A 224,285-nucleotide genomic window follows, 5' to 3' on the forward strand; every position below is an offset into this window, starting at 1 on the left:
GACCTTTTCGCGGATTTTAGGAGGTGGCGTCGGGAGTAGATTGTGGCCGTGACGTCCTCAGATCTGTATCCCGTGTCCCGACTCGCCGCCGTCCAGGAGGCCACCGCCAAGGCCGGCATCGACGCCCTCCTGCTCACCCCGGGCCCCGACCTGCGGTACGTGAGCGGCTACGACGCCAAGCCGCTGGAGCGGCTCACCTGCCTGGTGGTGCCCGCCTCGGGCGAGGCGTACATGCTGGTGCCGCGCCTGGAGCTGCCCGCGGCGGAGGCGTCGCCCGCCTCGCGGCTCGGCCTGGAGTTCGTGGCCTGGGACGAGACCGACGACCCGTACCGGATCGCCGCCGACCGGCTCGGCCGGGTGGCGACGGTCGGGCTCGCCGACCGGATGTGGGCCATGTCGTCGCTGCGCTTCCGCGACGTGCTGCCGGACACCCGGCAGGTGCTGGCCGGCGGCGTGCTGCGCGAGCTGCGGATGCGCAAGTCGGCGGTGGAGGTGGCCGCCCTGCGCGAGGCCGGCGAGGCCATCGACGCCGTGCACCGCCAGGTGCCGGAGTTCCTGCGCGCCGGCCGCACCGAGCGCGAGGTGGGCCGCGACATCGCCGAGGCCATCCTGGCCGCCGGCCACGCCACGGTCGACTTCGTCATCGTCGCCTCCGGCCCCAACGGCGCCAGCCCGCACCACGACGTGTCCGACCGGGTCATCCAGGCCGGCGAGCCGGTCGTGGTCGACATCGGCGGCCAGCTGCACAACGGCTACTGCTCCGACTCGACCCGCAACTACTGCGTGGGCGAGCCGCCGGCCGAGTACGCCGCCTACTTCGAGGTGCTGCGCCGGGCGCAGGAAGCCGCCTGCGCCGCCGTACGGCCCGGCGTGACCTGCGAGTCGATCGACGCCGCCGCCCGCGAGGTCATCACCGAGGCCGGCTACGGCGAGTACTTCATCCACCGCACCGGCCACGGCATCGGCATCGAGACCCACGAGGAGCCCTACATCGTCGCCGGCAACGCCGAGGCGATGGAGCCCGGCTTCGCCTTCTCCGTCGAGCCCGGCATCTACCTGCCCGGCCGCCACGGCGCCCGCATCGAGGACATCGTGGTCTGCGGCGAGAACGAGGGCGAGCGGCTCAACCTCACCCCTCGTGAACTGGTGATCGTTTAGGCAGAATGCAGGGCACGTACACTCTCACAAGGAGTATTCACCCATGACAGTTGAGCGTGCCCTGCCCACCCCCGAGGCGCACGACCTGATCCAGCTGACCCGTGAGCTGGTCGCCAAGGAGGTCGCGCCCCGGGCCGCGGCCGACGAGGCGGCCGGGCGGTTCCCGCGCGAGGTGTTCACCACGCTGGGCGCCGCCGGGCTGCTCGGCCTGCCCTACCCCGAGGAGTACGGCGGCGCGGCCCAGCCGCAGGAGGTCTACCTCCAGGTGGTGGAGGAGCTGGCGGCCGGATGGCTGGCCGTGGGCCTCGGCACCTCCGTGCACACCCTGTCGTGCTTCCCCGTCGCCGCCTACGGCAGCGACGAGCAGCGGGCCGAGCTGCTGCCCGCGATGCTCGGCGGCGGGCTGCTGGGCGCGTACTGCCTGTCGGAGCCCCAGTCGGGCTCCGACGCCGCCGCCCTGACCACCCGCGCCGTGCCCGGCCCCGACGGCTACACCGTCGACGGCGTCAAGGCGTGGATCACCCACGGCGGGGTCGCCGACTTCTACCTGCTCATGGCCCGCACCGGCGAGCCGGGCGCGCGCGGCGTCTCCTGCCTGCACGTCCCGGCCGGCGTCGAGGGCCTGTCGTTCGGCGCGCCGGAGCACAAGATGGGCCTGCGCTCCTCGCCGACCGCCCAGGTCCGCTTCGACGGGGTACGCCTGCCGCACGACGCGCTGATCGGCGCCGAGGGCGAGGGCTTCCGCATCGCCATGGCCGCGCTCGACGGCGGCCGGCTCGGCATCGCCGCCTGCGCGGTCGGCGTGGCCCAGGCCGCGCTCGACGCCGCCGCCGCCTACGCCAGGGAGCGCCGCCAGTTCGGCAGCCGCATCGTGGACTTCCAGGGCGTGTCGTTCATGCTGGCCGACATGGCCACGCAGGTCGCCGCCGCGCGGGCGCTCTACCTCGACGCCGCGCGGCTGCGCGACGCCGGCCGGCCGTACGGGACGCGGGCCGCGATGGCCAAGCTGTTCGCGACCGACATGTGCATGAAGGTCACCACGGACGCGGTCCAGGTCCTGGGCGGCTACGGCTACGTCGAGGACTTCCCCGTCGAGCGGTACATGCGCGAGGCCAAGGTGCTGCAGATCGTGGAGGGCACCAACCAGATCCAGCGGCTGGTCATCGGCCGCGCCCTCGCCCAGGAGCGGCCGGGCCTGTGAGGCTCGTCCGGAAGGGGTCCCCGGCCCGCCGGCCGGGACGACTGCTGCCGGCCGCGCTCCTGGCGGCGGTGCTCGCGGCGTGCGGGACGCAGGGGACGCTCAGCCAGGAGGTCGTCGACCGGGCCCGCGCGTCCGGGGCCGCGCCGGATCTCATCTACGCCGTCGAGCTGGACGGCTACCGGATCCTGGAGCAGTCGGCCGGCGGCGTCGGCGAGGAGGGCTTCGGCGTCCGCTACGCCCCCGAGGACGGCGCCGGCGACCCCGTGGAGCTGCGGGTCGACCGGGGCTCGTTCAACGACGACCTGTGCGCGTCCACGCCCGTGAGCGGCGGCGACGGGGGCGGGGCCGTGCGGTGCGAGCGCGACGGGGACGGCTGGTACCGGACCGACGGGGTCCGCCAGGACTACACCGTCGTCCGCGGCGACCACTTCGTCCGGCTGGCCGCCGCGGTGGGCCAGGTCGGCAGGGACGCGCTGCGCGAGGCCGTGCTCGGGGCCCGTCCCGCCGTAGGGGACGGAGCGGGGGAGGGCACGCCCGCGCCGCCGCCGACGGCCGTGCCGCGCGGCGACCTCCCCACGACGGGCGACGGCGCCCCGTACAACCCGGTGGGGCCCGGCGGCTGACGGGCCTGTCCCGGTTCAGCCTGTCCTGGTTCCCCGCCGGAAACGCCCGCTCGTCGGCGGCCGGGGTCACCCGCCCGCCGGAACCGCCCGCTCGTCGGCGGCCGGGGTCACCGGCCCGCGGCCTCCAGGGCGCGGGCGAAGGCGGCGTGGACGTCGGCCGTGAACAGCACGAACCGCGCCTCCTCCACCCCCGTGCGGGTGGCCCCCACGGTGGTCACCGCGATGCGGGCCGCGTCGGCCACGGGCCAGCCGTAGATGCCCGCCGACACCGCGGGCAGCGCCAGGGTGACCGCCTCCAGCTCGTCGGCCACCCGCAGCACCTCCCGGTAGCAGGAGGCCAGCAGGTGCGAGCGGTCCTCCCGGCCCGAGTAGACGGGGCCGGCGGTGTGGATGACCCACCGGGCGGGCAGCTCGCCGGCCGTCGTGGCGACCGCCTGGCCGACCGGCAGCCCGCCGGCGTACCGGCCGGCGCGCAGCCGGCGGCACTCGGCCAGGATCGCCGGGCCGCCGCGCCGGTGGATGGCCCCGTCCACGCCGCCGCCGCCGAGCAGGGACGGGTTGGCCGCGTTGACGACCGCGTCGACGCGCTGCTCGGTGATGTCCCCCCGCACGAGCGTGATCCTCATGACACCGAGTCTTCCGCACCGGCCGCCGGATATTCGGTTGTGCCCGGGGCGGGCCGTCTGTTTCACTCCCCGCGACGACCGGCGAGCGAACGAGGAGGCCGAGATGCGGCGTAGGTCCATGTCCATCCAGCAAGGAGGTTTCGTCTACGTGAAGGACATGACGCTTCGTGCGAACGCTCAACCTGGGAATCTTGGCGCATGTAGACGCCGGTAAGACCAGCCTGACCGAGCGGCTGCTGCACGCCGCCGGTGTCATCGACGAGGTCGGCAGCGTCGATGACGGCAACACGCAGACCGACACGCTCGCGCTGGAACGCCGGCGCGGCATCACCATCAAGTCCGCCGTCGTGTCGTTCACCGTCGGCGGGGCCGACGGGGTCACGGTCAATCTCATCGACACGCCCGGCCATCCCGACTTCATCGCGGAGGTGGAGCGGGCCCTCGGCGTCCTCGACGGCGCCGTGCTCGTCGTCTCCGCCGTCGAAGGAGTGCAGGCGCAGACCCGCGTGCTCATGCGGACGCTGCGCAGGCTGCGCATCCCCGCGATCATCTTCGTCAACAAGATCGACCGTTCCGGCGCGGACCCCGGCCGGGTCCTGCGGGCGGTCGCGGAGCGGCTCACCCCGGACGCCGTCCCGCTGGGCGCCGTGCGCGCGCCCGGGACGCGGGCGGCCGCCTTCGTCCCGTACGGGCCCCGCGACGCCGCATTCCTGTCCGGCCTGGCCGAGACGCTGGCCGAGCGGGACGACGCGCTGCTGGCCGCCTACGTCGCCGGCGGTCCCGCCCTGTCCCACGGCCGGCTGCGCCGCGCGCTCGCGGACCAGACGGCGCGGGCGCGGGCGTACCCGGTGCTGTTCGGTTCGGCGATCACCGGCGCCGGGACGGACGCGCTCCTGGCCGGGATCGAGGAGCTGCTGCCGGCGGCCGAGGGCGACGCGGGCGCGCCGGCGTCGGGCACCGTCTTCAAGGTCGAGCGGGGGCCGGCCGGGGAGCGGGTCGCCTACGTGCGGGCGCGGTCCGGGACGTTCAGGGTGCGCGAGCGGGTCCGCTTCGGCCCTCCTGAGCAGCCGGAGGGGCGCGAGGGCAGGATCACCGCGATCCGCGTCTTCGACCGGGGCGGGGCCGGGCCGCGGGCGGCGCTCACGGCCGGGCGGATCGGGACGGTGCTGGGCCTGCCCGAGGCGCGGATCGGCGACGAGATCCGGGAGGCGGGCCGTCCGGGGCCGGCCTCGGGAGCGCGGGGAGGCGGGTGGTTCGCGCCGCCGAGCCTGGAGACGGTCGTGGTGCCCCGCCGCCCCGCCGAGCGCGGCGCCCTGCGCGCGGCCCTCGCCGAGCTGGCCGAGCAGGACCCGCTCATCGCCCTGCGCCAGGACGACGAGCGGCAGGAGATCTCCGTCTCGCTCTACGGTGAGGTGCAGAAGGAGGTCCTCCAGGCGACGCTGGCCGCCGACCACGGACTGGAGGTCACCTTCCGCGAGACCACCACCATCTGCGTCGAACGCCCCGCCGCCGCCGGCGAGGCCGTCGAGCTGCTCGGCCAGGACGGCAACCCGTTCGTCGCCACGGTCGGGCTGCGCGTCGAACCGGCGCCGCCCGGCTCGGGCGTCGCCTTCCGCGTGGACGCCCCGCTGGGCTCGCTCCCGCTGTACGTCTACAAGTCGGCCGGCGAGCTGGCCGAGGCGATCGGCGGCACCGTGCGCGAGACCCTGCGCCAGGGCCTGCGCGGCTGGGAGGTCGTGGACTGCGCGGTCACCCTGACCCGCTCCGGCTACGTCTCGCCGGCCTCCACGGCCCGCGACTTCCGGCTCCTGACGCCGCTGGTGCTGATGAGCGCGCTGCGGCGGGCCGGGACGGTCGTGTGCGAGCCGGTCCACCGCTTCCACCTGGAGGTGCCGGCCGACACCGTCGCGCAGGCGGTGGCCGTCCTGGGGCGGCTGCGCGCCGTCCACGGGGGCACGGCGTGGCGGGGCGCGTGGTGCGAGCTGGAGGGCGACATCCCGGCCGCCGAGATCCACCGGCTGGAACGGCAGGTGCCCGCGCTGACCCGGGGCGAAGGCGTCCTGGAGACGTCCTTCGACCGCTACCGGCCGGTCCGCGGGCCCGCGCCGGTCAGGCGGCGCCACGGGCGCGACCCGCTCGACCGCGAGCAGTACCTCCTGCACGTCGCGCGGAGGGTGTAGCCGATGACCTCCGAGACCCGGCAGGACCGGGAGGACCGGCATGCCACGGAAAGCGGCGTGACCGGCCGCAAGGCCCGTGCGGAGGAGCGGAAGGTCCGCGCGGAGGAGCGGAAGGTCCGTGAGGGTGAGCGGAAGGTCCGCGCGGACGAGCGGAAGGCCCGTGCGGACGAAGCGGGGTCCCGTGCGGACCATGCGGAGCCCCGTGCGGACCATGCGGAGCCCCGCGCGGACAGAGAGGTCCGGCGGCTCGTGCTGCGGCTCATGCGGCCCGGCCGCCGCGCGGGCCTGGCGCTCGGCGCGGCCGTCGCCGCCATGACCGTGCTCCCGCTCGCGGGCCCCCAGCTCACCCGCCGCTTCGTCGACGACGCCATCGCCGGCGCGGGCACCGGCCGGCTCACCCTCATCGCGCTCGCCGCCCTCGCCGCGGCCGTCGCCGGGCAGGCCGCCCGCCTGGCCGCCGCCCGGCTGGCCGGCCGCCTCGCCTGGGACGGCACCGACCGCCTCCGCGAGCGCCTGGCCGCGCACGCCCTCGGCCTCGACATGGACTTCCACGGCAGGCACACGCCCGGCGAGCTGATCGAGCGGGTGGACGGCGACGTGGCGGCCGTGTCGGGGTTCGTCGTGGCCTTCCTCATGGACGTCGTGGCCGGCGCGCTGCTGCTGGCGGGCGTGCTCGGCGTCGTCCTCGCCGCCGACCCGCGGCTCGGGTGCGCCCTGCTCGCGTACTGCGTGCTGATCGGCCTGGCCACGACCCGCGCCCAGCGGCTGGCCGTGCCCTCCGCCGCCGCGGCGCGGGCGGCCGGCGCGCGGCTGTACGGCGAGATGGAGGAGCGGATCGCCGGAGCCGAGGACCTCCGCGCCAACGGCGCCGGCGAGCACGTCGTCACCCGCTTCCTCGGCACCGCCGCCGCCTGGTACCGGGCCGAGCACCGCGCCGACCGCATCGGCAGCGCCCTGCTCGCGGGCACGTCGGTCGCGTTCGCCGCCGGCACGGCGCTCATGCTGGCCCTGGCCGCGTGGGCCCGGTCCACCGGGACGCTGACCGTCGGCACCGCCGTCCTGGTGTTCCAGTGCACGGTGATGGTGCGCGCGCCGTTCGAACGGCTCATCGACCGGTTACGCGACTACCAGGGCGCTCTCGCCGGGTTCCACCGCATCGGCGGCCTGCTGGCCGAGCGGCGCACCCTGCCCGCGCCCGCGCGGCCCCGCCGGCTGCCGGAGGAAGGGCCGCTCGCCCTGGAGCTGGACGGGGTCGCCTTCGCCTACGACGCCCCCGAGCAGGGCGGCGGCGGGCGGGTGCTGTCGGACGTCACGCTGAGGCTGGCGCCGGGCGAGACGCTCGGGCTGGTGGGCCGCACCGGCAGCGGCAAGACCACGATCACGCGGCTCGCGCTGCGCCTGTACGACCCGGTGGCGGGCGCGGTGCGGGTGGGCGGCGTGGACCTGCGGGACGCGGACGAGGGCTCCCTGCGCCGGCGGGTGTACGCGGTCACGCAGGACGTGCGGCTGTTCGACGCGAGCGTCCGCGACAACCTCACCCTGTTCCGGCCCTCGCCCGGCGACGACGTGCTGCGGCGGGCGCTGGCCGACGCCGGGCTCGGCGACTGGCTGGCCGGGCTGCCGGACGGCCTCGACACCGAGCTGCGCGGCGTCTCGGCCGGGGAGGCGCAGTTGCTGGCCCTCGCCCGGGCGTTCCTGGCCGACCCGGGGCTGGTGGTGCTGGACGAGGCGTCCAGCCGGCTCGACCCCGCCACCGAACGGCGCGTCGAGCGCGGCATGGACCGGCTGCTCGCCGGCCGCACGGGCGTGATCGTCGCGCACCGGCTGTCGTCGCTGGCGCGGGTGGACAAGATCGCGGTCCTGTCGCGCGGGCGGGTGGTCGAGTACGGCCCGCGCGCCGAGCTCGCCGCCGACCCGGGCAGCCGCTTCTCCGCGCTGCTGGACCTGGCGGGGGTGCCCCGATGAGCCGATCGGGCGGAGCCGGGGACGTGCGAACGGTGGTGGCCGGGCTGGTGCGCTTCGACCTGCGCCGGTTCCTGGTGGGCGCGCTGCTGTGGATGCCGGTCAGCGTGCTGCCGGTCCTCACCGGACTCGCGCTCCAGAAGATCTTCGACGGGATCAGCGGCCAGGCGCCGGCCGCCCCCGACCAGGTGCTGTGGGTGTGCGCCGCGCTCGTCGGCGTGGAGCTGGCCCGCGGGCTGACCATGGTGGTCGCCTGGACGTACGGCGACTACTGGTGGGACGCGGCGGCGACCCTGCTGCGCGCCAACGTGCTGCGCTCCGTCCTGACCGCCCCCGGCCCGGCGGCGGCCAGGCTGCCGCACGCCCCGGGCGACACGCTCGCGCGGCTGCGCGACGACGTGAGCGACCTGGTGGAGCTGGTGGACGAGGCGGTGCCGCTGGCCGGGGCGATCCTGTTCGGCGGGGCCGCCCTGGGCGTCATGGCGGCGATCGACCCCGCCGTCACGGCGGCGCTGGCGGTGCCGATGATCGTGATCGGCGTGGCGAGCCGGCTGCTGCGCCGGCGGATCCGGTCGCTGCACCAGCGGGCCAGGGAGCTCGGCGCGGACGTCACCGCGTACGTCGGGGAGCTGTTCGGCGGCGTCCTCGCGATCAAGGTCGCGGGCGCCGAGGAGGCCGCCCTGGAGCGGCTGCGCGCGCGCAACCGCGCGCGGCGCGAGGCAGCCGTCCGCGACCGGCTGGCCACCGACCTGCTGGACGGCGTCACGAACGCGGCCGTCGAGATCGGCGCCGGCCTGGTGCTCGTGCTGGCCGCGCCGGCCATGCGGCGCGGCGATTTCACGGTGGGCGACCTGGCGCTGTTCACCAGCTACGCCGGGTGGCTGGCGGCGCTGCCGCGCGTCGTCGGCGGGATCCTCGCCCGGCTGCCGCACGCCGCCGTCGCCACCGGCCGGCTCGTCCGGCTCATGGCGCCGCACGAGGACGTCCGCGACCTGGCGCGGGACAGCGGCGTGTGGTTCCACCGCGAGCCGCCCGCCGTCGCGCCCCGGCCCCGCCACGACGACCCGCTGGAGGTGCTGGAGGCGCGCGGCCTGACCGTCCGCCTCGGGCCGCGCGGGGCCGGGCTGCGCGAGGTGGACCTGCGGGTGCGGCGCGGGTCGTTCACGGTGGTCACCGGCGCCGTGGGCGCCGGCAAGACGACGCTGGTACGGGCGCTGCTCGGCCTGGTCCCGCTGGACGGCGGGACGATCACCTGGAACGGCCGGCCCGTCGCCGACCCCGGGACGTTCCTGGTGCCCGGCCGGGTGGCCCACGCCGGTCAGGTGCCCCGGCTGTTCTCGGCGTCGCTGCGGGAGAACCTGCTGCTCGGCGCGCCCGATGACGGCCTGGGGCGGGCGCTGGCCCTGGCCGCGCTGGAGGACGACGTCGCCGCGATGCCCGAGAGGCTGGACACCGTCGTGGGGCCGCGCGGCGTGCGGCTGTCCGGCGGCCAGGCGCAGCGCGCGACCGCCGCCCGCGCGCTCGTGCGGGCCCCCGACCTGCTGGTCGTGGACGACCTGTCGGCCGCGCTCGACGTCGAGACCGAGCAGCTGCTGTGGGACCGGCTGGCGACAGCCGCCCGCGACGGCGGCGGGCCCGCGACGCTGCTCGTGGTCTCGCACCGGCGGGCCGCCCTCGAACGGGCCGACGAGATCGTCGTCCTCGACCGCGGCCGGGTCGCCGGGCGAGGGACGCTCGCCGGGCTGCTGGCGGGCTGCCCGGAGATGCGCCGGCTGTGGGCGGAGGAGGGCGTCGCCGAGGCGGGGGAGCGCGCCCCGGAGTAGCCGCGAGGCGCCCGGACCCTTCCCCGCGGGACATGAGTACGCCGCGTCCTGCCGGGAAGGGGCGGGCGACATGTCAGGCATGACAGGAGAAGGGGTGGGTGAGGGAACCCCGGGCGTGCGTGGCACAGTTGTCCACCACAAGAAGGCGTCCCAGGGCGGGACGCGCGTCGCGCAGGGGGAGAACGTGGTCAGTACGGCCGGCTCAGGGGTACGGGAGTGGCTGCTGAAAGGACTGCAGCGCTCCGATCGCCGCACCACCGGACCACACCACGAGGAGGCGCCCGAGCACCAGCACGCCTGGTGGCAGGTCATGTGCCTCACCGGCGTCGACTACTTCTCCACGCTCGGCTACCAGCCCGGCATCGCGGCCCTCGCCGCCGGCGCGCTCAGCCCCATCGCCACGCTGCTGCTGGTGGCCCTCACCCTCCTCGGCGCGCTGCCGACGTACCGGGCGGTCGCCGAGCAGAGCCCCCACGGGCTCGGCTCCCTGTCGATGCTCGAACGGCTGCTGCCCGGCTGGCGCGGCAAGCTGCTCGTGCTGTTCCTGCTGGGCTTCGTCGCCACGGCGTTCATCGTGACGATCACGCTGTCGGCGGCCGACGCCACCGCGCACATCCTGCACAACCCGTTCGTGCCGAAGGCGCTGGCCGGCTGGCAGGTCCCGGTGACGCTGCTGCTGATCGCCGCGCTCGGCGGCGTGTTCCTCGCCGGGTTCAGCGAGGCGATCTCCATCGCGGTCGTGCTCGTGGCCGTCTACCTGCTGCTGAACGTCGTCGTGGTCGCCACCGCCGTCCGGCACGTGCTGGCCGCGCCCGCCAAGGTCGTCGACTGGCAGAACCTGCTGGCCGCCGACTACGCCAGCCCCGTCGCCATGGTGGCGGTGTCGCTGTACGTGATGCCCAAGCTCGCCCTCGGCCTGTCCGGCTTCGAGACCGGCGTCGCCGTGATGCCGCTGGTCAAGGGGCAGCTGGAGCAGCGGGTCAAGGGCGCGCGCAAGCTGCTGACCACCGCCGCGCTCATCATGAGCGTGTTCCTCATCACCTCCAGCTTCGCCACGACCGTGCTGATCCCGCCCAAGGAGTTCGCCGAGGGCGGCTCGGCCAACGGGCGCGCCCTGGCGTACCTGGCCCACGAGTACCTCGGCGACTGGTTCGGCACCGCCTACGACCTCAGCACCATCGCCATCCTGTGGTTCGCCGGCGCCTCCGCCCTCGCCGGGCTGCTCAACATCGTGCCGCGCTACCTGCCCCGGTACGGCATGGCGCCCGACTGGTCGCGCGCGGCCCGGCCCATGGTGCTGGTCTTCACCGTGATCTCGTTCCTCATCACGCTGTTCTTCGGCGCCGACGTCGAGTCCCAGGGCGGCGCCTACGCCACCGGCGTGCTCGCCCTCATCCTGTCGGCGGCCGTCGCCGTCACCCTGTCGGCCTGGGTCAGCCGCCGGTTCAAGGCCGCCGTGCCGTTCGGCGTCATCACCCTGATCTTCGCGTACGCGCTGGTGGCGAACATCATCGAACGGCCCGACGGCCTGGTCATCGCCCTGCTGTTCGTGCTCGCCATCGTGATCACCTCGCTCGTCTCGCGGGCCACCCGCTCCACCGAGCTGCGCGTCACGGAGATCACCCTGGACGACCTCGCCCGGCAGTTCGTCAACGAGTCGGGCGACCTGCGCCTCATCGCCAACGAGCCGCACGCCCGCGACTGCAAGGAGTACATCGACAAGGCCCGCGAGGCGTGGGAGCTGCACCGGCTGCGGCCCTCCGAGGGCATCCTGTTCCTGGAGGTCACGGTGCCCGACGCCTCCGAGTTCGCCAGCGAGGTCCGGGTGAAGGGGGAGGAGCGGCACGGGTATCGGATCCTGCGCCTGGAGAGCCCGACCGTCGCCAACGCCATCGCCGCCCTGCTGCTCTACCTGCGCGACCAGACGGGCAAGATGCCGCACGTGTACTTCCACTGGGCCGCCGAGGGCAACCCGATCGGGGCGCTGCTGCGCTACCTGGTGTTCGGCGGCGGCGACATCCCGCCGCTGACCCGCGAGGTGCTGCGGCAGGCCGAGCCCGACGCCGGGCGGCGTCCCGTCGTCCACGTGGGCTGAGGCCGATCCGTCTCCGGCCGCGGCCTAACGGGCGGCCGGAAAGCCGTGACACCCTTCCTGACCAACCCCTGAAGAGCGTCAGTAACCCACACTCCGCGCTCTGGTATGACATATTGATCTCTGAGGCGCTTTGCGACTTGAGTGGAATTTGAGGCGTTGCTAGGGTGACCGATGCCAGGCATGTAGATCGACCTCTTCTTGCGCCTTGACAGGCCTCCGCCGACCAAGGCTCCCCAGGGCGGATTTGTGCGCGCGCGGCATGGCGAGGGCCTTGCCCGCGAAGGGATGTACAGGCGGTGCTCGATGGATTTCGGTCGTTCTGATCGGTGGCGGTTGCCCACCGCGATCAAGATCTTGATCGCGGGTGGTTTCGGCGCGGGCAAGACCACGATGGTGACCGCCGTGTCCGAGACCCGGCCGCTGCGCACCGAGGAGATCCTCACCCAGATCGGCCAGCACATCGACGACCTGGCCGGCATCGAGGGCAAGCCGACCACCACCGTCGCCTTCGACTTCGGCCGCATCACCATCAGCGGCGACTACATGCTGTACCTGTTCGGCACGCCCGGCCAGGAGCGGTTCTGGTTCGTCTGGGACGACCTCAACCTGGGGGCGCTCGGCGCCGTGGTGCTCGCCGACACGCGCCGCCTGGCCGACTGCTTCCCCGCCATCGACTACTTCGAGCAGCGCGACACGCCGTTCGTCGTGGCGCTCAACTGCTTCGACGGCGCCCGCGAGTTCACGGTCGGCGAGGTCCGCCAGGCCCTCAACCTGGAGCCCGAGATCCCCATCGTGATGACCGACGCCCGCCGCCGCGACTCCGGCCGCGAGGTGCTCATCACGCTCGTCGAGCACGCCATGCGCCGGGGCGCCACCCCGGTCGGGACCATGTCGTGACCTCGACGGGCTATTTTTGACCGATGGAGGAGATCGACCGCCGGATCGTCACGCTGCTGGCCAAGGACGGCCGGATGAGCTTCACCGACCTGGCCAGGGAGACCGGGCTCTCGGTCTCCGCCGTCCACCAGCGGGTGCGCCGCCTGGAGAAGCGCGGCGTCGTGCGCGGGTACACCGCCGTCATCGACCACGACGCGATCGGGCTGCCGCTGACGGCGTTCGTGTCGATCAAGCCGATCGACCCCGCCGCGCCCGACGACGCCCCCGACCGGCTGGCCCACCTGAGCGCGATCGAGGCGTGCCACAGCGTGGCGGGCGACGAGAGCTACATCCTCAAGGTGCGGGTGGCCTCGCCCGTGGCGCTGGAGGACCTGCTCCAGCAGATCCGCGCCGCGGCCAACGTCTCCACCCGCACCACCGTCGTCCTCAGCACCCCGTACGAGCACCGGGCCCCTGAGATCGCCGCGGAGGCCGCCGACCACCCGACGGCCTGAGACGCGATCAGCGGCCGGGCGGCACCCGGTCCACCCCGAACGGCAGGAACGGCTGCGCCGAGCGCGCCTGAGGAGCCTGGCCGCACAGGGCGACCAGCATGTGCTCGGCCATCGCGTAGTCGATCGGGCTCGGCTCCACCGTGCCGTCGTCGCCGAGCCGCTGGTACTTCGCCCGGTTCAGGCCCAGCGAGAGCTGACGGCGGCCGTCCTCGCTGACCAGCGACTGGGTGAGCATGCCGAAGACACCGCCGTCGTGCCCCCAGAAGCGCCCGCACGGCAGGTCCAGCCGGTACAGGCCGAGCCCGTAGTCCACGCGCCCGCCGCCCGCCAGCACCGGCACCGTCGTGCGCATCTCGGCCAGCCGCTCCGGCCCGATCAGCTCGCCGCGCAGCAGCGCCCGGTAGAACCGGTTGAGGTCGTCCATGGTGGACACCAGCGCCCCCGCGGTGCTCGCCCACGACATGTCGTACACGCTGTAGTCGCGCGGCGGGTCGATGAGACCGTACAGCGACTCGTACGCCTTCGACGACGGCGCCGGCAGGCGCGGCGTGGCCGGGAAGAACGTGTCGCGCAGCCCGGCCCGGCGGATGACGTCGCGGGTGATGACCCGCTCGGCGTCCTCGCCCGTCACCTTCTCCAGCAGCAGGCCGGCGATGACGTAGTTGGTGTTGGAGTACCTCCCCGGCACCGCCCCCGGCTCGCCGGTCGCCTCGGCGGCCAGGCCCAGGCGCACGAGCTCCTCCGGCGCGAACCGGCGGAAACGGTTGGCGTCGAGGCTCGCGGGCGAGCCCTCCAGCAGCGACGGGAACGCGCCCGCGATGTAGTCGCCGAGGTGGCTGGTGTGGTTGAGCAGCATCCTGACCGTGATCCGGCCGCCGCGCTCGCCCGGGATCAGCCCCGGCAGGTAGCGGCTCACCGGCGCGTCCAGCTCGACGGCGCCCCGCTCGACCTGCCGCAGGAGCGCCACCGAGGTGAACGTCTTGGTGATGCTGCCCACCCGGTGGCGCATGTCGGGCCGCGCCGGCCGGCGGGTGACCACGTCGGCGACGCCCGACGCGCCCCGCCACACCTGGCCGCCGTCGCGCGCCTGCGAGTAGAGGCCGTACATGCCGGCCTCGTGGACGGCGTCGAGCGTGCGACGCAGCGCCGCCCGGTCCAGGCCCGCGGCCTGCGCGGGCGACGCCGGGGCCGCCGTCGCGGCCGGCTCGGGCGAGGCCGAGGCCGTGGCGGTGGCCGGCGCGGGCGGCGCCGGGTCCGGCCCCGCGGCCCGCGCGGGTGAGGTGAACGCGGTCGTGATGACCAGCGCGCCCGCCACGGCGCCCGCGGCCGCGCGCAGGCCCGGCCGCGCGGCGCGGCGCGCCCCTGCGGCGCCGCGCCCCGGCTGGGAGATCGAGGGAGATGTCATGCCACCAGCATGATCGTCCCGGCCCGGCCGGGGCAGTCCACGCTGTCACCGGTTCCGCATGACAGCGGTCATGCCGGGCCGGTGACACCTGCCAGGCGCCCGGCGGCCCCCTGAGGGTCGTAGCGGGCCCGCAGGCGGGCCTTGGCGGCCTCGGTCGCCCCCAGCCGCTCCAGCCCGTTCAGGGCGGCCCCCACGATCGGCAGGACCCCGCACACGACCACCTCGGCGTGCGGCGCCCGCGCCGCGAACCCCGCGTCCAGCAGCGCCGTCAGCAGCGGGTCGCGCGCCCGCAGGACCCCGCCGCCCAGCACCACCTCCGCCCGCCTCTCCAGCAGCCCCAGCCGGCGCAGGCACACCTCCGCCATGACCACCACCTCCGCGGCCTGCCGCCGCACCAGCTCCACCGCCACCGCGTCGCCCGCCGCGGCGGCGGCGAACACCCCCGGGGCCAGCTCGTGCAGCCGCGCCCCGTCCACCCGGCCGAAGTGGACGCCCAGGACCAGCTCCTCCACCGTGGCCGTCCCGGCCCACCGCTTGACCACGTCCGCCAGCGCCGTGGCCGGGCCGCGGCCGTCCTCCGCGCGCACGGCGTGCCACAGCGCCTCCTCGCCCAGGCCCCCGCCGCCGCCCCAGTCGCCGCTGACCCTGCCGAGCGCCGGGAAGCGGGCCACCTCGCCGGTGGGGGAGACGCCGACCGCGTTGATGCCGGCGCCGCACACCACCGCCACGCCCCACGGCGCCGACGCGCCGGCCCGCAGCAGCGCGAACGTGTCGTTGCGGACCACGACGTCCGGGCCGAGCCCCCGGGCGGCCAGCTCCCGGGCCAGCGCCTCCTCCTCGACCGGCAGGTCGGCGTTGGCCAGGTAGGCCGCCACGTGGTCGAACCGGCCGCCGTCCCCGCCGGGCGGCAGAGCGGCCAGCGCCTCACCCACCGCCCGTTCGATCTCGTCGACCGCGGCCGCCACCCCGGCGCTGTGCGGCAGGAACGGCCCCGAGCGCGCCGTCGCCAGCACCTCGCCGTCCTCCGCGACCACCGCCACGTCCGTCTTGCTGTTGCCGCCGTCGACGGCCAGCAGGAGCCTGCGGCGGGTCACCGGCCCACCGTCCACGGCAGGTGCGCGCGGTTGGCCTCCAGCAGCAGCCCGGTCAGCTCCTCGGCGACCGCGTCCTGACCGACCAGCGGGTGGGCCAGCAGGGCGTCGCGCACCCGGTCGGCGCCGCCGCGCAACGCCGCCTCCAGGGCCAGCGTCTCGTACGCCGAGACGTGCGCGATCAGCCCCGCGTACAGCGGCTCGACGGGCCGCACCGGCAGCGGCACGGCTCCGGCGGCGGTGACCGACGCCGGCACCTCGACCACCGCCTCCTCGGGCAGGAACGGCAGCGTCCGGCCGTTGCGCACGTTGACCACCTGGGGCGGGCCGTCCTCCCGGCCGCCGAGCAGCGCGGCCAGCAGGTCCACGGCCGCCTCCGAGTAGAAGGCGCCGCCCCGCCGCTCCAGCTCCACCGGCTTGGTCACCACCGACGGATCGGCGTACAGCTCCAGCAGCCGCGCCTCCACGGCGGACACCTCGGCGGCGCGCGGCGGCGCGCTGCGCTGCTGCGCCACCACCTCGTCGTGCGCGTAGTAGTAGCGCAGGTAGTACGACGGCACCGCGCCGAGCCGCCGGATCAGCTCCGGGCGCAGGCCGGCCCCTTCGGCCAGCTCGTCCGCGTACCGGTCGATGAGCGAGGGCAGCACGTCGGCCCCGTCGAGGTGGACGGCGCGCAGCCAGGTGAGGTGGTTGAGCCCGACGTGGTCGAGCGTGACGCGCGACGGCGCGACCCCGAGGGCCGCCGCGGCGCGCCGCTGCACGCCGATCGCCACGTTGCACAGGCCGATCGCGCGGTGTCCCGCGTCGAGCAGCGCCCGGGTGACGATGCCGACCGGGTTGGTGAAGTCGACGATCCACGCCTGCGGCGCGTGCCGGCGCACCCGCTCCGCGAGCTCCAGCACCACCGGGACCGTGCGCAGCGCCTTGGCCAGGCCCCCCGCGCCGGTCGTCTCCTGCCCGACGCAGCCGCACCGCAGCGGCAGCGTCTCGTCCACCTCACGGGCGGCCTGCCCGCCGATCCGCAGCTGGAACAGCACGGCGCTCGCCCCGGCGACGCCCTCCTCCACCGACGAGCCGGCCGTCACCCGCGCCGGGTGCCCGGCGTGCGCCAGCATGCGCCGCGCCATCCCGGCCACCAGGCCCAGGCGCCGCTCATCGGGGTCGATGAGCGCGATCTCGGTGAGCGGCAGCACGTCGCGCAGCCGCGCGAACCCGTCGACCAGCTCCGGCGTGTACGTCGAGCCGCCCCCGACCACGGCGAGTTTCAACCCTTGACTCCCGTCAGCGTCACGCCCTCGATGAAGACCCTCTGGGCGAAGAAGAACACGATGATGATGGGGGCCGTCACCAGCAGGGTGGCGGCCATGGTGAGGTTCCACTGCACGCTGTGGAACGCCTTGAAGGTGGCCAGGCCCAGCGACAGGGTCCAGCCCTCCTGCTGCACGCCCGCGTACAGCAGCGGCCCGTAGTAGTCGTTCCAGCAGTAGAAGAACTGGAACAGCGCGACGGCGGCGACGGCCGGGCGGGCCATCGGCAGGATCACCCTGAGCAGCGTGCGCAGGTCGGAGCAGCCGTCCACCCGGGCCGCGTCGGTGTACTCGCGCGGGATCGTCACGAGGAACTGACGCAGCAGGAAGATGGAGAAGGCGTCGCCGAGCAGCATCGGCAGGATCAGCGGCCACAGCGTGTCCGTCAGCCCGAGCCGGGCCCACACCAGGTAGAGCGGCACCGCGACGACCTGCGGAGGCAACATCATGGCCGCCACCACGAACAGGAACGCCGCCTGCCGCCCCCGGAAGCGGAAGCGGGCCAGGGCGTAGGCCACCGGCACGGACGACAGGAGCGTGAACAGCGTGCCCAGGCCGGCGTACACCAGCGTGTTGGCCGTCCAGCGCAGCAGCTGCGACTTGGCGAACACGATCGCGAAGTTGTCCCAGTTCCACGACCGGGGCCACAGGTCGCTGGTCAGCGCCTGCTCGTCGGTCATGAGCGCGGTCAGCGTCAGGAACACCACCGGCGCCAGGAACATCAGCGCGAGCACGATCGCCAGCGCGTGCTGGGCGATCCAGAGCAGCGTCCGCCTGCGCCGGGCGTTCACGCCGCCCCCTCGGAACGGCGGAACCGCCACAGCAGGAGCAGCGTGAACACCATCGACGCGGCGAACAGCACCAAGGCCAGCACGCAGGCGTATCCCATCTGGTAGTCGCGGAAACCGGCCTGGAACAGCCACTGCGGCAACGTCAGCAGCGACTCGTCGGGATAGCCGGGCGTGAACGTGCTGCCCGGCGAGTCGGTCGCGCCCGACGCCACCCGCGAGGCGATCATCGCCTGCGCGAAGTACTGCACGGCGTAGATGACGCCCGTCACCGCCGAGAACATCAGGACCGGCGCGATCGACGGCAGCGTCACGCTGCGGAACTGCCGCCACGCGCCGGCCCCGTCGATCGCGGCCGCCTCGTACAGGTGCCGGGGCACGTCCAGCAGCGCCGCCATGAAGATGACCGCGATCTGGCCGCAGCTCCACACCGACAGCAGCGTGAGGCTCGGCTTGGACCAGGCCGGGTCCCCGAACCAGTCCGGGCCGGTGACGCCGAACAGGGCCAGGAACTGGTTCCACGGCCCCGTCGAGGGGTTCATGAGGAACACGAACGTGATCGTCCCGGCGGCCACCGGCACCAGCGACGGCAGGTAGAAGATCGTGCGGAACAGGCCGACGCCCGCCTTGAGCCGGACCACGAGCTGCGCCAGCCCCAGCGAGAACAGCGTCTGGACCGGCACCATCACGGCCACCAGCCACAGCGTGTTCCGCGCCGAGGTCACCACCCGGGGGTCGCGCAGCAGGTAGCGGTAGTTGTCCAGGCCGGCCCACTCCAGCGTGAACAGGTCGTAGTGGTGGAAGGAGAAGTACACCGTGGCCAGCAGCGGGTAGACGAAGAAGATCGACACGCCGGCCAGCCACGGCGACAGCCACACGAGGGCGCGCAGGCCCTCGCCGCGCCGCCACCGCGGCGGCGCGGCCGATGCGACGGAGGCCACGCTCAGCTCCCCGACAGCTTGAGCTTGTCGTCGATCTGCCTGTCCACGGATCTCAGGCCGGCGTCCAGGTCGGGCACCGCGCCCTTCTCCCACTTGGTGACGAACGTCGCCAGCGCCTCCTGGTTGAAGACGCTGTTGACGGCGGACGGCAGCGTCGAGGTCCTCGGGTGGGCGAAGATGTCGAGGAACGTCTGGAAGTTGGCGTCCTTGGCCAGCTTCGGCGACTCCATGGCGGCCCTGGTCGTGGGCACGTTGCGCAGCGCGTTGGACAGCGTCACCAGCGAGTCGGTGTCGGTCGTGAGGTACTTGACCAGCTCCCACGCCTGCCGCGGGTTCCTGGCGCCCTTGGGCACGCCGATCACGGTGCCGGCGGTGAAGCCGCTGCCGTACAGCTCCGGCCTGGTGTCGGAGACCGGCATCGGGGCCGTGCCGTAGTCCATCTCCCTGGCCTTCGGATCGCCCGCGATCATCGCGTTGCGCCACTCGCCGTCCACGACCATGGCGACCTTGCCGGCGAAGAACGGGTGCTCGGCCCCCCACTCGTCGCCCAGGCCCTTGCGGAACTTCTCCAGCTTGTCGTAGCCGTACCAGTCGACGAGGTCCTTCTGCCAGCGCAGCAGCTCCTTCCACGCCGGGTCGGAGCCGATGGCCGAGGTGCCGTCGTCGTGGTACCACTTCGCGCCCACCATGGGGGCCAGGTGGCTGGGGGAGTTCTCGTAGTACTGGAAGCTCGGGATGAAGCCGGCCACCTTGATGTCGCCGTTCGCGTCGCGCACCGTCAGCTTCTTGGTGAGCGCGGTCAGCTCCGACAGCGTCCTGGGCGGCGCGTTCCCCTTCATCAGGGCCTTGTTGTAGTAGAGGCCGTACGCGTCGGCCAGCAGCGGCAGCGTGCACCGCTTGCCGGCGTACTCGGTGTAGGTCCGCGCCACCTGCGGCAGCACGCCGAGGTCGACGCCGTCCTGCGCGATGACGGGCGTGAGGTCCTGGAACGATCCCGACCGGCACCACTGGGCGACGTTGTCGGTGGTGAACGAGGCCGCCACGTCCGGGGCCCTGCCACCGCGGATCGCCTGCGTGATCTGGTCGTCCTGGACGCCCTTGACGGCCTTGACGGTGATCTGGGGGAACTTCTTGTTGAACCCGGCGATGGCGTCCTCGAACGCCTTCACCTCGGCGGGCGTGGAGAATCCGTGCCACAGTTCGACGGTGGCCGCCGGCAGGGACGCCGCGGCCGAGCCGGCGGGCGCGGGGCGGGCGCCGAGCGACGGCGCCGCCTCCTTGCCCGCGGTGCAGGCGGTCAGCGCCAGGGCCGTGAGCCCGGCGACCGCGAGGGGGACGAAGCGCACGGGGGGTGCCTCCTGATCATGGGGGGACGGGGGGAGTTCACGACGGGAACGCGGGGTCCTCCGCGGCGGGCCGGACGGGGTCGGGCGTGAAGCCGAAGACCTCCGCGCGGGCCAGGTCGAGGGCGAGGTCGAGGGCCCCGGCGAGCACCGGGTTGCCCTCGACGGACGACAGCCGCAGCCGCGGCCGGGGGATGGTCAGGGCGTGCAGCTCGTGCTCGACCAGCTCGCGCAGCGTCTCGCCGCCGGCCAGCACCATGCCGCCGGCCAGCACGATGAGGCCGGGGTCGAGGACGGAGGTGATCGCGGCCAGGCCCACCGCGAGACGGGCGGCGATGTCGCGCAGCCCGGCCCGGGCGTCCTCGGCCCGCCGCGCCTCGCCGGCGCCCCGCCCGGCGGACTGCCCGGCGGACTGGGCGGCGTCGGCGGACTCGGCCGCGCGCACCGCGTTGGCGACGGCCTGCCGGAAGTCGGCGCCGCGCACGCCGTACGAGCGCAGCAGCCGCAGGACGGCGGGGCCGCCGGTGAGCGCCTGGTAGCCGTGGTTGGCGTACCGCCCGGCCTCCCGGGCCGTCGGCGCGCCCGGCGTGGGCATGTAGCCGACCTCGCCGGCGCCGCCCGTGGCGCCGCGGTGCATCCGCCCGCCCAGCACCACGGCCGCGCCGATGCCCTCGTCGGCCCACAGCAGCACGAAGTCCGGATGGCCGCGGGCGGCGCCGTGGGCCTGCTCGGCCAGCGCGGCGAGGTTGACGTCGTTCTCCACCGCGACGGGCACGCCGAGCCCCGCCGACAGCGCCGGCACGAGGCCGGGGATCTGCCAGCCGGGCATGTCCTTGGCCGTGGCGTACCCCAGGGCGCCCGTGGACGGGTCCAGGGCGGCCTGCACGCCGATCACCACCTGGCGCAGCGGCCCGGGCGGCCTCGCGCCCTCCAGGGCCGCGTTGAGCCGCTCGACCAGCTCGCCGCCGGGGCGGCGCGGCGTGGGCAGCGTGTGCTCGCCGACGACGGCGCCGGTGATGTCGGCGACGCGGGCCTCGATGCGGTCCGGGGTGACGTCCAGCGCGCCCACGTACGCGGCGGCGGGGTTGATCCGGTAGACCTCCGCCGTACGGCCCGGCAGGCCCTCGCGGACGCCGTCCAGCACGACCAGGCCGGCCTCCTGGAGGCGGGCGAGGAGCTGGGAGGCCGTCGGCTTCGACAGGCCGGTCAGGGCGCCGATCTCGGGGCGGGTGAGCGGCCCGCGGTCGAGCAGGACCCGCAGGGCGGCGCGGTCGTTGATGGCGCGCAGCAGGCTCGGAGTCCCGGGGACCGGACCGTTCACGTGTGCTCCTTCGCTCCTCGGAGTTAGGAAACTTTCCTAACTCATCGCGAACGTAAGGAGCCGGCGGGGCCCTGGTCAAGAGCCGAAACCAAGCCGTGACCGTACCTGGCCAAGGGGATGACGCGGAAAGATGGGAGTGCCTCAACAGGCGTGCTAGTGTCGTCGTTTGTCGTAACAACAAGCAGAATGGCCCGGAGTGTCCCATTAACAACAATAATGGTCTGGCGGCAACCCGTCAAACGGAGCTCGCCAGGGAGCAGGAGTACGTCGCCCGCCTCTACGCGCGGCTCGACACGCTGCGCGACCGCACCCAGCGTCAGCTCAAGGAGGTGCTGGCCACGGGCGCCGTGGGAACGATGCAGAACCGCTCCGAACGCGACACCTTCGCCGGCATGTACGCCTCCCGGCTGGCCCGGCTGTGGGCGGTCGAGCGGGGCCTGGTCTTCGGCCGCCTCGACCACGTCGAGGAGGGCCGCCTCTACATCGGCAAGCTCGGCCTCACGGACGACGAGCAGGACCGGCTGCTCATCGACTGGCGCGCCCCCGTCGCGCAGCCCTTCTACCGCGCCACCCCGGCCGCGCCCATGGGCCTGACCCGCCGCCGGCACCTGCAGACCAAGGGCCGCGTGGTCATCGGCGTCGACGACGACCTGCTCGACCTCGACGCGCTCAGCGACGACGACCGCGCGACGCTCAACGGCGAGGCCGCGCTGCTCGCCGCGCTCGACGAGCAGCGCACCGGGCGCATGCGCGACATCGTCGCCACCATCCAGGCCGAGCAGGACCGGGTGATCCGCTCCGACCTCAACGGCGTCCTCGTCGTCCAGGGCGGCCCCGGCACCGGCAAGACCGTCGTCGCCCTGCACCGCGCCGCCTACCTCCTCTACACCCACCGCGAGCGGCTGGAGCGGCGCGGCGTCCTCGTCCTCGGCCCCAACCCGACGTTCCTGCGCTACATCGAGCAGGTCCTTCCCTCCCTCGGCGAGAACGACGTGCTGCTGTCCACGGTCGGTGAGCTCTACCCCGGCCTGACCGCCACCGCCCGCGAGCGGCCGGAGGTGGCCGCGGTCAAGGGCGACGCGCGGATGGCGGAGGTGATCGCCCGTGCCGTGCGCGACCGGCAGCGCGTGCCGCGCAAGCCGATCGAGCTCGACCTCGGCCGGCACGCCCTGACCATCGACCGGGCCATGCTCGACGCGGCCCGGGGCAAGGCCACCCGCTCGCGCCGCCCGCACAACCAGGCCCGCGCGGTCTTCGTCCGGTCGCTGCTCAACGCCCTCGCCCGGCAGGCCGCCCGCAAGCTCGGCAAGGGCCTCATCGACGAGGACGAGCTGGCCGACCTGCGCGAGGAGCTGCGCACCGAGCCCGCGGTCAAGTCCGCGCTCAACCGGCTGTGGCCGTACCTCACGCCGCAGCGGCTGCTGCTCGGCCTGTACGGCTCGCCCGAACAGCTCGGCCACGCCGCCGCCGCGCTCACCCCCGAGGAACGCGCGCTGCTGCGCCGCGACGGCGGCGCCCCGTGGACCGAGTCGGACGTGCCGCTGCTGGACGAGGCCGCCGAGCTGCTCGGCGAGATCGACGAGCAGGTGCTGCGCGCCACCGCGCTGCAGGCCGAGGAGCACGAGCGCGAGGCCGAACTGGCCTACGCGCGCGAGGTGCTGGAGCTGACCGGCCTGTCCGACGTCATGGAGGCCGAACGGCTGGCCGAGCGCCAGCGCGGCGAGGGCCCCTACCTCACCACCGCCGAGCGCGCCGCCGCCGACCGCTCCTGGGCCTACGGCCACGTCATCGTGGACGAGGCGCAGGAGCTGTCGCCGATGGCGTGGCGGGCCGTCATGCGGCGGGTTCCCACCCGGTCGATGACCATCGTCGGCGACGTCGCCCAGACCGGGTCCGCGGCCGGCGCCCGGTCCTGGGGGGAGGTGCTCGACCCGTACGTGGCCGGGCGGTGGCGCCAGGAGCGGCTGACCGTCAACTACCGCACGCCGGTCGAGCTCATGGAGGTCGCCGCCCGGGTACTGGCCGCCATCGACCCGGCGCTGGAGCCGCCCGCCTCGGTGCGCGAGACCGGCGCGCGGCCGTGGGCGGCGCCGCTCGCGGAGCTGCCCGAGCTGGTCAAGGCGGAGGCGGCCGAGGGCGGCAAGGTCGCCGTCGTGGCGCCCGACGCGCTGCTGGCCGGCATCGGCGCGGCGGTCTCGCGGGCCGTGGACGGCGCGGTCGTGGTCGCGCCCGGCTCCGGCCGGAGCGGGGGAGCGGCGGCCCTCGACGCGCCGGTGGCCGTCATGGGCGTCGCCGAGGCCAAGGGGCTGGAGTTCGACTCGGTGATCGTGGCCGAGCCCGGCCGCGTCGTCGCCCAGTCGCCGCGCGGGCTCAACGACCTGTACGTCGCGCTGACCCGGGCCACGCGCCGGCTGGGCGTCGTCCACGAGGAGCCGCTGCCGGAGCCGCTGGCGGACCTCCCGGCGCGGGGGCGGGCGGGCCTCTCGCCGCAGGGACATCTCCCGACAAATGGTCTTTAGGGCGCTTGGGGGTGGCAGGCCAAGCATGTCCTACCTGCGAAAACTTGATGTTCCCGCTGATCGGGACACGGTTGACATCTGAGGTGGAGTCGGTAGTTTGCTGCGCAGTCCAGCACGGGACTTGGCCGGTTGGCCGTCTCTGACATCGTCGGATCCTGCGTCCGTGACGGAGCGTGACTCCGTCCACACAGCCAGGTGCAGGGCCGTCGGTCCGTCGAGTCGGGGCACCCCAGCCGGGCGGGGGGTTGGACCCGGGACGGGCCCGGTAGCCCAGTAGACAACGGAATTCCGCGCTCGCCGCCGACGAGACGGGTCCGGTCCGAAGGGTTTCCGGGCCCTCTTCCCGCTCTCGTGCGCAGGATCGCCATCAGCGCCGGGTGGTCCCACGGCTCCGTCTGACCGGGGATCACCCAGCCGCTCCCAGCCTCGCCACCCGCGATCCGCCCCCCGCCCGCCCGTCGCCCCGCGACCATGCCCCATCGCTCCCCGACGCCGGGGTGTCGCCCCTGCCTGGGCCCCCTATTCTCGGAGGGGGACGCGCCTCGCGACCGGACGGTCGCCCAGGAGCGGTACCGTTTCGGCAAGAACGCGTTTCGCCCCGGGCACCGGCGGGGCTCCGCGGGGACCGCCCGCGGCGGAAGGGGAGCAGGCGGAGTGGTGAAGGAAAGGACGGGCCTACCGCCCATCGGCGGCGATTCCACACGCCCCCGTCCCACCACCCCGTCCCACTCCGGCACGGGCGGCCTCACCGACGTAGCGCCCCCTGACCCCAGCGACACCGCCGCCGCCTCCCGGCCCCACAACGCCGCGGGCCCATCCTCGGAGACCCCGTCCCGCGGCTCCACCTCCGAGATTCCGTCCCGCGACTCCGCCTCTGACGCCCCGTCCGGCGAGACCGCTTCCGACGCCGAGTCCCGCGACTCCACCCTCGGCTCCTCGCCCCGTGGCCGCGCGGGCACCGCCTCCGAGACGGCGTCTCGCGACTCCGCCGCCGGATCCTCACCTCGCGACCGCGCGGAGGCCGCCTCTGGTGTCGGCGTCTCGCACAGCCGCGCGGGCGCCGCGTCTCCCGTGAGCGCTACGCAGGCCGGGCCGCCCGCGAGTGCCGCGGCTCCCGAAAGCGCCGGGCCGCCCAAGAGCACCGCGCCGCCCGGCAGCCCCGCCGAGGAGGCCGCCGGCCCCGGAAGCCCGGCGCGTGAGCCCGCGCTCGTCCTGCTCGCCCGGGTGGTCGCCGCGGCCGCGGGCGGCGTGCTGATGTACCTCGCCTTCCCGCCGCTCGGCTGGTGGGTCACCGCGCCGCTCGGCATCACGCTCGTCGCCGCCTCCCTGTACGGCACCCGCCCCCGCCGCGCCGCCTGGCTGGGTTACCTGGCCGCCGCCGTCTTCCTCGTGCCCACGCTCTCCTGGGTGCGCACCATCGGCGACGACGTGTGGGCGATGCTCGTGGCGGTGGAGAGCCTGTTCTACGCCGGGATGGCGGCTCTGGCGTCACGGGTGTTCCGGCTGCGGCTGTGGCCGCTGTGGTTCGCCGGGCTGTGGGTGGCGATGGAGTGGGCGCGCGGGCTGGTGCCGATCGGCGGCTTCCCGTGGGCGCGGCTGGCCTTCAGCCAGGGCGAGTCGGCCTACACCCGCTTCGCCGCTCTCGGCGGCGCCCCGCTCGTGTCGTTCGCCGTCGTGCTGTCCGGCGCCCTACTGGCTCACGCCCTGGTGAATCACGTCCTTCCGGCGTACGCGCCCCGTCCCGCGCGACGCGGTGGGGCGCGGAAGCTGGCGCCGGTCGCGCTCGCCGTGGCGGTGCCCGCGCTCACGCTCGCCGTGCCCCATCCCGGCGACGAGGGCCGCACCGTCAACGTCGGCATCGTGCAGGGCAACGTGCCCGGCCGCGGCATGTACGCCCTCGGCGACGAGCCGGCCGTCGTACTGAAGAACCACTCCGCCGAGACCGAGCGCCTGGCCGCGGCCGTGCGGGCGGGCAAGCTGCCCCGGCCCGACCTCGTCGTCCTGCCGGAGAACTCCACCGACATCGACCCCTACCGCGACGCGTTCGCCCGCGCGACCATCGACGCCTCGGTCAAGGCCGTGGGCGTGCCCACCCTGGTCGGCGCGGTCGTGGCCATCGGCGACACCGAGCGCGCCACCCGCAGCCTCGTCTGGGACCCGGTCACCGGGCCCGGCGCCCACTACGACAAGCAGAACCTGGTGCCCTTCGGCGAGTACACCCCGTTCAAGGACATCGTGCTGGCGCTGTGGGAGCGGGCGAGCCTGGTCGGCCGGCAGTCGGTGCCCGGCACCAGGCCGGGCGACCTGAAGATGGGGCCCGTGACGGTCGGCGCGGTCAACTGTTACGAGGTGGCCTACGACGGCACGGTCCGCGGCACCGTGCGCACCGGCGCGAGCCCGATCGTGGTGCAGACCAACAACGCCTCCTACGCGCTGTCCAACCTGCCGCCCCAGCAGCTCGCGATGTCGCAGATCCGGGCCGTGGAGCACAACCGCGCGGTCGTGACGGCCGCGACCACGGGGATCTCCGCGTACGTCACGCCGGACGGTAAGGTCTCCTGGCGTACCCGCGAGCTCGTCGCGGACATGAACGTGGTGACGGTGCCCGTGCGCACCCGCGAGACGATCGCCACCCGGGTCGGCGCGCTGCCCGAGTGGGCGCTGGCGCTGATGGGCGTGGCGGCCGTGGGCGTCGCCGTGTGGCGGGGCAGGCGGCAAGGCGACCGGACGGGGAAGGGCTGATCATGGAGACTCTTGGCCGAGTGCTCGTCATCGTGCCGACCTACAACGAGCGCGGCAACGTCCCGATGATCGTCGAGCGGGTGCGGGCGGCCCTGCCGGAGGCCCATCTGCTCGTGGTGGACGACAACAGCCCCGACGGCACCGGCGAGGTCGCCGACGCGCTCGCGGCCGAGGACGACCACGTCCACGTCCTGCACCGGCCCGGCAAGGAGGGGCTCGGCGCCGCCTACATCGAGGCGTTCCGCTGGGGCCTCGGCGAGGGCTACAACGTGCTGGTCGAGATGGACGCCGACGGCTCGCACCAGCCGGAGGAACTGCCCAAGCTGCTGGAGGCGCTGGCCGGCGGCGCCGACCTGGCCATCGGCTCGCGGTGGGTGCCCGGCGGCGAGGTGGTCAACTGGCCCGCCTCCCGCGAGCTGCTCTCGCGCGGCGCGAACATCTACACCCGGATCATGCTGGGTCTCGGGGTCCGCGACGCGACCGCGGGCTTTCGCGCCTACCGGGCCGAGACGCTCGAGAAGATCGGCCTGGCCGACGTCGAGTCGCAGGGCTACTGCTTCCAGGTCGACCTCACCCTGCGCACCGCGCGGCACGGGCTGCGGGTGGCCGAGGTGCCGATCACGTTCGTGGAGCGTACCGTCGGCACCAGCAAGATGAGCCGGCGCATCATGACCGAGGCGTTCTGGCGGATCGCCGTGTGGGGTTTCACGGGTCTGCCGGCCCGCTTCGCCAGGAGGCGCACCTGATCGCGGAACGCGGCGGCCCCGCCGGTCGTTGTTCCTTTCGTACGCGCGTGCGCTGAAATCGAGGAAACGATGCGGCTCCTGCTGTTCCTGGCCTTCCTGGTCGTCCCCGTCCTGGAGATCTGGCTGCTCATCCAGGTCGGCTCGGTCATCGGCGGCTGGCCGACCGTGGCCCTGCTGATCGCCGACAGCCTGCTCGGCGCCTGGCTCGTGCGCCGCGAGGGCCGGCGCGCCTGGCGGGCGCTGCGGGAGGCGCTCGAGTCCGGACGCATGCCCGACCGGGAGCTGGCCGACGGCGGGCTCATCCTCGTGGGCGGCGCGCTGCTGCTGACCCCGGGCTTCTTCACCGACATCGCCGGGTTCCTGTGCGTGCTGCCGTTCACCCGGCCGTTGATGCGCCGCCTCGGGACGTGGTTCTTCGACCGCAGGGTCAAGCGCATGGCCGCCGCCTCACCGTACGCGCAGCTGTTCCCCCAGTCGTTCCCGGGCGCTCCCGACGCCGGGACGGGCGGCCCCGGAGGCGGCGGCAAGGTGGTCCACGGCGAGGTCCTGCGCGAGGACCGCGAGGCCTAGCCGGCCTTCTCCAGGGCGAAGGGCACGGTCCTTCACACGGAGGCGCTTCGCGCCATGGGGCATCCAGGCAGCGCCGTGGGGGGGCGAGCCCCCACACCCCCGTCCGGGGGTCTTCCGACCCCCAGGCCCCCGGTCGTGGGCCAGATCGGTTCTCGGTTGTTCAAGCACCGGCAAACGCATAAGCCGGGCCAGGGCCCCGATTCAGGATCCCGACGTGGCTGTCGCCCCTGGTACGGCCGATGGCGGTGCGCCGGCGCCCTCGATCTTCTGCCTGATGTCCGACGGCACGGGTCCGGCAGGATCGATCATCAGCACGACCTGCCCAGGTGCGTAAGGCTCGACGCTTGTCACCCGCCAAGCCGGGTCGATCTTCGGCCGGGAGGTGAGGTCCCCGTAGCCGCGCCCGTCCGGAAGGGACCACTGGACGTTGTAACGCGCGATCGTCACGTGCCTCTGGGCGATCATCGTCTCCGCCTCGGCGACGGTGCGCCCCTCGACTGAGACGCCTTCCAGGGCTTCGCCCTTCGCCGTCGAGGTGTTGGTGGAGGCGTAGGGCTCGCCGGAGCGGGCGGCCCGCCCGAGAACCACCGTGGCCTTGCCGGTGAACCCCGCCTCGATGCGCAGACCGATCGGGCACTGGGCGCCGCTCGCCGTCCGGCAGGACGGGTCGTCGACGGTGTCGATCTTCTGTCCTCCTTCCATCATCACGATGCTCCCCACCACGCTGGGCGAGACGGGGACCAGCTTCAGATCGATGTCGAAGCCGCACGCGCGGAAGTCGTTCCTGAGGCGCTCATGGCCGGCCAGCGGATCCATGATGCGGGCGACCACATAGTCATGGTCCTTGGAGCAGGTCACGGCGGCCTGAGCCGTGGACGCGTTCTGTCCGGTCACCACGGTTGCCGCCACCGCGGCGACGGCCGCTGCGGCGGCGGCGATGGCCGGGCGGCCCGCGAGCCGTGACCGCCTGCGGGACGGACGGGCCGAGCCCGGTTCTTGAGGTGGTGACGTCACAGGTCTGGTCATCTCGGCCATGAGGTGGGCCTTTCGTAGCGCATGGCGACCGCTGGGAAGGTCACGCTCCTCGGGAATGAGCGGATCTGTCATGACTCCTCCACAGGGGGTCGGAGCGCGGTGTGGCGCTCACCTGGTCTGTGTGCCGTACCGGCCGGCAGTTCCCGCGCCTCGCCCCGAAAGGAGGCCGTCAGCTCCCTGAGCCGGACGCGAGCCCGCGACAGGCGCGAGCGCACCGTTCCCACCGAAAGGCCGAGCGCGATCGCGGCGTCGTCATAGCTGAGCCCCGCCCACACGCACAGGGACAGGATTTCCTGGTCGGCGAGAGGAAGCCGGTTCACCGCGACGAGCACACGGCGCATCTGGTGCTCGTCGTCGATCCGTCCGGCGATGTCATCGGCCGGATCGGGCTCCGCGGACAGGGCGGGCATCCGGTCCAGAGCGTCCCGATGACTGCGTTTGGCGCGGTAACGGTTGCGCAGGACGTTGTTGGCCACGCCGAGGAGCCACGGCAGCGCCGAGTCACGCTCGGGGCTCAGCTCCCCGTGCCGCCGCCACGCCTCCAGGAACACCACCGAGGTGATGTCCTCGGCCTCCGACCAGTCAGCCGTGCGGCGGAAGCAATGGTTGTAGACGGCGCGCGCGTGCCGGTCGAAGATGACGCCGAAGGCCTCGGTGTCCCCGTCCACCGCACGTCTCCACAGCTCGGCGTCGGTGGGAAGGTTGTCCATCACACCTGGACTGTGTCGGCGGACAGGCACGGGTTCCCCGAAATCCACAGATATCTTCCGCGGGAGGGCCGCCGGTGCGGGCGGGCATCGGGCCGGCGGTGCGCGCCCCGCGGCGTCGCGCGGTTGATCCTAAGATCCCTCGCGATTGATCCTAAGATCCCTCGCGATCGGCCTGATCGTCCGGTCCGGCCGGGACGGCACCGACGGCACCGACGGCACCGGCGCCACCGCGTCGACCTCGGACTCGGGCGGGTGGTTCTTCATCATGCCGGGATCGGTCGCCTTCGTGTGCCCAGCGTTCGGTGAAGAGCCGGTCCGTGGGCGGGTCGCCGGGCAGCGGACGCGGGTGGCAGGTGCGCAGGCCGTCCACGGCGATGGTGAGAACGCGCTTGTAGGCGTCGGCGGCGGCTTCGAGGAGGTCCGCGCGGCCCTGCTTGCGCAGCTGCTCCAGGGCGGGCGATCGGCCCAGCTGCTCGATCAGCAGGGAGATGTCGACGGCGGTGACGTCCGGCCTGAGCACGCCGGCCTGGTGGGCGCGCGCGACGAGCGCGGCGAGCAGTTCGTCGGAGCGGGCGGACTTGGCCCGCATCTCCTCGGTGACCTTGATGGTGCCGGCGATCGGGGCGAGCGAACCTTGGCCGAACTCGGCGCAGGTGACGATGAAGGAGGCCAGCCCTTCCCAGGGATCGTCCTCGGCGAGACCGCGTTCGGCGGCTTGGTTCCAGTTGTCGAGGGATAGTTCGGCCAGCCGTTGGAAGAGCTCCTCCTTCGTGCGGTAGCGGCGGTAGAGGCTGCCGATGCCGACCCCGGCGGCCGCTGCGATGGCCGCGACCGAAGCGTGTGCCCCGTCGTCCGCCAGTACCTGGCGTGCCGCCAGGAGGAGGGCCCGGTCGTTGCGCTCGGCTTCCGCCTGCCGAGGGCCGCGGCGCTTGGATGCGGTCATGTCGCCAGCATACCGAACTTGCGGAGCGAATCGCTCCGATTGTAAGGTCCCTCCAAGCGGAGCGTTTCGCTCCTATTGAGGAGTCCCATTGAGGAGTCCTGTTGAGGAGTCCTGTTGAAGGCTCCCGTTGAAGAGTCCGGTTGAGGAGGATGTCATGCGGGCTGTGGTCATGGATCGGTTCGGCGGGCCGGAGGTGCTGAGCGTCCGGGAGGTCGAGGACCCGGTGCCGGGGCCGGGGCAGGTGCTCGTGGCGGTCGACTATGCCGGGATCACGTACGTCGAGACCCAGGTGCGGGCCGGCCGCGGTCCCGCGGCCCACCAGCGGCCACCACTGCCGCGCATCCCCGGCAACGCGGTGGGCGGCCGCGTCTCGGCTGTCGGCCCGGGGGCCGACGCCGCGCTGGTCGGGCGGACCGTGGTGACCACGACCGGCGGCACCGGCGGCTACGCGGAGCTGGCCGTGGCCCGCGCGGAGGACCTCGTCCCCGTCCCGGCCGAGGTGACGCTGCGGGACGCGGTGGCGCTGCTGGCCGACGGGCGGACAGCGGTGCTCCTGCACCGGCGGGCCGAGGTGCGTCCGGGCGAGTGGGTGCTGGTGGAGGCGGCCGCCGGAGGCGTCGGCAGCCTGCTGGTCCAGCTCGCCGCCGCCTCCGGGGCGAAGGTCGTCGGCGCCGCCCGCGGTCCGGGCAAGGAGGCGTTGGTCGCCTCGCTGGGCGCTCTCGCCTACGTCGACTACTCCAAGCCGGGGTGGGAACGCGAGGTCGCCGAGATGAGCGGGGGCGTCGACCTCGTCTTCGACGGGGTCGGCGGCGTCGTGGGCGCGCAGGGCATGCGCGCCGTGCGTCCCGGCGGCCGGGCCAGTGTGTACGGCATGGCCTCCGGCTCCTGGACCGAGCCGGCCCCGCATGTGACGCTCGTCCCCGACGGCGGCGTACCCGCCCCGGCGGAGATCCGGGAGCTGGCCGAGGAGGCGCTCGCGCACGCCGCAGCCGGTCGGCTGCGCCCGGTCATCGGCCAGACCTACCGCTTGTCCGAGGCCGCCGAGGCGCACCGGGCGATCGAAGCCCGCGCCACGATCGGCAAGACCCTGCTGATCCCGTGAGCGCGCCGAACACGAGCGCCGCGCCCTCCGCCACGACCACCGGCCGCGCCCTCCTGCCGCTGGCCGCGACGGTCCTGGCGGGCGCGATGGCGGCGCTGCTGGACACCACCATCGTCGCGGTGGCGCTGGACGAGCTGGCCAGGGACCTGTCCGCGACGGTGACGGTGATCCAGTGGGTCACCACCTCCTACGTGCTGGCGATGACCGCCGTCATCCCGCTGGTGGGCTGGTCGGTCGGCCGCTTCGGCGCCCGCGCCGTGTGGCTGACAGCTCTGGGGCTGTTCCTGCTCGGGTCGATCCTGTGCGGCGCCGCGTGGTCGGCCGGCTCGCTCATCGCCTTCCGGACGCTGCAAGGGCTGGGCGGTGGCATGATCCTGCCGGTGACGCAGCTCGTCCTGGCCCGCGCCGCGGGACCCGAGCGGCTGGGCCGGGTGATGGGCAAGGTCGGCTTCGTCGGGCAGCTCGCCCCGATCTCCGGGCCCGTGCTCGGCGGCGTGCTGATAGACGGCTGGGGCTGGCGCTGGGTCTTCCTCGTCAACGCGCCGCTGATCCTGGTCTCGCTGGCCATGACGTGGCGGTGGTTCCCCCGGGACGAGGTGCGCGACGAACGTCGTCTCGACCTTGCCGGGCTGCTCCTGCTGCCGGCCGGGGTGGTCGTCCTGCTGTACGCGCTGACCGGGCTGGAGACGCGGGCCGGGATCGGGACCACGACGCTGACGGCGGCGGCGGGGGTGGGGCTCCTGGCCGCGTTCATCGCGCGTTCGCTCCGCCGGGCCGAGGCGAGCCTGCTCGACCTGCGGCTCTTCGCCGATCGCGGCTTCCGGTCGGGGACGGTCATGATGTTCGTCCTCGGCGTCACGAGCTGGGGGCCGATGTTCCTGCTGCCGCTGTACTACCAGCGCCTGCACCACCTGTCCGCGCTCGACGCCGGGCTCGCGCTCGCTCCCCAGACCCTCGGTGTCGCGCTGGCGTCCCTGCTGGCCGGACAGTACGCCGACCGCCTGCCGCCGCGTCCGCCGGCCCTGGCCGGGATGGCCGCGGCCACCCTGGGCACCCTTCCGTTCGTCTTCGCGACCCCTGACACCGACACCCTCCTGCTGAGCGTGGCGCTGCTCGTGCGCGGAGTGGGATTCGGCGTGACCGGCCTGTCCGTCAGCGTCGCCGTCTACCGCACCCTGCGCCCGGCCGCCATCCCGCACGCCACCAGCGCCAGCACCATCGTGCAACGGATCGGCGCCGCCACCGGCACCGCGCTGATGGCCGTCGTCCTCCAGGCCGGCGGCTTCGCCCCGGCCCTCGCCTGGATGTTCATTCTCACCGCGACCGGCCTGGTCATGGCCGCGAGCCTGCCCGGCCGCAGCTGAGCGGCCCTGTTCGACCACCGAGGACGTACTCATGATCAACGTAGGCATCATCATCGGCAGCACCCGCCCGGGACGCAACGGCGAGGCCGTGGCCCGCTGGATCCACGACCTGGCGACCGGACGGGACGACGCCTCGTTCGAGATCGTCGACCTCGAGGACTTCCACCTGCCGCTCCTGGACGAGGCGCTGCCGCCGGCGATGGGCCACTACGCCAACGCGCACACGCGGGCCTGGGCCGACACGATCGCGTCCTTCGACGCGTATGTGTTCGTCACCCCCGAGTACAACCACTCCACGTCAGGGGCGCTGAAGAACGCCATCGACTTCCTGTACGCCGAATGGAACAACAAAGCCGCCGCCTTCGTCGGCTACGGCAGTGCGGGAGGCGTCCGAGCCGTGGAACACCTGCGCCTGATCATGGGTGAGCTGCAGGTCGCCGACGTACGCACCCAGATCGCGCTGTCCCTCGCCACGGACTTCGAGAACTTCCAGGTCCTCGCCCCGGCCGCCCACCACGCCGAGGCGGTCAGCGTCATGCTGGACGAGCTCCTCGCCTGGGGCGGCGCCCTGAAGGCCCTGCGTGAGACGTGGCAGGCGGAAGGCACGCCGGGGGCCGCGGAGAGCCGGCCTGACGCGGACATGGCGCCGCCTGCCGCCGCGGGGCGCTAGCTGGTGGCGCGCCAGGTGAGGGAGAGGCCGGTCGCGGCGCGTTCGGTGCGGATCTCCATCATGGTGCCCAGGATGGTGGCATGGTCCGACACGACGGGGACGCCGTCGGGCGTGTAGGTGATCCGGGTGCTGACGAGCACGGCACTGCCCTCGGGCTCGTGAAGGCGGCGCGCGGCGGCGGCGTCGAGCAGGCCCGGCCGGACCACCTCGGACGCCCGGGCGACCGCCACTCCCGCGTCGGCGAGCGCCGTGTAGAGGGAGACGGCGGTGAAGTCGCGGTCGCGGATCCGGCCGGCCACCGGCTGACGGACCCAGGACACCTGGTGAACGGCGGGACGCCCGGCGAACTCGCGGACCCGCTCCAGCCGCAGGGCGCTGTCGCCGGGACGCAGCCGCAGCTCCGCGGCGATGCGGGCGGGGGCCCGGCGCATCGCCCGCCCGGCCACCACGGTGCGCACGTCGTGGCCCTGTTCCCGGAGATCGTCGGCCAGGCTGCGGAGGGAGCCCAGCTGGTACGCCAGGTGGGGCGGGGCCACGAACGTGCCCTTGCCGGGCCGCTGCACGATCAGCCTCTCGTCACTGAGCTCCCGCAACGCCTGGCGCAGCGTCATGAGGGTCACCCCGTAGGAGGCGCTCAGCTCCCGTTGCGGGGGCAGGGCCTCGCCGGGGGCGTAGTGTCCCGACCGGATCTTCGCGGCGAGGTCGGCGGCGATGGCGCGGTATCTCGCCGCGTGCCCGGCGTCGGGGGTCATCGTGGTGCGTCACTCCTGGTCGAGGGCCCGGCGCAGGGTCGCGAGGAAGGCCCGCAGGTCGTCCGGTCCCGCCCCGTCGAGCACCCGCCGCATGACCGCGGCGCCGACCACCACGCCGTCGGCGTGCCGGCCGGCCTCCCGCGCCTGCCCAGGCGTGGAAATGCCAAATCCTAGCAAGACCGGCCGGTCGGTGACGCTCCTGATCCGCGTGGTGAGCTCCGCCGCCGAGGCGGCGAGGGCGGCCCGCTCGCCGGTGGTGCCCATCAGCGACACCGCGTAGACGAATCCGCGGCTGCGGCGCGAGATCTCCTCCAGTCTCGGCCGCGGCGTCGCCGGCGACGCCAGCAGGGCCAGGTCGACCCCGGCGGCGGCGGCCACGCCCGTCAGCTCGCCCGCCTCGTGCACCGGCAGGTCGGGCACGATCAGACCGTCGACGCCGGCCCGCCGCAGCGCGGCGCAGAACGCCTCGGGCCCGTCGTGCAGCACCAGGTTGTAGTAGGTGCTGGCGACCAGCGGCACGCCCACGTCTCCGGCCTCGGCCAGGTCGGCGAGGATCCGGCGGGTGCTCGCCCCCCGGGCCAGCGCCGCCTCGCTCGCCTGCTGGATGGTGACGCCGTCGAGCGTGGGGTCGGAGAACGGCAGGCCGACCTCGATCGCGTCCGCGCCGGCTTCGGCGAACGCCGTCAGGTACCGCGTCCAGCCGGGTGTGACGCCCCCGGTGACGTACGGCATGAGCAGAGCGCGGCCGGTGTCCCGGCGGGCACGCAGGTGGCGTTCGACCGCGCCCGCGGCCAGGATGTTCGTCACAGCAGCTCCTTCAGGGTGGAGATGTCCTTGTCGCCCCGGCCGGACAGCGTCATCAGGACCGTCGATCCGGCCGCCAGTTCGCCGTCGCCCGCCGCGCGGATCACCCAGGCGAGGGCGTGCGCCGATTCGAGCGCCGGGACGATGCCCTCGCTGCGCGCCAGGCGCACCGCCGCGCCGACCGCCTCCTCGTCGGTCACCGTGACGTACCGGGCCCGGCCCAGCTCGCGCAGGTGGGCGTGCTCCGGCCCGACCCCCGGGTAGTCGAGCCCGGCGGCGATGGAGTGCGCCTCGATGATCTGCCCGTCGTCGTCCTGCAGGAACAGCGAGCGGCAGCCGTGCAGGACGCCGAGCCTGCCGCGGGCCGCCCCGGCGCCGCCCTCCGCCTCGACCCCGACGAAGCGCGCCGAGGTGTCGGCGAAGCCGGCGAACGTGCCCGCCGCGTTGGAGCCTCCGCCGACGCACGCCACCACGTGGTCCGGGACGCCGGTCCGCAGCTCGGCGGCGCACTGCCCGCGGGCCTCGTCGCCGATGACCCGCTGGAACTCCCTGACCATCCACGGATACGGGTCCGGCCCGACGACCGAGCCGACGCAGTAGTGGGAGTCGCCGGTCGCGCCCACCCAGTGCCGCATGGCCTCGCTGGTCGCGTCCTTGAGGGTACGGCTGCCGGTGGTCACCGGGACCACCTCGGCGCCCAGCATGCGCATGCGGAAGACGTTCAGCGCCTGCCGCTCCATGTCGCGCTCGCCCATGAACACCGTGGCCTCCAGCCCGAGCAGCGCGGCGGCGGTCGCGGTGGCCACCCCGTGCTGGCCTGCTCCGGTCTCGGCGATCAGCCTGCGCCGTCCCATCCGGGCGGCCAGCAGGGCCTGCCCCAGCACATTGTTGATCTTGTGGGATCCGGTGTGGGTGAGATCCTCCCGCTTGAGGTACAGCTGCACGCCGAGCTCCTGCGACAGCCGGCGGGCCGGTGTGAGCGGGGTCGGCCGCCCGGCGTGCAAGGCGAGCAGCTCCGCCAGGGCGGCGGCGAAGCCCGGGTCCGCCCGCGCCTGCCGGAACGCCTCATCGACCTCGCGGCATGCCTCGACCAGGGACTCCGGGGCGTACCGGCCGCCGTACTCGCCGAACCGGCCCAGCGGCCGCGGTTCGCCCATCGTCCCGGTCGCCGGTACGGGCTCACGCCATGGCGGCGCCATTCGCATCTCGCTCACCTCGTTCTATAACTCTCCATAGAGTTCTATAACAGTGAGTGTGGCATGGACAACGGGGGACGCGCCACCCCGCGGGCTGTCCCGCTGACCGACGTGGCGCTGCTTTCCTGGGCCTACGGTCGGCGGGATCGTGTCCAAGAAGAGGCCGGGATACCCTGCCTACGGTGCCTACGGTGCCTCGCGAACCACGTGACCGGAGGAGTCGATGCTGGGATGACGGCAGGACGGCCGATGCCCACACAGGAGGACGTGCTCGGGTACTTCGACACGCTGTCGAACTGGGGGAGGTGGGGCGACGACGACGAGCTCGGCACTCTGAACCACATCACCGACGACGTCCGGCTGGCGGCGGCGCGGGCCGTGCGCCACGGCCGGAGCGTGTCGTGCGCGTGGGAGGTCGCCGTACCGCGGGACATGGAGCGGTCGACCACGACGTGCCCGTGCGCCGCCGACATGCCGGGCGCCGAGAACATGCCGGCGCCCGGATTCCGCGACGACCGGCGCTGGGGCTTCTCCTCCGAACGGCTCGCCGTCACGTTCCACGGCAACACCCTCACCCACCTCGACTCGCCGTGCCACATCTTCTGGGACGGCATGATGTACAACGGGCGGTCGCACTCGCTGGTCGACGCCGCGACGGGATCGGCGTGGGCGTCCGTCACGGCGGCGGCGAACGGGATCGTCACGCGGGGTGTCCTGCTCGACATCGCGAGCGTGCGGGGTGTGCCGTGGCTGGAACCGGGGCAGGGCGTGTATCCCGACGATCTCGAGGAGGCCGAGCGTCGCCAGGGTGTGCGGGTGCGATCCGGCGACGCGGTACTCCTGCGGACCGGCTATGGCCGGGTCCGGCACGAGACCGGCGCGGTCAGCGGCTTCACGCAGGCCGGGTGGCACGCGTCCTGCCTGCCGTGGCTGCACGAACGGGAGGTCGCGCTGATCGGCGCCGACACCCCCCAGGACGTTCAGCCGTCGGGGTACGACGGCGTGTTGATGCCGGTTCACGCCGTGAGCCTCGTCGCCATGGGTCTGTGGATGCTCGACAACTGCGACCTGGAGGCGTGCGCGATGACGGCCGCCGAACTCGGCCAGTGGGACTTCCACCTCGCAGTCGCGCCGGTCCGCTTCGCCGGTACGTCCGGCAGCCCGGTCAACCCGATCGCCACGTTCTGACCGCGGTTCACGAGGAGGTGCGGCGCCATGAAGGACCGGCCCGCACCTGGAACGCGGTCGCGGGGCGTGCGTCGGGCCGAGGTCCGGCCCTCAAGGGGCAGGGAATGACCGGGCGTATCCTCCCGAGCCGGTTTCGGAGTACGATCCTCCGACCAATCGCATAGATCGTTCCAAGACCGGCGAGGTTGTGTGTTCGGAATCATCCGCCCCTGTGTCACGCATGCCTGCGCGAGCGTGCGCGACGCGTGGCGCGCCCACCTGTGCGGCCTGTGCCTCACGCTGCGGGACGGGCAGGGCCAGGCCGCCCGGCTGGCCACCAACTACGACACGCTGATCGTCTCGGTGCTCACCGAGGCGCAGCTCCCGTCCGCCTCCCCGCACCGCACCGCCGGTCCGTGCGCGCTGCGCGGGCTGCGCCGGGCCGACGTCGTGGACCACCGGGCGCGAGGGGCGCGGCTCGCCGCCTCGGTGTCGCTCGTCCTGGCCGCCGGGCGGCTCCGCGACCACGCCGCGGACGGCGACGCGGCCCCGGCGGCGGCCGCCGCGGGCCGCCTGCTGGCGACCCGCTGGGAGGCGGCCGGGGCGCGGCTCGGGGCGGAGGTGGGGTTCGACACCGCGACGCTGGCGGCGACGGCCGACCGGCAGGTCGACCTGGAGCGCCGCGCCGCCACGACCTTGCTCGGCCTGGACTCGCATGAGGCGGTCCCGGGCGCCGGGGGAGCGGGCGCGGGGGCGGGGAGGGTGGCGTTGCTGGAGCTGACGCGGCCCACCGAGGAGGCGGTCGCGGCGGCGTTCGCGCACACCGCCGTCCTCGCCGGCCGGCCCGGGAACGCCGCGGCGCTGGCCGAGATCGGCACGCTGTTCGGCCGCCTCGCCCATCTGCTCGACGCCGCCGAGGACCAGGAGGAGGACGCGGCGCGGGGCGCGTTCAACCCGCTCATCGCCACGGGCACCGGCCGCGAGGAGGCGCGGCGGCTCTGCGACGACGCCGCGCACGGCATCGCGCTCGCCGTACGGGACCTGGAGCTGGAGCAGCGGCACCTCGTGGAGGTGCTCCTCGGCACCGAGGTGCGGCGGGCGGTGGCCCGCGCCTTCGGCGGGCGCGAGACGGCGTCCGGCGGGCACGAGACGGCGTCCCGGCGGCGTCCCGCCTGGCCCCTGCGGACGGTGGCCGCCGCGGGCACCGTCTTCACGTGCGGGCTGTGGCGGCCGGAGTGGAGCGAGCTGAAGAGCGCCGCCTGGGACGAGCGCTGCTACCTGCGCGACGGATGCGACGGATGCGAGGGCTGCTGCGACTGCTGCCAGTGCTCATGCGACTGCTGTGACTGCTGCGACGGTTGCGACTGCTCCTGCGGCAACTGAACGCCGCGACGGCTCCTTTGCCATGACGAAGGCGCCGACGTGAAGGCACAGGGGGTCGCCGGCGTGCGGGCGCCGCTCCGCGGGCATGGCGAACGCCGGTCCCCGTTCATCGGGAACCGGCGTCCAACAAGGCGCCCCCGGGCGGCTGCCCGGGGGCCTCACACCGTGAAGAGGAGTTCAGGCGCTCTTACGACGCTGGGCGCGCAGGACGGCCAGCCTCTCGTTGAGCACCTCCTCCAGGTCCTCGATCGACCGCCGCTCCAGCAGCATGTCCCAGTGCGTCCGCGGCGGCTTGGTCTTCTTCGACTCGGGCTGCTCGCCGTCCACCCGCGTCGCGGTGGCGCCGCACATGCGGCACTCCCACGTCGCGGGGATCTCGGCCTCGGCGGCGAGCGGTACCTCGAAGAGATGCCCCTTCGGACAGGTGTAAGACACCTCCTGGCGTGGGGCCAGATCCGTGTTACGGTCGTTCTCGTAGCTGGTTGCCCCGAGCCGGGTGCCACGAAGTGCTCGCTCGCCCATGTCTGAATGCCTCCTACAGGGCCCCCATTGCGCGGGGGGTCTGTCTCCCACGGTGTCTAACGCTTGATACCGTGATGGGATTCCCACCCGTGGCGTGATCCAATCGCCCAGGGGCTCAGGAGTTCCCTCCAGAGGCGCGGCAACCCCTCTGAGACCGGCGTTCGCGCAGGTGCGGGCGCGGGCTCCAGGCCGGGCCGCAGCGCGCCGGCGGCGAGATTCACGACGTCGCGGGCGCCCGCCGGCCCGACCGCCACGTCTCGGCCGCCAGCCACAGGCCACCCGCGGCGATGAGTGCGCCGTGCGCGACCCGCAGCGGGTACGGGCCGAAGAACTGCGGGATGAACAGCGCGAACCCGAGCGCGAGCGGCGCCGCGCTCCACGCGGCCATGAGGCCGGAGCGCCGCACCGCGACGGCGGCCATCACGGTCCCGACGCCGAGCAGCGCCAGCCCGGCGGCGAACATGGTCATCGCCACGGGATGGAACCGGAACTCGCCGGCGAGCTCCATGAGCGCGGGCGCGCCGTCGCGCAACGACCTGCGCGCGATCACGTGCAGCCCGAAGTCCTCGGCGCCGTAGTAGGGGAGCGTCAGGCCCGCGCCCACCCAGGTGATCGCCACGGCCCGCAGGGACAGCCGGCCGCCCAGCAGCTCGCGCAGCCCCAGCAGGCCGAGGCCCAGCAGGACGAACCCCAGCATGGCGGCCAGGTGCCCGGCCACCCAGGCGGGCGCGGCCATGGCGGCGGCGTCGTCCCCCGCGGGCCGTACGGCCGGGTAGACGAGGAACAGCAGGCCGGCCGACGCCAGTGCCGCCGAGGTGAGACGAGGACTCATGACCACTCCCAGGTGAAACCATCGCTCTGTGATGAGAGCAATGCTCTCGCATTGGGGCGGCGCTCGTCAAGAGCGGTGCTCTCTTTTCGGTGCTTCGGTCTCCTCCCGGGGGTTCGTCAGGGGCGGTTCAGCAGCGGGACCAGCGTGCGGTCCCCGAGGCGGGTCATGGCCGCCAGTGGCCGCGTGGCCGCCGCGACCAGCAGCGCCAGCCCGGGCTTGCCGCCGGCCCGCGCCAGCCGGGGCCCCAGGGCCGCCATGAGGGCCGTCAGGCCTGGCAGCGGCCGGATCCACAGGGTGATGTCCTCGATCAGCCCGTCCTCGTCCAGCCGGAGCAGCGCCGACTCCTCGATGGGCTGCGAGCCCAGCCGGGCGGTGGCCGCGACCATGCGGGTCCGCTCGTCGCCCACGTCGGTGTGGTAGCGCAGCTCCGCGAGCGCGCCCAGGGCCGCGGCGAAGACCGCTCGCACCCGCTCGTGCCCCTCGAAGGGGGCCGAGCCGGTGAGCGGGGAGTGGAAGGAGACCCGGGGCGACAGCGTCGCCATCACCGCGTCGACGTCCTTGGCCTCGCCCGCCTCGCGGTAGGCCCTCGCTGGTGAGTCCTGAATGTGAACTGACATGAGTTCACTTTATCAACCCACTAAGCTGGTGTCGTGAACAGGTTCGGTGAGATGCACTGCTCCATCGCCCAGGCCGTCGGCGTGCTCGGCGAGCCGTGGACGCCGCTGATCCTGCGCGACCTCTTCCTCGGCCTGAGCAGGTTCGACGAGCTGGCCGAGGACCTCGGCATCTCGCGCAACCTGCTGACCAGGCGGCTGGAGCACCTGGTGGCGGCGGGCGTCGTGGAGCGCCGCCCGTACCAGGAACGGCCGGTCCGCTACGCGTACGCGCTGACCCAGGCCGGCCGGGACGTGGTGCCCGCGCTGTTCACGCTGATGGCCTGGGGCGACCGCTGGGCCACGCCGCCCGGCGGCCCGCCCGCGCTGCTCGTCCACTCCTGCGGCGAGCGGTTCACCCCCGTCGTGACCTGCCCCCACTGCGGCGGCGCGGCGGACGCCGACACGGTCACCGCCGTCGCCGGGCCCGGCGCGGCCCAGGGGCCCGGCACGATGGTCCTCGCCGCGCCGGGCCCGGCCCGCGCGGACGGCGGCGGGGAGTCAGATCCGGTGCGGCACCTCGTTGCCCGCGTCCCGGATGGCCCTGGGCAGGTTGACCAGGGCCAGTAGCACGAAGCCCACCACGAAGAAGACGATCATGGAGACCATGGCCATCCGGTAGCTGTTGGTGAGCTGCAGCGCGATCGTCACCGTCAGCGCGCCGATGAACGCCGAGCCCTTGTCGCTGATCTGGAGCAGGCTGAAGTACTCCGCCTCCCGCCCCTTGGGGATCACCTGCGAGAACAGCGAGCGCGACAGCGCCTGGGTGCCGCCGAGCACGATCGCGATGGCCAGCGCCATGAGGTAGAACTGCGTCGCCTGCCCCTCCTGGACGAACAGCGCGGCGACGACGATGGCCGTCCAGACCACCAGGCTGGCCAGCACGGTCCGCTTGGTGCCGTACCGGCGGGCCAGCAGGCCCAGCAGCAGCGCGCCGAAGAACGCCACGAACTGCACCATGAGGATCGCGCTGATCTGCACCGTCTTGCTCAGCTTCAGCGCCTCCGAGGCGAAGGCCGCGCTGTTGCCGATGACGGTCTGGATGCCGTCGTTGTAGACGAGGTAGGCCACCAGGAACAGCAGGGTCAGCGGGTAGCGCCGCAGTTCGGCCAGCGTGCGGCCGAGCTGACGGAAGCTGCCCGCCACCGAGCGCAGCGCCGTGCCCTCGTGGGCGGGCACCGGCCGGTTGCGCAGCCGCAGCAGCGGCACGATCGTGAACGTCGCCCACCACAGCCCGGCCGACATCATGCTGATCCGCACCGACATGCCCTCGCTGAGGCCCAGGCTCTCGTGCTGGAGGTAGAGCACCAGGTTGAGGGCCAGCAGCAGGCCGCCGCCGAGGTAGCCGATCGCCCAGCCGCGCGAGGACACCGCGTCGCGCTCGTCCGGGGTGGAGATCTGCGGCAGGAACGAGTCGTAGACGACCACCGACGAGCCGTAGGCCAGGTTGGCGACGACGAACAGCGCGCCGCCGAGCAGGTAGCGGTCTCCCTCGACGAAGTACAGGCCCATGGTGGCCAGCGCGCCGACGTAGGCGAAGGCGCCGAGCAGCTCGCGCTTGCGGCCGGTGTGGTCAGCCAGCGCCCCCACGATCGGCAGGAAGACGATCTGCAGGAACACCGCGACGGTCAGCGTCAGCCCGAAGAACGCCGCGGGCCGCACGTCGGCGCCGAGCACGTCCACGTACCCGAGCCCGGGATGCGCGGCGGCCAGCTTGTCGAAGTCGCGCGCGCACGTCTCGGCCGCGACCGCCGGGAAGTCCTTCGCGCAGGCCGCGGTGCGCGCCACCGGGATCAGGTACGGGCCGAGGAACACCGAGATGATCGTGGTGTAGAACGCGGAGTTGGCCCAGTCGTAGACGTACCAGCCGCGCTGCTCCCGCCGGCGGGCGGCCGGGGAGTCGGCGGTGGGGTCGTCGGGAACCGCGGGGGGTGCGGGTACGGGCATGGTGTCGAGTCGCTCCTAGGACGCTGTCCGGGCTGCTGTCCGCGCTGCTGTACGAGCTGCTGTGCGAGCCACCGCTCAGGCCGCCATGCGGCCGGGATGCCACTGGCCGCGGCGGTCGAGCACCTCGCGCAGGCCGGTGATGTCGTCCGTCATGATGCCGTCGACCCCGAGGTCGAGCAGCCCGTCCATGCGGGCGCGGTCGTTGACGGTCCACACGTGCACCTGCATGCCGATCGCGTGCGCCGTGCGGACCAGCCGGCCCGTGGTGACGCGCAGCCCGCGAAAGCCCATCGGCACCTGCGCGCACGGCACGCCCGCCCGTGACAGGCGGGCGAGCATGCGGCCGTAGCCCGAGGTCGAGGCGGCGGCGCGCAGCGCGGCCACGCCGCGCGGGCCGAGCGCCGAGCAGACCTCGCGGCCGAGCGCGGCCCGGGCCATCAGCAGCCGCTCGTCGGAGAACGACGTCAGGCAGATCCGCTCGTAGGAGTTGGTGCGCCTGATCGCGTCGGCCAGCGGCGCGATGGCGCCGGCCTCCTTCACGTCGATGTTGAAACGCGCCTCCGGCCAGGTGCCGAGCAGGTCCTCCAGCAGCGGGATCTCGTGCTCCCCGCCGATCCTGGCCCGGGCGGCCTCGCGGTAGGGCAGCTCCGACAGGCGTCCCCGCCGGTCGGTGACCCGGTCGAGCGTCGGGTCGTGGAAGGCCAGCAGCACGCCGTCGGCCGTGGCCCGCGCGTCGGTCTCCAGGTAGGTGTAGCCCAGCCGGACCGCCCGCTCGAAGGCCGCGGCGGAGTTCTCCGCGCCCTCGGCCGCGCCCCCGCGATGGGCGAAGGCGAGCGGGCCCGGATGGTCGAGAAAGGCGAAACGACGGCTGAGCACGTCCTGAAGTATGCCTTCCGTGGATGCCGATGTGGATGCGGACGACGGTTACGAATCAGCGAGCATCCCCCAAAATCAGGGAGACTCAGGCACCTCAGCCAGATTCTGCCACTCCTGGCGGCGCGCCTCGGCCAGCGCGATGGCGGCGGCCACGGCGACGTTGACCGACCCGACGCGGCCGACCTGCGGGATGTAGCAGGCGCCGTCCACGGCGTCCAGCAGGGCGGGCGAGCAGCCGTGGTCCTCGCTGCCGACCACCAGGCACACGTCGCGGTCGAGGTCGGCCCGGTGCAGCGGCGCGGCCCCGGCGGTCAGCTCGATCGCGAGCACCGTGTAGCCGTCGTCGCGGGCCGCCTTGACGGCGTCGCCGGCCGGCATCGCCTCGTGCCAGGTGACCAGCCGCTCGGTGCCGAGCGCGGTCTTGCCGGCCTTGGGGTTGGTCGGCGGGGTGGCGTTGCCGGCCAGCCAGATCTGGTCGGCGCCGAACGCGGCGGCGGTCCGGAAGATCGACCCCACGTTGAACGGGCCGGTGACCGACTCGAGGATCAGGGAGAGCCGGTTGCCCGTCTGACGCCGCCAGGCGCGGTTGAGCCGTTTGACGTCGGTGGGGCGCAGCTGCCTTCTCATGCTTCCACTTTCAGGATTCGGTAGGCGGCCCGGGAGGCCTCGCGGGAGGCCTGCCAGCCCTGCTCGCCCAGCCAGCGCTGCAGGGAGTCGGAGCCGAGGTGTTTCTGGACGACCAGGTAGGCGACGCCGCCCGGCGCGAGGCGCGACAGCCACCTGGTGAGCATCGCGTGCAGGGCCGGCTTGCCGATGCGGATCGCCGGGTTGGACCAGATGGCCTGGAAGGTCACCTCGTCCGGCATCTCGTCGGCGTGCACGGCCCGCACCCCGCCGAGGCCCGCGGCCCGCGCGTTGCGCTCGGTGAGCTCCACGCTGCGGCGGTTGACGTCGACGGCCCACACCGTCGCCTCCGGGGCGCGCGAGGCCATGGTCAGCGCGATCGGGCCGTAGCCGCATCCGAGGTCCAGCAGGTCGCCCTCCCGCGGCGGGGGCGGGACGGTCTCCAGCAGGACGCGCGTGCCGAGGTCGACCCGCTCGGGCGAGAACACGCCCCGGTCGGTCTCCAGCCGCAGGTGCAGGTCGGGCAGCACCAGATCGACGGTTCCCGGCCTGCTGGCGGCTCCCGGCTGTTCGGAGAAGTAGTGGGCCACGTGCCTGAACGTTACGGGATCCGCGCACCGAACAGGACGGCGGCGCCCGCCACCAGCACCCCCGCGACGATCGCCGCCACGATGAACCACTGCGTGATCTCCTGGTTCACCAGCTTGAACCCGAGCGAGGTGCCGATCTGCTCGTAGACGTCGCGCAGCTCGCTGCCCGACTCGGCGGTGTAGGCCCGGCCGCTGGTGCCGTCGGACAGCGACTGCAGGGTCTGCTTGTTCACGGGCACGTTGACCGGCCGGCCGTCGATGGAGACCGTGCCCTCCTGCGTGCCGTACGCGATCGTGGAGACGGGGACGCGGGCCTGCTTGGCCGCGTCGATCGCCTCGCTGACCGAGCGGCCGGAGGTGTTGTCGCCGTCGGACAGCAGCACGATCGCGGCCGGCGGCGGGTCGGTGACCGCCTCCTGGTCGAACGAGCGGACCGAGTCGAGCGCGTTGAAGACCGCCTCGCCGATGGCCGTGCCCGGCCGGGTCGACAGGTTGCCGATGGCGGTCATCACGGCCTGGTGGTCGGTGGTGGGGGAGATGACGACGTTCGCGGAGCGGGCGAAGGAGACCACGCCCACGTTGAACCGGTCGGGCAGCTCCTTGACGAACGCCTGGGCCGCGGTCTTGGCCGCGCTGATCCGGTTGGGCCGCACGTCGCCGGCGTCCATCGACAGCGACACGTCCAGCGCGATCATGATGGTGGCGCGGTCGCGCGGCACGCGCACCTGGTCGGCGGGCTTGGCCGCGCCGAGCACCAGCAGCGCCATCATCAGCAGGAACAGCCCGGGCGCGACGTGCCGGCGCCAGCCCGGCCCGGCGGGCGCGACGAGGTCGAGCAGCGCCAGGTTGGTGAAGCGCACGGTGTAGCGGCGCCGGGCGAACTGCGCGGCGACGTAGCCGGCGGCGAGCAGCACGAGCAGCGCGAACAGCCACAGCCACGCGGGAGACAGGAAGGTCATGAGGATCTCCGGTGCGCGAGGTGGCTCATGCGGCGCTGGCGCAGCACGAACTGCGCCACGTCGAACACCCAGTCGCGGTCGGTGCGCAGCACGAGGTGGGCGACGCCGGCGCGGCGCAGCGCCGCCCGGGTGCCCTCCCGTTGCGCCGCCGCCGCCTCGGCATAGGCTTGCCGGATCTTGGGTGAGAGATGCACCTCGCGTACGTTCCCGGTCTCGGGGTCGGCGAACGCGACCCGGCCCACGTCGGGCAGCTCCAGCTCGCGCGGGTCGATCACCTCGACCGCCAGCACCTGGTGGCGGGCCGCCAGGCGGCGGATGGGCCGCTCCCAGGGCCGCTCGGCCGCCGGGTCCAGCTCCGGGCGGGCGTCCAGGAAGTCGGACACCACCACCCGCATGCCGCGCCGCCTGCGGGTGGCCGCCAGCACCTCGATCCCCTCGGCCAGGTCCGGCGCGTCGGGCACGGGCCGGCCGCGCGGGGCGTCCATCAGCGAGTGCAGCAGCCCGTACAGGGCGGGCCGGCCGGTGCGGGCGGGCATGCGGTGGACGTACTCGTCGTGCAGCACGAGCGCGCCGAACCGGTCGCCCATGCGGCTGGACAGGAACCCGAGCGCGCCGATCGCCGACACCACCAGGTCGCGTTTGTCGGTGTCGGCCGTGCCGAAGTCCATGCTCGGCGACAGGTCGGCCAGCGCCCACGTCTCCAGCTCGCGGTCGGCGATCAGGTCGCGCACGTGCGGCACCGTCGTGCGCGCGGTCACCGCCCAGTCCATGCGCCGCACGTCGTCCTCGCCGGGCACGTAGACCCGGCTGTCGCCGGCCTCGCTGCCCGTGCCGGGCAGCAGCCCCAGATGGGCGCCGTGCAGCAGGCCGTCGAGCCTGCGGGTCACCACCAGCTCCAGCCGCCGCAGCGCCTGCTCCGCCGTGCCACCGGAGCTCACCGGTTCTGGTTCCAGACGACGAGAGGCGGGGGCACGGCGTGCAGGATCTGCCTGACCACCTGCTCGGGGTCCACCCCGTCGGCCAGCGCGTCGAACGTCAGCATCAGCCGGTGCGCCATCACGTCCACGGCCACGTCGCGCACGTCGTCGGGCAGCAGGTAGTCGCGGCCCCGCAGCAGCGCCAGCGCCCGCCCGGCGGACACCAGTCCGAGGGTGGCGCGCGGGCTCACCCCGATCTCGATGGTCTCGCCCAGGTCGGCCAGGCCGTACTCGGCCGGCGAGCGGGTGGCCATGACGAGCCGTACCACGTAGTCGGCGACGAGCTGGTGCACCGAGACCGCCTCGGCCGCGCCCTGCAGGGCGAGCAGCCGCTCCGGCTCCAGCACCCGCGCCGGCGTGGGCGGGGCGACGCTCATGCGGTGCAGGATCTCCAGCTCCTCGTGCGCGCTCGGGTGCGGCACCCGCACCCGGAACAGGAACCGGTCGCGCTGCACCTCCGGCAGCGGGTAGACGCCCTCGGACTCGATCGGGTTCTGCGTGGCCAGCACGATGAACGGCCGGGGCAGCGGATGGGTGACGCCGGCCAGCGTCACCTGCCGCTCGGCCATCACCTCCAGCAGCGCCGACTGCACCTTCGCCGGCGCCCGGTTGATCTCGTCGGCCAGCAGGAAGTTGACGAACACCGGACCCAGCTCGACGTCGAACTTCTCGTTGGACGGGTGGAACACGCGGGTGCCGACGATGTCGCTCGGCACCAGGTCGGGCGTGAACTGGATGCGGGCGAACGTGCCGCCCACCACGGTGGCCAGGGTGGAGGCGGCCAGGGTCTTGGCGACGCCGGGAACCCCTTCCAGCAGGCAGTGCCCGCGCGCGAGCAGGGCCACGACCAGCCTCTCGACCATGTGCTCCTGCCCGACGATGACTCGCCGGACCTCGTCGAGGGCCTGACGCAGCACGCCCGCGTCCGTCCCGCCTGGCAACTCTTCGGCGACGCTCATGACGCCCATTCCACCAAACGTCCCGCGAACGTGCATCACGCCACGTCTGTGCTTTCATGGCAAACGTGGCAAGTCCGCTGCAGTATGGCGATCCCCCGAGGCTGGGGCCGTTCGTGGTGCAGGCGCGCCTGCACCAGGCCCCGGCCGGTTTCGTGTACCTCGGGCAGGGCGCCGACGGCCGCGCGGTGTCGGTGGCCGTGCTCACCCACGGGGCCGCCCTGGACGCGGCGGCGCGCGAGCGCTTCGTGACCACGATGCGTGAGGCGTCGGCGCGGGGCGGCGGCATGCGCGGCTGGCTCGTCAGGGTGTCCCGGCCGCGGGCCGCCGTGCTGGAGGGCGCGCCCGAGGTGCTGGCCATGGAGACCGGCCGGGCGCCGTGGGTGGCCGTGCCGTACGTGCCGGGCCGGCCGGGGGCCGAGTGGTTCCTCGGGCCGGTGATGGTCGGGGGCACCTTCATCGGGCCCGCGCACGGCCCGGACTTCGTGCCGTACTGGCTGACCGACCGCGAGCCCGCGCTGCCCGGGCCGCCGCCGCGGCCGGCCCCGCTCACCGAGACCCGCAGGCGGGTGCTCATGGCCGCCCTGGCGCTGGCCGTGCTGGTGGCGCTGCTGACGACGATCGCCCTGCTGCTGCTGTTCGGCAGGTCGGACGGCGAGCCGCTGCCCCGGCCGCTGCCGCCCACCAACTTCGAGCCGACGCCGCCGCCGAGCCCGATGTCGCCCGAGCCGCAGCGGCCCTCGCCCTCGCCGACGCCGTCGCCGAGCGAGAGCGGCCAGGGCTCGCCGGGCCGCTCGCCGGGCGAGGACCAGGGCCAGGACCAGCAGCTCTGAGAACCGGCTTGAGCCTGACGTGACGTCACCCTTTAGCGTCCGGCGGCATGGAGTTCATCGTTCACGACACCCTGACGCCCATGGCCGAGCTGCTGGAGCAGCCGCTGGAGCGCCGCCCCGGCCTGCTGCGCGAGGTGCTGGCGCCGATGCGGACCGCCATCCCCATGCCGGGCGACAGCGTCGACCTGCACCACCGCGGCAACGGCTTCCGGGTCGACGCCGACGACCCCCGCTACCTGCCGGCCGTCCGCCGCATGATCGAGGAGGACGTGCTCGGGCAGGTCGAGCGCGAGCTGAACCGCGCCTCCGAGCGGCTGAAGGACGTCCGGCAGCCGGACCGGCTCCAGGTCATGCTGGTGCTCGGCAACCCCGACGACGACTACCTCATGAACGTGACCGGCGGCTACTACGGCATGGCGGGCGCGACCGGCTGGCTGTACCTGCTGGCCTGGCCCTCGGACGACGTCATCGGGCGGATCGCCCACTGCGCGGTCCACGAGTTCCACCACGCCGTCCGCCACACCAGCGTGGAGTGGGACCCGGCCACCGTGACCGTCGGCGAGCACGTCCTGTCCGAGGGGCTGGCCGAGGCATTCGTACGGGAGCTGTCGGGGCCGGAGGCGATGGGGCCGTGGTCGTCGCGGGTCACGGGGGCCGAGTACGAGCGGGCCCACGAGCGGATCATGGCGGACATCGACCTGCCCGGGATGTGGAACACCCCCGCGTACGTGCTGGGCGACACCGCGGCGCGCCTGTTCGGCGGGCAGCCGCGCGGCATCCCCGACATGGCGGGGTACGCGGTGGGGCTGCGGCTGGTGGAGGCGCACCTGGCGGCGACCGGCATGACGGCGGCCGAGAGCACCGTGCTGCCCGCCGCCCGTATCCTGGCGAGCTCGGCTTCCTGACCCGGTCCGTCAGCGGGGGTCGGCCGGGGACACGAAGCCGGACTCGTACGCGGCGATGACGGCCTGGGTGCGGTCGCGGGCGCCGAGCTTGGCCAGCACGTTGCCGACGTGGGTCTTGACCGTCTCCTGGCCGACGACGAGCTCGGCCGCGATCTCGCCGTTGGACAGGCCGCGGGCCATGAGCCGCAGCACGTCGCCCTCCCGGCCGGTCAGCCGGCCGATGCCCGGCACGTCCGAGCCGGGCCGGCGGGCGGCCAGCGCCCGGATCGCGGCGGGGAACAGCAGCGTGTCGCCGGCCGCGACGAGCTTGACCGCGCGCAGCAGCTCGTCCGGCCGGGTCCGCTTGAGCAGGAACCCGTCGGCCCCGGCCCGCAGCGCGTCGTAGACGTAGTCGTCGTTCTCGAACGTCGTGACGACGAGCACCTTCGGCGGGTCGTCCAGCGCCACCAGCCGCCGGGTGGCCTGGATGCCGTCCACGGCGGGCATCCGCACGTCCATGAGCACCACGTCGGGGCGCTCGCGGCGCACCACGGGCAGCACCTCGGCGCCGTCGGCCGCCTCGCCGACCACCTCCACGCCCGGCTCGGAGGACAGGATGACGCGCAGGCCGGCGCGCACCAGGTCCTCGTCGTCGGCGATCACGACCCTCACCGTCATGGCGCCGACCGTAGCGGGAGCCGCGCGCGCACCCGCCACCACCCCTCCGCTTCGGCCGGGCCGGCGTCCAGGTCGCCGTTCAGCAGCCGTACGCGCTCGCGCATGCCCGCCAGCCCCCGGCCGCCGCGCGCCCCGTTCCCGTCGCCGTTCTCGTTCCCGCTTCCGGGGGCGGCGGTGCGGTTGGTCACCTCCAGCCGCAGTGCGCCGTCCCGCACGGCCACCGCCAGCCGTACCGGGGAGCGGCCGTGCTTGATGGCGTTGGTGAGCGCCTCCTGTACGATCCGGTACGCCTCCCGGGAGACCGGCGCCGGAACGGCGGACACGTCGCCCACCTCGTGCTCGACCGGCGCCCCCGACGAGGCGACGAGCGTGTCGAGGTCGTCGAGCGTCGCCCAGTCACCCCGCGCGCCGGGCCCGCCCGGCGGATCACCGGCGCGCAGCACCCCGAGCGCGTGGTCGAGATCCTCCAGAGCCGCGCGCGCCGACCGCTCGATCGCGTCCAGCGCCGCCCGCGCCGTCTCCCGGTCGCGGTCGAGCACGCGCCCGGCGGCGGCGGCCTGGAGGGTCACCACGCTCAGCGCGTGGCCCACCGAGTCGTGCAGCTCGCGGGCCAGCCGGTTGCGCTCGGCCAGCACCCGTGCCCGCTCCTCGGCCGCCGCCAGCCGCTCGCCGGGGGTCGGGCCGAGCAGCACGGGCGCCAGCCGGGTCAGCAGCGCCCCCGCCCCCGCCGCCATGAGGACCAGCGCCGCCAGCGCGGCCAGGCCGGCCGCCGTCCACGCCAGCGTCGGCCAGCCCGGCCGCACCGCGACGCCCAGCACCGGCAACGGATCGGCGACGAACGGCAGCGCCAGCGTGTACAGCGTGAACGGCACGATCGCCAGCGTGAAGCCGCTGACCACGCCCCCGACGGCCAGGTGCAGCGTGAACCACGCGGCCGTGCGCCGCCGCTCCTGCCACGAGCGGCGCGCGTCGCGGGGCGGCGTCTCCACCCGCGCGCCCAGCAGCCCCTGCGCGGCGCTCACCTCCAGCCCCCGCACCGGCAGGAACAGGCCGGTGACCGCGACCACCGGGAGGACGGCCGCGTACAGCCCGACCTGCAGCGGCAGCAGGAACTCGCCCTGGCCGCCGCTGGTCAGCCCGGCGACCAGGGCCCCGGCCATCATGTACGGCATCAGCAGCGCCCCGCCGAGGATGAGGCAGGCCCAGCGGCGGGGGAGGTTCTTTCTCACACCCGCGAGTATATGTCGATGATTATTCGCTCTCGGAGGAATGCGCCCTGAGAGAAATGCGCCGCCAGCGAAAACCCCGATGAATGGCGCGGGCCCGGGTCTAGCGTTTGCCAATAGTCCGAGAGAAAGGCGACCCATGACGGAGACCGCGCGCACGCAGTGGCCTGACCAGCTCAGCCAGCGGCTGCTGAAAGAACGCATCCTCGTTCTCGGCCAGGAGGTCGACGACGACATTTGCAATCGGCTGTGCGGCGAGATGCTTTTGCTGGCGGCCGAGGACCCGACTCGCGACATAACCCTTTACATCAATTCGCCGGGCGGTTCCGTGACCGCCGGGATGGCCTTGTACGACATGATGCAGTTCGTGCCGTGCGACGTGGCGACGGTGGCCATGGGCTTCGCCGCCTCCATGGGCCAGCTCCTGCTGTGCGCCGGCGCCAAGGGCAAGCGCTACGCCCTGCCCAACGCCCGCGTCGTCATGCACCAGCCGCTCGGCGGCATCGGCGGCACGGCGGCCGACATCCAGATCCAGGCCGAGAACCTGCTGCACACCAAGCGCCGGCTGGCCGAGATGATCGCCCACCACACGGGCCAGCCGCTGGAGCGCATCCAGGCCGACTCCGACCGCGACCGCTGGTTCACCGCCCAGGAGGCCCTGGAGTACGGCTTCGTCGACCACATCGCCGGAGGGATGAACTGACATGAGCGGACGCTACGTGCTGCCGTCCTTCACCGAGCGCACCTCCTACGGCGTGCAGGAGACCAACCCCTACGCCAAGCTGTTCGAGGACCGCATCATCTTCCTCGGCACCCCGATCGACGACACCAGCGCCAACGACGTCATGGCGCAGCTGCTGACCCTGGAGTCGCTCGACCCCGACCGCGACATCAACCTCTACATCAACTCGCCGGGCGGGTCGTTCACCGCGATGGCGGCCATCTACGACACGATGCAGTTCGTCCGGCCGGAGATCCAGACGGTCTGCATCGGCGAGGCCGCCTCGGCGGCGGTGCTGCTGGCGGCGGGCACGCCCGGCAAGCGGGCCGCGCTGCCCCACGCCCGGGTGCTGCTCCACCAGCCCGCGACCGAGGGCGCGCGCGGCCAGTCGAGCGACCTGGAGATCCACGCGCGCGAGATCCTGCGCATGCGCGACCAGCAGGAGGAGGTCCTGGCCCGGCACACGGGCCGTCCGGTGCTCGACATCCGGCGTGACCTGGAGCGCGACCGCATCTTCACGGCCGAGCAGGCGCGCACGTACGGGCTGGTGGACGACGTCCTCGCCACCCGCAAGCGCACGGCCTCGCTCGCCCGCTGAGCCCCGCGCCGCCCACGGATACGGCCCGGGTGGAGAACTGGGGGGCGCTCTCCACCCGGGCCGGGCTCTCCGGACCGGCACCTCCCGGGCTAGGGGAGGGCGGTGCGGGGGAAGGCGAAGATGGCGCGGCCGCAGCTCTGCGGGGCGGGCATCTCGGTGGCGCACTGGTTCCTGGTCCACTCGGTGAGCGACCAGACCATGCCGGTGGCGTAGTTGTACGACAGCGACTCGGGATGCATCGACCAGCACTCGTACGGTGAGCTGTAGGGGTTGGCGCAGGTGTGCGAGCGCCCGCCGGAGGTGGTCAGCGCCCACAGCTCGCCCCGCTCGTCCGGCCAGCTGTGCGAGACGTACCACGTGCCGTTCCAGGACATGGCGCCCTGCATGTTGCCCACCTGGGTGCGGTACGCCTGGGCCGCCGGGGTGTAGCCCCGCGAGTCGCCGGCGAGCAGGAAGTCCGCGCCGCCCAGGTCGTAGCGGTAGAGGCGGCCGTGCAGGGCGGGGTCGTTGAAGTACTCCACGGCGGTCAGCGTGTCCGGCGCGGTGCTGCGGTCCAGCGAGATCGACGCGAAGCACGGCACGCCCGAGTCGCTGCTCATCGTGCAGGTGCCGCTGGCGTAGCTGTAGAAGCCGACCTCCGGCATGACGTACTGGTAGCCGTAGGCCGCGTAGCCCGCGGCGGTCTTGCCGATGGCCGAGCTCGCGTCGTTGACCTGGAGGATCTCGTTCATGCTGAAGACCCGGATGCCGGTCGAGTTGGCGCCGGTGGCGCTGACGTACAGCTTGTCGCCGTACCACGCCATGCCGCCGATGTGCGCCTTGGCGGGGCCGAAGGTGTTGTTGGCGTAGCTCGTGGCGTTCGCGTTGCTGGTGCCGTCGGTGGGGGCGACCAGGTAGACCCACCGGTACTTCGGCGCCGACGGGTTCGTGTAGTCGATGAAGGCGACCCGGGCGTCGTTGTTGCGGGTGCTGCTGCCGCACTCGGCGGCGTTGCAGTGGTTCCAGCCGCCCAGGATGACCTTGTACGGTCCCCAGGCGCCGTCGTCGTCGGCGTCGCCGGAGGTGGTGACGCTCTGCGGGATCCAGGTCTCGGTGTCGGCGTCGCCGGTGTCCCAGCACCAGCTCACCGTGGCGGCGGGCTTGACGGGCAGGCCCGCCGCCTCGGTGGCGTCGCAGGCGCGCATGGGGTGGTTGACGCTGGCCATGACGTCGGCGAAGGCCACCTGGGTCAGGCCCGGCTGGGCCTTGAGCGAGCTCAGGCCGGTCGTCGGGTGCCAGATGACGCCGGCGCCCGGCACGGCGACGAGCGGGGTGCCGTACGCCGAGTCGTCCACCGGGTCGGCGTACGCGGCGGTGGCGGCGGCCAGGGGGGCGACGATGAGCAGGACGAGGGCGGCGATGCGGGCGATCAACGTGGACATGGGGGGTGTCCTCTCCGTTGGGGGGTGGGCGGAGCGAAGGCGGGGTGCGGGTCACCTCCTTGCCGGTCGTCGGGAGCGGTCAGGTCGTCGGGGCCGGGTCAGAGGGGCGCGGTGAAGGCGTAGTCGCCGGAGGCAAGCTCGACGGCCAGCACCCCGCGCCACTCACCGGCCACCCGCACTCCCTCGGCCGCCTCGACCGGCAGGCCGCCCTCGCGCACGGCCGCCGCGTCGCGGGTGGGGACGTGCAGGACGGCCGTCGCGCCCGGCGGCACGGACACCTCGACGGTGACGTGGCCGTCCTCCAGGCGCCAGCCGCACGCGACGCGGCCGTACGGCGTCTCCTGGTGAGCCCGTGCCCAGCTCAGCCGGCCGCCGACGGTCGGCCGCAGCAGCAGCCGCCGGTAGGCGACCGAGCCGGAGTCCTGGTCGATGCCGGCGACCCGCCCGTACAGCCAGTCGCCCACGGAGCCGAGCGCGTAGTGGTTGAAGGAGTTCATGTTCGCCGACTGGAAGCCGCCCTCCTCGGTCCAGCCGTCCCAGCGCTCCCAGATGGTGGTGGCGCCGTGCCGGATGGAGTAGCACCACGACGGGAAGTCCTCCTGGTGCAGCAGCGCGTACGCCAGGTCGGCGTGGCCGTGCTCGGTCAGCACCGGGCACAGCAGCGACACGCCGAGGAAGCCGGTCGTCAGGTGCCGGCCCCGGGCCTCCACGTCGGCGGCCAGGTGAGCGGCGGCGGCCGGCACGAGGTGGCCGGGCAGCAGGTCGAAGGCCAGCGCGAGCAGATAGGCGGTCTGGGTGCCGCCGGCCACCCGCCCGTCCGGCCCGACGAACGCCTCGACGAACGCCTCCCGGATCGAGCGGTGCAGCTCGGCGAGGGCGGCGGCGTCGTCCTTGCGGCCGAGCACGGCGGCGGCCTGCGCGGTGAGCTGGGCCGAGCGCGCGAAGTAGGCCGTGGCCAGCACGTCCCTGGGCGTCTCCACGCCGATCTGCAGCCAGTCGCCGTAGTGCTTGCCCACGCGCTCGCGCCAGATCAGGTCCGGGTTGTGCCTGCGGACGTGCTCCACCCAGGCCGCCATCGCGTCGTAGGAGCGTTCGAGCACCCGTACGTCCCCGTACAGCCGGTAGAGCTGCCACGGGATGATGACGCCCGCGTCGCCCCAGGCGGGGGCGCCCTCGGTGGTGACGCAGATCTTCGGGGCGACGTCCGGGAACGCGCCGCCGGCGTCCTGGGCGCCGACCACGTCGCGCATCCAGCGGGCGAAGAACGCGGCGACGTCGGCGTTGCGCGCGGCCGTCGGCAGGAACACCTGGGCGTCGGCCAGCCAGCCGAGCCGCTCGTCGCGCTGCGGGCAGTCGGTGGGCACGGCGACGAAGTTGCCCCGCTGGCCCCACACGATGTTCGCCTGGAGCTGCGTCACCATCGGGTCCGAGCAGTGGAACTCGCCCGTCGCGGGCGTGTCGCTCATGAGCACGACGCCGGTCACGTCCTCGGCGCGCAGCGGACCGGGCACGCCGCTGACCTCCACGTAGCGGAACCCGTGGAGGGTGAAGCGCGGCTCGAACACCTCCACCGGCTCCCCGGCCGCCACGTAGTGGTCGGTGGCCTCGGCGGTGCGCAGATTGTCCAGGTACAGCTCGCCGTCGTCGAGCATCTCGGCGTGCCGCAGCCTGACCGCGGCGCCGCGGGGCAGGCCGCGCAGGGTCAGGCGGACCCGGCCCACCATGTTCTGGCCGAGGTCGGCGATGTGGCGGCCGTCGCCGCGCGGCGTGACCGATACGGCGGGCAGCTCCGCCACCACGCGCACCGGCCGATCGGCGCTCGCGGTCAGCGCCGACAGGTCGCGGTCGAGGACGGCGGCCGGGGCCCAGCCGCGGTCGTCGAACCCGGGCGCGTCCCAGCCCGTCGCGGCCAGGCGCGCGTCGTGGCGCTCGCCCATGAGCAGGTCGCTGTAGACGAGCGGGCCCTGCCCGGCGCGCCAGGCGCCGTCGGTGGCGACGACGCGGCGCGAGCCGTCGGCGTGGTCCACGACGAGCTGGGCGAGGAACTGCGGCGCCGTGCCGTAGTGCAGGGCCTGGCGGCGGGCGTCGAAGCCGACGTAGCCGCTCCACCAGCCGTCGGCGAGGGTCGCGCCGATCACGTTGTCGCCCTCGCGCAGCAGCTCCGTCACGTCGTGCGCCTGGTACGGGACGCGCTCGTGGTAGTCGGTCCAGCCGGGGGCGAGCTCGTGGTCGCCGACCCGCCGGCCGTTGACGGACAGCTCGTACAGGCCGCGCGCGCTCACGTACACCCGGGCCCGCACGACCTCGCCCTCGACCCGGAAGGCGCGGCGCAGCAGCGGGCAGGGCGCCAGCGGGCGGGTGCGCTCGGTGCGGTCGTCGTCGCGTGGCGGGTCGGCGACGGCGACGAGCGTCGGGTCGGGACCGATCCAGGCGGCGCTCCAGTCGTCGGCGTGCAGCAGCCCGGTCTCGAACCAGGACGTCGCCTCGCCCGACGGCGCGCCGGCTGCGTCCCACAGCGAGACCCGCCAGTGGTAGCGGGTGCCGGACTGCAGCGGAGGGCCGTCGTAGTGGACGTACGGGGTCTCCGGCGGCTCGACCAGGTCGGTGTCCCACAGCAGCCGCGCGGGATCGTCGAGGTCCTCGGGCCGCGCCGCCACCCGCAGCCGGTACGCCGCGGGGGCCTCGCCCCGCGCGCCGGAGGCCGTCCGCCACGACAGGCGCGGGCGGGGCTCGCCGAGCCCGAGGGGTTCCTCCAGGAGTTCGCAGGTCAGGCCGTACGGGGTCAGGCTGGGCACGATCGTCCTTCCTCTGCCTGTCGATGCGGGAGCGCGCGGGCGTTTCCCCGCGGCCGGAGCGCGGGGCGGGACGGGGAGGCTGCGGAAGGAGGTCCGTCGTACCGAGGCCGCGGGTGTGACCGGCTCGTGTCCGGTGTGTCGATGAGCGGACAGGAAGCATCATCCGAGGTGGTGCGGCTTCGCAGATAGCACGAAAGGCGTCTGACTTGGAGGAAATTGACCTGATCTGCGCGGCTAGGGTGGCCGATGTGACGGGATCGCCGCTGAAGATGACCCGCGGGCTGCTCCACTTCGACGACGGCTCGCCCGCCTACGCGCGCCGCTACGCCCACGAGGGCGAGGAGCCCGTCCACACGCACAGCTTCGTCGAGATCGCCGTCGTCGTGGGCGGCACCGCCGTGCACCACTCCCTGTCCGGGCGGCACGAGCTGGCCGCCGGCGACGTCGTGCTGCTGCGGCCGGGGGTGTGGCACGGGTACGAGCGGTGCGCCGGGCTCGACCTGTACAACTGCTGCGTCGGCACCGACCTGCTGCGCGACGAGCTGTCGTGGACCCGCGAGGACGCCCTGCTCGGCTACCTGCTCTGGACCGGCCCGCACTCCCTGCAGCGCCGGGGCGTGCTCACCGCCCACCTGGACGGGCACGACCTCGCCCTGTCCGTCGGCTACCTGGAGCAGCTCGACCGGCTCCGGGACGGCAGCATCCGGCGCCACCGGGCCGACGTGATCGGCTGGCTGTCGCTCTTCCTCGGCCTGCTGTCCCGCACGGTCGGCTCGGTCCGGGACGACGACGCCGCCGAGGCGGCGCTGACCCACCCGACGGTCATGCGGGTCGTCCGGATGGTCGAGGCCGACCTGGCCCGGGAGTGGACGCTGGGGGAGCTGGCCGGGACGGTCGGGCTCAGCCCCGCGTACCTGGTGCGGCTGTTCAAGTCGGCCACCGGGCTGCCGCCGATGGCCTATCTCGCGCGGCTGCGGGTGGAGACCGCGGCCGACCTGCTGCTGCGCACCGACGAGCCGGTGACCTCGATCGCCCAGGCGGTGGGGTGGGCCGACCAGAGCTACTTCGCGCGGCGCTTCAAGGGCTACTACGGGCTGAGCGCCACGACCTACCGCACCCGCTTCCGCACGCGGGTGGCCCGGCCCCCGGGCTAGGCGATTAGGCCGGGCCGCCGGCCGTCGAGGAGGGCGGCGCCGAGGTCGGTGACGGTGTGGACGACCGCCTGGCCGAGGCGGTGGCTGGTCACCAGGCCGGCCTCGCGCAGGGTGGTGGCCTGGCGGCTGGCGGTCGAACCGGGGATGTCGAGCTGGCGCGCCAGCTCACCGGTGGTGCAGTCGCCGTGGGCGATGGTCTCCAGCACCTGGGCCCGGGTCGGCCCCAGCAGGCCGGTGAGCGCCGGGCGCCGGCCGGGCGCGTCGCCGTGCGCCCAGGCGGGGTCGTGCTCGATCGGGTAGACCAGCACCGGCGGCAGCTCGGGGTCGCGCAGCGTGATCGGGGTCCGCCGGCAGAAGAACGAGGGCTGCAGCACGAGCCCCCGGCCGTGGAGGTGGATGTCGTGGTCGGCCGGATAGGACAGCTCCAGCGTCGGGAAGCTCCACCGCGCCGACGGGTGGAGCGTGGAGAGCACCGCCTCCCAGCCGCCCTCGACCAGCACGCGGCCGCGGCGGCTGCGCTCCTGGGCCACCTGCGCGCGGATGCGCGGCCAGTACGGCGACAGGCACGCCTCGAAGTAGGCCTCGGCCGCGCCGGCGACGGCGTCCAGCGTCCGCGGGCCGCCCGCGGCCAGGCCGCCCAGCCAGCCGGGCAGCCGCCTGCCGGGATGGCGCCAGGACAGCTCGACCAGGTCCATGCGCAGCCGCTCGCGCGGGGTCCGGCGCAGGGCCTCGGCTCCCGCCGCGATCGAGCCCCGCTCGGTGCGCGGGGTGAGGAAGTCGACGGCGTAGCCCCGCGTGGGCACGAGCGTCGTCAGCATCCTGGTCGCCGCGGGCGCCTTCGCCAGCGCGTCCTTCTTCCACTGGCTGAAGACGATCGCCCCCTCGCGGCGGCGTAACCGGTAGAGGCTGAGCATCACCTCCCACATGGCGTCGCAGCCGGGGGCGATGCGCGTGCGCGCGAGGTCGTCGCCCGTGAAATGGATTCTCAGCACCATGGAGTCCCCCGTTCGACGTGCCGCGGCACCGGGCTTTCGCGCCCCTGCCCGGCTCGGTGCGCCCCGACGCGGACATCTCCTACGACGCCGATGATCGCCCCCGGGTTCGCCGCGGCGGGGGCCGCGCGTCAGGCGGAGGCGGGGGTGAGGCCGACGAGCTTGGCGAGGAACCGGTCGACCTGCTCCTCCAGCGGCGGCCAGGCCACGTCGGGCTGGTTGACGCGCATCGACACGGCGCCGTGGACCGCCGCGCGCAGGTCGAGGGAGACCGTCGCGGCGTCCCCGTCCGGGGCGAGCCCGGCGTCCATGCAGCGGCGCACGGCGGCGGTGGTGCGCTCGGCCAGCTCCTGCTTGAACGCCATGGCCGCGCGCTGGTTGAGGGTGCTCTCGTGCAGCACCTTGTACAGCCCGGGGTGCCTGCGGACCCACTCGCCGAGCACCAGGACGCGGGCCCGGAGGGCGCCCGCCGGGTCGGGCGCCGCCGCCTCCGCCTCGTCCACGGCGCGCACCAGGTCGGCGTGGAAGCGTTCCAGCGCGGCCAGCACCAGCGCGTCACGGTCGTCGAAGTGGATGTAGACCGAGGTCGCCGCGATGCCGACCGCACGCGCCACGGCCCGCAGCGAGAGTGCCTGGTCGTCGCCGAGCTCGTCCAGCAGCCGGACGGTGGTGGTGACGATCTCCTCGCGCAGCCGCTCGCCCTGGCCCCGCGGGTTGCGCCCGCGCCCGCCGCTGTTGTCCATGGCGCCCCATTGTAGGACCACAACTGTTGGGCTACAGTCGTAGCGCTACAACCGTTCAGTCATGGAGGACACTCATGGACCACCCGGCCGACGTGCGGATGAAGGAGCTGGACCCGGTGTTCGCGGAGATGAGCGCCGCCACCTACCGGGCGCTCTGGGACGAGCTCCCCGAGCTGACCACGAGGGAGAAGATCCTGCTGTCCCTGGTCGCCGACGTCTGCGAGCAGACCCTCGGCGTGCCGTTCGAGGAGCACGTGACGGCGGCGCTGGAGCACGGCGTGCCCGCGGCGGACCTGCGGGAGCTGCTCCGCTTCATCGCCTACGACAGCGGATACCCGGCCGCCCGCTCCGCGCTCGAACGGCTGGCCGGCATCGAACGGGCCCGCGGCCTGGACGGCGCCGGCGAGGAGGGGCACGAGGTGGACGCCGACGGCACGGGCAGCCCGCTGCCCGCGTCGATGGTGCGGGCCGTGCGCGGCCTGGACGAGCCGTTCGCCGCGTACATGGCCCTGCAGTCACGGATGCGCGGCGGCATGACGCGGATCGCCGTGCGGGAGCGCGCGTTCGCCACGATGACCGTGGACGTGCTCTACCAGACGCTCGACGAGAGCTTCCGCGCCCACGTGACCCGGGCCCTCGGCGCGGGGGCCACGCCCGAGGAGCTGCGCGCCGTCGTGCGCTTCTCGGCGCTCTTCGGGCTCACGCGGGCGTGGCGCGCCCTGCGCGTGCTGGACGCGCTGCTCACCGAGACCGGCTCGGTCTACGCCTGACCGCCGCCTGAGGTCCGCTGTCCCGGGCGTCAGCCGATCTCCGCCTTCCGCACCACCTCCAGGGTGGCCGCCAGCTCGGCGGCGGGCACGAAGTGGCCGAAGGTGTCGTTGGCGAAGAACGAGACCCCGGCCAGCGACGCGGCGTGCCCGGCCAGCACCTCCCGCTGGTAGCGGTACGTCCGGCGGTCGTCGAGGTAGGTGCGGTACCAGTACCAGGGGTCCACGAAGTCGAGGCCCAGCAGCGGGCGCGGCCCGCCCAGCGCGGCCTTGCTCAGCAGGTTCGGCACGATCTCCGTGCGCTCGACCAGCACGGCGAACGTGCTCACCAGGATCGCGTCGAGGCTCCGGTACGCGGCGTCGGTCATGCCCCACGCCGACCGCTCCACCTCGGCCCGCCAGTAGGTGTCCATCCAGTACACCAGGCGCTCGCCCATGGCCGCCCGCAGCCGCAGGAAGAACCGTTCGATCCCGGCGGAGCGCTCCGGGGTGGGCGGCGGCGCGTTGTCGGGGTGCCAGAAGCCCACGAGCCCGAACTGGTTGCCGAGCAGCACCCCGTCCAGGCCGAAGTCGCCGGTGAACGCGGCCGTCTGGGCGGCCACGAAGTCCCCGGCGGGCAGCCCGGCCGGGATGCCGCCGGGGAAGGCGGCGTACCGGCGCCCGTCGGCGGCGAGCGGCGCCGTCACGTCGATCACCCCCGGCACCAGGTGCCCGCCGGCGTCGGCGGCGCTCGCCGCCACTTCCGGATGCAGGACCGTCTTCCACTCGCTGCGGCAGAACTCGGGCCCCGGCTCCAGGTACTCCAGCAGCCGCACCCGCAGTCCCCGCGTCCGTGCCTCGGCGCGCACGGCCGCGTAGATCCCGGCCAGCGTCTCGTAGTCCATCGGCTGCTCCGACAGCGTGAACATCGGCCCCGCCGAGTACGGGTTGGCCGAGCGCTCCCCGCCGTCGCGCACCCGGGCCAGCCAGTCGCGGTTGTGCGCCCGGGCCATCGCGGCGGGCCCGCCCGGGCCGAGCGCGAAGCAGTTGTAGCGGGCCCAGTCGAAGCGGTCGTCCCACGCGTGGCGGCCCGCGTAGTTCAGCACGTGGTCGCCGTTGCCGGCGCAGAACACGAGCGTCAGGGTCCGGTCGAGCCAGCCGGCGTGGTGGTCGAAGAACGCCGCCACGCCGGGGGCGGGGTCACGCAGGTCGTCGAAGATCTTGGGCGTGATCCACAGGCACGCCTCCATGGCGGTCATGGCTTCCTTCGAGGTCGGGGATCGAGCGGTCTCGGGGGTCTCACCGCGCGGAGGCGAACGCGTCGTCCATGCGCCTGAGCACGCCCGGCACGTCGACCGTCCCGTTGAACAGCTCCTGGATCGAGGTCAGGTGCTCCTGCTGGACCTTGGGGCCGGGCCACGCCTGGTCCGGGTAGAGCGTGGACCGCCCGGCCTCGACGGCGTCGAGGACCGGCTGCTGGAGGGCGTCGGCCCGGAAACCGGGGGCCGACAGGGCGGGGCTGCTGCCCGAGGCCGTCGCGTACAGCGCCTGGCCCTCGGGCGAGGCGAGGAAGCGGATGAACCGCCTGGCCAGCTCGGGGTTCCTGGCCTTGGCGTTGACGCCGTAGACGATGCCGACCGAGACGGGCAGGTAGGTGCCGGCCGCGCTGTCGGTGGCGGGGAAGGGCGTCATCGAGAACGTCGTGCCGGCCGGGGCATACTCGCGGGCCGACTGCACGGCCGACAGCACGTGCACCACGCCCAGGGCCTGGCCCTGGCCGAACATCCGCATCTGCTCGTCGTAGCCGACGCCGTTGGGGCTGTCGTTGAAGCAGCCCTGGTCGCGCATCCGCACGTACTTCTCCAGCGCCTGCCTCCACGCCGAGCCCGCGAAGCTGGCCTTGCCGTCCTTCTGCGCCTGGGTGAAGCCGGGGTTCGGGCCGTAGACGAGGGAGGCGGTCAGCGCGTACGGCACGAGCTGGGTCACCCAGGCCGACTTGAGGCCGAGGGCGAACGGCACGACGCCCTTGGCCTTGGCGTCCGCGCAGAAGCGCAGCACCTCCGGCCACGTCGTCGGCTTGGCCAGGCCGCTCGCCTGGAGCGCCTGGTCGTTCCACACCGCGCCGATGGCGCCGATGGTCACCGGGACCGCGACCACCTTGCCGGCCGGGTCGCTGGTGACGGCCTTGAGGTCGGCGCTCAGGCCGCCCGCCCAGTCCTCCCCGGACAGGTCGGCCAGCATGCCGTCCTTGCCAAGGTCGCGCACGGCCATGGTGTTGCCGCCGCCGGGCCACAGGCGGAAGACGTCCGGGGCGGTCCCGGAGGAGAGCTGCGTGCGGATCTGCTGCTGGTAGGAGGCGTCGTCCTCGGTGAAGGTGGTCTTCACGGTGACGCCGGGGTTGGCCTTGCGGAACGCCTCGATCGCGGCCTTGGCCGGGCCCTGGCCGGCCGCGGCCAGCGTGAGCACCTGGCCGGGCCCGCCGGCGCCGGCGGACCCGGTGCCCGAGGTGGAGCAGGCGGCGGCCGCGAGGGCGAGGCAGCACGCGGCCGTGAACACGGTGAACGACTTCATGACGGTCTCCGGAGTCGGGGAACAGGGGGGTGTGGGCGGCTCAGCCCTTGAGGCCGCCGGCGAAGCCCTTGATGATGTGCTTCTGCAGCGCGAAGTACAGGACCAGGATCGGGATGACGCTGATCACCAGGCCGGCGAAGATGAGGGGCCACTGGGAGACGTACTGGCTGACGAAGCCGTAGATCGCCACCGGGGCCGTGGTGGTGTCGCTGCCGCCCAGGTAGAGCAGCGGGGTGAAGAACTCGTTCCAGATGCCGACGGCGTTGAGGATCACCACGGTTCCGGTGACCGGCCGCAGCAGCGGGAAGACCACGGTGACGAACGAGCGCACCGGGCCGCATCCGTCGAGCAGCGCCGCCTCCTCGTAGTCGAGCGGCAGCTCGCGCAGGAACATCGTGTAGAGGAAGACCGAGAACGGGATCTGCTGCCCGACGTTGACGAGGACCACCGCCCAGAGCGTGCCGAGCAGCCCGAGGTCGCGCATGGTCGCGTACAGGGGGAGCAGCGCGAGCTGCCCGGGGACGAGCAGCCCGCCGACCAGGAGCGAGAATGTGGCCCGCGACCAGCCGCGCGTCACGCGGGCCAGCGGGTAGGCGGCCGCGGCGGCGAGGGCGATGATCAGCGCGACGCTGACGACGGTGATGACGAAACTGTTGGCCAGCGCCGCCCCCAGGCTCGCCTCGTTCCACGCCCGCGCGTAGTTCCCGAGCGTGGGCGGCCAGGCGAAGGCCAGCGCGCCGCCCCGGCTGTCCTGCGGCTTCAGCGAGACGTTGAGCAGCCCGGCCAGCGGCACGAGGAACAGCAGGGCGAGCAGGACCAGCGTCGCCTCGCGGACGAGGGTCCGCCAGGTGTAGCGGGCGTCCATCAGGAGCTCCTCCTCTGCGTCAGGCGGAACTGGACGCCCGCCAGCACCGCGATGACCGCGGTCATGACGACGGCCAGCGCGATCGAGAAGGGGTAGTCGCCCAGGGAGAAGGCGCTCTTGTAGATGGCTGTGGAGATCGTCTCGGTGGCGGTGCCGGGACCGCCGCCGGTCATGGCCATCACCTGGTCGAACTGCTTGAGCCCGCCGATCAGGCAGAGCATCACGTTGATCACGACGGCGCCGTTGAGCAGGGGCAGCACGACGTGGCGGAACCGGCTCCACGCGCCCGCCCCGTCGATCGTGGCCGCCTCCAGCACCTCGGCCGGGATCGCCTGGAGCCCCGCCAGGTAGATGACCATCGAGTAGCCGGCGAACTGCCAGACGATCTCGGCGACGACCGCGTACAGGGCCGTGCCGGGGTCGCCCAGCCAGTCGTGCGCCAGCGCCCCGAGCCCGGCCGCGCGCAGCGCCTCGTTGAGCGCGCCGTCGGGCGAGAGCAGGAAGCTCCACACGTAGCCCGCGACCAGCGGCGTCAGCACCACGGGCGCGAAGAAGACGACGCGCAGCACGTACCGGCTCCTGACCACGCGGTTCACGCCGAGGGCCAGCAGCAGCCCGGCCACGTTCTGCGCGACGGTGGCCGTGGCGGCCAGCAGCAGCGTGTTGACCAGCGCGTCGCGGGCGGCGCGGTCGGCCAGGACGTCCGCGTAGTTGCCCAGGCCGACGAAGGACCAGCCGGGCCGCAGCCCGTTCCAGTCGGTGAAGGAGAACACGGCGCCGTTGACGCTGGGGACGACGACGATGAAGACGTAGACGGCGACCGCCGGGACCACGAACCACCACGGGGCCCGCACCCCGGCTCGCTGTCCTCGCGCGGTGGGGGAGGTGCGGGCGGCGGGCGCCCGCGCTCCGGGCGGTGTCGTCGTCGCGTGCGGCACGGCCACGTGTGACTCCTCTCGCAGATGGGTGCCGGGCCCGATGGAGCCACGGGGGGATGAGGTCGGGATGCGTGGACGGGGAACGTCTGCCGGGCTGTCGCCGGCCGACTGCCGGGGCGCGCCCAGGTGACGTGTCGTGAATCGCCGTGAATCGATTCACGAGCGTGTCGAGCAGATTACGAGGGGCCGCCGGGCCGTGTCAACGGTCCGACGGCGGCTTCGTGAATCCATTCACGCGCGCTAGGCTGACCGCGACCTCCACCCGCACGACGACGAGGAGCGCGATGACCTCCCCGCCACGGCGCCCCAGGGCCGTGAGCTCCGTCCCCACGGTGGGCGACGTCGCCGCCCGCGCCGGCGTCTCGCGGGCGACCGTGTCCTACACCTTCACCCAGCCCGACCGCGTCTCGCCCGACCTGCGCCGGCGCGTGCTCGCCGCCGCCGACGAGCTCGGCTACGTCGGCAACGACGCCGCGCGTCGGCTGCGCGCCGGCCACAGCCTCGCCCTGGGGCTGCTCGTCTCCAGCGCCGCCAACCCGGTGTACGCGGAGATCGCGGCGGGCGCCGAGGCGGAGGCCGCCGCGCACGGCCGGTTCATCCTGCTGGCCAACAGCGACGAGAGCGCCGAGCGGGAGCGCGCCTACCTCAGCTTCTTCGAGTCGCAGCACGTGAGCGGCGTCATCGCCGCCCCGGTCGGCGACGTGCCCGCCGAGCTGCTCGGCCTGCGCAGCCGGGGCACGCCGTTCGTCCTCGTCGGCGTCGCGCCGGGCCCGCACAGCTATCCGGCGATCTCGGGCGACAACGAGCGGGGCGGCCACCTGGCCGCCGCCCACCTGCTGGCCCAGGGCAGGCGGCGGCTGCTGTTCGCCGGAGGCCCCCACCCTCACGTTGACCTGCGGCTGGCGGGAGTGCGGCGGGCCGTCGCCGAGTCGGGGCAGCCCGCCTCGCTGGAGGTCGTCCGGGTGGGGGTGCAGACGGCGAGGGTGGGGGAGGAGGTGTCGCGCACGCTCCTCGAACGGCCGGAGCGCGACTTCCCCGACGGCATCGTCGCGGGCAACGACCTGCTCGCGCTGGGCCTGTTGCACGGGCTGATCGTGGCCGGGGTGCGGGTGCCGGAGGACCTCTCGCTGGTGGGGTACGACGACATAGAGTTCGCCGACTTCGCGATCGTGCCCCTCACGAGCGTCCGCCACCCCTCGGCGGCCCTCGGGGCCGGCGCCGTCCGCCTCCTGCTCGGCATCGAGGACGAGCAGGACATGCAGGGACGTTTCGAGCCCGAACTTGTCGTCCGTGCCACCTCCCTGCCGATCGCCGGGCCCCAGCCGGTCTCGTCGCCGCCGATCGGCTGAGCCGAGTCGTCTCCTCCCGCTGTCCGTCCCTCCGGATGCTCGGCTCGTGAATCGATTCACCAGCATCATGGCGTGCGCGGGCCCGTCGGCGACGTTCACTGAGCCGTCGTGGGCGCGGCCCCCGCCGAGCCGGAGACCGCCGGTCCCACCGCCGCGGAAGGCGGGTCGTCGGCGGCGGCGGCGAGGTGGTCGTGCAGGGCGGCGTGGCGGAACTGGTAGACCGGCCCGACGGCGCGCAGCAGCCCCACCCGGTGGGCGTCGTCGAGGAAGTCCATGATGCGCCAGGGGAGCCTGCGGGCCAGGGCCTCCCGGCCCACCGCGATGGCGCAGATCAGCCACGCGCGGTGGGTCCCCGTGCCCAGCCCGCTGCTCACACCCAGCACGAACCCCATGAGGAGACCGGTCACGAGTCCCTCGACGGGGCTGGACGAGAGCCCGACCAGCAACCCGTACACGAGCCCGGCGGAGACGCCGACCGCGAGCACGCGCAGCAGCACGAGGCTCCGGTCGGCCCGCCAGCTGGAGCGGGGCGTGCTCGTGGAGGTGAGCGTGGGGTGCTCCGCCCAGGCGATCAGCCCGAACGCCAGGGCGAGCGCGAACCCGATCAGGAGACTGATGACGGCTCCGCCGATCAGCAGGTCGGTGAAGTCGTCGAGACCGCTCGTGACGACCGACGCGAAGATGCTCCCGATCAGGATCCAGAACCCGGTCGTGAGCCCGTCCCAGAGCTTGCCCCTGATCGAGCGGAGCAGGAGACGCGTCCGTCCGCGCAGGCGCAGGTCGGCGTGGCCGGGGGTCTCGGCGGCGAGGGAGCCGGCGGCGCCGCGCGCCACCAGGAGCAGAAGGGGGCCGAACACGAGCCCTGTCAAGAGTCCGGCCGTGAGGGTGGACTGGAGCCCGACGGCGACGCCGTTGGCGAGCCCGGCCGTGAGCCCGAGGGCGCCGACCGTCGCCCGAAGGCGGGGGACGGTGCCGGCGATGCGCCACCAGGCGAGGTCGCGTCCGGCGTCCGGCGGGAAGGCGCGGGCCAGGTAGGTGAGGTAGCGGCGGGTGGCGTCCGGATCGAGCCGCCGGCGCGGGCGGAAGGGGTCCGCGGGGCCGGCGCCGGGCGGCCGGGCGGCGATGAGGGCCGGAATGAGCCGGTCGAGCAGGTGGCCGCGCAGCGCGGCGGTGTCGCCGCCGAGGGGGCCGGTGAGCAGGGCGGGATCGGCGCCGGGGGCGATGGTGACGCTGCGGATCAGCCACAGGCCGAGCGGGGTGGCGGCGAGCCGGGTGAGGCCCGGAAGGGCGCGGGAGCGCAGGGCGGTCAGGGTCTCCTGCCAGGCCGGGGAGGGGGAGGCGGGCAGGCACGCGGTCAGGTAGTCCGCGGCGGCGTCGGGGGTCAGCGCCCGGGGCGCGATGACCGCGGCGGCGGTCAGCGGCCGGCCGGCCTGGCGGACGGCGGTGGCGAACTCGGCTGTCCGGCTGGTGAGCACGAGCTGGTCGCGGGCGTCCAGCGAGGCGTTGAGAGCGTCGATGAGCCGGGCCGCGGCCGGCTCGGGCATCTCGTCCAGGCCGTCCAGGACCGGCAGGACGTGCCCGCCCTCCACCAGCGCGGCGGCGGCGCCGGGACCGAGCTGGGGCGCGGCCAGCGCCGGGTGGTCGCGTAACAGGCGGACGGCCAGCCAGTCCTGCAGGCGCGGGTGGACCTCGACGTCCCAGCCGGAGACCGGCAGCAGCACCGGGACCGGCACGATCTCCCCGGTGGCGCCGGCCGAGTCGGACTTGCGGGTGGCGAGCAGGTGGAGCAGCAGTTGCACCGCCAAGGTCGTCTTGCCTGAGCCCGGCCCGCCGGTGATGACCAGCCGCCGCCGGGGCAGGTCGCGGAACGCGCGGGCCAGCGCCGCGACGTCGTCGCTGCGGCCGGTGAAGGCGGGCTCCCGCCCGGCGGTGATCAGACGGGGATGGCTCATGACCGACGCGTCGGCGGTGAGCCGCCACAGGACGGGGATCGGCACCGGGTCGTCCAGCAGCCTGTGCCGGGCCTCGGTGCGCCACTGCCGCTCCACCTGCCCGGCCAGCACCTCGGCGGCGGCCTCCACGTCGGCGTCGATCCGGGCGGCGGTGTCCTGCGCGCGCCGGGCCCAGGCCGCCATCCCCCTGATGGCGGTGGCCGCGGTCAGCGCCAGGGCGACCACGTCGGCCAGGTTGGGTCTCTCGTCCGGCCTGTAGGCGCCCCACACCTTGAGCACCAGCACGACCACCGCGAGGGCGGCCAGCGCCGCCACCACGATCCGCCAGTCGAACCCGCGTCGGCTCACGCCGCCATCGTCGCCGCTGAGGGGGGCGTTCGCGAGCGAATGCCGCAAAGTCGTGGGCCTGGCGCCCGCGGGACCTCCGACGGACGGGCCGGCGCGCTCGCCGCCCGCCGACCGGCATCACACCGTGCGGGTCGTCACACCGTGCGGGTCGTCCGGGGTCCGTCGAGCCCCCACGAGATGATCTTGCCGGGGGTGATCGTGATGATCTCCCGCGAGAAGTACGGCACCGGCGGCTCGTGGTCGGTCAGGGCCACCGCCGAGCCCCGGATCTCGATGCCGCGCACCACCCACGGGTCCACCGAGGCCAGGTCGTCCACGACGAGGGACACGGTGCTGCCCTGCTGGACGTTCCTGAACTTCTTGGACACCCCCAGCGCGTGCCCGCCGATGGTGATCGTGCCCGAGGCGGCGTCCACGAAGAAGTTCACCGGGTTGTTCTGCACGTCACCGGAGGGGGAGACGGTGGCCAGGCGGCCGATGCGCTGCCCGGCCAGGTAGTCGAGTTCTGCCTGCGTGAAGATCATGCGGGCCAGTATGCAAGGTTGACACCCGGCGTCAATCAAACCCGGCGGCGCTCAGAAGGGGACGCCGCAGTGCAGGACCACGTTGGCGTAGGGACGCGCCTCGCCCGTGCGGACCACCAGCTCGGCGGCCCGGCCCAGCTCCTTCAGGCGCTCGTGGGGCACGTACGCCGGCCCCGGCAGCCGCGCGCGCAGCAGGGCGTCGCATGCGGGGTTGGCCTCGCGCACCTCCTCGGCGGCCGTGGCGCCCTCCACGACCAGCTCGGCGAGCAGGCCGTCCAGCACCGTCTCGAACGCCGGGACCCCCGGCAGGAACGCCAGGTCCACGATCTCGGCGCCGCGCCGCAGCGGCATGCCGCTGTCGCAGACCAGCACCCGGTCGGTGTGCCCGAGCCGCGCGAGGGCCCCCGCGAGGGCGGCGTTGAGGATGCCGCCGCGCTTCACGGGGCGCTCCGCAGTGTCCGCATGAGGCGACCGTACGCGCCCGGCTCGGGCAGGCCGCGGAGCGACACCCTCCGACATTCCCGGACGTACGCGGACTAGTACGCTTGTACATGTACGAATGTACTACTTCTGGAGACCATCGCCATGATGTACGCGTTCCTGGCCCTGGCCATCGTGGCCGAGGTGGTGGCGACGAGCCTGCTCAAGACCACCGAGGGGTTCACCCGGCTCTGGCCGTCGCTGGGCTGCCTGGCCGGGTACGGCGCCGCCTTCCTGCTGCTCACCCAGGCCCTGGAGCGGGGCATGCAGGTGGGCGTCGCCTACGCCGTGTGGTCGGGCCTCGGCACGACGCTCATCGTGGTCATCGGGATGCTCTTCCTGGGCGAGCCGCTCACCGCGGCGAAGGTCGCCGGCGTGGCCCTGGTGGTGGCCGGGGTCGTCACGCTCAACCTGGCGGGTGCGCATTGACCGGCCGGCGCAACCCCGGAGAGCGCCGCCGCCGGATGATCGAGGCCGCCTGCGAGCTGATCCCCGAGGTCGGGGTGAACGGCCTGACGCACCGGCTCGTCGCCGCCCGCGCGGGCGTCCCGCTGGGGGCGACGACGTACTACTTCGCCTCCCTGGACGACCTGGTCGCCGCCGCCCTCGCGCGCGCCGCCGAGGTCACCGAGGAGGGGCTGTGCGCCTGGAGCGAGGAGCTGGAGCGCAGCGCGGACGTGCCCGCCACCCTCGCCGCGCTCACCGCCGACTACCTGCGCGAGCGCGACCGGATGGTGACCTGGAACGAGCTCTACGCCGCGGCCGCTCACCGGCCCGAGCTGCGGCCCCTGGCCCGCCTGTGGCTGGACGGGCTGACCAGGAGCCTGAGCGGGTACGCGGGCGCCCGGGCGGCCCGCGCCGCCGCGGTGTTCGTCGACGGGGCCCTGCTGTACTCCCTCATCAACGACGAGCCCCTCGACGCGGAGTCGCTGGAACGGTCGCTGGCCGCGCTCCTGGGCATGGACGCCGCCTGAGCCGCGCTACTCCTCCGGCAGGACGAGGCGCACCGGGCCGAACAGCCCCGTCACCCGCTGGCCGGGGAAGACGAAGTGGGTGGGGCTCACCGCGTCCAGGTGCGGGGCGAGCGTGCCGAACACCTCGACCTCCACCGTGTTCTCGCCCGGCCGCAGCGCCGCCCCCACGTCGAACCGGTACGGCGAGCAGACCCTCACCCCGCACGGACGGCCGTTGACCCGCACCTCGGCCGTGCCGCGCACCCGCCCCAGGTCGAGCACCCCCGAGCCGGGCGGCCCGGCGGGCACCGTGACGGCGCGGCGGTAGCGGACGCCTCCGCTGTACTCCGGCAGGCCGGTCCGCTCCCAGTCGCCCAGCTCGATCGGCCCCGGCCCGGCGTCGAACTCGACCGGCCCGGTCAGGATCGCCCCGCCGGCGTGCCCGGCCTCGGTCTCCACCCGCAACGTCGCCGTACGCGGCCCCGCCGCCCCGCCGAGGGGCACGTCCAGCAGGCCCGTGCCCTCCGCGACGGGGTCGCCGTCCAGCAGGAGCACGGCCTTGCCGCGCAACGGCACCCGGACGGCGGTGGCGCCCGGCGGCACCTGGAAGCGCAGCCACTCCACCCGCCCCGCGGCCCCCTCCTCGCCCAGCACGGCGCGCAGCACCACGGGATCCGCGCCGGCGCCCGACAGCCAGGAGGTGTCCGGGAGAGGGTGCGGGCGGCGCGGCAGGTGCAGGGCCGCCGGGTCGAGGTACGGGGACCGGCGCACGCGGGCCGGCGTCCGCACGCCGTCCCGGACCGCCTCCCAGCCGGGGCCGGACGTCGCGCAGCCGTCCACCAGGACCGGCTCGGAGCCGTCGCCCACCCGCACCGTGACCACGTTCGGCCCCGGCCGCAGCGCCCCCGCCACGTCGTAGCGGCGCACGCGGGGCTTGCGCTTGTCGGCGTACGGGTCGAAGCCGCCCTGACGGCCCAGCTCGACGCCGTTCACGAGGACCCGGCAGGCCGCGGTCGAGGCGACCTGGAGCGTGGTGCCGCGCGGGACGAACGTCGCGGTCAGCTCGGCGGGCCCCGCGGGGCCGGCGATCCACTCGGGCCGCAGGTACGCCTCCGGGTCCGTCACGACCGCGACATGGGCGCGCAGCGTCGCCCCCGCGCCGTCCGCCCCCGCGCCGTCCGCCTCCTCCGGCGCGAGCCGCAGGTCCAGCACGTACGTGCCGGGGGACAGGGGCTCCCGGGCCACGGCGAGGTGGCCGCGGTCGGCGAGCGGGACCGACGCGCCGTCGATCCAGGCCGCCTTGGCCGCCGCCGCCCCCACCGCGAGGTACGCCCGGGCCGCCGGGTCCGCGGACGCCGGGACGGTCAGCTCGCACCGGAACCACGCGGCGCGGCCCGCCGGCACCCGGCCGAAGTCCAGGAACTCCTCCGGGACGTGCCCCTTGGGGCCGAGGGTGACCCGGTGGATCGGGTCCTTGCGGATCCCGCGCGACACCGAGAACACCGCGGCCCGCCGGTCGGCGGCGGGCGCGGGCGCGGGCGCGGTCACGTCGTCCGGCGTGAGGTGCCAGAGCCCGTGCGGGCCGAACGTGGCGTACGCGGGCCGCCAGGCGTCCTCCCCGTCGAGGCGGTGCTCCACCTCCCACCGGCGCAGCACGGGCCCGTCGTGCCCGAGGTCGCCCCAGGTGTCGTCCAGGGTCGGCACCGGCTCCATCTCCCAGCCCGCCCCGAGCTCCACGTCGCGCGTCCCGGCCGGTACGGCCGGCGGGGGCGCCGGCGCCTCCTCACCCGTGAACACCAGCAGCGCCGCCGGGCCCGCGTCGAACGGCACCACCGCCTCCACGCCGTCCCCGTCCACCGCGCACGGCAGCACCCGCGTCCCGCCCGTGAACGGGTCCACCAGCACCGGCGCCCCCGCGACGCCCCGCACCCGGACCGGCATGCCGGCCGCGTACCGGGACGGGTCGAAGTCGATCGTGGCCGAGTCCCAGCCCTGGTCGGCGCCCCGCGCGTCGGGGTGCTCCACCGCCACCCGGCTGGCCATGGGGAAGGCGGCCTGGAGGTAGACCAGCGTCGCGCCGTCCACCTCGCGCACCAGCGGCGGAACAGGGGCCTCCACGCGGCGCAGCGGCGACAGCAGCGGCCCCAGCGCGTCCACCGACGGCGCGAACCGGGCCAGCTCGCGCAGCGGCCCGTCGGGGACCGTCTCCACGGCCACGACCAGGCCGCCCCGCTCCGCGAACGCGACCAGCGCCCGCTCGGTGTCCGGCTCCAGGACCGCGCAGGCGGGCAGGACGACGGCCGCGTACGACTCCCCGGCCACCTCCAGCCGCGCCCCCGCGCCCCCCGCCCCGGGAGCGCCGGACCGGACTTCGGCGCGCTGGAGCGAGTCGTCGTCGATGACGTCCGCGTCCAGCCCCAGCTCGTCCAGCACCCCGGGCACCATCCGGAACCACGCCATGTCGCCCACGAGCCGCCGGTACACCTCCTGCGCCCGGCCCGCCTCCGCGCCGGCGCCGTCCAGGCCCGTGAACGCCTGCGCGGTGGCGGTGGGCAGCAGCACCGCCACCTCGCACGCGTGCCGCCCCAGCGACAGCGCCGCGCACAGCCGCGTGACGGCGTCGGCGAAGACGCGGTGGTGCCGCCAGTACGGCTGCCGCCAGTCGGTGGCCGGGGGCGCCCACTCCCACCAGCCGCCCTTGGTCGTGTAGTACACGGCGTGCGGGTTGTAGAGCGTGGCGCCGGCGCGCAGCCAGGGCAGCAGCCAGTCGAAGGTCTCCTCCAGCGTGCCGCCCCAGCCGCTGGAGTGGAACGCCTCGATCCAGGTGCGGGGACGGCCGTACAGGTGGGCGAGCGAGGAGTGGATCCGCGCGTCCCCGTGGTGGTCGGAGCCCGGCGCGCCGAACCAGCGGTGCGTGCGGGCGTAGTCGGCGTACAGCTGCACGCCCTCCACGGGGTGGCCGGCGCGGGCCGGGTCCTGCTGGTCGCAGCCGCTCACCAGGCCGTGCCGCTCGTGCCAGGCGGCCAGCGGCCGGAAGAACGCCTCCTCGGCCAGCTCCGCCCGCGTCCGGTGGTAGTCGCGCCGCACCCGCCCCGCGTCCGGCCCGCCCCCTCCGTCCCGCCACAGCACCGGCAGGTGCGGCGTGAGGTCGTAGCCGCGCCGCCGGGCGAACTCCGCGGCGAAGCCGTCCGACCAGGTCGGGATCGACGGCAGCTCGTCCTGGAACGAGCCCGCGACGACGCCCCCCAGCCGATGCCCGAGCCGGCGCTCGAACTCGCCGTGGACGCGGTCGATGAGCGCCGCGCACGCCTCCTTCGACAGGTAGTCGAAGCCGCGGGTCGTGACCGTGCCGTCCGCCGCCAGCCAGCGCCCCGCGAAGCGCGGCTCCTCGTCCACCAGCCGCGCCTGCAGGTCCGCGCCGGAGAAGCCCAGCTGGTCGTAGAACCACAGGCGGATCCCCAGCTCCTCGGCGTCGTCGCACACCTGCTCCAGCAGCGTCCACCACGCCTCGGAGAAGAACGGCGGGTCGTCGGCGTCGGAGCCGAACATCGGCCCGGACGGCGCCAGGTTGAGGATGACGAGGTTCCACACGCCGCCCTCGGCGAACCGTTCGAGCTGCCATCGCAGCCGGTCGCGGCGCAGCGGCTCCCCGCTCCACCACCAGATCGCCGCGGGCGAGTAGGCCCGCGGCGGCTCGGCCAGCACCCGCGCCAGCCCGGGCGGAAGGGACGGCGAGGACGGCGAGGAGGGGGAGGAGGGGGAGGAGGGGAGGGACGGCGGGGTCATGGCGCCTCCGGAGGGAGCAGGGCGGCAACGTCGAGGGACCGGGTGAGCTGGTCGAGCTCCTGCAGCGCCTCGGGCGCGGCCCCGGCGTCCACGATGACGCGGTCGAACGCCTGGAGCCGCGCCACACGGTACAGCGCGGTCCGGGTCAGCTTGGTGTGGTCGGCGAGCAGCACGCTGCGCGTGGCCGAGGCCAGCATGGCGCGCTTGACCGGCACGATGTGCTGCTCCTGGTGGTAGGCGTAGCCGCCGGTCACCGCCGAGGTCGACACGAAGCACAGGTCGGCCTGCAGGGCGGCGATGGCGTCGGTGCAGGAGACGCCGAGGAAGGAGTTGTGCAGCACGTCGTAGTCGCCGCCCAGCGCGATGAGCCGGATCCCGGGCATGCCCGCGACCAGCTCGATCGTGGTCAGGAAGTTGGTGACGACGGTCAGCGGCGCCAGCGCCTCCAGGCGCCGCGCGAGGGCCAGGCTGGTGGTGGAGTCGTCGAGCATGACCGCCATGCCCGGCTCGACCAGCTCGGCCGCCCGCGCGGCGATCGCCTCCTTCTCCGCGCGCATCGACCGCTCGCGGAAGGAGACGTTGCTCTCGAAGACGCTGGACGGCTGCGCGGTCACGCCGCCGCGCAGCTTGCGGACCAGGCCCTGCCGTTCCAGCTCGTTCAGATCCCGGTGGATCGTCATCAGGCTGACCTGGAACAGCTCGGCCAGCTCGCCCGCCGTGATGTCGCCGCGGGCGAGGATCTGCTCGGCGATGGCCTCCTGCCGCCTCGCCGGGCCCAGCCGCGGGCCGCCGCCGTCGATCATCCCTTGAGCCCGCCCGCGAAGCCCTTGATGATGTGCCGCTGGAAGACGAAGTACAGCACCAGGATCGGGGCCACGGCGATGGCCAGGCCGGCGAAGATGATCCCCCAGTCGGAGGAGTACTCGCCGACGAAGGAGAACACCGCCACGGGCACCGTCTGCTGGGCCGTCCCCGACACGTACAGCATGGGGGTCAGGAAGTCGTTCCAGATGAACAGCGCGTTGAGGATGATCACCGTGCCGGTCACCGGGCGCAGCATCGGGAAGACGACCCGCCGGAACGCCTGGAACGCCGTGGCGCCGTCCACGTAGGCCGCCTCCTCGTAGGCCCGCGGCAGCGCCCTGAGGAAGCCGCAGTAGAGGAACACGGTCAGCGGCAGCTCGTGCCCGGTGTAGAAGACGATCAGCGAGGTGTACGTCTTGAGCAGCCCCGCGTCGCGCATGAGCTGGTACAGCGGGATCATGCCGAGCTGCAGCGGGATGACCAGCCCGAGCACGAACAGCAGGAACACGCCGTAGCCGAGGCCGCGCTTCCACCGGGCCAGCGCGAACGAGGCCAGCGACCCGGTCAGCACCAGCATCATCACGCTCAGCGAGGTGACGACGGTGCTGTTGACCAGCGCCTTGCCCATCTCGGCCGACGACCACGCCTCGGCCAGGTTGCCCCAGTACACCGGGAAGGGCGGCGCGAGGACGTCCGCGGCGACGTCCTGGGGCCGTTTGAGCGCCACCATGAGCAGCACGTACAGCGGGAAGACGAACGCGACGGCGCAGCCGGCCATCACCAGTTCGAGCAGCAGCCCGCGCCCGCGGCGGGCGGCCGGGCGGCTCACGCCTCCACCTCCAGCCGGCGCAGCATCTTCAGCTGCAGGAAGCTGACGAACGCCACGATCATGGTCAGCACCAGCGCCAGCGCGGTGCCGTAGCTGTAGTCGTTGAGCACGAACGCCTGCTTGTACATGGTGAGGGAGAGGGTCTCGGTGGCGTAGCCGGGACCGCCGCCGGTCATGGCGAACACCTGGTCGAACAGCTTCAACCCGGTGATCATGGTGAGGACCAGCGTGATCGTCGTGGCCGGGGCCAGCAGGGGCAGGGTCACGTACCGGAAGCGCTGCCAGCGGGCGGCGCCGTCGAGCGCGGCCGCCTCGTACAGCTCCTTCGGCACGCCCTGGAGCCCGGCCAGGAAGATCACCATGGACAGCCCGGCGTGCTGCCACACGATCGCGACGACGACCGACCACAGCGCCAGCGACTCGTCGCCGAGCCAGCTCTGCTGGAGCCCCTCCAGGCCGAACGCGGCCAGCAGCCCGTCGAGCGGCCCGCCGGGGGAGTAGACGTACTTCCACAGCACGCCGATCACCAGCGGCGGCAGCACGGCCGGGGCGAAGAACAGGGTGCGCAGCAGGTTGCGTCCCCGGATGGCGGTGTCCAGGGCGAGCGCGAGGGCCAGGCCGATCACGTTCTGCACGATCATGAGGGCCACGGCCAGCAGGACAGTGTTCCCCAGGGAGCCGACCGCCTCGGCGTCGCCGAGCAGGCGGCCGAAGTTGGCCAGGCCCACCGGGTTCACCCGCGAGCCGAGGCCGCTCCAGTCGGTGAACGCGTACACGGCGCCGGCCAGGCTCGGGTAGAGCACGACCAGCCCGTAGAACAGCAGCGCGGGCACGACGAACAGCCATCCGCGGCGGGGCCCCCGCCGCCCGGGGCGGGCGGCGGAGGCGTGCCGGCTCCCGGCGGGAGGGCGCGAGAGCTGCAGGGTCATGAGCTCTTCTTCTGGTACGACTCGTCCATCTTCTTCAGCGCGTCGTCGACCGTCGTGGAGCCGGAGAAGAGCTGCTGGCCGGCCGTGAGCAGCGTCTGCTGCACGACGGCGTTGGGCCAGGTGTGGTTGGCGAACGGCACGTTGCGCCCGTCCTTCAGGAACGGCAGCAGCGGCGCGAGCGTGGGGCTGACCTTGTCGGTGGGCACGCCGTCGAGCCCGGGCACGCCCTTGGCCGCCGCGCAGAACGAGGCGATGTTGGCCGGCTGGGCCAGGAAGTCGAGGAACTTGCGGGCCTCGGCCGCCCGCTCGCTCTTGGCGTTGACCCCGAACAGGTGGCTCGGCGAGGCGGGGATCATCGTCTTGGCCGCGTCGTCGCCGCCGGGCGCGGCGAAGACCCCGAACTCGGCCTCGCCGCCCGCCGCGTAGCCGGCCATGAGGGAGAACGTGCTGGTGACGAGGTTGACCATGGCGGCCTGGCCGGAGGCGACCGCCTTCATCGACTGGTCGAGGGAGACGCCGAGCGGCTTGTCGTCGAAGAAGCCGCGCTTGTTCAGCTCCAGGATCTTCTCCAGCGCCTCCTTCCAGCCCGCCGAGGCGGCGAAGGTGGTGGCGCCGGAGGCGAGCTTGGCGTCGAAGCCGGGGTCGGCGGCGTAGACGGTCGTGGCGGCCAGCGCGTACGCGGTGAACTGGATCGTGGTGGCGTCGGCCATCCCGAGCGCGATGGGCGTCTTACCGGCCTTCTTGATCTTGTCGCAGACGCCGAGCAGCTCGCTCCACGTCGTGGGCGGCTCCAGGCCGAGCTCCGTGAAGATCTTCTTGTTGTAGAAGGTGCCGATGATGGCGCGGTTGGTGGTCAGGGCGTAGGTCTTGCCGTCCACCTGGCAGAGCGGCCGGAAGCCGGCCGGCATCGAGCCGGCCCACGACGCGGCGGACAGGTCGGCGAGGAAGCCCTGCGGGGCGAGGAGCTTGACGGCGGTCGGCTCGCCGCTGCCCGGGCCGACCCGGAACAGGTCGGGGGCGGTGTTCGAGGTGAGCCGGGTGCGGATCTGCGAGCCGAGCTGGTCGGTGGCCATGTAGGTGGGTTCGAACGTCACGCCGCTCTGCTTCTCGTAGGCGGCGAGGATCGGGGAGAGCGGGGCGCGCTGCTCGTTGGTGGCGCCGAGTGTGAGCTTGCCGGTGTCCTCACCGCCGCCGCCCACGAAGCCGCAGGAGGTGAGCAGGCCGCCGGACGCCAGGGCGCCGGCGCCGAGCACACCGATGCGCAGGAAGTCGCGCCTGGTGGAAGTGGTCATGGTGCATCTCCAGGGGGGTGTCCGAAAATCGGAGGAGATCGCGTCGTCGACGCGGGCATTAACACTGGCATGTGATAGATCACGGTGTCCAGTGTTAAAAGCTGAGAGACAAGCGCGTCCGAGCAGGGCCTGGAGCGGCTTGGAGTGCCGGGAATGCGGGCTCGCAGAGCCGCCGCCTGTTATTTTTCACAGGAGGTTTGATATATCGGCTCAGGCGGGCTGGTCCCAGATGCTGCCCGCCACCTCGTCCAGGCGCGAGGCCGCCGGGCCCTCCAGCGCCGCCGTCGCGTTCTCGAAGTCCTCGGTCGCGATGACCACCTTGACGCCGCCGAAGGCCGCGTAGGCGAGGTCGATGTTGACGTTCGCGTCCGCGAGCTGCCGCGTCAGCTCGCCCAGCGTGCCCGGCCGGTCCTCGATGTTGACCACCAGCACCGGCCGCTCGTCGGCGATCCCCATGCCGCCGTCCTCCAGCGCGCGCCGGCAGCGCGCCGCGTCGCCGTCCGCGACCAGCACGTGGATCACGCCCTTGCCGTCGCCCGTGAAGGCGGCCATGCCCTCGATGTTCACGCCGGCCTCGCCGGTGAGCTCCCCCAGGCGGGCCAGCTCTCCGGGCCGGTCGTTCAGGATCACGGTGAGGTTGGTCGGCATGACCCCCCCATTTTCGCATTCGGTCATATATCGGGCAGTCGGCGGGGTGCCTCCTCGGCGTTCCGTGCCGCCTCAGGCTCCTCGGCCTCCTCGCTCGGCCCGGCCGCCGCGGCGGCGTAGCGGGCGGCCAGCTCGCGCAGATGGGCGCGCAGCGCCGGCGGATCCAGCACGGTGAACGGCACGCCGAGACTCCCCAGGAAGCCGGCCAGGTCGTGCAGCGACTCGCTGCCCGTCTCCAGCAGGCACCCCGCCGCCGCGTCGCCGGGGTCCAGGGGGGTCAGCAGACCCGCCGCCGGCGGGATCCGGTCGGCCACAGCCTCCGCGGGCGCGTGCAGCCGCACCCGGGCCGGATACCGGTAGGCCGTGGCCGCGGCGCCCCGCATGACGTGGGCGGCGGCGTCGCCGCCCGGCGGCGTGCGCGGGGTGAAGCGCGGCCCGTTGGGGGTGCGCGGGCGCACGCGATCGGCCCGGAACGTCCGCCAGTCGTCCCGGTCGCCGTCCCAGGCGAGCAGGTACCAGCGCCGCCCGGTGTAGACGAGGCGGTGCGGCTCGACGACGCGGACCGACGCGGTGCCGTCGTGGCCCGCGTAGTCGAAGCGCAGCCGCTCCCGGTCGCGGATGGCGGCGGCGATCGTGGTGAGCGTCCCGGCGTCCACGGTCGGCCCGCGCCCGGCCACGGACACGGTCGCCGCGCGCATCGCCTCGATGCGGTGCCGCAGCCGCGACGGCAGCATCCGCTGCACCTTGGTCAGCGCCCGCAGCGACGTCTCCTCGATCCCCGTCACCGAGCCGGACGCGGCGGCGTGCAGGCTGACCGCGACCGCCACGGCCTCCTCGTCGTCCAGCAGCAGCGGCGGCATGGCGGTGCCCGCGCCGAGCCGGTAGCCGCCCGCGGTGCCGGTGACCGAGTGGATCTCGTAGCCGAGGATCCGCAGCCGCTCCACGTCGTTGCGCACGGTCCGCGTCGTCACGTCCAGCCGTCGCGCCAGCTCCGCCCCGCCCCAGCCGGGACGCGCCTGAAGCAGCGACAGCAGCCGCAGCAGCCGTACGGAAGTTTCCAGCATTCCCCGAGTGTGACAGCCGTTGAGGAACCGCAGGTTCCTCAACGGCTTCTACTGTTCCTTCCCTACCGCGACACACCGGGCAGGACGGTCCTGCCGGGCAACCGAGGGAGCGTTCGCATGCTGCGTGGATTCGCCACCGTCAACCTGTTCGCCGACGACCTGGCCGCCGCCCGCGACTGGTACGCCGAGCTGCTCGGCGTCCAGCCGTACTTCGAGGTGCCCGGGCCGGACGGCCGGCCGGCGTACGTCGAGTTCCGGGTGGGGGACTACCGGCACGAGCTGGGCATCGTGCGCGGCCCCCACGGCCCGGGCTCCGGCGCGGCCGGGCCCTCCGGCGTGGTCCTGTACTGGGCGGTCGACGACGTGGAGGCCACGCTGGAGCGGCTGTTCGCGCTGGGCGCCGAGGAGCACGAGGGCGTCGTGGACCGCGGGGGCAACGGGTTCGTGACGGCGTCCGTGGTGGACCCGTTCGGGAACGTGCTCGGGATCATGACCAACCCGCACTACATGGAGGTGCTCGGGGCGCGCGGCTGACGGACGATCCAGAGGAGGGGGCCTGGGGAGCGGGGTGACACGCCGCCGGGGGCGGCCGCCTCTCCCGGCCGCCGGGGCGGGGCTTAACCTGCGGTCATGGGGCGGGGGAGCGCGACGGCGCTGGTGGGCGCCGCGACGGCGGCGGCGCTGCTGTGCGGGTGCGGCGGCCCGGCCGCCGCACCTCCTGGCGCCGCGACGGCCGCCCTCCAGACCACGACGCCCCACAGCCGTGCGACGGCCACGCCTCAGGCCACGCCGTCGGCTCAGGCCACGCCGTCGGCGGCGCCGCCCGCGCAGCCGCCGCCCGCCCTCGGCCCGGCCGCCGTGGCCGCCGCCGTCTCCGGGCTCGACGGGATCGCGCGCGACGTGATGCGCCGCACCGGTGTGCCCGGCATGGCCGTCACCGTCGTGTACCGGGACCGGGTGGCCTACCTCAAGGGGTTCGGGGTGCGCCGCGCCGGGAGCCCCGGCGCCGTCGGCCCGGACACGGTCTTCCAGCTCGCCTCCGTCTCCAAGCCGCTGGCCACCACCGTGGTCGCGCGGGCGGTCGGGCAGCGGGCCGGCGGATCGCGCGCCGTGGGCTGGGACGACCCGGTCGTCCGGCACGACCCCGGGTTCGCGCTCAAGGACCCCTGGGTGACCCGGCACGTGACGCTGGCCGACCTGTTCTCCCACCGCAGCGGCCTGCCCGACCACGCGGGCGACCTGCTGGAGGACCTGGGGTACGGCCGTCGCCACATCCTGGAACGCCTGCGCGACGAGCCCCTCGGCCCGTTCCGCGCCCGGTACGCCTACACCAACTTCGGCTTCACCGAGGCGGCGCTCGCCGTGGCCCGGGCCCGCGGCCTGTCGTGGGAGGAGCTGTCGCGGACGCTGCTGTACGAGCCGCTGGGCATGCGCTCCACCAGCTCCTCCTTCGCCGCGTACGCGCGGGCGCCCGACCGCGCCGCCCTCCACGTGCGGGTGGACGGGCACTGGGAGGCCCGCCACGTCCGCGACCCGCAGGCCCAGTCGCCGGCGGGCGGCGCCGGCTCCACGGCCCGCGACCTCGGCGCCTGGCTGCGCCTCCAGCTCGCCGGCGGCGTGTACGCGGGCAGGCGGCTCATCGAGCGCTCCGCGCTCGACCGGACGTACCTGCCGCACATCCTGTCCGCCCCGCCCACGGCCCCGTACGGCCGGCCCGGCTTCTACGGCCTCGGCTGGAACGTGACCTACGACGACCTCGGGCGGCTCCAGCTCGGCCACTCCGGCGCGTTCCGGCTGGGCGCGGCCACGAACGTGACGATGCTGCCGTCGGAGGGGCTCGGCATCGTGGTGCTCACCAACGGCGAGCCCGTCGGCGCCGCCGAGGCCGTGGCGCTGACGTTCCTCGACGTCGCCCGGCACGGCCGCCCCACCGTGGACTGGCTGCGGCTGGCCGGCGCGGCGTTCGCCGCCATGGAGCGCGACGAGCGGCCGGCGACCGACTACGGCCGGCCGCCCGCGCACGCCGCGCCCGCCCGGCCGGCGCGCGCCTACACGGGCGGGTACGCCAACGGCCATTACGGCCCGCTCACCGTCGCGCAGGAAGGCGGCGGGCTCGTCATGCGGCTCGGGCCGAAGCCCCTCCGGCTGCCGCTGCGCCACTACGCCGGCGACACCTTCGCCTACCTCACGCCGGGCGAGAACTCCGTGGGCCTGGACGGCGTCCGCTTCATCATGGGAGCGGACGGCCGGGCCGCGAAGGTCACCGTGGCCGGCCTCGACCACACCGGGCTCGGCACGTTCACCCGCCGCCCCTCCTCCTGAGGACGACGCGGTGGCGCTCGCCGCGCGGCCACCACACCTCCGGCAGGCCGATCCGGGCGGCGCGCGGCGGGTCGAGCGGCCTGTCTACGATGGGCTCCGCCTCGGGGGACGTCCGCGAGGCCCGTACCGAGGAGGTCGCGTGCCCGAGACGTTGACGATCGCGGTCGCCCAGCCCCTGTCCGTGCCGCACGACGTCGCGGCCAACGCCGCCGCGCACGCCCGCGCCGTGCGGTCCGCCGCGGCGCGGGTCGTCGTCTTCCCCGAGCTGTCGCTGACCGGGTACGAGCTGGACGCGGAGACCGTCGCCCCGGGCGACGCGCGGCTGGATCCGCTCGTGGCCGCGTGCGCCGAGACGGGGGCCGTGGCGCTGGCCGGCGCGCCCGTGGACGGGGACGGCGCGCCGCACATCGCGACGCTGGCCGTCGACGGGAGCGGCGTCACCGTCGCCTACCGCAAGATGTACCTCGGCGCCGAGGAGGCCGTCCGGTTCGCGCCCGGCGGGCAGCCGCGCCTGCTCGACGTGGACGGCTGGCGGCTCGGCCTCGCCGTCTGCAAGGACACCGGTGTCCCCGAGCACGCCGCGGCGACGGCCGGCCTCGGGATCGACGCGTACGTGGCCGGCACGGTGAAGCACGCCCACGAGGCGGAGCTCCAGGCCGAGCGTGCCCGGCGCATCGCCGCCGGGCACGGGGTCTGGGTCGCGGTGGCGAGCTTCGCCGGGGCGACCGGGGGCGGGTTCGCCGAGACGGCGGGCCGCTCCGGGGTCTGGGCGCCCGGGGGCGAGCTGGTGGCCCAGGCCGGTCCGGAGAGCGGCGCGGTCCTGACGACGAAGCTCACCCGAAGCTCACGGTGAGGTCGTCCACGAAGCCTTCGACGAACGCCTCCCGAGAGGCGCTCCGCGAAGCCTTCGACGACGCCTCCCGAGAGGCCCTCCGCGACGCCTTCCGCGACGCCTTCCGCGAGGCCCTCCGCGAGGCCCTCCGCGAAGCCGTCCTGACCGGATGACCGTTGGGCCCTGGGCCCCGGGACCTCCGGCCCTGCCGGACCGCCGCCCCGTGGCGATGCGATGGAGGGGACGAAGGAGGGACCATCATGATCGTTGTGGGTGTCGACGGCTCGATGCCGGCCCGGGCCGCGGTGGAGTGGGCCGCCGGCGACGCTCTCCGCGCGCACGTGCCTCTGCGCATCGTGCACGCCGTGGACCGCTCGCCGTACCAGATCGACCGGTTCGGGCCCGCAGACCGGCCCGACACGCTGACCCGGGAGGGGCGCCGGGCCCTGGACGAGGCGCTGGCGCTGGCCCGCGAACGGCAGCCCGGCGTGGAGGTCACCACCGCCCTGGTCGAAGGCGCGCCGGCCGTCGTGCTGCGCGAGGAGGCGGCCCGCGCGGACGAGCTCGTCGTCGGCAGCCGCGGCCTCGGCGGCCTGACCGGGGCGCTGCTCGGCTCCGTCAGCGCGCACCTCGCCGGCAAGGTCGCGTGTCCGGTCGTGGCCGTGCGCGCCGAGCGGCGTCCCGTGCGCGGCGAGGTCGCGGTGGGCGTGGACGGGTCGCCCGAGTGCGAGGCCGCCCTGGAGTACGCGTTCGCGCAGGCCCGGCTCCGGGGCGCCACCCTGCGGGTGGTCCACGCCTGGCAGCTTCCGGTCCACGTGTTCGCGCCGGAGATCTCGTACGAGATGGACCAGGTCCGCGCCGCCCAGCACGAGGCGGTCGTCGGGCGGCTGGCGGCGTTCGAGCGGCGCCACCCCGAGGTCAGGGTCGTCGAGGAGACCCCGTGCGGCCAGCCGGTGGACGCGCTGACCGCCGCGTCGGCCGGCGCCGACCTGCTGGTCGTCGGCTCGCACGGGCGGGGCGCGCTCGGCGCGGCGCTGCTCGGCTCCGTCAGCCGGGGCGTCCTGCACCACGCGCGCTGCGCCGTCGCCGTCGTCCGCCCCGCCTGACGGCGACGGGCGCCCCGTGCCGAGAGGCGGCACGGGCGGTCCACCCGCTCGCGCGCCGCGTCCGGGCCGAACACCCGCACCGACCCCGGCGGGCACGGCAGCAGCGTGACGATCAGCCGGATCGTGGTGGTCCTGCCCGCGCCGCGCACCCCCCTCCTTCCCGCCGGACGGGGTCAGCGGTCGGTGGACAGGCGGTAGCCGGCGCCGCGCACGGTCTGGATCGTGTCGCGGCCGAACGGGCGGTCCACCTTCTCCCGCAGGTAGCGCACGTACACGTCGACGACGTTCGAGCCGCCGTCGTAGGCGAAGTCCCAGACGTGCTCGATGAGGTACGACCGGCTGAGGATCTCGTCGGGGCGGCGCATCAGCTCGTGCAGCAGCGCGAACTCCTTGGCCGACAGGTGGATCTCCGTCCCGCCTCGCCGGACCGTCCTCGTGCCCGGGTCGAGCGTGAGGTCGCCCGCCCGCAGCACGGCGGGGCGGCGCACCTGGTCGCGGCGGGTCAGGGCGCGCAGCCGCGCGTACAGCTCGGCCAGCGCGAACGGCTTCGTCAGGTAGTCGTCGGCGCCCGCGTCGAGGCCGCGCACCCGGTCGTTGACCGTGTCGCGGGCGGTCAGCATGATGACCGGCGCCCACCGGCCCCGCTCCCGCATCCGCCGGCACACCTCGTACCCGTCGGGCGGGGGGATCATCGCGTCGAGCACCACGGCGTCGTAGTCGTGCTCCATGACGCTCCACAGGGCGTCCTCGCCGCTCGTGACCACGTCCACGGCGTAGCTCTCCCGCCGCAGGCCGCGTGCCAGCACGTCGGCCATGGCGGCGTCGTCCTCGACGACGAGCACCCTCATGCGGGCCAGCCTAGAACGCACCCTCCGCCGGGTCCCGCTCGGCGGCGCGGTGGTCACCATCCGCCTCCCCGTTCACCGCTGACCTGGCGCTCGCTCTCATCGCCCTCTCATCGTCGGGATCCGATGATGAGAGCCCCCGACACCTTGGAGCCGATCACGACCCTCGGAAAGGACCAAGGACACGATGGAGACCCTCAGCCTCCGGCGCCGGCGCCTGCCCGGCGTGATCCTCGTCGCGGTGGGCGGCGAGCTCGACGTCCTGACCGCCGGCCGGTTCGGCGCCTTCGCCGGCCGCGCCCGGCGCCCCGGTCAGCACCTGGTCCTCGACCTGACCGCGACCACGTTCCTGTCCTGCCACGGGCTGCGGGCCCTGCTGGAGGTGGGGGACGACGTCCGGCACGACGGCGGGGTCACCCGCCTGGCGGCGTTGCTCCCCGGCCCGCTGAGGCTCGTCCGGCTCCTGCACGCCGACGCGCTGGTGCCCGTGCACGCGACAGTCGAGGACGCCCTGTCGGCGGCCGCCGCCCGGCCGCCCGCCCCTGGCCATGAGCCTATTGCACAGTAAACTTTCCTAACAGATACTCCAGGGAGTCGACCCCCACCCCCAGGAGCGCCCATGGTCCGCCGCGGCCTGACCCTCGCCACCGCCGCCCTCGCCGCCGCCTTCACCGCCGCCCTCGTCACCGCCACGCCCGCCCAGGCGGCCGTCGTGGACGTCACGTTCGGCCCCACGTCCATCGGCGACTACTGCCACGCGCGCGTCAGCTCCTCCTCCTGGATCGGCTTCTACGAGCCAGGAGGGCTGCGCTGCTACGCCGGCGGCATGGGCGGAGCCCTCCAGTACGCGGGCTCCGGCGACCCGTACCTCGCCTGCAAGCACCTGACGACCGACGTCGTCATGAGCGCGTCACGCGGCACGTCCGACGCCCTGGTCTGCCGCGTCGTGCGCTGACGGCGGGCCTGTCCCGGCGCGGGCCGGCCGCCGGGGGCCGGTCGCGGAGGAGGTCAGGCGCCCGCCTTCAGCGCGGACGTGCCGGCCCGCGTCTCCGCCACGAGGAAGTCCACGACGTCCTCCATCCGCCCCCGCCGGTCGAGGACCCGGCGCTGGCGCTCGGCCGAGCTGCCGCGCGCCAGCGCCTCGCGGGCCAGGCCCGACACGAGGTCCCAGTCGCCCGCCTCCTCCAGGTACGGCCGCAGGCCGTCCACCAGCCGCAGCACCACCTCGCCGGCCGGCGCCGGGGTGCCCTCCTGGGGGTCCACCAGCTCGCCCTCCAGGCCGGAGCGGGCCGCCTGCCACGCCGCCGCCCGCACCGGCTCCAGCTGCACCTCACGCTCGGGGTCCCGCCGGACCTTCTCCAGCTCGCGCGCCACCAGCGCCCGGAACAGCCCCGCGATCAGCACGATGTCGTCCACGCGCGGGCACGCGTCGCAGACCCGCAGCTCGACCGTGGGCACGTGCGCCGACGGCCGGACGTCGAAGTAGATCATCCCCGGGTCGCTGATCACCCCGGACCGCACCAGGTCGTCCACCATGCGTTCGTACTCGGCGGCGGAGCCGTAGCGGCCCATCGGCCCGGAGGTGGGCCAGCGCTGCCACACCATCGTGCGGTAGCTCGCGTAGCCCGTGTCGGCGCCCAGCCAGTACGGCGAGCTGCAGCTCAGCGCGAGCAGCGGCGGCAGCCACGGCGTCACCAGATGCGAGACCAGCACGGCCAGGTCGCGATCGGCCACCTCGGCGTGCACCTGCGTGCCGCAGATGAGCTGCTCGCGGGTGAGGAGCTGGTAGTCGTCGAGCATCTGCTCGTAGCGGGGGTCGGGGGAGACCTTCATGGTGTCCGCGTCGCCCAGCGGCACGCTGCCGGCCGCGACGATGCCCACGCCGAGCCCGTCGGCGACGTCCGTGAGGGTGCCGCGCAGCGCCACGAGGTCGCGCGCCAGATCCTCCAGGCTCGTGAACGGCTTGCTGTTGGCCTCCACAGCCGACCGCTGCAGTTCCTGGGTGAACCGCTCCTTCGACAGCCTCTCCAGCAGGGCGCCCGATCGGGAGACCAGGTGCCGGGTGCCGGAGTCGACGATGTGGAACTCCTCCTCGACTCCGACGGCGATCGCAGGCGTAGAACTCGTCACTGGGGCCACTCCCGGGGAAGGTCGGCGTGTCGTGTGCGCCGATCACCTCCCCGAAATGGCGGCCTTCGCACCTCCTTCCGGCGCGCTCCGGCGACATCCGCCGGTCAGGCGGGCGTGAGGGGACCGCGGCCCGGGGCGCGCTCCACCAGGTGGTCGTCCAGCCCGGCGGCGGCGAGCAGCCGCTCGGCCGAGGGCGACAGGTGGGCCAGGCTGAGGGTCCCGCCCCTGCGTTGCAACGATCGTTTGACCGCCAGCAGCACGCGCAGCCCGGAGCAGTCGATGAACGACACCTGGCTGAGATCGACCTCGAGCGCGGACACGGACGGGCCCTCGATCATGGTGTCGAGGCTGGCCTTCAGGAGTTCGGCGGTGGCGAGATCGATCTCCCCCCGCAGGTGCGCGACGGCGCGCCTCGGCTGGGTCTCCAGGGTGACGTTCAGCGACTGCATCGCATCCTCCAGACAGATCGGCGGACGCAGACTCCACAAAAGCCGCGTTGCATCGCAACGCCACCATATTGACCTCCCAGGAGTCACCCTCGCTTGCGTAAAATCCTGGCCTCCGTTGGCGACACTCCGCATGAAAGCCCTGCTGAGCCGGCGATCCGGCCCCGGGCCCGGCGGCGCGGGCCGGGATTCGCGACGTTTGCGGCGAGATGCACAGGAGGTTAGGGTGCCGGATGTGACTGCCGGGTCGGCCATGGGCCACGAGCGAGTCGGGCGCCCGGCCAGGGCGTGACCGGCGGGCGGGCCAGAGCCCCGCCCCTTCTTCTCCGCACCGCGTGATCCGCCGGTACGCACCGCCGGACGCGGGCCCGTGGCCTTTCCTTCCGCACGCCCCCGGGCGGCCTCTGTCATGCCGCCGCACGGCTTCGCGGGAGCACGATTCCGGAGAAGAGAGCAGAGCATGCCACACGATTTCAACCAGCAGGTCATCGAGGAGTTCCGGGCGAACGGCGGCCGGGTCGGAGGCCCGTTCGAGGGAGGGCGGCTGCTGCTCCTGACCACCACCGGAGCCCGGACCGGCGCCGCGCACACGACGCCGCTCGCCTACCTGCCCGACGGCGAGCGGGTCCTGGTCATCGCCTCGGCCGGCGGCTCGCCGCGCCACCCGCACTGGTACCGCAACCTGGTGGCCGACCCGCGGGTCACGGTGGAGAACGGCGTCTTCACTCTCCAGGCGAAGGCCGTCGTCCTGGAGGGCGCCGAACGCGACGCGGCGTTCGCGCGGGCCGTCGAGACCGACCCCGGCTGGGCCGACTACGCGTCCAGGTCGGGCCGCACCCTGCCGGTCGTGGCCCTGGAGCCGGTGCCGGGCGTCATGCCCACACCCGCCGCCTCGTCGTTCGGCCAGGCGCTCAAGGCGGTCCACGACGCGTTCCGGCGCGAGCTGGGGCTGATCCGCCAGGAGATCGCCGCCGCCGGGCCGGGGCTCGGGACGCAGCTGCGGGTGAACTGCCTGAGCGTCTGCGGCAACCTGCACCACCATCACGTGATGGAGGACTCGGGGATGTTCCCGTCGCTGGCCGGGCGGCGTCCCGAGCTGGCGCCGGTGATCGAGCGGCTCGGCGAGGAGCACCGGCGGATCGCCGAGCTCGTCGCCCGGCTGCGGGAGGTCGTCTCGGCCGAGGGGGCCGAGCCCGCCGCGGTGCTGGCCGAGGTGGACCGGCTGGCCGGGGAGCTGGAGGAGCACCTGACGTACGAGGAGGAGCAGCTCATCCCCGTCCTGGACGGCGCCGCCACCGCCTGACCACCGCGCCGGCCGCGGCCCGGGGCGCCGGTGGTCAGGGCCGCCAGATCCGCTCGTAGGCGGCGCGGTAGCCGGGCGGGTCCCACGACGAGGCGCCGTCCACGTTGTCCGTCGTCGTCAGGTGGACCGGCGCCACGTAGCCGCTCGGCGGGGCGCCGGCGAACGCCCGGTTCAGCTCGTCCACGAGCTGGTAGCCCTGCGCGTTCAGCGGCTCGGGGACCGTCGCCGCCTGGAACTGGCGGGTGCGGACGCGTTCGAACGCCGACGGGTCGCCGTCGCCCGCGCCGATCGCGTACGGCGCCCCGCCGCCCGCCAGCCCGGCGGCCCGCAGCGCGGGAGCGGCGTCGGCGAAGTACAGGTCGTTGATGGCGGCCGAGTACGTCCACCGCTCGCCGAAGCGCGACAGCAGCGAGGAGGCCTCCTGCGGGGTGCGGGTCCCCGCGTCGGGCAGCGGGATGTTCTCGTACGAGAGCAGCGTGACGCCGGAGCAGCCGAGCAGCGTGCGCTGGATGAGCCGGGCCTTGCGCTCGGCGAACGGGATCGAGGAGTCGGTGAACAGCACGACCCCCGCGTCGCCGCCCGACCGCGCGATGATCCAGTACCCGGCGATCCGGGCGACGTCCTCCACCCGGGTGGTGACGTTGGAGAACAGCCGCGGGTCCGCGCTCGGCCCCGGCGCCCGGGTGGCGTGCCAGCCGACCAGCGTGATGCCCGCCCGGTCCGCCTCGCGCACCTGCTGGGCCACCGAGCCGGGGTCGAACCCGCCGACCACGATCCCGGACGGGCGCAGCGCGACGGCCTGGCCCAGGGCCGCGCGCACGCCCGCCGGAGTGCCCTGGCCGTCGATCACCCGGACGTCCCAGCCGATCCGGCGGGCCGCCGCGGTGACGGCGGAGGCGACGCCGGCGACGCCGGGGTTGGTCATGGTGGCGGCGACGTAGACGATGCTCCGGCCGGGCACGGCCCGGGGGCCGGTCCTGGGGCCGTCCCACGGGGTGACGCGCTGAGCCTGGCCGACGGCCCGCCGGGCCTGCGCCAGCACGGCGGGGCAGGGCCGCGACGGCCCGCCGGGCGCGGCGTCCGGCGCGGAACCGGGCGCGCAGCCGCAGGTCAGCGCGGCGGCGAGCGCCAGTGCCGCCGCGGCGCGGGAGAGTCCGACGAGGCTCATGGCTCTTCCCGGGACTCCCGGTCGGGGCGCTCGCTCGCCGCCGCCCTTCGCGCCGGCCCCGGTGACCGATCCGGCGAGGGATCCGGGGGATGACCTGAGGGCGGACTCGCGGATGAGAGGGAAGGCGCGGCCGGGGGAGAGGGCGCGGGACCGGCCGTCGGGGGACGGGCGCGCAGCCGGCGCCGCGCCGACCAGCCGACCAGGCCGACGGCCGCGAGCAGCGTCAGCCCGTTGAACAGCGGCGTCACCCAGAAGGCCGCGCCGAGCTGGCCGAGCCCCGACAGGCCGACCGCGAGGACGCCCACCGCGACCACCGTGCCCAGCGGGTTCGGCCGGCCAGGCTTGATCACGGACGAGCCGAGCAGGGCGGCGGTGAACGCGGGCAGCAGGTAGTCCAGGCCGACACTCGGGTTGCCGATCTGGTTCTGGGCGGCGAGCAGCACCCCCGCGAAGCCCGTGACCAGCCCGGAGACCGCGAACGCGGCGCACACGTAGCGGCGGGTGGGGATGCCGACCAGCTCGGCGGCGCGCGGGTTGGAGCCGATGACGTACAGGTAGCGGCCGAGGGGCAGCCGTTCGAGCGCCACCCACAGCAGCGCCGTCAGCGCCGCGACGTACAGCGCGGTCACGGGCAGGCCCAGCACCGTCGCGTCGGTCAGGTTCGTGAAGGCGGCGGGCAGGCCCTCGGGCCCCGGCACGATCCGGGCGCCCCCGGTCACCCACCCCGTGACCGCGTACAGCACGCTGCCGGTGCCGAGGGTGGCGATGAACGAGTCGATGCGGGCGAACTCCACGAGCAGCCCGTTGACCACCCCCGCCAGCGCTCCGCCCACCAGGACGCCCAGGCAGGCCGGCGGCCACGGCACGCCCTCGGTCACGATCAGCTCCAGCGTCACGACGTGCCACAGGCCGAGCCCGTACCCGATGGACAGGTCGAACTTGCCCGTGACGATCGGGACCATCGCCCCCAGCGCCAGGATCGCGACGACCGCGTTCGTGGACAGGACCAGCCGCAGGTTGGCGGCCGTCGGGAAGGTCGCGGGCAGCGCCAGCGAGAAGACCGCGACCAGCAGGACCGCCAGCGCCAGCAGCCCGTAGGCGCCGACGAGGCGGCCCGGCGCGGAGCGGCGCGGGCGGGCGCGGCCTCCGGCGGCCATCAGCGGCCCGCCCCCGTGACGGCGCGGGTGACCCCGGTGACCGTCAGGGCGTCCCCGGTCAGCTCGGCGATCACGGAGCCGTCCGCGAGGACGAGCGCGCGGTCGCAGACGTGCGCGATCTCCTCGGCGTCGGCCGAGACCAGCAGGACCGCCAGGCCGTCGCGGAGGGCGGCGTCGAGCAGGCGGTGGATCTCCGGGCGGGCGGCGACGTCCACCCCCGCCGTCGGCTCCTCCAGGACCAGCACCCGCCGCCCCGTCCACAGCCAGCGCCCGACCAGCGCCTTCTGCTGGTTGCCGCCCGACAGGGCCGTGAACGGCAGCTCGGTGCCGGTGGGACGCACCCCGAGGCACGCCAGCAGCGCGGTGGCCCGCTCCCGCTCCCGGCGCGGCCCGAGCCAGGTCAGCGGCGAGCCGCCGCGCAGCCGGGGGTTGGCCAGCACGTTCTCCCGGACGCTGAGGCCGGGCGCGGCGCCCTCCTCCATCCGGTCGCCCGCGACCATCCCGACCCCCGCCGCGACCGCCTCCGGCGCCGAGCGCGGCCGGAAGGGCCGCCCGCCGAGCAGCACCCGGCCGCCCACCACGGGCCGCGCGCCGGCGAGCGCCCGCCCCACGTCCACGTGTCCGGCGCCGGCCTGCCCCGTCAGGCCGATCGCCTCACCGGCCCGCAACTCGAAGCTCACAGGGCCGGCCAGCTCGGTGCGCAGGGCGCGGACGCTCAGCACGACCTCGCCCGCCTCACGCCTGGCGCGCAGGTGGACGGCCGGCTCACCGCCCACCATCGCCCGCACCAGATCGTCGGGCCCGCCTCCGTCGGCGCCGTCACTGCGGTCATGGCCACCGCCGCCGGCGGGGCCCCGCCGTGCCGGCCGGCCGCCGTCGTCGAGCGGCCCCTGCCGGACGACGCGCCCGTCACGCAGCACGGCGACACTGTCGGCCAGTTCGCGCACCTCGCCCAGCCGGTGGCTCACGTACACGATGCCGCGCCCGCGTCCGCGCAGCTCCCGCAGCACCGCGAACAGCCGCTCCCGGTCGGCCGCGGCCAGGCTCGCGGTCGGCTCGTCCAGCACGATCACCTCGGTGTCGCGGGCCAGCGCGCGGGCCACCGCGACCAGCGACCGCTCCGCACGGGTGAGGTCGCCGGCCCGCTCGCCGGGGTCGATCCGGGCGCCGACCGCGTCGAGCGCCTCCCCGCAGCGCCGGCGCGCCGCCCGCCGCGAGATCAGGCCGCCGCGCAGCGGGTAGCCGGCGCCGAGCGCGACGTTCTCCGCCACGCTCATCCACTCCACCAGCGCCGGGTCCTGGTGGACGAACGACATCCGCTCGGCCGCCTCCCGCCCGCCGAGCGGGTGCCCCGCCACCGTCACCTCCCCGGCGTCGGCGCGGTGGACGCCCGCCAGGATCTTGATCAGGGTGGACTTGCCCGCGCCGTTGCACCCCACCAGCGCCAGGACGCTGCCGCGGGCCAGGTCGAGGTCGACGCCGTCGAGGGCCGGGGTGCCGCCGAACCGCTTGCGCACCCCGCGGACACGGACCAGCGGCTCCGGCCCGGCCCTGCCGGGACCCCTGCCCAGATCGTGGCCGGCGTGGTCGTGGCTGGCGTGGTCGTGCACAGGCCCCTCCGCGGGGCTCGATCGCCCGGCGGGCGGGCGCGATGCCGCGGCCGCGCGGCGCAGGTCTTGCCGTGGGCGACGCGTGCAGCGGCCCGTCCGATGCTCCGTTCATCGTACAGAACCGAAGGTCAAAGGCGTGTCAGCCGGCTTGACGCGGGTTCCAGGCGCGGATGACCTGCGCGCGTGAGGTGAAGCCGAGCTTGCGCAGGATGTTCTCCACGTGGTTCTCGGCGGTGCGCTGGGCGATCACCAGCTCCTCGGCGATCTGCCGGTTGCTCAGCCCGCGCGCCACCAGCTCGGCGATCTGGCGCTCCCGGCGGGTGAGCAGCGCGGCGACCCCCGGCTCCTGCTCGGCGTCGCCCGCGTCGGGCGCCGGGCTCTCCTCCAGCGCGTACGCCGCGGCGGCGTCCAGCGTGAGCTCCGAGCCGCGCAGGAAGCCCGCGGCGAACCGGTCGTCGCCCAGGTCGCGCCGCAGCCCCTCCTCGCACCGGTCGTGGAAACGGGCCAGGTGGCCGAGGCCCGACAGCGACGTCCCGATCGACCGCCACACCATGTGGGCCGCGCCGAGCAGCTCGGCGGCGCGGGCCCGCCTGCCCTGGCCGGCCAGGATCCAGGCCAGCCCCTCCAGGCACTGGGCGAGCCCGAGGTGGTCGTGGCAGCGCACCTTCACCCGGATCGCGTCGCGCATCATGGCGACGGCCGCCTCCGCGTCGCCGCGCCGCCACCGGTCCAGGGCCACGATCCACAGCCCGTACGACACCGACCACTCGGCGCGCTCGCCCCTGGCGGTCTCCAGAACCTCCTCGCACAGATCCGGCGCGCGCGGGTCGTCCATGAAGACGGCGGCCATCGCGAGCTGGAACAGCGTGACCCAGGCGTGCCCCCGGCAGCCCAGCGCCCGCCGCCGCGCCAGCGCCTCCTCCAGCAGGGCGAAGGCGCGGGGGAAGTCGCCCGCCAGCAGCGCCGCGAACCCGGAGATGTGCACCGCCCCCGCGAGCTGGGCCTCGTCGCCGAGCCGCTCCGACAGCGCCCGGCACTCCTCCAGCAGGGGCCGCGCGGCGGCCGCGTCGCCCCGCAGCAGCACGAGCCAGGCGTCCACCCAGAGCGCCTTGGCCCGCGCCGAGCCCCGCGCCGGGGAGACCGCCGGCGCCCGGCCCGTGCCCGGTGCGGTGCCGGTCGCCGGCTCTCCCTGAGGGCCCGGTGCGGCGCCGGTCGCCGGCGCTCCGTGAGGGCTCGATGCCGTGTCGGCCGCGAGCGCCCGTTCCAGCCAGTGGTGCCCCTCGCTCGGCGACGTCCACGACAGCCGGTGGCTCCACATCGCGGCGCCGATCTCCAGCGCGGCCCACGCCTGGCCCGGCTCGCTCAGGCAGAACTCCAGCGCGGCCCGCACGTTCGCCTGCTCGTTGCGCAGCCGGCCCAGCCACCGCATCTGGTTCGCGCCGAACCACTCGGCCTCGGCCCGCGCGGCCAGCTCACGGCACCAGTCGCGGTGGCGCACCCGCAGCGCCGCGCGCCCGCCCGCCTCGGCCAGCCGCTCCTCGCCGTACTGACGCAGCGTCTCCAGCATCTCGTACCGGACGCCCCACCCGTTCTCCCGGCGCAGCACGACCGACTTGTCGACCAGCGCGTTCAGGACGTCCGGCACGACGTCCCCGTGCAGCTCGGCCGAGCGGCACACCTCGACCGCCGCCTCCGGGTCCCACCCGCCGGAGAAGACCGACAGCCCCCGCCACAGGGCGCGCTCCTCGGGCGAGCACAGGTCGTAGCTCCAGTCGACCAGCGCGCGCAGCGTCCGCTGGCGCGGCATCGCCACCCGCGCGCCCTGCGTGAGCAGCCGGAACCGGTCGTCGATCCGGTCGAGGATCTGCTCGACCGACAGCGCCCGCATCCGCACCGCCGCCAGCTCGATGGCCAGCGGGATACCGTCGAGCCGCCGGCACAGCCGGGTCACCGCCACGCTGTTGGCCGCGTCGATCGTGAAGCCCGGCAGCACGGCCGCCACCCGGTCGGCGAACAGGCTGACCGCCTCCGAAACCACCTGCAGGGGCATGCCGGGGTCCGGGCCGGCCGTCCGGTCCGGCCCGGAGCGCGCCACCGCGCCGGGCTGGGCGGGCACCAGCCCGGCGGCCGCCGCCGGGCCCGCGCCGGGAAGGCCGTCCGGCCCGGCCCCGGGCTCGGCCGGCACCGCCAGCGGCGGGACCTCCAGCAGCCTCTCGCCCGGCACGTGCAGCGGCTGCCGGCTGGTCGCCACGATCCGCAGGCCGCGCCCGGCGGCGAGCAGCTCGGTCACCAGGGCGGCGCACGCCGGCACGAGGTGCTCGCAGTTGTCCAGGACCAGCAGCATCCGCCTGCCGCGCAGGTGCTCGCGCAGCCCCTCCAGGTCGTGCCGGTGGCACCCGACGGCCTGCGCCACCGTCCCCGTGAGCAGCTCACCGGCGGCCAGCGGGGCGAGGTCGGCCAGCCACACCCCGTGCGGCTGGCCGCGCGCCACCTCCGCCGCCAGCCGCAGCGCCAGCCTCGTCTTGCCGACCCCGCCGACCCCGGTCAGGGTCAGCAGCCGGCCGGTGGACAGCAGCCGTCTCGCCTCGGCCAGCTCCTGGCGGCGTCCCACGAAGCTGGTCAGCTCGGCGGGCAGGTTCCCCTCGGCTCGGCGCGTCGTCGCCCCCGCCGTCATCCCGGCCGCCCCGTGCCCTCCCGCGCCCGCGCGGGGCCCGCCCGGCCGGGGTCCGCGAGCAGCCGCGGATCGCGGCCCAGCCGGACGCCCTCGCGGAAGGCCGCCTCGTACGCCCGGACGCCGAGCGCCCGGCGGGCCCGCGCCGCGCACTGCTCGTGCCACGGCGCGAGGTACGACAGCCGGTTCGGTGAGGCGTCCACGACCTGCCAGAGGGCGTGCGCGGCTCCGAGCAGGCCCGCGGCCCGCTCGTGGTCGCCGCGGGCGCCGGCCGCCCACGCCAGCACCTCCACGCACTGCGTCAGGCACCACTTGTCGTCGATGTCGCAGGTGAAGCCGGCCGCCTCGCCCACCAGCGTCTCGGCCCGGCGCAGCTCCCCGAGGTTCCACAGCGCGATGCCGAGCACGAGCTGGGCGTACCCGCGGGTCACGGGCGCCCCGTGCGTGTCGCACAGCTCCAGCATCTCCTCGCCGTACGCCGCCGCCTGCTCCGGGTTCTGGCGCGCCCCGTAGGCCGCCGCGTAGTACAGGTTGAACGCCACCCCGTCGAGGTCGCCGGCGGAGCGGTGCCGGGCCAGCGACTCCTTCAGCAGGGCGAGGCCGCGCTCGGGCTCGCCGGTGGAGAACGCCGCCACGCCGGAGGTGCGCACCGCGTACGGCAGCACGTCGGCCAGCTCGTCCCGCCGGGACAGGGCCCGGCACTCCTCCAGCCGGGGCGCCGCCGCGGCGGGGTCGCCCTGGCGCAGCGCCAGCATGCTGTACACCCACAGCGCCGTCGCCCGGCCGCGGCTCGGCGCGGGCACCCGTTCCAGGCCGCGCTCCAGCCAGTAGCGGCCCTCGGTCGCCGCCCCGGACAGCAGCCAGAACGACCACAGCTCCGCGGCCATCTCCAGCCCCACGGCGGGCGGCCCCGTCCCGCCCAAGGACAGCTCGATCGCCGCGCGCAGGTTGGGCAGCTCGCGGCGCAGCAGCCGGTAGCGTTCGAGCTGGTCGGGGACCGTCTCGTGGATCCGGGTGCGCAGCACGAGGTCGTGGTGGTGGGTGAGGTAACGCTCGCGCAGCTCTCGTTCCTCGTCGCCGGTCAGCCGGTCGCGGCCGTACGCGCGGATGGTGCCGAGCATGCGGTACCTGACGCCGCCCTCGGCCCGATCGGGGACGAGGATCGACTTGTCCACCAGCCCCGCCGCCAGGTCCAGCACCTCGGCCGGGTCCACCGCGCCGCCCGAGCACACCGCCTCGGCCGTCTCCAGCCCGGCGCCTCCGGGGAACATCGCCAGCCGGGCCCAGAGCCGCTGCTCGCCCGGCGAGCACAGGCGGTAGCTCCACTCCATGGTCGCGCCCAGCGTCCGCTGCCGCGGCGGCAGCGGGGACGGCGGCGTCCCGGACGTCGGGGCCGCGTCGCGGAGGGGGTCGTCCAGCTCGCTCACCAGCCGCTCCAGCGACATCGCGCGCAGCCGGGCCGCCGCCAGCTCGATCGCCAGCGGCAGCCCGTCGAGGCGCCGCGCCAGCCACGCGACGTCCCCCGCGTTCTCCCGGGTCAGCTCGAACCCGGGCGAGGCGCCCGCCGCCCGGTCGGCGAACAGCCGTACCGCGTCGTGCCGGGCGATGACGTGCGGCGGCAGGCCCGGGTCGGGAACGGGCAGGGACTGCACGGTGAGCACCTGCTCGCCGTACACGCCGAGCCGCTGCCTGCTCGTGGCCAGGACGCGCAGCCTCGGCGCCTCGCGCAGCAGGCGGGACACGAACCGGGCGCACTCCTCCAGCAGGTGCTCGCAGTTGTCGAGCACGAGCAGCATCCGCCGTTCGGCCAGGTGGTCGACCAGCAGCGCCATCGGGTCGGACTCGCCGTCGCGCAGCCCCAGATCGTTGGCGACGCTGGCCGCCAGCAGCTCGCCGGCCTGCAGCGTGGCCAGCTCCACGACCTCGACGCCGTCACGGAACGCGCCGCGCACCGCGTCGGCCACCCGGACCGCCAGGCGGCTCTTGCCGACGCCGCCCGTGCCGGTCAGCGTGAGCAGCCGCGCGCGGGCCAGCGCCTTGCGGGCCGCGGCCACCTCGTGCCGGCGGCCGACGAACGTGGAATCGCGCACCATGGCCATGCCTGCTCCACCGGCCTGCTCTCCGTCAGCGCCTCCTCGCGCCCTCCACCTGCGGAAACTGCCCGACAGCCCCAGATTAGGCCCTCCGCGGACGCGAGCGCCCGCCGCCACCCCCTCCGCGCCGCCCGCGGCCCCCGGAAAGGCCAACGGCCGCCCCGCATCCGGCAAAACCGCGATTGCGTCCACGCTCCCGCCGGACGCGGCCGAGCTCGCCCTGGTCAGCCGCACCGACTACCACCTGTACGCGCTGCCGGGGGCGGGCAACCGGCTGCGCGTGGCCGCCGACTGGACGCTCGGCGCGCTGCTGGGCAGGAACACCGCCAGCCTCGGCCTGGTGCCGGACGCGGCGGCGGGACTCGTACGGGCCGAGCAGCTCGGCATCCACCCGCCCGCCGGCGCGCGCACGACCGCGCCCTGAACGCGGCCCCTCCCGGGAGGCTCAGCCGGGCAGCTCCGCCAGGTCCAGGTCCTTCAGGCGCTCCGGGTCGACGAGGATGTCGATGGCGGTGACCAGGCCATCGGTGATCGTGAAGCCGTGCACCGACACGGCGCGGCCGTCCACCACGTTGACGAGCCCCGCCGAGCCGTTGACCAGCACGTGCAGTCCCTCCTGGCCCGCCCGCCGGTGGAACAGCGCACCCCTGGCGACGTCGGCCGCGCCCCGTGTCTCGACGACGCCGCCGGCCGCGCCCGTGTCGGCGCGCGCCACGACGTCCGGGTGGAGCACCGCGACCAGCGCCTCGAAGTCGCCGTCGCGGGCCGCCGCCTGGAACGCCTCCACCACCCGCCGCTGGCGCGCCAGGTCCGGGTCGGGCCGCGGCGCGGTGCCCCGCACGCGGCGGCGCGCCCGGCTGGCGAGCTGCCGGGCCGCCGCCGGCGTGCGCTCCACCAGCGGGCCGATCTCCTCGAACGGCACCCCGAACATGTCGTGCAGCACGAACGCCAGCCGCTCGGCCGGAGCCAGGGACTGCAGCACGACCAGCAGCGCCAGCCCCACCGAGTCCGCCACCAGCGCCTCGTGCTCGGGGTCGCCGCCGCCGGCGACGCTCACCACCGGGTCCGGCAGGCGCGGCTCCAGCCCGTCCTCGCGCCGTGCCCGCCGTGAGCGCAGCATGTCGAGGCAGATCCGGCCGACGACCGTGGTGAGCCAGCCGGCCAGGTTGTCCACGCCGTCGGCGCCGGAACGGCTCAGCCGCAGCCACGCCTCCTGGACGGCGTCGTCGGCCTCGCTCAGGGAGCCGAGCATCCGGTAGGCCACCGCCTTCAGGTGCGTGCGGTGCTCCTCGAACCGGCCGGCCAGGAAATCGTGGTCGTTCATCCGTCACATCCTCCGTCATGTCCGCTCACCGGCATGACGGGCCGGGCGCCGCCGATGTGACAGATGTATCGATTCAGATGCATCTGTTCTGATGTATCGTGGGCGGCATGAACGCGGTGGACCTGTTCCTGCTGGGGCGGACGCTCATGAAGATCGGCGAGGAGGCCATGCCGACCGAGGGCATCGGCCCTCAGACGACGAGCGTGCGCACCGTCCTCATCGTCGTGAGCGACGTCCGGGGTCATCCGGAGACCTCGGTCAGCGAGATCGTCGCCCGCACCGGGTTGCCGCAGAGCGCCGTGTCGGCCGCCGTGGCCCGCCTGCGCGAGGCGGGCGCCGTGGTGACCGAGCCAGACGCCCGCGACCGGCGCAGGACCGTGATCAGGCACGCGCCGCAGATCTCCGAGCGGGTCGCCGCGGCCCGCTCGGCGCCCGTCGAGGACGCCCTGGCCGTCGCGCTGGGCGGCGCCGACGCCGGCGCGGTCGCCGAGGTCACCGCCCTGCTGGAGGCCCTCGCCGCCCGCCTCGGCCCCGACGCGCTCGCCCGCTTCAAGCCCTGACGCGCTCGCCCGCTTCAAGCCCTGACGCGCTCGCCCGCTTCAAGCCCTGACGCGCTCGCCCGCCTCAAGCCCTGACGCGGGCTCGGGCTTCTCCGGGGGTGCCGGTGACGTACCGGTGGAGCAGGGCGGCGCCCTCCAGCATGGCCATCGCCCGCCGTTCGAGCTCGGCCCGCCGCTCGGCGAGGGCGGCGCGCAGCGCGTCGGTGCTGCCCGTGCGGCGCAGCGCGTCGAGGATGACCCGGATCCGGGGCAGGGGATGGCGGGCCTCCCGCAGCATGCGCACCATCTGCGCGTCGCGCACGTCGTCCGGCCCGAACGTCCGGTAGCCCGTCACCCGGTCGCGTCCCGGCCGGATCAGCCCGCTCGCCTCCCACAGCCGCAGCGCCGACGTCCGCACTCCGAGGCGGGCCGCCACCTCGCCCACGCGCAGCCCCGGACGGGGCGTCGCGAAGGCGCCCGGGTCGCGGGCCGCCACCTCCTCCAGGGCCGCGCCGATCGCCTGGAGCGACAGCCGCTGCTCGTGCAGCGCGGCATGGCCCGCGTCCACGAGGGCCAGGGCCGGCGCCGTGTCGCCCCCGTTGACGGCCCGCAGGATCTCGCCGGCGCGCTCCCAGCCGTGGCCCGCCGCCAGCGCCCGGTAGGCCAGCAGTGCCTCCCGGTGGCGGGGGCCGAAGCGGCGGTAGCCCGCCTCGGTCCGCGTGGCCGGCGGCAGGACGCCCGCGTCGGCGTAGTTGCGGATCTGCTGCGTGGACAGCCCCACGAGACGCGCCAGGTCGACCGGCCGCAGCGTCTCGCCGGCACCGGCCGTGTTATGTAGCGTTTGAGGGTTGGCCACGCGTCTCTCCTGCAGCGAAGGGATGATCGCGCCAAAACTATCAACCGGCAGCTCAATGACACACTTGAAGCCATGCATTCCCCCCTCCTCAGCACGCAGGCCGGTGCCGTCCCCGTCACCGACGGTCAGGACGCGCCCGGCCGCCCCGCCGCCGACAGCCACGACGTCATCGAGGTGCGCGGCGCCAGGGAGAACAACCTGGCGGGTGTCTCGCTCGACATCCCCAAGCGGCGGCTGACCGTCTTCACCGGCGTCTCGGGCTCCGGCAAGTCCTCGCTCGTCTTCGACACCATCGCGGCGGAGTCGCGCCGGCTCATCAACGAGACCTACACCGCGTTCATCCAGAACTTCATGCCCTCCCAGGCCCGGCCGGACGTCGACGCGCTGCGCAACCTCAGCGCGGCGATCATCGTGGACCAGGAGCGGATGGGCGCCAACGTCCGCTCCACCGTCGGCACCGCCACCGACTGCCACACCATGCTGCGCATCATGTTCAGCCGCCTCGGCGTCCCGCACGCCGGGCCGCCCTTCGCGTTCAGCTTCAACCGGGCCGAGGGCATGTGCCCCGCCTGCGAGGGCCTCGGCAAGGCGTCCGAGATCGACGTGGACGAGCTGGTGGACCGCGACCTGTCCCTGAACGACGGGGCGATCAAGGTGCCGGGCTTCGCCAAGGACACGTGGTACTGGCAGCTCATGGCGAACTCCGGCCTGTTCGACCCCGGCGCCAGGCTGCGTGACTACACCCCGGAGCAGTGGGAGGACTTCCTCCACAAGCCCGCCACCAAGATCAAGATGGGCTCCAACACCTTCACCTACGAGGGGCTCGTCACCAAGGTCCGGCGGCTCTACCTGGCCAAGGACCGCGAGTCGATGCAGCCGGGAGCGCGCGCCTTCGCCGACCGCGCGGTCAAGCTCGCCCCCTGCGGGGCCTGCGGCGGCACCCGGCTCAACGAGACGGCCCGCGCCAGCCTCATCGCCGGCCGCAGCATCGCCGACTGCTCGGCCATGCAGATCGACGAGCTCGCCGCGTTCGTCCGCGGGATCGAGGACCCCTCGGTCAAGCCGCTCATCGACACCCTGCTGGAGACGCTCGACTCGCTCGTCGAGATCGGCCTCGGCTACCTCAGCCTCGACCGGGAGTCCTCCACCCTGTCCGGCGGCGAGTCCCAGCGCGTCAAGATGGTGCGGCACCTCACCTCCAGCCTCAGCGACGTCACCTACGTCTTCGACGAGCCGACCGCCGGGCTGCACCCGCACGACATCCAGCGCATGAACGGCCTGCTGCTGCGGCTGCGCGACAAGGGCAACACGGTGCTCGTCGTCGAGCACAAGCCGGAGACCATCGCCATTGCCGACCACGTCGTGGACCTCGGCCCCGGCGCCGGCACCCAGGGCGGTCACCTCTGCTACACCGGCGACCTGGCCGGGCTGCGCGCCTCCGGCACCCTCACCGGCCGCTACCTCGACCACCGCGCCAAGCTGCGCGCGGACGTCCGCCGTCCCACCGGCCACCTGGCCGTGCGCGGCGCCACGCTGCACAACCTGCGCGACGTCGACGCCGACATCCCGCTCGGGGTGCTCACGGTCGTGACGGGCGTCGCCGGCTCGGGCAAGAGCTCGCTCATCCACGGGTACGTCGCGGGGCGCGAGGGCGTCGTGGTCGCCGACCAGTCGCCGATCCGCGGGTCGCGCCGCAGCAACCCCGCCACCTACACCGGCCTGCTGGACCCGATCCGGGCGGCCTTCGCCAAGGCCAACGGGGTGAAGGCGAGCCTGTTCAGCGCCAACTCCGAGGGCGCGTGCCCGGCCTGCAAGGGCATCGGGCTCGTCTACACCGACCTGGCGATGATGGCGGAGGTGGCGTCGGTGTGCGAGGAGTGCGAGGGGCGGCGCTTCACCCCGGAGGTGCTCACCTACCGGCTGCGGGGGCGGGACATCAGCGAGGTGCTGGCCATGCCGGTGGGGGAGGCGCGGGAGTTCTTCGGCTCCGGCCAGGCGCGGGCCGTCCTCGACCGGCTCGCCGCCGTCGGCCTCGGCTACCTCACGCTCGGGCAGCCGCTCACCACGCTGTCGGGGGGCGAGCGGCAGCGGCTCAAGCTGGCGGTGAACATGGCGCGCAACGGCACCACGTACGTCCTGGACGAGCCGACCACCGGCCTGCACCTCGCGGACGTGGACCAGCTGCTCGGGCTGCTGGACCGGCTGGTGGACGACGGCAACACGGTCATCGTCATCGAGCACCACCAGGCCGTCATGGCCCACGCCGACTGGATCATCGACCTGGGGCCGGGGGCGGGCCACGACGGCGGTCAGGTCGTCTTCTCCGGCACGCCGTCCGAGCTGGTCGCCACGGGCACCTCCCTGACGGCGCGGCACCTGCGGGAGTACGTGGCGTGAGCCCCCACCCGTAGCGGGGGCTCACCAGAGGGCGGCGGCGAGCAGCCCGGCGACGACCAGGGCGGCGGCGTGGTGCAGGGCGGGCGTGTCAGCGATCTGTCAGCGATCGCTCAAGCCTCTGTCGCCGCCCTCCGCCAGTCTGAGGGCGACCAGGCGACCAGGCGGCCCGCGAAGCAGTTCCGGGCCGCCCCGCGACGAGATCCCGGGGGATGCACCGTCTCCCGGGGCTCACGCCCCGACCTCGCAGGAGAGGAACCCCGCCCATGACCACGCCCCGCCTCGACGCCTCCGCGTACCGGACCGCGGAGCAGTTGCTCCGCCACCACCGCCGCCGCCTCGTCCGAGGGGGCGAGGTCACCCCTCACTGGATCGAGGACGGCGCCCGTTTCTGGTACGCGGCGGACACCTCCGACGCCAGGAGCTTCGTCCTCGTGGATCCGGCCGCCGCGACGCGTGAACCCGCGTTCGACCACGAGAAGGTGGCGGCGGCGCTCGCGGAGGCGTCCGGGCAGCCGGTGGACGCCCGCGCCCTGCCGTTCGGCGACGTCCATCTGATCATCGGCACGGCGGGCGGGGCGGTGGAGGCGGTCGAGTTCGCCGCGTTCGGCGCCCCTTGGCGGTGCGCGGCCGACGGCTCGGCGTGCGAGCGCGTCCCCGGCCCGCCCCCGACCGGCCCGCTGGAGGTGCGCTCGCCCGACGGGCGGCTCGCGGTGTTCCGCCGCGGCCACGACCTCTGGCTGCGCACTCTGGAGGACGGCGCCGAGCGTCCGCTGACCACCGGCGGCGACGCCGACCACGACTACGGCGCGAGCCCCGACTACTTCATGTACTCGCCGTTGCTCCAACGCCTGGGACTGCCGCACGCGCCCCCGGCCGCCACCTGGTCGCCCGACTCGTCCCGTGTGCTCACGCACCGCACCCTCCAGGAGGGCGTACGGCTGACGCACCTGGTCGACGCCCTGCCGGCGGACGGCGGCGAGCCGCGGCTGGTGACGCTGCGCCAGCCCTACCCCGGGGACGAGCGGCTGCCGATGGCCGAGCTGGTGGTGCTGGACGTGGCCACGGGCGCCGTCGTGACCGCGCGGGCGGAGCCGGAGGCGATGCCGACGATCTCCCCCGTCCTGCTGGGGTGGGCGTGGTGGGCGGAGGACGGCTCGGCCGTCCACTACCTGAGCCGTTCGCGCGACGCGCGCACCCTGCGGCTGCGCCGGCTCGACCCGGCCACCGGCGAGGTGACCACCCTGGTGGAGGAGACGGGGGAGACCCGGGTCGAGCCGTCGCAGCGGCTCGACCGGCCGCCCCTGGTGCGCGTCCTGTCCGGGCGCGCTGCCGGTGGCGCGTCCGGGCGCTCGGCCGGGCACTCGGCCGGGCGCTCGCCCGGGCGCTCGGCCGGGCAGGAGGTCCTGTGGTACTCGCAGCGTGACGGCTGGGGCCACCTGTACCTGTACGACGCCGGCACCGGCGAGCCGCGCCGCCAGGTGACGTCGGGGGAGTGGGCCGTACAGGAGATCCTGCACGTGGACGAGGACCGCCGGGTCGTCACCTTCACCGCCTCAGGGCTCGTGCCCGACGACCCGTACCGCCGCCAGGTGTGCCGGGCCGGGCTCGACGGCGGCGGCGTGGAGCGGATCACCCGCGACGACCTCGACCACGCGGCCGTCGTGCCGCCCCGCGGCGGGTACGTCCTCGACACCGCCTCCACCACCGGCACCCCGCCCGTGACGTGCGTCCTCGGGCCGGACGGGCAGGTGATCATGGAGTTGGGGCGCGCCGACGTCTCGGGTCTCCTCGCGACGGGCTGGAGCGCGCCCGAGCGCTTCCGCGTCAAGGCGGCCGACGGGCGGACCGACGTGTACGGGGTCCTCCACCGGCCGCACGGGTTCGACCCCGGCCGTCGCTACCCGGTGCTCGACCACGTGTACCCCTTCCCGGCCGTGACCAGGGTGAGCCCGTCGTTCGACCCCGGCTGGCACGGCTACGAGGCCGAGGCGGTGGCGGCGCTCGGGTTCGTCGTGGTGGCCCTGGACGGGCGGGGGACGCCGGGGCGCGACAAGGAGTTCCACGACGCGTCGTACCGGCGGCTGGGCGAGGCCGGGCTGGCCGACCACGTCGCCGCGCTCGAACAGCTCGGCGCCGCCCGGCCGTGGATGGACCTCGGGCGGGTGGGCGTGTTCGGCATCTCCGCGGGCGGTCAGGCCGCCGTCCGGGCGATGCTCGACCACCCGGACGTCTTCACGGTGGGGGTGGCCGAGGCGGGCATGCACGACCTCCGGTACGGGGACCCGGGCACGGCGGAGGCGTACAACGGGCCGTACGACGAGGAGACGTACGCCGCCGCGTCCAACGTGGACCGCGCCGACCGGCTCCGGGGACGGCTGCTGCTCGTCCACGGCGGCCGTGACACGCAGGTCTCGCCGCACCTGACGCTGCGGCTGGCCGAGCGGCTCATCGCCGCGGGCAAGGACTTCGACATGCTGATCGTGCCGGGGGCCGAGCACGTGTTCGCGGGGTACGAGCACTACGTCAACCGCCGCAAGTGGGACTTCCTGGTGCGGCACCTGCTGGGGATGGAGCCGCCGGAGGACCACCGCCTGACCCCGGTACCACCCGGCATGTGACCGGTCCCCGGCGGCTCACCCGCTGCCCCGGGCCCGCACCGGCGGCCCCGGACCGCCACTCCCTGCGCCGGCGTCCCGGGGCCGCCGTCCGCCGGACCTCGCCGCGTCAAGGGCTCAGAGTGGGCGCGACGAGCTCGTCCACCGTCGCGAGCGTCGCGTCGCGGCCGAGCCGCGCGGCCTGCGCGTACTCCTCGTCGCCGAGCAGCCCCCGAACGGCCGCCTCCACCCGCGCCGCGTCGGGCTGCGAGAGGTCCGGCGTGCCCCGCACGGCGCTGCTCGCCGCCAGCAGCCGCGCCGCCTCACGCGGCCGGCCGCGCCGCAGCGCGAGGTCCGCGATGCCCACGAGCAGCAGCGCGACCGCCGGCGCGCTCATGGAACGCGACGCCCAGCGCAGCGCGGCGGCACGATGGGCCCTGGCCGCCTCCAGATCTCCGGCCAGCGCGTCGAGGTATCCCAGCGTGTCGAGCACCATCGCCCGGAACCCCCAGTTGAGCGGCATGCCCCGGGCCAGCTCCTCGGCCCGGGCGAGGTGGGCCCGGGCCGTGCCGGGGTCACCGGCCCACCGGGCCAGCTCCGCCCGGGCGTAGGCGACCGCGACCCGGCCCGCGGGCAGCCCGATCCGCTCGGTGTCGCGCTCGGCCTCGTCCATGGCCGCCCCGCAGCCGTCCCGGTCGCCGCCCAGCCAGCGGTACTGCGCCAGCCTGAGCCGCATCTGCCACGCGGCCTCGCCCGGCACCACCTCGGTGACGACGGCGATGGCCTCCTCGTGGCGGCCGGCCGCCGCCGCCAGGTCGCCCCGCCAGGCGGCCAGCCCGCCCAGCGCGGTGAGCGCGGAGGAGATGCCCCACCGCTCCCCGATGGCCCGGAACCCGGTCAGGGCCTCCTCCAGGGCGGCCTCCGCCCGGGCGTGCCGGCGGCCGGTCTCGATCCAGGTGAGCGCCTGGTTCAGCCGTGCCATCGCCCGTACCCAGGGGTCCTCGTCGGCGAGCAGCGGAGCCACCACGTCGTCCCGGGACGCGGTGAGCCCGCCCGCTCCGCGCCGCGCGCCTGCCCCGCCCGGTCCGCGCCCCGGGCCTGCACCGCTCGGATCGCGTTCGCCGCCCGCGCCTGCCTCGTCCGGATGGGGTTCGCCGCCCGTGCCTGCCTCGTCCGGATGGCGTTCGCCGTCCGCGTCGCCGTGAGGGGTGGCGGGCATGCGGCTCAGCGGGCCGATGAGCCGGGCCAGCGGGTGAGGGCACCAGGTCCGCTCGGCGATGTCCTCCGCCGTGCGGATCCACTCCCGGGCCCGCCGCTCGTCGCCGTGCCCGTTCAACTCGAACAGCGCGGCGACCGCGCACGCCGCCGCCCGCACCCGGTCGTCCCCGGCCGCGCTCCCCGGCTCACCCGGCATGGCGAGCACGTCGGCCGCCAGCCGCGCGCCCTCCGCCTTGTGGCCGCCGAGCGCCCAGTCGAGGAACCAGCACCAGCCCATCGCCGCCACCAGCCGCACCGCGACCTGGGAGTCGCCCGCCGCGAGGGCGTCGCGCACGGCGGAGTCCACGTTCGCGCGCTCGCGGGCCAGCCGGCGCAGCCACACCGCCTGGCCGGCGCGGCGCAGCTCCGGGTCGGCGGTCTCGGCGAACGCGGCGAACCAGTCCGCGTGCGCGCGGCGCACCCGCTCCAGCTCGCCCGCCTCGCGCAGCCGCTCCAGGGCGTACTCCCGGATCGTCTCCAGCATCCCGAACCGGGGTCCCTCGTCGTCGGAGACGACCAGCAGCGACTTGTCGGCCAGCCCGAACAGCAACCCGAGCACGCGCCCACCCCCGCCTGGGGGTTGCTGAGGGGCGTCCGCGCAGACGTGCTCCGCCGCCTCCAGCGCCGCGCAGACGTGCTCAGCCGCCTCCAGCGCCGCGCAGACGTGCTCGGCCGCCTCCAGCGCCGCGCAGACGTGCTCGGCCGCCTCCGGCGCCGCGCCGCCGGAGAAGACCGCCAGCCGCCGCAGCAGCGTCCGCTCCTCCTCCGACAGCAGCTCCCAGCTCCAGTCCACGACGGCGCGCAGCGTACGGTGCCGGGGAAGCGCCACCCGGCTGCCCCCGGTGAGCAGCCCGAACCGGTCGCCCAGCCGCTCGGCCAGCCGTTCCGGGGACATCGCGCGCAGCCGGGCCGCCGCCAGCTCGATCGCCAGCGGCATGCCGTCCAGAGCGCGGCAGATGCGCACCACGGCCGCGGCCGTGCTCTCGTTCACCTCGAACCCCGGGTTCGCCGCCCGCGCCCGCTCGCTCAGCAGGCGCACCGCCGGGTACGCCATCGCCTCGGCGGCCCCCGCGCCCTCCGGCGGGAGGGGGAGGGGCTCGACCGGCCACAGGGCCTCGCCGGTGAGGCCCAGGGGCTCGCGGCTCGTGGCCAGGACGCGCAGGTCCGGACACTCGCCGAGCAGCCGGTCGGCGAGCGCGGCGACGGCGTCGGCGAGATGCTCGCAGTTGTCCAGGACCAGCAGCACGTCCCGGTCGCGGAGGGCCACCGTCAGCCGGTCGGCCGGATCGGCTTCGGGCGCCGGCCCGGCCCACGCCTGTTCCCCGATGCGCAGAGCCGCCAGCACCGCCCGCGCGACCTCGGCCTCGTCACGCACCGGCGCGAGCTCCACCAGCCACACGCCGCCGGGGCTCCGGCCGAGGAACGCGCGCGCCGCCTCTCCGGCCAGCCGCGTCTTGCCGGAGCCTCCCGGACCGATCAGCGTGGTCAGCCGGTGCACGCCGAGCAGCTCGCCGACCCGCTGCAGATCGTTCTCCCGCCCGACGAGGCCGGTCAGCGGTGCGCGTAGATTCGTGAGCTTCATCCGGGCCGCGGTGTCCGGGACCGGACCGCCGCCGCCCGCTCCTCCGGCGCCGCGGTTCCCATCCCCGCCGCCGACCTCGTTCCCGTCCCCCACGCCGTTCCGATTCCCGTCGTGGACCCCGTCCCCGGCTTGTGCGCCGTCCACGGTCGGTGAGCTGGCCGCGACCCGTGCGCCGGCCGCGCCCGCCTCTCCTCGGCGCGCGGAGGCACGGTCACCCCGGGGAACGGCAGCGTGGCCGAGGTCGTCGCCGCGCAGGATCGCGGTGTGCAGGCCGGACAGCTCGGGTGACGGGTCGGCGCCCAGGGCCTCGGCGAGGGCCAGCCGTACCCGCTCGTAGGCCGCGAGCGCCTCCGCCCGCCGCCCCGTCGCGCACAGGGCCCGCATCAACGCCGCCGCCGACCGTTCACGCAGCGGATGCTCGGCCACCAGCGCCGTCAGCTCGACGACCAGCGCGGTCCCGACACCCGCCCCGACGCCCGCCCCGACGCCCGCCCCGGACCCCGCCTCCGGCCAGGCCGGACGCGACTGGGCCGCGCCTGACCGGGCCGCATCGAGCCCGGCCGCATCCGACCACGCCGCACCGGACGCCAGCGCGCGCAGGTCGGCCTCCACCCGGTCCTCCAGCACCGACAGCCGCAGCTCCGACAGCCGGGCCACCGGCGCGGCGAAGAAGTCCGCGCCCGCCACGTCCGCCAGCGCCGGCCCCCGCCACAGGGCCAGGGCCTCGCGCAGGAGCCGCGCCCCGCCCGCCGGATCCGCGGCCATCACCGAACGCCCCGCCGAGGCCAGGCGCTCGAACCGCAGGACGTCCACGTCGTCCGGCCCGGCGTTCAGGCGGTACCCGGCGGGACGGGACTCGATCGGGACGGGGACCGGCGGCAGTGCCCGGCGCAGCCGCGACACCAGCGCCTGCGCCGCGTTGAGCGCTCCCGCGGGTGGACGGTCGCCCCACACCCCGTCCACCAGCCGGGTGACGGGCACCACCCGCCCGGCGTCGAGCGCCAGGACGGCCAGCGCGGCCCGCAGGCGCGCCCCGCCCAGCTCGACGAGGGCCCCGTCGTCCGACCTGACCTCCAGCGGCCCCAGCATCCCGATCCGCACGCCCCGATTCTGCCCGCCTCCGGGCCGTCTCCGCGCTCCGCCCGGGAGGCGCGCTCCGGCTCCGTGCCGTCCCCGCGCGCCGCCCCGGCCGCCGCCCGCACGCCCTCGGTGATCACCACCTGCTCCGCCGGGCCCTCGGCGACGGCGGCTGATCGAGCAGACTTCTTCGCGAATGCCGTACACGGGACCGATCCGGAGGGCGGAAGTCCATGTCCGATGTGTTCGCGAAATGCCGGCTGCCCGGGACCTACCAGTTCGTCAAGGATCTCGGCGTCTATCCCTATTACCGGGCGATCGAGGAGCGGCCGGGCGGGGCCGAGGTCCTGATCGACGGGCGAGTGCTCGTCCAGGCCGGCTCCAACGACTACTTGGGCCTGTCGGGCGACGACCGCGTGAAGGAGGCGGCGGTCGAGGCGACGCGCCGGCTGGGCACGGGCGGCGGCGGTTCGCGCCTCAGCAACGGCTCGCTCGCTCTGCACGAGGAGCTCGAAGCGCGGCTGGCGGCCTTCCTCGGGCGAGCGGCGGCCATGGTGACCAGCAGCGGCTATCTGGCCAACCTCGCCCTCGCGGCGCTCGTCGGGCCCGAGGACACGGTGATCGGCGACCGGCTGATCCACGCCTGCCTGATCGACGCCGTGCGCCTGGGCGGCGCGCGGTTACGCCGCTACCGGCACAACGACATGGACCATCTGGAGCGGCTGCTCGGCGCCTGCGATCCGGGGGCCGGGCGGCTGATCGTCACCGAGGGCATGTTCTCCACCTCCGGCGGCGTGTGCGACCTGCCGGGCATCGCCCGGCTCGCCCGCGCGCACGGCGCCCGTGTCGCCCTGGACAGCGCCCACGACGTCGGCGTGCTCGGCGCGAGCGGGCGGGGTGCGGCCGAGCACCACGGGCTGGAGGACGCGGTGGACGTGCAGACCGTCACCTTCTCCAAGGCTTTGGGCACCGTCGGGGGCGCGGTGGCCGGGCCCGAGGAGATCATCGCCTACCTGCGGCACTACGCGCGGTCCATGGTGTTCACGGCCGCGTTGCCCCCGGCGTGCGCCGCGGCCGCGCTCGCCGCGCTGGACGTCGTCGCCGCCGAGCCGGAGCGCCGCCACCGCCTGCGGGCGGCGGCGCGACGACTGAGCGGGGAACTGGCGGCGATGGGGTACGGGGTCGTCCCCTCCGACCGTCCGGTCATGGCGGTGCCGGTCGGCGACGACCTGCTGTGCTTCCGGCTGTGGCGTGAGCTGTTCGACGAAGGCGTCTTCGCCACCGCCATGGTCGCGCCGGGCGTCCCGCCCGGCCAGGCTCTCGTCCGGGTCAGCATCACCGCCGCCCACACCGAGGCCCATCTCGACCGGATCGCGTCGGCGTTCGCCGCCGCCCGCCGGATGCGGCTGATCCCGGAGACGTAGGGGAACGGGCGCGGGGGACGTTCAGGGGAGAGGCAGCGGGAGACCTTCAGCCGGCGGTGAGCAGCCCGAGCGGGCGCAGCAGCCGGTCGACCGCCGCGCGCCCGGCTTCGAGCGCGGCCCTGAGTGGTTCGCCGTCGCGGGTGAGGCGGCCGATGCGCGGGGTGCCGGGTCCGGGGCGTACGGACAGGACCGCCGGTTCCGCCGGGGCCTGGCCGTCGGCGGGCCGGCCGGACGCCGGCGGGCTCCACCGGTCGTACCGCGTGAGCACCGCGTCGTCGTGCAGGAGGCGGTGGGCGCGCGTGAGGTAACTCCGGTGCAGCGCCTCGGGGTACCCGCGCAGAACGGTCGCGGCGACGAGACGCGCTCCGTAGGAGGGTCGCGCGGCAGGACCGGCGGCCGCCGCCGTCGTGGAAGCCTGGGAAGGCGCGGGCGCGGGACGCGACCGCAGGACCAGCACGTGGGTGGCGCCCTGCGCCAGGGCCGTGCGGTACGGGATCGACTCGGCGAGCCCCGCGTCGTAGTAGCGCCGCCCGGCCAGCTCCACCGGCGGCCCGGCGAGGAACGGCAGCGCCGCACTGGCCCGCAGCGCCAGCCGCAGCTCGGCGGGGCCGGTCAGGTACGGGCGCAGATCGGTGGACCGCCCGGTGCCGACGTCGGTGGCCAGCGGGTGGTACTCGACGGGATGGGCCAGGACGGCGTCGAAGTCCATCCGGGCCACCTCCTGGTACAGGTGCTCGACCAGGTGGCGCACGTCGACCACGGGCCGGCCGCGCAGCAGGTTGGACGGGCGGATCATCGCCCGGGCGTAGCGGGGTTCGGCCCAGCCGGTGAGGTGTTCCGGAGTTCCGCTGAGCAGCCATGCCCCGGTGATGGCGCCCGCGGAGGCTCCGTAGACCGCGTCGAAGGCGTGGGTCACCCCGCTCTCGTGCAGGGCCAGGGCCATGCCGGCGGAGATCGTCCCGCGCATGCCGCCGCCCTCGACGGCCAGCGCCACCCGGTGGCCGTCCTGCCGCCGGCCGGGGCGGCTGCCACGGCGGACCCGGTCGGCGAGGACACGCAGCACCTCGTGCCCGCCGCTCATGGCGTCCTGACCTCTTCGGACAGATGGGCCCGGACCCGGTCCCAGAAGCCGGGATCGCGACGAAGGGCGGTCCAGGTGGTGGACCTGAGCCGTCCCCGCCCGCGGTAGCGCCGTACGACGGCGACGTGATCCGGCCAGGCGACGAACCGGCGCAGGGCCGTCTCGTCCCGCCAGATCGACACCGAGCCGCACCGGCCGCGCAGCGGCTCCGTCCACAGCCACATGCCGACCGCGCCGGGCAGTTCGGGCCAGGCCCGGCGCAGCGCGAGCCCGGCCCGGTAGACGCCGGGCAGGTCGCGCAGCCGGTCGGCCCGGAAGTCGGTCACGCTGACCAGCACCGTGCCGGTGGCGCCGACCGCCTCTCCGGGGGTCCAGCGGCTCCTCAGCACGGCGCCGTCCACGACGGGGAGCGGCCCAGCAGGCCGAGCAGCCGCTCGAAGTCCGGGGCGTCGCCGGGCACCGGAACCCGGGCGTCGAACGCGGCGCCCGGACCGCGGCTCTTCGGGGTGTCCGGCACCCGGGCGGCCACCGCCAGCCCGGCCGCGACCAGCTCGGGGTCGGGCCGGTAGGACACGCCGATGCTCGCGGCGACGTCCCACCCGTGCGTGAGGCAGTCGATCATGTGCATGCCCATGGCGGTCCGCCCGGAAAAGACGCCGAACTCGCGGACCTCCACCTGGCGGTCGTAGGCGTCGGGGGCGGCGAACGCCTTCGCGACCGCCGCCGCGGAGTCCTGGTAGGCGCCGAAGGGGTCGTCCCCGAGGTCGCCGCGGTCCCAGGCCGCCGGCTCGCCCGCGGCGGCGGCGGCGAAGCCGCGGTTCTCGCTCACCATGTGCCGCAGCAGCTCGCCCAGCGTCCACTCGGCGCACGGTGTGGGCCGGTCGAGGTCCACGGAGGTGACCTGGGCGATCGCCGTTCCGGCGAGGTCCATCGCACGCCGGTGCAGAGCCCGCAGGTCCGCCGTCGTGAGGTCGGTCATCATTCCCCCCTTTCAAGTACGAACGTTCGTGCTGAGAATAGAAGCGCGTAGAAAGCGACGTCAAGCGGATATCCTGCACCGAACGTTCGTACCGAGAGGGTGGGGGAGATGCCGGGAAGGCCGCGGGACGAACGGGCCCGCGAGGTGATCCTGCGCCGGGCGGCGGACATCGCCTCGCAGGACGGGCTGGAAGGGCTGTCGATCGGCCGGCTGGCCACGGACCTCGGCGTGAGCAAGAGCGGCCTGTTCGGCTACTTCGGCTCCAAGGAGGAGCTGCAGCTCGCCACGGTCCGCCTCGCCAAGGAGGTGTACGTCGCGGAGGTCGTCCAGCCCGCCCTGACCGTGCCGCCCGGCGTGGGCAGGGTGCGCCGGCTGTGCGAGAACTGGCTGAGCTACTCGGAACGGCGGGTCTTCCCGGGCGGCTGCTTCTTCTTCGCCGTCAACGCGGAGTTCGACGCCCGCCCCGGACGCGTGCGCGACGCCGTCGCCGAGGCCGGCCTGAGCTGGAGCCGCTTCGTGGCGCGCGCCGTCGACGACGCCCGCCAGCTCGGCGAGCTGGCCGGCGACACGGACCCCGACCAGCTCGCCTTCGAGCTCATAGCGTTCATGGAGACCGCCAACGCCGTCTCCTTGCTGCACGACGACCCCCGCGCCTACGAGCGGGCCCGGACCGCCATCGGCGGGCGGCTCGACGCCGCGAGCGCGCGCCGGTGACGCGCGCCGCGGGCCTCCGTGCGGTCAGACGGCGCGGGCCTTCGTGCGGTCAGACGGCGCGGGCCTCCGTGCGGTACGGACGGAAGCCGCGGGCCCGGTAGTTCGGCAGGGCGGCGGGGTTGTCGGCGCTGGAGGTGTGCAGCCAGACGCGGCGGGCCGGACCGCCGTCGCGCGGCGCGGTCGCCCACGCCTGCCGCACGCACAGCGTCAGCGCGTGCCCGCCGAGCCCCTTGCCGACGAACTCGGGGACCAGCCCGAACGTCTCGATCTCGACGTCGCCGTCGTCCTGCGGATGCACCGCCAGCATGCCGGCGATCTCCCCTTCGTACCGGATGAGGTAGTAGTCGTACGGGTCACGCGCCAGCTTCCGCTCCCACTCCTCCGCGGACAGCCGGGCCGCCCGCCAGCCGTACGGGGCGCCGATCCGGGTCTGGACGGCGGGCAGGTCGCGGCAGGTGCGCTCCACCCGCTCCAGGGCGAGACCGGCCACCTCCCGGCCGGGCACGAGCTCGTCGGGGGACGTCATCTCCAGGTACGTGATCGTCGCTTCCATGGGGCGATCCTAGGGAGGTCCTCCGCGCGGCCAGTGCGGGAGATCCCCGACATGTGGCGATATGTCAGGCTTTCGGTATGCCGATCGACACCAACCTCCTCCTGGCGTTCACCCTCACCTCCCTCGTGGCCATGATCGCCCCGGGCCCGGACATGCTGTTCGTCCTCGGGTGCGGGATGCGCGGCGGCGCCCGCGCCGGGCTGCTGGCCACCGCCGGCGTGGCGACGAGCGAGGCCATCCACGTCGCCGTCGCCGCCGCGGGACTGGCCGCGCTGTTCGAGGCCGCCCCCACGGCGTTCACCGTCGTCCGCGTCGTGGGCGCCGCCTACCTCGTCTACCTCGGCGTCCAGATGATCCGCAACCGCGGCGAGGTCGCGCTCGACGAGCGGGCCGGCGGCGCGGGGATGACCGGCCGTCAGGCGTTCCTGCGCGGGCTGGTGACGAACCTGCTCAACCCCAAGATGGTCACCTTCACCATCGCCTTCCTGCCGCAGTTCGTGAGCCCGGCGCTGGGGAACGTGTGGCTGCAGTTCGCGATCCTGGGCGTCGTCCTCATCGCGCTGGAGTTCCTGGTGGACGGGACGGTCGGCGTGCTCGCCGGCCGCATCGGCGGCTGGCTGCGCGCCCGCCGCGCCGCCCGCCGCCGGATCGACGTCGCCACGGGCGGCCTGTTCATCGGCCTGGGCGTACGGCTGGCCGCCGAGCGCTGAGCCGGCCTCCCGGAGGAACCGGCGAGGCGGGGGTGACCTGACGCTCCCGGTGGTACGAACCCGGGGAGGGGTCCCCGCGGGGGAGGGCCCGTTCATCCCACAGGAGCGCATGTGCCTAGCGATGGTTCCTCACGGGTCGCCGTGGTGACCGGCGGCTCCCGCGGCATCGGCCGCGCCAGCGCCCGGCGCCTGGCCCGGGACGGCGTGGCCGTCGTCGTCGGCTACGCGGGCGACAGGGCCGAGGCCGAGGCCGCAGTACGGGAGATCACCGAGGCGGGCGGCGAGGCCGTCGCCGTCCGGGCCGACGTGGCCGACGAGCACGCCGCGGCGGGGCTGTTCGAGGCGGCCCAGTCGTCGTTCGGCGGCACCGACATCGTCGTGCACGCCGCCGGGAAGATGGGCCTGGCGCCGGTCGCCGAGCTGGAGCTCTCCGTCCTGGACGCGCTGTACCGCACGAACGTGCGCGGCACGTTCGTCGTCGCCCAGCAGGCCGTACGGCGGATGCGGGACGGCGGGGCGATCATCCTGTTCTCCAGCTCGGTCGTCGGCCTGGCCTTCCCCGGGTACGGCGCCTACAGCGCCACCAAGGGCGCGGTCGAGGCGCTCACCCTCGTCCTGGCCAGGGAGCTGCGCGGGCGCGACATCAGCGTCAACACGGTCGCGCCCGGCCCGACCGCGACCGACCTGTTCTTCGAGGGCAAGGACGAGGAGACGGTCTCGGCGCTGGCCGCGGATCCGCCGCTGGAACGCCTCGGCACCCCGGCCGACCTCGCCGAGGTCGTCGCGTTCCTGGCCGGCCCGGGCCACTGGGTCAACGGCCAGGTCCTGCGCGCCAACGGCGGCATCGTCTGACGCCGGGACCCCTGCCGGACGACGCGCGGCCGTGCCCCGGACGACGCGCGGTGGACCCGGACGGCGCGCGGTGGACCCGGACGGCGCGCGGTGGACCCGGACGGCGCGCGGTGGACCCGGACGGCGCGCGGCGGGCCCGGCCGCTGCGCTAGAGACCTTCGGGGGTGAAGTCGCGGTCCAGCGGGAAGATCGGCCTGGCGAGGTTGGCGTACGGCAGCCGGAGGAGGTCCTGGTCCACGCCCCCCGGGGTCAGGGCGAGCATCCAGCCGGCGGCGGCCTCGAACAGCTCCGGCTCCAGGTAGCCGATCTTCACGGTGACCACGTCCACGCCGGCCACGTCGACGCCGAGGCGGCGGTAGGACTCCAGCAGCCGGTACTGCATGCGGCGCGAGGTGAGGAACACGCTGAGCCCGCCGACCCGCACCGAGGCCACGCGCCCGCCGTCGGGATCGTCGGCGACGGCCTCCAGCGTGCCCTCCAGCAGCAGCGGCCCCGGCGGGCGGGCGTCGACCCGGCCGCCGGCGCGGACGGCGACCGGCGAGCCGACCGGCAGGTCGGCGATCTCGGCGACGGCCTGCGGGTCGAACAGCGACGCGAAGACGGCGCGGACGGACCCGTCGCGGATCTCCGGCCGGGCCAGCATGCGCTCCACGGCGTAGGTGACGTCGTCGGCGCCTCCGGCGCCGGGGTTGTCGCCGGAGTCGCTGATGAAGTACGGCCGGGCGGCGTCCTTGAGCGCCGCCTCCAGGCACTCGTCCATCGACCCGGTGGGGGCGACGAAGGCGAACTCCTCGCGCGCCTGCCAGAAGGCGCGGGCCAGCTCGCGGGCGGCCTCCTCGGCGGCCTCCGGGTCGGTGCCGGTGGTCACGACGGCGCCGGTGCAGCGCGGCTCGTCGGCCCAGGCGAAGCCGATCCAGATCGCGGCGTCGATGACGCCCGGGCGGGCCTCGATCGCGGGGATGCGGGCGTACAGGCTCCTGGCCGGCTCGACGCGGGTGCTGGTCATCTCGCCGGGCAGCAGGATCGGCACGTGCACCAGCGCCTTGTGCGGGCGGGCGCCGCGGCGCAGGGCCTGCACGAGGTTGCGGGCGGCGCGCTCGCGGGTCTCCCACACGTCCACGTGCGGGGCGGTGCGGTAGCAGGTCAGCAGGTCGCAGCCGGCGAACAGGGTGGGGGAGACGTTGCCGTGCAGGTCCATGGCCGCCGACACCAGCGGCTCGGGGCCGAGCGCCCCCCGGATGGCGGTGATGAGGTCGCCCTCGGCGTCCTGGCGTCCGGCCACGCTCATCGCGCCGTGGAAGTCCAGCAGCATCCCGTCGAAGGGGCCGGCGGACAGGCCCTCGACGATCTCGGCCCGCCAGGCGTCGTACGCCTCGGGCTCGACGGCGCCGCCGGGCAGGGCGCGGGCGTGCACGAGCGGCACCCACTCGACCTCGCGCGCCCACGGCTCGTCGCGCCAGGCGTAGCGGTCCAGCAGCGCCTGGCCGCGGGTGACCTCGAAGTCGGCGGCGCCGCTGCGGTGCGGGGAGAACGTGCTGGACTCGATGTGGATGCCGCCGATGGCGATGCGCAGGGGCACGGTGACTGGACTCCTTCGGGACGGGGCGAGACCTGGACGGCGGTGGACGGCGGTGGGCGGCGGCCTGGGCGGGTGAGGGCTATCCGGCCGAGGCGCGCACCAGGCGGCCGAGCCCGATCAGCGCGGCGTCCGGGCCGGCGAGGCTCGCCTCGATGGACAGGGACTGGGTGATCGACGGCAGGCACCGCTCGTACAGCGTGCCCTTGGCCGCGGCGACGTAGACGTCCAGGCTGGACAGCGACCCGCCGATGACCACGCTGTCGGGGTTGAGGAAGTTGACCAGCCCCGACAGCGCCACGCCGAGCAGCCGGCCCGCGTGGCGCACGAGCGTGACCGCGGCCGGGTCGGCGTCGAGGGTGGCGGCGATGACGTCGCCGGTGCTGCTGACCGGCAGGCCGCGCCGGGCCAGGTCGCGCACCAGGGCCGCGCCGCTGGCGACGGTCTCCAGGCAGCCGCGGCTGCCGCAGGAGCACTCCTGCTCGCCGCTGTCGGCCACGCGCACGTGGGTGACGTCGCCGCTGAGGCTGCGCCCGCCGCGGTAGACCTGGCCGCCGGAGACCAGGCTGCCGCCGATGCCGGTGCCGGCCTTGACGTAGATCATGTCCCCGGCGCCGCGGCGGACGGCCTGCTCGCCGACCGCGCCGGCCTTGGCGTCGTTGTCGACGACGACGTCGACGCCGAACCGCTCGCGCAGGTCGCTCTCGGCGTCGTAGCCGCTCCAGCCGGGCATGCGGGCCGGGCCGATGATGCGGCCCTGGGGGAACTGCACCGGGCCGGGCAGCGCCATGCCGACGCCCAGCAGCCGCTGGCCGGGGGCGTGCGCGGCCCTCATCCGGTCGAAGACCGCGCCCACCTCGTCGAAGATCGGGCCGGGGCCGGCTCCTATGTCGATGGCCCACTCCTCGGTGACGGTCAGGCCGCCGGAGGGCGAGCACAGACCGGCCCGGGCGTGGCGGGCGCCGAGCTCGGCCACCGCGTAGAGGCCGCCGGCGTCGCGCGGGCGCAGGATCCTGCGCCGGCGGCCACCGGTGGAGGCGCCCACGCCCTCCTCCAGGATGACGCCCTCCTCCAGGAGGCGGCGCACGACGCTGGACACGGTCGAGGGCGCGACCTGCAACGTCTCCACCAGATCCGCACGGGAGGCGGCCTGGCCACTGGCCAGCAGGCGGAGCGCCTGCTCGCGCAGACTGCCGGGATCCGACATGCCTCTCCTCTTGACGCGTCTCGCAGGTTCCATCATCGAGCACGCGGCCCGCCGAAGGAAGTTCCCGATGCGGACCCTACCTCGAAATAAGTGTCCCGAACAAAGTGGATTTTTCCCATTGACTTCGTTTCGGCACGTCATTAGATTCTCCGGACTGAACGGCCCCCGAGGGCCCGCGCATGTCTCGACGAGGAGAACCATGGGGACGAGAATCCGCATCGCCTGCGGTGTGGCGGCCATCGGGCTCAGCCTGACCGCCTGCGGCGGCGGCGCCGGCAACAGTTCGCAACAGGGCGGCGGCCAGGGCAAGGACACCGCGACCGTCGCCTTCCGCACGCCCAACTGGATCCTGCCGATCTCGGCCCCCGGCTTCACCCAGGGCGAGAACGACATCTTCACCACGGCGCTGTACCGCAAGCTGTACAGCTACAAGCTCGACGGCTCCAGCCCGGACAACATCGACCCGCGGCGCTCGCTGGCCGAGGCCCCGGCCGTCAGCGACGAGGGCAGGACCCTGACCATCACGCTCAAGGACAACACCTGGTCCGACGGCAAGCCGATCACCACCAAGGACATCCAGTTCTGGTGGGACCTGGTCACCACCAACAAGGACAAGTGGGCCTCCTACCGGCCCGGCGGCTTCCCCGACAACATCGCCGAGTTCAAGGTCAAGGACGACAAGACGTTCTCCTTCACCACGAAGAAGGCCTACAACGCGGCCTGGTTCATCGGCAACCAGCTCAACCGCATCGTCCCGCTTCCCCAGCACGCCTGGGACAAGGGCGACGCCAAGCAGACCTTCGCCGAGCTGACCGCGGCCGCCAAGGACCCCAAGTCCTACGCCACCAACCCGCTGTGGAAGGTCGGCAGCGGCCCGTGGAAGCTGGAGAAGTACGTGCCCAACGGCGAGGTCGTGCTCGCCAAGGCGGACACCTACTCCGGCCCCGACAAGCCGAAGCTGAACAAGGTCGTCCTGCGCCCCTTCACCGGCGACGACTCCGAGTTCAACGTGCTGCGCGCCGGCCAGCTCGACTACGGCTACATCCCGCCGGCCAACCTGTCGCAGAAGACCTACCTGGAGTCCAAGGGCTACACGGTCTCGCCCTGGTACGGGTGGTCGATCACGTACCTGCAGCTGAACTTCAACAACCCCAAGACCGGGGTGCTGTTCAAGCAGCCCTACCTGCGCCAGGCGCTGCAGATGCTCATCGACCAGCCGACCATCAGCAAGGTCATCTGGGGCGACATGGCCTCGCCCACCTGCGGCCCGGTGCCGTCCAAGGGTGAGGGCTGCGTCTACCCGTTCGACCCGGCCAAGGCCAAGCAGCTGCTGGAGGCCAACGGCTGGAAGGTCGTCCCCGACGGGCAGACCACCTGCCAGGACGCCGCCAAGTGCGGCGAGGGCGTCGAGCAGGGCGCGCCGCTGGCCTTCACCGTGACCAGCCAGTCCGGCTTCACCGCCACCTCGAAGATGTTCGCCGAGATCAAGTCGCAGATGGCCAAGCTCGGCGTGCAGCTCACCATCAAGGAGGTGCCCGACTCCGTCGCGGTCACCCCGGCCTGCAAGCCGAGCGAGTCCAAGTGCTCGTGGGACATGAGCTTCTTCGGCTCCCAGGGAAGCTGGTACTACCCGGCCTTCGCCTCCGGCGAGCGGCTGTTCCAGACCGGCGCCCCGGTCAACCTCGGCAGCTACTCCAACCCCGAGGCCGACAAGCTCATCGAGCAGGCCCAGTTCTCCGCCGACGCCTCGGCGCTGACGGAGTACAACGCCTTCCTGGCCAAGGACCTGCCGGTGCTGTGGATGCCGAACCCGGTCTACCAGATCTCGGCGTACAAGTCGGGGCTGCAGGGCGTGGACCCGCAGGACCCGATGAACCTGATGTACTTCCAAGACTGGTCCTGGAAGAGCTGACCCGGTGGCCCGCTACCTCCTCACCCGCCTGGGCCAGGCCCTGGTCATCGTGATCCTGGTGACGCTGATCACGTTCGTCATCCTGCACTTTCTGCCGGGCGGCGCGGCGCGGGCCATCCTGGGCAAGGAAGCGACGCTGGAGCAGATCGCCGCCTTCAACCACGACATGGGCTACGACCGGCCGCTGTGGGAGCAGTACGCGCTGTACCTGCAGCGGCTGGTCCGCGGCGACCTGGGCTACTCCTTCCAGCTCAACCAGTCGGTGGCCGAGGCGATCACGCAGCGCCTGCCCAAGACCATGGTGCTGTCGCTGGCCTCCACCGCGCTGGCGGTCGTGATCGCGATCCCGCTGGGCGTGGTGCAGGCCGTACGCCGCAACAAGTGGCCCGACTACACCATCAACGCCCTGTCGCTGCTGGCCTACGCCACGCCGATCTTCTTCCTGGGTCTCATGATGATCATCCTGTTCGCGCAGGTGTGGCCGCTGCTCCCGCCCGAGGCGCCGCAGGGCTTCACCCTCGGCGAGGTGCTGGCCGACCCGGCCGGGCTGGTGCTGCCCACGGTGACGCTGGCCGTCCTGACCGTCGCGGTCTACTCCCGCTACGTGCGCTCCTCGATGGTGGACAACCTCAACGAGAACTACGTGCGCACCGCCCGCAGCAAGGGCCTGTCCGAGGGGCGGGTCATCGTCGGCCACACCCTGCGCAACGGCCTGTTCCCCGTCATCACCCTGCTCGGCATGTACCTGCCGGCGCTGTTCAGCGGCGCGCTGGTGGTCGAGCGGCTGTTCAACTACCCGGGCATGGGGCTGCTGTTCTGGCAGTCGGCGCTCAAGCGGGACTACCCGATCCTGCTCGGCGTCACGCTGCTGATCTCGGTGGCGACCGTGCTCGGCGCGCTGGTCGCCGACGTCCTGTACGCCGCGGTCGACCCGCGCGTCCGGCTGAAGGCGAGCCGCTCGTGAACGACCAGACCCGCGTGCGCGGCCTGTGGCGCAACGGCCTGGAGGTGTTCGTCGACAACCGGCTGGCGCTGGCCGGCGTGGGCATCTTCGTGCTGCTGGCCGCCTTCTCCTTCCTCGGCCCGCTCTTCTACAGCAGCGACCAGGTCCACACCGACCTGGCCAACGTCTACCTCTCTCCCGGTACGGCCGGCCATCCGATGGGCACCGACGGCGTCGGCTACGACCAGCTCGGCCGGCTGATGGTGGGCGGGCAGACCTCGATCGTGGTCGGCCTGGCCGCCGGCCTGCTGGCCACCGTGGTGGGCACCGTGTGGGGCGCCATCGCCGGGTTCGCCGGCGGCTGGGTGGACGCGATCATGATGCGCGTGGTCGACGCCATGATGTCGATCCCGGCGCTGTTCCTGTTCATGCTCATGGCCGCCATCGTCACCCCGACCGTGCCGATGCTCATCGTCATCATCGGCGCCTTCGCCTGGCTCGGCCCGGCCCGCCTGGTGCGCGGCGAGGCGCTGACGCTGCGCACCCGCGAGTACGTGCTGGCCATGCGCGGCATGGGCGGCACCGGCGGCCGTGCCGTGCGCCGGCACATCATCCCCAACGCGATCGGCACCGTGATCGTCAACGCCACGTTCCAGATCGCCGACGCGATCCTGTACGTCGCCTATCTGTCCTTCCTCGGGCTCGGGGTGCCGCCGCCCGCCGCCAACTGGGGCGGCATGCTGTCCGACGGCCTGTCGGACACCTTCAGCGGCCACTGGTGGCTGCTCTACCCGCCCGGTATCGCCATCATCCTCATCGTCCTGGCCTTCAACTTCATCGGCGACGGCCTGCGGGACGTCTTCGAGGTCCGTCTCAGGAGAAGGTAGCCATGAGCCTGTTGCGGCTTGTCGACCTCAGCACCGACATCGCGCTGCGCCGCGGCGCCGTCCACGCCCTCGACCACGTCAACCTCGAGGTACGGCAGGGCGAGACGCTCGGCGTGGTGGGGGAGTCCGGCAGCGGCAAGACCATGACCGTGCTGTCGGTCATGGGCCTGCTGCCGCCCGGCGGGCGGGTCGTGAACGGCCAGATCCTCTTCGACGGGCGCGACCTGCTGGCGATGGCGCCCGACGAGCTGCGCCGGGTGCGCGGCGTGGAGATGGGCATGGTCTTCCAGGACCCGCTCACCTCGCTCAACCCGACGATGCGCATCGGCGCCCAGGTGGCCGAGCCGCTCCGCGTCCACCAGGGCGTGAGCAAGGCCGAGGCGCGCGAGCGGGCCGTCGAGATCCTGCGCCGGGTCGGCATGCCCCGCCCCGACAAGATCGTCGACGACTACCCGCACCAGCTGTCGGGCGGCATGCGCCAGCGCGCGGTCATCGCCATGGCGCTCATCCGCTCCCCGCGCCTGCTGATCGCCGACGAGCCGACCACGGCCCTGGACGTGACCACCCAGCGGCAGATCCTGGAGCTCATCGACGACCTGCGCGACGAGTTCAAGATGGCGGTCATCCTCGTCACCCACGACCTCGGGGTGATCGCCAGCCGCGCCGACCGGGTCGCCGTCATGTACGCCGGCCGGGTGGTGGAGACCGCGACGACCGAGGAGCTGTTCCGGGCGCCGCGCCACCGCTACACCGAGGCGCTCATGCACGCGCTGCCGGAGGCGGCGCAGGGCCGGGAGGGCAGGCTCTACTCCATCCCGGGGCTGCCGCCGGACCTGTCGCAGCCGCTCACCGGCTGCCGGTTCGCGCCCCGCTGCCGGCACGCCACCGACGCGTGCCGCGCCACCGACGTCCCGCTCGTCCGGGCCGCCGAGGACCACCTGTACGCCTGCCTGCACCCCGTCACCGAGGCCGTCACCTTCGCCCCCCGGGGCGCCGGTGAGGCCCGGCCCGCCGCCGCGTCGGAGCCGATCCTCTCGGTGCGCGAGCTGGTCAAGGAGTACGACGCCGGCGGCAAGGGCCGCGTCAGCGCGGTGGCCGGCGTCTCGTTCGAGGTCAAGGCGGGCGAGACGCTGGGGATCGTGGGCGAGTCCGGCTGCGGCAAGTCCACCGTGGGACGCCTGGTGGCCGGGCTGGAGGAGCCCACCGGCGGGCAGATCGTGCTCGACGGCACCGACATCGGCGCCCTGGACCGGCGGGCCCGCCGCCGCATGCACCGCGAGGTGCAGCTGATGTTCCAGGACAGCTACGCGGCCATGAACCCGCGCATGCGCGTCGACGGCATCCTCACCGAACCGCTGGAGATCCAGCAGGTCGGCGACCCGGCCGGCCGCCGTTCCCGGGTCACCCGGCTGCTGGACCAGGTGGGGCTGCCCACCCGGGCGCTGGAGCGCTACCCGCACGAGTTCTCCGGCGGGCAGCTCCAGCGCATCGGCCTGGCCCGCTCGCTGGCGCTGGAGCCGCGGCTGATCGTGGCCGACGAGCCGGTCAGTGCCCTCGACGTCTCGATCCAGGCGCAGGTGCTCAACCTGATGCGGGACCTGCAGTCGGAGCTGGGCCTGTCGTACGTCTTCATCAGCCACGACCTGTCGGTGGTGGACTACATGGCCGACCGGATCGCGGTCATGTACCTGGGCAAGCTCGTCGAGATCGGGCCGGCGAGCCAGGTGGTGCGCGCCGCGCGCCACCCCTACACCCAGGCCCTCATCGACGCGGTTCCCTCGCCCGACCCCGGGCACGCGCCCAGCCCCGCCACGGCCATCCGCGGCGAGCTGCCCAGCGCGCTGAACCCGCCCACGGGCTGCCGCTTCCGTACCCGCTGCCCGCTGGCCCAGGACATCTGCCGGACCGAGCCGCCGCTGGAGGGCGGCCTCCACCAGGTGGCCTGCCACTTCCCGCTCCGCGAGGAGGCCGCCGCCGCGCGGCCCTGACCTCAGGGCCGCGCGGCGCGGGAGGTCACAGGCGTTCGAAGCCGCGGACCCGTTCCCAGTCGGTCACCGCCGACTCGAACGCCGCCAGCTCGGCCCGCGCCGCCGCCGCGTAGTGCCCGGCCACCGCGTCGCCGAACACCTTCGCCGCCAGGCCGCCCTCCTCCCACCGGCGCAGCGCCTCGCCCAGGGTCGCGGGCAGCCGCGGCACCGACGGGTCGGCCAGCGCGTCGCCGGGGTGCGGCGCGGGCAGCGGCAGCCGGTTCTCGATCCCGTACAGCCCGGCGGCGATCACGGCGGCCACGGCGAGGTACGGGTTGGCGTCACCGCCCGGCACCCGGTGCTCCAGGCGCAGCGAGGAGCCCGAGCCGACGACCCGCACCGGGCACGTCCGGTTGTCCCGCCCCCAGGCGATCCCGGTGGGGGCGAAGCCTCCCGGCCGCAGCCGCTTGTAGGAGTTGACGTTCGGCGCCATGAAGAGCGTCAGCTCCGGCAGGCAGGCGAGCTGCCCGGCCACGAAGTGCCGGAACAGCTCCGACATCCCGTCACGTGCACCGGCGTCGGCGTCGGCGAACACCGGTGAGCCGTCGGCGCCGCGCAGCGACAGGTGGACGTGGCAGGAGTTGCCCTCGCCCGCGTCGAACTTCGGCATGAACGTCAGCGCCACCCCCTCCTGCTCGGCGATCCGCTTGGCGCCGTGCTTGAACAGCACGTGCTTGTCGCACGTGGCCATCGCCTCGTCGTAGCGGAAGACGATCTCGTACTGCCCGGGATGGCACTCCCCGCGCGCCGTCTCCATCGTCAGGCCGGCGCGGACCATCTCGCGGCGGATCCGGCGCACCACCGGCTCCACCTCGGACAACCCGTGCAGCGCGTAGTCCACGTTGTAGCGGGTGCCGGTCTCCAGCCCGTGGTAGCGCCGCTCCCAGGCGTCCCGGTACGACCCGCGGAACACCAGGAACTCCAGCTCGGTGCCGGCCAGCGCCGTCAGGCCCAGTTCGGTCAGCCGGTCGAGCTGGGCCCGCAGCACCCGCCGGGGCGCCACCTCCACCGGCTCGCCGCCCGGCCACACGGCGTCGGCGACGACGAGCGCCGTGCCGGGATCCCACGGCAGCGGCCGCAGCGTCCCCGGATCCGGCCGCAGCACGAAGTCCCCGAACCCCGACGCCCAGGCGTCGATCGCGTACCCGGGGCCGGTCGCCATCTCCACGTCGGCGGCCAGCAGGTACACGCACGCGCCGAACCCGTCCCGCGCCACCTCGTCCAGGAAGTACGGCACCGACACGCGGCTGCCCTGCAACCGTCCCTGGAGGTCGGGGACGGCGACGACCACCTCCTCGACGCGCCCGGCGGCGGCCTCCTCGCGCAGCCGTTCGTAGCCGGTCACGGTCATCGCTCCTCCCCGGAGCCGGCGCGCGGCCTCGGGACGCGCGCGCTGAAGAGGGGGTTGGGGACCGTGCCGTGGACGACGTCGAAGCCCTCGTCGCGCTCGGCCCGGTCGTGGAAGCCGCCGCCGAGCAGCTGCTCCCGGTTGAGCGCCACCCGGTCGAAGGACGGCGCCAGCAGCCCGAACGCCTCCGCCCGGCCGGCGTCCTGCGGGAAGCGGGCGTGATGGCGCTCGACCTCCTCGCGGACCAGCCGCCAGAACTCGGGCTCCGGCACGCCCAGGTGCTCCTCGGCCAGCGGCGCCAGGAACCGGAAGTGCCCGGCGAACACCGCGCTCAGCAGCGAGTGCGCCAGCTCCCCGGCCGGCCAGCGCAGCAGCACCGCGCGGGCCCGTTCCGACAGGCCGGCGTAGGCGGGCAGGTCCTCGGGCAGCAGGTTCACGTCCTCGGCGAAGTCCTTGACCGCGACCCCGACCGGCACGTTCGCGGCGTCGTACAGGATCACCGTGTTCTCGCCGTGCGGGCAGAACGCCACCCCGTGCCGGTAGAGGTGGCGCAGCAGGCCTGGCAGCAGCGCCGAGAACAGCCGGGCCAGCCAGGCGCGCGGCGCGAGCCCCGACCGGGACACCAGCTCGGCGGCCAGGGCCCGGCCGTCCGAGCCGACCGCGAGCAGCGCCGCCATGGTCCGCGCCCGCTCGCCCGGGCGCAGCAGCCCGGTCACCGGCTCGCGCCACACCGCGCCGAGCAGCTCGTGGTAGCGGTACGGCGCGTCGGGCACGGCCGCGTACAGGGGGTGGCGCACGGCCACCGACGCCACCTCGCCGAGCGGGTGGAAGCGCAGCTCGTCGCGCAGGTACGGGTCGCCGTCGCGCAGCGCGAGCAGCCACGCGCTCACGTCGGGCGCGGCCCGCGTCGGCTCCGTGGACAGGCCGCGCCAGACCAGGGTGTTGCGGATGAGCAGCGGCACCTTGACGTTGCGCCGCTCCGGCCGGTCCAGGTTGGCGAGGGTGCGGATCGACTGGAGCGGCCGGTAGCGGTCGGGGCCCTCGCCGAGCGGCACGATCCGGCCGTCGGCCAGGTACGGCGCGAACAGCGGCTCCACCGCCTCGTCCCAGTGGAACGGGTGGACGGGCAGCCACGTGAACGCGGCCGGGTCGAGCCCGCCGCGCGCCGCCGCCTCCTCCAGGACGACGGCGAACTCCTTGCGGACCTCCTCGTCCAGCTCCTCCGCCAGCAGCCGGTCCGCGTCCAGCCCCGGCACGCCGGAGTACGCCGCCAGCGACGCGTGGACGGCCGCCCACCGCAGGCGCACCGACCCGGCGGCCTCGGGGGCGTAGGCGGCGGCGTCGGAGGCCGAGAAGCCGAGGCGGCCCTTGTTGAGCAGCATGCAGGGGTGGCCGTGCTGGTGCGCCTCCAGGTCGAGGTGGTCCAGGTCGGCCAGCTCGGCGGCGGGCAGGGCGCGGGAGAGGATCTCGGCCTCGGCGCGGCGGGTGGCGGTCAGCTCGCGCAGCGCCTCGGCCGTGGTGGGGCCGTCCCAGCCGAGGACCGGGCGGGCGTCGAGCAGCAGCCGCTCGGGCCCGTCCCCCGGCTCTCCGGGGTCGGGGTGGCGGCGCGGCGTGCCCGGCTCGACCCGCCACGAGCCGAACGACCCGCGCGCCGCCCGGAACGTCCACCGCGTCCCGCCGCCCAGCTCCAGCAGGTAGCCGCCGTCCGTCCCGTCCGGCCGCGGGACCAGCAGCTCCTCGTACGCGAACTCCTCGATCGCCTTGACCAGCAGCCGCCGCCCGGCCTCCGCCCACGCCTCGCGCCACACGACCCCGCTCACCTCGCGCCCCCCTCGGACCGGGCCTCGGACCCGGTGAGCGCGGGCTCGGCCGGCGGCGCAGGCTCGGGAGCGCCGAACGTGGTCCACGCGGCGCGCGCGGGCACCGGCACCACGGCGCGCCCGGCGGCGGCGTTGAGGATCGTGGCCGCCCGCCACGCCCCCAGCGTCAGGTCCGGGGCCCCCACCCCGTGCGTGTGCGTCTCCGCGTTCTGCACGTACAGCTCGCCCGGCACGCGCGGGTCCAGCGCCACCCGGTAGTCGCCGTTCACCTGGTAGCGGCCCCGCCCGTCCCAGTCGACCAGCTCGGCCAGCGGCTCCAGGAACGCGGGCCGCGCCGCCGCGTACCCGGTGGCCAGCACCACGGCCGAGGTCCGCACCTCGAACGCCGTGCCCTGCTCCCGGTGCCGGCAGGTCAGGGCGTAACCGCCGTCGCGCTCGGACGCGGCCACCACCTCCACCCCGGGATGCAGCGCGGCGCGCGGCTCGGCGCCGCCGATGGTCCGCTCGTACAGCTCGTCGTGGATGTCGCCGAGCGTCTGGCCGCTGACGCCCTTGTAGAGCTGCCACTGCTCGCGGACGAGCCGGTCGCGGACGGCCTCGGGCAGGTGGCGGAAGTAACGCACGTAGTCGGGGGTGAAGTGCTCCAGGCCCAGCTTCGAGTACTCCATGGGGGCGAACGCCGGGGTGCGGGCCAGCCAGCGGACGTACGGACCGCCGAGGCCCCGCCCGTCCTGGTGGCGCAGCAGGTCCAGCACGACCTCGGCGCCGGACTGCCCGGCGCCGACCACCGTGACGTCGGGGGCGGCGGCCAGCGCGGCCCGGTGGGCGCGGTAGTCGGCGCTGTGCAGCACCCGGCCGGCGTGCGCGCCGCCCAGCAGCGGGCGCAGCGGCTCCGGCACGACCGGCGCCGTCCCGACGCCCAGCACCACCCGCCGGGCGTGCGCCCGCGACACCGCTCCGGCCGCCGACCGGTACGTCAGCGCGAATGCCCCGGCCGCGCCGTCCCACTCCAGCGCGGTGACCTCGGCGTCGAACCGGCACGACGGCAGCCGCTCGGCCACCCAGCGGCAGTAGTGGTCGTACTCGCGGCGCGGGATGTGGAAGCGCTCGGAGAAGAAGAACGGGAACATCCGGTCGTGGCGCCGCAGGTAGTTGAGGTACGACCAGGGGCTCGTCGGGTCGGCCATGGTGACCAGGTCCGCGAGGAACGGCACCTGCAGCACCGTGCCGTCCACCAGCAGGCCGGGATGCCACGAGAAGGCCGGCTTGGCGTCGAGGAACAGGGCCCGCATACCGGGGACGCCGTCGCACAGGGCGGCCAGCGACAGGTTGAACGGGCCTATGCCGACACCGGCCAGGTCGTAGGGGGCGGTCACCGCTGCACCTCCGAGAGGGGGTTGGGAAGGTCGATGTAGACGGACTGGGCGTGGACGTCGCCGGCGAGCTCGTCGCGGCCGTCCACGCAGGTGAGGTGGTTGCCCTTGCAGCGCAGCACCGGGGCGTCGAGCAGCAGCCCCAGCAGGCCCTCGGCGCCGGGCTCGGCCGCGCGCAGCCGCTCCAGCGCCGCGCGCAGCACCCGCAGCAGGTCCTCCTCGGCGGCCAGGCCCAGCGCGCCGAACGCGCCGACCACGCCCAGCAGGTTGCCGACGCCCAGGTAGTAGGCGACCCGCTCGTCCACGAACGCGTCGTCGAAGACCAGGTCCACGCCGTCGGCCAGGCCGGGCACCAGGCGCTCCAGCTCGCCGGCACGGGAGGCGGCCACGTAGTAGCCCTGGCTGTCTCGGTACCAGCCGGCCCGGGGCAGGCCGTCGGCGTCGAGCGCCACCAGGGTGTTCTGGTGGTGCGGCTCCAGCGCGACGCCGTACCTCGCCTGGAGGCGGACGAGGGGCACGGCGAGCACGTCGAGGTAGCGCGCCAGCCACAGCGCGGACGCCTCGGCGACGGACACGGCGCGGGCGCGGGCGGCACGCTCCACGGCGGCCGCCAGGAGCGCCCGGTGGCGGGGCGGGGAGCCGTCGCCGGGGCCGGTGCGCTCGGCGAGCAGCCCGGCCACGCACAGCGCGCCGCCCGCGCCGCTCCGGAACGGGTTGTCGCGGATGGCGGTCTCGAAGCCGGTCTCCGCGCCCCCGACCCCGGCGCGCCCGCCACCGCCCGCGCCCCCGGCACCCGCGCCCCCGGCGCCCTGGCCTGCCGCGTCCGCGCTTCCCGCGCCGTCCACCGCCACCCAGGCGAAGTCGCGCAGGATCCCGAACGCCGGGTGCTCGGCCCGCAGCCACGCGGCCGGCCCGGCGGCCAGCAGGCGGGCGGCCCGCACGCCGAGGCGCAGCTCGCTCCGCAGGTTCTCGCGGCGGGAATTGGTGATCCGCATGCCGAGCGACAGCTTCAGCATCACCTCCGCCTCCGCCCGGTACACCGTGCGGACCGAGGAGGTCGGATGCCAGGCCGGGCCGGCGGGCCCGAGCGGCCGCAGCAGCCCGGCCTCCACGAGGGCCGCCACCGCCGGGCGACGCATGACCTCGCGCGCCTGCCACGGGTGGGCGGGCACGGGCGTCCAGCCGTCCGGCAGGTCCAGCCCGGCCGGGGCGACCCGCCGGCACAGCTCCGCCGGGTCGCGGCCGTCCGCGCTCTCGCCGGTCACGACGCCGGGGGCGGCGGCGAACCAGTGCAGCGGGAACGAGCCGCGCAGCTCGGGGGAGTACGCGGCCAGCTCGCCGGCGGACGCCTCCTCACGGCTCTTGGGCGCGGAATGGAACGGGTGCCCCAGCAACAGCGCCTGCTCGGCCCGGAGGAACGCATCCGCGACCGGGGGCGTCGTCGTCGCGGGGAAGGCGGCCGTGTCGAGGGGCGTGTCCGGTCCCTCGGCGCGGCGGCCGGCCAGGTGCGCGGTGACACGGCGGGCGGAGTCGAGCACCCGCGAGGTGGCGTCGGACACCCGGTGGGCGGGCAGCCCCGCGCGCACGGCCGTCTCGCGCACGACGACGGCCGCGACCAGCGCCACCCCGGCCGCCGCCGCCGGGCCGCCGCCGGCCAGGTACGGCTCGCCGAAGCGGTGCCACCCCGTCGCGGACCGGTGGCGCACCGGGACGCGCAGCCGCACCCCGGCCGCCGGGAAGTCCAGGACGAGCTCCTCGCCTGCGGCGGGCACCGGGATCGCCAGGTCGCGCACGTACGCCCGCAGCAGCGTCTCGGTGGCCGCCGCCTCCCCGGCCCGCGCCACGTCGGGATGGTCGAGCGGGTCGGCGGCGCCGAGCGGGGCGTGGTGGATCGGGTCGGCGGCGCTGAGCGGGGTGTGGCCGAGCGGGTCGGCGACGCTCACGAGAGACCCGCCTCCTCGGCCTCGCCCGCCGCGGCCACCAGGCCGACCAGCCGCTCCACGTCGGCGACGGTGGCGTGCGGGTTCAGCAGGGTGAGCTTCAGCCGCACGCGCCCGCGTCCGCCGCTGGGCTCGCGCCCGCCTCCGCCGCCGGGCGCACGGTCGTGGTCGCCGCCGGCATCCTCGGGCAGCTCGGTGCGGCCGACCACCGCCAGCCCCGCACGCAGCAGGCGGCGCCGCAGCGCGGCGTTCACCTCGTCCGCGCGCCGCGGGTCGCGCGGCAGGTAGCGGAACAGGAACGCCGTCAGCACCGGCTCGGCGTGCAGCTCCAGGCGCGGGTGGGCGCGCACCGCCGCCGCGCCCGCGCGGGCGAGGTCGTGGCAGGCGTCCACCAGCCGTCCGAGCCCGTCCCGGCCCAGCGTCCGCAGGGTGACCGCGATCTTGAACGCGTCGGCCCGGCGCGTGGTGCGCAGCGAGCGGCCCAGCAGGCTCGGGTATCCGGCTTCCTCGTCGTCGGCCGGGTTGAGGTAGGCGGCGCGCCGGGCCAGGGAGGCGTACGTCTCCTCCCGCCGTACCAGGAACACCCCCGCCGCCGCGGGCTGCCAGCCGAGCTTGTGCCAGTCCAGGGAGATCGAGTCGGCCAGCTCCACGCCCGCCAGCAGCGGCGCCAGCCGGTCCGAGAGCAGCGCGCCCCCGCCGTAGGCGGCGTCCACGTGCAGCCACGCCCCGTGCTCGGCGGCCAGGGCCGCGCACTCGGGCAGCGGGTCGATCGCGCCCGTGTCGGTGGTGCCGGCCGTCGCGACCACCGCGACCGGCGGCTCGCCCCGCCGCGCGGCCTCCCGCAGGGCCCGCTCCAGCGCGGCCGGGTCCATCCGCAGCTCCCGGTCCACGGGGACGGCGACGACCGCGTCCTCGCCGAGCCCGAGCAGGGCGGCGGCCCGGCGCACCGAGAAGTGGGCGGCGGCCGAGGCGAAGATCCTCGGCCGGACCCGCCCGGACAGGCCGCGGAGCTGCACCGGCTCTCCGGTGACCCGCTCCAGCACGCGGTCACGGGCCAGCATCAGGCCCATCACGTTGGACTCGGTGCCGCCGGAGGTCAGCACGCCCGCGGCCGTGCCGGGGTAGCCGGCGAGCCCGGCCAGCTCCCTCAGCAGCAGCGTCTCCAGCTCGGTCGCCGCGGGGGCCTGGTCCCAGGAGTCCAGGGACGGGTTCAGCGCGGACACGGCCAGGTCGGCGGCCACGGCTACGGCCAGCGGCGGGCAGTGCAGGTGCGCGGCGCAGGCCGGGTCGGTCGGGTCGGCCGCGCCGTAGGCCAGCAGCTCGGTCAGCCGGCCGAGGGCCTCCTCGCCGCGCGCCTCCGCCAGGGCGCGAGCCACCTGCGCGGCCAGCGCCCCTGGGGTCTCGGCGGGCACGGGGCCGCCCCGCCGCACCGCCCCGGCGGCCAGCCCGCCCAGCACACCCCGCACCGCCTCCGCCAACGCCTTCCCCGGTCGAACCGACGCCAGCGCCTCGCCGGCCCGCGCCGTCGCGGGGCCGTCGCCTGACGGTGGCACGACCTCGTCGGGTGGCCTCGACGCGAGCTCACCGGGTGGCACCGACACGGCCTCGTCGGGTGGCGGGACCGGCATCGGGGAGAGGGCCGGTGCGGGGGACGCCGAAGGACCGGCTTGCGTGTCCGGCTCGTCCGCCTCGGCCCGTGCCGGTTCCCGCAAGGTGTCCGTCATGCGGGCCGTCCGGCCAGGCGAGGGGCCGTCACCGCGGCGATCGCGTCGGCCAGCCGGTCCACGACCGTCTCCGCCTGTTCGTCCGTGATGACCAGTGGCGGCAGCAGCCGCACCGTGGAGTCGTACCGGCCGCCGAGCTCCACGATGAGCCCGCGCTCCAGACACGCCGCGCGGACCTCGGCCGCCGTGCGCGGCGCCGCCGGGAACGCCCCGCACGCGTCCGGCTCGCCCGCCGGGTCGACCAGTTCGACCCCGAGCATCAGGCCGCGCCCCCGCACGTCGCCGACCACCGGCAGCTCGGCGCGCAGCGCGCCGAGCCGCTCCAGCATCCGGCCGCCGACCTCGGCGGCGCGCCCCGCCAGGCCCTCCCGGGCGACGTGGCGCAGCGTGGCCGTGCCGGCCGCCATGGCCAGCGTGTTGCCGCGGAACGTTCCCGTGTGCGCGCCCGGCAGCCACCCGTCGTAGTCCTCGTGGTAGACGATCACCGCGAGCGGCAGGCTGCCGCCGATCGCCTTGGACAGCACCATGGCGTCCGGCACGATCCCGCTGTGCTCCACCGCCCAGAAGGCCCCGGTACGTCCCACACCGGTCTGCACCTCGTCCACGATCAGCGGGATCCCGCGTTCGGCGGTGATCCGCCGCATCTCACGCAGCCAGGAGTCGGGCGCCGCGACGGCGCCGCCCTCGCCCTGCACCGCCTCCACGATCATCGCCGCGGGCGGCACCACGCCGCCCGCCGGGTCGTCGAGCAGCCGTCGCGTGTACGCCGCCGACAGCCGCGCCCCCGCCTGCCCGCCCACGCCGAACGGGCAGCGGTACGGGTACGGGTACGGCAGCCGGGTCACGTCGGCCGCGATGCCGGCCACGGGCTCCTTGACCGCGACGTTCGCGGTCGCGGCCAGGGCCCCGAGGGTCATGCCGTGGTAGCCGCCGGTGAAGGCGAGCAGGCCGCGGCGGCCGGTGGCGGTCTGCATGAGCTTGAGCGCCGCCTCCACCGCGTCGGTTCCGGCGGGCCCGCAGAAGTGGATCCGTCCCCGGTCGGCAAGACCGCGCGGCAGCGTGGCGAACAGTTCCGCCACGAACGCGTCCTTCTCCGGCGTCGCCAGGTCGAGGACGTGCAGCGGGGCGCCGCTGTCGAGCGTGCGCCGGATTGCCTCCAGGACCACCGGGTGGTTGTGGCCGAGGGCGAGGGTGCCCGCCCCCGACAGGCAGTCGAGGTAGCGGCGGCCGTCGGCGCCCTCGACCACCATGCCCTCGGCGCGTACCGGGACGATCGGGAAGGAACGGGCGTACGTGCGGGCGGACGACTCGCGGTCACGCTGCCGGCGCAGCACCGCCGCGCCGGGGGCGTCGGGGGAGGCGAAGGGGTCGAGGGCGGGGTCCGGGGCCAGGTCGGCCGGATGCGCGGTCATGGGTCTCCAGGACGTGGACGGACAGGACAGGTGCCGGGAGCCGGTCAGAGCAGGTGGCGCTCGGCGACGGGGTGGCCGAGGAAGCGGTGCATGGCGAACTCCCAGCCGTAGGAGCCGGCGTACGGGAAGACGACGAGGTCGCCGGCGCGCACCCGGTCCACCCGGACGTCGCGCAGCAGCGTGTCCTCGGGGGTGCACAGCTCGCCGGTGACGGTCACCTCGGTGTCGGTCAGGGCGGGACGCGGGCAGTCCTCGGGCCAGTCCTCGACGGGCAGCACCGCCATGTTGTGCACGATGTCCCACGAGGTGGGGAGCTGGAAGTGGTTGATACCGCCGCGGATCAGCACGTACGACGACCCGTACGAGGTCTTCACGTCGATCGCTTCGGCGGCGTACCAGCCGCAGTCGGCGACCAGGTAGCGGCCCGGCTCCAGCAGCACCCTGACGCCCGGCGGCGGTTCCACCTGGGCGGCCAGCTCGCCGAAGCGGGCGACGTCGAACGGCTTCTCGCCCTCGAAGGCCACCCCGATGCCGCCGCCCACGTCCACGAGGCGCAGGTCGACGCCGCACTCGCGGGCGGTGCGCGTGCTCCACTCCACGCACCAGCGCAGGTACGCGGCGTGGGCGTCGGCGTCGAGGTTGCCGGAGGCGGCGTGCACGTGGAAGCCGACCAGGTCCAGGCCGGGGAGCCGGGCCGCGGCGCGCAGCACGTCCGGCACGTCGGGCTCGGCCACGCCGAACTGGGACGGGACGCCGCCCATCCGCAGCGCGCCGGTGACGGGGATCGAGGCGGGGTTCACCCGCAGCGTCACCCGGGCGCGGACGCCCTCGGCGGCGGCGATGGCGCTGATCCGGTGCAGTTCCAGGAGGCTCTCGGCGTTGATCGCCTCGACCCGCGCCCGGATGAGCGCGGCCAGGAAGGGCGGCGACTTGGCGGGGCCGGCCGCCACGACGGGAGCCGTCACGGCGGGACCCGCGATGACGGGAGCCCGTGCGGAACCCCGCGCGGTCGCGGCCTCCGGCCGCGGCGGCCGGTCCGTCGCAGGGAGGGCGCTGAGGGCGAGGTCGAGCTCGGCCCGGGAGGCCACCTCGAACCCGTCGACGTGCGGGGCCAGGGCGGCCACGACGCCGGGGAAGGAGTTGGCCTTGACGGCGTAGTGGACGGCCGCCCAGCCGGGGAGGGCGGCCCGCAGCTCGCGGGCGCGCTCGGCGGCCACCTCGCCGTCGTAGACGTAGGCCGACACGGGGGTGCCGGACGAGGCGAGGTGGAGGAGGAGTCGGCGGAGCCGGGCGGGGAGCACGTCCACCGGGTAGGCGGAGCGCGGCGCGGCGGAGGGCGGGAACTGCACGGACATGAAGCTTCTGCCTCCGAAGTCTTAGGTAAGGCTAACCTAAACTGCGGATCATGGCTTGGCAAGGCTCCATGTCTGTGATCTACGACGTAAAGGCGTCGGCGTGTGTCAGCGCACGGCGGCGCGCCGGACGTGCCACACTCGCGATCATGTCTTCGCTCACCCCCTGCCCCCAGTGCTCCGCCGGCATCGTCAGGGACGGCCGCTACGCCGTCTGGTGCCCGTCGTGCGAATGGAACCTCGGCGCGGACTCACCCGGCAGACGGTCCCTCGGAGCCGTGCTCGCGGACCGGCTCACGGCCGGGCAGCACGCCCGCGTCCTGCGCCGCGGCGCCGCGCTCCAGGGCGGCGGGCTCTCGCGGACGGCGGCCATGCTCCTGGCGGCGCTGATCCACCTGGTCACCGCCGGCTGCGTGGTGGCGGCGGTGACGGTCGTCGTCGCCGTGCCCAACATCGTGGGCGTCCTGGCGGCCGTGCTCCTGCTGGGCACGGCGTGGCTGATGCGGCCCCGGCTCGGCCGCCTGCCGGCCGGCCGCCACCTCCTCGGCCGGGACCGCGCGCCGCGCCTGTTCGGCCTGCTGGACCGGATCGGCGCCGAGGTGGGGGCGCCGCCGGTCGACGTGGTGCTCGTCCTGCCCGAGCACAACGCCGCGTACGGGCGGATCGGGCTGCGCGGCCGGCGGACCCTCTTCCTCGGCGCGCCCCTCTGGGCGGTGCTCGGCCCGCAGGAGAAGGTGGCGCTGCTGGCGCACGAGCTGAGCCACTCCAGCAACGGCGACGTCCGCCAGGGGCGGCTCACCGGGACCGCGATCGGCGCCCTGGAGGAGGTCCACGAGGTCGTCCGGGCGGTGGCGCGCGGCGGCAGGGACTCCGCCGAGGCGACGGCGCAGAGCTTCGTCGCCATGCTCTCCCTCGCGCTGGCGGCCGCCATGTGGCTGGCCGGTCTCACCCTGCGGATGCTCGGGTTCCTGCTGCTGGCCGTGTCGATGCGCGCGGCGCGGCAGGGCGAGTACGTCGCCGACGAGCGGGCCGCCCGGACGGCGTCGTCCGAGGCGGCGGCCTCCATGCTGGACCGCCTGGTCACCGCGCGCGTCGAGCTGGGCGAGCTGAGCTGGCTCGCCGCGTCGTTCGGCACGTCCGTGTGGGCGCGGCTGCCCGAGAAGCACGGCCAGGTGCCGGAGCACGAGCTGGAGCGGCGGCGCCGGCTGGAGGCCCGGACGCAGCGGCACGTCTTCCACTCGCACCCGCCGATCCACCTTCGGGTGGAGTTCGTGCGGTCCCTGGGGCACGCGGCGCCCGTCGTGGAGCTGGGCGAGGAGGAGGCGGCGGCCGTCGAGGCGGAGCTGGCGCCGCGCCTGGCCGCCATCGCGACGGCCCTCGGCGAGGAGCGGCGGGAGGTGTCCTACGCCTGACCCGGCTCCAGCTGCTCAGGCGGCGTCGAGCAGCACCTTGACCAGCTCGTCGGGGGCGTCGCGCATGAGGTTGTGGCCGCCGGCCAGGTCGTGGACCGTCCACGCCGGGTCCCGCCGCAGCCGGTCGCGGAAGACGGTGAACGGCGACCCGCCGTCCCAGCCGGTCGCGTACACGTAGTCCCTGCGGCGCACGTGCGCCAGGTCGCCGGTGAGGCGCAGGCGCTGCAGCACCGAGGCGATCGGGTGGGCCGTGGCGCGCGGGTCGAAGAAGGGCAGGGTGCGCACCGCGTACCCGGTGTCGTCCACGTCGGCGTACCAGCGGCGCTCCTCGTCGCGGACGAGCGACCAGCAGGAGTCGCCGTCGGAGGGGACGACGGCGTCGAGGTAGACCAGCGCGCCGGCCCGCCCGGGGGCGCGGTCGGCGGCGCCGGTGATCACCATGCCGCCGTAGCTGTGGCCGACGAGCACGGCGTCCTCGACGCCCTCGGCCTCCAGGAGAGCGGTCACGTCCTGGATGTGGGTGTCGAGGTTGACCCCGCCGGTCAGGAGGTGGCGGCGCTCGGCCACCCCGGTGAGGGTGACCGGGATGACGCGGTGGCCGTGGGCGCGCAGCCGCTCGGTGACGGGGTCGAAGCTCCAGCCGCCGTGGCACATGCCGGGGACGAGGACGTAGGTGGCCATGGTGGGTGCTCTCTGTCGGGGTTCCGGTCGTTCCCCTCCAGGGTGCCCCGGGGCGCGGTCAGAAGTCCAAGAGATGATCGCGATGACGTTCAGAAGCGATCGTTATGGCGGGTCAGCGGCTCTCGACGGCCATCCGCAGCCCCAGGGCGACCAGGACGGTGCCGCTCACGGCGTCGAGGCGGCGGCGGACGACCGGACGGCGGAACCACGCGCCCGCGCGCCCCACCACCGCCGCGAGCGACAGGTAGAGCACCGTCTCCAGGGCGACCTGGAGCAGGGCCAGCAGGGCCGTGGTGGCCAGCAGCGGGCGGTCGTGCGGGACGAACTGCGGATAGAACGCGATCATGAAGGCGGCGGCCTTCGGGTTGGCCAGCATCACGACGGCGCCCTCCCCGAACGCCTTCCACCAGGACCGGGCGGTGACCACCGGGGGCTCCTCCTCCGGCTGCGCGGCGGCGCCCGTCCGGCGGCTGCGCCACGCGGAGCGCCACGCCTTCACCCCGAGGTACAGCAGGAACGCGGCGCCGGCCACGCGCAGGACGACGAAGGCCACCTCGGAGGCGGCGACCAGGGCGGCCAGCCCGGCGGCGGCGCACAGCGCCCACACGTAGAGGCCGGCCTCCAGGCCGAGCACCGTCGGGACCGCTCCGGAGAGCCCGCGCACGGCGGCGCGGCGCAGGATGAGGGCCATCGCGGGCCCGGGCGACGCCGAGATGAGGATCACGGCGAGGACGAAGGCGGGCAGAGAGGGGAGGAGATCCATGACGGGATGATGGCGGCGCGGCCGCCCGCGCCGCAATCGAGATTCCGGAGGACCCGGTGGCGGGGGACGGCCGCCGGGCCGTCGAGATCGGGATGTGGGGTGGCGGTGGCCGGGGCGCCGGTCAACCGGCCAGGCCGTGCCGCCGGGCCCAGGCGGTGAGGGCCGCGGCGATGGCCTCGGGCCGGTCCTCCGGGGCGTGGTGCCCGGCCGGGCCGCAGTGCTCGACCTCCAGCGCCGCGAACGTGGCCGCGCACCACGCGGCCACCTCCGGGGTGATGAGCAGCGTCGGCGAGGAGTCGAACGTGAGCAGCAGCTTCGGCACGTCGTCGCTCTTGGCCAGCCACGCGTCGTAGCGCTCGACCCGCTCGGCCACCTCGGCCGGCTCGCCGTCGAGGGGGAGCGAGCGCGCCCACTGCAGCAGCGGCCGGCGGCTCTCGCGGGTGGGGTACGGCTCGCGGTAGAGCGCGATCTCCTCCTCCGGGAGCGGATTCAGGACGCCTCCGGTGTAGGCGGTGTCGATGAGGAAGTGCCCGTCGAGGACGAGCGCCTCCCCCTCCGGTCCGCGGATGGCCCGGGACCGCGCCCGCGGGCCCTCGCCCAGGTCGCTCCAGGACAACGTCTTGACGATGGTCTCGAAGAACGCGATCCCGCGCACCCGCTCGGGGTGGCGCGCGGCCCAGTCGAAGGCGAGGGCGCCGCCCCAGTCGTGGCCGACCAGGATGACGTCGTCCAGGCCGAGGGCGTCGAACCAGGCGTCCAGGTAGCGGGCGTGGTCGGCGAAGGTGTAGGCGATGTCCGGCTTGCCGGAGCGGCCCATGCCGATCAGGTCGGGGGCGAGCAGCCGGCCGGGCACGTCGATCGCGGGCATCACCCGGCGCCACAGGCGGGAGGAGCCGGGGTTGCCGTGGAGGAGGACGATCGGGGCGCCGGCGCCCGTCTCCTCGTAGAACAGGGTCGAGTCGAGCACGTCGATGACCGGCATGGGGTTCCTCACAATTCGTTCGTGTGACTAACGTTCGTGGCACTAACGAAAGTACATCGTTAGTGCCACTAACGCAAGCGGGATAGGATCGTCCCGTGACGGACCCCATGGAGGAGCGGGCCACCACCCCCGCCCGGCTGCGCAGCCTGCCGACGCGGCTGCTGTCGCTGGTGACGATGCACTCCGACCGCATCGTCACCGAGGGCCTGGCGGGAGCCGACGCCCGCAAGTGGCACTACGCGGTCCTGGCCACGCTGGAGGAGGCCGGCCCCGCCAGCCAGGCCGAGCTCAGCCGCCGCACCGGCGTCTACCGCAGCGACCTGGTGTCCGTCATCAACGAGCTGTCCGCGCGCGGCCTGGTGGAGCGCGCCCCGGACCCCGCCGACCGCCGCCGCAACGTCATCACCCTGACCGAGGCCGGCCGCGACCGGCTGCGCCGGCTCGACGCCCTGCTCGGCTCGCTGGCGGACGAGGTGCTGGCCCCGCTCGACGCCGCCGAGCGCGACCAGCTCACGGCGCTGCTCACCCGTCTGCTCGACCACCACGGCGGCCACCCCGCCCCGGGCGGCGGCTGACACACCACCGATCGGGGCGGGTCTAGGACCTGTCGCGGGCGCCCGGCACCACGAGGCCCGTCTCGTACGCGGCCACGACCGCCTGCGTACGGTCGCGCAGCCCGAGCTTGCCCAGCACCCGGCTCACGTGCGTCTTCACCGTCTCCTCCGTGACCGTCAGCCGGGCGGCGATCTCGGGGTTGGACAGGCCCTCGGCGATCAGCCGCAGCACCTGCGTCTCGCGCGGGGTGAGCGCGGCCAGCGCCGCCGCCGCCGCGGGGGTGGGACCGGGGCGCAGGCGCGCGAACTCGGCGATCAGCCGCCGCGTCACCCCCGGGGCCAGCAGCGCCTCACCCGCCGCGACCACCCGTACCGCGTCGAACAGCCGCTCCGCGGTGACATCCTTCAGCAGGAACCCGCTCGCCCCGGCGCGCAGCGCGTCGTAGACGTACTCGTCGAGGTCGAAGGTCGTCAGGATGAGCACCCGCAGCCCTTCGCCGGACCCCGCGGCCAGGCGGCGGGTGGCCTCGATGCCGTCCATGCCGGGCATGCGGACGTCCATGAGCACGACGTCGGGGCGCAGGTCGCGGCAGACCCGCACGGCCTGCGCGCCGTCGACAGCGGTGCCGACGACCGCGAAGTCGGGCTGCGTGGCCAGCAGCTCGGCGAAACCGGTGCGGACGACCAGATGATCGTCCACGACGACGACCCGCACGGCGGGGGTTGCCGCGCCCGTCATGCGGACTCCCCTGTGCCGGGGAGGGGGGCTTCGGCCAGGAAGCCCTCCCCCGTACCGGGAAGGGTGGCTTCGACCAGGAAGCCGCCGCCGGGCGCGGGGCCGGTGGCGAGCCGCCCGCCCACCGCGGTCGCGCGCTCCCGCATCCCGGCCAGCCCGTGTCCCGCCACCCCGTCGGCCCGCGCGGGCAGGGAGGGGCCGGGGCCGTTGTCGCGGACGCGGACCCGCACCGCCTCACCCGGGTACACCAGCTCCACGTCCACGGCGGCCCCCGGGGCGTGCCGGCGGGCGTTGGTGAGCGCCTCCTGGATGATCCGGTACGCCGCCAGCTCCACGCCCGGATCCAGCCGGACGGGACGGCCCCGCACGATGAGGCGCGTACCCGCGCCCGAGGCGTCGCGGGCCTCGTCGAGCAGCTCGTTGACCTCGCCGAGCCCCAGCCCCGGCTGCGGCACCCGGACACCGGCGTCGGCGCCCGCGTCCTCGCGCAGCACGCCGAGCAGCCGCCGCATCTCGGTCAGCGCGGCGCGGGCGGTGTCGCCGATGGCCGCCAGCCGCTCCGCGCCCGCGGGCGGCATGCCGGGCGTGGCCAGCCGCGCCGTCTCCGCCTGCACGGCCACCATCGAGATATGGTGGGCCACCACGTCGTGCAGCTCGCGGGCGATCCGCGCCCGCTCGCCCCGCGCCGCGTGCTCCAGCAGGCCCTCGGTGGCGACCCGGCTGGCGGCGGCGCTCTCGCGCGCCTCGCCCCTGGCCCGCCGCGCCACGCCGGCCAGCGCCGCGGCCGGCGCCAGGGAGGCCAGCACCAGAGTGAGCATCCGCGTCTCGCCCGCGGCCTGTCCCACCAGGGCCAGCAGCGGGTACGGCAGCGCGGACGCGACGGCCACCTCCCGCGGACCGGCCCGGCCGAGGCGGTGACCGGCGACGAGCGTGGCGAGCGCGCCCGCCACGGTCAGCGTCTGGAACGCGGTCAGCGACAGCACGCCCGCCGCCGTGACGGTCAGCCCGGCCGCCACCGGCTGCCCCCACAGGGCCGGCACCGGCAGCGTCGTGGCCAGTGCCAGCAGGGCGGACACCACGAAGAACATCGGCCGCTCGGCGGTCAGCGCGGCCCGCGGGTCCACGGTGTGCGCCGCCGCCTCCGCCAGCGCGGCGCCCACCAGCGCCACCCCGGCCGCCACGGCCACGGCCCGCGACCCGGCCGGCCGCCCCGCCCACGCACGACCCCGGCGCGTCCACGTGAGGGCCCGGCCGGCCCATGCGCGGCTCCGGCCCGCCCACGAGTCGTCTCGGCCAGCCCACGAGTGGTCTCGGCCAGCCCACGAGTGGTCTCGGCCCGTCCACGCGGGGCCCCGGCCCGCCTGGTCCTCGCCCGGCAGGGCGGCCCGTGACCGCCGCGGGCCCGGCCGGTCCGCGCCCTCCGCGTGGGCGTGTGTTGCCTTCACCCTGGTCATTGTCCTGGTTGTCCGGGATAGCGGCATCCCTCGATCGAGGGATGCCGCGCCGCCGACGATGGCTCCCCCGCGTGACGCGCCGGCCCGGCCCCGCCCCCTAGCCTGCGGTGCCATGGAAACCACCATCGAAGTGGCCGGCCTGCGCAAACGGTACGGCCCGACCCTGGCGCTGGACGGCATGACGTTCACCGTGACGCCGGGACGGGTCACCGGGTTCGTCGGCCCCAACGGCGCCGGCAAGTCCACCACCATGCGGGTGGTGCTGGGCCTGGACGCCGCCGACGAGGGGACCGCGCTGGTGGGCGGGCGGCCGTACCGGAGCCTGCGCGACCCGCTGCGGCACGTGGGCGCGCTGCTGGACGCCGGGGCGCTCCAGCCCAGCCGGACGGGCCGGCACCACCTGCTGTGGCTGGCCCACTCCCAGGGACTGGGGGCGCGGCGCGTGGACGAGGTGATCGACCTGGTCGGGCTGGGATCGGCGGCGCGGCGCAGGGCGGGCGGGTACTCGCTGGGGATGCGTCAGCGGCTCGGGATCGCGGCGGCGCTGCTCGGCGACCCGCCGATGCTGATGCTGGACGAGCCGTTCAACGGGCTGGACCCGGAGGGCATGGTGTGGATCAGGGGGCTGCTGGGCTCGCTGGCGGCCGAGGGCAGGGCCGTGCTCGTGTCGAGCCACCTGATGAGCGAGCTGGAGGACACCGCCGGGCACGTGGTGGTCGTGGGCCGGGGCCGGGTGGTGGCGGACGCGGCGGTGGCCGACCTGATCGCCGGCGCCTCCCGTGGGCGGGTCACGCTGCGCACGTCCGACCGGGCGGCGGCGACGGCGGTGCTGGCGGGGGCGGGCGCCGCGGTGACCGTGTCCGGTCGCGACACGGTGACGGTCTCCGGGGTGCCGGCCGAGCGGGTCGTGGGGCTGCTGACCGCCGGAGGGGTGCCGTTCTCGGAGGTGGCGGCGCACCGGGCGACGCTGGAGGAGGCGTACATGGAGCTGACCCGCGACGCGGTCGAGTTCCGCGCCGCGACCGGCGGGGCGGCGCGATGACGACGAACGAGCCGTCCCGGAGAACCGGCGCGATGACGAACGAGCCGTCCCAGAGAACCGGCGCGATGACGAACGAGCCGTCCCCGGGGAACGGCGCGACGACGACGGGCGCGCGGCCCCCGGGGAGCGGTGGGATGGCGGGGGAGAGGGCGTCGGCGACCGGCGGGTTCGGGCGGCTGGTGCGGGCGGAGTGGACGAAGTTCCGCACGGTCCGCGGCTGGGTGGCCGGCATGGCCGCCGCCGCGCTGGTCGTCGTGCTGCTCGGCCTGATGTCGGCGGCGGGCAGCCACACCTCGTGCGGCGGTCCGGACGACACCTGCCCGGTGCCGCCCGTCGGCCCGGGCGGCGAGGCGGTCAGCGACCACTTCTTCTTCGCGCACCGGACGCTGACCGGCGACGGCTCCGTCACCGCGCGCCTGACCTCGATGACGGGGAGGGTCCGGGTGCCCGACAGCGTCCCCGGGGTGCGGGAGCTGGACTCCCGTGTCGTGCCGTGGGCCAAGGCGGGGCTGATCGTCAAGGACGGCGTCCGGGAGGGCTCCACGTACGCCGCGGTCATGGTGACGGGCGCCCACGGGGTGCGCATGCAGCACGACTTCACCCAGGACACCGCCGGCCGGTCCGGCGGCGTGTCGGTGTCCCGGCCGCGCTGGCTGCGGCTGGACCGCGCGGGCGAGGAGATCACCGGGTACGAGTCCGAGGACGGCCGGCGCTGGACGAAGGTCGGCACGGCCCGGCTGCCCGGGCTGCCGGACACGGCGGAGATCGGGCTGTTCGCCGCCTCGCCCGGCGACCTGACCGTGAGACGGGCCGACTTCGGCGGCAGCGTCGAGCAGGTCCGCTTCTCCGAGACCACCGCCGTCTTCGACCGGGTCGAGCTGTCGGGCCGCGTCGCGGACACGACCTGGAGCCGCGACGACATCGGCGCCACGACGGAGCCGGACGGCGTGACCGTCCACCACCCGGGCGGCTTCCACGAGTCCGCCGGCACGTACACCGTGACCGGCGTCGGCGACATCGGGCCCCTCACCGACGGCCAGCGTCCCGAGAACACGCTGACCGGCGTGGTGATCGGGCTGATCGTGGTGATCGTCGTGGCGGTCGGGTCCGTCACCGCGGAGTACCGGCGCGGCCTCATCCGCACCACGCTGCTCGCCTCGCCGCGGCGCGGTCGCGTGCTGGCCGCCAAGGCGGTGGTGATCGCCGCGGTGACCTTCGCCGCCGGGCTGGCGGCCACCGCCGTCACGGTGCCGGTGGGAACGGGCCTGCTGCGCGGCAACGGAGCCGTCGTGCTGCCGGTGTCCTGGGCGGCGCAGGTGCGGCTGGTGGCCGGGGTCGCCCTGATGATGGCCGCCGTGGCGGTCCTGGCGCTCGCGATGGGCGCGCTGTTCCGGCGCGGCCCGGCGGCGATCACGGCCGGCGTCGCGGTCATCGTGGTGCCGCACCTGCTGGCGACCGCGTCGGTCCTGCCGGACGAGGCGGCGCGGTGGCTGCTGCGGCTGACCCCGGCGGCGGGGTTCGCGGTCCAGCAGAGCATTCCCGAGTACCCGCAGGTGCTCGCCAACTACGTCCCCTCGGCGGGCTACTACCCGCTCGCGCCGTGGGGCGGGCTCGCGGTGCTGTGCGGGTACGCCGCGCTCGCGCTCGCCCTGGCCGTCGTCCGCCTCAACGGGAGGGACGCGTGAACCGCCGGCGCGGGTCCCGGGAAGGAGACCGGGCGAGCGGGGAGTCTCAGGAGGGAGGTCTGGCGAGCCGGGAGCCTCGGGAGGGAGACCGGGCGAGTCGGGAGCCTCGGGTGGGAGACCGGGCGAGCGGGGAGCCTTGGGGAGGTGGCCGGGCGAGTCGGGAGCCTCGGGAGCCGGGCCGGATGCGGCGGGAGGTGCGGGCCGAGTGGACGAAGCTGCGCACCGAGCCCGGCGCCGTACGCCTGCTGCCGGCGCTGGTCGTCCTGACCGTGGCGGCGAGCGTCGCGGTGTGCGCGAGCGTGACCTGCCCGGCGGCGGGCTGCGGCCACGACGCCGTCCGGCTCGCGCTCGGCGGCGTCCAGGTGGGGCAGGCCGTCGCGGCGGTGCTGGCCGTCCTGGTCGTCGGCGGCGAGTACGGCACCGGCATGATCCGCACCACCCTCACCGCCATGCCCCGCCGCGGGGCCGTCCTCGCGGCCAAGGCCGCCGTGCTGACGGGCGTGACGCTGCCGGCCGCCGTCCTCGCCGTGCTGGGCTCGCTGCTGGCCGGGCGGCTCGTCCTGCCCGGCCGGGGGTTCACCGCCGCGCACGGCCATCCGCCGTTGTCGCTCGCCGACGGTCCGACGCTGCGGGCCGTCGCCGGGTCGGTCCTGTACCTCGTGCTGGTCGCGCTGCTGAGCCTCGGGATCGCGTTCGCCGTGCGCGACTCCGCGGCGGCGATCGGGGTGGTGCTCGGGCTGCTGTACGCGTCGGCGGTGCTGCCGCTCATGGTCGGCGACCCGGACTGGCAGCTCGCGCTGTGGCGGTTGTCACCGTCGAACGCGGGCCTGGCCGTCCAGGCCACCACCGGGCTCGACGGCCTGCCGCTGAGCCCGTGGGCGGGCCTCGGCGTGCTGGCCGCGTGGGCGGTCGCGGCGCTCACGGGCGGCGGGCTGCTGCTGCGCGCCCGCGACGCGTGACGCCGCGACGTCGTGACGTCGTGACGTCGTGACGCCGTGACGCCGTGAGGCCGCGACGTCGTCGTGAGGCGTGACGTCGTGACGTGGTGACCTCGTGACGCCGGCGGCCGTGACCTGCGGGACCGCGACGCCCCGGGGCCGCTACGCCGGCTGACGGGGATCGGTGCGCAGGAGCGCGTACAGGAGCTGGTCGTGCCACGCTCCGGCGCGCCACTGCGCCTCCCGCAGCACGCCCTCCCGCCGGAACCCCGCCTTCTCCAGCGCCCGCTGCTCGGCCCGGTTGCGGGTGTCGGTGTACGCCTGGACGCGGTGCGCCCGGGTGTGGTCGAACAGGTACGCGACCAGGCGGCGCTGCGCCTCGGTGCCGATCCCGCGGCCCCGGAAGGCCGGCCGCAGCAGGATCCCGATCGTCCAGCACCAGGAGTCGGCGGGCGGACCCCAGCCCGAGGCCCTGCCCCAGTCGACCCGGCCCGCCACGTCGTCGCCGTCGCAGACCGTCAGCGTGCCGCCGTCGTCGTGCAGCATCCCGTTCTCGGCGTAGGCGCGCCGGTCGCGGCCGGGGGAGCGGAAGCCGAACCACTGCAGCTCGCTCCGCCCGGCCGGCGTGCCGAACTCCTCCTCGAAGACCGTCAGGTCGCTCTCCCGGACCGGCCGGAGCGTCACACGGGTCACGCGGCTCTCCTCGCGGGGTTCTGGCGGACAGGGGTCAGCGGAGCGCGTCGATCCAGCGCTCCAGGCGCTCGCCCTCGGCCTTCATCAGCTCCGGGTCGCGCAGGGTGTTGGTGACCAGCGAGATCCCCTGGTAGGAGGACAGCAGGGCGACGGCCAGCTCCGGAGCGTCGTCGCGCCCCAGGGCGGCGAACTGCCGCTCCATCCAGCCGAGCAGCTCCCGCATCAGGGCGGCCACCGCCTGGTCGAGACCGTCGGCGCGTTTGTCCAGTTCGGAGGCCAGCGTGCCGGTGGGGCAGCCGTAGCGGGCGGCGACCTCCCGCTGGTCCACCCAGCCGCGGACGAGCGCCTTGAGCCGCTGCGCCGGCTCGGGCAGCTCGTCGAGCCGGTCGAGCAGGCCGCGCAGCGACCGGCCGTGCTCGCCGATGGCCGCCTCGACGAGCTGGTCCTTGGTCTTGAAGTAGTAGTAGACGTTGCCGACGGGAACGCCGGCCGCGCCGGCGATGTCGGCCAGCGTCGTCTTCTCGACGCCCTGCTCGTGCAGCACCCTGGCCGCCGCGGCCGCCAGGCGTTCGCGCTTCCCGCCCCGTACTGAGTTGGTCACCTGACTTACTATAGTGCCGCCGAGCCGAGCGCGCCTTCGTACACCCAGCGCCCGTCGAGCCGGACGAACCGGCTGTGCTCCTCCATCGCCCCCTCGCGCCCGCGCTCGACGTAGTGGGCGCGGAAGCGGACGGTCCCGTCGGTGTGCAGGACCGTGCCGCGGGCGGTCTCCAGCACCTCCAGCCGCACCCACCGCACCTTGCGGTCCAGGCCGACGCTCGCCGGCCGCGTCGCCGGGTGCCAGGTGCGCAGCAGGTACGCCTCGTCGCCCACGCTGAACGCGGCGAACCGCGACCGCATGAGCAGCTCGGCCGTGGGGGCCGCGCCCTCGCCCCGGTGGAAGCGGCCGCAGCAGTCGCGGTAGGGGACGGGCAGGCCGCACGGGCAGCCGGCGGGTTCACGACGGGACATGCCCCCATTCTGCCCGCCCCGGAACGCCGGACAGCCCTGACCGCCACCCCGCCATGCGAGGCGGATCACCGTCGGCGGCGACCATCGGAGGTCTCACGGGTATCAAGTTACAAGCTTTGACATCTGTTACTCAATACCCCTAGCGTCTTCGCCATGGAGCAGAGAACACTCGGCGCCGACGTCCGTGTGGGAGCGGTCGGGCTCGGTTGTGCGGGCATGTCCGGCGCGTACGGACAGCGCGCCGACGAGCAGGGCATCGCGACGCTGCGCAGCGCGCTCGACGCCGGGATCACGTTCATCGACACGGCCGACCACTACGGGATGGGGCACAACGAGACGCTTGTCGGGCAGGCGCTGCGACCCGCCGATCGCGACCGTGCCGTGGTGAGCGTCAAGTTCGGCGCGCTGTTCGGTGTGGACGGCAGCGTGCGCGGCGTCAACGGCCGGCCCGACGCGATCCCGACCTTCCTGGGCTACTCGCTGCAGCGGCTGGGCACCGACTACGTGGACATCTATCGCCCGGCCCGGCTGGACCCCGCTGTCCCGATCGAGGAGACCGTCGGCGCCCTGGCCGAGATGGTGCAGAAGGGCTACGTGCGCGGCATCGGGCTGTCCGAGGTCGGCGCCGAGACGATCCGCCGCGCCCACGCCGTGCACCCCATCACCGACGTCCAGGTCGAGTACTCGCTGTTCAGCCGCGGCGCCGAGGACGAGATCCTGCCCACCTGCCGCGAGCTGGGCATCGGCGTCACCGCCTACGGAGTGCTCGCCCAAGGCATGCTGACCGGGACGTGGCGACAGCCGGTCGGCGACGCACGGCATCGCGGGCACCTGCCGCGCTTCGCCGCCGGCAACATCGAGACCAACCTCGCGTTGGTCGAGCGGCTGCGGGAGATCGCCGCCTCCCGCGGCACCACGGTCGCCCAGCTCGCGATCGCGTGGGTGCTCTCGCGGGGGCGCGCGCACCGCGACGTCGTCGCGCTGGTCGGGGCCAGCCGACCGCACCGCATCACCGACGCGGTGGACGCCGCCGGCCTGCGGCTGACCGAGGACGACCTGGACGCGATCGAGCAGGCCGTCCCCCGAGGGGCGGTCGCGGGGGAACGCTACGCCCCCGCCCTGCTCTCGCTGCTGGACAGCGAGCGAACGGGCGGCAGGCGCTGATGCCCGCCCGAATCCCGCTGGACGCGAACGCCATCCTGGCGGCCACCGAGGAGATCCTGCGCCGTCACGGACCGGACAAGGCGACCGTCGTCGACGTCGCCCGGGCACTCGGCGTCAGCCACGCCGCCGTCTACAAGCACTTCCCCTCCAAGCAGGCGCTGCGCGAGGCCGTGACCCGGCGCTGGCTCGACCGCAGCCGCGACGCCCTCGCCGTCATCGCCGCCGACAGCGCGGTCCCGCCGGCGCGGCGACTGCGTACCTGGCTGCACGCCCTCCTGGCCGGCAAGCAGGCCAAGGTTCGCGAGGACCCGGAGCTGTTCGCCGCCTATGGAATCCTCGCGGCCGCGCACAGCAGCGTCGCCACCGACCACGTCGCCGACCTTCTGGGCCAGCTGACGGCCATCATCGCCGACGGCGCCGCCGACGGCAGCCTCCGCACCGACGACGCGGCGGCCACCGCCCGCGTGGTCTTCACCGCCACCGCCAAGTTCAACCACCTCGCCCACGCGGCCGAATGGCAGAACCCCGGCATCGGCGCCGAACTCGACGAGGTGTGCAGCCTGCTGCTCGACGGTCTTCACACCCGCATGTCGCCCTAGCCGAACCGAGCCGAGCACACGCCACCGGGTCGGCACACGCCGCGACTCGTCAGCGGCGCGGCCGGCCTCGCCCATCGCCGCCAGGCGGCGACGAAGGAAACGAACAAGGAGTGAGGAACGACCATGGTTCAAGCGATCGGAGTGACGCGCCCCGGCGGACCGGACGCCCTCGGCGAGCTCGACCTGGCGGCCGAACCGATCGGTCCCGGTCAGGTCAGGATCCGGGTGAGCAGCGCCACGGTGAACCCGGCCGACGCGATGATCCGTTCCCGTCCACGGCAGGACGCGGCGGACGCGGTGCGAGTGCCGGGCATGGAGGTGGCCGGCGTGATCACCGAGATCGGCCCGGCCGTCGAGCGCCCGTTCGCGATCGGGAACGCCGTCATGGCCATCGTGGTGCCCTCGGGTGAGCACGGCGGCTACCGGGCGGACCTCGTCGTGCCGGCACGCTCGGCCGCGAGGATCCCGGCCGGGCTCTCGGACGTCCAGGCCGCCACCCTCCCGATGAACGGGCTCACCGCCCGGCTCGCGCTCGACACGCTGGCGCTTCCGGCCGGCGCGACGGTCGCGGTCACCGGCGCCGCCGGCGTCGTCGGCGGGTACGTCGTCCAGCTCGCCAAGCAGGCCGGGCTGGTGGTCATCGCCGACGCCGCCCGGCAGGACGAGACCTTCGTCCGCGAGTGCGGAGCCGACGAGGTCGTGCCGCGGGGGGACGACTTCGCCGCCAGGGTCCGCGGCCGCCACCCGGACGGCGTCGACGGGCTCGTCGACGCCGCCGTGCTGGAGGCCGCCGTGCTCCCCGCCGTCAAGGACGGTGGCACGGTCGTCACCCTCCGTGGCTACCAGGGCGACGGCATCGACCGCGTCCGCGTCGCCCCGATCTTCGTCCGCGACTACGTCGAGGCCGCGGCCGAGCTCGACCGGCTCGCCGAACTCGCCGGTGAAGGGCGGCTCACCGTCCGCGTGGCCGGCGAACTGCCCGCCTCCCGAGCCGCCGACGCGCATCGCTCACTCGAACGGCGCGGCGTTCGCGGGCGGTACGTCCTGCGGTTCGGCTGAGAGGCGACGACGGAGCTTCCCGCCTTCCCGTCGAGCGGCGGGGGAGCGAGCGGCGAGCGGCGAGCGGCGAGCGGCGAGCGGACCCTGGCGGGAAGCGCTCGGAGCCGGGCCGCTAGGCGGTCCGGGCGGCCGGCCCCGGCAGCCGGGTCGTCAGCTCGGTGAGCGTGGCGCCGAGCGGCGCCTCCAGCCGGATCGTGGCCTCGGCGTCGCCCCGGGTGGGTCCCTGGTTGACGATGGCGATCGGAACGCCCAGCTCGGCGGCCCGCACGACGAACCGCAGCCCCGAGCGCACGGCCAGCGACGAGCCGAGCACCAGCAGCGCCCGCGCCCGCGCCACCAGCGCGAAGCACTCGTCCACGCGCGGCTTCGGCACGTTCTCGCCGAAGAACACGACGTCCGGCTTGAGCAGCCCGCCGCATCCCGTGCAGTCGACCACCCGGAAGCCCGCGACCTGCTCGTCGGTGAGGACCGCGTCGCCGTCGGGGTTGATGGCCGTCGCGGCGGCGTCCCAGCCGGGGTTGGCGCGGCGCAGGCGGCGGTCCAGCTCCATGCGGGGCGTGCGCTGGCGGCACGACAGGCACACCACCCGGTCGAGCCCGCCGTGCAGCTCGACCACCCGACGCGCCCCGGCCGCCTGGTGCAGGCCGTCGACGTTCTGGGTGATGACCGCGTCGATCAGGCCGCGCCGTTCGAGCTCGGCCACGGCGCGGTGGCCGGAGTTGGGCGCGGCCCCGCCGATGCGCCGCCAGCCGACGTGGCTGCGCGCCCAGTAACGCCGCCGGGCCTCCGCGCTGCCGACGAACCGCTGGTACGTCATCGGGTCGGCGCGCCGGGCCCGCCCGGTCGGCCCGCGGTAGTCGGGGATGCCCGACTCGGTGGACAGCCCCGCCCCGCTGAGCACCACCGCGCCGCCCCCGGCGACGAGCTCGCACAAACCAGCCAGGTCGGACGACACGGCGATCTCGCGGTCGTCTGCGCTCACGCTCACCCGTCCATGGTGCCCGACGGCAGCGGGTGCCGGGCACCGCCCGTCGCCCGGAGCCCGCGGATGAACAGCTCCAGGTGCCGCCGGGCGAAGGCGTGCTTCTCCTCCGCGTCGAGCGGCCCGGGGAGGGGGCGGGCGATGCGCACCAGCATCGTCCCGACGTCCATGAACGTCACGTCCTCGGGCAGGGACCCGGCGGCGCGGGCGTCGTCCACCAGCCGCCGTACGAGGCGGGCGGACCTCTCGCGCGCGGCCGACAGCTCGGGGTCGGCGTCCAGGTCCACCACGTCGATCATGGCGGGCAGCACGGCGGAGACCCGCAGCTCCAGCGCGTCGCGCAGGTAGCGGGCCAGCGCCTCGAACGGGTCGGCCTCCTGCTCGGCCGCCGCGGCGGCGGCCGTCGCGGTCCTGGTCAGCGCGTCGAGGGCGACCGCGCGCAGCAGGGAGTCGCGGTCGGGGAAGCGGCGGTACAGCGTGGCGCTGCCGACCTTGGCGCGCCGGGCGATGTCGTCCAGCGGCACGTCGGCCCCGCGTTCGGCGATCATGTCCCGCGCGGCGCGCAGGATCTGCTCCAGGTTGCGCCGCGCGTCGGCCCGCATGGGTCTGGCCTCCACCTCGTCCCCTCTCGTGGCGTGACGCCCAGCATAAACCGCCAACCGGAGGAATTTCCCCCACTTCACCTTGTGCCGCCATCACCGACCTGTCACTGTTAAGTGGGGAATCTTTCCCCGGTTGGACTCCTGGCTGAAGGGACGGAACGCATCATGAGCAGCGAGCGGCAGGTGCTCGACCTCGTGGACCGCTGGGCCCGGGCCGAGCTCGACGGCGACGCCGACGCCTTCGACGCCCTCCTCGGCGCGGACTTCGCCGGCATCGGCCCCGTCGGGTTCGTCCTCGACAGGGCGCAGTGGGCCGGCCGCCACCGCGGCGACCTGGAGAACCACCACTTCGCGATCCTGGAGCCGAGCGTGCGCCTTCACGGTGACACCGCGATCGTGGTCGGGATCCAGGAGCAGCGCACCAGCGTCAGGGGGCGCGACTTCGACCACTCGTTCCGGCTGACCCTGGTCGCCGTGCGGCGGGGCGACGACTGGGTGATCGTCAACGTCCAGCTCAGCGGTCCGCTCCAGGACGCGTCCGCGCCGCCGCCGTTCGCCCGCCCGGGCGGACGGATCTCCCGCGACGAGCTGCGGGCGGCGCTCGAGGCGAAGGCCGTCACCGTGGTCGACGCCCTGCCCGCGGCCCCGTACCGGCGCCGGCATCTCCCCGGCGCCGTCAACCTCACCGCCTTCGACGCCGCCGGATCGGCCGGCGCGCTGCTGCCGGACCGGTCAGCGGCGATCGTCGCCTACTCCACCGACGCCGGCTGCGACCGCGGCCCCGCCCTCGTCGCCGAGCTGACCCGGCTCGGGTACGCCGACGTGCGCCTGTACGCCGACGGGATCGAGGACTGGGCCGCAGCGGGCCTGCCGCTGGAGACCGGCGCCTGACGCGGCTCGGCGCCGTCCTAGTCCTGGCGTGAAGCGAGGACGTCCAGCCGCGCCTGGAGCCCGTCGAGGAAACGCTCCAGGCCGTAGGCGAAGCCCTCGTCGCGCAGCCGCGCCGGGTCCTCGTCGGCCCGCTGGTCGTAGCCCTCGCGCAGCAGCGGCAGGTCGCGCACGCTCTGCTCGGCGACCCGCCGCAGGCCCTCCATCAGCTCCTGCTCGCTCTGCCCGCTGCGGGCCAGCATCGACAGGTACGCCGCCTCGCTGACGGTCATGCCGATGACGTACGCGATGACGCCGCTCATGGCCCGGTCGGCCTCGCCGGCGGGGAAGCCGGCGCGGTGGAACAGGGCGAGCATCCGCTCGGACTGCCGCGTCAGGTTCGGGCCCAGCTGGGCCAGCCCGACCTGGCCGAGCACCGAGGCGATCCACGGATGGCGCAGGATCATCGCCCGCAGGCTGCCCGCGCACGCGGTGACGGACTCCCGCCACGCGTCCGGCGCCTCCTCGGCCGCGGGCACCTCCAGCTCGCCGTAGACCTCGTCCACCACCAGCTCGATCAGCTCGTCCTTGCTGGCGACGTGCCGGTAGAGGGAGGTGGCGCCGGCGCCCAGCCGGGTGCCCAGGCTGCGCATGCTGAGCGCCTCGACGCCCTCCTCGTCGAGCAGGCGGACGGCCTCGGCGACGATCCGGTCCTGGCTGAGGGCGGGCTGCTCCCGCTTGGTCCGCTGCCGCGCCCACACGGAGGGGACGGCCGGCTTGCCGGTCGGCATGGCGCCTCCTTTCCCGCCCACCCTAGCGCACGGTGTACGCATCGGCGTACATGCACTGTCGCTCCCTCGCGGGCGGTAGGTTGGGGAGCGTCCGGGAGCGGTGGGGAAGGGCGTGCGGGTGGCGGAGCGGTACTACTCGGTGGAGCGCGTGGCCGAGCTGCTCGGCCTGCACGTCAAGACCGTGCGCGGCTACGTCCGCGACGGCCGGCTCAACGCCACCCGCATCGGCCGGCAGTACCGGATCGCCGCCGAGGACCTGGAGGCGTTCACCGGCCGCCCCGCCCCGGCGCCGGCCCGCGGCGGGCTCCACGCCGAGACGTCCGCCGTCGTACGGGTCGACGGCATCGGGCGCGAGGAGGTCATCCGGCTGTCCAACACCGTCGTGGCGGCGGCCGGGAGCCGCCCCCGCGACGACGGCGGCGCCCCGCTGCGCGTCGAGACCGTCTACGACGAGGACCGCGCCGCCCTGACCGTCGTCATCCTCGGCGGGCCGGCCGGCGCCGCCGAACTCCTCAAGATCATCGACCTGCTGGTGCGGGACGGGCGGGCTGCCCCCGGGACGGGGTGACCGGGGCCGCCAGCAGGCCCGCCAGCGCGTCCACCAGGGCGTCCGCCGTCTCCCGCCACACGCTCACCGGGTCGGCCGCCGGGTCCTCGTGCAGGGCGCGCTCCCGCTCGGCCAGCATGTGCACGACCAGCACCCGGCACATGTCGGTCCGCTGGCGGTGCACCTCCTCAGGAACCCCCGGCGCCAGCCGGAACAGGTGCTCCGCGATCGGGCCGAGCGACGGCGTGGCGACCGCCTCCTCGATGACCACGGCCCGCATGGTCGGCTCCGTGTCGGCCTGCGCCAGGAATCGGGCGAACCAGGACGGGGCGGGCAGCGAGGCCAGGTGCTCGGTGGCCGGACGCACCAGGCACGACGCCCACTCCCGCACGCCCGAGGCGTCGCCGACGGCCGCCAGCATCGCGGCGCGCCGCTCCTCCATGGCCCGGTTGTGGCGGCGCAGGACGGCCCGCACCAGGTCGGTCTTGGTGCCGAAGTGGTAGCCGACGGCGTAGTTGTTCGACTGGCCGGCGGCCTCGCCGATCTGCCGGTTGGACACCGCGGCGATGCCGTGCTCGGCGAACAGCCGCTCGGCCGCGGCGAGGATCCGCTCGCGGGTGTCGGCCCCGCGCCCGGGCCGGTGCCGCGTACGGGCGGGGCCGGTGCTCACCATGGCCGGTCCCGCGTACAGACCGGGCCGGTGCTCAGCATGGCCGGTCCCGCGTGCGGGCCGGGACCGGTGCTCACCATCGGACCGGCACCTCCCGCAACCCGCCGACCAGCAGCCCCTCGCGGGGCGCCAGCTCGGCCGCCGGGACCGCGAGCTCCAGGCCGGGCAGCCGCCGCAGCAGCACCTCCAGCACGGTCTGCAGCTCGGTGCGGGCCAGCGCCTGCCCGAGGCACGAGTGGGGGCCGACGCCGAAGGCGAGGTGCGGGTTGGGGGAGCGGCGCAGGTCCATCTCGGCGGCGTGGCCGAAGGCCCGCTCGTCCCGGTTGGCCGAGGCCATGCTGCAGATCACCGTCGTGCCGGCGGGCAGCTTGCGCTCGCCCACCTCGACCTCCTCGGTCAGGTAGCGCGGCATGCCGAAGCCGGGGTTGGCGTCGAAGCGCAGCACCTCCTCCACCGCCGGGTGGACGAGCGCCGGCTCGGCCAACAGCGCCTCCCAGCGGGACCGGTCGGCCAGCAGCATCGCGGCCATCTTGCCGATCATGTTCGCGGTGGTCTCGTGGCCGGCCACCAGCAGGCCCCGGGCGGTGCCCACGAGCAGCGGCTCCGTCAGCCGCCCGTCGGCCGCGTCCACGATCCCGATGAGCTCGCTCAGCAGGTCCTCGCCCGGCTCGGCGCGCTTGGCGCCCACGTGCGCCGCGAGGTAGGCGTCGAACTCCGCCTGCGCGGCGTCGATCTCCGCCTGCGTGTACCTCGTCAGGCTCAGCATGGTGTCCGACCAGTACGAGAACCGGTCGCGGTCGGAGTCGGGCACGCCGAGCAGGTCGCAGATCACCCACACCGGCAGCGGGAACCCCAGCCCGGCGACGAGGTCGGCGGGCGGCCCCTGCGCCACCATGGCGTCCACGAGCTGGTCCGCCATCCGCTCCATGCGCGGCCGCATCGCCAGCACCCGCTTGGCGGTGAAGGCCCGGCCCACGAGCCGCCGCCACTGCAGGTGCGCCTCGCCGGAGGCCGACATGGCGGAGGTGGAGGTGTCGGAGCGGCCGAACACGCCGCCGGACTCGTTGGCCGTCACCCGGGCGGCGTCGCCGGCGTCGAGCTGCCGGGTGAAGCGCGGGTCGGACAGCACCCGGCGCACGTCCTCGTAGCGGGTCAGCAGCAGCGCCCGGTCGCCGCTGGCCAGCCGGATCGGCGCCACCGGGCAGCCGTCGCGCAGGTCCGCCCACTCCGGAGGCGGCTCCAGCGCGGAGGGGTTGCGGAAGGGGTACTCGGGGACGGCGTCGCTCACGGGGCCTCCTCGCTTCAGGCCGACACCCCCTTGTCTAAGCCATATGACTTAATCCCGTCAACCGGCCCCGCGACGCGCCGAGGCGCCGCGGAGCTCCTCCAGCGGGTACGGGGTCGTCCGGCTCTCGCGCCGGAGCGCGTGGGAGAAGGCGGACATAACCTGGGCCAGCGGGCTGTAGCGGGACAGCAGGGCCGCGGCCTTCTCCGGGGCGCCCTCCGGGGGCTCGCCGCCGGCCCACGCCGCTATCCGCTCCTCCCTCCCGTCGAACCCGTGCAGCTCGGCGGCCGGCCAGCGGACGAGCTGAGTGAGGGTGTAGCAGCGGTCGTAGGAGCGGTGCCGGTCGTAGAAGGCCGCCTCGGCCGGCGAGAGCTCGAACCGGGACGACACGGCCAGGCCGAAGTCGGCGAAGTAGAGCCGCCGCCCGGCGGTCAGGACGTTCAGGAAGTGGGGCGTCGAAGTGCAGCAGGCCGCGGGCGTTCATGAACGCCACGCCGGCCGCCGCCTCCAGCAGCGCGGACGCCCCGCCGATGCCCGCCCCGGCCGGGGCGGCCCCGTCCGACAGCTCGCCCAGCCTCCGGTCACTCAGCAGGGGGAGGGACGTGGACACGGCGTCGTGCGCGCGCAGCCGCTCCCGCCGAGTTTCGGTCCGGGGCCCGTTCCGCGTGGCCGCCGTCCCTGGCGCGCTGACCGGATCGACGGACACGGCGATGCGCTTCAAAGGCGCCACCGGCTCCACCTACGTCACGTTGCCCGAGACCGCCATCAGTGGCCAGGGCGGCAACCTCGCTGTGGAAGCGTGGTTCAAGACGACCGGTTCCGGCACCGTCATCGGCTACCAGAACTCTGCCGTGAGCACACCGACGGCTTTCACCCCCGGCATCTACGTCGGTACCGACGGCAAGCTGCGCGGCCGGTTCTACACCGACAGGTCCGCCCCCATCACCTCGTCCACGCGCGTCAACGACGGTGTCTGGCATCACGTGGTGCTCTCCGGCGCCCAAGACACCCAGACCCTTCACCTTGACGGCCGTCAGGTCGGCACGCTGGCCGGCGAGATCTCGCACGCCGGTCAGTGGGAGACGCGTGTCGGCTCCGGGTTCGGCTCCTCCGCCTGGCCCGTCAGTACCGGCTCCACCGCCGCCTTCCCGTTCGCCGGAGAGATCGACGAGGTCGCCGTGTACGGCAAGCCGCTCGGCGCTCACCCGGTAAAGCTGCACTATGCGGCCCGCTCTCCGCAGCCCCAGCTCACCAAGGCGGTCACGCGCACCGGGCGCACGGAGACAGAGAACGCCTACGCCGGCGACGGCGGCCGCCTGTCCACGTGCACCGACGCCAACGGAGGCGTCTGGAAACCGTCGCCTCCGGCGTACACGAAGGAGACCAACTTCCTGACCTTCGCCACCACCACGGTCATCGACCCGCGTGGTGGTACCACCGCCTACGTGGACGACGCCCAGCGCGGCAACCGGCCGGTCTCCCAGACCGATCAGCTCGGCCAGACCACCCGCTACGCCTATGACACGGGCGGGTTCCCGGCCAAGGTCGTCGACCCGAACGGCAACGTGACGGAGGTGGCGTTCAACAGCCGGGGGAACATGCTGTCGAAGAAGACGTGCCGGACGGCAGACACCTGCTTCACCGAGTACTTCTCGTACTACCTGAAGATCGACGACCCGTTCGACTCCCGCAATGACCTGAAGACCGGGCACCGGGACGCCCGCTCGTCCTCACCCATGGACGACACCTATCTGACGAGCTGGACGTTCAACGGCTTCGGTGAGGAGATCAAACAGACGACCCCGGCGACGCAGGACTTCCCTGCCGGACGAGCGGCCAGACTTACACGCATGCCGACCGGTCCGTATGCTTCGAAGGCAACGGGCAGTACATGGAGTGCCGACAGGCCTATGACAAGAAGGCATGCGCCGAGGGCACGCTCATCTACGAGAAATGCCGATTCACGCAGAAGGGGGAGAAAGAGTGCGATATGGTGCAGGACGTTTACTCGACCTGCCGCTCCGTGGATTACAGCAAGGTATCCGGGGGCAAGGGGTACAACCACGGCTATTCTGCCTGTCAGAGTGTGGCCTCCGCTGTCGAAGGATGTGTGCGCGACGACGTTCCCGGTAACGCGTGCCGAGGGATCGGGATGCTCGAGATCGACTGCCTGAATGTGACGAAAGAGGACACGATCGGCTGCGGGCAGCTGGGAGCTGCCTTCATCGAGTGCTTCAAGAAGGCGACCGTCGAGAAATGTACGGACATGCCGAAGGAGAAGTGCGAGAAGCACGTCCAGATGGGCGGCAACTACACGAAGTGCACGTGGGAGTACTCGGCTACCCAGGCATGGCTCATGAAGAACCTCGTGGACGCCGTCGATGTCGCCACCGTCTGTGGACTATCCGGAATATCCGGTCCCAGCATCACGGATGTGCTGACCGGGGTATGCAACCTGGTGAATGTGGCAGGCAAGGGCATGGTCGAGCAAGTCAATCAGAAGTGGCAGAACGTCGTGAAAGCGAATCCAGGAAAGAGCATCATTGTCACGACGAGCGTTACGGTGCCCGCGAGCGGTGAGCCCGGCCCACTGGTCATCGACATCGAGCCCAAGAAATGACATCGGAAGCGCCGGGCGCGAGCAGGCGCGTCCTGCTGATGCTGCTGACCTTGCTGGCATTGGCCGTCGTCCTCACGCCCGGCGCCTCCCGACCTGTCATCCAGCGCTCCCCGCAGCCCTACGTCGAATGTCGGGGAGGTGCTGATGAGAAGCTCTGTAGGACGGCATTCCGGACATATAGGGAATGCCGTGACGTCGGCCGGTCATCCCTCTATGGGGACCACAGCTGCCGGCAGGCGGTACGGCTCACCGAAGAATGCCACACTCAATTCGGCCAACCCGACCAGGCGGCCTGCGTCATGACGGGATACGCCATGCTCACCTGTATCGACGCCGACCTCCCGGAGCTGGCCTGTTACGGCCTTGGGAAGCACTTCCTCACCTGTCTCAGAAAGACGGGCAATGACGCCGTCGCCTGTAAACGCGAGAGAGAATCCCTGCTCACCTGCTTGGACGGGGATGACGATACGCCTTGCACATCGGATCCTCCCGCTGCGCCGCCCCCTGCGGCGTCCATGATCTCCTTGACGCGTTCGCTGCCCGAAGGGACCGCTCCGGAAATGGCCGGACTGAAGTCGGCGGGCTCTGTCGTTCCGGCGAGCTTGCCAAGGGAGATCGGGACGACGCCGTGGGCGCGGGAGCGCGCTGCACGCTCAGTGTTGACGTGAGATCCTCGCCGAGGACGGGGAGCCGAACCAGGTGCGCAGCGCCGCCTCCAGGAGGGCGGTCCCCGGCGGCTCGCCTGGCGCGCACGCCCACGCGACGGCCCCGTCCGGACGGACCAGCGCGCCGCCCAGCGCGGGGTGGTCCACGGCCGTGACCTCCACCACTTCGACCCCGGGCCGCCAACCGGCCGCCGCGGCGACCGCGGGGCCGCCCGCCGGGGCGAAGAGCACGGGCCTGCCGCCGGTGGTCAGCCGGCTCAGCGGCACCTCCCGGCCCGGCCGCGCCGCCACGGAGAGCGTGACGTCAGGGCAGTGCGCGCCGGTCAGCGGGTGCGCCTCCGGCGTCGCGTACGGGAACGCGTACCGCGTCCCCAGGCCTGACAGCAGCCGGCCGAAATAGCGGTTGACGTCGGGGATGTCCATCAAATCCGCGACGATGTCGCGCAGCGCGTCCGTGTGCGGCCCCGGCAGCATGAGCGCCGACTGCGCGCGCGTGTTGCGCAGCACGGCCTCCCCGGCGGGGTGCCGCTCGGCGGTGTAGGTGTCGAGCAGCCCGTCCGGGGCGGTCCCGCGGACCTCGGCGGCCAGCTTCCAGCCGAGGTTGACCGCGTCCATCAGCCCCAGGTTGAGCCCCTGGCCGCCGTTGGGGGAGTGGACGTGCGCCGCGTCGCCCGCCAGCAGCACCCGGCCCAGGCGGTAGGTGGCGGCCTGGCGGGCCTGGTCGGTGAAGCGCAGGGCGTCGTCCATCCGGGTGAACGTCACGTCCACGCCCGCCACGCGCCGGACGCTGGCCCGCAGCTCCTCCGCCGTGACCGGCCCCTCGTGGCGCTCGTGGGCGTCGGCGAAGTCGAACGTGCCGATGCCGCCGGGGCCGTGGAGGAGCATGCCGCCGGGCAGCCGGCCCGGCGGCGGCAGCGCGCCGGGGTCGGCCACCTCGGCGTGCGCCTGGCGGGCCGTCATGAGGGGAGGGGTGCCGGGGAAGGCGAATCCGGCGAGCTTGCGCACGGTGCTGCGCCCGCCGTCGCACCCCACCACGTACGCGGCGCGCAGCCGCCGCGCGCCGGTGGGCGTGCCGGCGGTGACGGTGGCGCCGTCCTCGCCGGGGGAGAGCCCGGTGACGGTGTGCCGGCGGCGGACGGCCACGCCGAGCCCGGCGGCGTGCTCGCCCAGCACGGCCTCCAGGTCGGGCTGCCAGATGAGGACGCCGCGCCGGTCCGGCTCCTCCTGCAGCTGCGGGTCGATCTTGTGGATCCACGCGAAGTGGTCCTTCGCGCTGCCGTGCTCGCGCGCCTTCTGGGCTCCGCGTTCAGGCTGGTGCTCGGTGAGCCGCTCGCCGAGCCCGCGCCGCCGCAGCGCCTCGGCGGCCAGCGGCCCGATCCCGCGCGACCTGCGCAGCGGCGACGGCTCCGTCAGCCGTTCCAGCACCAGCGGCTCGGCCCCGGCCAGGCGCAGCTCGGCGGCCAGGAGCAGGCCGACCGGCCCGGCTCCGACCACGATCACATCGGCGTCCATCACTGCCTCCTTAACTTGTTAAAGAACACCGTGCCTTTAACTTGTTAAAGTGTCAAGCCGGGACGACGGGCCGACGAGACGGGAGGAGCGGCGAGCGATGCCGATCGACAAGGAGGTGGCGGCCCGCGCGGCGCTGCGGCTGCTGGAGGAGGACGGGCTGGACAAGCTCACCGTGCGCAGGGTCGCCTCGGCGCTCGGCGTCCAGGCGCCGGCGCTGTACTGGCACTTCGCCGACAAGCGGGCGCTGCTCGACCAGGTCGTCGACGTCATGCTCGCCCCCGCCGCCGGGGAGCTGGACCGTCCCGCCGCCGGGGAGCCGTGGTGGGAGTGGCTGGAGCGCTCGCTCCGCGCGTTGCGGCGCGCCCTGCTCGCCCACCGCGACGGGGCCCGCGTGGCAGCCGGCGCGGACCTCACGCGCGCCGTCGCGATGGGGACGTTCGCCGAGCGGATCACCGAGGTGCTGCACGGCGCGGGCTTCGGCCTGGCGGACGCCTCGCGGGCGGCGGGCGCGCTGGTCCACTTCGTCGTCGGCCGCGCCCTGGAGGAGCAGTCGCGGCCCGCGCCCGAGGAGGAGGCGCGCGCGGTGGAGCGGGACGGCTTCCCCTTCCCGGTGCTCGCCGCCGCCCTGCGCGAACGCCACGCGGCGGGGATCACGCCGGAGGAGGACTTCGGCTACAGCCTCACGATCATGCTCACCGGCCTGCGGGCGCTGCGCGACCGGCTCGGCTGAGCGCCGCCGCCGTCCCTGGTTGCGTACGACATGCCGGTGTGCGTACAGTGTTCGCAAGCGCGAGTGATGTACGCAACGAGAGGGCGGCCACCATGCCGAAGACCACCACCTGGGACATGAGCGGCACCTGGGACTCCACGGGGGGATGGGCCACCCAGGGCAGGGCCGAGGAGCACGCCCCGGTGCCCGGCGGCGGCCTGTCCACGGCCGGGCTCGACCGCATGCGCGAGGTGCTGGCCCGGCCGGTCGGGTCCGGCGCCGTCCCGGGCCTCGTCGCCCTCGTCGGCCGTGGCGAGGAGACGCACGTCGAGGTCATGGGGACCCTGAGCGCCGGGGGCCACGAGCCCATGCGCAGGGACACGATCTTCCGCATGGCCTCCGCCACCAAGCCCGTCACGGCCGCCGCCGCGATGGTCCTGGTCGAGGAGTGCCGGCTGCGGCTCGACGACCCCGTCGACCCATGGCTGCCCGAGCTGGCCGACCGGCGGGTCCTGAGGAGCCTGGACGCGCCGCTCGACGACACCGTGCCGGCCCATCGGCCGATCACCCTGCGCGACCTGCTGACCTTCACCTTCGGCTTCGGCGCCGTGCCGGCGCCCCCGGACACGTACCCCGTCCAGGTGGCGATCCGCGAGCTGGGCCTCGACACGACCGCGCCGGACTTCGGGCCCGACGAGTGGATCAGGCGGCTGGGCGAGCTGCCGCTCATGCGCCAGCCGGGCGAGCTGTGGCAGTACCACACCGGCTCCGACGTCCTCGGCGTGCTCGTCGCCAGGGTCGCGGGACAGCCGTTCGAGACGTTCCTGCGCGAGAGGATCCTCGACCCGCTCGGCATGAAGGACACCGGCTTCCACGTCCCCGCGGACGAGATCCACCGGCTGCCCGTGTGCTACGCCCACGACCCGGAGACGGGCGGGCTGACGGTGTGGGACGAGGCCGCCGGCGGCCGGTACAGCCGGCCTCCCGTGTTCGCGGCGGGCGGCGACGGCCTGGTCTCGACGGCCGACGACTACCACGCCTTCTACCGCATGCTGCTCGGCAAGGGCGCGCTCGGCGGCGTGCGCGTCCTGTCGCGCGCCTCGGTCGAGCTCATGACCGGCGACCGGCTCACGCCCGCGCAGAAGACGGAGAAGGACGCCTTCGGCGACCACTTCGGCCGCCACGGCGGCTACGGCTTCGGCATGGCGGTCCGCACCCACCGGCGCGACCTGGCCTCGCCGGGCCAGTTCGGCTGGGACGGCGGCCTCGGCACGAGCGCGTACGCCGACCCCGCCGAGGGGCTCGTCGGCGTCCTGCTCACCCAGACGGCCCAGGACTCCCCGGACACGCCCAACCTCATCAGGGACTTCTGGACCGCCGCCTACCAGACCCTCGCCTGACCCCCTGCCAGCACCTCGCCCTGTCGCGGGGAGGGCGTCAGGACGCGGGGTCGGGGATCCAGCTCCCGTGGAAGCCCGCCGGGACGCGGCGCGGCAGCCGCACCGAGGCCGTGCGCGACAGGTCGGCGGCGTCCAGCACCAGCAGCTCGGAGCCCTGCCCGGCACGGTCGGTGACGATCGACAGCAGCCAGCCCTCGTCCTCCGCCCGGGCGCCCTCGGCCGCCACGAACACCGCCTCGCCCGGCACCAGGTCCGGGCCGAGCTCCAGCGCCGCCGAGGAGCCGGAGCGCAGGTCGTGCTTCACGATCGCGTCGGCGGCGGCGGTGTAGAGGTAGCGGTGCGCGTGACCGGTGCGGGCGTCGTCGTGGGTGGGGAACTCCACGGGCCGGTCGTCGAGCGGCTCCTCCTTGGCCGTCCCGGAGGCCGGGTCCAGGGTCCAGCGGTGCAGCCGGGAGCTTCCGGTGGCCGCCGCCCGGACCGGGGCGTTCGCGACGGTCGCGGCGGACGGATCGGCCTGGCCGCCGATACTCGGCCAGAACGCGGTGAAGTCCGCCGGCCGGTAGCGGACGCCGTCCACGACCACCCGCCCGGCCGCGTCCTCGTACGCGTTGCCGACGTGGAAGACGTAACAGGGATCGACGTCGAACCACCGCACCGGGCCGCCGGCCCTCGGCATCACGCCGAGCCGCGCCCCGTAGGCGTCGTCCCAGCGGAACGGCATGCCCCCGCCCCCGCGCGCCAGGGCCATGTCGAAGACCACCGGCAGGTCCAGCCACACGACGTGGCCGGCGGTGACGGCGAAGTCGTGCATCATCGTCGGGCCCGGCACCTCCACCTCGCGGCTCTCCACCAGCCGCCCGCCGGCCGACAGCCGGTGGTAGGTGAGGTAAGGCGGGACGAGCCCGTACCCGAAGAACAGCAGCTCCCCGGTGACCGGATCCTCCTTGGGGTGGGCGGTCATCCCGCCCTTCAGCAGCCCGCCGAAGTCGCACGGCCCCACCGTGTCCAGCTCGGGGGTCAGCTCGTACGGCAGGCCGGTCTCGACCAGCGCGAGGATGCGGCCGGCGTGCGGCACGACGTGGGTGTTGGCCGGGACGGCCGCGTGGTCGAACGTGCCGTCGGGGCGGACGAACCGGGCGCCGTCCGTGAACTTCGTGGTGCGCACCCAGCGGTTGCGGTACCACTCGGCGCGGCCGTCGCGCAGCCGCACGCCGTGGACCATGCCGGGCCCGGTGAACCAGTGCGCCGACGGGGTGCCCGGCAGCGGGTTGGGGCCGTTGCGGAAGTAGCGGCCGGTCAGCTCGGGCGGCAGGACGCCCTCGACCGGCAGGCCGGCCGCGTCGATCTCGTCGGGGACGGGGGCGCGGTGGCCCTCCAGCCACAGGGACGGGGAGGTTCCGTTCGGCCGGTTCATCTCGGTGCTCCTCACAGGCTCAGCGGGGTGGCTTCGGGCGGCAGGCGTCTTTGGGCGGCAGGCGTCAGAGGGTCGGCCGCGTCGCGGCGGCCGCCGCCGCGCGCTCCCGGGCCCGCGCGGTGTAGCGCGCGGTGAAGACGGCGGGCAGGGTGAACCCGGCGACCTTGCAGGCGACCAGCACGGCCACGGCCTGCGGCGCCCAGTGCTGCACGCAGGCCAGCGCAATCGCGGTGAGCGTGAAGCCCACGGCCCACGCCCTGGTGATGACCACGTTGATCTGCCGGAACCGCTCCGTGGCGGCGATGTGCGCCTCGACCTGGCGGCGCGCGATGCCCTCGGTGAACGGGCGGCCGGCGGCCAGGGTGCCCCACGCGGTGACGGCGAGCCACGCGATGGCCAGCGACGCGCCGTAGCCCAGCACCGGCGAGCCCGGCGCGGCGAACGAGAGCGCGGTCAGCAGCGCCATGTAGACAGTGGTCGAGGTCTCCAGGATCAGCGCGTTCCACGCGATGCCGGAGCGCAGCCGGTCGAGGGCGAGCAGGACGAGCGCGGCGGCCAGGCCGGTGATCGCGCCGGTGCGGGCGTCGAACCCGCTGACGACGGCGAGGGCGATCCAGGGGAGAAAGGTCCGGCCGTAGTACTTCAGCATGACGTCGCCTCCAGACGACATTCCAACTTTGACACGTCGAACTTAGACCTTCCAGTTTTGACATGTCAATCCTGAGAGGTAGAGTTCCGGTCATGAGCCTGCGGCATGCGGTCCTCGGCCTGATCGTGGAACTCGACGGCGCGAGCGGCTACGACCTGATGAAACTCTTCGAGATCTCGCTGGCGAACGTGTGGACGGCGACCCAGAGCCAGGTGTACGGCGAGCTGGCCAAGCTCACGGCCGACGGCCTCATCGAGGTCGCCGCCGAGGGGCCGCGCGGGCGCAAGGAGTACCGGGCGACGGACGCGGGGCGCGACGAGCTGCGCCGGTGGCTGGTCGAGGAGCAGCCCCGGCCCGCGCGGCGCGACGGGGTGCTGCTGAAGGTGTTCTTCCTCGGGCAGCTCGAACCCGAGCGGGCCCGCGCGTACCTGCGCGACAGCGCCGCGACCATGGGGGAGCGGCGCGACGGCCTGGCCGCGCTCCAGCAGGAGGTGACGTGGGGCGACGACAACCTGTCGCTCTACGGGCGGCTGACCCTGGAGTACGGCCGGCGCTTCTTCGCGATGCGCAAGGAGTGGGCCGAGTGGGCGGAGGCCGAACTGGCCCGCCACGCCGCGCCGCCCGAGGACGCGGACCGCGCCTAGCGCACCCGGTGCGGACCGCGTCTAGCGCACCCGGCGCGGACCGCGTCTAGCGCACCCGGCGCGGACCGCGTCTAGCGCACTGCGTGCGGACCGCTCGCGCCTGCGACGGGCTTCCCGGCTGCGGTCTGGTGGGCCCCGGTGCGGGCCTCGATGGCGTGCAGGACCGCCACCATGTCGGCCGCGCCGTGCCCGAGCTCCACGGTCTCGCCGAACAGGTCGTGGCAGACGTCCAGCAGGGGCGAGGCCAGGCCCGACGCCCGGGCCGCCTCGGCGATCAGCCGGTTGTTCTTCAGCACGTCCAGCGCCGCGGCCTGCACCGCGAAGTCGCGGGCCAGCAGCTTGGGCGCCTTCATCCGGGACACGGCGCTGGCCATCGGCCCGGCGTCCAGGACGTCGAGGAACCGCCGGCGGTCCAGGCCGTGCCGGTCGGCGAAGTGGTACGCCTCGGTGAGCCCGGTGACCATGGTGATGAGGAACAGGTTCACCGCGAGCTTCGTCAGCAGCGCGCCCGGCACCGGCCCGCAGACGAACGTCTCCCGGCACATCGGCGCCAGCAGCGGCGCCACCTCCTCGACGTCGGCGGGCTCCCCGCCCAGCATCGCCACGAGCCGCCCGGCCTCGGCGGGTTCGCGCGAGCCGGAGACGGGCGCCTCGACGTAGCCGCCGCCCGCCGCCCGGACGTCCTCCTCCAGCTCCCGCGAGTGGTCCGGCGAGGTCGTGCCCATGTGGACGACGACGCGTCCCGCCACGCGGTCGGCGCAGGCGGGCGTGCCCCGGCCCAGGACGGCGTCCATGGCCGCCTCGTCCGCCAGCATGAGGAACACCACCCGGGCCCGCCCGAACACCTCGCCGGGGCCGGACGCGACGTGGGCGCCGGCCGCGCGCAGCGGCTCGGCCCGGGACGGGCTGCGGTTCCACACCACGAGCGGCGTCCCGGCGCGGGCCAGGTTGAGCGCCATCGGCTGTCCCATGACCCCGAGACCGATGAACCCCACGTCCACGACGCACCACCACCCGCCCGTGCGACCAGCCTGTCTATGACAGTCGTCATACTAGAACGCGATATGACAAGCGTCATAGAGGGGGCGGTAGTCTTTCCCCGGAACGCGGATGTCCGAGCCGCGAGGCACTCGTGAAGCACGCCGCCGCGATCAGGCGGTCCCGGCGGCCTGGGCCTCAGGGTGGATCGTGGCCGGGGCGGGACGGCGGAGGCGGGAGGCCGGGATGACGGACAAGGAGCGGGGGCCGCGGGAGCGGATGGTGTTCAGCGCGGCGCAGCTCATCCGCCGCGACGGGGTCGCCGCCACCGGGATGCGCGACGTGGTCGCCCACGCCCGGGCGCCCCGGGGCTCGCTGCGCCACTACTTCCCGGGCGGCAAGGAGCAGCTCGTCAACGAGGCCGTGGACTGGGCGGGCCGCTACGCCGCCGGCCGCGTCGCCCGGTTCCTGGCCGGCATGCCGGAGCCGTCGCCGAGCCGGTTGTTCGCCGCGATGGCCGCGCAGTGGATCGACGAGTACGGCTCGGCGGGGTTCGAGGCGGGCGGGTGTCCCGTCGCGGCGGCGACCGTGGACTGCTCGGAGGCGGCCGAGTCCACCCGGGAGGCCGCGGCGGCCGCGTTCGCCCGCTGGACCGCGCCGGTCGCGCGGGCGCTGGCGGACATGGGCGTGCCCGCCGCCCGGGCCGAACCGCTCGCCACCCTGATGATCAGCGCGCTGGAGGGGGCGATCCTCATCGCCCGGGCCGAGCGTGACGTGCGCGCCCTGACGACCGTGACCCGCGAGCTGGGTCCCCTCCTGGACGCCGCCGCCACCCCTCGGAGCTGACCGTCCGAGGAGCTGACCGTCAGAGGATCTGACCGTCCGAGGAGCTGACCGTCCGAGGAGCTGACCGTCCGAGGACCTGACCGTCCGAACCCGCCCGAGGGGGCCGTCTCCCGCCTCAGCCGGCCACGCGCAGGTAGTGCGCCCAGTACCCCTGCCACGGCCCGTACCCGGCGGCCAGTTCCCGCAGCTCGCGCTCGCCGAGCGTCCGCCCGTAGGCGGCAGCGGCCGAGCGCGCCAGCTCCCGGTCGATCGGCGCCTCCTCCATCCGCCCCAGCCCGCGGATGAGGATGAACGACGCCGACCACGGCCCGATCCCCGGCAGTCCCAGCAGGAACGCCTTGACCTCCTCGTACGGCCCGTGACGCAGGAACGTCTCGTCGGTCTCCGCCCACTTCTCCAGCGCCGCGCGCAGCCGGCCCGCCTTGCGCGGGTCGCCGGCCAGGCCGGCGGGCGTCTCCAGGAGCTGGCCGACGTCCGGGAAGGCGCCGTACGGGTTGCCGGCGTGGGCGACGATGGCGGCCTTGGCGCGGGCCGCGGCCCGCATCGGCGTCCGCTGGCACAGGACGGCCCACACCAGGTTCTCCACCGGCGACGGGAACTTGACCTGGTGGTAGCCGCGCAGCCGCTCGACCACCGGGCGGAACCCCTCGTCGGCGGCCTGGTAGAAGCCGGTCAGGTCGTCGTCCAGGCTGAGGTGGAACCTGATCCGGTCGGCCGCCGCCGTGACGACCTCGTCGGTCAGGGGATCGGGGGACTCCAGCTCGCAGCGCAGGCCGGTCCCGGCGGGGGACAGGCGCGCCCGTACCGTGTGCCCGGCCACCCGGTACGCCTTCACCAGCGTCGTCCCGGTGATCTCCTGCTCGCCGGCGGCGGGCGGGAAGCGGGCGAGGAAACGCAGGGACGCGCCGAAGTCGAAGGGGGCGCGGGCGCCCAGGAGCATCATCGGTGTTCCTCCTCCGCCAGCGCGCGCAGCGTCGAGACCAGCGCGGGCGGGTCCGGCGCCGCCGCGAAGAACGCCGCGTCGGTGCGCTCCACCTCGGCGACGGCCCGCTCGATCAGCTCGCGGCCCCGGTCGGTGACCCGCAGCAGCTTGGCGCGGCTGTCGGCCGGGTCGGTCTCGCGGACGAGAAGGCCCTTGTCCTCCAGCTTGCGCAGCACCTGGGAGGCCATCTTCACGTCGGCGCCGGCCTGCCGGGCCACGCTGAGCTGGTTCGGCCGGCCGCCCTGCCGGTTCAGCCACCACGCGCACGCCAGCAGGACGAACTGGACGTGCGTCAGGTCGAAGGGCTCCAGGGCCGCCGTGACGGCCCGCTGCCAGCGCAGCGTGATCCGCCACAGCAGGAAGCCCGGGCTGTCGTCCGGGGTGAGGCTCACGCCGCCTCCGCGAGCTCGACCAGGGCGGCCACCGCGTCGGGCAGGTCGGCGGCGACGGCCGGGCCGATCTCCCCGGCTCCGGGGCCGGTCACCTCCAGGCGGTGGGTCACCCGGGTGCCCCCGGCGAACGGCTCCAGCGTGTGCGTGAAGCGCAGGACCACCTCGCCGAACAGGGTCTCGTCGGCGAACGTGTCGTTCTCGTCGGCCCGAATGATGCGGGCGCGGACCTCGTCCTGGCCCTGGGGCGTCATGACGATCTCGGACCCGGCGGCGAAGGGGCCGTGCAGCTCGGCCCGCTCCAGGCCGGTGTCCCAGCGCACCCAGCCGGGCACGTCGGCGTACAGCGCCCACACCGCCTCGGCGGGGGCGGTCGTCTCGGCGCTGTGCTCGAAGCTCCACAGGAACATGGACGCACTCCTTTAGTCCGCGCGTAGATTGTCTACGCGCAGACTATACACGGAGGGCGTCAGGGGCGGAACGCCCGGAGCGTGACGTCCACGAGCGCGTCGGCGTACTCGGGCGTCAGGGGGCCCGAGCGGTGCAGCCAGCGCCGGTGGAGCGGGGAGTAGAGCACGTCGAGCACCAGGTCGAGATCGGCGTCGGCGGCGAGCTGGCCGGCCTCCTGGGCGGCGCGCAGCCGCGCCTTCTTGGCCTCGTCGAGGGGGCCGGCCAGCCTCTCGCGGTACTGGGCGGCCAGCTCGGGATCGTTGATGATCTCGGAGGTGAGCGCCCGGATCGGCGCCTCGAAGGCCGGGTCGGCGAACTCGGCCGCCGTCGCCCGCATGACGAGCTTCAGGTCGGCCTCGATGTCGCCCGTGTCGGGCAGGGCGAGCTCCTCGCCCTGCGGATCCTGGCTGAGCGCGAGGATCGACTCGAAGACGACCGCGCCCTTGGACGGCCACCAGCGGTAGATCGTCTGCTTGCCCACGCCGGCGCGCGCGGCGATGGCCTCGATCGAGACCTTCCCGTAGCCCACCTCGCCGATCAGCGCGCGGGCCGCCTCCAGGATGGCGTGCCGCGACCGCTCGCTGCGCCGCGCGGGGTCGGGCTTCCTGAGCTCGGACATGCCGGGGAGGATACCACGGAACGAGACGAGACGGTTCGTCTTGACGAGCGGCCGCCGGTCGTGCAGACTCTCGGCGGCGAGACGAACCGTCTCGCCTCGTCAAGCGAAGAAGAACAAGGAGGTGAGGCCCGTGACGACCGGGAAGGTGTGGTTCATCACCGGCGCATCCCGTGGCCTGGGCCGGGCGTTCACCGAGGCGGCGCTGGAGGCCGGGGACAGCGTCGTGGCCGCCGCGCGCCACGTGGAGCCGCTGGCGGAGCTCGCCGAGCGGCACCCGGGCCGGCTGCTGCCGCTGCCGCTGGACGTCTCCGACCGGGCGGCCGTCCACGAGGCGGTGGAACGGGCGGTGGCCGCCTTCGGCCGCCTCGACGTCGTGGTCAACAACGCCGGCGGGCTCCTGTACGGCATGGTCGAGGAGGCCACCGAGGAGCAGGTCCGGGCGCACCTCGACGTCAACTTCTTCGGCGCGCTCTGGGTGAGCCAGGCCGTGATCCCGCACCTGCGCGAGCAGGGCGCGGGCCGCATCCTGCAGGTCACCTCGATGGGCACGAGCGGGGGCATGGCCTCGGTTGGCTTCTACGGGGCCGGCAAGGCGGCGCTCGACTCGCTCAGCGAGGCCCTGGCGATGGAGCTGGAGCCGTTCGGCGTCAAGGTGACGATCGTGCAGATGGGCGGGTACGACACGGGTCTGTTCACGGCCGGCACCACGGCCACCGAGCCGCTGCCCGCCTACGAGCCGCTGCGCGCGAAGCTGGCCGAGATGTGGGGCGACGACGCCGGGCCCGCCGCGAGCACGGCGGCGCCGGTCATCCTGGAGCTGGCGTCGCTGCCGGAGCCGCCCCGGCGGCTGATCGTCGGCGGCGCGTCGTACGACATGGTCCAGCAGCTGGACCGCGCCCGGACGGAGCTCTACCAGGCGTGGGAGCACCTCAGCCGGCAGGCCCCGGGCTGACCGGGCGGCCTGGCGGGCCCCGGGCGGCCGAGTTGATCATCTTCGGGGCGGCTCGCTAGGGTGGGCTCCTTCACGCGCCCCTTCGCGGCGCGCTCCCGGCACCCCCGTCCGGTCCGTCAGCTCGGCCCGGCAGGGCCGGTCCCCGAGGAAGCCACCGTGCGCCGCTACCGTTTCGGCAGGATCGCCGCGCCGCTCGCGGGCCTCTACGTGGTCGCGGTCGTCGCGTCCGGCGCCGTCGCGCTGGTCACCGGCGACCCCTCGCTCCTGCGCCGCCTCGCCGTGGGGACCTGGGGCTCCGACTTGATCCCGTCCGTCTGGTGGGTGGAGCTCGTCGTGGTCGCGGCCGGTCTCGTGCGGGGCTGGGCGCTGTGGCAGGTGCTGCGCGGGCGGCGGGCCGGGGAGCCCGGCCGCCGGGGAGGGGCGGCCGGGTGGCTGCGCGCCGCCCTGTACGCCTCCGCCGGCCTCATGCTGCTCGACCGGCTGCCGATACCGGGCCTGTGGTGGCCGGAGCGGCTCGGCGTGCTGCTCCAGGGGGCCGTCGTCTGGCTGTGGTTCCGCGTGCTGAAGGGGGTGATCCCCCCAGGCCGGCGGATCCTCGCGCTGGTGGCGGGCATGCTGTCCGTGGTGCTGGGCGCCGCCGGCGCCGTCGTCGCGGAGCTGGACCTCGCGGCGCCCGCTCCGCTCATGGCCGTCGTCGTGAACCGCGAACCGTTCCGGCTGGTGTGGCTGGCCGTGATCCTCGCCGCCCAGGCCCGGGACCCGCGGTGGAGCCGGGCCACCGTGGGGATCGGGGTCTTCGCGGCAGTGGCCGGCCACCTCCTGCCCACGAGGTTCCTCTTCGCCTCGTTCGGCCTCGGCGTGGACCCCGCCATGCTCGTCGTCATGGTCGTGGGCGTGCTGGGCCTGTCCGGCGTGGTGTGGGAGGCGCGCTCCGCGCACGAGCTGGGCGGACCGCCCCCGGAGCCCTCCTCGAAGCCGTCGCCGGCACGGGAACGGGTGCCGGCGCGGCCCTGGCCCCTGGCGGCCGTGGCGGTGCTCCTCCCGCTGGTCCCGGCCGCCGTCGACCTCGCCCGGGGCAGCCTGACGGCCGTCGGCCGGGGCGGAGCCGTCGAGGGGTTCGTCCGCGCGCACGCGAGCGTCACGGCGTCCGCGGCCTGGGGCGCGCTGGACGTCCTCGTCGGCGTCGGGGCCCCTGCCGTGCTGGTGCTCGTCGCGGTCCTGCGCGGGAGGCGCGGTCCGCTGCGCGCCACCATATGGACCCTGGTGGCCGTCGCCGTGCTCTGCGCGCTCTCCGCCGTCGTCCCCGAGGCGGCCCCGGCCGAGGGCGAGCCCGCGGGGATCTCGCCGCTGTGGTTCGGCCTGGCGCTCGCCGCGTCCGCCCTCGTGCTCGCGGCGCTGTACGCCACCGCGCCGAACGCCACCGCGCTGTACGGCACAGCGCCGAACGCCACCGCGCCGAACGGCACCGCCCCGGTGCGACGCTCACGCCGCCGCGTCCTCCTGGCGGCGCTCGCCGCCGCCGTGACGCTGGTCCTGGTACCGGCGGCCGACCAGCAGCGTGGCACCTTCACGACCGCCGGCGACTGCGCGTCCCCGAACTGGTGGGAGCAGGACCGCGAGAAGGAGCTCCCGCCGCGGACGGGAGCGCGCGCGTTCGTGTGCCGGGCACGCGCGGGCAGCACGCTCGCCTACCGTGACACGGCGTCCGACCAGGTGCTGCTGGCGCACGGACGCCGCCTGTGCGGCGTCTACACCCGCCGTGACCCGGCCGAGCTGGACCGGCTGCGGACCCACGAGAAGCTGGGCCCGGACGACCTGGAGTCCGTGCTGAAGGACATCTGCCCGGCGGCCGCCGCCGCGTGGGCGGACGAGGAGGCCGCCGACGAGCGCGCGTTCGCGGAGTTCAAGGCGGAGGAGCGGCGCAAGTGCGCCGCGACCCCGCGCCACCGGCCGCTGATCAAGCCCTTCAGGGCCGTCGTGCTCGAGGAGCCGCGGTGGACCGAGGTGGGTCTGGAGATGATCGACGAGCTCAGCGGCGAGGAGAACGGCACCGAGACCAGGCGCGGCAGGGTCTCCAGCTCCCCCGGCTACCTGTCGCTCTACCTGAGCCCCGAGTTCCACGTCTGCGTCACCCTGGAGACGTACGCGCGGCGCCCGCCGGTGGAGACCGAGGGCTGGGAGGAGGTCGTCGAGGTCGGCTACCTCAACGCCTCCGGAGAGATGACGCTGATGGACGGGCTTTCCGGCATCGTCCTGCCCGACCTGTCGCTGGGCGGCCGCCAGGGGCACTACCGCGTCCGCGTCCACTTCGCGTGGTTCCCGTGGAAGGGCGAGCGGCTCGGCACCCAGCGCCTGCTGGTCATGGCGTACCCGGCACCGGGGGACAAGGTCGTGACCTATCGCGGGCGGCGGCGGTGACCGGCGGCTTCGCCCGGCGCGTGGACAGCCACGAGCCGAGCAGGATCAGCGGCAGGCCCACCGCCATGCCGGCGCCCGGCCGCTCGCCGAGCAGCGCCGTGCCCAGGATCACCGCCACGACCGGGTTGACGTACGTGATCACCAGCGCGCGGCCCGCGCCCGCCTCGGCGACCAGCATCCCGTAGCAGACCATGGCCGCCGCCGTGCACAGCACGCCGAGCAGCACCACCGCCGTGATCACCCCGGCCGAGGGCATCGCCCGCGGCGCGTCCAGGGCGGCCACCGGGGCGAGCAGCGCCGACGACAGCACCAGGACGGCGGCCATCGACACGCGCGGGTCCAGGTCGGCCAGCCGCCGCTTGAGGATCATCGGTCCGACCGCGTAGCAGAACGCCGCCCCGAGGATCGCCGCCGCGCCGAGCAGCTCGTCCGGACGTCCGCTGACGTCCACCCCCACCAGCGCCGCCACCCCGGCCAGGCCCGCGAACAGGCCGGCCAGGCGCCGCCCCGTCACGCGCTCGGCCGCGTCGAAGCGCGGGGCGAGCACCGCCACGAACAGCGGCGCCGCCGCGATCAGCGTCGCGGCCAGGGAGGACGACACGTGCTGCTCGCCCACCGCGATCAGCGGGAACGGCAGGACGACCTCGGCCACCGCGAACGCGGCCAGCCAGCGCAGCCGCCCGCGGAACGCCGCCCGCACGGCCCCCCGGGGCACCAGCACGAGAAGCGTGACCGCTCCCAGCACCACCCGCGCCCACGCGAGGAAGCCCGGCGAGAGCCCGCCGTCCACCCCGATCTTCAACAGCAGATACGGCAGGCCCCACAGCAGGGACACGGCTCCGAAGGCCACCCACGCACGCGCGTTCACGCGCCACCACCTCACGTCACGTCGTCCACCTGAGCCGCGGACCCCGCCGGACCGCCCGCGATCCGCCGTCTCCGTCCGTCCCGGCCAGCCGTCTGTCCCGGCCAGCCGACCGTAAGCCGCCAACCGGTACGCGGATAAGCTCCAGTTCTGTGCCGATCGAGTGGACCGGTTCGATCCCGGACCTGCTGCTGCGCCTTGACCGCGACCGCCCCGAGCCGCTGCGGTCCCAGCTCGAACGGGAGCTGCGCGAGGCCATCCGCGCCGGCCGCCTGGCGGCGGGGGAGCGGCTGCCCTCCTCCCGCGCCCTGGCCCAGGGGCTCGGCGTCTCGCGCGGACTGGTCGTGGACTGCTTCGCCCAGCTCCAGGCCGAGGGATACCTGGTCACCCGCCTCGGCTCGGCGACGCGGGTGGCCCCCTGCGCCCCGGTGCCGCCCTCGCCGCCGGCGCCGGCCGCCGCCGAGCCGCCCCGGCTCGCCGCCGACTTCCGCCCCGGCGTGCCGGACCTCGCGGGCTTCCCGCGGCACGACTGGCTGTGGGCGCTGCGCGAGGCGTCGCGCCGCCTGCCGGACGCGCGGCTCGGCTACGCGGACCCGTACGGCGACGCCGACCTGCGCGCGGTGCTGTCGGCGTACCTGGGACGGGTGCGCGGCGCGGTCGCCGAGCCGGACCGGCTGGTGGTCTGCTCAGGGTTCGCGCAGGGGTACGGGCTGCTCCTGCGCGTCCTGGGGGAGCGCGGGGTGCGGCGCGTCGCCGTCGAGGACCCGGGCGACTCCGACCAGCGGCTCCTCGCCGCGCGGGCCGGTCTGGAGACGATCGCCGTGCCCGTGGACGAGGACGGCCTGGACGTGGCGGCCCTCGCCGCCACGGGCGCCCGCGCGGTCGTGCTGACCCCGGCCCACCAGTGCCCGACCGGCGTCGCCCTGGCCCCGTCCCGGCGGCAGGCGCTGGTGGCGTGGGCCCGGGAGCGCGACGCGACGATCATCGAGGACGACTACGACGCCGAGTTCCGCTACGACCGCGACCCGGTCGGATCCCTGCAGGGGCTGGCCCCGGGGCACGTGGCCGCGCTCGGCACGGTCAGCAAGGCGCTGGCGCCCGCGCTGCGGCTCGGCTGGATCCTGTGCCCGCCGCACCTGGCCGCCGCGGTGGCCGCCGAGAAGCACCTCGCCGACCGCGGCTCGCCGGGGCTGGACCAGTTCGCGCTCGCCCTGCTCATGCGGTCCGGCCGCTACGACCGGCACCTGCGCCGCATGCGCGCCTCCTACGCCCGCCGCCGCGACGCGCTGGTGACCGCCCTGGCCCGCCACGCGCCCGGCGTCGAGCCGCGCGGGCTCGCCGCCGGATTCCACGCGGTGGCCCGGCTGCCGGAGGCGGTCACGGAGGAGGAGGTCGTCTCCGCCGCGCGGGAGCGGTCGGTCGGGCTGTACGGGATGAGCGGCTACCGGTCCGGCCGGGAGCCCGTGGGGCCGCACGGGCGCGCGGAGCTCGTCCTCGGCTTCGGCAACCTGCGCGAGGACGCCATCGCCCGCGGGATCGCGGCGGTCGCCGACCTCCTCGCCCCCCGCTGACACCCGCCCGCCGCGCGGCGGCCCCGGAGGCCGGGCGGGGGCGACGACCGCCCCGGAGGTCGGGCGGGGGCGACGACCGCCCCGGAGGTCGGGCCGGGGCGACGACCGCGCCGGTGGTCAGGCCGGGGCGACGACCCGGCCGTCCTGCACGACGTGCCGCAGGTGCTTCGGCTCGGCGAGGACGCCGAGGTCGCGCAGCGGGTCGCCGTCGAGCACGAGCAGGTCGGCGCGCGCCCCCACGGACAGCGTGCCGATCTCGCCGGCCATCCCCACCAGCTCCGCGGCCCCGGTCGTGGCGGCCCGCAGCACGTCGAGGGGCCGCTGCACCTCGCCGCGCAGCCGGAACTCGTGGCTCTGGTGCCGGTGCATGCCGCCCAGCAGGTCCGTGCCGAACGCCAGCCGCACCCCGGCCCGGTGCGCCCGCTCCAGCGCCCGCAGCCCCGCGTCCAGCACCTCGTCCACCTTGCGCCAGCTTCCCTCCGGCAGGCCGAACGCCCTGCCCTCCTCCTTGAGCGCCCAGTACGTGACCAGCGTCGGCACGAGGAAGGCTTCGTGCCGCAGGAACAGCTCGACGCTGCTGTCGTCGATGAGGTTGCCGTGCTCGACCGAGCGGACCCCGGCCTCCAGGGCCCGGTTGACGGCGCGGGCGGTGTAGGCGTGCGCGGCGACGTAGCGGTTGGCGGCCTCGGCCTCCTCGACGACCGCGCGCAGCTCGTCCATGGAGTACTGCGTGGAGTCGATCCGGTCGGTCGGTGAGGCGACGCCGCCGGAGGCCATGACCTTGAGGTGGTGGGCGCCCTTGCGCAGCTCGTCGCGGGCGGCGGCGCGGACCGCGTCCACGCCGTCGGCGACGCGGCCGACGCCCGCGCAGCACGGGTGGTCGTCCGTGGAGCTCTGGCCGCGTCCCCGCAGGTCGCCGTGGCCGCCGGTCTGGCTCAGCGCCCGGCCGCAGAACAGCAGCCGCGGGCCCCGGATCAGCCCTTCGGCCTGCGCGTCGGCCAGACCGTAGTCGGCGCCGGAGGCGTCGCGGACCGTGGTGAAGCCGCGGTCGAGCATGCCGCCCATGGTGCGGGCGCTGTGCGCGGCGACGTACGCGGGCGACATCGACGGCAGCGCCCCGAGGTCGGCGGTGGAGGCGGTGACGTGGACGTGCGCGTCGATGAGGCCGGGCACGACCCGGGCGCCGGCGAGGTCGAGGACCCGGGCGCCGTCCGGCGCGCGCAGCCCGCGCCCGGTCTCGGCGATCCGGCCGTCCTCGCAGCGCAGGTCGCCCTCGGCGTACTCGCCGGACTCCATGTCGAGGATGAGCGCGTCGCGCAGCAGCAGGCTCACGCGGCGCCTCCGTCGGTGCGGGCCGCGCCCGGTGCGGCGGCGGCGGTGGCGGTGGTGGTGGCGGCGCGCAGCGCGGGGACGGCGAGCGGCGCCAGCGACACGGCCGCCGCGAGCGACTCCTCGTCGTAGCGTCCCTCGGCGTCGAGGATGTTGAGCACTCCCAGAACCCTTCCCCCGTCGATGACGGGCACGTTGACGACCGAGCCGCAGCCCAGTCCCTCGATCAGTTCGTGGTCGGCGAAGATCTCCCGCACGGCGGCCCGGTCGGGGCCGAGGTACGGCTGCCCCGCCTCGACGCACCGGGCCAGCCAGCCGCGGGCGACCTCGACGGTCTTCTCCCCGCCGACCGGGTACGCCTCGGGGTGGCTGCTGTGGACCCGGCGCAGCGCGTTGCGCCCGGGGATCCAGGCCAGCACGGTGAACAGCCGCGCCCCCACCGTCCGGCGCACCTCCTCCTCCAGCGCCTGGAAGCCCCGGAGATCCTGGGAACCGGTCATGACGTCATCTCCTTCCGGGTCTGCCGGGCGGGTTCGCCCTGTTCGGTGAGGTCCTCCAGGGAACGGCCGGCCGTGGCCAGGCCGAAGACGACCACGCACACGACGCCCACCACGAGGACGGCGGTGGTGAGACCGAACACGCCGCCGAAGCCCAGGCTCGCGGCCGACAGGCCGATGATCGTGGGTGCGAGGATGCTGCCCACGCGGCCGAACGCGCTGGACAGGCCGGTGCCGGTGGCCCGGATCCAGGTGGGGAACACCTCGGGGGTGTAGGAGTAGACGCCCGCGTACGTCCCGTTGAGGAAGAACGACAGCACCGCGCCCGCCACCGTGATCGCGGCCGGCGACTCCATCTGCGACAGCCAGAACGCGCTGACCGCCGAGCCGGCCAGGTAGAGGGCGATGGTGTTCTTGCGGTCGAGCCGCTCCGACAGCCAGGCGGCGGAGAAGTAGCCGGGGACCTGGGCCAGGTAGATGATGATCGAGAACTCGAAGCTCTTGGTCACGGTGATGCCGCGCTGGACGAGCAGCGTCGGGATCCAGGAGAAGAACCCGTAGTACGAGAACGTGATCACGAACCAGATCAGCCAGATCACGGCGGTCCGCCGGGCCATGGCCGGGCTCCACAGGAAGCGCAGCGCGCTGACCAGGTTGACCTTCGGCGTCTCGGACACCGGCAGCGCGTCGCCCTCGGGCGCCGGCGGCAGCGGCCGGCCGGTGGCCCGCTCGACGCGCCGTTCGAGGTCGGCGACCACGGCCTCGGCCTCGTCGTGGCGGCCCTGCTGGACCAGGAAGCGCGGCGACTCCGGCAGCGAGCGCCGCCACCACAGCAGCATGACGATCGGCACGGCGGTGAGCACCTGGGCGATCCGCCATCCGTCGTCCATGGTCGGCACGACGAACCGGCCGATCAGGGCCGCCAGCACGAACCCGAACGAGAAGAACCCGGCCAGCGCCCCGATGAACCAGCCGCGCCGCCGGGCGGGCACGAACTCCGACAGGAACGGCGCGATGATCGCGCTCTCGGCCCCCGCGCCGGCCCCGGCCAGCACCCGGGCCACGAGGAACACCTCGTAGCTGGGCGCCGCGGCGGCGACCACGGAGAACACCGCGTAGAACGCCAGCGCGTACATCATGACCTTCTTGCGGCCGATGCGGTCGCCGAGCAGGCCCGCCACGGTCGCGCCGAACAGGAACCCGAACGGCGTGGCCGACCCGATGAGGCCGAGCTGGCCGTTGTCGAGGCCCCACGCCTCCTGCGCGCTCGGCAGCAGGAACGCGACCACCGCCGAGTCCATCCCGTCGAAGGTGTAGCCGAGGCCGCCTATGAGCAGCAGGAGGTAGTGGGGGCGGCTCAGCGGGAGCCGGTCCAAGCGGGTGAGCAGGGTCATGGCACCTTCCCTGGTTCGTGCTTTTTGGCAACGTATAGTGCAAATCTCCTTACTTGCAATGGTCTTTGCATGATTCGATGCGCGTAGCATGTCTCCCGGCCGAGGGAGAGGATCACGTGACGGAGCCCCGTACCGACACCTACGACGAGTGGTTGCGCGCCCGGGTGCCGGAGCGCGGGCTGCGGCCCAAGGCGGCGGCGGTGCTCGACGTGCTCGTGTCGCAGCCCCGCCGCGCCTCCTACGGCTCGGCCGGCGAGCTCGCCCAGCTCGCCGGGGTCAACGTGGCCACCGTGACCCGCACGGCGCAGGCGCTCGGGTTCGCCGGCTGGCCGGCGCTCCAGCAGGAGCTGCGGGCCCGCTACCTGTCGTCGCTGAGCGCCGGCCAGGTCGCCGCCGAGCACGCCGGGGCCGGCTCGCCCAGCTCCCGCTCGCTCCGCCGCGACCTCGACAGCCTCGCCGTGCTCAACCGCCGGCTGGACGAGGCGGTGCTGCTCACGATCGCCGAGGCGGTCGCCGCCGCCCGCCGTACGGTCGTGGTGGCCGACGGCAGCTACGCGGCCGTGGGGCTGGCGCTCGCGCACAACGCCCGCCTGGCCGGCTACCCCGTCGCCGCGGTCACGGCCGGGGACTCCGAGCTGGCCAACGTCGTCGCCACCCTCGGCGCCGAGGACGTGCTCATCGCGATCAGCTTCTGGCGGCTGTACGAGAGCACCGTGCTGGCCGCGCACGAGGCCCGCTCGCGCGGGACGCGCGTGTTCGCGCTGACCGACGCGGCGAGCCCGGCCCTCGCCGCCGCGGCGGAGGAGGTCGTCATGGTGCCCGCGGAGGGGGAGGCGTTCTTCCCGTCGCTGACCGCGGGCGTCGCCGTCGCCCAGGCGCTGGTCACGCAGCTCGCCGCGGTCGATCCGGCCCGCACGTCGGCGTCCATCGAGGCGGCGGAGGCCATGTGGGCGAAGTTCGGCCTCCTGCACCGCCGCCCCACGCCCCCGTCCTGACGCCCCCTCGCCTGGGCTCGACACGGTCGCCATGCCAACAACTGACAAAAATTGAAATCTGTCATCTGTCATGCCATAGTGAAGAGGAACGACGACGGCAGCACACGCCACCCTCTAGGAGGTCCTCATGCTCACTCGTTCCCTGGGATCCACCGGGCCGCGCGTCTCCGCCCTCGGCCTCGGCTGCATGGGCATGTCCGCCCTGTACGGCGAAGCCGACCGCGCCGAGTCCATCGCGACCGTCCACGCCGCCCTCGACGCCGGCGTCACCCTGCTCGACACCGGCGACTTCTACGGCATGGGCCACAACGAGCTGCTGATCCGCGAGGCGCTGAGCACCGCCCCGGCCGCGCTGCGCGACCAGGCGGTCATCAGCGTCAAGTTCGGCGCGCTGCGCGGACCGGACGGCTCATGGGGCGGCATGGACGGCCGTCCGGCCGCGGTCAAGAACTTCGCCGCGTACTCCCTGCAGCGGCTCGGCGTCGACCACATCGACGTCTACCGGATCGCCCGCGTCGACCCCGCCGTGCCCATCGAGGAGACCGTCGGCGCCATCGCCGAGCTGGTCCAGGCGGGGTACGTCCGCCACATCGGCCTGTCCGAGGCGGGCGCCGACACCGTCCGCCGGGCCGCCGCCACCGCGCCCATCGCCGACCTGCAGATCGAGTACTCGCTCATCTCGCGCGGCGTCGAGGAGCGCATCCTGCCCGCCACGCGCGAGCTGGGCGTCGGCATCACCGCGTACGGCGTGCTGTCGCGCGGCCTGATCTCCGGCCACTTCACCGCGGACCGGCAGCTGGCCGCCGACGACTTCCGCGCGCACTCGCCGCGTTTCCAGGGCGACAACCTGCGCCACAACCTCGGCCTCGTCGAGGCCCTGCGCGAGATCGCCGCGGACAAGGGCGTCACGGTCGCGCAGATCGCCATCGCCTGGGTCCTCGCGCGCGGCGAGGACATCGTGCCGCTGGTCGGCGCCCGCACCCGCGAGCGGCTGTCCGAGGCGCTCGGCGCCCTGGACGTCAAGCTGGAGGAGTCCGACCTCGCCGCGATCGAGCGGGCCGTCCCGGCCGGCGCCGCCGCGGGCGACCGCTACGCGCGGGAGCAGATGACCATGCTCGACAGCGAGCGGTGACCCACGCACCCGGTACGGTCGTCTCCATGGCCACCATCGACGCCCTCACCCCCGAGCGCATCCTCGAAGCCACCGAGGAGGTGCTGCGCCGCCACGGCCCCGCCAAGGCGACCGTGGTCGACGTGGCCCGCGCGCTCGGCGTCAGCCATGGCAGCGTCTACCGGCACTTCCGGACGAAGACGGCGCTGCGCGAGGCCGTGACGCAGCGCTGGCTGGACCGGACGTCCATGGCCCTGTCGGGTGTCGTCGCGGGCTCCGAGCCGCCGGGGACGAGGCTGCGGCGCTGGCTGGCCGAGCTGTTCGCGGCCAAGCGCCGCAAGGTCGGCGACGACCCGGAGCTGTTCGCGACGTACATGGTGCTGGTGGGGGAGAGCAGCGCGGTGGTCAACCGCCACCGGGCCGACCTGACGGGGCAGCTCGCGCGGATCATCCACGAGGGCCTCGAACGCGGCGAGTTCGCACCGGCGGGCGCGTCGCCGGAGGTGCTGGCGCGTGCGGTGTTCGACGCCACGGGCCGCTTCCACGACCCGGCCTACGCCCGCGAGTGGGCCGAACCGGGCATCGACGCCGAGTTCACGGCCCTGGTGGATCTCGTCCTGCGCGGCCTCGCGGCTCCCTAGCGCCTCGGAGCCCTCGGGGTCCTCGGGCCTCGCCGGTACTTCCCCGGTGGGTGACCGGGGCGACCGGGCGACCCAGGCGACGCGGGCGACCGGGGCTCAGGGGCGGCGACTCACGGGCGGCGGCGGGCGACCATGACCGCGTCGTGGATCGTGATCTCGCGTCCCTCCGGGTCCACCGTCGCGCGCGGCCGGGTCTCGGCCGTCACCACCTCCCAGGCGTCCGGATCCAGCCCCGACGCCACCTCCTCGGCCGTGTACATCATGTCCGGGAAGTGCATCCGATGCGCCGTGGTCCGCAGGTCACGCGGGTGGTGGCCGACGATCAGCAGCGTCCCGCCGGGCGCCACCGCGGCGGCCAGCCGCGCGAACAGCTCCCGCCGTTCCGCGCCCGGCAGGTGCATGAACTGCGCCGACACCAGGTCGTACGCGCCCGCGTCCGGCACGTGCTCGCGCAGGTCCGCGTGGACCCACTCGATCCGCCCGCCGACGCCCGCCTCCGCCGCGTGGGCGGCGGCCCGCTCCAGCGCCGTGGTGGAGATGTCGGTGCCCGTCACCCGCCAGCCGCGCCCGGCGAGCCACACCGCGTCGGCGCCCTCGCCGCTGCCCACGTCCAGCGCCCGCCCGGGGGTCAGATCGGCGGCCTCGGCCACGAGCTGCGGGTTCGGCCGGCCGCTCCAGATCGCCGGCCGGGCGCGGTAGCGCTCCTCCCAGCCCTCCCGCTCGAACATCCTCCTCATGCCGAGCCGGTACGCCTCGACGGCGGCGCCTCGGTCCTCGGCCACGAGGTCGGCGTTGATCGCCGCCGCGGCGCTGAGCCCGGCCGCGGCGGAGGTCAGGACCTGGGCGGCCGCGTCGGTCACGTTGCCCGCCACCCACACCCCCGGCTCGGCCGTGGCGCCGGTGCTGTCGGCGGGGATGCGGTCGCCGACGACCTGCCCGCCCATCTCGATCTCCACGGGCTTCAGCCCCAGCGGCTCCAGCAGCTCCGCCCGCGCCGTGAGCCGCGGCCCGACGACCACGGCGTCCAGCTCCACGACCTCGCCCGTGACCAGCCGCACACCGGTGAGCCGGTCGTCGGACACCTCGACGGCCGCCACCGGCTCCTCCACCACGACGACGCCGCGCGCCGCCAGCGCCTCGGCCTCCTCGGCGCCGGGCGCCGGGGTCCCGGGCAGAGGCAGCAGCAGCACGTGGGGGCTCCACTGCCGCCACAGGTGCGCGAGGTGGGTCGCGACCGGCCCGCCGGCGAGGACGCCGATCCGCTGGTCGCGCACCTCCCAGCCGTGGCAGTACGGGCAGCTCAGCACGTCCCGGCCCCACCGCGCGGCCAGCCCGGGCACGTCGGGCAGCTCGTCGGTGAGCCCGGTGGACACCAGCAGCCGCCGCGCCGGCGCCCGCCGCCCGTCGTCGAGCGTCACGACGAACCTGGCGTCGCGTGACGCGCCCTCATGGGACGCGGCGTCATCGGGAGTCCCCGTGGACGTCCGCGTGGACCCCGCCGGCTCGGCACCGTGGCGGGCCACGCCGGCGACGCGGCCGGTGACGACCTCGCCCCCGTAGCGGATCACCTCCTCGCGCCCGTCCGCCCGCAGGTCGCCGGGCGGGGTGGCGTCCCTGCCCAGGTAGTTGTGCATGTGCCGGGCGGGCGCGTTGCGCGGCTCGCCCGAGTCCACCACCAGCACGGACCGGCGCGCCCGCGCCAGGGCCAGGGCCCCGCTGAGCCCGGCCGGACCGCCACCCACCACCACGACGTCGTACGTCTCGTCTCTCATGTGCTTCCCTTCACCGCTCATGTGCAGGGCCACGGTGCAATGGCGGAAGCGAGTTCGACAAGTATTCTTGCCGCTATGGCAAACGACGAGGGCGACGCGGTGCTGGCGGCGGTCGGGCCGAGGCTGCGCGCGCTGCGCAGGCAGAGGGGCGCGACGCTGAACCAGCTCGCGGAGACGACCGGCATCTCGGTGAGCACGCTGTCCCGTCTGGAGTCGGGCGGGCGGCGGCCCACACTGGAGCTGCTGCTGCCGCTGGCCAAGGCGTACCAGGTGTCGCTGGACGACCTCGTCGGCGCGCCCGACACGGGCGACCCGCGGGTGCGCCTGCAGCCGATCGTCCGTCACGGCGTGACGTTCCTCCCGCTGACCCGCCGCTCGGGCGGCCTGCAGGCGTTCAAGCAGATCCTGCCGCCGGGCACGCCGTACGGCCACGACGAGCTGCAGACGCACGAGGGCTACGAGTGGCTGTACGTGCTGTCGGGCCGCCTGCGGCTGCGGCTGGCCGAGCACGACCTCCTGCTGACGGCGGGGGAGGCCGCCGAGTTCGACACCCATCTCCCGCACCTGGTCACCAACCCTGGCCCGGAGCCGGCGGAGGTGCTCAACCTGTTCGGCCCGCAGGGGGAGCGCCTGCACGTCCGCGCCCGCCCCAAGCAGAGCTGACGGACCGCCCTGGGGGTGAGATCTGGTCGGCGGACAACCGTGCGATCCTTGCCCTACCCCGTCTCGGCGGGGATCAGGGCGACCCGGTGATGGCGGAGAGGTGCGCGGTGGTGCAGGACGAAGGGGTGCCGGCCACCGTGCTGTGGCGCCCGACGGGGCCGGAAGAGCTGGAGCTCGTCCGGCGGTCCGGCTGGCGCGCCTGGCCGCCTCGGCTGCCGGAGCAGCCGATCTTCTACCCCGTGCTCGACGAGGAGTACGCCATCAAGATCGCCCGGGAGTGGAACGTCCCGCACCACGGCGTCGGGTACGTGACCCGGTTCCGGGTCGAGACGCGGTTCCTGGAGCGCTACCCGGTCCAGCAGGCCGGCGGCAGGACCATCCTGGAGCTGTGGGTCCCGGCCGAGGAGCTGGACGAGTTCAACGCCCATCTGGTCGGCCCGATCGAGGTCGTGCACGAGTTCCGGTGACCCGGCCCGCCGGGCGGCCCTCCCGGCGGCTGGGCCGTCACCCGTGACGCGGGGCGCGGCCGCTAGAGGACGTCCCCGAGTTCGGCGGTGAACTGGGCGATGCGTTCCTCGTCCCGCCGGTAGTGCGTCCACTTGCCCACGCGGGTGGAGACCACCAGCCCGGCGCGCTCCAGCGCCGCCATGTAGGACGAGACCGTGGACTGGGCGAGCCCGAGCCTGCCCTGGATGTGGCTGACGCACACGCCGACCTCGTGCGGGTCGGCGATGCCCTCGTGCACCGGGAAGTTCGCCTCGGGATCGCGCAGCCACTGCAGCACCTGGAGCCGCACGGGGTTGGCGAGCGCCTTGAAGACCTCCAGCAGGTGCGCCGAGGTGTCCGGCGAGGATGCGGTGCGGGTCGCCATGTGCCGTCCAGCTGAGTCGGAAGCGCGATGAATCGAAGAGTATCGATATGATATCCGGCCGCGCCGGTCGTGGCCCTGCCCGGCGGGCCGACGCTCACCCGAGGGACCTCAGGAACGCCTGCGTACGGGAGAGCAGCAGCGCGGCGGCGTCCGCGTCGTAGGAGGGCAGCGTGCGGTCGGCGAAGTAGTGCTGGTCGCCGGGGTAGAGGAACAGCTCGCCCTGCCCGGCCGACTTGACGACCTCGCGGGCGAACTCGACGTCGCCCTCGCCGACGAAGACGGGATCGGCGTCCATGCCGTGCACCTGGACCGGAACACCGTCCGGCCACGCGTCGCCGAACTCCGAGAGCGGCACGCAGGCGTGGTACAGCAGCGCGCCCCGGGCGCCGGGCCGGGTCTGGGCCAGCTTCTGCGCGGGCAGCACGCCGAGCGAGAACCCGGCATAGACCAGGCCGGCGGGCAGGTTCTCGACCGCCCGGGCGCCGCGTTCGATCACCGTGCCGAAGCCGACGTCCTGGACGTACGCCATCCCTTCCTCGATGCCGCCGAACGTGCGGCCCTCGAAGAGGTCGGGCGTGTGGACGGTGTGCCCGGCCTGGCGCAGTTCGTCGGCGAACGCGGTGACGCCCGGCGTGAGCCCCAGCGCGTGATGAAACAGAACGACCTCGGCCATGATGCCCCCCGGTTGCTCGGTGCGACGCGGATGATTCGTGACAGTAAGTCATGTCTGCTGGATCTTGTCCAGCTCACAGGGTGGGCCACGTTGAAGAGTGGGCGCATGCCCACTAGAGTGGGCGAGCGCCCACTATCCCGGTACGGGAACGCGGCGCGCGGACACCTTCCCCCACAGAAAAGACCCCGACCCATGACGACGACCCACACGATCACCGTGCCCGGAGCGCGGATCACCTACGACGTGCGGGGCGACGGCCCCGTGCTGGTGCTGGCGGGCTTCCCGATGACGGCCGGCCCGTTCGCCGCGCTGGCCCAGACCCTCGCGGACCACCACACCGTGGTCACCTTCGACCCCCGCGGCATGGGCCGCAGCCCGGCCGACGACCCCGGCCAGGGCTCCACCCCCGAACGGCGGGCGGACGACGTGGCGGCCGTCCTGGACGCCATCGGCGCCGACGATGCGGACTTCCTGGGCAGCAGCGGCGGCGGGATCACCGGGCTGGCGCTGGCCGCGAGGCGTCCGGAGCGGGTCCGCGTCCTCGTCGCGCACGAGCCGCCGCTGTTCGAACTGCTGCCGGACGTGGCCGAGCGGCGTGCCGCGGTCGAGAGGGTCGTCGCGACCCACCGGAGCGAGGGCGTGCGCGCGGCCCTGGCGAGGTTCATGACCGACGTCGTCGGACACGACCCGGCCATGGGCGAGAACGCCGCCCGGCACTCCTCGGAACAGGACCTCGCCGACTTCGCCCGGCTCTTCGCCCTCGAACTGCGCAGCACCACCGGCCATGTCCCGGACCTCGCCGCCCTGGCCGGCGGCCGGGTCGTGGTGGGCGTCGGAGCCGCCTCCGCGCGCCTGGTCACCAGCCGTACCTCGCTGGCCCTGGCCGCGCGCCTGGGCCTCGAGCCGGTCGAGTTCCCCGGCGGGCACGGCGGTTTCCGCACCCATCCCGAGCAGTTCGCCGAGGTCCTCCGCCGGACGCTGGCCGCTCACCCCTGACGGGCGGCCGAGTCGGACGCGCCGACGCTTCCGACGCCGCCGCACGGGCACACCAGAAGGCACGGGTACACGAGAAGGCACGGGCACGCACGAGAAGGCAGGAGGTGCTCATGCGGGAGTTCGACCCGGCTGAGATCCGCGTGGTGGCCTGCGACATCTTCGGCACGACCGTCGACTGGCGCACCGGGGTCGCCGACCAGGTCGCCCGGATCGCGGCCGATCACGGGCTGAGCCTGGACGGCGGCGCGTTCGCCGACGCCTGGCGCGACCGCTACCTGCCGTCCCTGCGACGCGTGAACCGTGGCGAGCGCGACTGGGCCCCCCTCGACACCCTGCACCGCGAGTCGCTGGACGAGCTCCTCGACGAGCGCGGCGCCGGGAGCGCGTTCGACGACGCGGCGCGCCGGCGGCTCGTCCACGCCTGGCACCGCCTGCCCGCCTGGGCGGACGCGGTGGCGGGACTGGCCAGGCTGCGCCGCCGCTTCGTCGTGACCACCTTGTCGAACGGCGGATTCGCGCTGCTGACGACCCTGGTCAAGGCGGCGGGACTGCCCTTCGACTGCATCGTGTCGGCCGAGCTCGCCCGCGCCTACAAGCCGGCGCCCCGCGCCTATCTCACCGCCGCCGAACTGCTCGACGTCGAGCCGGGGCAGGTCCTGCTGGTCGCCGCGCACCGGTGGGACATCGACGGCGCCCGCGACGCGGGGCTCGCCACCGCGTTCCTCGAACGGCCGCTGGAGAAGGGCCCCGGCCGCACCGCCGACCGGGCGGCCGACGTCGCCGCCGATCTCAGCGTGACCGGCTTCGACCACCTGGCCGGCGTTCTGGGCTGCTGAGCGACGCCGGGGCCCCGCCGTCGGTGGCTGATCGGCTGCGCCGCCGGTACTCGGTGGGCGTCAGCCCGACCAGCGTACGGAAGCGGCGGGCGAAGTAGGTCGGGTCGTCCCAGCCGACGGCGGCGCCGACCCGGGCGGCCGGCAGGGACGAGTGCGCCAGCAGGGTGGCGGCCCGCTCGGCCCGCAGCCGGGCCAGGAAGTCCAGCGGCGTCAACCCGACGTACCGCTTGAACAGCCGGCCGAGATGGGCGGCGTCCAGGTTGACCGCGCGGGCGAGGTCGTCCAGCCGCCACGGATGGGCGGGCGCCGCCTCCAGCCGGGCGACGGTGGCGGCGACGGCGGGATGGACGACGGGCTCGGGCGCCCCCGGTCCGGGGTCGCCGCCGTCGGCCAGCACGCCGAGCACGGTGACCAGCCGGCCCAGCACGCGCCCCGGACGGCTCGGCTCGGCTCCGAGGTCGCGTTCGAGGAGGCCGATCTCCGCGATGGCCTCCTCGGCGGCGGCCGGATCGACGGCGGTCACCGCCACGCCGTGCGTGCCGGCCGCCACCGGGCCGGTCCACAGCATCCGGCGCAGCATCGGGATGTCGTACAGCGCCGACAGCTCGGCCCGCAGCGCCTGGGCGGACAGGCAGCAGTTGGCGACCGTCAGGTCCGCGCAGTCCCGGAACCCGTGCCAGGCGCCGGGGCGGAGCACGATGACCTGCCCGGGCCGCAGCGGATGCTCGCCCTGGCTGGTCACGTGCCGGCCGTGACCGGTCCCGATCACCGCGATCTCGAGGAAGTCGTGCGCGTGCGCCTCGATGTCGAGATCCAGGAGGTGGACGCCGCCGAGGACCGGGCGCCCGGTGAACAGCGCGTGCTCGTGCAGCGTGGCCGGCATGTCGGGATCGTACGACTGCTCGCCGGGATCGGCCTAGCCCCCGGCGGTCCGCCTCGGCGACGCTTGCAGGGTCCCGACACGCGGATTGCGGAGGTAGAAGATGGCGACGACCACGAGCGAGCAGTACGGCAGCGACGTCGGAGCCGACGGGCGGGTGCCGGAGGAGCTGGTGGCGGCGTACCGCGAACACGGTTTCGTCCGAGTGCGAGGCGTCCTCGGCCCCGGCGAGGTGGAGCGTTTCCGGGCGAGCGCCGAGGAGTTCCTGGAGGCGCATCGCGCGGAGAGCCTGGAGCAGCAGGGCGTCTTCAGCCAGCTCGTCAACGTCTGGCAGCGCGACCGGACGCTGCGCGAGCTCACGCTCCATCCGCGGCTCGCCCGCGTCGCCGAGCAGCTCGCCGGGTTCCCGCTGCGGCTCTGGCACGACCACATGCTGGTCAAGGAGCCGCACAACAACGCCGCCACGGAGTTCCACCAGGACCGGCCGTACTGGCCGCACACGGGCGACCGGCTCCCGCTGTCGGCGTGGATCGCGCTGGTCGACGTGCCGCCGGAGCGCGGCTGCATGACCTTCCTGCCCGGCACTCAGGACCGCACCGGCCTGCGCCCGCAGGACCTGCACCACGAGGAGGACCTGTTCGAGATGGATCCGTCCCTGCGCTGGATCCCCCGGGTCACCGTGCCGCTCCGCGCCGGCGACTGCACCTTCCACAGCGGCTACACCGGCCACATGGCGCTGCCCAACCGCACCGACCAGGCCCGGCTCGCCCACGTCACCATCTACATGGACGAGGAGACGCGGTACGACGGGAGCCGGCACGTCGTGACCGACCCGCTCGGACTCGCCGCGGGGGACCGGCTGGACGGCGCCGCCTTCCCCCGCCCCTGGGCGTAGGCGGCGCGGCTCGGGAGGGGCGCCGGGGGAGCGGGGCTCAGCGGACCCGGTCGTAGATCAAGGACAGGGTGCCGTGCTCGCCCGCGGCCTGGCTGACCAGCGACCACCGCCCCTCGGGCAGGCCGTCGTCGAAGAGGCGCGGCCCGCCGCCGAGGAAGACCGGGAAGATCGTGAGCGCCAGCCGGTCCACCTGGTCGGCGGCCAGCAGCGCCTTGATGACGCTGGCGCTGGAGAGCACGAGGATGTCGCCGCCCCCGGTCGCCTTGAGGTCCTCGACCACCTCGGCGGCCGGCTTGTCGGCGATCGTCGTCCGCTCCCACGGCGCCTCGGCCAGGCTGGAGGACAGGACGACCTTGTCGGCGTCGACGAGCCACTTCGCGAAACCCTCGTCGCGCGGGTCGGCGCCCTCCATGCCGATGACGGTGGGCCAGAAACCGAGGAAGCCCTCGGCGTTGACCCGGCCGAGCAGGGCCGTCGTCGCCGGCTCCCAGAGGCTCGTCAGGTGGTCGCGGGCGACGTCGGTGACGGCGTACGGCATCACCCAGCTCATGTCGAGGGGGTCGCCCGGCCGGGCGTAGTGGCCGTCGAGGGAGAGGCTCATGTTGGTGACGACCCTGCGGGCGCTGGTCTGCTCGGTCACTTGGTGCTCCTTGTGTCGTTGTCGTGGGTGACGTCGGTGACGTCGGTGTTGGGGGTGTTCGAGGCGCCGGGGTGCTGCGCGGCGAGGTTCGCCGCGAGCTTGTCGAGGCTCTGGCCGAAGCCGATCTCGATGCCCGCGACGAAGTCCGCGGAGGGCACTGTGCTGTCGATGATCTGGTACTGGACGTCGAGGTCCGTGCCGGTGCTGGTCGGACGCAGTCCGAGGGTGACGTGGGCGGTGAAGGCCGGCCCGCCGTCGGGAAGCAGGGGGGAGAGCCGGTAGGACAGGCGCTCGCCGGGGCGTACGTCCTCCACGACCCCCTCCCCGCGCCCGGCGACCGGGTCGGAGTCGCCGGCGTCCTCGGCGTCGCGGTACTCCAGGACGATCCGCCCGCCCGGCCGCGCGTCGAACACGAGCTCGGAGACACGCAGGTCCTCGGGCGTCCACCAGCGGGCCAGCAGGGACGTCTCGGTCAGGTGGCGCCAGACCAGCTCGGGGCCGCCCGCCAGCGACCGGACGAACCTGAACGAGCGTCCGTCGGCCCACCCCGCCTCCTCCGCGGCGAGTCGTTCCGCCTGGAGGCTCACCCCGTAGCGGTCGAACGTCTCGCGCGGGCCGCCGGCCCGGTCGGCGGTGTCGGCGAGCCGGCTCAGCGCGGCCGCCAGCTCCCGCAGGGGATCGGGCCGGAGCGCGTAGACGCGGCGCTGGCCGCTGCGCCGGGAGGTGACGACCCCGGCGCGTTCGAGGGTCTGCAGGTGCTTGGTCGTCTGCGGCTGGCGCGCCTCGGCGAGCCGGGCGAGGACCCCGACGGGGCGGGGCCGCTCGGCCAGCAGGTTCACGAGCCGCCACCGGGCCGGGTCGGCCAGTGCGGCGAGGAGTGCGTCCATGCCGAGAAGTATGCTCCATGGCGAATATTCGCGTCAAGGAATATCTGAGGAATCGTCCTTTCGGCCGGTGTGACGCGCGGCCGTGAGTCCCTAACCTGAACGCCGTGCCCGCCCCGGACGGCCTCCGCTCCGCCTCACCACGCCCCGGCGATCCCGGCCCCGGTCATCCGCGGCCCGACCGCCCGGCTCCCGACGCGCCCGCCCGGCCCGAGGCCGCTGGTGAGGACCCGCACGCGCTCGCGGGGCCGGAGGATCCGGGCGGGGACCTGCCCACGTCTGCCAGGCCGGACGATCCGGGTGCGGACCTGCGCGCGTCCGCCCAGCCGGACGACCCGCGCGGGGCCGGCCGGGGCGACGTGCGGGAGCGGACGCCTCAGGAACGTCGCCGGGCGGCGATGGACGCGGGCCTCGCGGCGGTGTTCGCCCTGACGGCGGGCTACGTGGCGTACCGGATCGCGGGGAGCTGGGGCGGCGGCGCGTGGTGGTTCGGGTGCGCCGCCGGGACGGTGGTGTGCGTCATCGCGCTGCTGCGCCGCGGGCATCGCGCCCGGGCGGCCGCCGCCGGCCTGGCCGTCGCCGCGGCGGCCGTCCTGACCGCCCGTCTCGCGCACCTGCCCGCCGAGCCCGGCCCGGCCATGGCGCTCGCGCTGGCCGTCCTCATCGGCTCCGCCGTCCGGGCCCTCCCGCGGCGGCAGGCGGGCGCGGTCGCGGCGGGAGGACTCGCCGTCGCGGTGCTCGCGTTCGCCGCCTCCGCCGCGCACGCGACCGTGGCCGAGCTGTACGGCCTGGCCTGGCTCGCCGCCACCGGCCTCGCGCTGGGCGCGCGCCTGCTCCGCGCCCGCCGCCGGGCCGCCATGGAGCGGGTACGCCGGGACGAACGCCTCCGGCTGGCCAGGGAGCTGCACGACGTCGTCGCCCACCACGTCACCAGCGTGGTGCTCCAGACCCAGGCCGCCCGGCTCGTGGCCCGCCGGCGCCCCGACGGGGTGGACGCCTGCCTGGCCGGTATCGAGGCCGCCGGCTCCGACGCCCTCGCCGGGGCCCGCCGCGTCGTCGGGCTCCTGCGCGACGACACCCCCTCCCCGGCGCCCGCTCCCGCCGCCGTCTCCCCCCACGGGGAGCGGCTCGGCGAGCTGGTGCGGCGCTTCACCGGCCCTCCCGTACGCCTGCGGCTCCCCGAGGGCGAGCCCGGATGGCCGCCCGAGGTCGCCACCACCGTCTACCGGATCGTCCAGGAGTCCCTCACGAACGTCTCCCGCCACGCCCCCCACGCCGGCTCCGTCTCGGTCACCGTGGCCGAGGACCACGGCGTGATCACCGTCGAGGTGGCCGACGACGCCCCGCCCGTCCCCGCCCGCCGCCTGCGCCGGGGCGGCGCGGGCGGCGGCCTCGGAGCAGGCGCGCGAGGCGGCGGGTACGGCCTGGTCGGCATGCGGGAACGCCTGGACGCCCTCGGCGGCACGCTCACCGCCGGTCCGCGCCCGCGGGGCGCCGGCTGGGCCGTGCGGGCCACCCTGCCCGTCCCCGCGCGCGGGCGCCGATGACGATCAGGGTGCTGCTGGCCGACGACCAGGCGATGGTCCGCGCCAGCCTGCGGATCATCCTGGAGGACGAGCCGGGCGTCAGCGTGGTGGCCGAGGCCGCCGACGGCGAGGAGGCGGTCGCGCTGGCCCGCGAGCTGCGCCCCGACGTGTGCCTCGTGGACGTGCAGATGCCCCGCCTCGACGGCGTCGCCGTCACCCGCGCCCTGGCCGGCCCCGGCGTGCCGGACCCGCTGCGGGTGGTGGTCGTCACGACGTTCGACCTGGACGCGTACGTCCACGGGGCGCTGCTCGGCGGGGCGGCCGGGTTCGTGCTGAAGGACGCGGGCCCCGCCCTACTGGTGGAGGCCGTGCGGGCGGCGCACGCCGGGGACGCGCTCATCTCGCCGTCGGTCACGCTGCGGCTGCTGAGCCGCCTCGCGGGCACCGGGCACGGCCCCGGGCGGAGGCCCGTACGGGCTCTGTCGGAACGAGAGGCCGAGGTGGTGCGGGCGGTCGCCCGGGGGCGCACCAACCAGGAGATCGCCGCGGAGCTGTCCATCTCGCTGAGCACGGTCAAGGGGCACATCGCCGGCGTGCTGGCCAAGCTCGGCGCCCGCAACCGGGTCGAGATCGCCGCCTGGGCCTGGGAGAACCGCGCCGTGTAGCGATACCCGCACATCGGGTGCGCCCGGGGCTAGCGGCGGGAGACGCGGACGCGGTGGGCGCTCGTCAGCGGGTGCGGGCGGTGGACGCCCGCTCGACCAGGTCGGGCTGGAAGATGACCTGGCGGTGCTCGTGGAAGTCCGGCTGGTTGGCCTCCTCCAGGAGCATGAGCGCGGCCGTGTGGCCGAGCTGCTCGCGCGGCTGCCGGATCGACGACAGCGGCACGGCCGCCGCCGCGGCGAAGTCGATGTCGTCGTAGCCCAGGATCGCCACGTCGTCCGGCACCCGCAGGCCGTGCCGCGTCAGCTCCTGGAGCACGCCCAGTGCGACCAGGTCGTTCGCGCAGAAGACCGCCGTGGGGCGGTCGGCGCGGGACATGCCGGCCACCTCCTCGCCGGCGGTGCGGCCGGTGGCGACGGTCAGGTCCGGCAGCGCGATGACGGTCAGCCGGTCGCCGGGCGCCATCGCGCCCGCCAGCCCCTGGTGGCGCTCCTCCACCTGGCGGACGGTGAACGGCCCGCCCGCGAACGCGATGTGGCGATGCCCCCGCTCCCGCAGGTGCAGGCCGGCCAGCCGGCCGCCGAGGACGTCGTCGGCCGCGACCGCGCAGCCCCGGCCCTGCCGCGAGGAGTTGTCGAACACGACCACCGGGATGCCGCGCGCCACGAGCCGGCCCAGCCGCCGGTCCTGTCCCTCGGCGTTCACCGGCGTGATCAGCACGCCGAAGGGCCGCTCCTCCTCGAACATCTCCAGCAGCCGCGCCTCGCGCGCGGCGTCCTTGCTGCTGTTGACCACCATGACGTTGAGGTCGGCGGTCTCCGCCGCGGCCTCCACGCCGCGCAGCACGTCGATGACGAACGGGTTGGACAGGTCGAGCGCCACGACGCCGATGGTCCGGCTGCGCCCGGCCCGCAGGTGGCGCGCCGAGCCGTTGCGCACGTAGCCGAGCTGGGCCACCGCCGCCTGCACCCGCACCCGGGTCTCCTGCGCCACGAGTTCGGGACGGTTGAGCACGTTGCTGACGGTGCCCACGGAGACTCCGGCGAGGCGGGCGACCTCTTTGATGCTCGACATCGTTCCTCGTGTCCGCTGGGCGCTCTGCCGGCCAACGTGATCATACCGTACGGGTCCCGCCCTGATCGAAACGATTTTCTGCGGTTAAGGCGATTGCCTTATTAAGGCGGCTGCCTTAGCGTCAAGATCGACCCGACATCGACTTGAGGGGGCGTCATGACCGAGTCCGTGCCCACCTACCCCTTCGACCGGGAGGAGGCCCTGCGCCCGCCGCGCGAGTGGAGCGAGCTGCAGGACACGTGCCCCGTGGCGCACGTCCGGCTGCCCAGCGGCGACACCGCCCAGCTCGTCACCCGCTACGACGACGTGCGCGCCCTGCTCACCGACCCCCGCTTCCGGCGCGGCGGCCAGGACGCCGCGCGGATCGCGACCACGCAGGACGGCGGCCTGTTCGCCCGCAACACCATGACCATCACCCAGGGCGAGGGCCACCGCCGGTGGCGGCGGCTGCTCAGCCCGTCCTTCACCATCCGCCGGATGGAGGCGTGGCGGCCCCGTGTGCAGGCCATGTGCGACGAGCTGGTGGACGACCTGCTGGCCTCCGGGTCCCCGGCCGACCTCTCGGTCCGGCTGGGCCTGCCCCTGCCGGTGCGGGTCATCTGCGCGCTGGTCGGCGCCCCGGCCGAGGACCAGGACAGATTCGCGCACTGGTCGCGGGTCATGCTCACCCTCACCCGCCACACGCAGGAGGAGGTGCAGCAGGCGTACGAGGAGTTCGACGCGTACGTCTCCGACCTGGTGGCCGCGCGGCGCGCCGAGCCCGGCGACGACCTGCTCAGCGAGCTGACCCAGATCTCCGACAGCGAGGACGGCCGGCTCAGCCACGAGGAGCTGATCGCCACCGTGCGGGCGCTGCTGCTGGCCGGGCACGAGACCACCTCGAACATGATCGCCATCATGGTCGCGATGCTGCTGGCCGAGCCCGAGCGCTACCAGGCGGTCATCGACGACCCCGGCCTCATCCCCGGCACGGTCGAGGAGGTGCTGCGCCTCGACAGCACACTGAGCGTGGTCGGCTTCCCCCGCGTCGCCGGCGAGGACCTCGACATCGCCGGGGTCGAGGTGCCCGCCGGGAGCACGCTGATCCCGTGCCGCCCCGCCGCCAACCGCGACCCGCGCAAGTTCGCCGACCCCGAGCGGTTCGACCCGCACCGCGACAACGCCAACCAGCACCTCACCTTCGGCGCCGGCCCGCACTACTGCCTCGGCCAGCCGCTGGCCCGCCTGGAGCTGCAGGTCGTGCTCGGCACGCTGGTCCGCCGGCTGCCCGGCCTGCGCCTGCGCGACGGCGCCGAGGCCCTGCGCCTGCGCACCGGGCTGCTGTCGGGCGGCCTGGAGAACGTCTGGGTCGCCTGGTGAGCGGGCGGCGGACGGTGTGAGCTCGCCCCGCTCGGCCGCCGCGCGGAGCCTCATCATGCGCGCCGCCGAGCGGCTCTACGCCACCCGCGGCCTCGCCGGCGTGTCCATCCGGCAGATCGGCGAGGCCGCCGGGCAGCGCAACAACTCCGCCGTGCAGTACCACTTCGCCGGGCGCGACGCCCTCATCGAGGCCGTCCTGGCCGAGCACGCCGCGGCGATCGAACGGCACCGGCTGGCCATGATGACCGCGCTCGGCGACCCCGCGCGGATGTCGCCGCGCGACCGGCTCCGCTGCGCCGTCCTGCCCCGCGTGGAGCACCAGATCGAGCTCGGCACCCCGTCCTGGTACGCGCGCTTCCTCGCCCAGATCGCGGTCGAGCCCGCGCTGCGCGAGCACGCCGTGCGCACGCACCTGGAGACGCCGTCCCTGCGCCGCCTGTACGACGCCATGCGCGCGGAGCGGGCCGTGCCGCGCGAAGGCGGTGGTCGGGAACCGCGCGACGATGGCGGCCGGGGGCCGTGCGACGACGGCGGCGCGACCGCCCGCCGGGAGGCCATGACGCGCCAGCTCGTCGTGCACATGTGCGCCGAGCTGGAGACGGACCTGGCGGCCGGGCGGGCCGCGGGCCGCGTGGGGCCGGACGACGCCGCCGCGGCCTGGCGCCGCCTGGGGGACGACCTCGTCACGGGGCTGCTGGGCCTGGTCGCGGCCCTGGACGCGGCCGACCCCGGGGGTGGGCCGGGTTGACGGGCGCATCCGGGTCCAGAGGCGGGCCGGGTTGACGGGCGCGTGCGCGTCCGGGGGCGGTCGCGGGGGCTCGGTCCCCGCCTCCTAGCGTGGGTGCCGGCGCGTCGCGATCGAGGACCGTGACGCGATGGAGGACACGGAGTCCGGGCGACGTGATCGAGGACGCTCTGGGAGGGGTGCGCGTGGGAGGAACCGTCTTGGTGACCGGCGCGACCGGCAGGCTGGGCGGGGCCGTGGTGCCGAAGCTCGCCGAGGCCGGGTACGAGGTGCGGGCCATGAGCCGCGCTCCACGCTCGGGCGGCGGCGCGACCTGGGTGGTGGCGGACCTGACCACCGGGCGGGGGCTGGCCGAGGCGCTGGACGGCGCCGGCGCGGTGATCCATCTGGCGTCGGCGCCGTACAAGGGCAAGTACACCGAGCGGGTCGAGGTGGAGGGCACGCGGCGGCTGTGCGAGGCGGCCCGGGAGGCCGGCGTGGGGCACCTGCTCTACACCTCGATCATCGGGGCGGACCGGGTGCCCTGGGGCTACTTCGGGACGAAGGTACGCACCGAGGAGGTCGTGCGGGCGGGCGGGGTGCCGTGGTCGGTCGTGCGGGCCGCGCAGTTCCACGCGTTCGTGGACCAGGCGTTCGGCCTGGTGGCCCGGGCGGGGCTGCTGGTCGTCGACCCGGCGGTCAAGGCGCAGCCGGTGGACGTGCGGGACGTGGCGGACCGGCTCGTCCGGCGGCTGGGGGAGGGGCCGAGCGGCCGGGCGGAGGACTTCGGCGGTCCGGAGGTCGTGACCATGGAGGAGGCGGCCCGGCAGTGGCTGGCCGCGCGCCGGGTGCGGCGGCCCGTCGTGCGGGTCCGGCTGCCCGGCAGGCTGGGCGTCGCCTTCCGCGGCGGCCACCTCACCACCCGCGCGACGCCCGCGGGCGCCATCACCTGGAGCCGCTACCTCCAGGAACATCCCCGAGCCTGAGGCCACCGCTCCGGCGGGCGGCGGCCGAGGGACGCCGTGAGGTCTCCGGCGGTTCTGGCGGCTGCGGGACGCCGTGGGGCCTCCGGCGGTTCTGGCGGCTGCGGGACGCCGTGGGGCCTCCGGCGGTTCTGGCGGCTGCGGGACGACCGCCGGAGGCCGGCCGCCGGCGGCTCGCCGCGGGAGGCGGGAAGGCGCCCGCCCCCGCGGGACGGGCGCTCCCCCCGGGCGGGCCGGTGGGCGGGGTCACCTCCGCGGCAGGACGTTCTCCCGGTAGCGGCCCGTGACGTTGCCCGGAGCCTGGTACGCGCAGACGACATAGGTCTCGTACACGCTGGGCCCCTGTCCCGTGGCCTGGGCGCAGCCGACCTTGGTCGTGCCCTTCCAGACCACCTGGGTGAAGGAGCCCGTGCGCGTGGAGAAGCCGGGGTGGGCGAAGTCGTAGGTGCGGCCGCCGTCGTACCAGCTCTTGACGGCGGCCGTGCAGGACGCCGTCCGGCCCGGCGTGAAGGACCGGTACCAGTGGACGTTCTGGCCGTACTGCCGTGACGCCGGCTGGCTGCGGGTGCCCTCCAGGCCGTCGTAGCGGGTTATCTGGTCCGCCCGCTGTTTGGCGTAGGCGACGAGGGCCTGGTCGGTCGTGAGGTTCGGCGCCCCGTGGCGTGCCCGGTAGGCGTTGTGGGCCGTGAGGCATTCGTTCTGGAAGGCCGTGTCCGTGCGGGAGGGCAGGGGCGGGCGGGCCGAGGCCGCCTCGGCCGGTCCCGCCAGGGCCACGAGTGAGGCCAGTGCGCTCACGGCCGTCGCCGCCTTGATCGTCCGCGCGGTGGGTCGGGGCATCTCCACTCCAATCGGTCCATCGCCCCGGTCGGGCCGTCGTGCCTGATCAGAGGCGAGGCGAAGGACAGATCGAAGATCGCATCCCGGTGACGGCCCGCGCGATGTCGGCGAGAGATACGGGATGGCCTGCGGTTTTGCGGCGTGTCCCCTGTAACGGTCGCGGAGCCGTCCACGAAGCCCGGGCACAAGCCACATAGCGGACGATCATGCGGGCTTTTTGCCGGATAAATGGTTCATCGCCCGATTGTGCGCATGGCCTAGTCGTGGCGGCTGCGTGCATTGCGGGGAAATGCCCGTGCGCGCGGAAATGGCACGCGACCGGAAGGCGTGGCAGGATGGATCGGTCGGGCTGCCGCGATTTGCTAATTTTGGAGCATTATGTCGACTGCTCGGGACAGGGGCGACGTGGCCGGAGTCCCGGACACCGGAATTGCGGGCCGGATTCCCCGCCATTCCGGGCCGACCGCGCTGCGCATCCTGGTGGGCGCGCACCTGCGCCGGCTGCGGGAGGCCCGCAACATCAGCCGCGAGGAGGCCGGATACCTCATCCGGGGCTCCCATTCCAAGATCAGCCGTCTGGAGCTCGGCCGCACCGGGTTCAAGCTGCGCGACGTGGCCGACCTGCTCACCCTGTACGGCGCGGACGACTCCGAGCGGGCGACGCTGCTGGCGATGGCCGAGCAGGCCAACGCCCCCGCCTGGTGGCAGGACTACCGCGACGTGGTGCCCTACTGGTTCGAGGACTACCTCGGGCTGGAGCGCGACGCGTCGCTGATCCGCACGTACGAGATCCAGTACGTGCCCGGCCTGCTGCAGACCGAGGACTACGCCCGCGCGGTGATCCAGCAGGGACGCGAGCGGGAGCCGGTCGAGGAGGTCGAGCGCCGGGTCCAGGTGCGCCTGCGCCGCCAGCAGATCCTCAGGTCCGCGGCCCCGCCGAAGCTGTGGGCGGTGATAGACGAGGGCGCCCTGCGCCGCGAGGTGGCCCCGCCGGAGACGATGCGCGCCCAGTTGGAGCACCTGGCGAGGCTGGCCGAGCTGCCGCACGTCACGATCCAGGTGCTCACGTTCAGCTCCGGCGGCCCGGTCGGCGGCGTCGGCCCGGTCACGGTCCTGCGCTTCGCCCCCGCCGGGCTGGACGACGTCGTCTACCTGGAGCAGATCGCCGGGGCGCAGTACCTCACCCGCAAGCAGGACGCCCTGCCGTACCAGCATCTGCTGGACCAGCTCGTGCTGCACGCGCGGCCCTCGGCGGCGACGCCGGCCATCCTGCGGATGCTCGCCGCCGCCACGATCTGACGGCGGGAACGGCCTGACGGTCGAGGCCGGAGGCCGGGTCAGGGCTTGCGGCCCACGCCGCAGAAGGCGTCCACCTCGTCCGGCACGCCGAACACGCCCGCCTCGACCCGCCAGCGCGACACCGACACGACGCCGGGCTCCACCAGCTCCAGCCCGTCGAAGAACCGGCCGATCTCGCCGGGGGCGCGCAGCCGGTAGGAGTAGACCTTGCCCTCGTCGCGCATGCGCTCGGCCTCGGCGGCGGCGTCGGGGTTGACCGTGTTGGTGCCGTCCTCGAACACCAGGTAGCTGCCCGGGGCCAGCGCGTCCATCAGATGCCCGACCAGCCGGTACGCGTGGTCGTCGTCGAAGATCGTGCCCATCACGCCGAGGAGCATGAGCGCGGTCGGGCGGGTGAGGTCCAGGGTCTTGGCGGCGAAGTCCAGGATGGCGTCCGGGTCGCGCACGTCGGCCTCGATGTAGTCGCAGGCGCCGAGGGGGTGGCTGGTGAGCAGCGCCTGGGCGTGGACGAGTACGAGGGGGTCGTTGTCGACGTACACGATGCGGCAGCTCGGGTCCACCCGCTGCGCGACCTCATGGGTGTTGTCCACGGTCGGCAGCCCCGTACCGATATCCAGAAATTGTCGTATTCCTGCCTCTTCGGCGAGATAACGCACTGCGCGCCCCAGGAACGCCCGGGTGTGCCGGGCGATGTCCTCCATGCCTGGATAGACCTCGCGCAGTTGGGCGGCGAGTTCGCGGTCGACCGGGTAGTTGTCCTTTCCGCCCAGCCAGTAATTCCACACCCGCGCCTGGTGCGGCCTGGTGATGTCGATCCGGGGGAGAGGCGCCTCGTCGGCCACGACATTCTCCTCATGTGTCGGTATCTGTCGGCAAACAAACCTAATACTGGGCGTTTTTCCGCGCCACCGATGATCGACGGCGAGATCATCGGGCGTTCAGCGGTGGCGGCGCGTGGCGAGCAGGTACCCGAGGGCCGCCACGGCCAGCGCGGCGTGGACGGCGAGCGCGACCGCCGGGCCCGCGGGGAGCAGGACGCCGCCGAGGGCGGTGCCCAGGGCGATGCCCGCGTACATCGCGGAGGCGTTGAGCCCGACGACGACGGCGGTCTCCCGCGGCGCCGCCGCGATCAGCCGCACCTGCTGCGCCGGGGTCTGCGACCAGGTGCTCGCGCCCCACGCCGCCAGCAGCAGCGCGGTCAGCGGGAGCCACGTCATGCCGGCGTGCGCCGCCCAGGCCAGCGCGGCCAGCGAGCCCGCGATCGCCGCGTACCCGGTGGCCAGGACCGGGACCGGGCCGCGCCGGTCCACCGCCGTGCCGGCCACGGCGTTCCCGGCCACCGCCCCGGCGCCGTACACGAACAGCAGCCAGGTCTCCGCGGCCGGCCCCGCGCCGAGGGCGCGCAGCAGCGGGACGGTGTACGCGTACAGGCCGTAGCTGCCGGCCAGGCCGAGCACGGTCAGCGGCAGCACGGCGACCACGCCGGGGCGGCGCAGCGTCGCCAGCCGCTCGCGCAACGGCACCCGCGGGTGGCCCGGCAGCGGCGGCAGGGCGACGCGCACCCCGGCCGCGGCGAGCAGGCAGAGCGCGGCCACGAGCCCGAGGGCCGAGCGCCAGTCCAGCAGCCGGCCCGCGAGGTTGCCGAGGGGGACGCCGACGGCGGTGGCGACGGTCAGGCCGCCCACCACCACGGCCAGCGCGCGGGCCCGCCGCTCGGGCGCGACCAGCGCGGCGGCCACGGCGCCCGCGTTCGGCGTGAAGACGGCCGCGCCGGCGGCGGCCGCCATGCGCGTGGCCATCAGCGCCGCGTAGCCGGGCGCGAGCGCCGAGCCGAGGTTGGCCAGCGCGAGGAGCAGCAGCGCGCCGACGAGGAGCGGGCGGCGCGGGAGGCGGGAGGTGAGCGTGGCCAGGACGGGGGAGAGCACGGCGTAGGTGACGGCGAAGGCGGTGGCGCTCTGCCCGGCGGCGCTTTCGGAGACGCCGAGGGAGCGGGCCATGGCGGGCAGGAACCCGGCCACCACGTACGCGTCGGTGCCGACGGCGAACGTGCCGAGCGCGAGGATCAGCGTCCGGCGGAGGCGGTAGGGGGCGCGAACAACCAGGACATCTGACATCCCTGTTTCCTTTCTGGGGCGGCGGGGGACCGGGGCGGGCGATGCGCCGGACAGGCCGAGTCGGATCCGGAGGGGAGAAGCGGGCGGCGAGGCGGCGCGGCGTCGGCTCCGGCGCGGAGGGCTGAGGTGGCGCGGGGTCGGCTCCGGCGCGGAGGGGTGAGGTGGCGTGCGGGGGCGGTCCTCGGCGGGGCGGCGTCAGCCGGTCATGCGGCTGTAGTTGCGGCGGGTGCGCGCGGCGCCCGCCGGGGCGTGCGCCATCAGGTCGGCGATCGTCTGGGCGGCCAGCTCCCGCCGCCAGGCCAGCTCGGCGCGGCGCATCGCGGTCGCGATCCCGCACGGGCGGGCGAACTCGTTCCCGGCGCCCTCGCCGCCCACGCCCCGCTGCCGGATCTCGTCGCAGCGGAACGGCTCCAGCGGCCCCTGCAGGGCGGTGACGACGTCCATGAGGGTGATCCGCTCCGGCGGCCGGGCCAGGGAGAAGCCGCCCTTGACCCCCGGCGTGGAGGCCAGGATGCCGGCCCGGGTGAGGGCCTGCAGGCGCTTCTTCAGGTACTCCTGCGGCAGGTCGAACCAGGCGGCCAGCTTGCGGATCGACACCGGCCCCTCGTCACGCAGCCAGGCCAGGGTCACGCAGCAGTGCAGGCCCCACTCGACTCCTTCGCCCATGTGCATACCGGGACTATAGATGTCCCCGTTCGGGGGATGCCAACCCGGGGGGTCACCCCGGGCCGGTCAGGTCAGGACTTGCCGCGGCCGGTGAGGGCGTCCCTCAGGCGGTCCACCAGGCCCGCCCCGGGCGCCAGCAGCTTGTTGAACGGCGGCTTGTCCGGCGCGGACGGGTGAGGCCGGGTGGGTGCCACCTTCTTGGCCCGCTCCACCTTGGCCCCCAGCTCGGTGAGCTCCTCCGCGGGGCAGGACGCCCGCAGCTTCGGGAACAGGTCCCCCTCCTCCTCCTGGACGTGGTGGCGGATCTCCCGCATCAGCTTCTGCATGACGGGCCAGAAGTCCTCGTCGCGCGGCTCCAGCGCCTCCAGCCGCTTCATGGTCTCCTCGGCCTCGGCGTGCTCGGCGATCTCGTGATCGGCCAGCTCGTCGCCGCCCTCGACGAACTTGCGCACCGCCGGGTACAGGTACGCCTCCTCGGCCACCGAGTGGCGTACGAGCTCGATGACGACCTGCTCGGCCAGCGTCTTCGGCCGCTCGTCGACGGCGCCGACCATCGTCTCCAGCTCCGCGAACATCTGCTCCACCTCGCGGTGGTCGGTCACCAGCACGCTGATCACGTCTTGCTGCTCGGTCATGCCGCTCCTCCTCGAACGTCCGCCCCGGTCTGCCTCACGCACCTGCCCACCCTGTCCGGGCCAAACGCGTCCCGTCGGCGGGGAGGTGGCCGGCCGCCTTGAGCGTGGCGTGGACGGGGGCGGTCTCCAGCGTCCGTACGCCGCCGACGGCGCCGAGCCGGTGGACGAGGTACCGGTGCAGGTCGGCGGGGCCCGAGCACAGCGCGCAGGCGAGCAGGTTCGTGCCCCCGGTCGTGGCGATGACCGTGGCCAGCTCGTGGTGGCCGGCCAGGGTGGTGGCCACCCGTTCCAGGTCGCCGGGCGCGACCGCCATCCACAGCAGGGCCTGGGTCGTGACGCCGTACGCGGAGGCGTCGATCTCCACGTCGAAGAACAGGGTGCCGCGGGCGCGCAGGTCGGCCAGGCGGCGCGCCACCGTGGCCTGGGACCAGCCGGTGACGGCGGCCAGGTCGGCGTGGGGCGCCCGGCCGTCGTGGCGGAGCGCGTCGATCAGCGCGTGGTCCGCCCCCGTCAGCCGGGGCGGACCGGAGGCCGCGGGCGGACTCCCGCCGGACCGGTTCCCGCCGGACCGGTTCCCAGCGGACGGGTTCCCGCCGGACGGGTTCCCGGCGGAGGGCAGGGCGGGGCGCAGCAGCTCCCGCTGCGCGTGGTCGAGGGTCTGGAGGCGCCCGTGCCAGGCGGCGGGCCCGCCCAGGTACGTGTGGAGCACGCAGTGGGCCGAGACCGCGGTGATGCCGGCCCGCCGGGGGACGTCGTGCAGCAAGGGCGGGCTGGTCGCGTCGGGCGCGTGGACCATCGCGAAGATCTCCGTGCCGCCGGAGGTGAGCTTGACCCAGGAGGTGTCGGCGCGGCGGGCCAGCGAGTGGGCCAGGGGCCGGGCGGCGGCCGGCGTGGTGCTCAGGCGCACCACCCACTGGGTGTGCCCCGAGCGGCCGTGGTCGGCCAGCCCCACCACGCGCAGCCCGGCCTCGCGGCGCAACCGCCGGTAGCGCCGCGTCACCGTCTGCGGCGACACGCCCAGGACCTCGGCGACCCGGCTGAACGGGGCCCGGCCGTCGATGTGCAGGGCGTGCACCAGCGCGCGATCCACGTCATCCATGTGACCAGGATTCCTCACATTCGAGGCTGTTCGCGGCGAAAATCCGCACCTGATGCCACTTGGCTGGAAGGCGCGCGCCCGCCCGCCCGACCCTGTTCCCGCACGAACGAGCACCTGAGGAAGAGGGAGAGCGATGCTCCTCCACCATGACGGCCGCCACCGTGACGGTGGCGCCGGTCGCCGGCGCTGGGCCGGGCTGGCCGCGCTGCTGGTCGCCGAGGCCATGAACCTGCTCGACGCGACGATCGTCACGGTCGCCGCGCCGGTCGTCCGCGCCGACCTGGGCGGCGACGCCTCCGCCATCCCCTGGTTCAACGCCGCCTACACGTTGCCGTTCGCGGTGCTGCTGATCACCGGCGGGCGGCTGGGCGACCTGGCCGGACGGCGGCGGGTGTTCGCGCTGGGCGTGGCCGGGTTCGCGCTCGCGTCGGCCGCCTGCGCGCTCGCGCCGGACGTGGGGACGCTCATCGGCCTGCGCGCGGTCCAGGGGGCCGCAGCGGCGCTGGTGATCCCGCAGACCATCGGGCTGATCCGGGCGATGTTCGACGGCGCCGAGCTGGCCCGGGCCATGGGGAGCATCGGGCCGGTGATGGGGCTGGCCGCCGTCGCCGGGCCCGTGCTCGGCGCCGTGCTCACGCACGCCGACCTGTTCGGGTCGTCGTGGCGGGCGGCGTTCCTGGTCAACGTCCCGCTGGCCGCCGCCGTGCTCGCCGCCGTCCCGCTGCTCCCGGGCCGGGAGACGCCCGCTGGGGCGGGCCGGGAGGCGTCCGCTGGGGCGGGCCGGGAGGCGTCCGCTGGGGCGGGGCGGCCCGGGCTCGACTGGGCGGGGACCGTGATCGCGGCGCTGGGCACCGGCCTGGTCGTCTTCCCCCTCATCCAGGAGGACGCCGCCGGCGGGCCGGCGCAGGGCTGGGCCATGGCGGTCGCGGGCGTCGTGCTCCTCGTGGGCTTCGCCTTCCAGCAGCGCCGCCGGGCGCGGGCCGGGCGCGCGGGGCTGGTGGAGGTGAGCCTGTTCCGCGACCGCGGCTTCCCGGCCGCGCTGGCGACCTCGGCCCTGTTCTTCGCGGCGATGAACGGCCTGTCGCTGGTGGTGGTCCTGGAGGTCCAGCTCGGCCTCGGTCAGGACGTGCTGACCGCCGGGCTCGCCCTGCTGCCCTGGTCGGCGGCGATGGGGATCGCCTCCTGGGTCGCCGGGGCGAGCCTGGTGCCCCGGTACGGGCGGCGGGTGATGTTCACCGGGCTGGCGGTCATGCTCGCGGGCTTGGCGGTCACCGTCATCGCCTACCAGCCGTCCGCGACCGCCGCGTTCACCGGGACCGCCGGAACCGCCGGAACTGCCGGCACCGCCGGGACGCTCGCGATCGTCGCGGCGGGGCTGGCCGTCGCGGGCGCCGGCAACGGCCTGTTCACCACCCCGTTCTTCACCGCCGCCCTGTCCCGGGTCCGCCCCCACGAGACGGGCTCGGCCGCCGGGCTGCTCAACGCCGTCCAGCAGGCCGGCTCGACGCTCGGCACCGCCGTCCTCGGCGGCGCCTACCTGCGCGCCCTGGAAGCCGGGGCGGGCTGGACGGGCGCGGGCGGCGGGCACGTGTCGGCCGCCCGCTGGGCCGTCCTGCTGGGCGCCGGGCTGCTGGCCGCCACGGCCGTCGCCGCCGCCCTCATGCGCGTCGTCCGGCCCGCGCGGGGCCGCGTGCCGAACGATCCCAATCAAGCGCTTGCTAGGCAAGCGGGCGAGGGTTAGTCGGCGGCTGCGCGGCGGCGCCGCCGCCCGCGGCGGTGCCGTTCCCCGCGATGGGGATCACCGGACGGGGGAGTGCCCTGATGGAGTTCAACCACGCCGACCTGTTCGAGGCCCTCGCCGCCACGATGGGCGAGCGCCGGGCCCTGATCAGCCCCGACGCGCGGCCGTCCTCGCCGCGCTCAAGATCCGCGCCGTGCCGGTCAACGTGAACTACCGCTACGTCGAGGACGAGCTGGTCTACCTCTACACCGAGGCGGAGCTGAAGGCGCTGCTGTACGACGGCGAGCTGGCCGGCCGCGTCACCCCGGCCGTCGCCCGGGTCCCGCGGTCCCACGGCCTGACCGGAGACGGTGAGGACGGGCGGCATCTCGCTGAGGGGCGGCTCATCGAGGTGGGGGTGGAGAGGGGGGCGGTGCCCGGAGCCGTCAGGTACGAGGACGCCGTGGCCGGACGGACCGGCTCCGGGCGGGCGGGGGTGCGCGTCCCCGGCCCCCGCCCTGTCAGCAGGGCGAGGTGCTCGAGCAGACCGGCCGGAGCGGGTCGCCAGATGCCGAGCGTGTCGAGGCGGTAGGCGATGCCGGCGGCGAAGGCGAAGATGACGACGAGGGAACCCGAGGCGCGTAGGTAGCGGGTCCAGGCGCGGCTGGACGCGCCCAAGCGTCGGGCGAGGACGAAGGCGGCGCCGCTGAGGCCCGCGAACAGGGCGAGCCCGGCCGCCTGGTGGACGCCTCCGGCGGGGGTGAGGCCTTCCGGCTGTCCGGGCGGGTAGCCGAGGGCGGGGTCGGTGGGCACCAGCCCGGCCACGGCCAGGCCGACGGCTGCGGTGGCGATGAGGGCGGGTCCCCAGGTGGCGCCGCGGCCGGGGTGCAGGGCCCGTCGCAGGCCGATGGCGAACAGGCCCAGCAGCAGGGCGCCGAGCAGGAAGTCGGCGGTCTGGAGCCAGGCGCGCTCGCCCGTGCCGAGCTGGCTGGCGCCGTGGTGCCACAGGCTGTAGGCGGGGCGGGTGGCGCCGTCGGCCCACAGCACGACCGGAACCAGGACGCCGGCGGCCAGGCCGCAGCGCAGCAGCCATGTGGTGGACATAGGGGAAGCCCTCCTTGTTCTCCGCGACGCGCGTCACGGGCCGACCAGACTTCCCGGCTCACCATCTTGTTGGATACACGGACTTTAGCTCATACTGAAACTCGCGAAAAGAGGGAGGGTTCGTGTGGCCGACGACGAACAACTGCTGGAATGGGCTGAGCAGGTCGCCATGCACCTGGCACGCGATGGCGTGCCGCCGATCGCCGGGCGGATCCTGGGCTGGCTGATGGTCTGCGATCCGCCGGAGCAGTCGGCAGGCCAGATCAGCGCCGCCATCGGCGCCAGCCGCGCGTCTTTGACCATGAACCTGCGACTGCTGACCGGCATGGGCTTCCTCACCTGGAGGACCCGGCCGGGCGATCGCACCATGTACTACCGGATGGCCGACGACGCCTGGCAGGCGGTGGTGCGGCAGCAGGTGGCGGGGATCGCCTCATTCCTCGACATCACCCGCCAGGGCCTCGATCTGGTCGGCCCCGACGACGAACGGGCGGCACGCGTCCGCCAAGCGCACGCCACCTTCGCGTGGATGGCCAAGGTGTTCGAACAGGCCCCACCGCTGGACAAGGAGGATTCATGACCGGCCACGCGATCGTGATAGGGGGCGGCATCGGCGGTCTGGCCGCCGCCGTCGCCCTGCGCCGCATCGGCTGGCAGGTGGAGGTGCTGGAGCGCGTGCACGCCTTCGGCGAGGTGGGCGCCGGCTTGTCGCAGTCACCCAACGCGATGCGCGCCCTGGCCGAACTCGGCCTGGCCGAACAGGCCGAGGCGGCGAGCATGCCGACCTGGGCCACCCACGCCATGCGCCTGCCCTCAGGCCGCCACCTGATGCACGCCCCCACCGGCCAGAACCCGCCGCTGCGCGCCTTCCGCCGCGCCGCCCTGCATCGGCTGCTCCGGCAGGCGCTGCCCCAGGACGTGGTGCACACCGGCGTCGAGGTCACCGGCCTGGCCCAGGACTCGGAGAAGGTGACCGTCACCCACACCGCCGGCCGGCAGGACGCCGACCTGGTCGTCGGCGCCGACGGCATCCACAGCCTCACCCGACGCCTGCTGTGGCCGCAGGCCCCCGGCCCGCGATTCCTCGGCTACACCGCCTGGGTCGGCCTGGCCGGCACCTCCCTCCCGGTGCGCGGCAGCATGACCCTGGGCCGCGGCTGCTACTTCCTCATCCACCCCGTCGCGCCGGGCCAGGTCTACTGGGCGCTGGGCAGCGCCGCCGACCAGAGCGGCGTCCGCTTCGACGACGAGCTGGAGCAAGTGCGCCGGCGCGTCGCCGGCTGGCACGACCCGATCCCCGCCCTCCTGCAGGCCACGCCGCCCGAACAGGTCCGCCACCTCGACATCCACGACCTACCCGATCTGCCCGCCTACGCCAGCGGCCGGATCGCCCTGCTCGGCGACGCCGCCCACGCCATGAGCCCTGATCGCGGCCAAGGCGCCGGCCAATCGATCGAAGACGCCGTCGTCCTGGCCGCCGCCCTCGCCGACAACACGCCCGTACCCGCGGCGCTGGCCGCCTACGATGCTCAGCGCCGCCCCCGCACCCAGGCCACCGCCCGCAACGCCCGCCAAGCCGGTCTTCAAGTGATCAACGCAGGGTCGACCGCCCACGCCCTGATCGCTCTCGCCCTCCGGCTCACCCCCTCAACGCTGTGGGCGCGCCTCGCACCCCGCACGCTCGGTCCCCTGTGGGACTGGACACCGCCGACTCTGCCGACAATGCCTGACGCACTCCCACATGGCTGACCCGCCGGGCCTGCCCGAAGGCCGAGTCACCCGAACCTCGGAACCCGTCACCGGTAGGTGATCGGGGGCAGCCACCGTGCTTCTCCTACGCCGAGACCGGCTTGTCGGGATCGAGGTGGCGGTAGATGGTGGCGCGGCTGACGCCGAGCCGGTCGGCGATCTGCTGGACGGTGTAGCGGCGCTTGCCGTCGTCACCCGTCATCCCGTACAACGCGCGAGCCATCTCCACGCCGTGGGAGTCCAGAGCCGGTGGGCGCCCGCCGACGCGGCCGCGCGCTCGGGCCGAGGCGAGCCCTTCGAGGGTGCCCTCGACGATGAGTTCCCGGAGGAACTCGTCGAAGGCGCCGAACATGTGGAACTGCAAGCGCCCTGACGACGTGGAGGTATCGATGCCCTGCTTGAGCACCAGGAGGTCGACCTCGCGCTCGCGAAGCTGCGCCGCCAAGTCCAGCAGGTGGCGCAGCGAGCGGGCGGCGCGCGACAGGCGGGTGATGACCAAGGTGTCGCCGGGCCGGAGATAGTCCAGCGCCTTGTCGAGCTCAGGGCGTCGATCGATCTTCCCAGATGCCTTGTCGACGAAGATCCGGTCGCATCCGGCTGCAGTGAGGGCGTCGCGTTGGCTGGCGGGGTTCTGGTCGCGGGTGGAGACCCGTCCGTAGCCGATACCAGGCCGTCGACCCGCACCCGCCCCCGGCTGGCGAGCGTCCGCCGCCATGCGTGGGCGACCTCGGGGTCGACCGGTGGGTGGGTGCCCCGCCGCAGGCCCAGGATGCCCGCCGCGATCGTGAAGCGTTCGTCCCACGACGCGGCGGCGCGCAGCCTGTCCTCGGCTCGCCCGGCGTCGCGGCCCCAGAAGTCTTCAAGGGCTGCCACCGTCCCGCTGAGCTCGGCCGATGCGCCGAACAACGTGGCCGCCGCGACCGGATCCAGCCGGATCTGGAGCAGCTCGCCGACTCCCCGGCCAGTCGTCCGGAGGTCGCCGGGCAGGAGCCCGACGACGACACTGCCGTGCTCGTGCCGGCCATGCTGACTCCCGGCAACCCAACCGACGGGCGCGGGATCGCGACGTCCACCCAGGCCCGGTCAGGTGACGTCCCGGTCGGCAACACATGCCCAATCTAGGCATCAGGCTTTACGGGTGGTCGCGGCCCCGTTGCAGTGAAGCTCAGCAGCAGTTTGCCGACCGTCTCGGGCGCTTCCAGCATGGGCAGGTGCCCGACGCCTGGCAGCAACTCGACCCGGGCGTTCGGCACCGCTTCGTACCGGTGCGCCGAGGACGGCTCCCAGCGGGGGTCCGCAGCACCGAAGATCACCTGTACGGGGACATCGAGGGCGGCCAGACGCTCGGGCACGCTCCGTTCGGCGATGTAGGCGGTGTTCCGGCGCAGCACCGTCCTCATCACGCGGTAGGTGATGCCCCGTACGTCGGCGACCACGTCGTCCGGGAGGTCCACCGGGCGAACGGCCGTCGCGCCGATCCCCTTGCGGATCATCGCAGCCGAACGCCTCGGCCAAATGAGCGGGCCCAACGGCGGGGCCAGCAGCACCCGAAGAATGAACGGCTGCCGGAGGAGCGCATCCGGACTCGGGCCGCTACTGATCAACGAAAGCGAACCGACGAGGTCGGGACGTCGCTCGGCGAGCGCGGTGGCGACGTAGCCGCCGCTGGAGTGCCCGGCCACGGCGACGTGACGAAGCCCATGGTCGTCCAGCAGCGCCGCCACCTGACCCGCCTGCGCGGGCACGTCATACGACGACGCGGGCGGGGACTGGCCGCAACCCGGCAGGTCGACCCGGATGACGTGATGGTGGCCGGCCAGCGCCGGGACCACTGGACCCCAGAAACCGCCCGAGGCCCCCGATCCGTGGATGAGCAGCAACGGCGGCGCCTGCCGCGGGCCGTCATGGACCACGTGCATCCCATGCGAGTGCTCAATGTCGTATTCACTCATAGGGAGACTGTGCACGGGCGGCCGGCCGCCAGTCTTGGACAAATGTTCCCGCGGAGTCGAAACCCGGGCAGCCGTCACCATGACGGCTGTACCAAGGCCCCAAGACCGGAACACGGGCCCGGCGGGCTCATTCCCGCGCGGCGGGAGCCATGGAGATGTTCCAGAAGCCGGCGTGGCAGCCGCCGCGGCCCGGTGACGGGGATGGCGACAGTGGCCTTGGTGGGGCGGTGGGCATCGATCACCGGTGTGAGGATGTCAAGCAACACGGCAGCCGGGCCAGGGCGTAGGCCGCGGGCGGGTGGTTCTCGGGTGCGGCGGTGGGCTCGTAGTAGGTCCACAGGGTGACGGCGAAGCCGTCGCGGACATGGACGCGGGGCTCGGCCCTCGGATCGAGACCCGCCACCGGGCTGCCGGTCCCGGCGAGGCGCCGGGCGATCTCGACCTCGAAGCCGAGGCGGTGCGAGAGGGGCGCGACCCGGGCGAGCACGCCGCTGGGCCGCAGCCGGACGGCGATCCGGTTCGAGTTGTGCAGCACGGCAACGTCGTCGGCGCCCAAACCGTACTCGGCGGCCGTGTCGACGGCCGCGGCCACCGCCCGCGGGATCTCGGTGTCCTTCATGTGTTCGGTGCCTCTCCCTGCCGGAGCTGATGTGTGTGGCGCAGGCCTTTGGGCCGGCCGATCGTCTGACGCGTCGTGACCAGGCCGGCGCGGCCGGACATAGCGGACCCCGAGGTCGTCGTCCTGTGCCGTCAGGGCCGGTCAAGGAGAGCGCTCACGTCCGGATCATCCCGAGGCAGCGCCGTGCCGGCCGTCGACCCCGGGCGAGAGCGGCGTTGACCTGGTCTGGCGGCTGTCTCGTCCGCCGCGGCCGTTAGCGGAGCGGTCACATCGGCCGGACGGCCCTCTGATCTGATCGCCGCAGGTGGGCGGGCCGAAGCGTTCGCAAAGGCGCTCGAGCCCCAGACCGCTGATGAGCAGGCGTTCCTTGGCGTTGCCGAGCAGGTCGGCGCTCCAGGTGACGAACCCGCCGTCGCCGAGGTTGAGATCGTCTCCAGCCGGGGTGGTGGCGCGGATCTCGAAGCAGGCGTCCCGGTACCGCTCCGAAACGATCACGAACCGCAATCGTGATCTCTCATTCCGCTACCTGGCGGCTGGGGACATGTTCGGGAGCGGAGGGCCGTCACCTGGCGACGACCCTCGACGAGCCGCCGCGGGTGACCGTGATCACGGCGCCTGCGTTCTCCGCGGTAGGGGTCGGCCAGGGGCCTGGGATACGAGGAGAGGGCGAAAGCCCCACCTGGCCGCGTCAGGCGCCGGCGGTCGCGGGCCTGACCGGGCCGGGGACCGGCTCGAACTCGGCGCTGCGGTACCGCTCGACCTCGGACCAGGCCGTCGACATGCCGGCCAGGCACCGGTCGAACGCCTGACCCTGCCGCACGTACGCCGCCCGGCCGGGCCCCGGCCGTACGCACAGGTCGTCGCTGTCGCTGATCGACCACGGCACGTCCGCATGGCCGAGCGCGGCGGGCAGCAGCGAGGCGACCCCGCGCGCCCCCAGCTCGCTGGTGAGCTGCCGGCGCACCGGCCGCCCGAGGACGTCGGCGAAGACCTGTGCCCACACCTCCGACCGCGCGCCCCCTCCGGCGAGCCGCCAGGGCCGGTCGCCGACGGCGGCCCCGCTGGCCAGCACCCGTTCGAGCTGCACCCGGTGGTACTGGGCGACCCCCTCGATGACCGCGCGGGTGAGGTGGCCGCGCCGGTGCAGCCCGGAGACGCCGAGGAAGGTGCCGGAGGCCGCCGGGTGTTCGGGCGCGCCGTTGACGAACGGCAGGAACAGCAGCCCGCCCGCCCCCGGGTCCACCTCGGCCGCCTCCCGCAGCAGCTCGGCCGCGGGAACGCCGCCCACCTGGCCGTGCGGCGCGCACGCCGAGGCCAGCCACTCCAGGTTGGCCGCCGACGTGGGCGCGACCTCCATGGCCAGCATCGTCCGGGAGTCGGGCATCAGCGCGCTGAGCGTGACGCCGGGAGCCGGCACCCGCGCCGGCACGACGACGCCGTTGATGGCCCAGGTGCCGACGATGATCGTCACGTCGCCCGGCTCGCGGCCGCCCGCGCCGAGCGTCGCGGCCACGCAGTCCATGCACCCGGCGATCACCGGCAGCCCCTCGGGCAGCCCGGTCAGCTCCGCCACCCGCGCGCTCAGCCCGGCCACGACCTCACCCGACTCCCGCAGCGGCGGGAACCGGTCGAGGTCGCTCGCCGGCAGCCCCACCAGCTCCAGCGCCGTCGGGGTGTAGCGGCGGGTGTCCAGGGCCACCATGCCGAACGCGCTGGCGTCGCTGTAGTCGGCGCTCGGCCTGCCGGTGAGCTGCGAGGTCACCCAGTCCTTGCAGGACAGCGCCCACCGGGTCGCCGCGTACGCCTCGGGATCGTGGTCGTGCAGCCAGCGCAGGAGCACGGCCGGCTGCGCCGCCCACGGGATGGACCCGGTCTCGGCCGCCAGGGTGCGGGCGGTCTCGGCGGGGATCGCGTCGACGAGGTGCCGGGCCCGGCTGTCGGAGGAGGCGATGGCCGGGCCGACCGGCCGCAGGTCCGCGTCGACGGGGTACAGGCCGTTGCCGTGCGCGGCCACCCCGATCCCGGCGGGGACGTACCCGCCGGCCGCCAGCTCGGCGGACAGCCGCCCGAGCAGCGCGACGACGGTGTCGGCCAGCCCCGGCATGTCGACGTCGTGCCGGTGCGCGGTCGTGGTGGTGCGCGGCGTGCGGGCGTGCACCACGCCGACCTCGCGGCCCTCCGCGTCGAACGCTGCGGCCTTCGACGCGGTCAGGCCGACGTCGACGCCGATGTAGCAGGTCGCCCGGTCCGTCACGATGTCCTCCTGTCGCCCGCCGCTGCCGCCAGGGCCCGCGGCCGGTAGCGCTCCAGCTCCTTCTCGTAGCCGATCACCTCGGCCCTGGCCCGCTCCTCGTCCCAGCCGAGATGGCGTACGGCCACGGCGGCGCAGGCGGGTGCGGCGGACAGGCCCATGTCGGCGCCGAGCCCGATGAGGGTACGTCTGAGCATGATGTCACCCAGGGTCACGGCGCCCTCATCGCGCACGGCCATGACGACCTCGGCGGCCAGCGCGCCGCTCTCCTTGTCGACGGTCTCGGCGAGGGCGGGCTCCTCGGCGGCCAGGTCGAGCACGCGGCGGGCACGCACCCCGTAGAGGGTGAGCAGCCTGGCCGAGCGCGGCCGGTCGAGCGGCGAGTGGCGGAGGAAGTCCCGGGCGAACTCCGGCCAGTCCGAGGTCTCCGCGCCGGGCAGCGGCCGTCCCCGCGTCACGCACCTTCTGGGCCGGCGGCCGAGCACCCGCAGCGCCGCGTCGGTGACGTCCTCGGCCAGCGCGCGGTGCGTGGTGAGCTTCCCGCCGATGACGGTCAGCAGGCCCTGGTACGCGGGCGCGTGGTCGAGCACGGTGTGCCCCCGGCTGATCTTGGCGTTGTCCGCCACGCCGGTGGTGTGCGGCAGCGGCCGGATCCCGGCGATGCTGTAGAGCACGTCGCCGGGGGTGAGCCGGGCGTCCGGGAAGATGCGGTTGGTCTCGGCGAGCAGGTAGCCGATCTCGTCGTCGCCCGCCGTGACGTCGTCCAGGTCGCCGTCGTAGCTGAGATCGGTGCTGCCGAGCACGTACCTGCCCTGCCAGGGCAGGACGAAGATGGGCCGCCGGTCGGCGGCCGCCTCGAAGAAGATGCAGGTGTCCGGCGCGCCGGGGAACGGGTCGACGACGACGTGGCTGCCCTTGGTGCCCCCGTTCAGCCGGCGGCTCTTTACCTGCCCGTCGAGGACGCGGTCGATCCACGGGCCGGCCGCGTTCACGGTGACGGCGGCCCGGATCTCCTCGCGCCGGCCGGTGCGGCGGTCCTCGGTGCGCAGCCCGCGGACGTGACCGTCGTCCACGATGAGGCCGGTGACCGTGGTGTGGGTGAGCACCCGCGCACCCAGCCGCCGCGCGTCGAGAAGCAGTTCGACGCAGAGCCGTTCCGCCCAGGGCACCTGCGCGTCGTGGAACAGCGCCGCCCCGCGCAGGCCCGCGCGCGACAGGCCGGGCCACCGGCGGGCCACCTCGCCCAGCGGCACGCGACGGCTCAGGCCGCGTCCCCGGCCCAGCGACAGCATGTCGAAGGCCAGCAGGCCCAGCCGGATCAGCGGGCCCGGCCGGCTGTTGCCCCGGTAGAAGGGGATCAGCATGGGATAGTCGCGCACGAGGTGCGGAGCGGTGCGAAAGAGCAGGTGCCGCTCCCGGATGGACTCGTGCACGAGGGAGAAGTCGTAGCGTTCGAGGTATTTCAGGCCGCCGTGGATCAGCCGGCTGGACGTGCTGGACGTGCCGGAGCCGATGTCGGCGCGGTCCACGACGGCGACGCGCAGCCCGCGGGCGGCGGCGTCCCGGGCGATGGCGAGCCCGTTGATACCGGCCCCGATGACGGCGAGATCGACCTCGCCGCCGGTTCCGGCGGGATGGTGAGACATGGGGAGGCTCCCGGAGGTGACGGGCGCGGGTCCGCGGCGGTCCGAACGCGCTCACGGACCCGCGCTCACGAGGGTCAGGACTCGGCGTTGCCCGTGGCGCCGGCCGCCGTCTCCTTGAACAGCTCGTACGCCTCGGCGGGCTTGAGCCCGTCGTGCACGACCCCGCGCACCGCGGCCAGCATGGCGGCGGGGGACTCGCTCTGGAAGATGTTGCGGCCCATGTCGACGCCCGCCGCCCCCTCCTGGATCGACCGGTACGCCATGGTGAGGGCGTCCAGCTCGGGCAGCTTCTTGCCGCCCGCGACGATGATCGGCACCGGGCAGCTCGCGGTGACGGTCTCGAACCCGTCCTCGACGTAGTAGGTCTTGACGACGTGCGCGCCCATCTCGGCGCTGATCCGCGTGGCCAGCCGGAAGTAGCGGGCGTCGCGGACCATGTCCTTGCCGACGGCGGTGACGCCGAGCACGGCCACGCCGTGCCGCTGGCCGGCGTCCACGAGCGCGGCCAGGTTCGCCACCGACCGGGACTCGTGCTCGCCGCCGATGAACACCTGGATGGCCAGCGCCGCGGCGTTGAGCCGGAGCGCGTCCTCGATGTCGAGGGCGATGTGCTCGTCCGACAGCTCGCGCAGGATGCTCGGGCCGCCGCTGGCGCGCAGCACGATCCCGGCGTCGGTGGTCGGCGGGATGCTGGTGCGCAGCGCGCCCCGGGTCATCATGATCGCGTCGGCGGCGGGCACGAGCGGGGCGATCCCGGTGTCGAGACGCTCCAGGCCGGCCATCGGGCCGACGAAGTAGCCGTGGTCGAACGCCAGCATGACCGTGCGCCCGGTGTCCGGCCGGAAGATGCGCGACAGGCGGTTGCGCAGGCCCCAGTCCTGTCCGTGGGCGCCCTTGACGTGGAACCCGCCGGAGAGGCCGCTCGCCGCGGGCGCGGACGTCCCGAAGTCGCGGGCGTCGATGAGACCGTCGGTGTCAGCCATCAGAGTTGTCTCCTGTGGTAGTGGTGGTGGCGGCCGCGGGACGCGGCCGCCGTCTGAGCCGGGGGGCCGTGCTTCGGGCACGGTCACCCCCGCCGGCGAGGAAGAGGACGAAGAGCACCAGGCCGCCCTTGAGCAGGTTCTGCGCCGCGGTGCTCCAGCCCACGAGGTTCACCAGGCCGTCGAGCAGGATGAAGAACAGCGCCGCCCCCCACACGCCCACCGGGACGGCGCGGCCGCCGGAGATGAGCGTGCCGCCGATGACGACGACGGCCACGGAGTCGAGCAGGTAGCGGGTGCCGAGGTCGGCGGAGGGCGCGATGTAGGTGGCGAGCAGCGCGCCGGTCAGCCCGGCCAGCGCCCCGCTCAGCAGGTACGCCGTCGCGATCACGCGGGAGACCGGGACGCCGGCCCGTTCGGCGGCGCGGCGGTTCTGCCCCACCGCGATCAGGGACCGGCCGTAGACGGTGCGGCGCAGCAGGACGACGGTCAGCCACGTCAGCGCCGCGATCGCCACGGCGAGCGCGGGCACGCCGAGGGGGCGCAGGTTGAGCAGCTCACGCAGCCCGGGATCGGGCACGGCGGTGAAGCCGCCGGCCAGGTGCAGCGTGACCGACGAGGCGACGAGCCCGGCGGCCAGTGTGGCGATGATCGGCGGGATGGCCAGGCCGAGGATCGCCACCGTGCTGACGACCGCCACCACCAGGCCGACGCCGATCCCCGCCAGCACCCCGGCGAGCGCCGAGCCGGTGCCCGCCGACACCGCGACCGAGGCGAACCCGGCCAGCGAGATGACCGGAGCCACCGACACGTCGATGTTGCCCGGCCCGGCGGTGACGACGAGCATCTGCCCGAGGCCGACGATGACCAGGTACGGAGCGAGGGACAGGGCGAGGGACAGCGTCTGGCCGCCGCCCTGGCCGGAGATGGCCAGGATGACCAGCCAGATCAGCGCCGCCGCGGCGAAGCCCCAGATCCAGGGGCGCGAACGGGTCACACGGAGGTTCATCGCAGCACCTTCCCCACGAGCACGCGACCGGCGAGCACGGCCAGCACGATGCCGCCCTGCACGGCCGACTGGAGGTCGGACCGCACGTCGAGCAGGCTGAGCACGACGCTGACCAGGCCCAGCGTCACGCCACCGACCGCCGCTCCCCACGGGACGGCGACGCCGCCGGAGAACGAGCCGCCGCCGAGGATCACGGCCGCCACCGTCATGAGCGTGTAGCTGGAGGCCGACGACACGTCGCCGCCGCCGGTCTGGGAGGCCAGGGCGAGGCCCGAGACGACGCCGAGCCCGCCCGCCGTGGCATAGGCGATGACGCGGGAGGTCAGCGGACGCAGCCCGGCCCGGCCCAGCGCGACCGGGTTACTGCCGAGGGCGCGCATCCGCACGCCGGCCGAGCCGCGCGAGGCGAGCAGGTGGACCAGCGCGGTGACCAGCAGGATGGGCAGCAGCGGCGCGGGGAACCCGGCGGGCTGCCAGGCGCCGAAGGCCGCCAGCCACTCGGGGGTGCTGCCGCCGGGCGTCGGCAGCAGGAACAGGCCCAGCCCGAGCCAGACGAACGACGCGCCCAGGGTGGCGATCAGCGACGGCACCCGGCGCAGGTGGATGAGCAGGCCGAGCAGCGCGTACGCGGCGACCAGCCCGAGCAGGACCAGGCCGCCGACGAGCGGCGACGACGACAGCTTGGTCGCCGTGACGACGGTGACCAGGCCGACGAAGGCGCCGATGCCCAGGTCGATGTCGCCCACGGCCATCAGCGTCATCTGCGCCTGCGCGGCGATGACGAGGGGCACGGTCGCCGACAGGACCAGCGTGAGGCCCTGCACGCTGAGCACGCCGGGCTGCAGCGTCGAGCAGACGCCGATCATGGCGATCAGGGCCAGCGCGCTGACGGCGGCGGGTGCGGAGTGGCGCATCCGCGCGCGTCCCGGCAGGGTGGGTGCGAGCAGCTCAGCCATGGGTCCTCCCGTGCGCGGCGCGGTCGGGGGCGCCGGACTCGCCCGGCTCCTTCGGGACGTCGGGCTCGTCCGACTCGGCGAAGGAGACGGCGATGATCCGTTCCTCGGAAATCTCCTCGCCCGCCAGCTCGGCCACGGTCCGGCCGGCGCGGAAGACGTGGACGCGGTCGCAGTGCGCCATCTCGGCGTTCTCGCTGGAGTACCAGACGATGCTGCGGCCCTTGGCCGCCTCCTCCCGGATGAGCCGGTACAGCTCGGTCTTGGTGTGCACGTCCACCCCGCGGAAGGGGTCGTCGAGCAGCACCAGCCCGGCCGTGGAGGCGAACGCGCGGGCGACGACGACCTTCTGCTGGTTGCCGCCGCTCAGCTCGGTGATGCCCGCGTCCGCGCCGCCCTTGACGGCCAGGCGCTCGACCCAGTGGCGGACGACGTCCCGCTCATCGGCGATGCGGCGCAGCCCGCGGCGGGCGATCCCGCGCATCGCGGTGACGACCAGGTTGTCGCCCACGTTCCACAGGGGCAGCAGCCCGGAACGCTGCCGGTCCCCGGGCACGTACGCCCGGGTGACGCTCACCTCGGTGTCGCGCCGGGCGGGCCGCCACAGGCGTTCCAGCACCTCCTGCTGGCCCTGCCCGGCCAGCCCGGCCAGGCCCACCACCTCGCCGGCGGCGATTCGCAGGGACACCCCGTGCAGGCCGCCGCCGCGGGCGTCGCGCAGTTCGGCCACCACCCGGGCGCCCGTACCGTCGCCGGTCGCGGCGTGCGCCGTACCGGTGCGCTCGGACGGGACGGCGACGTGCGCGCCCATCAGGGTGAGCACGTCGGGCTCGGTCATCCCGGCGGCGGCCCGGTCCGCGGTGACCGCGCCGTCGCGCAGCACCACGACGCGGTCGGCCGCCGAGAGCACCTCGCGGATGCGGTGGGAGATGAGCAGCACGGCGGTGCCGGCCTCGGCCAGCCGGCGCACGTACGCGTACAGCGTCCGGGCCGCGTCCGGGCCGAGCGACTCGGTCGGTTCGTCCAGGATCAGCAGATCGAGCCGGTCGACCAGGCAGGCACGGACGATCTCCACCATCTGGCGCTGCGCCAGCGACAGGTCCTCGACCCGGTCGCGCGGGGTCACGCCGTGCCCGGGGAACACCTCGTCGAGGCGGCGGCGTACCGACGTGCTCGCCGCCCGCCGCCACCCCAGCCGGGGCAGGCAGTGCCGGGAGGAGATCCACATGTTCTCCGCCACGGTGAGGTCCGGGCACAGCGACGTCTCCTGGTAGGCCATGCGCACCGTCCCGAAGGCCGCCGCGGAACCGGCCGGCGCCTCCTCGCCGTGCACCAGTACCGCGCCGGCGTCGCAGGACTCCAGCCCGGCGAGCACCCGCATCAGCGTGCTCTTGCCGGCGCCGTTGTGGCCGACGAGCCCGAGCACCTCGCCCGCGCGGACCTGCAGGTCCACGCCCGCCAGTGCCCGGGTGCGCCCGTACGCCTTGGTCACCCCCCTGGCGGTGACGACGGGCGGCCGGGCGGCCCGGTCCCGTTCGGTCCCCGGCGGCGCGGGGAGGTTGTCCACGTGCATGCCCCGGTCTCCTCCGTGCTGTGCTCGCTTGTGGTGCGGTTTCGGCGGGCCGGTCAGCCGGCCGCGGACGGGATCGGCGGCCGGACGGGCTCGCCCCCGCTCTTGACGGCCTCCACCTGCTGCCGGAACAGCTCGCGGGTCCACGGCCATGCGGCGTACTCGTCGGGCTTGAGCGCGCCGGCCCAGGCGTCGAGGTCCTTCTGCTCCACCAGGACGATCGGGAAGGTCAGCTGCTTGGGCACGTCCCGGCCGTCGAGCAGGTCCAGTGCCTCCCACAGGGCGGCGACCGACTGGCCCGGGTCGGACATGACCGCGACGGAGCCGTTGTCGATCTTCTTTTCCTTCCAGTAGTTCAGCGCGCGGCCGTTGGTCTCGAACGTGACCGCGGGCGCCGGCTTGCCCGCGGTGGCGAACGCCTGGGCGACGCCGTGGCCGTCTCCGCAGCCGATGACGCCGTCCACCTTCGGCACGCTGGACAGCACGCCGAGCACCGCCTTCTGCGCGGTGGCGCCGTCGCACATGCCCGTCACGGTGGCGACGGTCTTCACGTCGGGGTGCTCGGCGAGGATCTTCTTGGTCGTCTCGTACATCTCGGCCTCGGGCTGGGAGCCGACGACACCGCGGCTGACGATGACGGAGCCCTTGCCGCCGATGCCGTCCAGCAGCGGCTTGGCGGCCTGCGTGGCCCAGTCGGTGAAGCTGTTCTGCAGCACGTGGGCGCACGGCGCGTCGATGGCGGAGTCGAAGACGACGACCTTGACGCCGGCGGTGCACGCCTGCTGGATCACCGGCTTGAGCGCGGTGGGCGACGAGGGATCGATGAGCAGGGCGTCCGGCTTCTGCAGCAGCAGGCTCTTGATCTGCGCGACCTGCTCGGTGGCCGAGTTCTCGCCCGGCGCGTTGACGACCTTGTACTTGTCGATGAGGCCGTCCTTCCGCGCCTGCTCGGCGGCGGCCTCGAACTTGGCGATCATCGTCTGCCGCCAGCCGTTGCCGATGAAGCCGTTGCTCAACGCGATGAACGGCTTGCCGCCGCCGGCGGCGGCCGTCCCGGCGGCGGAGTCGCTGCCGCCGGTGGACCCGCACCCGGCGGTCAGGACGGCCAGGGTGGCGAGCGCCGCCGGGGCGGCGCGCCAGGATCGGCGTGATGGGCGCATGTGCATGGTGTCTCCCGTGAGGGCAGGTCGCGAGTCGGGGGGTGGTGGCGTGAGCGAACGCCTCGATTGCGAGGACCTGTCATTACAGGCCTGTAGTGACAAGGAACCTAAGCGGGCGTTACGGTCATGTCAATAGGGTGAACTAGCGGCTTTTCTGGCAAGCTTGTCGTGACAGGTGATGGTCATGGCATGCTGTGCGGTGCCGACAAGGAGGTTCAGTGACGTTGACCTACCCGCCTCTCGACCGCGAAGGGGCGGAGCCGCTGTGGATGCAGCTCATGCGGGCGTTGCGCGCGGAGATCGAGAGCGGCGTCCGGTTGCCGGACCAGCCGTTGCCGTCGGAAGCCGAGCTGAGCGACCTGTTCGGGGTGTCCCGCACGGTCGTCAGGGAGGCGCTGCGCGAGCTCGTGCAGGAGCGGCTCATCTACAAGGTCAAGGGGAGGGGGGCCTTCGTCGCACCGCGCAAGACGGAGCTGCGGTTCATCGGCTCGATGTCCGGCTCGGCCGACGACCTGCGCGAGTCGGGCCGCCGGGTGACCACCCAGGCGATCAGCCAGACGCTGGGTGAGGCGGACGAGCGTGAGGCGGCCCTGCTCCGGATCCCGGCCGGAGAGCAGGTCGTGCGCCTGCGCAGGCTGCGCCGCGTCGACGGCCAGCCGTGGCTGCTCGTCGTCACCGCGCTGCCCGCGCGGCTGGTCCCGGGGCTCGAACGCGCGATCCTGGAGAACCAGTCGCTGTACGACGTGCTACGGCGGCGCTACGGCCTCGAACCCGCGGCGGCGGACCGCTGGATCGAGGCGGTCTTCCCCGACGCCGAGGAGGCGGCGCTGCTGGAGGTGTCGACCTCGACGCCGCTGCTTGGCATCGAGTCGGTCGCGTGGACGAAGGACCACATCAGGTTCGAGGCCTACTACGCGTTGCACCGCAGCGACCAGACCCGGTTCTACGTGGGCATCCGCTGACCGGCCGGGCCGCCCGGAAGAGGGCGGCCCACCGTCCCCAGGCACCGCTTGATGCGCCGATTCGGGTTCACCCGCAATGGTCCCCACTCGGGGCCATGCGACCAACCCCAAGGTAACTCGCTGTAAGTGCGGCTCTCTCCGAACGGGGGTGGGCCGTCCGTCGGATACGTCCCCGGAGTGCTTGCGATCCTCGTCCCCGGCTCTTGACCCGGTCCTGCCTGGCCGCTGCCGCACACCTCGGCGACGAGGCGCTGGGCCGTCTGCTGGAAGGCCGCTACTCGTCCGCTGTGTCCGTCACGTCCGCTGCGGCGCTGCGGAGTTGCCCACGAGCCCGGCCCGTGGCAGGCGGGCCTCGCCGGTCCGGGTGTAGGCCGCCACCGTGCGGTCGAGGCGTTCCGCCAGCGGGTGCAGCTCAGCACGGAGAAGTCGTTGGCAGTCACGATCGTGCGGGGCACGAAACCGGCCGCGCCACAGGCCCGGCGGGTTATCTCGTGGCAGGAGGTCTCGGCGCCTGGCATCAGCCAGTGCTCGTGTGCGAAGTCGGCCAGATGGACCGGCTGCCCGGGGCTCAGCCCGCGGCTGGAGGCCAGGGCGGCGCCCAGCGCGGCCGGAACACCGCACACGACCTGGCCGTCGCCTGTGACACCAGCAAGCCGGATCTGCGACGGAGGCCGAAGCCGAAGCGGGCGGCGAGTCACCAGCTCGAACACGCCGCCACATACGGCGGAACCAGCCTCGCCCCGCACGACCTCAAGGAGCAGCTCAACACCCTCACCGCCCTTACGGACCGCGATGAGTTGCTCCTCCGCGACTACCACGACGCGATCGCCAGCGGGGATGACATCCAAGCAGCGGTCACACTGGTGCGCATCCAGTACGCCGCCGCCACACAGTTCTGCGACCGTGGAGGGAAGCGTTAGCTGTGAGGTGCGGACCGTCGCGGTTCGCCGGCTTCATGGCCGCGCTCGGCCTGCTCGATCGCCCTAACCACATGCTGCATGAGGGCGAGCCGTGCACTGGGCAGCATCTCACCACGCGTGCACACCTTCACATTCTCCAAGCCGGCGCTCTCGTGCAAGCGCACCAGCTCCACGAATGCGGCTCGTTCGGCCTCATCCTGAGTCCAGGCGGGCAAGGCCGCGGCATCGCGACGGGACGGGGATCGGATCATGTTGCCTCGGGAAGCCCGGCCAGGAAGCGGCGGGCGGCTCGACGGCTGGTCAAAGTGATGACGCGGGCGCGGGGAGCGTGTTCTTCGATGAGAGCGCGGATCTCAGGGCGCATCCTGCGCCGGTAGCCCAGGACGTAGCGGATGAAGCCCCAGTGGATGCGGTCGTACACGCCGTGGGCGGCGTGCTGGCCGCCGTGGTAGCGCAGGCGGCGTTGGAGGATGCCCCACAGGCACACGAGCGGTGGGATGTCGATGAAGATCACAGTGTCGGCGTGCGCCAGCCGGATGTGCAGGGTGGAGGCGTAGTTACCATCGATCACCCATTGGGGCCTGGCGACGAGCTTCTCCTGAAGGGCGGCGAACTCCTCCGCCGCCAGCGGATTCCAGCCGGCGTCGTAGTAGACGGCGTCGAGATGGGTCACGGGGGCGCCGATGAGAGCGGCGAGTTGGCGTCCCACGGTGGTCTTGCCGCTGCCGCCGCAGCCGATGATGGCGATCCTGCGCATGTCGTACGAGACTACCGAGCGGGACACCCGCTGAAGGGTCGCCGCCACGGTGGCCCGAGACGAGCAGCCGAAGGTCGTGCTGCCCCGTGGCCTCGACCATCGGGCTCGAGCAAGACAGAGGTTCGGTCGGCCTCCCACGCCCGATTGTCGGTGCGGATCCCTAGGCTGCGGCCCATGATCGACATCGTGCTACGCGAGGCATCCGCATGAACGTCGTCCAGGAGGTGCTCGGCCGCATTGAGGCAGGATCGGTCGCGGACCTCGCCACCTACCTGAACGGTCTCGGCGACGACGACAAGCGCATGGTCGCCCGGCACCTGCCCACGCATCTCGGCGAACGCCGGCGTTCCGGGTTCGAGGCCGAACGGCGGGTACGCGAGCTGGCCCTGTCCTACCGTCTGGCCGGCGCGGCCTGCCTGGGCGGGGCCGGGCAGGTAGCGGACTGGCTCAACCGGCGTGAACTGCTCTGGGTGGAGCCGGAGGCCAACGCCGCACACGTCATGTCCGTACTGAGCGACCGGCCGCAGGAGTGGCGCCGCGACCTGGCCGTACGCCTGGTGCAGCGGCTGCGGCCGACCACCGGTTCGACGTGGCGGCGCATACAGGCGCTCGGCAACTGGGATCTGGCCGCGGCACTGGTGATCGAGACGGGCACGGAGCCGCCGGAGAACGACGCGTTCGTGTCCGGCTGGGTATTGCGCAACGCCGAGCGGCAGCGGTTGCACCGCAACCTCGTGCTTGCCGACGATCGGCTGCTCGATCACATGCTGCCACGCCTGTTCCAGGCCCAAGGCGTGGCGGGCGGGCTCACTTGGGACCGGGAGTGGGGAGAGGGCCGCACCATCCTCGGGCAGCTCGTCGCGATGGCCGCGACCGGCCGTGTGCCGCGTCAGGTGCTGCTCGACGGCTGCGTGAGCCGGTTCCTGGCTGGGGCTGACGCGGCCGAGGCGGCCCCCTTCATCACGCTGTGGCGGGAGCTGGAGCCAGAGGTGGCCGAGATCCCGGTGGCGGACTTCGCCCGGATGTTGCCCTCGGCGTCCTCGCCCGTCGTGCAGCTCGCGCTGGAGGAACTGCACCGAGCAGAGTCGAGGCTCGACGGGGAGCTGTTCGCCGAGGCGGTCCAGGCGCTGGCATACCGTCCGGAGAAGAAGTACATGGCGGCCGCGGTGAAGTGGATCGCCGCCGCGTCGCCGTCCAGGGGTGCCCTCGCGGTGGCCGCGCTCGCGCCCGTCTTCCATGTGGACACGCCCAGCCTGCGTGAACGTGCGGTGCGTGTCGCGGTCAAGCTCGCCCCCCACGCCGCTGCCCCGGACAGGGAGGCGATCCGTGAGGCGGCCGCCTGGCTGCCCGCCGACCTGCGCGAACGGGTCGCCGCCGCTTTCGGCGCAGTGGAGGAGATCCAGCCAGAGCGCCTGGGCGCCGCCCCGCTCACCGCGACGCCGCTGCCCGCCCTGGCCCCACCCATCACCTCGGTCGAGGAGCTGGCCGCCGAGCTGGCCACACCGCTCTGGCCGGAG

209 protein-coding genes (1 of these 209 running past the window's edge) are annotated in these 224,285 nt (G+C 74.5%); 88 read left to right on the forward strand and 121 right to left on the reverse strand.

From position 1 onward, the window contains the following. Window positions 1–48 precede the first annotated feature (48 nt). From HT134_RS16835 to HT134_RS16845, 3 genes are read left to right on the forward strand one after another with little or no spacing between them, the layout of a single operon-like run. Complete coding sequence (locus HT134_RS16835; RefSeq protein ID WP_312888171.1) at window positions 49–1,158, forward strand: M24 family metallopeptidase; 1,110 nt, start codon at window positions 49–51, stop codon at window positions 1,156–1,158. 43 nt (window positions 1,159–1,201) lie between these two features. After that, the gene (locus HT134_RS16840; RefSeq protein ID WP_175601326.1) at window positions 1,202–2,359 is read left to right on the forward strand and encodes an acyl-CoA dehydrogenase family protein; all 1,158 of its coding nucleotides are present in this window, start codon (window positions 1,202–1,204) and stop codon (window positions 2,357–2,359) included. After that, window positions 2,356–2,982 carry a hypothetical protein gene (locus tag HT134_RS16845; RefSeq protein WP_175601327.1) on the forward strand — a complete coding sequence of 209 codons (627 nt, stop codon included), beginning with the start codon at window positions 2,356–2,358 and terminating at the stop codon, window positions 2,980–2,982. The genes HT134_RS16840 and HT134_RS16845 overlap by 4 nt, the downstream gene beginning before the upstream one ends. A gap of 107 nt (window positions 2,983–3,089) precedes the next feature. Here HT134_RS16845 and HT134_RS16850 read toward each other — a convergent pair whose 3' ends face one another. Next, entirely contained in the window at window positions 3,090–3,608 is a 519-nt protein-coding gene (locus HT134_RS16850) for an O-acetyl-ADP-ribose deacetylase (protein WP_175601328.1), read from the reverse strand. Between the two features lie 167 nt (window positions 3,609–3,775). Between HT134_RS16850 and HT134_RS16855 the strand changes: the two genes are divergently transcribed. The 6 genes from HT134_RS16855 to HT134_RS16880 all read left to right on the forward strand — a co-directional run bounded on the left by HT134_RS16855 (window position 3,776) and on the right by HT134_RS16880 (window position 13,059). Next, the gene (locus tag HT134_RS16855; RefSeq protein WP_175601329.1) at window positions 3,776–5,788 is read left to right on the forward strand and encodes an elongation factor G; all 2,013 of its coding nucleotides are present in this window, start codon (window positions 3,776–3,778) and stop codon (window positions 5,786–5,788) included. A gap of 3 nt (window positions 5,789–5,791) precedes the next feature. Continuing rightward, window positions 5,792–7,753, forward strand: coding sequence for an ABC transporter ATP-binding protein (locus HT134_RS16860; RefSeq protein WP_217707966.1), 1,962 nt, complete (start codon window positions 5,792–5,794; stop codon window positions 7,751–7,753). Between the two features lie 23 nt (window positions 7,754–7,776). Beyond that, complete coding sequence (locus HT134_RS16865; protein WP_217707967.1) at window positions 7,777–9,573, forward strand: ATP-binding cassette domain-containing protein; 1,797 nt, start codon at window positions 7,777–7,779, stop codon at window positions 9,571–9,573. A 115-nt stretch (window positions 9,574–9,688) separates the two neighbouring features. Continuing rightward, window positions 9,689–11,668 (forward strand): SLC5/6 family protein, encoded by a 1,980-nt coding sequence (locus tag HT134_RS16870; RefSeq protein WP_312888173.1) that lies wholly within the window; start codon window positions 9,689–9,691, stop codon window positions 11,666–11,668. Window positions 11,669–11,971: 303 nt separating this feature from the next. Then, a complete protein-coding gene (locus HT134_RS16875; RefSeq protein WP_175601331.1) occupies window positions 11,972–12,565 on the forward strand; it encodes a GTP-binding protein in 594 nt (197 codons plus the stop codon). 23 nt (window positions 12,566–12,588) lie between these two features. Next, window positions 12,589–13,059 carry an Lrp/AsnC family transcriptional regulator gene (locus HT134_RS16880; protein ID WP_175601332.1) on the forward strand — a complete coding sequence of 157 codons (471 nt, stop codon included), beginning with the start codon at window positions 12,589–12,591 and terminating at the stop codon, window positions 13,057–13,059. A gap of 7 nt (window positions 13,060–13,066) precedes the next feature. Here HT134_RS16880 and HT134_RS16885 read toward each other — a convergent pair whose 3' ends face one another. The 7 genes from HT134_RS16885 to HT134_RS16915 form a co-directional block, all read right to left on the reverse strand. After that, the gene (locus tag HT134_RS16885; RefSeq protein ID WP_175601333.1) at window positions 13,067–14,464 is read right to left on the reverse strand and encodes a serine hydrolase domain-containing protein; all 1,398 of its coding nucleotides are present in this window, start codon (window positions 14,462–14,464) and stop codon (window positions 13,067–13,069) included. A gap of 68 nt (window positions 14,465–14,532) precedes the next feature. Beyond that, window positions 14,533–15,558 (reverse strand): N-acetylglucosamine kinase, encoded by a 1,026-nt coding sequence (locus HT134_RS16890; RefSeq protein WP_312888174.1) that lies wholly within the window; start codon window positions 15,556–15,558, stop codon window positions 14,533–14,535. Further along, on the reverse strand, window positions 15,555–16,823 hold the full coding sequence (locus tag HT134_RS16895) for a 6-phospho-beta-glucosidase (protein WP_175601334.1): 1,269 nt from the start codon (window positions 16,821–16,823) through the stop codon (window positions 15,555–15,557). The genes HT134_RS16890 and HT134_RS16895 overlap by 4 nt, the downstream gene beginning before the upstream one ends. Next, window positions 16,820–17,653, reverse strand: a complete 834-nt coding sequence (locus tag HT134_RS16900; RefSeq protein ID WP_175601335.1) for a carbohydrate ABC transporter permease — start codon at window positions 17,651–17,653, stop codon at window positions 16,820–16,822. Before HT134_RS16900 ends, HT134_RS16895 begins: the two co-directional genes overlap by 4 nt. Beyond that, window positions 17,650–18,591: a carbohydrate ABC transporter permease gene (locus HT134_RS16905; protein WP_312888175.1), complete on the reverse strand. Its 942-nt coding sequence runs from the start codon at window positions 18,589–18,591 to the stop codon at window positions 17,650–17,652. Before HT134_RS16905 ends, HT134_RS16900 begins: the two co-directional genes overlap by 4 nt. A 2-nt stretch (window positions 18,592–18,593) precedes the next feature. Then, window positions 18,594–19,937, reverse strand: coding sequence for an extracellular solute-binding protein (locus tag HT134_RS16910; RefSeq protein WP_175601336.1), 1,344 nt, complete (start codon window positions 19,935–19,937; stop codon window positions 18,594–18,596). A gap of 37 nt (window positions 19,938–19,974) precedes the next feature. Further along, the gene (locus tag HT134_RS16915) at window positions 19,975–21,255 is read right to left on the reverse strand and encodes an ROK family transcriptional regulator (RefSeq protein ID WP_175601337.1); all 1,281 of its coding nucleotides are present in this window, start codon (window positions 21,253–21,255) and stop codon (window positions 19,975–19,977) included. 221 nt (window positions 21,256–21,476) lie between these two features. Here HT134_RS16915 and HT134_RS16920 point away from each other — a divergent pair, with 221 nt between their 5' ends. From HT134_RS16920 to HT134_RS16935, 4 genes are all read left to right on the forward strand, one after another. Further along, the gene (locus HT134_RS16920; RefSeq protein WP_217708037.1) at window positions 21,477–23,774 is read left to right on the forward strand and encodes an ATP-binding domain-containing protein; all 2,298 of its coding nucleotides are present in this window, start codon (window positions 21,477–21,479) and stop codon (window positions 23,772–23,774) included. A 1,071-nt stretch (window positions 23,775–24,845) separates the two neighbouring features. Continuing rightward, the gene (gene lnt / locus HT134_RS16925) at window positions 24,846–26,516 is read left to right on the forward strand and encodes an apolipoprotein N-acyltransferase (RefSeq protein WP_312888177.1); all 1,671 of its coding nucleotides are present in this window, start codon (window positions 24,846–24,848) and stop codon (window positions 26,514–26,516) included. 2 nt (window positions 26,517–26,518) lie between these two features. Next, window positions 26,519–27,262, forward strand: a complete 744-nt coding sequence (locus tag HT134_RS16930; protein ID WP_175601338.1) for a polyprenol monophosphomannose synthase — start codon at window positions 26,519–26,521, stop codon at window positions 27,260–27,262. A 69-nt stretch (window positions 27,263–27,331) separates the two neighbouring features. Beyond that, window positions 27,332–27,832 carry an FxsA family protein gene (locus HT134_RS16935; RefSeq protein WP_175601339.1) on the forward strand — a complete coding sequence of 167 codons (501 nt, stop codon included), beginning with the start codon at window positions 27,332–27,334 and terminating at the stop codon, window positions 27,830–27,832. A 201-nt stretch (window positions 27,833–28,033) separates the two neighbouring features. On the opposite strand, the gene HT134_RS16940 is transcribed toward HT134_RS16935, so the two are convergent. The 3 genes from HT134_RS16940 to HT134_RS16950 all read right to left on the reverse strand — a co-directional run bounded on the left by HT134_RS16940 (window position 28,034) and on the right by HT134_RS16950 (window position 30,520). Then, window positions 28,034–28,939: a hypothetical protein gene (locus HT134_RS16940; RefSeq protein ID WP_175601340.1), complete on the reverse strand. Its 906-nt coding sequence runs from the start codon at window positions 28,937–28,939 to the stop codon at window positions 28,034–28,036. Beyond that, window positions 28,936–29,577: an RNA polymerase sigma factor gene (locus tag HT134_RS16945; protein ID WP_175601341.1), complete on the reverse strand. Its 642-nt coding sequence runs from the start codon at window positions 29,575–29,577 to the stop codon at window positions 28,936–28,938. The genes HT134_RS16940 and HT134_RS16945 overlap by 4 nt, the downstream gene beginning before the upstream one ends. A gap of 151 nt (window positions 29,578–29,728) precedes the next feature. Further along, the gene (locus HT134_RS16950) at window positions 29,729–30,520 is read right to left on the reverse strand and encodes a TetR/AcrR family transcriptional regulator (protein ID WP_175601342.1); all 792 of its coding nucleotides are present in this window, start codon (window positions 30,518–30,520) and stop codon (window positions 29,729–29,731) included. 154 nt (window positions 30,521–30,674) lie between these two features. Here HT134_RS16950 and HT134_RS16955 point away from each other — a divergent pair, with 154 nt between their 5' ends. From HT134_RS16955 to HT134_RS16965, 3 genes are read left to right on the forward strand one after another with little or no spacing between them, the layout of a single operon-like run. Beyond that, complete coding sequence (locus HT134_RS16955) at window positions 30,675–31,622, forward strand: zinc-binding dehydrogenase (protein ID WP_175601343.1); 948 nt, start codon at window positions 30,675–30,677, stop codon at window positions 31,620–31,622. Continuing rightward, window positions 31,619–32,986, forward strand: a complete 1,368-nt coding sequence (locus HT134_RS16960) for an MDR family MFS transporter (protein ID WP_312888179.1) — start codon at window positions 31,619–31,621, stop codon at window positions 32,984–32,986. The genes HT134_RS16955 and HT134_RS16960 overlap by 4 nt, the downstream gene beginning before the upstream one ends. 31 nt (window positions 32,987–33,017) lie before the next feature. After that, window positions 33,018–33,656, forward strand: a complete 639-nt coding sequence (locus HT134_RS16965) for an NADPH-dependent FMN reductase (RefSeq protein WP_175601344.1) — start codon at window positions 33,018–33,020, stop codon at window positions 33,654–33,656. Here HT134_RS16965 and HT134_RS16970 read toward each other — a convergent pair. Genes HT134_RS16970 through trpB form a run of 3 tightly spaced genes read right to left on the reverse strand, consistent with a single transcriptional unit; the run spans window position 33,653 to window position 36,417 of the window. Further along, window positions 33,653–34,408, reverse strand: coding sequence for a GntR family transcriptional regulator (locus tag HT134_RS16970; protein WP_175601345.1), 756 nt, complete (start codon window positions 34,406–34,408; stop codon window positions 33,653–33,655). The two genes, HT134_RS16965 and HT134_RS16970, sit on opposite strands and share 4 nt — an antisense overlap. 9 nt (window positions 34,409–34,417) lie before the next feature. Then, window positions 34,418–35,215 carry a tryptophan synthase subunit alpha gene (gene trpA, locus HT134_RS16975; protein WP_175601346.1) on the reverse strand — a complete coding sequence of 266 codons (798 nt, stop codon included), beginning with the start codon at window positions 35,213–35,215 and terminating at the stop codon, window positions 34,418–34,420. Then, window positions 35,212–36,417 carry a tryptophan synthase subunit beta gene (gene trpB / locus HT134_RS16980; RefSeq protein WP_446685759.1) on the reverse strand — a complete coding sequence of 402 codons (1,206 nt, stop codon included), beginning with the start codon at window positions 36,415–36,417 and terminating at the stop codon, window positions 35,212–35,214. Before trpB ends, trpA begins: the two co-directional genes overlap by 4 nt. 240 nt (window positions 36,418–36,657) lie before the next feature. On the opposite strand from trpB, the gene HT134_RS16985 reads away from it, so the two are divergent. Continuing rightward, a complete protein-coding gene (locus HT134_RS16985; RefSeq protein ID WP_175601347.1) occupies window positions 36,658–37,596 on the forward strand; it encodes a cyclase family protein in 939 nt (312 codons plus the stop codon). A 189-nt stretch (window positions 37,597–37,785) separates the two neighbouring features. Continuing rightward, complete coding sequence (locus tag HT134_RS16990) at window positions 37,786–38,958, forward strand: DUF5685 family protein (protein ID WP_175601348.1); 1,173 nt, start codon at window positions 37,786–37,788, stop codon at window positions 38,956–38,958. A gap of 177 nt (window positions 38,959–39,135) precedes the next feature. Here the strand turns inward: HT134_RS16990 and HT134_RS16995 are convergent, their stop codons facing one another. The 3 genes from HT134_RS16995 to HT134_RS17005 all read right to left on the reverse strand — a co-directional run bounded on the left by HT134_RS16995 (window position 39,136) and on the right by HT134_RS17005 (window position 40,929). Continuing rightward, entirely contained in the window at window positions 39,136–39,480 is a 345-nt protein-coding gene (locus HT134_RS16995; RefSeq protein ID WP_175589473.1) for an RNA polymerase-binding protein RbpA, read from the reverse strand. Window positions 39,481–39,697: 217 nt separating this feature from the next. After that, window positions 39,698–40,312, reverse strand: a complete 615-nt coding sequence (locus tag HT134_RS17000) for a hypothetical protein (RefSeq protein ID WP_175601349.1) — start codon at window positions 40,310–40,312, stop codon at window positions 39,698–39,700. Between the two features lie 116 nt (window positions 40,313–40,428). Continuing rightward, window positions 40,429–40,929: a nuclear transport factor 2 family protein gene (locus HT134_RS17005; protein ID WP_175601350.1), complete on the reverse strand. Its 501-nt coding sequence runs from the start codon at window positions 40,927–40,929 to the stop codon at window positions 40,429–40,431. Window positions 40,930–40,962: 33 nt separating this feature from the next. On the opposite strand from HT134_RS17005, the gene HT134_RS17010 reads away from it, so the two are divergent. After that, window positions 40,963–41,535, forward strand: a complete 573-nt coding sequence (locus tag HT134_RS17010) for a winged helix-turn-helix transcriptional regulator (RefSeq protein WP_217707968.1) — start codon at window positions 40,963–40,965, stop codon at window positions 41,533–41,535. On the opposite strand, the gene HT134_RS17015 is transcribed toward HT134_RS17010, so the two are convergent. The 7 genes from HT134_RS17015 to HT134_RS17045 all read right to left on the reverse strand — a co-directional run bounded on the left by HT134_RS17015 (window position 41,467) and on the right by HT134_RS17045 (window position 47,897). After that, the gene (locus HT134_RS17015; protein WP_175601351.1) at window positions 41,467–42,912 is read right to left on the reverse strand and encodes an MFS transporter; all 1,446 of its coding nucleotides are present in this window, start codon (window positions 42,910–42,912) and stop codon (window positions 41,467–41,469) included. The genes HT134_RS17010 and HT134_RS17015 overlap by 69 nt on opposite strands. 75 nt (window positions 42,913–42,987) lie before the next feature. Continuing rightward, on the reverse strand, window positions 42,988–43,788 hold the full coding sequence (locus HT134_RS17020) for a glycerophosphodiester phosphodiesterase family protein (protein ID WP_175601352.1): 801 nt from the start codon (window positions 43,786–43,788) through the stop codon (window positions 42,988–42,990). Window positions 43,789–43,863: 75 nt separating this feature from the next. After that, a complete protein-coding gene (locus HT134_RS17025) occupies window positions 43,864–44,415 on the reverse strand; it encodes a TrmH family RNA methyltransferase (protein WP_175601353.1) in 552 nt (183 codons plus the stop codon). Further along, window positions 44,412–45,002, reverse strand: a complete 591-nt coding sequence (locus HT134_RS17030; protein ID WP_175589467.1) for a class I SAM-dependent methyltransferase — start codon at window positions 45,000–45,002, stop codon at window positions 44,412–44,414. Before HT134_RS17030 ends, HT134_RS17025 begins: the two co-directional genes overlap by 4 nt. Before the next feature lie 11 nt (window positions 45,003–45,013). After that, window positions 45,014–45,961: a VWA domain-containing protein gene (locus HT134_RS17035; protein WP_175601354.1), complete on the reverse strand. Its 948-nt coding sequence runs from the start codon at window positions 45,959–45,961 to the stop codon at window positions 45,014–45,016. Then, window positions 45,958–46,899, reverse strand: a complete 942-nt coding sequence (locus HT134_RS17040) for a DUF58 domain-containing protein (protein ID WP_312888180.1) — start codon at window positions 46,897–46,899, stop codon at window positions 45,958–45,960. The genes HT134_RS17035 and HT134_RS17040 overlap by 4 nt, the downstream gene beginning before the upstream one ends. Further along, window positions 46,896–47,897: an AAA family ATPase gene (locus HT134_RS17045; RefSeq protein WP_175601355.1), complete on the reverse strand. Its 1,002-nt coding sequence runs from the start codon at window positions 47,895–47,897 to the stop codon at window positions 46,896–46,898. The genes HT134_RS17040 and HT134_RS17045 overlap by 4 nt, the downstream gene beginning before the upstream one ends. A gap of 56 nt (window positions 47,898–47,953) precedes the next feature. On the opposite strand from HT134_RS17045, the gene HT134_RS17050 reads away from it, so the two are divergent. Continuing rightward, the gene (locus HT134_RS17050) at window positions 47,954–48,727 is read left to right on the forward strand and encodes a hypothetical protein (protein ID WP_175601356.1); all 774 of its coding nucleotides are present in this window, start codon (window positions 47,954–47,956) and stop codon (window positions 48,725–48,727) included. A 47-nt stretch (window positions 48,728–48,774) separates the two neighbouring features. After that, window positions 48,775–49,632: a DUF2268 domain-containing putative Zn-dependent protease gene (locus HT134_RS17055; RefSeq protein WP_175601357.1), complete on the forward strand. Its 858-nt coding sequence runs from the start codon at window positions 48,775–48,777 to the stop codon at window positions 49,630–49,632. A gap of 9 nt (window positions 49,633–49,641) precedes the next feature. Here the strand turns inward: HT134_RS17055 and HT134_RS17060 are convergent, their stop codons facing one another. Beyond that, the gene (locus HT134_RS17060; protein WP_175601358.1) at window positions 49,642–50,289 is read right to left on the reverse strand and encodes a response regulator transcription factor; all 648 of its coding nucleotides are present in this window, start codon (window positions 50,287–50,289) and stop codon (window positions 49,642–49,644) included. Continuing rightward, the gene (locus HT134_RS17065) at window positions 50,286–51,518 is read right to left on the reverse strand and encodes a sensor histidine kinase (RefSeq protein WP_312888181.1); all 1,233 of its coding nucleotides are present in this window, start codon (window positions 51,516–51,518) and stop codon (window positions 50,286–50,288) included. The genes HT134_RS17060 and HT134_RS17065 overlap by 4 nt, the downstream gene beginning before the upstream one ends. A gap of 136 nt (window positions 51,519–51,654) precedes the next feature. On the opposite strand from HT134_RS17065, the gene HT134_RS17070 reads away from it, so the two are divergent. Both HT134_RS17070 and HT134_RS17075 read left to right on the forward strand, forming a co-directional pair. Beyond that, on the forward strand, window positions 51,655–52,218 hold the full coding sequence (locus HT134_RS17070; RefSeq protein WP_175601359.1) for a ClpP family protease: 564 nt from the start codon (window positions 51,655–51,657) through the stop codon (window positions 52,216–52,218). Window position 52,219: 1 nt separating this feature from the next. Next, entirely contained in the window at window positions 52,220–52,834 is a 615-nt protein-coding gene (locus tag HT134_RS17075; protein WP_175601360.1) for an ATP-dependent Clp protease proteolytic subunit, read from the forward strand. 89 nt (window positions 52,835–52,923) lie between these two features. Here the strand turns inward: HT134_RS17075 and HT134_RS17080 are convergent, their stop codons facing one another. Continuing rightward, window positions 52,924–54,255 (reverse strand): hypothetical protein, encoded by a 1,332-nt coding sequence (locus tag HT134_RS17080; protein ID WP_175601361.1) that lies wholly within the window; start codon window positions 54,253–54,255, stop codon window positions 52,924–52,926. A gap of 98 nt (window positions 54,256–54,353) precedes the next feature. Next, window positions 54,354–57,050, reverse strand: a complete 2,697-nt coding sequence (locus HT134_RS17085) for an alpha-L-rhamnosidase (protein WP_217707969.1) — start codon at window positions 57,048–57,050, stop codon at window positions 54,354–54,356. Between the two features lie 248 nt (window positions 57,051–57,298). Between HT134_RS17085 and HT134_RS17090 the strand changes: the two genes are divergently transcribed. Then, complete coding sequence (locus HT134_RS17090; RefSeq protein WP_175601362.1) at window positions 57,299–58,204, forward strand: AraC family transcriptional regulator; 906 nt, start codon at window positions 57,299–57,301, stop codon at window positions 58,202–58,204. Here the strand turns inward: HT134_RS17090 and HT134_RS17095 are convergent. Then, window positions 58,201–59,199, reverse strand: coding sequence for an ArsR/SmtB family transcription factor (locus tag HT134_RS17095; RefSeq protein WP_217707970.1), 999 nt, complete (start codon window positions 59,197–59,199; stop codon window positions 58,201–58,203). The two genes, HT134_RS17090 and HT134_RS17095, sit on opposite strands and share 4 nt — an antisense overlap. A 128-nt stretch (window positions 59,200–59,327) precedes the next feature. After that, on the reverse strand, window positions 59,328–59,939 hold the full coding sequence (locus HT134_RS17100) for a TetR/AcrR family transcriptional regulator (RefSeq protein ID WP_175601363.1): 612 nt from the start codon (window positions 59,937–59,939) through the stop codon (window positions 59,328–59,330). 74 nt (window positions 59,940–60,013) lie between these two features. Here HT134_RS17100 and HT134_RS17105 point away from each other — a divergent pair, with 74 nt between their 5' ends. Next, on the forward strand, window positions 60,014–60,709 hold the full coding sequence (locus tag HT134_RS17105; RefSeq protein ID WP_175601364.1) for a carboxymuconolactone decarboxylase family protein: 696 nt from the start codon (window positions 60,014–60,016) through the stop codon (window positions 60,707–60,709). A gap of 29 nt (window positions 60,710–60,738) precedes the next feature. On the opposite strand, the gene HT134_RS17110 is transcribed toward HT134_RS17105, so the two are convergent. From HT134_RS17110 to HT134_RS45650, 4 genes are read right to left on the reverse strand one after another with little or no spacing between them, the layout of a single operon-like run. Next, entirely contained in the window at window positions 60,739–61,944 is a 1,206-nt protein-coding gene (locus tag HT134_RS17110; RefSeq protein WP_175601365.1) for a hypothetical protein, read from the reverse strand. A 40-nt stretch (window positions 61,945–61,984) separates the two neighbouring features. Next, the gene (locus tag HT134_RS17115; protein ID WP_175601366.1) at window positions 61,985–63,256 is read right to left on the reverse strand and encodes an ABC transporter substrate-binding protein; all 1,272 of its coding nucleotides are present in this window, start codon (window positions 63,254–63,256) and stop codon (window positions 61,985–61,987) included. A gap of 40 nt (window positions 63,257–63,296) precedes the next feature. After that, window positions 63,297–64,121, reverse strand: a complete 825-nt coding sequence (locus HT134_RS17120; RefSeq protein ID WP_175601367.1) for a carbohydrate ABC transporter permease — start codon at window positions 64,119–64,121, stop codon at window positions 63,297–63,299. Then, the gene (locus HT134_RS45650) at window positions 64,121–65,065 is read right to left on the reverse strand and encodes a carbohydrate ABC transporter permease (protein WP_312888183.1); all 945 of its coding nucleotides are present in this window, start codon (window positions 65,063–65,065) and stop codon (window positions 64,121–64,123) included. The genes HT134_RS17120 and HT134_RS45650 overlap by 1 nt, the downstream gene beginning before the upstream one ends. A 278-nt stretch (window positions 65,066–65,343) precedes the next feature. On the opposite strand from HT134_RS45650, the gene HT134_RS17130 reads away from it, so the two are divergent. Beyond that, window positions 65,344–66,408, forward strand: coding sequence for a LacI family DNA-binding transcriptional regulator (locus HT134_RS17130; RefSeq protein WP_175601368.1), 1,065 nt, complete (start codon window positions 65,344–65,346; stop codon window positions 66,406–66,408). Between the two features lie 95 nt (window positions 66,409–66,503). Here HT134_RS17130 and HT134_RS17135 read toward each other — a convergent pair whose 3' ends face one another. From HT134_RS17135 to rbsD, 3 genes are all read right to left on the reverse strand, one after another. Beyond that, window positions 66,504–68,708 carry an NACHT domain-containing protein gene (locus tag HT134_RS17135; RefSeq protein ID WP_175601369.1) on the reverse strand — a complete coding sequence of 735 codons (2,205 nt, stop codon included), beginning with the start codon at window positions 68,706–68,708 and terminating at the stop codon, window positions 66,504–66,506. Window positions 68,709–68,842: 134 nt separating this feature from the next. After that, window positions 68,843–69,232: a PPOX class F420-dependent oxidoreductase gene (locus HT134_RS17140; protein WP_175601370.1), complete on the reverse strand. Its 390-nt coding sequence runs from the start codon at window positions 69,230–69,232 to the stop codon at window positions 68,843–68,845. 51 nt (window positions 69,233–69,283) lie between these two features. After that, window positions 69,284–69,673: a D-ribose pyranase gene (gene rbsD, locus HT134_RS17145; RefSeq protein ID WP_175601371.1), complete on the reverse strand. Its 390-nt coding sequence runs from the start codon at window positions 69,671–69,673 to the stop codon at window positions 69,284–69,286. A gap of 144 nt (window positions 69,674–69,817) precedes the next feature. Between rbsD and HT134_RS17150 the strand changes: the two genes are divergently transcribed. Beyond that, complete coding sequence (locus HT134_RS17150; protein ID WP_175601372.1) at window positions 69,818–70,141, forward strand: DMT family transporter; 324 nt, start codon at window positions 69,818–69,820, stop codon at window positions 70,139–70,141. Continuing rightward, window positions 70,138–70,686: a TetR/AcrR family transcriptional regulator gene (locus tag HT134_RS17155; RefSeq protein ID WP_217707972.1), complete on the forward strand. Its 549-nt coding sequence runs from the start codon at window positions 70,138–70,140 to the stop codon at window positions 70,684–70,686. Before HT134_RS17150 ends, HT134_RS17155 begins: the two co-directional genes overlap by 4 nt. Window positions 70,687–70,692: 6 nt before the next feature. On the opposite strand, the gene HT134_RS46995 is transcribed toward HT134_RS17155, so the two are convergent. The 7 genes from HT134_RS46995 to HT134_RS17190 all read right to left on the reverse strand — a co-directional run bounded on the left by HT134_RS46995 (window position 70,693) and on the right by HT134_RS17190 (window position 80,017). Continuing rightward, window positions 70,693–74,451, reverse strand: coding sequence for a glycosylhydrolase-like jelly roll fold domain-containing protein (locus tag HT134_RS46995; protein WP_175601373.1), 3,759 nt, complete (start codon window positions 74,449–74,451; stop codon window positions 70,693–70,695). After that, window positions 74,448–75,254, reverse strand: a complete 807-nt coding sequence (locus HT134_RS17165) for a DeoR/GlpR family DNA-binding transcription regulator (RefSeq protein ID WP_175601374.1) — start codon at window positions 75,252–75,254, stop codon at window positions 74,448–74,450. Before HT134_RS17165 ends, HT134_RS46995 begins: the two co-directional genes overlap by 4 nt. Beyond that, complete coding sequence (locus HT134_RS17170) at window positions 75,251–76,084, reverse strand: carbohydrate ABC transporter permease (RefSeq protein WP_312888184.1); 834 nt, start codon at window positions 76,082–76,084, stop codon at window positions 75,251–75,253. Before HT134_RS17170 ends, HT134_RS17165 begins: the two co-directional genes overlap by 4 nt. Next, a complete protein-coding gene (locus HT134_RS17175; protein ID WP_175601375.1) occupies window positions 76,081–77,013 on the reverse strand; it encodes a carbohydrate ABC transporter permease in 933 nt (310 codons plus the stop codon). The genes HT134_RS17170 and HT134_RS17175 overlap by 4 nt, the downstream gene beginning before the upstream one ends. Then, window positions 77,010–78,305, reverse strand: a complete 1,296-nt coding sequence (locus HT134_RS17180) for an ABC transporter substrate-binding protein (protein WP_175601376.1) — start codon at window positions 78,303–78,305, stop codon at window positions 77,010–77,012. Before HT134_RS17180 ends, HT134_RS17175 begins: the two co-directional genes overlap by 4 nt. Window positions 78,306–78,515: 210 nt before the next feature. Then, complete coding sequence (locus HT134_RS17185) at window positions 78,516–78,953, reverse strand: amino acid-binding protein (RefSeq protein WP_175601377.1); 438 nt, start codon at window positions 78,951–78,953, stop codon at window positions 78,516–78,518. Window positions 78,954–78,976: 23 nt separating this feature from the next. Further along, a complete protein-coding gene (locus tag HT134_RS17190) occupies window positions 78,977–80,017 on the reverse strand; it encodes a helix-turn-helix transcriptional regulator (protein ID WP_175601378.1) in 1,041 nt (346 codons plus the stop codon). A 117-nt stretch (window positions 80,018–80,134) separates the two neighbouring features. Here HT134_RS17190 and HT134_RS17195 point away from each other — a divergent pair, with 117 nt between their 5' ends. From HT134_RS17195 to HT134_RS17210, 4 genes are all read left to right on the forward strand, one after another. Further along, window positions 80,135–80,551, forward strand: a complete 417-nt coding sequence (locus HT134_RS17195; RefSeq protein ID WP_175601379.1) for a VOC family protein — start codon at window positions 80,135–80,137, stop codon at window positions 80,549–80,551. A 96-nt stretch (window positions 80,552–80,647) separates the two neighbouring features. After that, a complete protein-coding gene (locus HT134_RS17200; protein WP_175601380.1) occupies window positions 80,648–82,339 on the forward strand; it encodes a serine hydrolase in 1,692 nt (563 codons plus the stop codon). A gap of 139 nt (window positions 82,340–82,478) precedes the next feature. Beyond that, window positions 82,479–83,192, forward strand: coding sequence for a carbon-nitrogen hydrolase family protein (locus HT134_RS17205; protein WP_175601381.1), 714 nt, complete (start codon window positions 82,479–82,481; stop codon window positions 83,190–83,192). Window positions 83,193–83,431: 239 nt separating this feature from the next. After that, window positions 83,432–84,277 (forward strand): universal stress protein, encoded by an 846-nt coding sequence (locus HT134_RS17210; protein WP_175601382.1) that lies wholly within the window; start codon window positions 83,432–83,434, stop codon window positions 84,275–84,277. Between the two features lie 173 nt (window positions 84,278–84,450). Here HT134_RS17210 and HT134_RS17215 read toward each other — a convergent pair whose 3' ends face one another. Further along, window positions 84,451–85,125, reverse strand: coding sequence for a response regulator transcription factor (locus HT134_RS17215; protein ID WP_175601383.1), 675 nt, complete (start codon window positions 85,123–85,125; stop codon window positions 84,451–84,453). A gap of 184 nt (window positions 85,126–85,309) precedes the next feature. Between HT134_RS17215 and HT134_RS17220 the strand changes: the two genes are divergently transcribed. Then, a complete protein-coding gene (locus tag HT134_RS17220; RefSeq protein ID WP_175601384.1) occupies window positions 85,310–85,690 on the forward strand; it encodes an STAS domain-containing protein in 381 nt (126 codons plus the stop codon). Between the two features lie 51 nt (window positions 85,691–85,741). Further along, window positions 85,742–86,077, forward strand: coding sequence for a hypothetical protein (locus HT134_RS17225; protein ID WP_175601385.1), 336 nt, complete (start codon window positions 85,742–85,744; stop codon window positions 86,075–86,077). A gap of 53 nt (window positions 86,078–86,130) precedes the next feature. Here HT134_RS17225 and HT134_RS17230 read toward each other — a convergent pair whose 3' ends face one another. Next, window positions 86,131–87,252, reverse strand: a complete 1,122-nt coding sequence (locus HT134_RS17230; protein ID WP_312888186.1) for a carboxylate-amine ligase — start codon at window positions 87,250–87,252, stop codon at window positions 86,131–86,133. Window positions 87,253–87,356: 104 nt separating this feature from the next. Continuing rightward, window positions 87,357–87,701: an STAS domain-containing protein gene (locus HT134_RS17235; protein ID WP_175601386.1), complete on the reverse strand. Its 345-nt coding sequence runs from the start codon at window positions 87,699–87,701 to the stop codon at window positions 87,357–87,359. A gap of 457 nt (window positions 87,702–88,158) precedes the next feature. Here HT134_RS17235 and HT134_RS17240 point away from each other — a divergent pair, with 457 nt between their 5' ends. Beyond that, window positions 88,159–89,001 (forward strand): nitroreductase/quinone reductase family protein, encoded by an 843-nt coding sequence (locus tag HT134_RS17240; protein WP_175601387.1) that lies wholly within the window; start codon window positions 88,159–88,161, stop codon window positions 88,999–89,001. Between the two features lie 34 nt (window positions 89,002–89,035). Here the strand turns inward: HT134_RS17240 and HT134_RS17245 are convergent, their stop codons facing one another. The 5 genes from HT134_RS17245 to HT134_RS17265 all read right to left on the reverse strand — a co-directional run bounded on the left by HT134_RS17245 (window position 89,036) and on the right by HT134_RS17265 (window position 97,706). Continuing rightward, entirely contained in the window at window positions 89,036–90,169 is a 1,134-nt protein-coding gene (locus HT134_RS17245) for a substrate-binding domain-containing protein (RefSeq protein ID WP_175601388.1), read from the reverse strand. Then, a complete protein-coding gene (locus HT134_RS17250) occupies window positions 90,166–91,326 on the reverse strand; it encodes an ABC transporter permease (protein WP_175601389.1) in 1,161 nt (386 codons plus the stop codon). The genes HT134_RS17245 and HT134_RS17250 overlap by 4 nt, the downstream gene beginning before the upstream one ends. Beyond that, window positions 91,326–92,936: a sugar ABC transporter ATP-binding protein gene (locus tag HT134_RS17255; protein WP_217707973.1), complete on the reverse strand. Its 1,611-nt coding sequence runs from the start codon at window positions 92,934–92,936 to the stop codon at window positions 91,326–91,328. The genes HT134_RS17250 and HT134_RS17255 overlap by 1 nt, the downstream gene beginning before the upstream one ends. 139 nt (window positions 92,937–93,075) lie before the next feature. After that, window positions 93,076–95,610, reverse strand: a complete 2,535-nt coding sequence (locus HT134_RS17260; protein ID WP_175601390.1) for an ATP-binding protein — start codon at window positions 95,608–95,610, stop codon at window positions 93,076–93,078. Further along, a complete protein-coding gene (locus tag HT134_RS17265) occupies window positions 95,607–97,706 on the reverse strand; it encodes an ATP-binding protein (protein ID WP_175601391.1) in 2,100 nt (699 codons plus the stop codon). The genes HT134_RS17260 and HT134_RS17265 overlap by 4 nt, the downstream gene beginning before the upstream one ends. On the opposite strand from HT134_RS17265, the gene HT134_RS17270 reads away from it, so the two are divergent. Beyond that, a complete protein-coding gene (locus HT134_RS17270) occupies window positions 97,699–98,124 on the forward strand; it encodes a hypothetical protein (RefSeq protein WP_175601392.1) in 426 nt (141 codons plus the stop codon). The two genes, HT134_RS17265 and HT134_RS17270, sit on opposite strands and share 8 nt — an antisense overlap. Window positions 98,125–98,145: 21 nt before the next feature. Here the strand turns inward: HT134_RS17270 and HT134_RS17275 are convergent, their stop codons facing one another. Next, window positions 98,146–99,024, reverse strand: coding sequence for a sigma-70 family RNA polymerase sigma factor (locus HT134_RS17275; protein ID WP_175601393.1), 879 nt, complete (start codon window positions 99,022–99,024; stop codon window positions 98,146–98,148). Window positions 99,025–99,131: 107 nt separating this feature from the next. Here HT134_RS17275 and HT134_RS17280 point away from each other — a divergent pair, with 107 nt between their 5' ends. Then, window positions 99,132–99,584 carry a MarR family transcriptional regulator gene (locus HT134_RS17280; protein ID WP_217707974.1) on the forward strand — a complete coding sequence of 151 codons (453 nt, stop codon included), beginning with the start codon at window positions 99,132–99,134 and terminating at the stop codon, window positions 99,582–99,584. 64 nt (window positions 99,585–99,648) lie between these two features. On the opposite strand, the gene HT134_RS17285 is transcribed toward HT134_RS17280, so the two are convergent. After that, entirely contained in the window at window positions 99,649–100,419 is a 771-nt protein-coding gene (locus HT134_RS17285) for a MerR family transcriptional regulator (RefSeq protein ID WP_312888187.1), read from the reverse strand. A 72-nt stretch (window positions 100,420–100,491) separates the two neighbouring features. Here HT134_RS17285 and HT134_RS17290 point away from each other — a divergent pair, with 72 nt between their 5' ends. Both HT134_RS17290 and HT134_RS17295 read left to right on the forward strand, forming a co-directional pair. After that, the gene (locus HT134_RS17290) at window positions 100,492–102,816 is read left to right on the forward strand and encodes an ATP-binding cassette domain-containing protein (RefSeq protein WP_175601395.1); all 2,325 of its coding nucleotides are present in this window, start codon (window positions 100,492–100,494) and stop codon (window positions 102,814–102,816) included. A gap of 263 nt (window positions 102,817–103,079) precedes the next feature. After that, the gene (locus tag HT134_RS17295; protein ID WP_175601396.1) at window positions 103,080–105,434 is read left to right on the forward strand and encodes a S9 family peptidase; all 2,355 of its coding nucleotides are present in this window, start codon (window positions 103,080–103,082) and stop codon (window positions 105,432–105,434) included. A gap of 106 nt (window positions 105,435–105,540) precedes the next feature. Here HT134_RS17295 and HT134_RS44720 read toward each other — a convergent pair whose 3' ends face one another. Beyond that, window positions 105,541–109,350 (reverse strand): AfsR/SARP family transcriptional regulator, encoded by a 3,810-nt coding sequence (locus HT134_RS44720; protein WP_217707975.1) that lies wholly within the window; start codon window positions 109,348–109,350, stop codon window positions 105,541–105,543. A 209-nt stretch (window positions 109,351–109,559) separates the two neighbouring features. Between HT134_RS44720 and HT134_RS17305 the strand changes: the two genes are divergently transcribed. Further along, a complete protein-coding gene (locus HT134_RS17305; protein ID WP_175601397.1) occupies window positions 109,560–110,750 on the forward strand; it encodes an aminotransferase class I/II-fold pyridoxal phosphate-dependent enzyme in 1,191 nt (396 codons plus the stop codon). Between the two features lie 46 nt (window positions 110,751–110,796). On the opposite strand, the gene HT134_RS17310 is transcribed toward HT134_RS17305, so the two are convergent. The 3 genes from HT134_RS17310 to HT134_RS17320 are packed head-to-tail and all read right to left on the reverse strand — an operon-like array spanning window position 110,797 to window position 112,810. Then, window positions 110,797–111,831 carry a patatin-like phospholipase family protein gene (locus HT134_RS17310; RefSeq protein ID WP_175601398.1) on the reverse strand — a complete coding sequence of 345 codons (1,035 nt, stop codon included), beginning with the start codon at window positions 111,829–111,831 and terminating at the stop codon, window positions 110,797–110,799. Continuing rightward, the gene (locus HT134_RS17315; RefSeq protein ID WP_175601399.1) at window positions 111,828–112,220 is read right to left on the reverse strand and encodes a hypothetical protein; all 393 of its coding nucleotides are present in this window, start codon (window positions 112,218–112,220) and stop codon (window positions 111,828–111,830) included. The genes HT134_RS17310 and HT134_RS17315 overlap by 4 nt, the downstream gene beginning before the upstream one ends. Further along, complete coding sequence (locus tag HT134_RS17320) at window positions 112,214–112,810, reverse strand: TIGR03086 family metal-binding protein (RefSeq protein WP_175601400.1); 597 nt, start codon at window positions 112,808–112,810, stop codon at window positions 112,214–112,216. Before HT134_RS17320 ends, HT134_RS17315 begins: the two co-directional genes overlap by 7 nt. 108 nt (window positions 112,811–112,918) lie before the next feature. Between HT134_RS17320 and HT134_RS17325 the strand changes: the two genes are divergently transcribed. Then, entirely contained in the window at window positions 112,919–113,524 is a 606-nt protein-coding gene (locus HT134_RS17325; protein ID WP_175601401.1) for a TetR/AcrR family transcriptional regulator, read from the forward strand. Window positions 113,525–113,573: 49 nt separating this feature from the next. Here the strand turns inward: HT134_RS17325 and HT134_RS17330 are convergent, their stop codons facing one another. Further along, window positions 113,574–114,077 (reverse strand): GNAT family N-acetyltransferase, encoded by a 504-nt coding sequence (locus HT134_RS17330; protein WP_175601402.1) that lies wholly within the window; start codon window positions 114,075–114,077, stop codon window positions 113,574–113,576. A gap of 77 nt (window positions 114,078–114,154) precedes the next feature. Between HT134_RS17330 and HT134_RS17335 the strand changes: the two genes are divergently transcribed. After that, a complete protein-coding gene (locus HT134_RS17335; RefSeq protein ID WP_175601403.1) occupies window positions 114,155–114,787 on the forward strand; it encodes a LysE family translocator in 633 nt (210 codons plus the stop codon). A 111-nt stretch (window positions 114,788–114,898) separates the two neighbouring features. Then, on the forward strand, window positions 114,899–115,639 hold the full coding sequence (locus HT134_RS17340) for an SDR family oxidoreductase (protein WP_175601404.1): 741 nt from the start codon (window positions 114,899–114,901) through the stop codon (window positions 115,637–115,639). Between the two features lie 148 nt (window positions 115,640–115,787). Here HT134_RS17340 and HT134_RS17345 read toward each other — a convergent pair whose 3' ends face one another. Together HT134_RS17345 and HT134_RS17350 are read right to left on the reverse strand one after the other, a co-directional pair. Then, window positions 115,788–117,218, reverse strand: a complete 1,431-nt coding sequence (locus HT134_RS17345; protein ID WP_217707976.1) for a M81 family metallopeptidase — start codon at window positions 117,216–117,218, stop codon at window positions 115,788–115,790. A 79-nt stretch (window positions 117,219–117,297) separates the two neighbouring features. Next, the gene (locus tag HT134_RS17350; RefSeq protein WP_175601405.1) at window positions 117,298–118,422 is read right to left on the reverse strand and encodes an ROK family transcriptional regulator; all 1,125 of its coding nucleotides are present in this window, start codon (window positions 118,420–118,422) and stop codon (window positions 117,298–117,300) included. 199 nt (window positions 118,423–118,621) lie between these two features. On the opposite strand from HT134_RS17350, the gene HT134_RS17355 reads away from it, so the two are divergent. From HT134_RS17355 to HT134_RS17370, 4 genes are read left to right on the forward strand one after another with little or no spacing between them, the layout of a single operon-like run. Next, window positions 118,622–120,334 (forward strand): peptide ABC transporter substrate-binding protein, encoded by a 1,713-nt coding sequence (locus HT134_RS17355; protein WP_175601406.1) that lies wholly within the window; start codon window positions 118,622–118,624, stop codon window positions 120,332–120,334. 4 nt (window positions 120,335–120,338) lie between these two features. Continuing rightward, entirely contained in the window at window positions 120,339–121,298 is a 960-nt protein-coding gene (locus HT134_RS17360; protein ID WP_175601407.1) for an ABC transporter permease, read from the forward strand. Next, entirely contained in the window at window positions 121,295–122,164 is an 870-nt protein-coding gene (locus HT134_RS17365) for an ABC transporter permease (protein WP_175601408.1), read from the forward strand. Before HT134_RS17360 ends, HT134_RS17365 begins: the two co-directional genes overlap by 4 nt. 2 nt (window positions 122,165–122,166) lie before the next feature. Further along, entirely contained in the window at window positions 122,167–124,152 is a 1,986-nt protein-coding gene (locus HT134_RS17370) for a dipeptide ABC transporter ATP-binding protein (RefSeq protein ID WP_175601409.1), read from the forward strand. 25 nt (window positions 124,153–124,177) lie between these two features. Here the strand turns inward: HT134_RS17370 and HT134_RS17375 are convergent, their stop codons facing one another. The 7 genes from HT134_RS17375 to HT134_RS17405 all read right to left on the reverse strand — a co-directional run bounded on the left by HT134_RS17375 (window position 124,178) and on the right by HT134_RS17405 (window position 135,163). Beyond that, window positions 124,178–125,542 carry a glutamine synthetase family protein gene (locus HT134_RS17375; protein ID WP_175601410.1) on the reverse strand — a complete coding sequence of 455 codons (1,365 nt, stop codon included), beginning with the start codon at window positions 125,540–125,542 and terminating at the stop codon, window positions 124,178–124,180. Next, window positions 125,539–127,359 carry an IucA/IucC family protein gene (locus HT134_RS17380; RefSeq protein ID WP_175601411.1) on the reverse strand — a complete coding sequence of 607 codons (1,821 nt, stop codon included), beginning with the start codon at window positions 127,357–127,359 and terminating at the stop codon, window positions 125,539–125,541. The genes HT134_RS17375 and HT134_RS17380 overlap by 4 nt, the downstream gene beginning before the upstream one ends. Beyond that, window positions 127,356–128,735, reverse strand: a complete 1,380-nt coding sequence (locus HT134_RS45665) for a lysine N(6)-hydroxylase/L-ornithine N(5)-oxygenase family protein (RefSeq protein WP_175601412.1) — start codon at window positions 128,733–128,735, stop codon at window positions 127,356–127,358. Before HT134_RS45665 ends, HT134_RS17380 begins: the two co-directional genes overlap by 4 nt. Beyond that, entirely contained in the window at window positions 128,732–130,675 is a 1,944-nt protein-coding gene (locus HT134_RS17390; protein ID WP_312888188.1) for an IucA/IucC family protein, read from the reverse strand. The genes HT134_RS45665 and HT134_RS17390 overlap by 4 nt, the downstream gene beginning before the upstream one ends. Then, window positions 130,672–132,225 (reverse strand): pyridoxal phosphate-dependent decarboxylase family protein, encoded by a 1,554-nt coding sequence (locus HT134_RS17395; protein ID WP_312888189.1) that lies wholly within the window; start codon window positions 132,223–132,225, stop codon window positions 130,672–130,674. Before HT134_RS17395 ends, HT134_RS17390 begins: the two co-directional genes overlap by 4 nt. Before the next feature lie 167 nt (window positions 132,226–132,392). Next, entirely contained in the window at window positions 132,393–133,808 is a 1,416-nt protein-coding gene (locus HT134_RS17400; protein WP_175601414.1) for a diaminobutyrate--2-oxoglutarate transaminase family protein, read from the reverse strand. Between the two features lie 44 nt (window positions 133,809–133,852). Beyond that, window positions 133,853–135,163 carry an alanine racemase gene (locus tag HT134_RS17405; protein ID WP_175601415.1) on the reverse strand — a complete coding sequence of 437 codons (1,311 nt, stop codon included), beginning with the start codon at window positions 135,161–135,163 and terminating at the stop codon, window positions 133,853–133,855. Between the two features lie 146 nt (window positions 135,164–135,309). Between HT134_RS17405 and HT134_RS17410 the strand changes: the two genes are divergently transcribed. Further along, window positions 135,310–136,572 carry a M48 family metallopeptidase gene (locus HT134_RS17410; protein ID WP_175601416.1) on the forward strand — a complete coding sequence of 421 codons (1,263 nt, stop codon included), beginning with the start codon at window positions 135,310–135,312 and terminating at the stop codon, window positions 136,570–136,572. 15 nt (window positions 136,573–136,587) lie between these two features. Here the strand turns inward: HT134_RS17410 and HT134_RS17415 are convergent, their stop codons facing one another. The 3 genes from HT134_RS17415 to HT134_RS17425 all read right to left on the reverse strand — a co-directional run bounded on the left by HT134_RS17415 (window position 136,588) and on the right by HT134_RS17425 (window position 138,998). After that, window positions 136,588–137,253, reverse strand: a complete 666-nt coding sequence (locus HT134_RS17415) for an alpha/beta fold hydrolase (RefSeq protein ID WP_175601417.1) — start codon at window positions 137,251–137,253, stop codon at window positions 136,588–136,590. A 112-nt stretch (window positions 137,254–137,365) separates the two neighbouring features. Then, window positions 137,366–138,016 carry a LysE family translocator gene (locus HT134_RS17420; RefSeq protein ID WP_175601418.1) on the reverse strand — a complete coding sequence of 217 codons (651 nt, stop codon included), beginning with the start codon at window positions 138,014–138,016 and terminating at the stop codon, window positions 137,366–137,368. A 121-nt stretch (window positions 138,017–138,137) separates the two neighbouring features. Next, window positions 138,138–138,998: a haloalkane dehalogenase gene (locus tag HT134_RS17425; protein ID WP_175601419.1), complete on the reverse strand. Its 861-nt coding sequence runs from the start codon at window positions 138,996–138,998 to the stop codon at window positions 138,138–138,140. A 95-nt stretch (window positions 138,999–139,093) separates the two neighbouring features. On the opposite strand from HT134_RS17425, the gene HT134_RS17430 reads away from it, so the two are divergent. Further along, on the forward strand, window positions 139,094–139,573 hold the full coding sequence (locus tag HT134_RS17430) for a MarR family winged helix-turn-helix transcriptional regulator (protein WP_312888190.1): 480 nt from the start codon (window positions 139,094–139,096) through the stop codon (window positions 139,571–139,573). Between the two features lie 22 nt (window positions 139,574–139,595). Here the strand turns inward: HT134_RS17430 and HT134_RS17435 are convergent, their stop codons facing one another. Together HT134_RS17435 and HT134_RS45675 are read right to left on the reverse strand one after the other, a co-directional pair. Continuing rightward, on the reverse strand, window positions 139,596–140,291 hold the full coding sequence (locus HT134_RS17435; protein WP_175601420.1) for a response regulator: 696 nt from the start codon (window positions 140,289–140,291) through the stop codon (window positions 139,596–139,598). Next, complete coding sequence (locus HT134_RS45675; RefSeq protein WP_217707977.1) at window positions 140,288–141,475, reverse strand: sensor histidine kinase; 1,188 nt, start codon at window positions 141,473–141,475, stop codon at window positions 140,288–140,290. The genes HT134_RS17435 and HT134_RS45675 overlap by 4 nt, the downstream gene beginning before the upstream one ends. A gap of 379 nt (window positions 141,476–141,854) precedes the next feature. Between HT134_RS45675 and HT134_RS17445 the strand changes: the two genes are divergently transcribed. The 3 genes from HT134_RS17445 to HT134_RS17455 all read left to right on the forward strand — a co-directional run bounded on the left by HT134_RS17445 (window position 141,855) and on the right by HT134_RS17455 (window position 145,428). Beyond that, entirely contained in the window at window positions 141,855–142,784 is a 930-nt protein-coding gene (locus HT134_RS17445) for an ATP-binding cassette domain-containing protein (RefSeq protein WP_175601422.1), read from the forward strand. Between the two features lie 134 nt (window positions 142,785–142,918). Next, window positions 142,919–144,469: a DUF1349 domain-containing protein gene (locus HT134_RS17450; RefSeq protein ID WP_175601423.1), complete on the forward strand. Its 1,551-nt coding sequence runs from the start codon at window positions 142,919–142,921 to the stop codon at window positions 144,467–144,469. A gap of 182 nt (window positions 144,470–144,651) precedes the next feature. Next, entirely contained in the window at window positions 144,652–145,428 is a 777-nt protein-coding gene (locus HT134_RS17455) for an ABC transporter permease (RefSeq protein ID WP_175601424.1), read from the forward strand. A gap of 141 nt (window positions 145,429–145,569) precedes the next feature. Here HT134_RS17455 and HT134_RS17460 read toward each other — a convergent pair whose 3' ends face one another. The 3 genes from HT134_RS17460 to HT134_RS17470 are packed head-to-tail and all read right to left on the reverse strand — an operon-like array spanning window position 145,570 to window position 147,111. Continuing rightward, window positions 145,570–146,100, reverse strand: a complete 531-nt coding sequence (locus tag HT134_RS17460; protein WP_175601425.1) for a GNAT family N-acetyltransferase — start codon at window positions 146,098–146,100, stop codon at window positions 145,570–145,572. Between the two features lie 34 nt (window positions 146,101–146,134). Continuing rightward, on the reverse strand, window positions 146,135–146,701 hold the full coding sequence (locus tag HT134_RS17465) for a TetR/AcrR family transcriptional regulator (protein WP_312888191.1): 567 nt from the start codon (window positions 146,699–146,701) through the stop codon (window positions 146,135–146,137). A gap of 8 nt (window positions 146,702–146,709) precedes the next feature. Beyond that, window positions 146,710–147,111, reverse strand: coding sequence for a YchJ family protein (locus HT134_RS17470; RefSeq protein WP_175601426.1), 402 nt, complete (start codon window positions 147,109–147,111; stop codon window positions 146,710–146,712). A 153-nt stretch (window positions 147,112–147,264) separates the two neighbouring features. Here HT134_RS17470 and HT134_RS17475 point away from each other — a divergent pair, with 153 nt between their 5' ends. The 3 genes from HT134_RS17475 to HT134_RS17485 all read left to right on the forward strand — a co-directional run bounded on the left by HT134_RS17475 (window position 147,265) and on the right by HT134_RS17485 (window position 149,933). Next, a complete protein-coding gene (locus HT134_RS17475) occupies window positions 147,265–148,275 on the forward strand; it encodes an aldo/keto reductase (RefSeq protein ID WP_175601427.1) in 1,011 nt (336 codons plus the stop codon). Continuing rightward, window positions 148,275–148,874: a TetR/AcrR family transcriptional regulator gene (locus HT134_RS17480; RefSeq protein ID WP_175601428.1), complete on the forward strand. Its 600-nt coding sequence runs from the start codon at window positions 148,275–148,277 to the stop codon at window positions 148,872–148,874. Before HT134_RS17475 ends, HT134_RS17480 begins: the two co-directional genes overlap by 1 nt. A 123-nt stretch (window positions 148,875–148,997) precedes the next feature. Further along, a complete protein-coding gene (locus HT134_RS17485; protein ID WP_175601429.1) occupies window positions 148,998–149,933 on the forward strand; it encodes an NADP-dependent oxidoreductase in 936 nt (311 codons plus the stop codon). 112 nt (window positions 149,934–150,045) lie between these two features. Here the strand turns inward: HT134_RS17485 and HT134_RS17490 are convergent, their stop codons facing one another. Together HT134_RS17490 and HT134_RS17495 are read right to left on the reverse strand one after the other, a co-directional pair. Continuing rightward, window positions 150,046–150,915 (reverse strand): NAD-dependent protein deacetylase, encoded by an 870-nt coding sequence (locus tag HT134_RS17490; protein ID WP_376768097.1) that lies wholly within the window; start codon window positions 150,913–150,915, stop codon window positions 150,046–150,048. A gap of 2 nt (window positions 150,916–150,917) precedes the next feature. Next, entirely contained in the window at window positions 150,918–151,532 is a 615-nt protein-coding gene (locus tag HT134_RS17495) for a TetR/AcrR family transcriptional regulator (RefSeq protein ID WP_175601430.1), read from the reverse strand. Between the two features lie 150 nt (window positions 151,533–151,682). On the opposite strand from HT134_RS17495, the gene HT134_RS45680 reads away from it, so the two are divergent. Further along, window positions 151,683–152,408: a DUF4440 domain-containing protein gene (locus tag HT134_RS45680; RefSeq protein WP_246364510.1), complete on the forward strand. Its 726-nt coding sequence runs from the start codon at window positions 151,683–151,685 to the stop codon at window positions 152,406–152,408. A 17-nt stretch (window positions 152,409–152,425) separates the two neighbouring features. Here the strand turns inward: HT134_RS45680 and HT134_RS17510 are convergent, their stop codons facing one another. Continuing rightward, the gene (locus HT134_RS17510) at window positions 152,426–153,175 is read right to left on the reverse strand and encodes a TetR/AcrR family transcriptional regulator (RefSeq protein WP_175601431.1); all 750 of its coding nucleotides are present in this window, start codon (window positions 153,173–153,175) and stop codon (window positions 152,426–152,428) included. Window positions 153,176–153,275: 100 nt separating this feature from the next. On the opposite strand from HT134_RS17510, the gene HT134_RS17515 reads away from it, so the two are divergent. Then, window positions 153,276–153,743 (forward strand): helix-turn-helix domain-containing protein, encoded by a 468-nt coding sequence (locus tag HT134_RS17515; protein WP_312888193.1) that lies wholly within the window; start codon window positions 153,276–153,278, stop codon window positions 153,741–153,743. Here the strand turns inward: HT134_RS17515 and HT134_RS17520 are convergent. From HT134_RS17520 to HT134_RS17530, 3 genes are all read right to left on the reverse strand, one after another. Then, window positions 153,694–154,395, reverse strand: a complete 702-nt coding sequence (locus HT134_RS17520; RefSeq protein WP_175601432.1) for a TetR/AcrR family transcriptional regulator — start codon at window positions 154,393–154,395, stop codon at window positions 153,694–153,696. The genes HT134_RS17515 and HT134_RS17520 overlap by 50 nt on opposite strands. A 70-nt stretch (window positions 154,396–154,465) precedes the next feature. Further along, on the reverse strand, window positions 154,466–155,680 hold the full coding sequence (locus HT134_RS17525; RefSeq protein WP_175601433.1) for a cytochrome P450: 1,215 nt from the start codon (window positions 155,678–155,680) through the stop codon (window positions 154,466–154,468). Between the two features lie 57 nt (window positions 155,681–155,737). Further along, entirely contained in the window at window positions 155,738–156,067 is a 330-nt protein-coding gene (locus HT134_RS17530) for a hypothetical protein (protein ID WP_175601434.1), read from the reverse strand. 212 nt (window positions 156,068–156,279) lie between these two features. Between HT134_RS17530 and HT134_RS17535 the strand changes: the two genes are divergently transcribed. Both HT134_RS17535 and HT134_RS17540 read left to right on the forward strand, forming a co-directional pair. Next, window positions 156,280–157,851 carry a LamG domain-containing protein gene (locus HT134_RS17535; RefSeq protein WP_175601435.1) on the forward strand — a complete coding sequence of 524 codons (1,572 nt, stop codon included), beginning with the start codon at window positions 156,280–156,282 and terminating at the stop codon, window positions 157,849–157,851. Then, on the forward strand, window positions 157,830–158,297 hold the full coding sequence (locus HT134_RS17540) for a hypothetical protein (protein WP_175601436.1): 468 nt from the start codon (window positions 157,830–157,832) through the stop codon (window positions 158,295–158,297). The genes HT134_RS17535 and HT134_RS17540 overlap by 22 nt, the downstream gene beginning before the upstream one ends. Before the next feature lie 653 nt (window positions 158,298–158,950). On the opposite strand, the gene HT134_RS17545 is transcribed toward HT134_RS17540, so the two are convergent. After that, window positions 158,951–160,474, reverse strand: coding sequence for an FAD-dependent monooxygenase (locus tag HT134_RS17545; protein ID WP_175601437.1), 1,524 nt, complete (start codon window positions 160,472–160,474; stop codon window positions 158,951–158,953). A 97-nt stretch (window positions 160,475–160,571) separates the two neighbouring features. Here HT134_RS17545 and HT134_RS17550 point away from each other — a divergent pair, with 97 nt between their 5' ends. Both HT134_RS17550 and HT134_RS17555 read left to right on the forward strand, forming a co-directional pair. Continuing rightward, entirely contained in the window at window positions 160,572–161,204 is a 633-nt protein-coding gene (locus HT134_RS17550; RefSeq protein ID WP_175601438.1) for a TetR/AcrR family transcriptional regulator C-terminal domain-containing protein, read from the forward strand. A 92-nt stretch (window positions 161,205–161,296) separates the two neighbouring features. Continuing rightward, entirely contained in the window at window positions 161,297–162,583 is a 1,287-nt protein-coding gene (locus HT134_RS17555) for a serine hydrolase domain-containing protein (RefSeq protein ID WP_246364511.1), read from the forward strand. Window positions 162,584–162,620: 37 nt separating this feature from the next. Here HT134_RS17555 and HT134_RS17560 read toward each other — a convergent pair whose 3' ends face one another. Both HT134_RS17560 and HT134_RS17565 read right to left on the reverse strand, forming a co-directional pair. Beyond that, window positions 162,621–163,997: a carotenoid oxygenase family protein gene (locus tag HT134_RS17560; RefSeq protein ID WP_175601439.1), complete on the reverse strand. Its 1,377-nt coding sequence runs from the start codon at window positions 163,995–163,997 to the stop codon at window positions 162,621–162,623. Between the two features lie 64 nt (window positions 163,998–164,061). Beyond that, on the reverse strand, window positions 164,062–164,646 hold the full coding sequence (locus tag HT134_RS17565) for a hypothetical protein (protein ID WP_175601440.1): 585 nt from the start codon (window positions 164,644–164,646) through the stop codon (window positions 164,062–164,064). Window positions 164,647–164,738: 92 nt separating this feature from the next. Here HT134_RS17565 and HT134_RS17570 point away from each other — a divergent pair, with 92 nt between their 5' ends. Next, a complete protein-coding gene (locus HT134_RS17570) occupies window positions 164,739–165,290 on the forward strand; it encodes a PadR family transcriptional regulator (protein WP_175601441.1) in 552 nt (183 codons plus the stop codon). Between the two features lie 71 nt (window positions 165,291–165,361). On the opposite strand, the gene HT134_RS47660 is transcribed toward HT134_RS17570, so the two are convergent. Continuing rightward, complete coding sequence (locus HT134_RS47660) at window positions 165,362–166,291, reverse strand: NAD(P)-dependent oxidoreductase (RefSeq protein WP_175601442.1); 930 nt, start codon at window positions 166,289–166,291, stop codon at window positions 165,362–165,364. A 223-nt stretch (window positions 166,292–166,514) separates the two neighbouring features. On the opposite strand from HT134_RS47660, the gene HT134_RS17580 reads away from it, so the two are divergent. After that, window positions 166,515–167,114 carry a TetR/AcrR family transcriptional regulator gene (locus HT134_RS17580; RefSeq protein WP_175601443.1) on the forward strand — a complete coding sequence of 200 codons (600 nt, stop codon included), beginning with the start codon at window positions 166,515–166,517 and terminating at the stop codon, window positions 167,112–167,114. Window positions 167,115–167,229: 115 nt separating this feature from the next. On the opposite strand, the gene HT134_RS17585 is transcribed toward HT134_RS17580, so the two are convergent. The 4 genes from HT134_RS17585 to HT134_RS17600 are packed head-to-tail and all read right to left on the reverse strand — an operon-like array spanning window position 167,230 to window position 169,554. Further along, window positions 167,230–168,057, reverse strand: a complete 828-nt coding sequence (locus HT134_RS17585) for a DNA-3-methyladenine glycosylase family protein (protein WP_175601444.1) — start codon at window positions 168,055–168,057, stop codon at window positions 167,230–167,232. Next, entirely contained in the window at window positions 168,054–168,488 is a 435-nt protein-coding gene (locus HT134_RS17590; protein ID WP_175601445.1) for a MarR family winged helix-turn-helix transcriptional regulator, read from the reverse strand. Before HT134_RS17590 ends, HT134_RS17585 begins: the two co-directional genes overlap by 4 nt. Then, on the reverse strand, window positions 168,485–168,895 hold the full coding sequence (locus tag HT134_RS17595; protein WP_217707978.1) for an SRPBCC family protein: 411 nt from the start codon (window positions 168,893–168,895) through the stop codon (window positions 168,485–168,487). The genes HT134_RS17590 and HT134_RS17595 overlap by 4 nt, the downstream gene beginning before the upstream one ends. A 59-nt stretch (window positions 168,896–168,954) precedes the next feature. After that, window positions 168,955–169,554, reverse strand: a complete 600-nt coding sequence (locus HT134_RS17600; protein WP_175601446.1) for a TetR/AcrR family transcriptional regulator — start codon at window positions 169,552–169,554, stop codon at window positions 168,955–168,957. Window positions 169,555–169,684: 130 nt separating this feature from the next. Between HT134_RS17600 and HT134_RS17605 the strand changes: the two genes are divergently transcribed. Then, window positions 169,685–170,506 (forward strand): SDR family NAD(P)-dependent oxidoreductase, encoded by an 822-nt coding sequence (locus HT134_RS17605; protein ID WP_312888195.1) that lies wholly within the window; start codon window positions 169,685–169,687, stop codon window positions 170,504–170,506. Window positions 170,507–170,662: 156 nt separating this feature from the next. Next, complete coding sequence (locus HT134_RS17610) at window positions 170,663–172,924, forward strand: hypothetical protein (RefSeq protein ID WP_175601448.1); 2,262 nt, start codon at window positions 170,663–170,665, stop codon at window positions 172,922–172,924. On the opposite strand, the gene HT134_RS17615 is transcribed toward HT134_RS17610, so the two are convergent. Beyond that, window positions 172,866–173,792: a DMT family transporter gene (locus tag HT134_RS17615; RefSeq protein ID WP_175601449.1), complete on the reverse strand. Its 927-nt coding sequence runs from the start codon at window positions 173,790–173,792 to the stop codon at window positions 172,866–172,868. The two genes, HT134_RS17610 and HT134_RS17615, sit on opposite strands and share 59 nt — an antisense overlap. Before the next feature lie 149 nt (window positions 173,793–173,941). On the opposite strand from HT134_RS17615, the gene pdxR reads away from it, so the two are divergent. Continuing rightward, entirely contained in the window at window positions 173,942–175,360 is a 1,419-nt protein-coding gene (gene pdxR, locus HT134_RS17620; RefSeq protein WP_175601450.1) for a MocR-like pyridoxine biosynthesis transcription factor PdxR, read from the forward strand. A gap of 117 nt (window positions 175,361–175,477) precedes the next feature. Here pdxR and HT134_RS17625 read toward each other — a convergent pair whose 3' ends face one another. Genes HT134_RS17625 through HT134_RS17635 form a run of 3 tightly spaced genes read right to left on the reverse strand, consistent with a single transcriptional unit; the run spans window position 175,478 to window position 178,580 of the window. Then, a complete protein-coding gene (locus HT134_RS17625) occupies window positions 175,478–176,656 on the reverse strand; it encodes a metal-dependent hydrolase family protein (protein WP_175601712.1) in 1,179 nt (392 codons plus the stop codon). Between the two features lie 32 nt (window positions 176,657–176,688). Continuing rightward, window positions 176,689–177,189 carry a GAF domain-containing protein gene (locus HT134_RS17630; protein ID WP_175601451.1) on the reverse strand — a complete coding sequence of 167 codons (501 nt, stop codon included), beginning with the start codon at window positions 177,187–177,189 and terminating at the stop codon, window positions 176,689–176,691. Next, window positions 177,186–178,580, reverse strand: a complete 1,395-nt coding sequence (locus HT134_RS17635; RefSeq protein ID WP_175601452.1) for an MFS transporter — start codon at window positions 178,578–178,580, stop codon at window positions 177,186–177,188. Before HT134_RS17635 ends, HT134_RS17630 begins: the two co-directional genes overlap by 4 nt. A 116-nt stretch (window positions 178,581–178,696) precedes the next feature. On the opposite strand from HT134_RS17635, the gene HT134_RS17640 reads away from it, so the two are divergent. The 3 genes from HT134_RS17640 to HT134_RS17650 all read left to right on the forward strand — a co-directional run bounded on the left by HT134_RS17640 (window position 178,697) and on the right by HT134_RS17650 (window position 181,327). Then, window positions 178,697–179,575, forward strand: coding sequence for a MurR/RpiR family transcriptional regulator (locus HT134_RS17640; protein ID WP_312888196.1), 879 nt, complete (start codon window positions 178,697–178,699; stop codon window positions 179,573–179,575). A gap of 127 nt (window positions 179,576–179,702) precedes the next feature. After that, window positions 179,703–180,707, forward strand: coding sequence for an aldo/keto reductase (locus HT134_RS17645; RefSeq protein WP_175601454.1), 1,005 nt, complete (start codon window positions 179,703–179,705; stop codon window positions 180,705–180,707). Window positions 180,708–180,733: 26 nt separating this feature from the next. Next, on the forward strand, window positions 180,734–181,327 hold the full coding sequence (locus tag HT134_RS17650) for a TetR/AcrR family transcriptional regulator (RefSeq protein WP_175601455.1): 594 nt from the start codon (window positions 180,734–180,736) through the stop codon (window positions 181,325–181,327). Between the two features lie 110 nt (window positions 181,328–181,437). On the opposite strand, the gene HT134_RS17655 is transcribed toward HT134_RS17650, so the two are convergent. Continuing rightward, the gene (locus HT134_RS17655; RefSeq protein ID WP_175601456.1) at window positions 181,438–183,099 is read right to left on the reverse strand and encodes an FAD-dependent oxidoreductase; all 1,662 of its coding nucleotides are present in this window, start codon (window positions 183,097–183,099) and stop codon (window positions 181,438–181,440) included. A gap of 75 nt (window positions 183,100–183,174) precedes the next feature. Here HT134_RS17655 and HT134_RS17660 point away from each other — a divergent pair, with 75 nt between their 5' ends. Together HT134_RS17660 and HT134_RS17665 are read left to right on the forward strand one after the other, a co-directional pair. Next, window positions 183,175–183,762, forward strand: coding sequence for a helix-turn-helix domain-containing protein (locus HT134_RS17660; protein WP_175601457.1), 588 nt, complete (start codon window positions 183,175–183,177; stop codon window positions 183,760–183,762). 125 nt (window positions 183,763–183,887) lie between these two features. Beyond that, on the forward strand, window positions 183,888–184,229 hold the full coding sequence (locus tag HT134_RS17665; RefSeq protein WP_312888219.1) for an ADP-ribosylation/crystallin J1: 342 nt from the start codon (window positions 183,888–183,890) through the stop codon (window positions 184,227–184,229). 62 nt (window positions 184,230–184,291) lie between these two features. On the opposite strand, the gene HT134_RS17670 is transcribed toward HT134_RS17665, so the two are convergent. Together HT134_RS17670 and HT134_RS17675 are read right to left on the reverse strand one after the other, a co-directional pair. Next, window positions 184,292–184,633 (reverse strand): ArsR/SmtB family transcription factor, encoded by a 342-nt coding sequence (locus HT134_RS17670; protein WP_175601459.1) that lies wholly within the window; start codon window positions 184,631–184,633, stop codon window positions 184,292–184,294. Window positions 184,634–184,727: 94 nt separating this feature from the next. Next, window positions 184,728–185,306: a dienelactone hydrolase family protein gene (locus HT134_RS17675; protein ID WP_175601460.1), complete on the reverse strand. Its 579-nt coding sequence runs from the start codon at window positions 185,304–185,306 to the stop codon at window positions 184,728–184,730. 192 nt (window positions 185,307–185,498) lie between these two features. On the opposite strand from HT134_RS17675, the gene HT134_RS17680 reads away from it, so the two are divergent. Together HT134_RS17680 and HT134_RS17685 are read left to right on the forward strand one after the other, a co-directional pair. Next, window positions 185,499–186,302, forward strand: coding sequence for an alpha/beta fold hydrolase (locus tag HT134_RS17680; RefSeq protein ID WP_175601461.1), 804 nt, complete (start codon window positions 185,499–185,501; stop codon window positions 186,300–186,302). Between the two features lie 110 nt (window positions 186,303–186,412). Next, the gene (locus HT134_RS17685) at window positions 186,413–187,138 is read left to right on the forward strand and encodes a haloacid dehalogenase type II (protein ID WP_175601462.1); all 726 of its coding nucleotides are present in this window, start codon (window positions 186,413–186,415) and stop codon (window positions 187,136–187,138) included. Here HT134_RS17685 and HT134_RS17690 read toward each other — a convergent pair. Next, on the reverse strand, window positions 187,092–188,021 hold the full coding sequence (locus HT134_RS17690) for a helix-turn-helix domain-containing protein (RefSeq protein ID WP_175601463.1): 930 nt from the start codon (window positions 188,019–188,021) through the stop codon (window positions 187,092–187,094). The two genes, HT134_RS17685 and HT134_RS17690, sit on opposite strands and share 47 nt — an antisense overlap. 100 nt (window positions 188,022–188,121) lie before the next feature. Here HT134_RS17690 and HT134_RS17695 point away from each other — a divergent pair, with 100 nt between their 5' ends. Further along, on the forward strand, window positions 188,122–188,913 hold the full coding sequence (locus HT134_RS17695) for a phytanoyl-CoA dioxygenase family protein (protein WP_175601464.1): 792 nt from the start codon (window positions 188,122–188,124) through the stop codon (window positions 188,911–188,913). 37 nt (window positions 188,914–188,950) lie between these two features. On the opposite strand, the gene HT134_RS17700 is transcribed toward HT134_RS17695, so the two are convergent. Next, window positions 188,951–189,553, reverse strand: a complete 603-nt coding sequence (locus HT134_RS17700; RefSeq protein WP_175601465.1) for a dihydrofolate reductase family protein — start codon at window positions 189,551–189,553, stop codon at window positions 188,951–188,953. Next, a complete protein-coding gene (locus HT134_RS17705; protein ID WP_175601466.1) occupies window positions 189,550–190,440 on the reverse strand; it encodes a metalloregulator ArsR/SmtB family transcription factor in 891 nt (296 codons plus the stop codon). The genes HT134_RS17700 and HT134_RS17705 overlap by 4 nt, the downstream gene beginning before the upstream one ends. Window positions 190,441–190,544: 104 nt before the next feature. On the opposite strand from HT134_RS17705, the gene HT134_RS17710 reads away from it, so the two are divergent. Together HT134_RS17710 and HT134_RS17715 are read left to right on the forward strand one after the other, a co-directional pair. Beyond that, window positions 190,545–191,984 carry a sensor histidine kinase gene (locus HT134_RS17710; RefSeq protein ID WP_312888197.1) on the forward strand — a complete coding sequence of 480 codons (1,440 nt, stop codon included), beginning with the start codon at window positions 190,545–190,547 and terminating at the stop codon, window positions 191,982–191,984. Beyond that, window positions 191,981–192,628: a response regulator gene (locus tag HT134_RS17715; protein ID WP_175601467.1), complete on the forward strand. Its 648-nt coding sequence runs from the start codon at window positions 191,981–191,983 to the stop codon at window positions 192,626–192,628. Before HT134_RS17710 ends, HT134_RS17715 begins: the two co-directional genes overlap by 4 nt. 64 nt (window positions 192,629–192,692) lie before the next feature. Here HT134_RS17715 and HT134_RS17720 read toward each other — a convergent pair whose 3' ends face one another. Continuing rightward, a complete protein-coding gene (locus tag HT134_RS17720; protein WP_175601468.1) occupies window positions 192,693–193,700 on the reverse strand; it encodes a LacI family DNA-binding transcriptional regulator in 1,008 nt (335 codons plus the stop codon). Window positions 193,701–193,856: 156 nt separating this feature from the next. On the opposite strand from HT134_RS17720, the gene HT134_RS17725 reads away from it, so the two are divergent. The 3 genes from HT134_RS17725 to HT134_RS17735 all read left to right on the forward strand — a co-directional run bounded on the left by HT134_RS17725 (window position 193,857) and on the right by HT134_RS17735 (window position 196,769). Continuing rightward, window positions 193,857–195,059 carry a cytochrome P450 gene (locus HT134_RS17725; RefSeq protein ID WP_175601469.1) on the forward strand — a complete coding sequence of 401 codons (1,203 nt, stop codon included), beginning with the start codon at window positions 193,857–193,859 and terminating at the stop codon, window positions 195,057–195,059. A gap of 55 nt (window positions 195,060–195,114) precedes the next feature. After that, window positions 195,115–195,807, forward strand: a complete 693-nt coding sequence (locus HT134_RS17730) for a TetR/AcrR family transcriptional regulator (RefSeq protein ID WP_175601470.1) — start codon at window positions 195,115–195,117, stop codon at window positions 195,805–195,807. A gap of 182 nt (window positions 195,808–195,989) precedes the next feature. After that, the gene (locus tag HT134_RS17735) at window positions 195,990–196,769 is read left to right on the forward strand and encodes an SDR family oxidoreductase (RefSeq protein ID WP_217707979.1); all 780 of its coding nucleotides are present in this window, start codon (window positions 195,990–195,992) and stop codon (window positions 196,767–196,769) included. A 243-nt stretch (window positions 196,770–197,012) separates the two neighbouring features. On the opposite strand, the gene HT134_RS17740 is transcribed toward HT134_RS17735, so the two are convergent. Beyond that, window positions 197,013–197,603 carry a CAP family protein gene (locus HT134_RS17740; protein ID WP_175601471.1) on the reverse strand — a complete coding sequence of 197 codons (591 nt, stop codon included), beginning with the start codon at window positions 197,601–197,603 and terminating at the stop codon, window positions 197,013–197,015. Window positions 197,604–197,981: 378 nt separating this feature from the next. Here HT134_RS17740 and HT134_RS17745 point away from each other — a divergent pair, with 378 nt between their 5' ends. Next, window positions 197,982–198,902 carry a Sco1979 family transcriptional regulator gene (locus HT134_RS17745; RefSeq protein WP_175601472.1) on the forward strand — a complete coding sequence of 307 codons (921 nt, stop codon included), beginning with the start codon at window positions 197,982–197,984 and terminating at the stop codon, window positions 198,900–198,902. A 38-nt stretch (window positions 198,903–198,940) separates the two neighbouring features. Here HT134_RS17745 and HT134_RS17750 read toward each other — a convergent pair whose 3' ends face one another. The 5 genes from HT134_RS17750 to HT134_RS17770 form a co-directional block, all read right to left on the reverse strand. Further along, on the reverse strand, window positions 198,941–199,744 hold the full coding sequence (locus HT134_RS17750; protein ID WP_175601473.1) for an SAM-dependent methyltransferase: 804 nt from the start codon (window positions 199,742–199,744) through the stop codon (window positions 198,941–198,943). A gap of 96 nt (window positions 199,745–199,840) precedes the next feature. Beyond that, on the reverse strand, window positions 199,841–201,016 hold the full coding sequence (locus HT134_RS17755) for an MFS transporter (RefSeq protein ID WP_175601474.1): 1,176 nt from the start codon (window positions 201,014–201,016) through the stop codon (window positions 199,841–199,843). A gap of 195 nt (window positions 201,017–201,211) precedes the next feature. Continuing rightward, window positions 201,212–201,688, reverse strand: coding sequence for an RrF2 family transcriptional regulator (locus HT134_RS17760; protein WP_175601475.1), 477 nt, complete (start codon window positions 201,686–201,688; stop codon window positions 201,212–201,214). Between the two features lie 65 nt (window positions 201,689–201,753). Beyond that, complete coding sequence (locus HT134_RS17765) at window positions 201,754–202,317, reverse strand: hemerythrin domain-containing protein (RefSeq protein ID WP_175601476.1); 564 nt, start codon at window positions 202,315–202,317, stop codon at window positions 201,754–201,756. Window positions 202,318–202,351: 34 nt separating this feature from the next. Then, window positions 202,352–203,416, reverse strand: a complete 1,065-nt coding sequence (locus tag HT134_RS17770) for an Lrp/AsnC family transcriptional regulator (RefSeq protein WP_175601477.1) — start codon at window positions 203,414–203,416, stop codon at window positions 202,352–202,354. Window positions 203,417–203,549: 133 nt separating this feature from the next. On the opposite strand from HT134_RS17770, the gene HT134_RS17775 reads away from it, so the two are divergent. Both HT134_RS17775 and HT134_RS47015 read left to right on the forward strand, forming a co-directional pair. Next, on the forward strand, window positions 203,550–205,157 hold the full coding sequence (locus HT134_RS17775; RefSeq protein ID WP_175601478.1) for an MFS transporter: 1,608 nt from the start codon (window positions 203,550–203,552) through the stop codon (window positions 205,155–205,157). Between the two features lie 80 nt (window positions 205,158–205,237). Continuing rightward, the gene (locus tag HT134_RS47015; RefSeq protein ID WP_281387536.1) at window positions 205,238–205,366 is read left to right on the forward strand and encodes a hypothetical protein; all 129 of its coding nucleotides are present in this window, start codon (window positions 205,238–205,240) and stop codon (window positions 205,364–205,366) included. A 34-nt stretch (window positions 205,367–205,400) separates the two neighbouring features. Here the strand turns inward: HT134_RS47015 and HT134_RS17780 are convergent, their stop codons facing one another. After that, window positions 205,401–206,240, reverse strand: coding sequence for a DUF998 domain-containing protein (locus HT134_RS17780; protein ID WP_175601479.1), 840 nt, complete (start codon window positions 206,238–206,240; stop codon window positions 205,401–205,403). A 124-nt stretch (window positions 206,241–206,364) separates the two neighbouring features. On the opposite strand from HT134_RS17780, the gene HT134_RS17785 reads away from it, so the two are divergent. Together HT134_RS17785 and HT134_RS17790 are read left to right on the forward strand one after the other, a co-directional pair. Beyond that, window positions 206,365–206,820 (forward strand): GbsR/MarR family transcriptional regulator, encoded by a 456-nt coding sequence (locus HT134_RS17785; protein WP_175601480.1) that lies wholly within the window; start codon window positions 206,365–206,367, stop codon window positions 206,818–206,820. Then, window positions 206,817–207,989, forward strand: a complete 1,173-nt coding sequence (locus HT134_RS17790; RefSeq protein ID WP_175601481.1) for an FAD-dependent monooxygenase — start codon at window positions 206,817–206,819, stop codon at window positions 207,987–207,989. Before HT134_RS17785 ends, HT134_RS17790 begins: the two co-directional genes overlap by 4 nt. An 85-nt stretch (window positions 207,990–208,074) precedes the next feature. On the opposite strand, the gene HT134_RS17795 is transcribed toward HT134_RS17790, so the two are convergent. Next, entirely contained in the window at window positions 208,075–208,704 is a 630-nt protein-coding gene (locus HT134_RS17795; RefSeq protein ID WP_175601482.1) for a recombinase family protein, read from the reverse strand. Between the two features lie 2 nt (window positions 208,705–208,706). On the opposite strand from HT134_RS17795, the gene HT134_RS17800 reads away from it, so the two are divergent. Continuing rightward, complete coding sequence (locus tag HT134_RS17800; protein ID WP_175601483.1) at window positions 208,707–209,111, forward strand: hypothetical protein; 405 nt, start codon at window positions 208,707–208,709, stop codon at window positions 209,109–209,111. Here HT134_RS17800 and HT134_RS17805 read toward each other — a convergent pair. The 10 genes from HT134_RS17805 to HT134_RS17850 all read right to left on the reverse strand — a co-directional run bounded on the left by HT134_RS17805 (window position 209,108) and on the right by HT134_RS17850 (window position 220,135). Next, on the reverse strand, window positions 209,108–209,941 hold the full coding sequence (locus HT134_RS17805; protein ID WP_175601484.1) for an alpha/beta fold hydrolase: 834 nt from the start codon (window positions 209,939–209,941) through the stop codon (window positions 209,108–209,110). The two genes, HT134_RS17800 and HT134_RS17805, sit on opposite strands and share 4 nt — an antisense overlap. Window positions 209,942–210,179: 238 nt before the next feature. Beyond that, the gene (locus HT134_RS17810; protein WP_175601485.1) at window positions 210,180–210,560 is read right to left on the reverse strand and encodes a hypothetical protein; all 381 of its coding nucleotides are present in this window, start codon (window positions 210,558–210,560) and stop codon (window positions 210,180–210,182) included. A gap of 165 nt (window positions 210,561–210,725) precedes the next feature. Next, window positions 210,726–211,055, reverse strand: coding sequence for a hypothetical protein (locus HT134_RS17815; protein WP_175601486.1), 330 nt, complete (start codon window positions 211,053–211,055; stop codon window positions 210,726–210,728). A 193-nt stretch (window positions 211,056–211,248) separates the two neighbouring features. Further along, entirely contained in the window at window positions 211,249–212,814 is a 1,566-nt protein-coding gene (locus HT134_RS17820) for an FGGY-family carbohydrate kinase (protein WP_175601487.1), read from the reverse strand. Then, entirely contained in the window at window positions 212,811–214,457 is a 1,647-nt protein-coding gene (locus tag HT134_RS17825) for a glycerol-3-phosphate dehydrogenase/oxidase (RefSeq protein WP_175601488.1), read from the reverse strand. The genes HT134_RS17820 and HT134_RS17825 overlap by 4 nt, the downstream gene beginning before the upstream one ends. A gap of 74 nt (window positions 214,458–214,531) precedes the next feature. Continuing rightward, window positions 214,532–215,440, reverse strand: coding sequence for a 3-hydroxy-5-phosphonooxypentane-2,4-dione thiolase (gene lsrF, locus HT134_RS17830; RefSeq protein WP_175601489.1), 909 nt, complete (start codon window positions 215,438–215,440; stop codon window positions 214,532–214,534). Then, window positions 215,433–216,446, reverse strand: a complete 1,014-nt coding sequence (locus tag HT134_RS17835; RefSeq protein WP_175601490.1) for an ABC transporter permease — start codon at window positions 216,444–216,446, stop codon at window positions 215,433–215,435. Before HT134_RS17835 ends, lsrF begins: the two co-directional genes overlap by 8 nt. After that, window positions 216,443–217,402, reverse strand: coding sequence for an ABC transporter permease (locus tag HT134_RS17840; RefSeq protein WP_175601491.1), 960 nt, complete (start codon window positions 217,400–217,402; stop codon window positions 216,443–216,445). The genes HT134_RS17835 and HT134_RS17840 overlap by 4 nt, the downstream gene beginning before the upstream one ends. Next, window positions 217,395–218,972, reverse strand: a complete 1,578-nt coding sequence (locus HT134_RS17845; RefSeq protein ID WP_175601492.1) for a sugar ABC transporter ATP-binding protein — start codon at window positions 218,970–218,972, stop codon at window positions 217,395–217,397. Before HT134_RS17845 ends, HT134_RS17840 begins: the two co-directional genes overlap by 8 nt. Window positions 218,973–219,025: 53 nt before the next feature. Further along, a complete protein-coding gene (locus HT134_RS17850) occupies window positions 219,026–220,135 on the reverse strand; it encodes an ABC transporter substrate-binding protein (RefSeq protein ID WP_175601493.1) in 1,110 nt (369 codons plus the stop codon). Between the two features lie 212 nt (window positions 220,136–220,347). Between HT134_RS17850 and HT134_RS17855 the strand changes: the two genes are divergently transcribed. Further along, window positions 220,348–221,091, forward strand: a complete 744-nt coding sequence (locus tag HT134_RS17855; protein ID WP_312888199.1) for a GntR family transcriptional regulator — start codon at window positions 220,348–220,350, stop codon at window positions 221,089–221,091. Here HT134_RS17855 and HT134_RS48095 read toward each other — a convergent pair. After that, window positions 221,073–221,714, reverse strand: a complete 642-nt coding sequence (locus HT134_RS48095; protein WP_376768098.1) for a LysR substrate-binding domain-containing protein — start codon at window positions 221,712–221,714, stop codon at window positions 221,073–221,075. The two genes, HT134_RS17855 and HT134_RS48095, sit on opposite strands and share 19 nt — an antisense overlap. Here HT134_RS48095 and HT134_RS17860 point away from each other — a divergent pair. After that, on the forward strand, window positions 221,616–222,011 hold the full coding sequence (locus HT134_RS17860) for a hypothetical protein (protein ID WP_175601494.1): 396 nt from the start codon (window positions 221,616–221,618) through the stop codon (window positions 222,009–222,011). The genes HT134_RS48095 and HT134_RS17860 overlap by 99 nt on opposite strands. Before the next feature lie 247 nt (window positions 222,012–222,258). Here HT134_RS17860 and HT134_RS17865 read toward each other — a convergent pair whose 3' ends face one another. Beyond that, window positions 222,259–222,768 (reverse strand): P-loop NTPase family protein, encoded by a 510-nt coding sequence (locus HT134_RS17865; RefSeq protein WP_175601495.1) that lies wholly within the window; start codon window positions 222,766–222,768, stop codon window positions 222,259–222,261. 206 nt (window positions 222,769–222,974) lie between these two features. Between HT134_RS17865 and HT134_RS17870 the strand changes: the two genes are divergently transcribed. Further along, window positions 222,975–224,285, forward strand: partial view of a DUF7825 domain-containing protein gene (locus HT134_RS17870; RefSeq protein WP_175601496.1) — the 5' portion only. Its footprint extends 1,320 nt past the window's final position; only the first 1,311 of its 2,631 coding nucleotides appear in the window; its start codon is at window positions 222,975–222,977; the stop codon falls past the right edge of the window.

The organism is Nonomuraea rhodomycinica (assembly GCF_013363995.1).
Lineage (GTDB): Bacteria > Actinomycetota > Actinomycetes > Streptosporangiales > Streptosporangiaceae > Nonomuraea > Nonomuraea rhodomycinica.

What these genes read in the sequence shown, in the direction of transcription:
- HT134_RS17120 (WP_175601367.1), bottom strand. Translation starts at nt 64,121, where the DNA reads ATGGACGCCCGCTACACCTGGCGGACCCTCGTCCGCGAGGCGACGCTG.
- HT134_RS17680 (WP_175601461.1), top strand. Translation starts at nt 185,499, where the DNA reads ATGACGACGACCCACACGATCACCGTGCCCGGAGCGCGGATCACCTAC.
- HT134_RS16850 (WP_175601328.1), bottom strand. Translation starts at nt 3,608, where the DNA reads ATGAGGATCACGCTCGTGCGGGGGGACATCACCGAGCAGCGCGTCGAC.
- HT134_RS16955 (WP_175601343.1), top strand. Translation starts at nt 30,675, where the DNA reads ATGCGGGCTGTGGTCATGGATCGGTTCGGCGGGCCGGAGGTGCTGAGC.
- HT134_RS17555 (WP_246364511.1), top strand. Translation starts at nt 161,297, where the DNA reads ATGCCGAAGACCACCACCTGGGACATGAGCGGCACCTGGGACTCCACG.
- HT134_RS17275 (WP_175601393.1), bottom strand. Translation starts at nt 99,024, where the DNA reads ATGAACGACCACGATTTCCTGGCCGGCCGGTTCGAGGAGCACCGCACG.
- HT134_RS17450 (WP_175601423.1), top strand. Translation starts at nt 142,919, where the DNA reads ATGGCGGGGGAGAGGGCGTCGGCGACCGGCGGGTTCGGGCGGCTGGTG.
- HT134_RS46995 (WP_175601373.1), bottom strand. Translation starts at nt 74,451, where the DNA reads ATGACCCCGCCGTCCCTCCCCTCCTCCCCCTCCTCCCCCTCCTCGCCG.
- HT134_RS16965 (WP_175601344.1), top strand. Translation starts at nt 33,018, where the DNA reads ATGATCAACGTAGGCATCATCATCGGCAGCACCCGCCCGGGACGCAAC.
- HT134_RS17730 (WP_175601470.1), top strand. Translation starts at nt 195,115, where the DNA reads ATGCGCGCCGCCGAGCGGCTCTACGCCACCCGCGGCCTCGCCGGCGTG.
- HT134_RS17435 (WP_175601420.1), bottom strand. Translation starts at nt 140,291, where the DNA reads ATGACGGGCGCGGCAACCCCCGCCGTGCGGGTCGTCGTCGTGGACGAT.
- HT134_RS17690 (WP_175601463.1), bottom strand. Translation starts at nt 188,021, where the DNA reads ATGCCGGCCACGCTGCACGAGCACGCGCTGTTCACCGGGCGCCCGGTC.
- HT134_RS17720 (WP_175601468.1), bottom strand. Translation starts at nt 193,700, where the DNA reads ATGTCGAGCATCAAAGAGGTCGCCCGCCTCGCCGGAGTCTCCGTGGGC.
- HT134_RS17060 (WP_175601358.1), bottom strand. Translation starts at nt 50,289, where the DNA reads ATGACGGTGAGGGTCGTGATCGCCGACGACGAGGACCTGGTGCGCGCC.
- HT134_RS17045 (WP_175601355.1), bottom strand. Translation starts at nt 47,897, where the DNA reads ATGAGCGTCGCCGAAGAGTTGCCAGGCGGGACGGACGCGGGCGTGCTG.
- HT134_RS17825 (WP_175601488.1), bottom strand. Translation starts at nt 214,457, where the DNA reads ATGTCTCACCATCCCGCCGGAACCGGCGGCGAGGTCGATCTCGCCGTC.
- HT134_RS16840 (WP_175601326.1), top strand. Translation starts at nt 1,202, where the DNA reads ATGACAGTTGAGCGTGCCCTGCCCACCCCCGAGGCGCACGACCTGATC.
- lsrF (WP_175601489.1), bottom strand. Translation starts at nt 215,440, where the DNA reads ATGGCTGACACCGACGGTCTCATCGACGCCCGCGACTTCGGGACGTCC.
- HT134_RS17105 (WP_175601364.1), top strand. Translation starts at nt 60,014, where the DNA reads ATGGACCACCCGGCCGACGTGCGGATGAAGGAGCTGGACCCGGTGTTC.
- HT134_RS17270 (WP_175601392.1), top strand. Translation starts at nt 97,699, where the DNA reads ATGGCCATGCCTGCTCCACCGGCCTGCTCTCCGTCAGCGCCTCCTCGC.
- HT134_RS17695 (WP_175601464.1), top strand. Translation starts at nt 188,122, where the DNA reads ATGGCGACGACCACGAGCGAGCAGTACGGCAGCGACGTCGGAGCCGAC.
- HT134_RS16935 (WP_175601339.1), top strand. Translation starts at nt 27,332, where the DNA reads ATGCGGCTCCTGCTGTTCCTGGCCTTCCTGGTCGTCCCCGTCCTGGAG.
- HT134_RS17795 (WP_175601482.1), bottom strand. Translation starts at nt 208,704, where the DNA reads ATGGCGGCGGACGCTCGCCAGCCGGGGGCGGGTGCGGGTCGACGGCCT.
- HT134_RS17075 (WP_175601360.1), top strand. Translation starts at nt 52,220, where the DNA reads ATGAGCGGACGCTACGTGCTGCCGTCCTTCACCGAGCGCACCTCCTAC.
- HT134_RS17025 (WP_175601353.1), bottom strand. Translation starts at nt 44,415, where the DNA reads ATGAGAAGGCAGCTGCGCCCCACCGACGTCAAACGGCTCAACCGCGCC.
- HT134_RS17095 (WP_217707970.1), bottom strand. Translation starts at nt 59,199, where the DNA reads ATGGTGCTGAGAATCCATTTCACGGGCGACGACCTCGCGCGCACGCGC.
- HT134_RS17455 (WP_175601424.1), top strand. Translation starts at nt 144,652, where the DNA reads ATGCGGCGGGAGGTGCGGGCCGAGTGGACGAAGCTGCGCACCGAGCCC.
- HT134_RS17215 (WP_175601383.1), bottom strand. Translation starts at nt 85,125, where the DNA reads ATGAGGGTGCTCGTCGTCGAGGACGACGCCGCCATGGCCGACGTGCTG.
- HT134_RS17585 (WP_175601444.1), bottom strand. Translation starts at nt 168,057, where the DNA reads ATGATGCTCCTGGGCGCCCGCGCCCCCTTCGACTTCGGCGCGTCCCTG.
- HT134_RS17560 (WP_175601439.1), bottom strand. Translation starts at nt 163,997, where the DNA reads ATGAACCGGCCGAACGGAACCTCCCCGTCCCTGTGGCTGGAGGGCCAC.
- HT134_RS17550 (WP_175601438.1), top strand. Translation starts at nt 160,572, where the DNA reads ATGCCGATCGACAAGGAGGTGGCGGCCCGCGCGGCGCTGCGGCTGCTG.
- HT134_RS17740 (WP_175601471.1), bottom strand. Translation starts at nt 197,603, where the DNA reads ATGCCCCGACCCACCGCGCGGACGATCAAGGCGGCGACGGCCGTGAGC.
- HT134_RS17540 (WP_175601436.1), top strand. Translation starts at nt 157,830, where the DNA reads ATGCTCGAGATCGACTGCCTGAATGTGACGAAAGAGGACACGATCGGC.
- HT134_RS17765 (WP_175601476.1), bottom strand. Translation starts at nt 202,317, where the DNA reads ATGACCGAGCAGCAAGACGTGATCAGCGTGCTGGTGACCGACCACCGC.
- HT134_RS16860 (WP_217707966.1), top strand. Translation starts at nt 5,792, where the DNA reads ATGACCTCCGAGACCCGGCAGGACCGGGAGGACCGGCATGCCACGGAA.
- HT134_RS17660 (WP_175601457.1), top strand. Translation starts at nt 183,175, where the DNA reads ATGGCAAACGACGAGGGCGACGCGGTGCTGGCGGCGGTCGGGCCGAGG.
- HT134_RS17355 (WP_175601406.1), top strand. Translation starts at nt 118,622, where the DNA reads ATGGGGACGAGAATCCGCATCGCCTGCGGTGTGGCGGCCATCGGGCTC.
- HT134_RS16945 (WP_175601341.1), bottom strand. Translation starts at nt 29,577, where the DNA reads ATGGACAACCTTCCCACCGACGCCGAGCTGTGGAGACGTGCGGTGGAC.
- HT134_RS17650 (WP_175601455.1), top strand. Translation starts at nt 180,734, where the DNA reads ATGGCCACCATCGACGCCCTCACCCCCGAGCGCATCCTCGAAGCCACC.
- HT134_RS16930 (WP_175601338.1), top strand. Translation starts at nt 26,519, where the DNA reads ATGGAGACTCTTGGCCGAGTGCTCGTCATCGTGCCGACCTACAACGAG.
- HT134_RS17645 (WP_175601454.1), top strand. Translation starts at nt 179,703, where the DNA reads ATGCTCACTCGTTCCCTGGGATCCACCGGGCCGCGCGTCTCCGCCCTC.
- HT134_RS17200 (WP_175601380.1), top strand. Translation starts at nt 80,648, where the DNA reads ATGGGGCGGGGGAGCGCGACGGCGCTGGTGGGCGCCGCGACGGCGGCG.
- HT134_RS17000 (WP_175601349.1), bottom strand. Translation starts at nt 40,312, where the DNA reads ATGAGTCCTCGTCTCACCTCGGCGGCACTGGCGTCGGCCGGCCTGCTG.
- HT134_RS17845 (WP_175601492.1), bottom strand. Translation starts at nt 218,972, where the DNA reads ATGCACGTGGACAACCTCCCCGCGCCGCCGGGGACCGAACGGGACCGG.
- HT134_RS17470 (WP_175601426.1), bottom strand. Translation starts at nt 147,111, where the DNA reads ATGTCCCGTCGTGAACCCGCCGGCTGCCCGTGCGGCCTGCCCGTCCCC.
- HT134_RS17685 (WP_175601462.1), top strand. Translation starts at nt 186,413, where the DNA reads ATGCGGGAGTTCGACCCGGCTGAGATCCGCGTGGTGGCCTGCGACATC.
- HT134_RS17480 (WP_175601428.1), top strand. Translation starts at nt 148,275, where the DNA reads ATGCCCGCCCGAATCCCGCTGGACGCGAACGCCATCCTGGCGGCCACC.
- HT134_RS16985 (WP_175601347.1), top strand. Translation starts at nt 36,658, where the DNA reads ATGCCCACACAGGAGGACGTGCTCGGGTACTTCGACACGCTGTCGAAC.
- HT134_RS47015 (WP_281387536.1), top strand. Translation starts at nt 205,238, where the DNA reads ATGGAGTTCAACCACGCCGACCTGTTCGAGGCCCTCGCCGCCACGATG.
- HT134_RS17630 (WP_175601451.1), bottom strand. Translation starts at nt 177,189, where the DNA reads ATGACCGGTTCCCAGGATCTCCGGGGCTTCCAGGCGCTGGAGGAGGAG.
- HT134_RS17220 (WP_175601384.1), top strand. Translation starts at nt 85,310, where the DNA reads ATGGAGACCCTCAGCCTCCGGCGCCGGCGCCTGCCCGGCGTGATCCTC.
- HT134_RS17325 (WP_175601401.1), top strand. Translation starts at nt 112,919, where the DNA reads ATGCCGGGAAGGCCGCGGGACGAACGGGCCCGCGAGGTGATCCTGCGC.
- HT134_RS17790 (WP_175601481.1), top strand. Translation starts at nt 206,817, where the DNA reads ATGACCGGCCACGCGATCGTGATAGGGGGCGGCATCGGCGGTCTGGCC.
- HT134_RS17055 (WP_175601357.1), top strand. Translation starts at nt 48,775, where the DNA reads ATGGAGTTCATCGTTCACGACACCCTGACGCCCATGGCCGAGCTGCTG.
- HT134_RS17310 (WP_175601398.1), bottom strand. Translation starts at nt 111,831, where the DNA reads ATGAGCGGCGGGCACGAGGTGCTGCGTGTCCTCGCCGACCGGGTCCGC.
- HT134_RS17425 (WP_175601419.1), bottom strand. Translation starts at nt 138,998, where the DNA reads ATGCCGGTCATCGACGTGCTCGACTCGACCCTGTTCTACGAGGAGACG.
- HT134_RS17130 (WP_175601368.1), top strand. Translation starts at nt 65,344, where the DNA reads ATGACCTCCCCGCCACGGCGCCCCAGGGCCGTGAGCTCCGTCCCCACG.
- HT134_RS17110 (WP_175601365.1), bottom strand. Translation starts at nt 61,944, where the DNA reads ATGACCGCCATGGAGGCGTGCCTGTGGATCACGCCCAAGATCTTCGAC.
- HT134_RS17775 (WP_175601478.1), top strand. Translation starts at nt 203,550, where the DNA reads ATGCTCCTCCACCATGACGGCCGCCACCGTGACGGTGGCGCCGGTCGC.
- HT134_RS16995 (WP_175589473.1), bottom strand. Translation starts at nt 39,480, where the DNA reads ATGGGCGAGCGAGCACTTCGTGGCACCCGGCTCGGGGCAACCAGCTAC.
- HT134_RS17100 (WP_175601363.1), bottom strand. Translation starts at nt 59,939, where the DNA reads ATGGACAACAGCGGCGGGCGCGGGCGCAACCCGCGGGGCCAGGGCGAG.
- HT134_RS17510 (WP_175601431.1), bottom strand. Translation starts at nt 153,175, where the DNA reads ATGCCGACCGGCAAGCCGGCCGTCCCCTCCGTGTGGGCGCGGCAGCGG.
- HT134_RS17245 (WP_175601388.1), bottom strand. Translation starts at nt 90,169, where the DNA reads ATGAGCCTCGTCGGACTCTCCCGCGCCGCGGCGGCACTGGCGCTCGCC.
- HT134_RS17745 (WP_175601472.1), top strand. Translation starts at nt 197,982, where the DNA reads ATGTCGACTGCTCGGGACAGGGGCGACGTGGCCGGAGTCCCGGACACC.
- HT134_RS17415 (WP_175601417.1), bottom strand. Translation starts at nt 137,253, where the DNA reads ATGGCCACCTACGTCCTCGTCCCCGGCATGTGCCACGGCGGCTGGAGC.
- HT134_RS16885 (WP_175601333.1), bottom strand. Translation starts at nt 14,464, where the DNA reads ATGACATCTCCCTCGATCTCCCAGCCGGGGCGCGGCGCCGCAGGGGCG.
- HT134_RS17865 (WP_175601495.1), bottom strand. Translation starts at nt 222,768, where the DNA reads ATGCGCAGGATCGCCATCATCGGCTGCGGCGGCAGCGGCAAGACCACC.
- HT134_RS17780 (WP_175601479.1), bottom strand. Translation starts at nt 206,240, where the DNA reads ATGTCCACCACATGGCTGCTGCGCTGCGGCCTGGCCGCCGGCGTCCTG.
- HT134_RS16880 (WP_175601332.1), top strand. Translation starts at nt 12,589, where the DNA reads ATGGAGGAGATCGACCGCCGGATCGTCACGCTGCTGGCCAAGGACGGC.
- HT134_RS17635 (WP_175601452.1), bottom strand. Translation starts at nt 178,580, where the DNA reads ATGACCCTGCTCACCCGCTTGGACCGGCTCCCGCTGAGCCGCCCCCAC.
- HT134_RS17050 (WP_175601356.1), top strand. Translation starts at nt 47,954, where the DNA reads ATGGCAAACGTGGCAAGTCCGCTGCAGTATGGCGATCCCCCGAGGCTG.
- HT134_RS17225 (WP_175601385.1), top strand. Translation starts at nt 85,742, where the DNA reads ATGGTCCGCCGCGGCCTGACCCTCGCCACCGCCGCCCTCGCCGCCGCC.
- HT134_RS17625 (WP_175601712.1), bottom strand. Translation starts at nt 176,656, where the DNA reads ATGGAGTCCGGCGAGTACGCCGAGGGCGACCTGCGCTGCGAGGACGGC.
- HT134_RS17705 (WP_175601466.1), bottom strand. Translation starts at nt 190,440, where the DNA reads ATGGACGCACTCCTCGCCGCACTGGCCGACCCGGCCCGGTGGCGGCTC.
- HT134_RS17235 (WP_175601386.1), bottom strand. Translation starts at nt 87,701, where the DNA reads ATGCAGTCGCTGAACGTCACCCTGGAGACCCAGCCGAGGCGCGCCGTC.
- HT134_RS17140 (WP_175601370.1), bottom strand. Translation starts at nt 69,232, where the DNA reads ATGATCTTCACGCAGGCAGAACTCGACTACCTGGCCGGGCAGCGCATC.
- HT134_RS17565 (WP_175601440.1), bottom strand. Translation starts at nt 164,646, where the DNA reads ATGCTGAAGTACTACGGCCGGACCTTTCTCCCCTGGATCGCCCTCGCC.
- HT134_RS17150 (WP_175601372.1), top strand. Translation starts at nt 69,818, where the DNA reads ATGATGTACGCGTTCCTGGCCCTGGCCATCGTGGCCGAGGTGGTGGCG.
- HT134_RS17015 (WP_175601351.1), bottom strand. Translation starts at nt 42,912, where the DNA reads ATGCCCGTACCCGCACCCCCCGCGGTTCCCGACGACCCCACCGCCGAC.
- HT134_RS17175 (WP_175601375.1), bottom strand. Translation starts at nt 77,013, where the DNA reads ATGACCCTGCAGCTCTCGCGCCCTCCCGCCGGGAGCCGGCACGCCTCC.
- HT134_RS17445 (WP_175601422.1), top strand. Translation starts at nt 141,855, where the DNA reads ATGGAAACCACCATCGAAGTGGCCGGCCTGCGCAAACGGTACGGCCCG.
- HT134_RS17545 (WP_175601437.1), bottom strand. Translation starts at nt 160,474, where the DNA reads ATGGACGCCGATGTGATCGTGGTCGGAGCCGGGCCGGTCGGCCTGCTC.
- HT134_RS16950 (WP_175601342.1), bottom strand. Translation starts at nt 30,520, where the DNA reads ATGACCGCATCCAAGCGCCGCGGCCCTCGGCAGGCGGAAGCCGAGCGC.
- HT134_RS45680 (WP_246364510.1), top strand. Translation starts at nt 151,683, where the DNA reads ATGAGCAGCGAGCGGCAGGTGCTCGACCTCGTGGACCGCTGGGCCCGG.
- HT134_RS17715 (WP_175601467.1), top strand. Translation starts at nt 191,981, where the DNA reads ATGACGATCAGGGTGCTGCTGGCCGACGACCAGGCGATGGTCCGCGCC.
- HT134_RS16875 (WP_175601331.1), top strand. Translation starts at nt 11,972, where the DNA reads ATGGATTTCGGTCGTTCTGATCGGTGGCGGTTGCCCACCGCGATCAAG.
- HT134_RS17070 (WP_175601359.1), top strand. Translation starts at nt 51,655, where the DNA reads ATGACGGAGACCGCGCGCACGCAGTGGCCTGACCAGCTCAGCCAGCGG.
- HT134_RS17375 (WP_175601410.1), bottom strand. Translation starts at nt 125,542, where the DNA reads ATGACCGTGACCGGCTACGAACGGCTGCGCGAGGAGGCCGCCGCCGGG.
- HT134_RS17165 (WP_175601374.1), bottom strand. Translation starts at nt 75,254, where the DNA reads ATGATCGACGGCGGCGGCCCGCGGCTGGGCCCGGCGAGGCGGCAGGAG.
- HT134_RS17420 (WP_175601418.1), bottom strand. Translation starts at nt 138,016, where the DNA reads ATGGATCTCCTCCCCTCTCTGCCCGCCTTCGTCCTCGCCGTGATCCTC.
- HT134_RS17280 (WP_217707974.1), top strand. Translation starts at nt 99,132, where the DNA reads ATGAACGCGGTGGACCTGTTCCTGCTGGGGCGGACGCTCATGAAGATC.
- HT134_RS17570 (WP_175601441.1), top strand. Translation starts at nt 164,739, where the DNA reads ATGAGCCTGCGGCATGCGGTCCTCGGCCTGATCGTGGAACTCGACGGC.
- HT134_RS17240 (WP_175601387.1), top strand. Translation starts at nt 88,159, where the DNA reads ATGCCACACGATTTCAACCAGCAGGTCATCGAGGAGTTCCGGGCGAAC.
- HT134_RS17760 (WP_175601475.1), bottom strand. Translation starts at nt 201,688, where the DNA reads ATGCACATGGGCGAAGGAGTCGAGTGGGGCCTGCACTGCTGCGTGACC.
- HT134_RS17850 (WP_175601493.1), bottom strand. Translation starts at nt 220,135, where the DNA reads ATGCACATGCGCCCATCACGCCGATCCTGGCGCGCCGCCCCGGCGGCG.
- HT134_RS17295 (WP_175601396.1), top strand. Translation starts at nt 103,080, where the DNA reads ATGACCACGCCCCGCCTCGACGCCTCCGCGTACCGGACCGCGGAGCAG.
- HT134_RS17250 (WP_175601389.1), bottom strand. Translation starts at nt 91,326, where the DNA reads ATGGCCGCCGGAGGCCGCGCCCGCCCGCGCCGCTCCGCGCCGGGCCGC.
- HT134_RS17190 (WP_175601378.1), bottom strand. Translation starts at nt 80,017, where the DNA reads ATGCTGGAAACTTCCGTACGGCTGCTGCGGCTGCTGTCGCTGCTTCAG.
- HT134_RS17350 (WP_175601405.1), bottom strand. Translation starts at nt 118,422, where the DNA reads ATGTCGGATCCCGGCAGTCTGCGCGAGCAGGCGCTCCGCCTGCTGGCC.
- HT134_RS17485 (WP_175601429.1), top strand. Translation starts at nt 148,998, where the DNA reads ATGGTTCAAGCGATCGGAGTGACGCGCCCCGGCGGACCGGACGCCCTC.
- HT134_RS17675 (WP_175601460.1), bottom strand. Translation starts at nt 185,306, where the DNA reads ATGGCCGAGGTCGTTCTGTTTCATCACGCGCTGGGGCTCACGCCGGGC.
- HT134_RS17475 (WP_175601427.1), top strand. Translation starts at nt 147,265, where the DNA reads ATGGAGCAGAGAACACTCGGCGCCGACGTCCGTGTGGGAGCGGTCGGG.
- HT134_RS17410 (WP_175601416.1), top strand. Translation starts at nt 135,310, where the DNA reads ATGTCTTCGCTCACCCCCTGCCCCCAGTGCTCCGCCGGCATCGTCAGG.
- HT134_RS17180 (WP_175601376.1), bottom strand. Translation starts at nt 78,305, where the DNA reads ATGACCACTTCCACCAGGCGCGACTTCCTGCGCATCGGTGTGCTCGGC.
- HT134_RS16940 (WP_175601340.1), bottom strand. Translation starts at nt 28,939, where the DNA reads ATGACAGATCCGCTCATTCCCGAGGAGCGTGACCTTCCCAGCGGTCGC.
- trpB (WP_446685759.1), bottom strand. Translation starts at nt 36,417, where the DNA reads ATGCGAATGGCGCCGCCATGGCGTGAGCCCGTACCGGCGACCGGGACG.
- HT134_RS17405 (WP_175601415.1), bottom strand. Translation starts at nt 135,163, where the DNA reads ATGTCCGTGCAGTTCCCGCCCTCCGCCGCGCCGCGCTCCGCCTACCCG.
- HT134_RS17320 (WP_175601400.1), bottom strand. Translation starts at nt 112,810, where the DNA reads ATGACCGACCTCACGACGGCGGACCTGCGGGCTCTGCACCGGCGTGCG.
- HT134_RS17670 (WP_175601459.1), bottom strand. Translation starts at nt 184,633, where the DNA reads ATGGCGACCCGCACCGCATCCTCGCCGGACACCTCGGCGCACCTGCTG.
- HT134_RS17195 (WP_175601379.1), top strand. Translation starts at nt 80,135, where the DNA reads ATGCTGCGTGGATTCGCCACCGTCAACCTGTTCGCCGACGACCTGGCC.
- HT134_RS17840 (WP_175601491.1), bottom strand. Translation starts at nt 217,402, where the DNA reads ATGGCTGAGCTGCTCGCACCCACCCTGCCGGGACGCGCGCGGATGCGC.
- HT134_RS17400 (WP_175601414.1), bottom strand. Translation starts at nt 133,808, where the DNA reads ATGACCGCGCATCCGGCCGACCTGGCCCCGGACCCCGCCCTCGACCCC.
- HT134_RS17725 (WP_175601469.1), top strand. Translation starts at nt 193,857, where the DNA reads ATGACCGAGTCCGTGCCCACCTACCCCTTCGACCGGGAGGAGGCCCTG.
- HT134_RS17185 (WP_175601377.1), bottom strand. Translation starts at nt 78,953, where the DNA reads ATGCCGACCAACCTCACCGTGATCCTGAACGACCGGCCCGGAGAGCTG.
- HT134_RS17335 (WP_175601403.1), top strand. Translation starts at nt 114,155, where the DNA reads ATGCCGATCGACACCAACCTCCTCCTGGCGTTCACCCTCACCTCCCTC.
- HT134_RS17210 (WP_175601382.1), top strand. Translation starts at nt 83,432, where the DNA reads ATGATCGTTGTGGGTGTCGACGGCTCGATGCCGGCCCGGGCCGCGGTG.
- HT134_RS17770 (WP_175601477.1), bottom strand. Translation starts at nt 203,416, where the DNA reads ATGGATGACGTGGATCGCGCGCTGGTGCACGCCCTGCACATCGACGGC.
- HT134_RS17115 (WP_175601366.1), bottom strand. Translation starts at nt 63,256, where the DNA reads ATGAAGTCGTTCACCGTGTTCACGGCCGCGTGCTGCCTCGCCCTCGCG.
- HT134_RS17600 (WP_175601446.1), bottom strand. Translation starts at nt 169,554, where the DNA reads ATGTCCGAGCTCAGGAAGCCCGACCCCGCGCGGCGCAGCGAGCGGTCG.
- HT134_RS16970 (WP_175601345.1), bottom strand. Translation starts at nt 34,408, where the DNA reads ATGACCCCCGACGCCGGGCACGCGGCGAGATACCGCGCCATCGCCGCC.
- HT134_RS17595 (WP_217707978.1), bottom strand. Translation starts at nt 168,895, where the DNA reads ATGTTCCTGTGGAGCTTCGAGCACAGCGCCGAGACGACCGCCCCCGCC.
- HT134_RS17370 (WP_175601409.1), top strand. Translation starts at nt 122,167, where the DNA reads ATGAGCCTGTTGCGGCTTGTCGACCTCAGCACCGACATCGCGCTGCGC.
- HT134_RS17260 (WP_175601390.1), bottom strand. Translation starts at nt 95,610, where the DNA reads ATGACGGCGGGGGCGACGACGCGCCGAGCCGAGGGGAACCTGCCCGCC.
- HT134_RS17035 (WP_175601354.1), bottom strand. Translation starts at nt 45,961, where the DNA reads ATGACCTTCCTGTCTCCCGCGTGGCTGTGGCTGTTCGCGCTGCTCGTG.
- HT134_RS17005 (WP_175601350.1), bottom strand. Translation starts at nt 40,929, where the DNA reads ATGTCAGTTCACATTCAGGACTCACCAGCGAGGGCCTACCGCGAGGCG.
- HT134_RS17330 (WP_175601402.1), bottom strand. Translation starts at nt 114,077, where the DNA reads ATGGAAGCGACGATCACGTACCTGGAGATGACGTCCCCCGACGAGCTC.
- HT134_RS17290 (WP_175601395.1), top strand. Translation starts at nt 100,492, where the DNA reads ATGCATTCCCCCCTCCTCAGCACGCAGGCCGGTGCCGTCCCCGTCACC.
- HT134_RS17810 (WP_175601485.1), bottom strand. Translation starts at nt 210,560, where the DNA reads ATGAAGGACACCGAGATCCCGCGGGCGGTGGCCGCGGCCGTCGACACG.
- HT134_RS17755 (WP_175601474.1), bottom strand. Translation starts at nt 201,016, where the DNA reads ATGTCAGATGTCCTGGTTGTTCGCGCCCCCTACCGCCTCCGCCGGACG.
- HT134_RS17305 (WP_175601397.1), top strand. Translation starts at nt 109,560, where the DNA reads ATGTCCGATGTGTTCGCGAAATGCCGGCTGCCCGGGACCTACCAGTTC.
- HT134_RS17080 (WP_175601361.1), bottom strand. Translation starts at nt 54,255, where the DNA reads ATGTCCACGTTGATCGCCCGCATCGCCGCCCTCGTCCTGCTCATCGTC.
- HT134_RS17655 (WP_175601456.1), bottom strand. Translation starts at nt 183,099, where the DNA reads ATGAGAGACGAGACGTACGACGTCGTGGTGGTGGGTGGCGGTCCGGCC.
- HT134_RS17835 (WP_175601490.1), bottom strand. Translation starts at nt 216,446, where the DNA reads ATGAACCTCCGTGTGACCCGTTCGCGCCCCTGGATCTGGGGCTTCGCC.
- HT134_RS17520 (WP_175601432.1), bottom strand. Translation starts at nt 154,395, where the DNA reads ATGGTGAGCACCGGCCCCGCCCGTACGCGGCACCGGCCCGGGCGCGGG.
- HT134_RS17265 (WP_175601391.1), bottom strand. Translation starts at nt 97,706, where the DNA reads ATGGCCATGGTGCGCGATTCCACGTTCGTCGGCCGCCGGCACGAGGTG.
- HT134_RS17805 (WP_175601484.1), bottom strand. Translation starts at nt 209,941, where the DNA reads ATGAGTGAATACGACATTGAGCACTCGCATGGGATGCACGTGGTCCAT.
- HT134_RS17580 (WP_175601443.1), top strand. Translation starts at nt 166,515, where the DNA reads ATGACGGACAAGGAGCGGGGGCCGCGGGAGCGGATGGTGTTCAGCGCG.